General features: G+C 29.2%; 135 protein-coding genes, 10 tRNA genes, 1 other RNA gene and 1 pseudogene (1 of these 147 cut by a window edge). 77 read left to right on the top strand and 70 right to left on the bottom strand.

Going from position 1 to position 230,686, the window contains the following annotated elements; all coding sequences use genetic code 11:
• The 4 genes from rplT to EDL80_RS00715 all read left to right on the top strand — a co-directional run.
• Positions 1-128 carry the 3' end of a 50S ribosomal protein L20 gene (rplT, locus tag EDL80_RS00730; protein ID WP_158406306.1) on the top strand. Its footprint begins 244 nt before the window's first position, so 128 of the gene's 372 nt are visible here — the last part of the coding sequence; its start codon lies off the left edge, out of view; the stop codon is at positions 126-128.
• Positions 118-1,152 (top strand): phenylalanine--tRNA ligase subunit alpha, encoded by a 1,035-nt coding sequence (gene pheS / locus EDL80_RS00725; RefSeq protein ID WP_158406305.1) that lies wholly within the window; start codon positions 118-120, stop codon positions 1,150-1,152. The genes rplT and pheS overlap by 11 nt, the downstream gene beginning before the upstream one ends.
• Position 1,153: 1 nt before the next feature.
• The gene (locus EDL80_RS00720) at positions 1,154-1,849 is read left to right on the top strand and encodes an SDR family NAD(P)-dependent oxidoreductase (protein ID WP_158406304.1); all 696 of its coding nucleotides are present in this window, start codon (positions 1,154-1,156) and stop codon (positions 1,847-1,849) included.
• Between the two features lie 1,092 nt (positions 1,850-2,941).
• The gene (locus tag EDL80_RS00715; protein ID WP_158406303.1) at positions 2,942-3,115 is read left to right on the top strand and encodes a Trm112 family protein; all 174 of its coding nucleotides are present in this window, start codon (positions 2,942-2,944) and stop codon (positions 3,113-3,115) included.
• Between the two features lie 762 nt (positions 3,116-3,877).
• Here the strand turns inward: EDL80_RS00715 and EDL80_RS00710 are convergent.
• Positions 3,878-5,146, bottom strand: coding sequence for an MFS transporter (locus EDL80_RS00710; protein WP_158407082.1), 1,269 nt, complete (start codon positions 5,144-5,146; stop codon positions 3,878-3,880).
• A 260-nt stretch (positions 5,147-5,406) separates the two neighbouring features.
• Between EDL80_RS00710 and rpsP the strand changes: the two genes are divergently transcribed.
• Positions 5,407-5,670: a 30S ribosomal protein S16 gene (gene rpsP, locus EDL80_RS00705; RefSeq protein WP_158406302.1), complete on the top strand. Its 264-nt coding sequence runs from the start codon at positions 5,407-5,409 to the stop codon at positions 5,668-5,670.
• Positions 5,671-6,300: 630 nt separating this feature from the next.
• Here rpsP and EDL80_RS00700 read toward each other — a convergent pair.
• Together EDL80_RS00700 and EDL80_RS00695 are read right to left on the bottom strand one after the other, a co-directional pair.
• Entirely contained in the window at positions 6,301-7,347 is a 1,047-nt protein-coding gene (locus EDL80_RS00700; protein WP_158406301.1) for a Fe(3+) ABC transporter substrate-binding protein, read from the bottom strand.
• Between the two features lie 802 nt (positions 7,348-8,149).
• Entirely contained in the window at positions 8,150-12,133 is a 3,984-nt protein-coding gene (locus tag EDL80_RS00695; RefSeq protein ID WP_158406300.1) for a hypothetical protein, read from the bottom strand.
• A gap of 220 nt (positions 12,134-12,353) precedes the next feature.
• Here EDL80_RS00695 and EDL80_RS00690 point away from each other — a divergent pair, with 220 nt between their 5' ends.
• Positions 12,354-14,075, top strand: a complete 1,722-nt coding sequence (locus tag EDL80_RS00690; RefSeq protein ID WP_158406299.1) for a hypothetical protein — start codon at positions 12,354-12,356, stop codon at positions 14,073-14,075.
• A gap of 815 nt (positions 14,076-14,890) precedes the next feature.
• On the opposite strand, the gene EDL80_RS00685 is transcribed toward EDL80_RS00690, so the two are convergent.
• Both EDL80_RS00685 and nrdR read right to left on the bottom strand, forming a co-directional pair.
• Positions 14,891-14,963, bottom strand: a tRNA-Ala gene (locus EDL80_RS00685).
• A gap of 115 nt (positions 14,964-15,078) precedes the next feature.
• On the bottom strand, positions 15,079-15,540 hold the full coding sequence (gene nrdR / locus EDL80_RS00680) for a transcriptional regulator NrdR (RefSeq protein WP_158406298.1): 462 nt from the start codon (positions 15,538-15,540) through the stop codon (positions 15,079-15,081).
• 138 nt (positions 15,541-15,678) lie between these two features.
• Here nrdR and EDL80_RS00675 point away from each other — a divergent pair, with 138 nt between their 5' ends.
• The 3 genes from EDL80_RS00675 to EDL80_RS00665 all read left to right on the top strand — a co-directional run bounded on the left by EDL80_RS00675 (position 15,679) and on the right by EDL80_RS00665 (position 17,114).
• A complete protein-coding gene (locus EDL80_RS00675; protein ID WP_158406297.1) occupies positions 15,679-15,960 on the top strand; it encodes an NADH-ubiquinone oxidoreductase subunit NDUFA12 family protein in 282 nt (93 codons plus the stop codon).
• A 27-nt stretch (positions 15,961-15,987) separates the two neighbouring features.
• Positions 15,988-16,437 carry an outer membrane lipid asymmetry maintenance protein MlaD gene (mlaD, locus tag EDL80_RS00670; protein WP_158406296.1) on the top strand — a complete coding sequence of 150 codons (450 nt, stop codon included), beginning with the start codon at positions 15,988-15,990 and terminating at the stop codon, positions 16,435-16,437.
• A gap of 368 nt (positions 16,438-16,805) precedes the next feature.
• Positions 16,806-17,114: a hypothetical protein gene (locus EDL80_RS00665; RefSeq protein ID WP_158406295.1), complete on the top strand. Its 309-nt coding sequence runs from the start codon at positions 16,806-16,808 to the stop codon at positions 17,112-17,114.
• Positions 17,115-17,342: 228 nt separating this feature from the next.
• Here the strand turns inward: EDL80_RS00665 and EDL80_RS00660 are convergent, their stop codons facing one another.
• Complete coding sequence (locus EDL80_RS00660; protein WP_158406294.1) at positions 17,343-18,821, bottom strand: proton-conducting transporter membrane subunit; 1,479 nt, start codon at positions 18,819-18,821, stop codon at positions 17,343-17,345.
• Positions 18,822-19,651: 830 nt separating this feature from the next.
• Here EDL80_RS00660 and lnt point away from each other — a divergent pair.
• Positions 19,652-21,127, top strand: coding sequence for an apolipoprotein N-acyltransferase (gene lnt / locus EDL80_RS00655; RefSeq protein WP_230957213.1), 1,476 nt, complete (start codon positions 19,652-19,654; stop codon positions 21,125-21,127).
• Positions 21,128-22,560: 1,433 nt separating this feature from the next.
• On the opposite strand, the gene EDL80_RS00650 is transcribed toward lnt, so the two are convergent.
• Complete coding sequence (locus tag EDL80_RS00650) at positions 22,561-25,194, bottom strand: AsmA family protein (protein WP_158406292.1); 2,634 nt, start codon at positions 25,192-25,194, stop codon at positions 22,561-22,563.
• 202 nt (positions 25,195-25,396) lie between these two features.
• Positions 25,397-27,673: an NADP-dependent malic enzyme gene (locus EDL80_RS00645; RefSeq protein ID WP_158406291.1), complete on the bottom strand. Its 2,277-nt coding sequence runs from the start codon at positions 27,671-27,673 to the stop codon at positions 25,397-25,399.
• Positions 27,674-28,471: 798 nt separating this feature from the next.
• Between EDL80_RS00645 and EDL80_RS00640 the strand changes: the two genes are divergently transcribed.
• Positions 28,472-29,158 carry an ABC transporter ATP-binding protein gene (locus EDL80_RS00640; protein WP_158406290.1) on the top strand — a complete coding sequence of 229 codons (687 nt, stop codon included), beginning with the start codon at positions 28,472-28,474 and terminating at the stop codon, positions 29,156-29,158.
• A gap of 1,506 nt (positions 29,159-30,664) precedes the next feature.
• On the opposite strand, the gene EDL80_RS00635 is transcribed toward EDL80_RS00640, so the two are convergent.
• Positions 30,665-31,594 (bottom strand): tyrosine recombinase, encoded by a 930-nt coding sequence (locus EDL80_RS00635; RefSeq protein ID WP_158406289.1) that lies wholly within the window; start codon positions 31,592-31,594, stop codon positions 30,665-30,667.
• 1,838 nt (positions 31,595-33,432) lie between these two features.
• Between EDL80_RS00635 and secG the strand changes: the two genes are divergently transcribed.
• Complete coding sequence (secG, locus tag EDL80_RS00630) at positions 33,433-33,768, top strand: preprotein translocase subunit SecG (protein ID WP_158406288.1); 336 nt, start codon at positions 33,433-33,435, stop codon at positions 33,766-33,768.
• A 6-nt stretch (positions 33,769-33,774) separates the two neighbouring features.
• Positions 33,775-35,397, top strand: coding sequence for a CTP synthase (locus tag EDL80_RS00625; RefSeq protein WP_158406287.1), 1,623 nt, complete (start codon positions 33,775-33,777; stop codon positions 35,395-35,397).
• A 1,528-nt stretch (positions 35,398-36,925) separates the two neighbouring features.
• On the opposite strand, the gene EDL80_RS00620 is transcribed toward EDL80_RS00625, so the two are convergent.
• Both EDL80_RS00620 and ribD read right to left on the bottom strand, forming a co-directional pair.
• Positions 36,926-37,759: a hypothetical protein gene (locus EDL80_RS00620; RefSeq protein WP_158406286.1), complete on the bottom strand. Its 834-nt coding sequence runs from the start codon at positions 37,757-37,759 to the stop codon at positions 36,926-36,928.
• 2,140 nt (positions 37,760-39,899) lie between these two features.
• Positions 39,900-41,030 (bottom strand): bifunctional diaminohydroxyphosphoribosylaminopyrimidine deaminase/5-amino-6-(5-phosphoribosylamino)uracil reductase RibD, encoded by a 1,131-nt coding sequence (gene ribD / locus EDL80_RS00615; protein ID WP_158406285.1) that lies wholly within the window; start codon positions 41,028-41,030, stop codon positions 39,900-39,902.
• A gap of 113 nt (positions 41,031-41,143) precedes the next feature.
• Here ribD and EDL80_RS00610 point away from each other — a divergent pair, with 113 nt between their 5' ends.
• Both EDL80_RS00610 and trpS read left to right on the top strand, forming a co-directional pair.
• Entirely contained in the window at positions 41,144-41,740 is a 597-nt protein-coding gene (locus tag EDL80_RS00610; RefSeq protein WP_158407081.1) for a nucleotide exchange factor GrpE, read from the top strand.
• Between the two features lie 182 nt (positions 41,741-41,922).
• Entirely contained in the window at positions 41,923-42,921 is a 999-nt protein-coding gene (trpS, locus tag EDL80_RS00605) for a tryptophan--tRNA ligase (RefSeq protein WP_158406284.1), read from the top strand.
• Positions 42,922-43,372: 451 nt separating this feature from the next.
• Here the strand turns inward: trpS and EDL80_RS05010 are convergent, their stop codons facing one another.
• Positions 43,373-43,591: a hypothetical protein gene (locus EDL80_RS05010; protein WP_158407107.1), complete on the bottom strand. Its 219-nt coding sequence runs from the start codon at positions 43,589-43,591 to the stop codon at positions 43,373-43,375.
• Positions 43,592-44,822: 1,231 nt separating this feature from the next.
• Entirely contained in the window at positions 44,823-45,683 is an 861-nt protein-coding gene (locus EDL80_RS00600; RefSeq protein ID WP_158406283.1) for a TRP47 family tandem repeat effector, read from the bottom strand.
• Between the two features lie 244 nt (positions 45,684-45,927).
• Between EDL80_RS00600 and EDL80_RS00595 the strand changes: the two genes are divergently transcribed.
• Positions 45,928-46,015 (top strand) — tRNA-Ser (locus tag EDL80_RS00595).
• Between the two features lie 1,277 nt (positions 46,016-47,292).
• Here the strand turns inward: EDL80_RS00595 and EDL80_RS00590 are convergent.
• The 3 genes from EDL80_RS00590 to EDL80_RS00580 all read right to left on the bottom strand — a co-directional run bounded on the left by EDL80_RS00590 (position 47,293) and on the right by EDL80_RS00580 (position 48,046).
• Positions 47,293-47,371, bottom strand: a tRNA-Pro gene (locus EDL80_RS00590).
• Complete coding sequence (locus EDL80_RS00585; RefSeq protein ID WP_158406282.1) at positions 47,362-47,736, bottom strand: MerR family transcriptional regulator; 375 nt, start codon at positions 47,734-47,736, stop codon at positions 47,362-47,364. The genes EDL80_RS00590 and EDL80_RS00585 overlap by 10 nt, the downstream gene beginning before the upstream one ends.
• Positions 47,737-47,746: 10 nt before the next feature.
• On the bottom strand, positions 47,747-48,046 hold the full coding sequence (locus tag EDL80_RS00580; RefSeq protein ID WP_158406281.1) for an integration host factor subunit alpha: 300 nt from the start codon (positions 48,044-48,046) through the stop codon (positions 47,747-47,749).
• A 426-nt stretch (positions 48,047-48,472) separates the two neighbouring features.
• Here EDL80_RS00580 and EDL80_RS00575 point away from each other — a divergent pair, with 426 nt between their 5' ends.
• Complete coding sequence (locus EDL80_RS00575; protein WP_230957211.1) at positions 48,473-49,033, top strand: TlpA family protein disulfide reductase; 561 nt, start codon at positions 48,473-48,475, stop codon at positions 49,031-49,033.
• The gene (gene purE, locus EDL80_RS00570) at positions 49,023-49,526 is read left to right on the top strand and encodes a 5-(carboxyamino)imidazole ribonucleotide mutase (protein WP_158406280.1); all 504 of its coding nucleotides are present in this window, start codon (positions 49,023-49,025) and stop codon (positions 49,524-49,526) included. Before EDL80_RS00575 ends, purE begins: the two co-directional genes overlap by 11 nt.
• 852 nt (positions 49,527-50,378) lie before the next feature.
• Here the strand turns inward: purE and EDL80_RS00565 are convergent.
• Together EDL80_RS00565 and EDL80_RS00560 are read right to left on the bottom strand one after the other, a co-directional pair.
• A complete protein-coding gene (locus EDL80_RS00565) occupies positions 50,379-51,728 on the bottom strand; it encodes a hypothetical protein (RefSeq protein ID WP_196587317.1) in 1,350 nt (449 codons plus the stop codon).
• Positions 51,729-51,806: 78 nt separating this feature from the next.
• Positions 51,807-56,549 (bottom strand): hypothetical protein, encoded by a 4,743-nt coding sequence (locus EDL80_RS00560; protein ID WP_158406278.1) that lies wholly within the window; start codon positions 56,547-56,549, stop codon positions 51,807-51,809.
• Positions 56,550-56,765: 216 nt separating this feature from the next.
• Between EDL80_RS00560 and EDL80_RS00555 the strand changes: the two genes are divergently transcribed.
• The 3 genes from EDL80_RS00555 to ychF all read left to right on the top strand — a co-directional run bounded on the left by EDL80_RS00555 (position 56,766) and on the right by ychF (position 61,539).
• Positions 56,766-57,509 carry a 2-C-methyl-D-erythritol 4-phosphate cytidylyltransferase gene (locus EDL80_RS00555; RefSeq protein WP_158406277.1) on the top strand — a complete coding sequence of 248 codons (744 nt, stop codon included), beginning with the start codon at positions 56,766-56,768 and terminating at the stop codon, positions 57,507-57,509.
• Positions 57,510-58,232: 723 nt separating this feature from the next.
• Entirely contained in the window at positions 58,233-58,754 is a 522-nt protein-coding gene (gene ispF, locus EDL80_RS00550; RefSeq protein ID WP_158407079.1) for a 2-C-methyl-D-erythritol 2,4-cyclodiphosphate synthase, read from the top strand.
• Between the two features lie 1,693 nt (positions 58,755-60,447).
• On the top strand, positions 60,448-61,539 hold the full coding sequence (gene ychF / locus EDL80_RS00545) for a redox-regulated ATPase YchF (protein ID WP_158406276.1): 1,092 nt from the start codon (positions 60,448-60,450) through the stop codon (positions 61,537-61,539).
• A gap of 1,415 nt (positions 61,540-62,954) precedes the next feature.
• Here the strand turns inward: ychF and tldD are convergent.
• Positions 62,955-64,382, bottom strand: a complete 1,428-nt coding sequence (gene tldD, locus EDL80_RS00540) for a metalloprotease TldD (RefSeq protein WP_158406275.1) — start codon at positions 64,380-64,382, stop codon at positions 62,955-62,957.
• A 68-nt stretch (positions 64,383-64,450) separates the two neighbouring features.
• On the opposite strand from tldD, the gene EDL80_RS00535 reads away from it, so the two are divergent.
• The 11 genes from EDL80_RS00535 to purF all read left to right on the top strand — a co-directional run bounded on the left by EDL80_RS00535 (position 64,451) and on the right by purF (position 78,698).
• Positions 64,451-64,534: transfer RNA gene (locus EDL80_RS00535), tRNA-Leu, on the top strand.
• Between the two features lie 29 nt (positions 64,535-64,563).
• A complete protein-coding gene (locus tag EDL80_RS00530; protein WP_158406274.1) occupies positions 64,564-66,345 on the top strand; it encodes a hypothetical protein in 1,782 nt (593 codons plus the stop codon).
• Between the two features lie 1,492 nt (positions 66,346-67,837).
• Entirely contained in the window at positions 67,838-68,836 is a 999-nt protein-coding gene (locus EDL80_RS00525; RefSeq protein ID WP_158406273.1) for a pyruvate dehydrogenase complex E1 component subunit beta, read from the top strand.
• 817 nt (positions 68,837-69,653) lie between these two features.
• The gene (locus EDL80_RS00520) at positions 69,654-70,088 is read left to right on the top strand and encodes a CopD family protein (protein WP_158406272.1); all 435 of its coding nucleotides are present in this window, start codon (positions 69,654-69,656) and stop codon (positions 70,086-70,088) included.
• 90 nt (positions 70,089-70,178) lie between these two features.
• The gene (locus EDL80_RS00515) at positions 70,179-70,760 is read left to right on the top strand and encodes a thioredoxin family protein (protein WP_158406271.1); all 582 of its coding nucleotides are present in this window, start codon (positions 70,179-70,181) and stop codon (positions 70,758-70,760) included.
• A 13-nt stretch (positions 70,761-70,773) separates the two neighbouring features.
• Entirely contained in the window at positions 70,774-72,483 is a 1,710-nt protein-coding gene (locus EDL80_RS00510) for a monovalent cation:proton antiporter-2 (CPA2) family protein (protein WP_158406270.1), read from the top strand.
• 748 nt (positions 72,484-73,231) lie between these two features.
• Positions 73,232-74,380 carry a succinyl-diaminopimelate desuccinylase gene (dapE, locus tag EDL80_RS00505; protein WP_158406269.1) on the top strand — a complete coding sequence of 383 codons (1,149 nt, stop codon included), beginning with the start codon at positions 73,232-73,234 and terminating at the stop codon, positions 74,378-74,380.
• Positions 74,381-75,073: a ComF family protein gene (locus tag EDL80_RS00500; RefSeq protein ID WP_158406268.1), complete on the top strand. Its 693-nt coding sequence runs from the start codon at positions 74,381-74,383 to the stop codon at positions 75,071-75,073.
• Positions 75,074-75,510: 437 nt separating this feature from the next.
• On the top strand, positions 75,511-76,140 hold the full coding sequence (locus tag EDL80_RS00495; RefSeq protein WP_158406267.1) for a 50S ribosomal protein L25/general stress protein Ctc: 630 nt from the start codon (positions 75,511-75,513) through the stop codon (positions 76,138-76,140).
• An 18-nt stretch (positions 76,141-76,158) separates the two neighbouring features.
• Positions 76,159-76,743: an aminoacyl-tRNA hydrolase gene (pth, locus tag EDL80_RS00490; RefSeq protein ID WP_158406266.1), complete on the top strand. Its 585-nt coding sequence runs from the start codon at positions 76,159-76,161 to the stop codon at positions 76,741-76,743.
• 551 nt (positions 76,744-77,294) lie between these two features.
• A complete protein-coding gene (gene purF / locus EDL80_RS00485; protein ID WP_158406265.1) occupies positions 77,295-78,698 on the top strand; it encodes an amidophosphoribosyltransferase in 1,404 nt (467 codons plus the stop codon).
• Between the two features lie 1,351 nt (positions 78,699-80,049).
• Here the strand turns inward: purF and EDL80_RS00480 are convergent.
• The 3 genes from EDL80_RS00480 to holA all read right to left on the bottom strand — a co-directional run bounded on the left by EDL80_RS00480 (position 80,050) and on the right by holA (position 84,721).
• On the bottom strand, positions 80,050-80,886 hold the full coding sequence (locus EDL80_RS00480; RefSeq protein ID WP_158406264.1) for a YgfZ/GcvT domain-containing protein: 837 nt from the start codon (positions 80,884-80,886) through the stop codon (positions 80,050-80,052).
• 201 nt (positions 80,887-81,087) lie between these two features.
• Complete coding sequence (locus EDL80_RS00475) at positions 81,088-83,004, bottom strand: heme lyase CcmF/NrfE family subunit (RefSeq protein ID WP_158406263.1); 1,917 nt, start codon at positions 83,002-83,004, stop codon at positions 81,088-81,090.
• A gap of 682 nt (positions 83,005-83,686) precedes the next feature.
• Positions 83,687-84,721, bottom strand: coding sequence for a DNA polymerase III subunit delta (gene holA / locus EDL80_RS00470; protein WP_158406262.1), 1,035 nt, complete (start codon positions 84,719-84,721; stop codon positions 83,687-83,689).
• A gap of 976 nt (positions 84,722-85,697) precedes the next feature.
• On the opposite strand from holA, the gene EDL80_RS00465 reads away from it, so the two are divergent.
• The 9 genes and pseudogenes from EDL80_RS00465 (at position 85,698) to smpB (ending at position 94,508) form a co-directional block, all read left to right on the top strand.
• The gene (locus EDL80_RS00465; RefSeq protein WP_158406261.1) at positions 85,698-86,933 is read left to right on the top strand and encodes a lipoprotein-releasing ABC transporter permease subunit; all 1,236 of its coding nucleotides are present in this window, start codon (positions 85,698-85,700) and stop codon (positions 86,931-86,933) included.
• 9 nt (positions 86,934-86,942) lie between these two features.
• Complete coding sequence (locus EDL80_RS00460) at positions 86,943-87,719, top strand: hypothetical protein (protein WP_158406260.1); 777 nt, start codon at positions 86,943-86,945, stop codon at positions 87,717-87,719.
• On the top strand, positions 87,716-88,957 hold the full coding sequence (locus EDL80_RS00455) for a heme biosynthesis HemY N-terminal domain-containing protein (protein ID WP_158406259.1): 1,242 nt from the start codon (positions 87,716-87,718) through the stop codon (positions 88,955-88,957). Before EDL80_RS00460 ends, EDL80_RS00455 begins: the two co-directional genes overlap by 4 nt.
• Before the next feature lie 2 nt (positions 88,958-88,959).
• Positions 88,960-89,214, top strand: a complete 255-nt coding sequence (locus tag EDL80_RS00450; protein WP_158406258.1) for a DUF1467 family protein — start codon at positions 88,960-88,962, stop codon at positions 89,212-89,214.
• Between the two features lie 1,541 nt (positions 89,215-90,755).
• Positions 90,756-91,329, top strand: a pseudogene (atpH, locus tag EDL80_RS00445) (ATP synthase F1 subunit delta).
• Entirely contained in the window at positions 91,329-92,852 is a 1,524-nt protein-coding gene (atpA, locus tag EDL80_RS00440; protein WP_158406256.1) for a F0F1 ATP synthase subunit alpha, read from the top strand. The pseudogene atpH and the gene atpA overlap by 1 nt, the downstream one beginning before the upstream one ends.
• 32 nt (positions 92,853-92,884) lie before the next feature.
• Complete coding sequence (gene greA, locus EDL80_RS00435; protein ID WP_158406255.1) at positions 92,885-93,385, top strand: transcription elongation factor GreA; 501 nt, start codon at positions 92,885-92,887, stop codon at positions 93,383-93,385.
• A gap of 17 nt (positions 93,386-93,402) precedes the next feature.
• Positions 93,403-94,038: a 3,4-dihydroxy-2-butanone-4-phosphate synthase gene (gene ribB, locus EDL80_RS00430; RefSeq protein ID WP_158406254.1), complete on the top strand. Its 636-nt coding sequence runs from the start codon at positions 93,403-93,405 to the stop codon at positions 94,036-94,038.
• A 23-nt stretch (positions 94,039-94,061) separates the two neighbouring features.
• Positions 94,062-94,508, top strand: coding sequence for an SsrA-binding protein SmpB (smpB, locus tag EDL80_RS00425; RefSeq protein WP_158406253.1), 447 nt, complete (start codon positions 94,062-94,064; stop codon positions 94,506-94,508).
• A 600-nt stretch (positions 94,509-95,108) separates the two neighbouring features.
• Here smpB and EDL80_RS00420 read toward each other — a convergent pair.
• The 4 genes from EDL80_RS00420 to guaA all read right to left on the bottom strand — a co-directional run bounded on the left by EDL80_RS00420 (position 95,109) and on the right by guaA (position 106,165).
• Entirely contained in the window at positions 95,109-97,538 is a 2,430-nt protein-coding gene (locus EDL80_RS00420) for a valine--tRNA ligase (protein ID WP_158406252.1), read from the bottom strand.
• 1,237 nt (positions 97,539-98,775) lie between these two features.
• A complete protein-coding gene (gene gshA, locus EDL80_RS00415) occupies positions 98,776-99,996 on the bottom strand; it encodes a glutamate--cysteine ligase (RefSeq protein WP_158406251.1) in 1,221 nt (406 codons plus the stop codon).
• 1,988 nt (positions 99,997-101,984) lie between these two features.
• Positions 101,985-103,223 (bottom strand): citrate synthase, encoded by a 1,239-nt coding sequence (locus EDL80_RS00410; protein ID WP_158406250.1) that lies wholly within the window; start codon positions 103,221-103,223, stop codon positions 101,985-101,987.
• A 1,355-nt stretch (positions 103,224-104,578) separates the two neighbouring features.
• Positions 104,579-106,165 (bottom strand): glutamine-hydrolyzing GMP synthase, encoded by a 1,587-nt coding sequence (gene guaA / locus EDL80_RS00405; protein ID WP_158406249.1) that lies wholly within the window; start codon positions 106,163-106,165, stop codon positions 104,579-104,581.
• A gap of 631 nt (positions 106,166-106,796) precedes the next feature.
• On the opposite strand from guaA, the gene EDL80_RS00400 reads away from it, so the two are divergent.
• Positions 106,797-107,078: a hypothetical protein gene (locus EDL80_RS00400; protein ID WP_158406248.1), complete on the top strand. Its 282-nt coding sequence runs from the start codon at positions 106,797-106,799 to the stop codon at positions 107,076-107,078.
• A 289-nt stretch (positions 107,079-107,367) separates the two neighbouring features.
• On the opposite strand, the gene EDL80_RS00395 is transcribed toward EDL80_RS00400, so the two are convergent.
• The 7 genes from EDL80_RS00395 to EDL80_RS00365 form a co-directional block, all read right to left on the bottom strand.
• A complete protein-coding gene (locus tag EDL80_RS00395; protein ID WP_158406247.1) occupies positions 107,368-109,977 on the bottom strand; it encodes a DUF3514 domain-containing protein in 2,610 nt (869 codons plus the stop codon).
• 254 nt (positions 109,978-110,231) lie between these two features.
• On the bottom strand, positions 110,232-114,167 hold the full coding sequence (locus tag EDL80_RS00390; protein WP_158406246.1) for a DUF3514 domain-containing protein: 3,936 nt from the start codon (positions 114,165-114,167) through the stop codon (positions 110,232-110,234).
• Between the two features lie 2,327 nt (positions 114,168-116,494).
• Complete coding sequence (locus tag EDL80_RS00385; protein WP_158406245.1) at positions 116,495-118,063, bottom strand: DUF3514 domain-containing protein; 1,569 nt, start codon at positions 118,061-118,063, stop codon at positions 116,495-116,497.
• 705 nt (positions 118,064-118,768) lie between these two features.
• Entirely contained in the window at positions 118,769-120,721 is a 1,953-nt protein-coding gene (locus EDL80_RS00380) for a DUF3514 domain-containing protein (RefSeq protein ID WP_158406244.1), read from the bottom strand.
• 885 nt (positions 120,722-121,606) lie between these two features.
• Positions 121,607-123,307, bottom strand: coding sequence for a hypothetical protein (locus EDL80_RS00375; protein ID WP_158406243.1), 1,701 nt, complete (start codon positions 123,305-123,307; stop codon positions 121,607-121,609).
• 1,257 nt (positions 123,308-124,564) lie between these two features.
• On the bottom strand, positions 124,565-125,782 hold the full coding sequence (locus tag EDL80_RS00370) for a pyruvate dehydrogenase complex dihydrolipoamide acetyltransferase (protein WP_158406242.1): 1,218 nt from the start codon (positions 125,780-125,782) through the stop codon (positions 124,565-124,567).
• Between the two features lie 552 nt (positions 125,783-126,334).
• Positions 126,335-136,507, bottom strand: a complete 10,173-nt coding sequence (locus EDL80_RS00365) for a hypothetical protein (RefSeq protein ID WP_158406241.1) — start codon at positions 136,505-136,507, stop codon at positions 126,335-126,337.
• Positions 136,508-136,855: 348 nt separating this feature from the next.
• Between EDL80_RS00365 and EDL80_RS00360 the strand changes: the two genes are divergently transcribed.
• On the top strand, positions 136,856-137,758 hold the full coding sequence (locus EDL80_RS00360) for a class I fructose-bisphosphate aldolase (RefSeq protein ID WP_158406240.1): 903 nt from the start codon (positions 136,856-136,858) through the stop codon (positions 137,756-137,758).
• 4 nt (positions 137,759-137,762) lie between these two features.
• Positions 137,763-137,835, top strand: a tRNA-Cys gene (locus EDL80_RS00355).
• A 1,645-nt stretch (positions 137,836-139,480) separates the two neighbouring features.
• Here EDL80_RS00355 and secF read toward each other — a convergent pair.
• A complete protein-coding gene (secF, locus tag EDL80_RS00350) occupies positions 139,481-140,344 on the bottom strand; it encodes a protein translocase subunit SecF (protein WP_158406239.1) in 864 nt (287 codons plus the stop codon).
• Between the two features lie 694 nt (positions 140,345-141,038).
• On the opposite strand from secF, the gene EDL80_RS00345 reads away from it, so the two are divergent.
• Positions 141,039-141,407, top strand: a complete 369-nt coding sequence (locus tag EDL80_RS00345; protein ID WP_158406238.1) for a YraN family protein — start codon at positions 141,039-141,041, stop codon at positions 141,405-141,407.
• 1,715 nt (positions 141,408-143,122) lie between these two features.
• Here EDL80_RS00345 and hemA read toward each other — a convergent pair.
• From hemA to EDL80_RS00330, 3 genes are all read right to left on the bottom strand, one after another.
• A complete protein-coding gene (gene hemA / locus EDL80_RS00340; RefSeq protein ID WP_158406237.1) occupies positions 143,123-144,319 on the bottom strand; it encodes a 5-aminolevulinate synthase in 1,197 nt (398 codons plus the stop codon).
• 40 nt (positions 144,320-144,359) lie between these two features.
• Positions 144,360-145,616 carry a tyrosine--tRNA ligase gene (gene tyrS / locus EDL80_RS00335; RefSeq protein WP_158406236.1) on the bottom strand — a complete coding sequence of 419 codons (1,257 nt, stop codon included), beginning with the start codon at positions 145,614-145,616 and terminating at the stop codon, positions 144,360-144,362.
• Positions 145,617-145,641: 25 nt separating this feature from the next.
• Positions 145,642-145,714, bottom strand: a tRNA-Lys gene (locus EDL80_RS00330).
• Positions 145,715-145,991: 277 nt separating this feature from the next.
• On the opposite strand from EDL80_RS00330, the gene glnA reads away from it, so the two are divergent.
• On the top strand, positions 145,992-147,404 hold the full coding sequence (gene glnA / locus EDL80_RS00325; protein WP_158406235.1) for a type I glutamate--ammonia ligase: 1,413 nt from the start codon (positions 145,992-145,994) through the stop codon (positions 147,402-147,404).
• A 2,260-nt stretch (positions 147,405-149,664) separates the two neighbouring features.
• A complete protein-coding gene (locus EDL80_RS00320; RefSeq protein WP_158406234.1) occupies positions 149,665-150,642 on the top strand; it encodes a polyprenyl synthetase family protein in 978 nt (325 codons plus the stop codon).
• A gap of 559 nt (positions 150,643-151,201) precedes the next feature.
• Here the strand turns inward: EDL80_RS00320 and EDL80_RS00315 are convergent.
• The 5 genes from EDL80_RS00315 to EDL80_RS00295 all read right to left on the bottom strand — a co-directional run bounded on the left by EDL80_RS00315 (position 151,202) and on the right by EDL80_RS00295 (position 158,413).
• On the bottom strand, positions 151,202-153,037 hold the full coding sequence (locus EDL80_RS00315; protein ID WP_230957210.1) for an ankyrin repeat domain-containing protein: 1,836 nt from the start codon (positions 153,035-153,037) through the stop codon (positions 151,202-151,204).
• 506 nt (positions 153,038-153,543) lie between these two features.
• Positions 153,544-154,263: an ABC transporter ATP-binding protein gene (locus EDL80_RS00310; protein WP_158406232.1), complete on the bottom strand. Its 720-nt coding sequence runs from the start codon at positions 154,261-154,263 to the stop codon at positions 153,544-153,546.
• 9 nt (positions 154,264-154,272) lie between these two features.
• Entirely contained in the window at positions 154,273-155,070 is a 798-nt protein-coding gene (locus EDL80_RS00305) for an MlaE family ABC transporter permease (RefSeq protein ID WP_158406231.1), read from the bottom strand.
• 1,398 nt (positions 155,071-156,468) lie between these two features.
• Positions 156,469-157,116, bottom strand: a complete 648-nt coding sequence (gene rpe, locus EDL80_RS00300) for a ribulose-phosphate 3-epimerase (RefSeq protein ID WP_158406230.1) — start codon at positions 157,114-157,116, stop codon at positions 156,469-156,471.
• 649 nt (positions 157,117-157,765) lie between these two features.
• The gene (locus tag EDL80_RS00295; RefSeq protein ID WP_230957608.1) at positions 157,766-158,413 is read right to left on the bottom strand and encodes a lysophospholipid acyltransferase family protein; all 648 of its coding nucleotides are present in this window, start codon (positions 158,411-158,413) and stop codon (positions 157,766-157,768) included.
• Between the two features lie 164 nt (positions 158,414-158,577).
• Here EDL80_RS00295 and def point away from each other — a divergent pair, with 164 nt between their 5' ends.
• Together def and EDL80_RS00285 are read left to right on the top strand one after the other, a co-directional pair.
• Positions 158,578-159,123: a peptide deformylase gene (gene def / locus EDL80_RS00290; protein ID WP_158406229.1), complete on the top strand. Its 546-nt coding sequence runs from the start codon at positions 158,578-158,580 to the stop codon at positions 159,121-159,123.
• Positions 159,124-159,142: 19 nt separating this feature from the next.
• A complete protein-coding gene (locus EDL80_RS00285; RefSeq protein ID WP_158406228.1) occupies positions 159,143-159,925 on the top strand; it encodes a uracil-DNA glycosylase family protein in 783 nt (260 codons plus the stop codon).
• A 459-nt stretch (positions 159,926-160,384) separates the two neighbouring features.
• On the opposite strand, the gene recF is transcribed toward EDL80_RS00285, so the two are convergent.
• From recF to EDL80_RS00270, 3 genes are all read right to left on the bottom strand, one after another.
• Entirely contained in the window at positions 160,385-161,503 is a 1,119-nt protein-coding gene (recF, locus tag EDL80_RS00280) for a DNA replication/repair protein RecF (RefSeq protein ID WP_158406227.1), read from the bottom strand.
• 904 nt (positions 161,504-162,407) lie between these two features.
• Positions 162,408-163,325 (bottom strand): ornithine carbamoyltransferase, encoded by a 918-nt coding sequence (gene argF, locus EDL80_RS00275; RefSeq protein WP_158406226.1) that lies wholly within the window; start codon positions 163,323-163,325, stop codon positions 162,408-162,410.
• Between the two features lie 356 nt (positions 163,326-163,681).
• Positions 163,682-164,038: a hypothetical protein gene (locus tag EDL80_RS00270; RefSeq protein WP_158406225.1), complete on the bottom strand. Its 357-nt coding sequence runs from the start codon at positions 164,036-164,038 to the stop codon at positions 163,682-163,684.
• Positions 164,039-165,158: 1,120 nt separating this feature from the next.
• Between EDL80_RS00270 and polA the strand changes: the two genes are divergently transcribed.
• Both polA and rpsT read left to right on the top strand, forming a co-directional pair.
• On the top strand, positions 165,159-167,738 hold the full coding sequence (gene polA / locus EDL80_RS00265; RefSeq protein ID WP_158406224.1) for a DNA polymerase I: 2,580 nt from the start codon (positions 165,159-165,161) through the stop codon (positions 167,736-167,738).
• Between the two features lie 794 nt (positions 167,739-168,532).
• On the top strand, positions 168,533-168,820 hold the full coding sequence (gene rpsT, locus EDL80_RS00260) for a 30S ribosomal protein S20 (protein WP_158406223.1): 288 nt from the start codon (positions 168,533-168,535) through the stop codon (positions 168,818-168,820).
• Between the two features lie 1,700 nt (positions 168,821-170,520).
• Here rpsT and EDL80_RS00255 read toward each other — a convergent pair.
• The 4 genes from EDL80_RS00255 to EDL80_RS00240 all read right to left on the bottom strand — a co-directional run bounded on the left by EDL80_RS00255 (position 170,521) and on the right by EDL80_RS00240 (position 173,270).
• The gene (locus EDL80_RS00255) at positions 170,521-171,141 is read right to left on the bottom strand and encodes a phospholipid-binding protein MlaC (RefSeq protein ID WP_158406222.1); all 621 of its coding nucleotides are present in this window, start codon (positions 171,139-171,141) and stop codon (positions 170,521-170,523) included.
• 401 nt (positions 171,142-171,542) lie between these two features.
• Complete coding sequence (locus EDL80_RS00250; RefSeq protein WP_158406221.1) at positions 171,543-172,463, bottom strand: cation diffusion facilitator family transporter; 921 nt, start codon at positions 172,461-172,463, stop codon at positions 171,543-171,545.
• A 33-nt stretch (positions 172,464-172,496) separates the two neighbouring features.
• A tRNA-Val gene (locus EDL80_RS00245) sits at positions 172,497-172,570 on the bottom strand.
• Between the two features lie 37 nt (positions 172,571-172,607).
• Positions 172,608-173,270 carry a heme exporter protein CcmB gene (locus tag EDL80_RS00240; protein ID WP_158406220.1) on the bottom strand — a complete coding sequence of 221 codons (663 nt, stop codon included), beginning with the start codon at positions 173,268-173,270 and terminating at the stop codon, positions 172,608-172,610.
• 112 nt (positions 173,271-173,382) lie between these two features.
• On the opposite strand from EDL80_RS00240, the gene EDL80_RS00235 reads away from it, so the two are divergent.
• Complete coding sequence (locus tag EDL80_RS00235) at positions 173,383-173,838, top strand: TraR/DksA family transcriptional regulator (RefSeq protein ID WP_158407077.1); 456 nt, start codon at positions 173,383-173,385, stop codon at positions 173,836-173,838.
• 1,854 nt (positions 173,839-175,692) lie between these two features.
• Here the strand turns inward: EDL80_RS00235 and EDL80_RS00230 are convergent.
• On the bottom strand, positions 175,693-176,655 hold the full coding sequence (locus EDL80_RS00230; RefSeq protein ID WP_158406219.1) for a complex I NDUFA9 subunit family protein: 963 nt from the start codon (positions 176,653-176,655) through the stop codon (positions 175,693-175,695).
• A gap of 1,365 nt (positions 176,656-178,020) precedes the next feature.
• A complete protein-coding gene (locus EDL80_RS00225) occupies positions 178,021-180,054 on the bottom strand; it encodes an ATP-dependent DNA helicase RecG (RefSeq protein ID WP_158406218.1) in 2,034 nt (677 codons plus the stop codon).
• Positions 180,055-180,135: 81 nt separating this feature from the next.
• Here EDL80_RS00225 and EDL80_RS00220 point away from each other — a divergent pair, with 81 nt between their 5' ends.
• Complete coding sequence (locus EDL80_RS00220) at positions 180,136-180,690, top strand: phosphopantothenoylcysteine decarboxylase (RefSeq protein ID WP_196492740.1); 555 nt, start codon at positions 180,136-180,138, stop codon at positions 180,688-180,690.
• A gap of 771 nt (positions 180,691-181,461) precedes the next feature.
• On the opposite strand, the gene mnmE is transcribed toward EDL80_RS00220, so the two are convergent.
• Both mnmE and dapD read right to left on the bottom strand, forming a co-directional pair.
• Complete coding sequence (gene mnmE / locus EDL80_RS00215; RefSeq protein ID WP_158406216.1) at positions 181,462-182,781, bottom strand: tRNA uridine-5-carboxymethylaminomethyl(34) synthesis GTPase MnmE; 1,320 nt, start codon at positions 182,779-182,781, stop codon at positions 181,462-181,464.
• Positions 182,782-183,126: 345 nt separating this feature from the next.
• The gene (gene dapD, locus EDL80_RS00210; protein WP_158406215.1) at positions 183,127-183,981 is read right to left on the bottom strand and encodes a 2,3,4,5-tetrahydropyridine-2,6-dicarboxylate N-succinyltransferase; all 855 of its coding nucleotides are present in this window, start codon (positions 183,979-183,981) and stop codon (positions 183,127-183,129) included.
• A gap of 277 nt (positions 183,982-184,258) precedes the next feature.
• Here dapD and EDL80_RS00205 point away from each other — a divergent pair, with 277 nt between their 5' ends.
• Positions 184,259-184,912 carry an MJ0042-type zinc finger domain-containing protein gene (locus tag EDL80_RS00205; protein ID WP_196492739.1) on the top strand — a complete coding sequence of 218 codons (654 nt, stop codon included), beginning with the start codon at positions 184,259-184,261 and terminating at the stop codon, positions 184,910-184,912.
• Entirely contained in the window at positions 184,909-186,075 is a 1,167-nt protein-coding gene (xseA, locus tag EDL80_RS00200; RefSeq protein WP_158406213.1) for an exodeoxyribonuclease VII large subunit, read from the top strand. The genes EDL80_RS00205 and xseA overlap by 4 nt, the downstream gene beginning before the upstream one ends.
• Before the next feature lie 1,056 nt (positions 186,076-187,131).
• Here xseA and EDL80_RS00195 read toward each other — a convergent pair.
• Entirely contained in the window at positions 187,132-188,316 is a 1,185-nt protein-coding gene (locus tag EDL80_RS00195) for a phosphoglycerate kinase (protein WP_158406212.1), read from the bottom strand.
• Between the two features lie 1,146 nt (positions 188,317-189,462).
• Between EDL80_RS00195 and EDL80_RS00190 the strand changes: the two genes are divergently transcribed.
• The 11 genes from EDL80_RS00190 (at position 189,463) to EDL80_RS00140 (ending at position 201,796) form a co-directional block, all read left to right on the top strand.
• Positions 189,463-189,894 carry a hypothetical protein gene (locus EDL80_RS00190; RefSeq protein ID WP_158406211.1) on the top strand — a complete coding sequence of 144 codons (432 nt, stop codon included), beginning with the start codon at positions 189,463-189,465 and terminating at the stop codon, positions 189,892-189,894.
• A gap of 252 nt (positions 189,895-190,146) precedes the next feature.
• On the top strand, positions 190,147-190,944 hold the full coding sequence (gene dapF, locus EDL80_RS00185; RefSeq protein ID WP_158406210.1) for a diaminopimelate epimerase: 798 nt from the start codon (positions 190,147-190,149) through the stop codon (positions 190,942-190,944).
• A gap of 88 nt (positions 190,945-191,032) precedes the next feature.
• Positions 191,033-191,512, top strand: coding sequence for a hypothetical protein (locus tag EDL80_RS00180; RefSeq protein WP_158406209.1), 480 nt, complete (start codon positions 191,033-191,035; stop codon positions 191,510-191,512).
• 82 nt (positions 191,513-191,594) lie between these two features.
• On the top strand, positions 191,595-192,701 hold the full coding sequence (locus EDL80_RS00175) for a methyltransferase domain-containing protein (RefSeq protein ID WP_158406208.1): 1,107 nt from the start codon (positions 191,595-191,597) through the stop codon (positions 192,699-192,701).
• 1,408 nt (positions 192,702-194,109) lie between these two features.
• A tRNA-Leu gene (locus EDL80_RS00170) sits at positions 194,110-194,199 on the top strand.
• A gap of 20 nt (positions 194,200-194,219) precedes the next feature.
• Complete coding sequence (locus tag EDL80_RS00165; RefSeq protein ID WP_158406207.1) at positions 194,220-195,341, top strand: GTP cyclohydrolase II; 1,122 nt, start codon at positions 194,220-194,222, stop codon at positions 195,339-195,341.
• A 152-nt stretch (positions 195,342-195,493) separates the two neighbouring features.
• A complete protein-coding gene (locus tag EDL80_RS00160) occupies positions 195,494-196,192 on the top strand; it encodes a virB8 family protein (RefSeq protein WP_158406206.1) in 699 nt (232 codons plus the stop codon).
• Positions 196,176-196,979, top strand: coding sequence for a P-type conjugative transfer protein VirB9 (gene virB9 / locus EDL80_RS00155; protein WP_158406205.1), 804 nt, complete (start codon positions 196,176-196,178; stop codon positions 196,977-196,979). The genes EDL80_RS00160 and virB9 overlap by 17 nt, the downstream gene beginning before the upstream one ends.
• A 21-nt stretch (positions 196,980-197,000) precedes the next feature.
• Positions 197,001-198,362, top strand: coding sequence for a TrbI/VirB10 family protein (locus EDL80_RS00150; protein WP_158406204.1), 1,362 nt, complete (start codon positions 197,001-197,003; stop codon positions 198,360-198,362).
• A 21-nt stretch (positions 198,363-198,383) separates the two neighbouring features.
• On the top strand, positions 198,384-199,382 hold the full coding sequence (gene virB11, locus EDL80_RS00145; RefSeq protein ID WP_158406203.1) for a P-type DNA transfer ATPase VirB11: 999 nt from the start codon (positions 198,384-198,386) through the stop codon (positions 199,380-199,382).
• A 41-nt stretch (positions 199,383-199,423) separates the two neighbouring features.
• Positions 199,424-201,796, top strand: a complete 2,373-nt coding sequence (locus EDL80_RS00140; RefSeq protein WP_158406202.1) for a type IV secretory system conjugative DNA transfer family protein — start codon at positions 199,424-199,426, stop codon at positions 201,794-201,796.
• Positions 201,797-202,473: 677 nt separating this feature from the next.
• On the opposite strand, the gene EDL80_RS00135 is transcribed toward EDL80_RS00140, so the two are convergent.
• Entirely contained in the window at positions 202,474-203,331 is an 858-nt protein-coding gene (locus EDL80_RS00135) for a hypothetical protein (RefSeq protein ID WP_158406201.1), read from the bottom strand.
• A 221-nt stretch (positions 203,332-203,552) separates the two neighbouring features.
• On the opposite strand from EDL80_RS00135, the gene EDL80_RS00130 reads away from it, so the two are divergent.
• A complete protein-coding gene (locus EDL80_RS00130) occupies positions 203,553-203,930 on the top strand; it encodes a ferredoxin family protein (RefSeq protein WP_158406200.1) in 378 nt (125 codons plus the stop codon).
• Between the two features lie 183 nt (positions 203,931-204,113).
• Here EDL80_RS00130 and nadA read toward each other — a convergent pair whose 3' ends face one another.
• Both nadA and EDL80_RS00120 read right to left on the bottom strand, forming a co-directional pair.
• On the bottom strand, positions 204,114-205,055 hold the full coding sequence (gene nadA, locus EDL80_RS00125) for a quinolinate synthase NadA (protein ID WP_158406199.1): 942 nt from the start codon (positions 205,053-205,055) through the stop codon (positions 204,114-204,116).
• 21 nt (positions 205,056-205,076) lie between these two features.
• Positions 205,077-205,826, bottom strand: coding sequence for a methyltransferase domain-containing protein (locus EDL80_RS00120; RefSeq protein WP_158406198.1), 750 nt, complete (start codon positions 205,824-205,826; stop codon positions 205,077-205,079).
• Between the two features lie 261 nt (positions 205,827-206,087).
• Between EDL80_RS00120 and EDL80_RS00115 the strand changes: the two genes are divergently transcribed.
• Positions 206,088-207,272: a phage portal protein gene (locus tag EDL80_RS00115; protein WP_158406197.1), complete on the top strand. Its 1,185-nt coding sequence runs from the start codon at positions 206,088-206,090 to the stop codon at positions 207,270-207,272.
• 514 nt (positions 207,273-207,786) lie between these two features.
• Positions 207,787-208,323: an HK97 family phage prohead protease gene (locus tag EDL80_RS00110; protein ID WP_158406196.1), complete on the top strand. Its 537-nt coding sequence runs from the start codon at positions 207,787-207,789 to the stop codon at positions 208,321-208,323.
• Here EDL80_RS00110 and EDL80_RS00105 read toward each other — a convergent pair.
• Positions 208,306-209,187: a transporter associated domain-containing protein gene (locus tag EDL80_RS00105; RefSeq protein WP_158406195.1), complete on the bottom strand. Its 882-nt coding sequence runs from the start codon at positions 209,185-209,187 to the stop codon at positions 208,306-208,308. The genes EDL80_RS00110 and EDL80_RS00105 overlap by 18 nt on opposite strands.
• Positions 209,188-209,614: 427 nt before the next feature.
• On the opposite strand from EDL80_RS00105, the gene hemE reads away from it, so the two are divergent.
• From hemE to ruvC, 3 genes are all read left to right on the top strand, one after another.
• Positions 209,615-210,619, top strand: a complete 1,005-nt coding sequence (hemE, locus tag EDL80_RS00100; protein WP_158406194.1) for a uroporphyrinogen decarboxylase — start codon at positions 209,615-209,617, stop codon at positions 210,617-210,619.
• 94 nt (positions 210,620-210,713) lie between these two features.
• Positions 210,714-211,538 carry a cytochrome c oxidase subunit 3 gene (locus EDL80_RS00095; RefSeq protein ID WP_158406193.1) on the top strand — a complete coding sequence of 275 codons (825 nt, stop codon included), beginning with the start codon at positions 210,714-210,716 and terminating at the stop codon, positions 211,536-211,538.
• Between the two features lie 341 nt (positions 211,539-211,879).
• Positions 211,880-212,374, top strand: a complete 495-nt coding sequence (ruvC, locus tag EDL80_RS00090) for a crossover junction endodeoxyribonuclease RuvC (protein ID WP_158406192.1) — start codon at positions 211,880-211,882, stop codon at positions 212,372-212,374.
• Here the strand turns inward: ruvC and plsY are convergent.
• Positions 212,369-212,956 carry a glycerol-3-phosphate 1-O-acyltransferase PlsY gene (plsY, locus tag EDL80_RS00085; protein WP_158406191.1) on the bottom strand — a complete coding sequence of 196 codons (588 nt, stop codon included), beginning with the start codon at positions 212,954-212,956 and terminating at the stop codon, positions 212,369-212,371. The two genes, ruvC and plsY, sit on opposite strands and share 6 nt — an antisense overlap.
• Before the next feature lie 106 nt (positions 212,957-213,062).
• Here plsY and nadC point away from each other — a divergent pair, with 106 nt between their 5' ends.
• A complete protein-coding gene (gene nadC / locus EDL80_RS00080; RefSeq protein ID WP_158406190.1) occupies positions 213,063-213,896 on the top strand; it encodes a carboxylating nicotinate-nucleotide diphosphorylase in 834 nt (277 codons plus the stop codon).
• Between the two features lie 42 nt (positions 213,897-213,938).
• On the opposite strand, the gene dnaJ is transcribed toward nadC, so the two are convergent.
• The 3 genes from dnaJ to EDL80_RS00065 all read right to left on the bottom strand — a co-directional run bounded on the left by dnaJ (position 213,939) and on the right by EDL80_RS00065 (position 218,119).
• Positions 213,939-215,087, bottom strand: coding sequence for a molecular chaperone DnaJ (gene dnaJ, locus EDL80_RS00075; protein ID WP_158406189.1), 1,149 nt, complete (start codon positions 215,085-215,087; stop codon positions 213,939-213,941).
• Between the two features lie 63 nt (positions 215,088-215,150).
• Positions 215,151-217,262 carry a glycine--tRNA ligase subunit beta gene (glyS, locus tag EDL80_RS00070; RefSeq protein WP_196492738.1) on the bottom strand — a complete coding sequence of 704 codons (2,112 nt, stop codon included), beginning with the start codon at positions 217,260-217,262 and terminating at the stop codon, positions 215,151-215,153.
• A gap of 14 nt (positions 217,263-217,276) precedes the next feature.
• On the bottom strand, positions 217,277-218,119 hold the full coding sequence (locus EDL80_RS00065; RefSeq protein WP_158406187.1) for a glycine--tRNA ligase subunit alpha: 843 nt from the start codon (positions 218,117-218,119) through the stop codon (positions 217,277-217,279).
• Between the two features lie 262 nt (positions 218,120-218,381).
• Here EDL80_RS00065 and EDL80_RS00060 point away from each other — a divergent pair.
• A tRNA-Gln gene (locus tag EDL80_RS00060) sits at positions 218,382-218,456 on the top strand.
• Between the two features lie 144 nt (positions 218,457-218,600).
• Entirely contained in the window at positions 218,601-219,065 is a 465-nt protein-coding gene (locus EDL80_RS00055) for a hypothetical protein (RefSeq protein WP_230957607.1), read from the top strand.
• 541 nt (positions 219,066-219,606) lie between these two features.
• Here EDL80_RS00055 and EDL80_RS00050 read toward each other — a convergent pair.
• On the bottom strand, positions 219,607-220,779 hold the full coding sequence (locus tag EDL80_RS00050; protein WP_158406185.1) for an FAD-dependent monooxygenase: 1,173 nt from the start codon (positions 220,777-220,779) through the stop codon (positions 219,607-219,609).
• Positions 220,780-220,833: 54 nt separating this feature from the next.
• Positions 220,834-220,910 (bottom strand) — tRNA-Arg (locus EDL80_RS00045).
• Positions 220,911-221,141: 231 nt separating this feature from the next.
• Here EDL80_RS00045 and metK point away from each other — a divergent pair.
• The gene (gene metK, locus EDL80_RS00040) at positions 221,142-222,347 is read left to right on the top strand and encodes a methionine adenosyltransferase (protein ID WP_158406184.1); all 1,206 of its coding nucleotides are present in this window, start codon (positions 221,142-221,144) and stop codon (positions 222,345-222,347) included.
• 1,432 nt (positions 222,348-223,779) lie between these two features.
• Here metK and EDL80_RS00035 read toward each other — a convergent pair.
• From EDL80_RS00035 to EDL80_RS00015, 5 genes are all read right to left on the bottom strand, one after another.
• The gene (locus EDL80_RS00035; protein ID WP_158406183.1) at positions 223,780-224,793 is read right to left on the bottom strand and encodes an aspartate-semialdehyde dehydrogenase; all 1,014 of its coding nucleotides are present in this window, start codon (positions 224,791-224,793) and stop codon (positions 223,780-223,782) included.
• 6 nt (positions 224,794-224,799) lie between these two features.
• Positions 224,800-225,105 carry a YbaB/EbfC family nucleoid-associated protein gene (locus EDL80_RS00030; RefSeq protein ID WP_158406182.1) on the bottom strand — a complete coding sequence of 102 codons (306 nt, stop codon included), beginning with the start codon at positions 225,103-225,105 and terminating at the stop codon, positions 224,800-224,802.
• Positions 225,106-225,116: 11 nt separating this feature from the next.
• On the bottom strand, positions 225,117-226,577 hold the full coding sequence (gene dnaX / locus EDL80_RS00025) for a DNA polymerase III subunit gamma/tau (protein ID WP_158406181.1): 1,461 nt from the start codon (positions 226,575-226,577) through the stop codon (positions 225,117-225,119).
• Positions 226,578-226,593: 16 nt separating this feature from the next.
• An RNA gene (gene ffs / locus EDL80_RS00020) (signal recognition particle sRNA small type) lies at positions 226,594-226,688 on the bottom strand.
• Between the two features lie 262 nt (positions 226,689-226,950).
• Complete coding sequence (locus EDL80_RS00015; RefSeq protein ID WP_158406180.1) at positions 226,951-227,769, bottom strand: pyrroline-5-carboxylate reductase family protein; 819 nt, start codon at positions 227,767-227,769, stop codon at positions 226,951-226,953.
• A gap of 117 nt (positions 227,770-227,886) precedes the next feature.
• Here EDL80_RS00015 and elbB point away from each other — a divergent pair, with 117 nt between their 5' ends.
• Positions 227,887-228,549: an isoprenoid biosynthesis glyoxalase ElbB gene (elbB, locus tag EDL80_RS00010; protein WP_158406179.1), complete on the top strand. Its 663-nt coding sequence runs from the start codon at positions 227,887-227,889 to the stop codon at positions 228,547-228,549.
• A 1,041-nt stretch (positions 228,550-229,590) separates the two neighbouring features.
• On the opposite strand, the gene gap is transcribed toward elbB, so the two are convergent.
• Positions 229,591-230,598, bottom strand: a complete 1,008-nt coding sequence (gene gap, locus EDL80_RS00005) for a type I glyceraldehyde-3-phosphate dehydrogenase (protein ID WP_158406178.1) — start codon at positions 230,596-230,598, stop codon at positions 229,591-229,593.
• Positions 230,599-230,686 lie beyond the last annotated feature (88 nt).

The following is a 230,686-nucleotide window of genomic DNA, read 5'->3' as shown; positions in this document are numbered from 1 at the left end:
GGTTGTCTTTAGCAAATATAACACTAAATAGAAAAATGCTAGCAGATATGGCAGTGCATAACCATGATAACTTCAAGCAGATTGTTGATTTAACTAAAGAAGCTCTAACCAAATCTCGTGCTAAATAATATACATAATTTACATAAAGAAGCTACTGATAAGATATTATCTACTTCCTCTCTTGAACAGTTAGAGGATGTTAAGTTAGTTTACTTTGGAAAGTCAGGGATTATGACAACATATTTGAGAAACATTTCAACAATTAAAAACCTTGAAGAAAGAAAATCCGCTGGCAACACAATTAACACAATCTATGCTAATCTAAAGTCTTTAATTCACTCACACAAGATAAAATTACAACAACTACAGATTGATAACCAGTTGCTTCGGGACAAAGTTGATATCAGTTTACCAGTTCGTCCAAAACAAATAGGAAAGTTACATCCTATTTCTAGAACTCTAAATGAAATAAAACGCATCTTTCTTTCTCTAGGATTCAAATTATCTGACGGTCCAGAATTGGAAGATGAATTTCACGTTTTTGATGCATTAAATACCCACAAAAACCATCCAGCAAGAGAAGAAAATGACACTTTTTATTTAAAAACACTAGTAAATAATAAAAGGGTTGTACTCCGTACACATACATCTTCTGTACAAATTAGAACAATGGAAAATAACAATGGTATTTACCCAATTAAGATTATTGCTCCAGGAAAAGTATATAGAAATGATTGGGATGCAACTCACAGTCCTATGTTCCATCAAGTTGAAGGGTTATATATTGATAGAAATGTTAATATGGGGCACTTAAAATATTGCATTAATTATTTTCTAAACAAGTTTTTTGGAGAAAACGTTCAAATAAGATTTCGTAATAGTTACTTTCCATTTACTGAACCATCAGCTGAAGTTGATATTAAATGTAACCAGAATAATTGGATAGAAATTCTCGGTTGTGGTATGCTTCATCGAAATGTTCTAATAAATGTTAATATTGATCCAGAGCAGTATACTGGCTTTGCCTTTGGAATTGGGATCGAAAGAATCGCTATGCTGAAATATAATATCAATGACTTACGTAAATTTTACAATAATAATCTACAGTGGTTAGATCATTACGGGTTTCATTTTACTAGTTTAATCACATAACATGTATACTCAATCTAATAAAAACGGAGTACTGATTACAGGCAGTGCAAAAAGGTTAGGAAAGGCTATGGCTATATTCCTAGCCACAAAAGGGTATGATATTGCTGTACATTACAATACCTCTACAAAACATGCATTACAGCTTAAAGATATAATCGAAAATTTTTGTAATCAAAGGTGTATTCTAATACAAGCCAATTTAACAAAATTTGATTCACTAAGCGACGTAATAAATGAGACTTTTCAATTTATGCCTTATTGTAATTGTTTAATTAATAATGCCTCTATATTTTATCAACAGGTGTTTGCAGATACTACAATTGACACTTTTACTCAAAATTACAATCTTCATATACAGGCACCACTATTTTTAACTCAATACTTTGCAAAAAAGTGCACTACTACAGGACATGTTATTAATATGATAGATGAAATGGTCACAAGAAATCCCATAAAATATTTTACATATACATTATCAAAAAAATCACTATTAGATTTTACAAAAGCAGCTGCAGTAGTACTATCACCAAAAATCAGAGTCAACGCTATAGGTCCTAAAATCATTTCTAATGATTTTCTAAACAATATCAATTATCACAACATCATGACTAATAGAGAAGTAGCACGAGTCCTCACCACATTAGAAAAATTACTTGATATTCACAATAACGACACTGGTACCATAAATTTCATATAAATACAACTTACATACACACCTTGCAATACACAAAAATTAGGAACATAACATACTTACCTACACATAGTACCATTAAACATTATCCTAAAAACTTACTAATCAAATCTCACAAACAACTTACAACTATAAGACAGAAAAAGATAACATATATTATCAAATAAATCTTAATCAGAAAATATACAAGCTATTAACAATTATAAATAGTAGAATAAAATATAAACACCCACATTATTACGCAAATATCATCCTACTAAGATAATACTTCGAGCATTATAAATAAATTTTACTTATAATACTACAACATCAGCATTAATACATCACTTCATTACAACACAATTAATGTGCATATCAACCAACAATTATAAATAGTAAAATAAAATACAAATACCCACATTATTACGTAAATATCATCCTACTAAAATAATATTTCGAGCATTATAAACAAATTTTACTTATAACACTACAACATCAGTATTAATACATCACTTCATTACAACACAATTAATGTGCATATCAACCAACAACTATAAATAGTAAAATAAAATACAAATACCCACATTATTACGCAAATATCATCCTACTAAGATAATATTTCGAGCATTATAAACAAATTTTACTTATAACACTACAACATCAGTATTAATACATCACTTCATTACAACACAATTAATGTGCATATCAACTAACAATTATAACCTGATATTTGTTGCTCATACTTTCAAATGTAAAATTTATCCCATAAACTACATCATTTTATTCCATGTAACAAATTTGCCATGTTGACATTTAAACATAATAATCCATTTGCATAATTAATGTAATAATAGTTTAGTAATAATTAGAAAAATTGTTACATTAGTCACTATAAACACCTGATAAAAGAAAATTGATTATACTAGATAATCTTATAACTAGGCATATCATATTTCTTATATTGTAGCATGATAGTTTCTTACATTCACATTTATTATATAAAACATTAAGTGGTAAAAATTACAGCATTAATAAACATAAATATTATCAATTTAATTCGTCTTCCCATAATTTACATGCTATAATTTCTTATATAAATAAAATAAACTCTCAATATACATGTTCGACAAAAAATTACTTCAAATACTTGTATGTCCCCTTACAAAAGATAAATTAGAGTATAATAAAGATACTAACGAACTAATTAGTCAAAAAGCTAAATTAGCATTTCCAATACGTAATGGTATACCAATTATGTTAGTAAATGAAGCAAGAAAATTAGAAGAGTTTTAACACGATAAGTTGTGGTTATACGAGATTTTTCATCATTTAGTAGAAGCTAATATCTTAAATTTAAGAATATACTGTAATTTAAGGATAACCCACCATTGGTAGATAACCAAAATATCTTAGTACAAATTAGTGCTGACATAAAGATTTACTATGCAGCTTTATTATATTGAGAAATCAACAGGACTACAACAAATAGAATGATTCTCTTTTACATTAAGTAAAAATAGGCAAACACAAAAAACAATATCAATACTACTGATTGAATATTAATTAACAATTTTAGTATACTATACAAAAACTAAGGGCAGAATACAGTAAAAAAGTTTAAATATAGTACTAAACCAGAAAAATAATATTAAAATACAAATACACATTCAATATTATTACAAAAAGCAATACAAACTAAACAATAGAGTACCCTTTTTATATATAGACAATGAAAAACACAGATTTTACAGCAGGTCTCATAATAACTTCAACAGTACTAAAAATAGACCAAATACACAAAAATTATAAAATATTGTAATATGGGATAACATAGTACTTACTAGATAATCACAAAAAAAACTCTGTAATTATTAAACAATGCCTCCGCATCTAAGCACTACAAAAACACGTAGAACCAGAATCACAAGATCATTATTTCCAGAGTAAAGCAATAATAGAAGTTACCATATCAAAAACAATATAACCCAGACTACATAAAAAACGACGAAACATATACAACCTCAGATATATATTAAGATATTAATACAAATATTACTACCAGTCAACATGTATATCTTCTTTTTTTATTTTACATAGAGCAACAATTGCAACTGTCGCCCAAAACATAATGTATAGTCCCGGCATAAATTTTAATCCAGTAGACCTAATAAGCCACGTACACATTACAGGAGCCATACCACCAGCTATAGCTGAAGCCATATTACGAGACAATCCAAAACCAGTATATCTAACTTTTGTAGGGAATAATTCTGACATTGCCCCACTTGCAGGACCAAGAGAAGCAGCAAATGGAATCACAAAAATAGAATATGCTATTATTAAGTCAACATAACTATTTTGACTTAATAACCAAAATACTGGTACTGCAACACATAATAACGTAACAGAAGCATACAACATAACCTTTTTACGTCCTACATAGTCAGAAATATATCCAAAAAATACATTTAGAATTCCTAAAATTATTATGTTAATACTTTCAATAATACTAACACCATTAGCATCTAAATTTAAATGAATATCAGAAAACTCCCTAATAAAGGTAATAAAAAAGACCATAAAAATATGGAAAGAACAATTTTCTATACAATCAATACAAGTAGCCAATATTAAAGGCCTTCTATAGCTTTTAAACAATTCTATAAATGGTGACTGAGACAAGTTATCATTCTCTTTATGAGTATCATACGCAGGACTTTCACCAGTAACACGTCTAACATAAACACTAACTAATCCTAACAGCAAGCCAACAACAAAAGGTATCCTCCATCCCCATACTTCAAAATTCTCTTGTGTGAAATATTGACATATCAAGGTTACAAATAATGCTATTATAGATCCTAAAACAGCACTCAACGTCTCAAAACTACCTAAAAATCCAATATTCTTTCCATTCTTAGAATGCTCAATCAAAAAAGTAGCATTACCAGATTCTCCTCCTAAAGAGATGCCTTGTATTAATCTACAAATAACTAATAATATTGGTGATAATACACCTATTTCCTGATAAGTAGGCAAAATAGAAATAAAAGCAATAGGAACAGATATTGCTATAATTGACAAAGTTAATGCTGCTCTCCTCCCATATCTATCCCCAATATAGCCAAATACACTCGCACCAAAAGGCCTCATTAGGAAACCAATTGCAAAAATACTAAAAGTCATCACAAGACTTAAATATCTATCCTCTGCTGGAAAAAACAACTTACTGATTACACTCACTAAGTTACCAAATAATACATAATCATACCATACTAAGGTATTACACATAATTGTAGTCAGTACTGCTTTTCTTAATTTCATTCTAATTAACTGTCCTCCTAATTGATACATTCCCTTGTTTACAGGGTATCTTTCTTATGATCTTTATACATGCTAACAAGCGTTATATTTTTAATCATATTATTTTTAACAAAATATTGCAAATTCTGTTATTCTTTTTAAAAGGATTTAAAGAAAATTCTTAAATTAATCAATAACTAAATATATTTTCAGTTTGACTCCTAATTTTATTACAGGTACAATGTGCCTCGTACTAAAAATGTTGTTAAGGTTATATTCTCATGTCTGTAAAGATAAGATTAGCAAGGTTCGGAGCCAAGAAGCGTCCTTTTTATAGAGTAGTTGTTGCTGATTCTAGAGTGGCAAGAGACGGAAAGTTTATTGAGCTGTTAGGTTTTTATAATCCAATGCTTCCTAAAGAGCATGAGTCGTTTTTGAAAGTCAAAATTGACAGGTTAAAATACTGGCTTAGTGTTGGAGCACAACCAACTGACAGAATATCTTGGTTTATCAAGAAAGGTCTTATTAATACTGAAGCTGCCTAGCTTTCACGTTATTTATAACAATTTAAAAACACTACAGTTGCGGTTGTTTTTTGTCTGTTATATGTTGGGCTTATTGTATTATTTACCCCATAGCTACTTTGTTTATAGTCTCTTCCAGTTATTTATTTATACTGTTTACTAAAAATAGCTGTACCACTGCTAGCATTTTTAATCACAGGCTTCTACACCAATCTTAGCATAAGAATATATCTGAAAAAAGTATACTGTCCTTCTTTCACTAAATATCTCAGAAATAAGGGAATATACTTTATAAATTCTAACTATTAGAAGTCTTCTGATACAAATATACTCTTGTTATTTCAAACAATAGCAATCACCTTTTTCAATCTTTCAAAAAATAATCAATATGTATAATAAATAAAGAAGTATACCATTCATTATAATACGACACAATATACATAGCTATACAGAAAGCTTACTACAACTACATTATAGTCACTAAGTACAGATAATCCTGAAAAATCTTAATAAGAATTAAAGGCATTTAAACAAATAACATTTCTATACTAGTGACCACTTTGAAACATCACAACCATAGTAACCAAACCATGATATGTTCAACGTCAAAGTGGCACAACATATAGAATTCAAAAATCTAAAGTGATAGAATTATTTCCATCCCCCTTCATCAGCAATCCTTACAGAATCAACTAGATGTTTCTCCAATTCCTGTAACGGTAGATCACTTTCCTTAAATGGGCCAAAAGTTTTCAACACATCTGAAAGCTCTACACCTTGTACTACAGGATATTCTTGATTAACTTGAGCATAAATTTTCTGAGCTTCTTTACTAGATAAAAATTCTAATAACTTTATAGCATTATGCTTATTTTTTGCATTCTTAGTAACAGCACCACCGCTAATATTTATCATGGTACCAGTAGTTTCCTGATTAGGGAAAAATATACCAATATCTTCAACAATAGCTTGATCCCTTTTTTTATCAGAAGCAAGAATCCTACCAAAGTAATAACTATTAACTATAGCTATACTACCTTCACCAGCAGCAACTGCATAAATTTGATCAGTATCTCCACCACTAGGCTTTCTTGCCATATTAGTAACAAGTCCTTTAATCCAAGTTTTAGTATTTTCTATACCATCGTTTGCTATCATAAAAGCAATCAATGACTGATTATATGGACTACTAGAAGACCTAACCAAAATTTTATCCTTCCACTTCCTATTTGCAAGATGCTCATATGTACTTAACTCCTTATCTTCAACTAAGTTCTTATTATACACTATCACTCTTGCACGCTTAGTTAATCCAAACCAAAAACCATCACGATCTCTATATTTACTAGGAATTGCTTTAGTTAAAACATCCGATTGAATAGATTGTAATAGCCCTTTTTTCTTCGCTAAAATTAAATTAACAGCATCAGCAGTTAAAAACACATCCGCTGAAGTGGCATTACCTTCATTTTCCATCCTATTAATTAGCTGAGCAGCTTCATCAATAATATATTTAACTTTTATACCAGTTTCCTTAGTGAACTTTTCAAATAAATCATGTAACAATTCCTCTTTTCGAGAAGAATAAACATGTACTTCTTGTACAGAATTTTCAGAGTCCTTATGTTGCTTGTAAAAAAAGTTGAAACCCAATATAACAGCTACAACAACAATAAGACCACCCAGTAATTTCTTCATAATTTTTCCACAGTAAAAACTTAAAAAACAAAAACAATTATACAATGTCAAAAAACAAATGCAACTTCAATTAATCTATATCCATGATTACCAAGTAACCATCAGTAGAACACTTAATACCAACATTACAAATAAATAGTTGTTATTCTTAACAAGAATAACATAAAAATATATTTTAAATGCATAAGTACAATTCACCAAGCAATAAGTTATTTATTTTTGTTTATGATAACAGTTCAATGTTAGTCTGTAATTTAAGATATAACAACATTAAACAATACGTAAATTTATAAGGTGAGTGTTATTTCAAGGTCTGATATTATTCTAATAATAAAGCAGTATTACTACGACTACACACTAGAAACTAAGTAAATAACATCATAAATTCTTATTTATATAAGCATTAGTATTTAACTACATAATAATAACAAGTTATATAATAAAAATTATGAAAAACTTTTAACTTGTATATGTCTTATTATCTTAAAAAAAACCTTATCTATATAAGTTTAAAGATAAGTAATTTATTTTACACACTTTCTTATCAACAATAAAAATATTTTAATTCTATAACAAAACTTCATTAAATACTAACTTATTGATCTTATGTAATGAAACGGATAGCATAAAACTTCTATAATTCTAGTATTGAATCTTTACTTTAATACCTATAAACAAACTATCTAAAGCTTTTAAACATACATACTTATCATCATCACAACATAGATAATCTTTATTTCAAATTATCCATACAGATCTAATTGGCAGAAGACAGCACACAGCTGTCTTCTTAAAATATTAACTAAAAATCACTGTGATACGGAACAATAGTAGAATTATGCGCTACATTTTCACCATGTTGCGTAACAGATGAACCATTACCTGTAAAGTAAAACACAGCATGATCGCTATATCCTGTATCAGTACCAAGATCACCTGCTCCATCTCTATGATATTGCCCATAATATATTCCAGGTTGGATTTCATGAATATCCACCTTTTGAAAATATTTAGACGAAAGAAAATCACTATGACTATAATTGCGGCTAGCAGCAATGAAAATATCACCTTGAAATTGGTTAACATTATCAGAAAGCATACCAATAACCTTGCCATCATATACTAAATCTACTTTAGTTGCATAATGTACATTAGGAGATTTTACTGCATTACCATGTTCATCCTTAACAATATGATAATCATCACTATAGTATTGCAATTTAAACAAAGATCCTTCCTTATACTGATCAAAGTCTATCAATCCAATGCTTTTACTCTTATTTGAATAAGACTGTATTTCAAATGTATGAGCAAAAATAGGGTCGATGTACCTGTACTCATCAGTCAAATTAGGTGGCATACCACTTGGATGCTCATTACCATCTGCAGTACATGGCACTAATTTATTATGTCCATCAACTTGTACCAATTTTAAATGAGTAATTTGCTTAGGAAGCTGGAACTTAATGTTTTTTCCTTCATCAGTAATAAAGAAATTACTACCATAATTCCCTAAGCTATCAGTTGATGGTTCATCTATATAAAAGGACATACTCTTAAATTGATGCAATATCTGATTATCATGTGTAACCTTTGCTTGATAAACATCATCATCAACCTTTACAGTACCTTTATCATCCAATAACTCACCTTTTTTAATCACTGTATCTTGAGCATCAAATTTTGTATTACTAATATGACCATAATCCTTAAAAGATGCATCACTTAATAACAGATCTTTATAACCTGAATGGAAATGATTAATACTAGGATGGTTAAACTGATTATCCCATACAATATTACCATCTTTTGTTTTTTGTATATCATTAATAAGTGCAGTATTAAACTCACCATCATTTTCAGATACTACCATATATGCTTTATCTTGGTAACTACTTGATGTCATTTTTGTAACATCACGGAACACAAAATCTACACTACCAGTGTCAAGGTCTTTAATACAATATCCACCCTCAGTCGATAATTCCCCAACTTTTTTATCATCTAAGTATAATGATATTCCACTGACATCTCCTTTACCTAATACACCTACACGTAACATTATATTAGGGTTAGAGACTATATTATTCATATCAAAATTATTTATTGGTACAACATCCCGAACATCAACATATGTTAATTCTCCAATCAATTTTCTGATCTCATTGTCAACACCAGGTGCCCCATTTAATACTTTCTTGACCTGTTCTTCTTTAAAATTATTAAAAATATCCTGTATAAAATATATTTTTGCAATATTAAACTGACTCGGATTATTAAGTACAAATTCTTTGTAATTAGCACCAGCATTATCTAAGTATTTATCCATTAATTGATCCGCATTAGGAATCTTTGAAAAGACGCGATTGACATTCTCTTTACTATAATCACCTCTTAACTCAAGATTACTCTCCTGAACACCAAGAGTTGGATCATACTTTTTAAGTATATTAAATACATATTCTATGTAATTCTTACTGTTAATATACTCATTACCATCTTTATCAGCATATACGTATGCAGGCTTTCCTAGCGGAGAGTCTACTAACTTTAAAAAATTATATTTTGGATTTATTTCTATGATATCAGAACTTGCAATATTCCAAGTACGAATAGTATTTTTTGCCGCATAATGTACAATTGGAGATATACTACCTACTTCCTTTCCTCCCATATCATAAATATGTTCATAATAATACTCATGATTTAATCCATGCCTTTCAAACACATTAACATTATTTTGAGAAAACATTTTTTCTGACATTCCTAACTGCAATACATTCATATTTTGCAAATATAAAGAAATATCCTTGTTTTCTAACCAATCTTTAAAATCTGAATAGCTACTTACCTGAACTAGCTCCTGAGCATGACTAAAGTTGTGTTCCTTTAATGCTTTAAAATACTCTGGAATGACATCGGCATGCTTTTCCTGTAGAAATGTTACAAATGCATGTCCAACATTATATTTTAAGCGTATATCTTTTGTCATAACATCACTACTTGAAACATCATGACTAGCATCAGGATTCGTATTTAAAACATCTAAAGTTTTTGCTTTATTTTTTAAACCTTTAAGAATAAAACTATCATCATTCTCTATATATTCTGCTAATCCTTCTGAAAAGATATCATGATGTAACTGAGATCTAGACAAAGTATATCCAGACGCATAATTTTCCAGAGCATGTGTCAATTCATGCTTTAAATTTAAGATATCTCCAAACTTATACACATAAATTCTAGATGGAGAATTTTCATTTCCATAAAAAGTAACACCACCAGCACCACCTATACCTAAATTATAAAGTTTACTATAATGCTCGTATTGATCTCTATTATCAAATAAATACAATTCAAAAGTTGCCTCTTTACCATTACCATCTAACCCAAAATTACTCTTGAATTTCTCTATAGTATCATAAAATCCCTTCTCTATTTCATGCATTCTATCATTAGGTAATCCCTTTAAAGTGTATACCTTCAAGGTTAACATTAAATCATTATCTTTAATATCATGTACATTATTAAAGACACTATCCTTAAAATCTTGGCTATTACCAATAGGCACTATATTATCAGTACTTAAAGGCGAAAGCTTATCAGTTATAACATCAGGAGGAACATCATAATCACTCTTAGAAGGCCCAATACGTTCTCTATAGCCATCAACACTACTTTCTTCAGCAACAGAATGTTGCGTATCAAAATTTACAATAGCAGCTGGGAACTTTGCTATACTATCACCGACATGAACATACTTTACCAAATGTACCTTAGGATTGTTTATTTCGTGATCAGCATGATCATAATCTCGAACATATTGCAGTGTTACATCTTCCGGTATATTATGTTGAATTTTATATTCTGTCTCTAAAGACTTTAAATCTGACTTCACCCAATCTTCAAACACCTTACCTAATGGCTCGTTCATATGACGTAAATCCAACCTCACAAATCGGTCTTGGTCATTTTTAATATCACTAAAATACTCTTCAAACACCCATGGCGACAAATCTGATAATAACTTTACAGCTACAAATCCTAAATTTCTAAGCGGCACATTTGCATATTTATCATAGGTATTATAGTCATCAAGCCGTTTCTCCAATACATCAGTAATTTCATCAGTAATTTCATGTGATTTCAAATTACTATCATTGAAAAACTCATTAAGCACTTCTTTATTTACAGACATATTATGTAATATAGAATCATGGTGCTCACAAAAATCTGCTATACTCTCTCTCACAAATTTTGCAAGCAAATACCGATCTGTATACTCACCAAGCTTATGTCCTGAAATATGATCTTGAAAAACATAACTTAACTCATGTTTTAATCCAACCACATTATCCTGCTCAACACCATTTTCAGACACTTTTTCCTTATACAAATACAACCTATAAGGTGCTTGTTGTTCAATATATGTAATACCCTTTGAATTTTTATCACCCGAGAGACCATAACGATCAGAGTACTGTTTGTATTGATTTTCATCATTAACAAGATATACTTCAACCTTACCTGGTTGATGATCAACATTAATATTGAAAAAGTGCTCTTTAAAATTATGAGCTGCATTACGTATATCATTTTCAATTTTTTTAGCTTCCATAGGAGAAAGCACATTTTCAGTATGTACTGTAACATCCAAATTAAAATCCTGGATTTTCATATCATAAGCTTTGCTTAGTATGTCACGCTCCAAACCTGAATAGTCATTGACTTTCCTGTAATTAACCCCCGTTTCAAGACTAGTATTGTTACCAAAAGAATCTGTCATAAGCCGTATCCTTCTAAAATATAATTTGGAATAGCATAATATATAGAATACTTAAAATGTCAACTTAAAAAATTAACAAATTAATTATTTGATTAATTTCTTTTAAGTAATATATTGATTTTTTAATAGAAAAATATTCTATATTAATAAATTAACCCTTTCTTCATAATAAAAAACTTATACATAAAACAAGTAACAACAAACTTATAATAAAAAAACTATGAAAAAAAACACAGTATTTCCCACAAAACATAACATTTCTTTAAAACTGGAAGTAGGAAACAAAGTAAACTCATTTTGTAGTCACAATATATACAAGGTAACAGCTAAAGCTGAAGATAATAGTGAAATCACAATGCCATCAAAAAACTACTTTTTTGTAGGTAACAAATTCTACGTGCCATACAATAACTACGTAAATGATGAATATCTGGCAATTCCAAATGAATACCGGTACATAAAAATATACAAAACACAAAATACTGATAAAGAAACAGAAAAACCTCACTACATTCTAGTTATTTGTAACCAATACGGGAAAGAATATTCATACAACTATCATCAATTTTATATTCAACCAGAAAATATCATTGAAGTATCAAAAGAAACAAATCTAGAAGAATATTATAAAATCCAACAGGAATACAATGGTGTTCCATTATTCAAAGTTATTCCGGAATCACACAATAATAATATATCAACAACGCGTGCTGTAATTACAAATTTACATAATGTCAATACACAAATTGCAAAATTAAGCCCTGAATCACTACAATATAAACACTATCATTCATTCACAAATGACAAATTTATTCTAAGTTATTCTGATATTACAAAACATCAAATTAATAACGATGGAAGTATAACATTACATAATATTAAACACGACATTACACAAAAAATAATAGAAGATAATCCTATATTTCTTGTAGTACATAATGGCAATTTTTACTTCACAGATAAAAAACAAGATGGAAAGCTAGTAGACGATTACAATACCGCAATAAAAGTTTTACAACATGCAAATTTTGAAGTAGATGCAGATCCATGTAGATCTAATAACATAGATATGAATAAACCATTTATTTTCAAAGTTGTAAAAGGTGACTTAGATCCAGATATAAACAAAAATATAGCTAATGTAGCACTAAAAGATCAACAAATACCATTAATCCCTAAAGATAATAATACACATCTATTTTTCAATAAAGACAATTCCTTTGAGTACTACAACAATATACGAGAAGTTATCAGAGAAGATGCAGCACCCTCAGGATTTACCAAACCTTTTTTTAAGATAGTAGATGAAACATTAGATTCAAACAATATATATCTCTCTATTAAACTAGATAAACATGATAAAACTAAAATATATTTTTCTGACCAACAAGGTAACACAATTTTTAATTTACCAGATACAACACTAAAACAACATATATCTTCTCTTTTTCATATAGATGATACCCAACAAAATATACACACTACCTCCACAGAAGATTTAACTGATACTACAATAGATAACTTTAATCCACATAATAAATTACAGGATGATAAACATGTTATTTCAGAAGAAAAATTGTTAATACCACATGAAGATTCAATAGATAGCAACCTATCAACAGAACATCAAGAAAGAAAAACTCATTTAATTACAGATAAAACCCCCAATACTACACATTTTCCACTTACAAAAGAGAAAATTACTATAGAAAATGACATTGGAGATAGTCAACATCACACTCCACTTAACCTCATGTACGATGAGATATTAGATTTCTATAAAGCAATAAAAGAAAACTATAATCATGACTATATACTCAATGCTTTTAATAACATAATAAAACACTATGGTACACCACAACAATCTCATGAAAATAATGCACACATAAGTAAATACAGTCATATATCCATTGATCATTATGATTTTGGATTATTACAGTAGACAACTATCAATAGTTCAATATATGCATGATAAAAAATAACATATTACTGAACATTAATACCATAAAAGTATGCACTAAAATATCATCTACAATTTATAGGTTAATTAAAGTAATAATGTATATTTTTATATAGAATACGTAATACACGTATACGTAAAATCAATATTATGATAAAAAATAATACATTACTTGAACATTAGCATCATAAAGTACAAACTAAAATATCACCTACAATTCAGGTTAATTAAAGTAACAATGCATATTTTTACATAGAATATGTAATACACGTATACGTAAAATCAATATTATGATAAAAAATAATACATTACTTGAACATTAGCATCATAAAGTACAAACTAAAATATCATCTACAATTTATAGGTTAATTAAAGTAACAATGCATATTTTTATATAGAATATTTGTAATACACGTTATGTAAATCAATATACTGATAAATTAGCAAAAACTACAAAATACATTAAATTAATAATCCAATTATCAACTTTTTCATAATATAGAAAACCTTATAGCATCTGTATTACTTAAAAAATTACAATATCAATAAACCAGTGGTAACCTAAATACTAATTATAACTCTCCAAGTCTACAAAATTATAAAAGCAATTAAATATAACCAAGTTTAAACATATTGAATTACAGAACTTAATAATATCACTTAACATATAAGTAAGTTACTAATACTAATGGCAATGTACATTTATACTAACATATTAAAAAATCATTTAAGCAAACAACTTCAAGATATTTTACTTTATATAAATGTTTACAAGAAGGAATTACATATCAAAAATGTGGAGGTAAGCGGAATCGAACCGCTGACCTTCTGCGTGCAAAGCAGACGCTCTACCAAGTGAGCTATACCCCCCCATAGGATCACAATTAATAGGCGCAACTCAAACTACGGTAAATTAAATAACATAACCTTTTCAACAATTCAAGAATTAATATACTCATAGCAATAAATTTCTATGATGCTTACATTACAAGTGATTTTCATTAATTATTTTTGCTATTATATTACTAAAATCGTTAATATTTTTAAAATTCATATATACAGAAGCAAACCTGACATATGCTACTTTATCTAATTTAAAAAGGTTATCCATAACCATTTTACCAATAACATCACTTGGAATAGCATTGTCTTGTTTACCCTCTAACTCATAAAAGATATTATTTACCATCATATTTATTCTCTCATGATTCACTGGACGTTTTTTCGTAGCTATAAGAATAGAAGACAGCAGCTTTTTTTTATCAAATGGTTCAGATTCTCCATTCTTTTTAATTACCACAAGTGATCTTAGTAAGAGTTTCTCAGTAGTAGTAAATCTAGAATTACACACAGGACAAACTCTGCGTCTTCTGATTAACATACCATTTTCTATTGACCTTGAGTCTTTAACATGAGTACTGATATTATTACAAAAAGGACATTTCATAAGTAATTTCTAGATACACAGCTTTATCAAGTTAATTTAGTATATAAAATAATTAACGACATACCTAGTTAATAATTGTATTATATTATCATCAGTATTATATTAACATAGACTATAGTTATAATTCATATAATTAATATGCAGTTTTTTAGTAATTTACAGTTTATGCTAAGAAAAAACAAACAATTAGTTGGTAAAGATATATTAGGTAATCGTTACTATAATTCCTTAACAAAAACCGGAGAAAAAAGATGGGTAATATATAATGGTAAAGCTGATCCAACAAAAGTTCCTGCATTATGGCATATATGGTTACATTACACAGATAACCAGTTACCAATCTCCCAAACACAAAATTCCCATATGCCAAATTTAACTGGAACTAAATATGCTTACCACCCTCAAAAATTTTTTAAATAATATAAGACATATCAACATCGGTACCTTATGTATAGATCAAACATTATTGAAATTTTTATAGGCCTCCTAGTCCTAATAGGGGCAGTATCTATTGGTATAGTAGCATTCAATAAATTACCATACAAAAATACTTTTCGTAGTTGTTACACAGTTAAAGCATTGTTCTCAAATGTAGATGGATTAGATATAGGAGATGAAGTAACAATATCTGGAGTAAAAATAGGAACAGTCAATTCAATATCATTAACTGAGAAATATATTCCTACAGTAACAATGTGTTTACAAAAAGGTATTCTATTACCCTTAGATAGCTCTGCATCTATATTAAATAGTAATATGTTAGGAAAAAAACATATAGATATTGAGCTTGGATCAGAGCAAGAAATTATACCCAACGAAGGTGTAATAGAACATACACATTCAGATTTAAGTTTTAATACAATTATTGCTAAAGTTATAGATTCATTAATGAAATAGTATTGTCAAAACCTTATATCTCTGGCAGCATTATATTTTTAGTTAACAACAGACAAAGGAATTAAGCAATAATATTACATAAAAATATATTGATGATAGTATAATTAAGCATGAATTATTTCATATTATTATATACATCAGTAAAATTGTATTGATATTATAAACAAACTGTTAAAACATATAATATGCAAATTAAATAAGTACAAAGGGTAGTTATATACTATAAAGTGATAATGAGTTATTTTATGTTAAATACTAATTTCATAAACATGATCAAAAAAAATAACATGGCACTAATTATTTGCTATGCTTATGCATATTTTGACCATATAATAATAGTTGTGTGATCGTTATTTTAAAGAGATGTTATGCTAAGTGATTTTTATAATTTGTTATTGTATATAATAACCAATCCAAAGTTGATAGTATTGTCAATATTCCTGTTAGTTACAGGTGGTTTTTGTATCATTAAGTACAGTAAAAAAAGACTTTCTAAAAAACTTCAACATAAGGAAAAGTTATCTGTAAACAGTCTTGGTAACACGGGAAGCACATATAATCCCAAGCCTACTGACAGGAACTATATACCAGAACATCATACCACACATAGTACAGCTTTTACTATCGACTCAGTATCTCAAGTATTTGAAAGTAAAGAGCATGGTAGAGGTAGGTAGTTACCTGGAACTAAAGTGGTATTATTTTGGTAGTATTCGAGATTTATTGAAAATTTGATAGAGTCTTGTAATTCAGTATAGGAAATGTCGTTATAATTTTGTGAAATATAATTAGTTAAATGGTAATATTCTATTGGATGTAAGTATAGGATTCACTTAACGTTATGTAACATTTGTAGATATGATAAAACACAAGAGATATATTAAGTTACAATTTTAGTAGAATGCTCAATATAACAGTAATGTTGCTATCTTATTAGAAATTGATGTTAAAGGCCCTGGATATATTCCAATAACAATGGAAGCAATTGTCATTATCCAAATACATAATACCATAACATTCGGTGGCATTTTAGGTGAACTTATTATCTGATTATTAGGTGTGCTAAAACAAATTGCCTCAACTATTCTCCATACATATATGATAGATAACCCAGACCCTACAAGCAGAACAAAAATACCAACCCAAAAATCAGACTTTACTGCCGCATCAAAGACATACCACTTAGCAATAAACCCTGAAGTAACTGGCATACCAACTAGACTTAAACATAATATAACAAACGGCAAAGCAACCCTTGGCATAGTTTCAGAAATACTTGCACAATCCTTAAGGTTTATATTACCACAATTATAATCAATACTACCTACCACCATAAACAACGCTGACTTAACCAAACTATGACTAATAATATAAGCTATAGCCGCAACTAACCCATAACTAGTATTTAAACTAACTGCAAATATAATATATCCCAAATGAGAAATACTTGAATATGCAAATATTTTTTTAACATTGCTAGTAAAAATTGCAAGTAAGGATCCACAAATTATCGACAAAACAGCAAAACACATAAAGACGGCATTAAATGGCAAAGTAATAAAAACAAAATCAGCCTTAAATACATCATATATCATCTTTATAATTAGATACATCATCACTTTAGTAGAGGTACCAGAAAAAAACACAGAAATAAAAGTAGGCGCAGAACTATAAGCTTGTATTAACCATCTATGAAATGGAAATAATGCTGTTTTTATAAACAGACCTATCATTATAAATAGCATCCCAATTTGTGTTACCCTATTTGTCATGAGAGATCTATCATGAATTATAAGGAATAAATCCCCAACATTTAAAGTACCAGTAATAGCATATAAAAACCCTATTCCTATTAAGTAAAAAGTTGCACCAATAGTACCTATTACTAAATAATCAAATGCTGCTACTAAAGCAGTTTTATCCTTTCCCATTGCAACTAAAATATAGGAAGAAATAGATGAAATTTCAAGAAAAACATATATATTAAAAACATCATTTGATACTAATATTCCAAGAAAGCCCCCTAGGCACAATAAAAACACAGAATAAAAACTTGATATCTTATTTATACTTATTTCTCTCACATTATGGTATATACTATACAATATACTCATCAGAGCAATGAAATTTACTAAAACAAGCATAGTAGCATTAAATATATTTATTTTAAGTTCTATTCCATAAGGGATCATCCACCCACCTAAGCTATACTTGATAACATCACCATAATAAACCTGGTAAAATAACATTAATGCAATGGAAAAAGACACCATTACAATAATAGATGATATAATTCTTACTAATGTACTATTTTTCAACAAAGCACATATTATTGCAGCAAATAAAGGTATAACGACCTGCAACACAGCTAACGAACTACTCATTAGATATACCCCATAAACTCAAGTATCATATGATTGTCAAAACTACTAAAATATTCCCAAAAAGGCAAGCGTATTTATTGTAAATCCTGTTTCTCACTTAATATATTATAATATTAATACACAACAATAAACCTTATATCTTTCATCAATAAATATAATATTTTTACGATATAGCATTCTACACAATAACTAGGTAATTACAAATATACATCCCAAAATCAAACCTTTCAATTGTATTACATAATTAAGTATGCAAGATATAAAAACAATAACATAATCATACTATAAGTCGCTACTAACAAGTCTTTAAACTTCAAAGTTAGAACCATAAAAAACACAATAATATTTTTGTCAATATATACAGGATTGGTAACATATTTGCCTAATGTATGTAATTTTTACTTTACAACTTAGGAAAGCAAAATATCAGGAAACTAGGAATAATCGAAGAAAATGCACTAGAAATTGAGTACATTGGTGAACCAGAACAGCAAAAAACCTGATATTAGTAAATCAAAGCATACCTTTCTTAAACAGTGATATTGAAGAATTATGCAGCATATATGTTAAAGTAGAAAATAGCAATATCACTAGTATGGTAAATCAAATTGAAGCTAGGATTAATTTAAAGTAGACATAATACTATGGTCATATGTTTTTAATAGTTCAGGTTTCAAAAACTTGTTATTATTTAATCAAAGCCTTATGCTTTACATAACATAAAAAATGTTTACAATAGCTATTATGTTGGTATTCCTGGCATCAAATATTAACAAGGTCATAAATTAATGGAATCATCCATATATAAAAGATACAGTTACACATTTGCAATGATATTAGGAGCAATGTCTGCTATATCAACGCCACCCTTTTATATGTTTATTGCTTTATTGATCGGGATGTCTGGATTTTACATAACTTTATCACACATACAAAATACAAAACAAGCTTTTTGTCTAGGATGGTGGTTTGGGTTTGGATATTTCACAACTAGTTTATATTGGCTTGCTATTCCATTAATAAATCAAACAAAAATTTTTTGGCCATTAGTACCATTGGCTGTCATAATAATTCCATCAATTTTATCACTATTTTTTGGTATAGCTGCTTCCATTACTCATTTTATAAACTATAAAAAATTTTGCGGGCTAATAATTCTATCATTATCATTCACCATAGCTGGAATATGTATTGAAATGATATTTCCGTGGAACTTATTGGGATACTCTTGGTCTTTTTCCACAGAAATGTTGCAAACTGCTTCATTAATTGGACCACATGGGATGACATTTCTTGCTGTGTTATGTAGTGCAGCAGTTGGCGTATCTATACAAGATAAGAGCATTTTATCATGTATAGTCGCATTATCAATATTGGTGAGTATGTACGTTTATGGAAGTAACAGGTTATCAAATCAAGAACACAAGTATCATGATGATATTACTTTACGCATAGTTCAAGGCAACGTAGACCATCGTTGGGATGAAAATGAAGACCAGGAATATAATACTTTTCAAACATACCTAGGGCTAACTAGTAAATACGGATTGAATTCAAGAACACATATTATCTGGAGTGAGGGCTCTTTCCCACTGTTAACAGATAAAAACAGTTATACAATAAAGAATAACATTAAGTTTACAATTCCAAAGTTTTTAATTGCTGGTGGTACAAGATATGATGAAAAAAGTCAAAAATTTCACAACACACTATTTGCAATCGACGGCAATGGTAGAATAATTGATTATTACGATAAATATCACTTAGTACCATTTGGTGAGTTTATACCATCCATATTAAGCAGTATTGTACCGAGATCCATAGTAGCTGGATTTAACTATAGCCCAGGAGAGAGAAAGGAAAAACTAATACCATTGCATAACAGCAAAGTACCCTTTGTACCTTCAATATGTTATGAAACCATTTTTAGCCATGAAATAAGAGATAAGTGCATCAGTGGAAAATGGATAATTAACCTTACAAATGATGGGTGGTTTGGAATAAGCTCACAACCTTATCAACATCTTGAAATGAGTAGAATGAGAAGCATAGAAAATGGATTACCTACAATTCGAGCAGCTAATACAGGAATTTCTGCTGTTATAGATAGCTACGGTATAATAGTACATTCATTGCCTATAATAACAGAAGGCGTTATTGATTCATATTTACCCTACCATATAAATAGTGGGACATTCTATTCTAAGTATACAAGTAAGTTCATTACTCCAGTAGTTGGATTAATAATATTAGTTTTGCTACTATTTAAAATCATATTCCATAGATATAGAACAAAAAAACACTAATATTATTGTATTATTCAATGTGTCTCTTCCAAGCATATAACTTCATAATAATTGCAAGAATATAAAAGATAAGATTCTATTATTACTTGTTATCTTATACCACATAGCCAATAGTACCACTAAATACGAAACTGTTATATAAAAACACAAATATTAATATTATTGCATTATTCAATGTGTCTCTTCCAAGCATATAACTTCACAATAACTGCAAGAATATAAAAGATAAGATTCTATTATTTTACTTGTTATCTTATACCACATAGCCAATAGTACCATTAAATACGGAACTGTTATATAAAAACACAAATATTAATATTATTGCATTATTCAATGTGTCTCTTCCAAACATATAACTTCACAATAACTGCAAGAATATAAAAGATAAGATTCTATTATTTTACTTGTTATCTTATACCACATAGCCAATAGTACCATTAAATACGAAACTGTTATATAAAAACATGGTTATCTTTTGTAAAATAAATATTGACACATTTTCTAGACATCACAAGGCTATATCAGACAATAACTTATTCAACTTTATAAATTCAATCTTCTCACTATAAAATATAAATTCAAGGTTCAATGCTATGTATGTACTTTATACAAACCACACTACAAATCAAAATTACAGCAATACAATAACATTATCAAAATATATATTACTAAAAAAGTATAATACCTAATAACAACAAAGCTTTTTTACAGAAATAAAAAGTAAACTTATAATATTAGTCGTTCATACTACATTCATCAATACACTAAACATACAAAGTTCTTACAGAATAAGATTTCCAACATCAAACATTTATAAACACTATAATCTGAGCAACAATTACTTATAACAGAATAATCTTATAAAACCCAGTTATAATAACAATATTCCTACACACTCTTTCTAGTCTAAAGTACATAATCCTTAATGATCCAACTATACTGCATAAAAAAACCGAAAATCTAAAGTTCTTACAGAATAAGATTTCCAACATCAAATATCTATAAACACTATAATCTGAGCAACAATTACTTATAACAGAATAATCTTATAAAACCCAGTTATAATAACAATATTCCTACACACTCTTTTCAGTCATAAAGCACATAATCCTTAAGTTCTCAACTATACTGCATAAAAAAACCGAAAATCTAAAGTTTTTACACAATAAGATTTTCAGTACCAAATATTTATAAACACTATAACGTAAATAATAATCACTGGTAACAGCATAACTTCATTACAAAATCAATTATGCAGACTATTATACTCTCTTTTTCTCTATAAAAGACTCTGCTCCAAATTATTTGACCATGCTATATAAAAACTAACAATCAAAATCTCTGGATAACAAGTTGATACCACGGATATCACCTCAAATCAGTAACTTCTAAGAATTATATACCTGTCAACTATATGATATTTTAAACTTAATCTATGTTTCACTATCTTCTGTTTCTACTACATCGACAGTACTTTTTCTTACCATATCATATAAATTATTAATATCAAAAGTAATCTTAGGTTGCCACAATTGGCCTTGTACAGACATATCTACATGAGATGGAGAAGACATACCTGGAGGTATGAACGAAAGCCTTAACATAGAGATCAAAGCAAACTGTAGTAACGAAATATTCGCGGATGCAACTCCACCTGCATTATCAATTGCAAATTGTAATGAAGACGCAATAGTGCCTCTTTTGATGTTAGCTCCAGCATTGACAAAGTTAAATACAGTATTATTATTATACAACGATATCTGAGATAATGCCGCAATCTCAGATTTACTTTTAGTATCTAGTAAGTCCGTAATAAATTTATTCAAGTCTATCCCTGCAATATTAACACCTTTGGCAACAAATTCCATCTTTCCATCCAAAAAGTTTACCCAATCAGTAATCGTTTTTCCTTGAGTTTGAACACTACCACTTATACTAACATTTCCAGTAACTCCATTGATATTTATATTATTAAGCAACTTATCTAGACCAATATTTGCTATAGACATTACAGCAGACAATGACGAAGTAGAACCTATTCCAATTTTACCACTAGCTGAAACAAATCCTTCATCCATCTTGAACATAAGCTTGTTGATAGACATTAAACTATCTTTTAAACTAGCTAAAAATACAAAATCTATTAAATTATTATTTTTAGAAAAAAGATCTTTTATCTCAATATTAATATCACCATCTACATGTTCTAACCCATAAAAATTTAAATCATTATCTGACCACTTGATGTTAATTACTTTCTTAGAATCATCAAATACACGACGTATCAAAGATGGAAATACCATAAAATCAGAATTATATTTATTACTCCTTAATTGAACTGACATTTTTGGTCTAACATCCTGAGGCCTAATAGACACTTTAACAAAACCCTCTAAATTAGATCCATCAGTAGCATTAAAATGTATTTTATCAACACTAAATTTACCTTGCACAACACCGATTGAAAAATTTAAATCATTAACATGCCGTGCACGAATTATAGAATCACTAACATTAGTATCAAATTTCACCTTATATTTAATATCTTTCAACCATTTCATCCTCATGAAATTTTCTACATCTAGTTTTGTATTAACATTGTATTTATCAAAGTTAGCATGGTATATATCAACATTACCAGATATAAAACTACTTTTCTTGTCATACTTTATTTTCAATTGTCCTTTAAGATCTCCAAACCCATTAGTTAAGACTTTAATATTAGATAAAGAAAATATTCTAGGAGCTATATATACATCACTTTGTAAAGAAAACTCATTACTGCTTTCTTTCACACTACAATCAAGTGGAAATAACCAACTAGTAAAAGATCTAAAATCATAACCATCAATCTTTATTTTACCATTAAAACTAGACACCAAGTCATTACTATTGATACTACCTTCAACATGTAATATGTTATTATCTCCAGGTAACATTACTACCATACGATCAACATTGACTTTCCCATCTGATATATCTAAATCCATCACTAGGTTATTTGATACCTGGTTACGATACTTTATTTCTTTAACATTAACTCTAACACGATAGTTTAAATCCTTAGAGACCAGTGTACTAAAATGGTCCAGAGTACGGGATCCCTTATTGCTGTAATTCGCTTCATTGTCATTAGATAAATAATCTATATCAATTTTCGAAAAATCAACGTTAATATTACACGAGTAATAGTCAGAACATACAATGTGTCCTGTCCCATTCAAACTCCCAGTAGCAACCTTAAAATCAGTTAGTTCAAATGTCTTATCCATTAACTTAATGTTACTGGACAAAGAAAATTCTTCATGTGAATTAATAAAAGAAAAAATAGAAGTCTTATTAGTTTCAGAAAAATCATTAATAAATTGACTAAAATTACTCCCTTTAGCTACTATTACACCATCAAATTTATTATCATAAGATACACCAGATAAAGTAACTTTTGTGAATTCAGAAGAAATATCCCCTGTGATTCTATACTGTTCCTTCTCCAACAACACATCACCAGATAACGTATAACTATTTTTACCAATATCTAATAAACCACTTATGACTTTTGCACCATGTACTGTTTTAACACTACCCTCTTTAATATATATAGGCTTACTGTTAAAAGATGTTCTATCATTATGAGTATTAATAACACTATTAATAATATTAAAGTTACTAATCTGAAAACTGTCTTTTTTAAATGTAGTGAATATATCCACAAAACTACCTAAAGGCATACTCAATCCATCTACAGTAATTGCATAAACCTTTGGAGAAAATAAAAGTAACGATAACAAAGATATTTTTAATTCAAGTCGCTCAATTAGTATCGCTGATTTATAACTAGATAACTCATCACCTCTCTCAACATACAAATTACTTACCACAATCTTAGGAAGAATTAAGCTTCCAGTTACATTACTTACACCTTTAACACTTATATCATTAGATATATTTTCTATTTGTTTAAGTACATGAGATGCATAGTAAGAATTCCAATTAATAAAAAATGGAGAAACTATTAAAAAAAGTACAAATACTAAAACAACTGAACTACAATATACTAAGAATTTCATCAATGTACCAATAAAACATTCACATTTTATTTATCACAAATAATATTAACAATATATAAAAATGCTAGGGAAAGCATAATATATATAAGAAGTAGCATACATTTCTTATATCTTAACGAGAGCACATATATATTTTGTACTTTATAAACCAACATTTTAAACCAATACTATTAATCTTCATTATACCAGATTAAAATAGAAACTAAGACCCACTATTACCAACTGAAGGAGCAAAAACAGTTAAATTAAGAATTTCAGAAACAGAAGAAGACATCTGTACAATTTGTACAGGTTTTTCCATTCCTACTAAAATAGGTCCTATAACTGAAACACCAGTTGCTTCTCCCAATAACTTAGAAGATATACTAGCACTGTGCATAGTCGGCATAATTAAAATATTTGCAGATTCAGTCAGCCTACAGAAAGGGTACAATGTTAATAATTCTGGGTTCAATGCAACATCAATAGACATTTCACCATCATATTCAAAATTAACATTATAACTATCCAAAATCTCAATAGCTTTTCTCATTCTCCTAGCATCTTTTTGAGAATGACTACCAAAATTTGAAGAAGAAATAAAAGCTACACGAGGCTCATGACCCATTTTTTTAGCTTGCATAGATACCTGAATTGCTATTTCAACAATCTGTTCTGCAGTAGGAGACTCATGTATAGCAGTATCCGCAATAAATATAGTACGTTCCTTCATGACAATAATTGAAAGTCCAAACATAACACCCTTAGGTTTTATTACTTTCTGTATATCATTTATAGAAGCAGTATATCCTCTCGTTACACCAGTAATCAAAATATCCCCATCATCACAAGCAAGCATACATGCAGCAAAAACATTACGATCAGTTTTAACATCGCGTACGCAACTTCTATACAAATATCCTTCACGTTGTAACTGTTTATACAAATAATCTGTATATTTATGATTATTTTCAGAAATTGCTGCATTAGCAATTTCTATCCCTTCCATATTCTTAATACCTAATCGATCAAAACCTTCATGCACTTTATCAATACGTCCAACAAGTATAGGTACACCATAACCCTGATTACGCCATTGTATAGCAGCCTTAATGATCTTCTCTTCTTCACCTTCTGAAAAAATTACTCTTTTAGGATCACGCTTAACAGAACTGTACATCATATTAAGTACATTAGAAGTAGAAGACAATCTTGATTCCAATTGTTTTACATACTCATCCCAATCTTCTATATTCTTTCTCGCAACTCCAGATTCAATAGCAGACTTTGCAACTGCAGGAGAAACTACAGTCATCAATCTCGGATCAAATGGAGTAGGAATAATATAATCCTTTCCATAATTCATTTTCCTACCACCATAAGCATCAGATACTTCATCACTCACATACTCACGTGCCAACATAGCAATAGCATTAGCAGCAGCTACCTTCATTGCATTATTAACACATCTTGCTTGTACATCTAATGCACCACGAAATATATAAGGAAACCCCATAACATTGTTAACTTGATTATTATAATCTGATCTACCAGTCGCTATTATTGCATCAGGTCGTATTTTACGTGCAACATCAGGATTAATTTCAGGATCTGGATTTGCTAAAGCAAAAATTATAGGATCTTTATTCATAGATAAAAGCATGCTTTCACTTAATACATCTTTTACCGACAAACCAAGAAACACATCAGCCATTACCAAAGCATCTTTTAAAGATCTATTTTTTGTATCAATTGCATGTTTTGCTTTCCATTCATTCATGCCAAGCTGCCTACCTTCGTATATAACCCCATTTTGGTCGCACAAGGTTATATTTTCAGCAGGAACACCAATTAATTTTATCATTTCAAGACATGCAATACCTGCAGCTCCAGCTCCATTAATAACAATTCTAACATTTTTAATGTTTTTCCCTGTAATATCGAGAGCATTAATAAGACCAGCAGAAACAATAATAGCAGTACCATGCTGATCATCATGGAATACAGGGATATCCATTATTTTACTCAATTTTTCTTCAATAATAAAACACTCTGGTGCTCTTATATCTTCTAAATTTATTCCACCCCAACTCAACCCCAAATATTTTATTGCATTGACAAATTCATCAACATCTGAAGTATCTACTTCTAAATCTATCGCATCAATATCAGCAAAACGTTTAAACAAAACCGCTTTACCTTCCATCACAGGTTTAGAAGCTAAAGGCCCTATATTACCTAAACCAAGTACAGCAGTACCATTTGAAATTACAGCAACATAATTTCCCCGTGCAGTATATTGGTATACCAAATCAGGATTCTCAGCTATCTCCAAACACGGAACTGCAACACCAGGAGAATATGCTAAGGATAGATCCCTTTGTGTCAATAAAGGTTTAGTAGGCATGAGAGAAACCTTACCAGGTTTTAAACCCTTACAATGAAACTCTAGTGCTTCCCTTTTTTTTTCATCAAAACCATTATTTTTAAGATCACCCATAGAACATACTCATCAACACTTATTTAAAAGCCTAATTTGTATACTGTTATACAGCATAACATGTCAAGTTTTAACAAAATGTTACATAAGTATTAACAGATCCTTAAGAGTCAATACATCAACAACAAAATATACTGCCAATATAACAACTGATTTACTAGAAATGACTTATTAATATATTTTATATAAAATCACCTAACATTTAACCATTAAAGCTGATCACTAAAATATCCATTCTACTGAACTCTATACTTATTGTTATTATGTAATATTGATTCCAGAATATTCAGAACTACCTTGTACAGTACACTATAGAAAATCTCCATAGGTTAATACTCTTTTCTAGAGAACATTCATACACAACATATTAACACTAAATTTATCGTACTAACCTTTTCAAAAAATAAAACCTGTAATACATATCTATTCTATATCAATAGTATCTGAATATTAACTTAACTCTTAGTTGTTGCTTTTTTTTTTCAATATTTTACAAATACACAACTAATTGTATTTACAACAGTTATAACAATATTGTAATCCATCATTTACACACTATCAGCACTACAACACAAAATATCTAACGTAAATTAAGTATATCAACGGATACTTAAAATACCGTTCTAACACAACTACCAATTAAACATTTAGGTTAATATGTGTACGTGACAGAATATAAATACGTCAAGCAATGTTAGATTATAACTAATAAAAAAACCTTTGTATTTAGCACAATAACCTTGACAACTACTATACACTTAATAGTAAAATTCTAGATAGTCTATAATGCAATAGAAAATGTCTGTAGTTTTCGCTTTATCTTCCATTAGTAAAAGTTTTGGCAAAAATAACCAAATACCTATAATAACAGATGCAAATTTACAAATAACAAAAGGAGAAATAGTTGCATTAATAGGTCCTTCAGGATCTGGTAAAAGTACATTATTACATATAGCAGGCTTACTAGACACTCCATCTTCAGGTAGTGTTTTTATCAACAATATAGAATGTTCTGTTAAAACTTCAGATCGAGAAAAGACTTACTTACGTCGTCACTTTTTAGGATTTGTTTATCAATTTCATCACTTACTACAAGAATTTTCTGTACTAGAAAATGTAATGCTTCCACAAATAATCATAGGTAAAACTAATACAACAGCAAAGAAAAATGCAATGGAGCTTTTATCATTAGTAAAATTACAAGATAAATTTTTTATGTCAATATCACAACTTTCTGGCGGAGAAAGACAACGTGTTGCAATAGCCAGAAGCCTAATAAACTGTCCTGCTATAATATTAGCAGATGAACCAACTGGAAGCTTAGATAATGACACAGCATTTGAAGTATTTTCACTATTACATAAATACGCAAAAGAGAAAAATATATCTGTATTTTTAGCAACACATAACCATACTTTAGCAAAAAAAGCAGATAGGATAGTTCAAATAAACTCTGGTACTCTAAAAAACTACACAGACTACTAAACCTTTATAACATTTAATAACAGACTTTGCTTAATATACGTAAACACCAAAAATTAATATTGATCTATAAATATTTCTACACGTTTTTGCTAAATACTAAAACAAGAATAAACAATATCTAAATAGTATAATTGTAAAAACAAAGTTATTGATTCCCAAGTAACAAAATATCACACCTAAACTTTTAGTAACAATGTAAATATTACTAAATATTTCGCAAACTATTAACCTTTTTATCAAATCGCATGCTATAATATTATTAAAAGTTTTTTAAAATATCATTACATACTATCTTTTATAATAACTAGAAAATTATTTGATTTTACTAGTCATAACACTGCATCTTTTTAAACTTTGTCCAAATACTCAAATGTCCATGACCCTCAACATTATGCACATTAAAAAAAACACAAAAATAACTCTACCGAAACTATTTAACCCTACCTTAAGCAAATAACAAATATTTATTTAGACTAATCCTTGTTGTTCTGTTGTCACACAATTTGCAAAATGTTTGTCACAATTATAATATAATTACATATTACAAAAACAATTCTAACTTATAGTACTATCACTACAATAAATATAAAATTTTAAATGTCGCACTAAAATCCAAATAATTCATTTTACTACAAATTTTCTAGATAGTTTTAAATATTTCCATTACGGTTACAATACTATTACATGCGAAATAACAACTGTTTCCACTGATAGGTATATAATAAAATACCAAACCTTACAATGCCATAAGTTTAATCAGTACTAGGTAACATCCAATGTTCTAGATACTAAAACGCTCTATACAGCATTAAATATTTTTATTATAGCTACAAATATTACCGTACATTACAATAACCATTATGTTGCTTTAGTGATACAATAAAACTATCAAACCTTACAAGGTCACAAGTTTAATCAGTACTAGGTAACATCCAATGTTCTAGATACTAAAATGCTCTATACATAGCACTAAATATTTTTATTATAGCTACAAATATTACCGTACATTACAATAATCATTATGTTGCTTTAGTGATACAATAAAACCCTTAAACCTTACAAGGTCACAAGTTTAATCAGTAATAGGTAATACCCAATATTCTAGATACTAAAACGCTCTATACATAGCACTAAATATTTTTATTATATCCATAAATACTCCCGTACATAGAATAGAATACCATTCCATTATGTTATCTCAGTGATACAATAAAACTCTCAAACTTCATACTCACAAGTTTAATGAGGATTAGTCATCACATTAATACTCCAGATATTAACTATAAATTTTTCTTATCAATATTTGTATTATTGCAATACACACCATCAATATATAACAATAATTATTTCTTGATTTTAGTAATATAATCAAAACATTAAATCTGCTAACACTATAGTGTAATAAGTATCAAATATTACTAATATGTAATATACCAATTTTATATTGCCTTATAATTTACCAAACAATCTATCTATAATCCCAGTTAATTCACCCCATATACTAAATTATTTATTCCCCAAAGGATGACACTTAAGTAATATGTTTTTCAATTTTTCATTAGCAACATAGGTATATATTTGTGTAGTAGACAGACTAGCATGTCCTAACATTTTTTGTATAAAAATAATGTTTGATCCGTTATTTAACAAATGCGTTGCAAAAGAATGGCGAAGCTTATGAGGAGAAATTCTAGTAATATCAACCCCAGCACTTACACCTAACTCTTTTAGTAACTGACCAACTCTTTGTCTAGTAATTGGATGATCAAACTTTGTACCAGGAAATAACCATTGAGATACTTCATGTCCATTAGGAATAAAACATCGATACACTTCCAGATATTTCTGTATACTTACTATTGCTGATGAATTCAATAATACTATTCTTTCTTTATTTGCTTTTCCTCGAATTTTTATATGAGATATTTCAGTATCACTATTATTTAACGCTTCTATTATTTCATTGAGTTTCAAACAAATTAACTCGGAAACACGCATACCAGAAGAATATAATATATTAATAATCGCATCAGTTCTTCGTCCCTCTGGAGAACAATCTAATGCTGCCATGTCAAGTAACCTACTTACTTCATCAATACCAAGAGCTTTTGGAAGAGAACGAGATAATCTAGGAAAATCAACAGACAATGCAGGATCACATGAAATTATATTATCTTTATAAAAAAACTTATATAAGTTTTTAATAGCTGATATCTTCCTTGATATAGTACTAGATTTATATTCTTTTTCATACATCAACCTAACATAATCCTGTAAATCACTAACACACACTTTCGTCAATGCAAGATTTTTATCATTACAAAACTTACATAGGTCTAACAAATCAACCATATAACTTTGATAAGTATTATAAGATATATGTTTCTCTGCCGCTATTGCTGCAAGAAAAGCTTCAACATACTTTTCATTATTCATACTTATAATTTACATAAACATTTCTACATCACATACAAAAAAATCATTATTGCATAACTAAAACACTATACAAATTAATGTATCCAATACATTCTGCACTCTTTAGTTAACGCAGATAATAAAAAGATAACAGTATAAATAATAATATAAGTAATGATCAATCACTGTTATATTCAAACATATCATCAAAATATTAATTCATATTTATAATGTCCTTATGTATAAAGACAGTGCATAATAATCTAGAATATTAGTTAACATATTTCCTTAACACTACCCTTCACATTTAGTACATCATAACATATAGCATTATTACATAACATATTCTATAAAGGATAAATAATAACTGTACACCAAGTGTAATCTATACATTTCCTTCAGCACATTTGAAAATGGTAATTAATAATCACACAAAATTCTACATAAAGTTAATAGATTTATTTCAGGTACTTTTCCCAGTCTTTAACACATATCAAAATATAATACACATTTATAAAACACTACACATAAGAAACAAGCACAATGTATGACATACTACAAGATTATCAGTGATTAATAATTTGCAATGAATAACCAAAGATGTAACATATATTCAGAACAAATTGCAATCATAATACTAAAAAGATTATATTACAGAAAATGCTATCCATATCACAGGCGACAAATTTACCATTTAAATCACCAGATTATCACCCATAAATAATACTACAGAAATCAATAATAAATTACATACCTAGAAGGCTCTACATTTACACACTAAAAACATTACATATAAAAAAACAAGCATAATGTATGACATACTACAAGATTATCAGTGATTAATAATTTGCAATGAATAATCAAAGATGTAACATATATTCAGAACAAATTGCAATCATAATACTAAAATTATATTACAGAAAATGCTATCCATATCACAGGCGACAAATTTACCATTTAAATCACCAGATTATCACCCATAAATAATACTACAGAAATCAATAATAAATTACATACCTAGAAGGCTCTACATTGACACACTAAAACATTACACATAAAAAACAAGCACAATGTATGACATACTACAAGATTATCAGTGATTAATAATTTGCAATGAATAACCAAAGATGTAACATATATTCAGAACAAATTGCAATCATAATACTAAAATTATATTACAGAAAATGCTATCCATATCACAGGCGACAAATTTACCATTCAAATCACCAGATTATCACCCATAAATAATACTACAGAAATCAATAATAAATTACATACCTAGAAGGCTCTACATTGACACACTAAAACATTACACATAAAAAACAAGCACAATGTATGACATACTACAAGATTATCAGTGATCAATAATTTGCAATGAATAACCAAAGATGTAACATATACTTAGAACAAAACTTACCAACAATTTACAAAATTAACAGTCGAAAACAAAACAACATTATAAAGGTAAACTATAGTAACAATAAATATAGAAAACATACTAAAATCATTAGAAATCATCAATTAAAATTCTTAAATATAAAAAATCATAGTACATAACAGAAATCCACAGCCGGAGATGCACGATATTAGCACATAATCAATTAACTATGATATTCATAAGCACCATCATTTAAAGTATGCACAAAGTTCATCCAAGTAACAATTACTAACGCAAATATTTACATAACAAATAGCTAAAAGCTATTTTATTAAATATCAAAATAAACTAATTAAAAAATATACATGATATATTATTATTTAATATACTATACCTTTTACAGGCTTCACAATACATTGACTTAACATAACAAACAATGTATAAGTTAACACATATTTAATAATAGTGTTATTGTACTTATATGTTTTTAACAGTGATACAATTAGTGTTAGTATTCTTCCTAGTGGTTTTAGTGTTATTACAGCCTCCAGAATCTGATAATTTAAGTGGTTTTGGCAATACACAAAACAATTTAGATGCAATGTTTACAACCAGATCACCTTCAAACTTCATTACAAAACTTACTGTTATCATTGCTACTGCTTTTATAATAAATACAGTGCTTCTAGTAGGAGTTAATGCTAAAAGTATACATAAAGAATCTGTTGTAAAGAGGATCGCAGCAATAAGCAATAAGACACCTACTGACCTTCCCACTGTAGAGCATAATGAAGACAGCGTACCATTTAATCAATAAGGTTGTATGAACAATCTGGTGTCAACTAAATTTATTTTCGTGACTGGAGGTGTAGTGTCATCTCTAGGAAAAGGACTAGCAGCAGCTAGCATAGGAGCACTTCTACAAGCTAGAGGATTTAAAATCTGTTTAAGGAAATTAGATCCTTATTTAAATATAGATCCAGGTACAATGAGTCCAATTCAACATGGTGAAGTTTTTGTAACTGATGATGGAGCAGAAACTGACTTAGATCTAGGTCATTATGAACGTTTTACCGGAGTTAAAACAACAAAAAACGATAATATAACTACTGGTAAAGTATACCACAATTTATTAAGCAAAGAAAGAAAAGGCGATTATTTAGGACAAACAGTACAAATTATCCCTCATGTAACGGATCTAATTAACTCATTTATATTACATAATACTGACACGTTAGATTTTGTAATTTGTGAAATAGGAGGCACCGTAGGTGATATTGAAAGTCAACCTTTTCTTGAGTCTATAAGACAAATCGGCTATAAGCTTAGCAAAAATAACACAGTGTTTGTACACTTAACGTTAGTCCCGTACATTAGTGCAACAATGGAACTAAAAACCAAGCCCACACAGCATTCTGTTAAAGAATTAAGCTCTGTAGGAATACAACCAGATATAATATTATACCGAAGTAAGATACCCTTATCAAAAGAACAACGGGACAAAATTGCTAATCTATGCAATGTATCTCCAACAAATATTATCCCTGCATTAGATGTTCAGAACATCTATGAGCTACCTATTTCTTACCATCAGTATAATTTAGATACACAAATATTAAAACATTTCAATATTACTTCCCCTGAACCAAATTTAGAAAAATGGGAAAACATATTAAATATTTCACATACAGCAACAAACACAATTACCATTGCAATAATAGGAAAATACATTAAGCTGTTAGATGCATATAAATCATTAATTGAGGCACTAGAACACGCAGCTATTCATAATAAGATCAAGTTATCTATACATTGGGTAGATTCACGTTCATTAAAGAACGAAATGATCAATACATTTGATAATGTGCATGCTATTCTAATACCTGGAGGCTTTGGTGATGATGGCATAGAAGGCAAGATAACTGCTATACAACATGCACGTATTAACAATATTCCTTTTCTGGGAATTTGTATGGGCATGCAGCTTGCTATAGTTGAATTTGCACGTAATGTCATAAATCTTGAGGATGTCAATTCCACAGAATTCAATTTTGATTGCAAAAATCCCATCATACATCAATTACCAGAATTACAGAAAGATCTTGGTGGTAGTATGAAACTAGGATCACATCCATGTTATTTAGAACCAAATTCAAAAATTTTTTCCATATACAAACAAACAGTAATCAATGAAAGAAGAAGACACAGATATACGGTTAATCTACAATATAAAGATCTACTAGAAGAACATGGGTTAGTTTTTACTGGAAAATCGCATCACAATAATAGCGATAGTCTAGCAGAAGTGATAGAACTAAAAAATCATCCATGGTTTATTGGTGTACAATTTCATCCAGAGTTTAAATCAAGTCCTTTTGAATCTCACCCATTATTTATATCGTTCATACAATCTTGTATCGAGTATCAAAAAAATCAAAAAGTGTAAAACCACATATGCAATATTCTGTTAAGATCACATATTAACTAATAGCCTAGCAGAAATTCTCGATATACGTTACTCATTATATTTATTAGTATACAATTTTTCTTAGAACTTTAATCAAATCTTTTTTGAATCTCACTTATTACTTATATCGTTCATACAACCTTGTATCGAGTATTAAAAAGAGTAAAATCTGCATATGCAATATTCTTGTTAAGACTACATATTAACTATATAGCCTAGCAGAAATTCTCGATATACGTTACTCATTATATTTATTAGTATACAATTTTTCTTAGAACTTTAATCAAATCTTTTTTGAATCTCACTTATTACTTATATCGTTTATACAATCTTGTATCGAGTATCAAAAAGAGTAAAATCTGCATATGCAATATTCTTGTTAAGACTACATATTAACTATATAGCCTAGCAGAAATTCTCGATATACATTACTCATCATATTTATTAGTATACAACTTTTCTTAGAACTTTAATCAAATCTTTTTTTGAATCTCACTTATTACTTATATCGTTCATACAACCTTGTATCGAGTATCAAAAAAATCAAAAAGTGTAAAACCACATATGCAATATTCTGTTAAGATTACATATTAACTATATATAGCCTAGCAGAAATTTCTGAATATACATCGTTCATTATTTTTTGGAACACAATTTTCCCTAGAATTTACTGCTACTTAACCATAACGCTTGCTTATATACTACCCATACAACACTGTACCACTAATCAAAAAAACAGCTGTTCTATAAGCATCGATATTTAATATCCACTGCTAATACAAAGGCACCCATTTAGATTTGAGTATACTATTATGCACTTATTCCTACTTAGATCACGCATTAAATATACATAACCTACTAAAACACATGCCATTATAAACCTCTTAAGATTAGGTACTGTTTAAGTCTCACTTTATACATTACTTAAGCTTATCTACAACAGCAAATTAAAATATAAAACTACACTGCTATAATAAAAACATAATGTAGTAACACTCATTAATATTTTCGTACATTAAGTACATAAAATCTTTACATGATACTTATTACCATATAAACCAAACTTTACACCTGTTATAATTTTTCCTTGTTATTAAAGAAATAAAAATAAAGATATTGAATTTTAAACTTTCTACTTAGATTCATCAAAAATTCAGTTCAAAATATAACATAGGGAAGCATACATACTATTAATGATAACTCACAACCTATTTAATAAAAACAAACTTCACACATTATAAAAAAATACTTATTAACCAGTTATAAAAAACACGACAACTTTCCAGAATTAACATGCCTTTTCTACTATCCCTTATACACAAAAAGTGTGTTATGGCACCTAAATAAACATGGAGTACAATTACCAACTTAAAGTACGCTACAACAGCATATACTTTTCAACTTTCTCACAATATAAATTAGTATCTATGCTAACTACAGGCAAATATCCCCCTTAAAAAAACTGCACCCCATGTTCACATATACGCAGAAACCTTAACTATAACTGCTAAAAAAAGTACCCGTCACAACAACATGGGTGACCATAATGACTAACAGAACTTAATACACCAAAAACACCACCTAACAACAACATATTGTGCACACTGAATAAATCATGACCATTATTATCAACAATATTGTTTGATGTATTTTCTATTTCCATATGGCCTTTACCATCAGACAGATTCATCGTATTAACAACTTGCCCATTATTAGCAATATCCTGTTTTTTATTCAAATCATAATGATTAATATTATTAAGAAAGCCAGCAAGTGCATTAGTCCCATGGGAAAGGTCTATAAATAGATTATCCGCCGTTACTACATTACCTTCTATTGGTACTTTAACAACATCAATTTCCATATTATTTACAGATACTGGCTTAGCAATTTCAACAGGATAACCTTCATTACCCTCTTCACTTTGCTGCACATAATTTTCTGGAACACTACCTTGTTTAGCATTTAAGTCATCAGCTATTAAGCCCTCACCTTCAAGTCCTTCAGATACCTGATCACCTTCTGGTATATAATCTTGCTGAGCATTGAAATCAGCAACATCTTTTAAGTCATCAGCTATTAAGCCTTCACCTTCAAGTCCTTCAGGTACCTGATCACCTTCTGGTACATAATCTTGTTGAGCATTGAAATCAGCAACATCTTTTAAGTCATCAGCTATTAAGCCTTCACTTTCAAGTCCTTCAGAGACTTGAACATCATCTGCTTGCACATTATTTTGTTGAGTATCCAAATCATCAGTATCATTCAAGCCACTAAATACCAACTTTTCATCTTCATAATTGGCAAAAGAGAAAATAGGTTCTTCACTACCATGTAACATATACTTTTCACACCTCATCAGATAAGATAGTAATACTTACCAATACTGTAATACTATCAAAACCAACATAACCATTTTTAGTATATATTAATAACATATTTGGAGTAAAGAACTTTTATTTAAAGTTACACGCAGTAATACACTTCAATTAATATAAACTACAAATTTATATAATGACATCACCAATTACACTGGAACATAAGATACTATTTATTTCTAATGCTAAATGATTCAAAGATTAAAACTCTTATATGCAATACACAATTATTAGGGATCATTACATGCATATATCTAGCAAAATTTTTCTAAACCAAATATATGCTATAAAAACCCTTTTTTGATATCATAGTAAGCAAAATAAATAGTGATATTTTAATACTGCAATCCTATAGACAAATTAACCATTTCAAGAGCATTAATACTTTGAGAATAAGAAGTGTATAACTTATTTAACCTATATACCACATCGAACAAATGACTTTACAAAAATACACAACTTTATACCCAAATATACAAATCAAGTCAGACTTTTGTTTAAAATATTGTCAGTATAATATCAAGACACAATAAACATAAATCTAATGGACTAATCACAAACAACACACACCTTTTAAACTGAAACTATAAGACAAAGAATAAGAGTACAGCATATAGGCATATTAGCTTCTAATAAAAACCACATTTGAAGTGTAATACATTAGAATTACATGCAACAGTTATATATGCAATATCTACACACAAAACTTTAAGGAATCATAGTACTTACAATAAAATTCCATTATAATATTCTGTGTCGCCTCTTATATAATAGAACTTCTACTGCATAATAATTATATTATATTCTAAAATTGTCGGTTTTTTAATTGTAGAACTTCAATCATCCACATCAAATATATCAGAATCACACACTACACAATCCTACACATATAGAATTAACATGCTTTACAACATGTTACATATGCTACTAACAGAACTTCTACTGCATAATAATCATATTACATTATAAAAATTGTCAGTTTTTTAGTTATATTAAGTAGAACTTCACTCATCTACATCAAATATATTAGGATCATACACTACACAGTCTTACACATATAGAATTAACATGCTTTACAACATGTTACATATGCTACTAACAGAACTTCTACTTAATAATAACTATATTATATCGATCAAATCACTAGTTTTTTTATTATAATTAAGTAGAACTTCAATTATTTACATAAAATATATTTATAATAACAGATCCTATAACCTTATACATATAAGACTAATATGTTTTAAGATACTGTATACATCACTCACAAAATTTTTACGTAATAATCACTATATTATATTGATCAAACCGCTAGTTTTTTAGTGCGTGTAAGTAGAATTTCATCTATTCACATCAAATATATTTGAATAACACAACATATAATCTTACACATATAAATTAATATATTTCATAATACACTGAATACACTATTCATAGAATTTTCATTTAATAACAACCACATTATACGTCATAAAATTGCTGGTTTTTTAGCTATATTAAGTAGAACTTAAATATATTCATATTAAATACACTTAAACAACACATAATCATAGTCTTATATATCAAGAATTAACGGTTTTACAATATGCTGCATATAATACCACTCAATATTCTCAACATATATCAGACTAATAAACAGCATTAATATAGATATGTGGAGTCAATACACTATTATGTAATTCATCAGTCTTGTATGACACATAATTCTAGATTGGTGTGTACATATGCTAGTTTTTTATAGACATCTTAAAAATACATTATTATAGCTGTCTCTTACCAGAACACATTTACTAGTCACATATCGAATATTTTTACATTAAATCTCCCACACTTCTCAACTTCACTTAATATGCCTTAATGTACTCTAAATTATTATAGAATTTTGACAACACTTACACACAACTATCACTACTTGTTAATACTCTACAACAACATTTTTACATCATTATACATCAATGACACTTAATCTAATACATAAAGCAACTTAAACTAATAGATTACACTACTAAATGACTATTCCATCTACTACTAAACCCAGATTTTAACCCATTCCATACTTTTAATCAGTATTACCTAAAGCTATAACAATTTAGCTATTTATCATTACATAAATGCTAACATATTCTTATTAATATTTTCATTGCTAACAAATCTATTTTCAGTACATTCTAAAATATCCACTATGTCACCTTCAAAATATAATGTATTTACTCTTTTAAAATTATACACACACTGTAACTCAACAATACTTAAATTACAAATTGCTGGAATCGCATTACTACCAAAAATTTTATCTGACCTACACCATATAATTTGATCCACCAAATTATTCTTCAACAACTCTGTGATTAAAATACCACCACCTTCAACAAACAAACGAGTGATCCCAACTTTTTTAACAAGAAGTTTCATCGACTCTACTAGGAAATTATCACCAGCATTAACAATTAAATAATTTGCAGCTCCTAATGTTGTTTTAACAACATTATTTGTAAGAATATATGTAGGAATAACATCAGCATTCTTGATTATATTATGATCATTAGATACTTTACCAGAACGATCTACAACAACTCTGATTGGAGAATAAGATTCTAAACTAGGAATTCTAGTATTTAGCATAGGATCATCTTGTACAATGGTATTACTACCAACCATAACCGCATCATACATTGACCTCTGTTTATGGACCCAAGTACGAGTTAATTCATTTGTAATCCACTTGCTTTTACCATTACTCAAAGCTATTTTGCCATCTAAAGTAGACGCTATCTTAACTGTAATAAAAGGCCTATTCTTAATTTTACTATAAAAAAATCCAATGTTTAATGCTCTAGCTTCATCATGCATTACACCACATTCTACTTCCACATTAGCATAACGTAACAATTTTATTCCATTACCTGCTACTCGCATATCAGGGTCACTAGTAGCAATGACCACTCGTTTAATACCAGCATTAATTAAATTTAATACACATGGTCCAGTCTTTCCATAATGAGAACATGGCTCAAGAGTAACATATGCAGTAGCACCTTTTGTAATACAGCCTGCATTATTTAACGCTACAATTTCCGCATGAGGTCTACCACCCACTTGTGTCCATCCACGACCTACTATTACCCCATTGTTTACTATGATACACCCCACTGCAGGATTAGGAAATACATTTCCTAGACCACGTCTTGCAAGCCTTAAAGCTAGAGACATAAATTTCTTATCATAATACTTCATAATATTAACAACTAATAATTATAGAAAACTATATTAATAAACTTATCACCCTTGATATTTTCCTATAATACTACTATATATTGTTTAGATTTTATAAATAATGTTTGATAAGTATGATTGATAATGCTCCTAACAGTACACAAAACCCACAAGATAATAATTCTAAACCTACTGAACAACAAGCTCCACCTAAAGCAAATCCACAAAGAAAATTCGCTGCAGAATTAAACAAAAAGAAAGAAAAATTAAGTGAAGATTTATCGGAATTAGAAAAGTTAAGACAACAGTTAGCACATTTTCAACATCAATTTCGTCTCGCAGTTGCCGATAAAGAAAATGTTAAACGCATTATGCAGAAAAATATAGATGAAGCATCCATCTATGCAATTTCTAACTTTGCTCGAGATATACTAACCTCTTGTGATAACTTAGAAACATCATTACAAAATTTAAATGAAGATGATAGTATTCATGCAGGTGTATTAATGACTTACAAAGAATTATTAAACACCTTAGAGCGTCATAATATCAATAGGATAGATCCAATTGGGGAAATATTTAATCCACAGTTTCACAAAGCTGTATCGCAAATGATAGACACAGAAAAACCCGATGGAACTGTCTTACACGTAGTACAGTCAGGTTATATAATTAAAGACAAGTTATTGCGTCCAGCATCAGTAATTGTATCCAGACAACATGAAGAATGATTTACAGAATAGTGTTCAAGTATTAGCTTCAATAATATATATTTTAAGTACATATTTAAATTTTATCTCTATTCAAATAAATCACTATTTACTATATATATTTACTAAGTTTATTACATTATTTGTTGTATGTTGTAGAAATATACTGTAAAATTGTGTGCTTATTTACAAGGGGTAAAGTTATGTCCACACCTATTGTCTTATCTGGTATACAACCCACTGGTAGCATACATCTAGGAAACTATTTAGGCTTTATACGTAATGGGGTGTCTTTACAGAATTCATATAAATGTTTTTTTTTTCTTGCTGACTTACACACTCTAACATCTCAGGCTTATAACTCAGATGACCTTAAAAATAATTCTATAAGTACGTTAGCGACATACTTAGCGTGCGGGATAGATCCAGAAAATTCAGTACTATTTTCACAATCCGCCGTTCCTGCACATGCCGAATTAATGTGGATATTTAGCTGTATTACTTCAACGGGACAGCTGAACAGGATGACACAATTCAAAGAAAAAAGCCGTAACAAGGTATCTACAGCTTCTTTAGGTCTATATAGCTATCCTGTATTAATGGCTGCAGATATATTACTTTATAAAGCAAATATAATACCTGTAGGTATTGACCAGAAACAGCATCTAGAATTAGCAAGAGATATCGCTCAAGCTTTCAATACAAAATACAACATAGAGTACTTTAAACTTCCAGAACCATTAATTATGCAAGAATCAGCAAAAATTATGAGTTTAAGAGATGGGAAGAAAAAAATGAGTAAATCTGATTTATCAGACTACTCACGTATAAATTTAGAAGACAGTAATGATTCAATTGCTCAAAAAATCAACAAAGCAACCACCGACTCTATTGTAGGATTTGACATTACAAACTTAGATAATAGACCTGAAATAAAAAACCTTGTTAACATATATGCTACACTTTCAAACATCAGTATAGAACAAATATGTGTTAACATTGCAAACCTCAGTACAAAACAATTCAAGGAAGAATTAGCAGAATTAATTATTACCAATATATCTCCAATACGGCAAAAATTGAAAGAGTTGCTAGAAGATACAACACACTTACATAGTATATTAACAGCAGGAAATAATAAGGCTGCGTCTATTGCAAATAAGCATATAATAGAAATCAAAAAGATTGTAGGGTATTGGTAGTACTACCAATACTAAATTCATTTATAAAAGTTTATATTTGTTATTATCAATGATACGTTAAGCCATTTTAATAGCACAAGTAGGACTATAATTAATCCCAAAAATTAAAAGAATTATAATAAAATACAGCAAGCATTCACTATAAGAACATTTAAGTAGCAAAATTGTATTTCTTCCTATAAACACATAATAAGAAGTCAGAAAGGTTATTAAAGAAAGTTGCTTATATTAGATAATTATTAATTATGCATTAAGCTACTTTATAATATTACTAAAAACAGTATTATCATTGATTTCTCAAAACTAAAAAAATTACAGCAAAAGATAGCATACTTACTATAAGAACATTAATAATAAAATTGTATTTTTTCTACAAACATAACAAAAATGAAATACTCACATTAGGCTAATGTATCTAAGAGGTATTATAAACAGTATGCCCCGTGTTAGTTTACAGTACTATATACATTAAGATTGTAAATTCTATCATATCAAGGTTATTACGAGATAATATATCAATATCATTAGAACCTTCTTTATATAAAAACTGTGAAAAAGATTGCATAAAATTCACTATAAAAGGAGCTTGTAAACTGTGATTTAGTACATTAAGTATAATATTTTTGCCAACAACACTATAAAAATGAACATTTGAGAATAATATACTCACAGAGATAACACGCAGATATACATATTTTCAAAAAGCAAAAATTATTGTACCAAGGATTATAGATGTATTTAGATTACTATTACTTATTAAAAACCATAAATACACTTTTTTGAAGAATTATTGTACATCTTTTGTAATAAATAAAAACATACACAACATTTAATAATGGGTCATCATACAATCAAAAACAAAAAAAGAAATCAACATCTTTAATAAGCTATTAATTAGCTTATTAATTTTACCCTTATACTAGAAATCAAATAATTTTCATATTTAAGAAAATCAAAGATTAATTATATTATTATAGTAAGTAAATAAACTTTAGTGCAATTTAGAGTACAACAATAACAACTTTATAATATGAGCACTAACATTATACATACTTATCACATACGATATTTACAAAAAATAATATAAGTTTTTTACTTCTAAACTGAAGTTCTCATTAAGAATAATAATAAATCAAAATGTTATTCCAATAACACTAGTTACCAATAATATCCGCAGTTTGCATAATCAGACAATATTTGTCCAACATTTAACGAGTTTAATATCAAGTATAAAAATTTCCAAAATATAATATTTAAACCCGATAATAGTATTTTACGACTTTACTTATATACCAAATATAACAAGTAATAATTTTAACATTAAATTGTGCTTATTTATTTCGATCAAGAAGATACTGTATACAAATTGCATATCTATTTGTGTCAATGTCAAAGGAAATGTACATATAAAATTTATATAGTCGAGACATATTTGCTATAAAAATGATCTAATAACAATTTTCTTATATTTGCTAAAAATAAAGTTATTTAATAGCAACTTTAGATTATTATAATCAATTAAATAATTAAACGTAACAACATTCATTATTATTTATTAATACTCAAATTTTATAAAAAGTATCCAACATTATATGTTTTTAAAGCTGATATTCATAAATTTAACTTTAAGTTTCTAAATAACAATCAATGATTATTGTAGATTATATAAATATAATACTAAATAAATAATGAATTTTTTATTATTATATCATTTTAATAATAAAAAATACTATATCTTTCTAAAAAAATATAGTATTAATATCTTGTAATTAACACACGAAAAGATTTACCTCCTATATATTAGTTACACTATAGGAGGTAAGTCCTTTTATTCATATACTTAAGATCAAGTATTGTCTCATTATTTAGGGAAACGATTGTCTACATATATTTGTTATGTTTTATAAATTAGCAAATACTTTTTCGTTGGCATCACGATGGCCAAAAGTAAATTGGTTATTTCCAAATCTACTAGTAGACTCAACTGAAGGATTTTGAGGTGTAGTTGCTTCTACAGCAGCATCAGATCTAGACACATCTTGAGTAGATCCACTAGATTCAACTGAATGAGCTTGAGATTCAGTTGTTTCTACAATAGTACCAGATCTAGGTACATTTTGAGTAGCAGGTTCACCATCAGATCTAACTGAAGGAGTTTGAGGTGTAGTTGCTTCCACAGCAGTATTAGGTCTAGTCACATCTTGAGTAGATCTACTAGATTCAACTGGAGGAGTTTGAGGTGTAGTTGCTTCTACAGCAGTATTAGATCCAAGTACATTTTGAACAGCTGCACCTATATTTACCTGATCAATATGAGTATGACCTTCATGATTACCATCATTATGATAGTTATAGCAATCTTCACCTACAGGATGAACATTAAGAGCAAAATGAGAATTTTCTTTATGCAAAAATGGTGAAAAAGGTTCCATTAAATTTACTATAAAAGAAGCTTGCAGACTATGATTTAGTACATCAAGCATAATATGCTTACCAACAACACCATGAAAATCTGAAAGTATATGGCCATTATTATTATCTATAAACATGACATGATATGCTCCATGATCATGATCATGTTCGTGCTCATGTTCATGTTCATGGCCATGATCATGTTTATGATATCCAACGTCCATTCTGAGACCACCACTTGAAACAGAAAATTGATCGTTACCATAAACACTTAAATCACTACCAAAATCAACATTGTCAATTTTTGTTGTTAAATGAAGCATACAATCTTCTGATGTTGAATGAATCATACAATAACCTATTAGTATAGTAGCATACTTATATTATACATTTTAGTGTGTTAATTTTGTTTTAAGAGCAATCTTGTATAGTAAATAAGTCACACTATACAACTCCTATAATAGCTAAGTTATAAGTTTAGTAACTCTTATATTAAATATTTTTACCTATAGTTATAATACATTAATATCTATCAATAATTTATCAAAACAAAGAGCTATTGCACTATTTAAAATATTATGTTAAAAGTGAGTTGGATGGATGGCCGAGCGGTTTAAGGCACCAGTCTTGAAAACTGACGTACGTTAATAGCGTACCGTGGGTTCGAATCCCACTCCATCCGCACTAATACAATAGCAGACTAACGTTGTTTGTTAATCCACTACAATGAATTTCAGGTTAATCAGCTAGCAAAAAAATCATACCAAACACAAGCTCCACTTAATCAAGAATAATAAGTCTTCATTTACTAATCAATAAAGGAATTATTAAACTCAATAAAGAAAAAAGAGACGCTATAAAAAAGTAATAATGCTACAATAACATACAACTCTTACTACAAAATTATACACAGTTGCTAACTTATTTATTAAACTGTACCAATAAAAAACAGTTCTCTTGACTAAACTAACAAATTTAAGGCTTGATGGTTCTATCGCATAACCGAAGCAGCATAATGGTTATTGTAATGTACAGTAGTATATGTAACAGAAATATTTAATACTATATGGAGAACTTTTTTAATCCCTGCATCGTTAATACAATGTTCAATACTAATAATTCGTAACCTTATAAGGTTTAACGGTTTTATTGCATCATTGAAGTAGCATAATGGTTATTGTAATGCACAGTAGTATATGTAACAGAAATATTTAGCACTATACAGAGAATTTTTTAATCCCTGCATCGTTAATACAATGTTTAATACTAATAATTCGTAACCTTATAAGGTTCAACGGTTTTATTGCATCACTGAAGTAGCATAATGGTTATTGTAATGCACAGTAGTATATGCAACAGAAATATTTAATACTATATGGAGAACTTTTTTAATCCCTGAATCGTTAATACAATGTTCAATACTAATAACTCGTAACCTTATAAGGTTTAACGGTTTTATTGCATCACTGAAGTAGCATAATGGTTATTGTAATGCACAGTAGTATATGTAACAGAAATATTTAATACTATATGAAGAACTTTTTTAATCTCTGAATCGTTAACATAATGTTCAATACTAATTAAACTTGTGATTTCATAGGTCTGATGGTTCTATTGCATACTGAAGCAGCACAATGTTATGTAATGAGCGGTAGTATTTATAGCTATAATAAAAATACTCAATACTATATGAAGTACCTTTTTAATACCTGGATCATTAAATGTTGCAAATATTGATTACACTCATAACCTTACACTGTTATTCTTATCATTCAGCTCACAAAAATTAGAAAATACAATATACTGACTACGATATAATTCAATTTTAATAAAGGTGGTACACCAAAGTTAACATAGTAAAAAAGTATTAATCAATTTAAATACATTAAGCATGTATATTCTACAAATCAAAACACTACAACTGAAATCATATTCCCATAAAATTGTAAAATAGCAAAATGGTCGGAATGATGGGATTTGAACCCACGACCTCCAGTCCCCCAGACTGACACGCTAAACCAGACTGCGCTACACTCCGTTTATTTTTTTTAGTAAACTATCTCTTAAATCCAACATATCATTTAACAACTTAGTTAACACTTCTGTATCCATTCCCTGTTGACAATTATCTTTAGCAATAGCAGCAGTATTAACACTACTCAATTCCTGTTGAACACCTTTGATTTTATAGCCTTTATCATATAACAAATACTTAATATATTTTAAAGTATCTATATCAACTTGACTATACAATCTCCTACCACGACGTTTGATTGGACTAATTTGAGGAAACTTTTCCTCCCAAAATCTCAAAACATATTGCTCAACATTCAAATTCTTTGCAACTTCACTTATTGTTTGAAGCCTAGTATTATTGTTTTGACACACTCCCTTTTTAGCCATCAATCTACCCTTACTCTCCTGAATCATCATTTATAGAATGTTTTACAAGTATTGACGGATAAAACGACACAGTATTATGTTCTTTGATAATAAACTCTTCAGCAGTCTTTGGATTGCGACCAACACGAGCTTTTTTCTTATAAGACTTAAATGTACCAAAAGAAGATATCTTCAATATACGATCTTTTGCTAGCGCATTCATCATCTCGTCTAGAATTTCTCCAACAATAGATGCAGCATCTTCTCGAGATAAGCCTATATCTCTATTTATCACTTCTGCTATCTTGGATTTGGTAAGAGTCTCAGTCATATTTCATATCTTCAAACTTAACACTCTTTTTATTCTATATTATCACATAAAAAGTTCAAGCTTATATTCTAAAATAGACAACCAGTGTTATAAGTTCAATATTGATAACTACAATAAACAATCGTACAACATTAAACTACTCACCAGTACTAGATCATTACTAAATTTATAATATGGACACATAAAGGTTTAATCCCACATACTAGACCATATACACTCACTAATCATCAGAATGATCAATACATCAGCACGTTCTAAAACTAAACATTTCCCTGTACAACAGCAAAACTGTAGCACATCTTAACATCACATAATCCTCAATAATTTAACTAAAATTATTCTTAAACAACACAATTATACAGGATTAGTAAATCATCAAAACGCTTGAGAAATAGCAACACACTATTCATAATATTAACATACTTTATGAAGCATTATTTTATCATGCATAACAAACACTTTATACTTTTTATTGGTATTATTTGTATCTCTATCATATTCTTTTTCAACAAAATATCCTCTTACAATAAAGAAGAATTTAGCACTTCTGATATTAAATTAAAAATTCACGAAATCAGCTCAGATGACGCTATATCAGAAACATTCAATATAACAGAATCAAAAATAAATATAATAACAATTTATACATCCTGGTGTAATAGTTGCGTAAAGAAAATCCCAGAAATTAATAGAATTATTGGTCACGATAAAGATATAAACCCAATCATGATATCACTAGATGAAAATAAAAATAAATTACTTTCTTTTCTAGCAAGACAAGGTACTATTCACTTTACACCATACAACATACAGCCACGTTACATGGGAAAACTAATACTACAGTTATCTAAATATGGAATAAATTTCAACAACAATATTCCTTATATAGCAGTTCTATACAAAGATGCACTTATAACAAATATCAAAAACATAAGCCAATTACAATCAATTATTCAAGATATCAAAGAGAAATACAATGTTAACTAATCAAGATACTGTTGATGTAGCAGTAATAATGGGAAGTCAATCAGATTTTGCAACAATGCAATATTCAACATCAATATTAAATGAGCTAAATATTAGCCATAAAACAATGATAATATCTGCTCACAGAACACCAGAAAGACTTTACACATTTGCAAAGTCAGCAGAAACAAACGGATTCAAGGTAATTATTGCTGGAGCAGGAGGAGCAGCACACTTACCAGGATTAGTAGCATCCTTAACATATCTTCCAGTGATAGGAGTACCAATAAAGAGTAGTAATCTTAATGGTATAGATAGCTTACTATCAATAGTTCAAATGCCTAAAGGAGTACCTGTAGCAACCATGGCCATAGGATCCTCAGGGGGATACAATGCAGCTATAATGGCAGCATCTATACTATCTTTATCTAACGATAGAATAAAAACCAACTTACAAACATGGAGAAATAACTTATCTGCTTCTGTCAAATTATTACCAGATACATCAATATGAAATTTACTTTATTATAAGTAAATTTCATATTATAGAATATTAATAAACACAACATAATTAAAATGAAGTACTTGAAACAAAATAATTTTGATTCCTAAGATATCACATATCTAACAACAAAACCTATATTTTTACCCAGCAGACTGCAGCAAAATAAAGAAATAACTGTCTCCATAAAACCATAACCCATTAAACAGAATTACAGATTATCAGTTTTAATATTGTCAGCACATCATTGTTAACATACACATTTTTAATAATAGAAACTGCTAAAACATTACACTTATCATACTATAATATACTAACTACAATTATCACACAGAGCACCAACAAAACAAACTTTATTGATAACCAAGTCATAACTATAAACATTGACTTAAAATTAACAGAAATCTAGCCTAACCATCAAAAACAATAAATTATAGTATTTATCCAATATCTAACAAATATAGGATAGTAAATACCATAAATATCAAACAGCAATAAGAAATTACAAATCTCACATAGTTGATTACAAAGATTTTTGTGCTGTTAATAGAAAGCATTTGAGTTTTCGTTTAACATGTTTATTCATATTTGTTTGTATATACTACTTGTAATGAATATGCACTGTATCATGATTTTAGGAAATATGAACTGGCATATATGTATAATTAAATACTACTACAAACATAAATCGTACACAATTCTAAAAAAGTACATCTTCTAACATTTCAACTTTTACAATAAAAGTACTAACACCATGTTTTGATAATTAAACATTTGAATAATAAAAAACTACAAAGTTACCATTAATACATAACAGAATTATAAAATATAGATTTACTATAAGAATAAACTTTTCTAACATTTTCAAGAAAGTGATGAAGACCTAGATCTAGGCACAACAGATTCGTGAACCACCACATTAACATTATCAAGACCTTCCATCTGTAAAGGCTGTGATACAATAGTGTTATTACTATCATCAAACGTACCCTGATCTTGCAAACCATCATCACCTGATGATTTGAAATTTATATTCCCTGCTATTAATTCTGCAGAAAACCCTTGTAAAGCAGCACAAGATCGTTGAAGTACACAACTATGCCTATCAGCTACTAAACGCAAACAGTTAATGTGTAATAAAGGGAAATTCACTATAAACATATCTTGTATATATGTTTTTTCATCCTCACTACAAGACACTTCTTCCACATTTAACTCACCAAATTTCTGCCTTTCTAATATTTTTATCAGATTTTGCCCCCATTCAATAACCTCACAATCATCACTAGAATTTATATGATCAGCACTAGATAATGTTTCTTTCAAACTATTATATAACACCCACACTTTAGTATGTCGCAATGTGATACCAGCACATTTTTTTAAATGAGGTCTATTTTCAACATATTCAACATACTTCTTAATCATAAATTTTATGCTATCAAAACTAACCGAGGATTCCGTTAAATGAATATAAAGCTGCTGAAGAAATTGAGTTTTCTCACTTATATCATAGATTTCTTGCCTAACTGCCTCACCTACACTCGCAATATATAGATCGATCCGGTATTGAGCACTTTGACTATCAGAACATAACTTACTCAATCTTTCAGATAATTCTTTAACTTTAGAATCAGATCCTACAAAATGTGCACGTAACTGACCTGTCATATTCTCAACTGTGTTTGATAATGCAGATAATTTTAAATCAAGTGTATTACTACGCAATTTACATGCTTCAGCCAACTCAGCTTGTTTCACAGCTAACTGTTCATACTCTGCCTGCAAACTACATATAGTTAACTGTAGCTTATTTGCATGCGTTTCTACTTCTTTAACACAATCCCCAAAATGCTTTACAAAATTAACACTTTTATCTACTAAAGCAGATTTGACAGATTGAATATTAGACTTTTTATAAAGAAGTACTAGGGATAATATAACAACTGGAATAATAGCTATTAACGCTATTGACAACTCTAATGGAACAGACGGACCAAATAAACTAAGCCTTCCACTTAATATATCAAATAAGCACATGTGGTGAATCATTAAAATCATAATACAGCACATATTCATTACAAGTAGTATATACAAACAAATATGAATAAACATGTTATAACGAAAACTCAAATGCTTTCTATTAACGGCACAAAAATCGTTGTAATCAACAATTGCATGTGTCATACGTTGAGACTTGTCACTACTTATCATAAATTTAAGCAATTAATTGAGAATAACACCTATAACTTAACAGAGAATACACATCTGTACTATTTTGACTATATAACACTATTTTACCATATTATAAGAATTTTGCAAACTTTTGACGTGAGATACACTACTAACCATACGCTGCCTACCATAGAAACGCGCTGAATTTATACCAATGTCTGAACGTTTTATAATACTATCAATGCGTATGCTATATAATAATTTTAACATCAGCATCTGTAACGATATCAATGACAATAAAACTTCACATTTTTGCTCCTGCTCACTACTTTCCTGAACAACATTTTCTACAGTACCACAATCACCCTGTTCAGTATCCTCAGTGGCACTGTCTTTACTACTTTTATCATTCATATCAACAGGACTAACCATTTTCTGTGACACAGTATCTTTACCTTCCTCATTACTTTCCTGAACAACATCTTCTACAGTACCACAATCATCCTGTTCAGTATCCTCAGTAGCACTGTCTTTACTACTTTTATCATTCATATCAACAGGACTAACCATTTTCTGTGGCATAGTATCTTTACCACCATTTCCCTGAACAATATTTTCTGGAGTAGAAGTATAATCACCGTGTTTAGTATCCTTAGAAGTACTACCTTCACTACTTTTATCATCCCTGTTAAAAGGATCCATAATTCTACGCAATATAGTATTTTTACCTAATTTACTACTTTCCCGAACAATACCCTGTGTAGTAGTAGTACAACCACCCTGTTCAGCATCCTTAGAAGGACTATCTTCACTACTCTTATCATCCCTGTTAAAAGGATTCATAATTCTGTGCAATATACTACTTTTATCTCGTTTACTACTTTCCTGAACAATACCCTGTGTAGTAGTACAATCACCCTGTTTAATATCTTCAGCAGGACTGTCTTTACTACTTTTACCACTCACATCAACAGGACTAATCACTTTGTGTGACACAGTATCTTTATCTTCACCACCATTTTCCTGAACAACATTCTCTGGAGTAGGAGTACAATCATCCTGTTCAGTATCCTTAGAAGGACTATCTTCACTACTCTTATCATCCCTGTTAAAAGGATTCATAATTCTGCGCAATATACTACTTTTATCTCGTTTACTATTTTCCTGAACAACATTCTCTGGAGTAGGAGTACAATCATCCTGTTCAGCATCCTTAGAAAGACTATCTTCACTACTCTTATCATCCCTGTTAAAAGGATTCATAATTCTGTGCAATATACTACTTTTATCTCGTTTATTATTTTCCTGAACAATATTTTCTGGATTAGGAATACAATCATCATGTTCAGTCCCTTCAGTAGTACTGTCTTTACTACTTTCACCATCCAAGTCAACAGGACTAACCACTTCCTGTGACACAATACCTTTATCTTCACCACTACTTTCTTGAATAACATTTTCTGGAGTAGGAGTACAATCATCCTGTTCAGCATCCTTAGAAAGACTATCTTCACTACTCTTATCATCCCTGTTAAAAGGATTCATAATTCTGCGCAATATATTACTTTTATCTCGTTTACTACTTTCCTGAACAATACCCTGTGTAGTAGTACAACCACCCTGTTCAGTATCCTTAGAAGGACTATCTTCACTACTCTTATCATCCCCGTTAAAAGGATTCATAATTCTGCGCAATATACTACTTTTACCTAGCTTACTACTCTCCCGAACAATACCCTGTGTAGTAGTACAATCACCCTGTTTAATATCTTCAGCAGGACTGTCTTTACTACTTTTATCACTCACATTAACAGGACTAATCACTTTGTGTGACACAGTATCTTTATCTTCACCACCACTTTTCTGAACAACATTTTCTGGAGTAGGAGTACAACCACTCTCTTCAGTATCTTCGGCAATAATGTTTTTACTGCTTTCACCATTCACGCCAACAGGATTAATTATTTGGGGTAACACAGTATCTTTATCTTCATCACTACTTTCCTGAACAACATTTTCTGTAGTAGGAGTACAACCACCCTCTTCAGTATCCTCAGCAGTACTGTCTTTACTGCTTTCACCATTCACACCAACAGGATTAATTATTTGAGGTAACACAGTATCTTTATCTTCATCACCACTTTCCTGAACAACATTCTCTGGAGCAGGAGTACAATCATTCTGTTGAGGATAGCTAGAGGAGCCGTCCTCACCATTCTTACTATCATCTCTATTGGAAAAATTCACCAATCCATATAGCTTGGTTTTAAAATCTACAAGATAAGATCTCTTTTCTATATTGTCAGGCACATCAGCTTTTTCCATACTAGAACTACAAGATGCTTCACACTCAACATTATATGTATTTGTCTGTCCTATATCACCAGTGCCTCTTCCCACATAAACAACAAACTTTTCGATCATTCCTTCAATAGGAGACACCTTGGCCTTATCTTTACCTAAAACATCTTCACATATTTGCTCTGTAGTACTACTAGAATCTTTCCCACCAGATTTAAATAATCTTCTTTTCATCCTCACAAATACATTAGCACCATCATCCTGCATAATAGAATGATCATCTTGGACTATAGAATCATCATCTAGAGGAATATCAGACATACTTTCTTGTAGCATTACATTATTCTGACTAGATAAATTACTACCCTGTCCTTTACTAAATTTACCTAAGTTCAACACATTTACACGCATCGCATCCCTAGAACTTAGCCCTAATAACTCACTTGTCGTACAACTCGCAACAGAGCAAGTAAACTCCTCTTGCCCATTAGAAGACGCTTCAGCATTTTGAGACACACCCTTTACATTATCACTTCCTACATGAATTTCATCTTGTTGTCCCACAGCACAATCATTCACACGATCCTCTGCACATTGTACATTTAATGCAGCATCTTCTTCCTGCAGTGTAAATCCTTGAGATGGAACACGAAAGTTACCTAAAGTTTCATCTTTACTCATCAAAAGCTGAGTTTCTTGAGGAGGATTAGCTACACCATGATTTATCGTACAACCAGGAAATAAAACATCACTAGTAGATTTAGAAGAATTGCCTACATCAGCTATAGTCATATTAACATAACCCAATTGGCCTGTAGAATTTCTAGAAGCTTGGCTCCTATTGCCTGTTGTTGTATAATTAGGGTCTTGCCCAACAAACCTATCAAACATACAATCAAGAGCATCATCTCCATACGATATACTAGATACATTACCAATCATATTTTTACCTACACAATTAGATAAAATATTACCGGTAAACTCAGTAGGCATATCTGCACCATCTGTACATTTTTCAACACATAGTGAATTACCTTTAGCTGCCTCAGCAAGTTGACTTGCTCTATAGCTTTCTCGTTCATGAGAATCGATTATCGGAAACACGTCAGTTCCCCAATCCCATCCAGAACTGATATCTGGAACATTTTGATTTTGTTCTAACAACTCATCATGCAACCAATCCCATCCAGAAGCAATATCTGGAATACCCTGATTTTGTCCAGGTGTAATTTTTTCACCAACAACTATAACAGAAGGTAAAATATCCTTTGTGCTTACAGAACCACTTACTTTATCTAAAAAATCACCTGCTAACTCCTTTATTGAACTAAAGAATACATCTTTAGTACTAAGAGTAGTACTATTACTTAAACGATCCACATCACTATGTTTATCATCCATATCAATTATACTACCACATGGTTGACTTTTATTTTTTCCCAATATTTTAGTATCTTCTGTATTAGGAATAATCCCTTCCTTACTTTTTCCAGTTGTGCTCCCTGAAAATAATAACGATTTTTTACTCTCAACGTCACATGAATTCCCTATTCCTCTAACCAAAACACTGTCATCTTTCTCTACAGCAGAAAGAAACTCATTAATTTCTACTACAACGTTATACAGTATATCAAATAAACAACACCCCAACCTCTGAGATGTTTCATGTTTCAATGACGTTTTAACCTTGTCTAAAGAATCACATAACTTATCTGCTCTTTCTTTTATTGATTTATTTATTATACTCCACTTAGAAGACCATTCATATGATTGTATCATCGGCACAACATTGGATAGTAAGGTCACTAATTCTAAACATAATTTACCTTCCAATGCAGCATAATGACCAATATACTTATTAAGAAAATCCTGCGCAACCAGTGCTTTTATTTTACTATCAACTAAACATACAAGACCCTCAACTAGAGAATCTTGATGCGCTAGACTCCCTATTTGATCACTTATTTTCTGCAATATTACAGATACTTTAGACAATTCATCTTGATAGGAAGAAAACAAGTCCTCCATCATCCGCATAATTAATAATTCTTGATTATCTGCACGTATACATAAAGCTTGCAAACAATCTTCAACTGTACTTACAATAGGTTGTATATCAGACTCTACATATCTATCCAGTACAGCTCTTAATTGCACTACAGCACTATCATATTTTTCATGCTGATCACTAACAAACTGAACACAAGATTGAACAGAATTCGCCAACTCTATCAAACTATCATTTAGTATAGTATTTATCCTATTTTTCATATAAATTTTATAAGACAAATACAACAACAGAATAGAAGATATGATGACAACAGTAGCTGTAGATGCAATAGTACTATTAAAGTTTTTATTTTTAACACGCCCTATATATAAACTGTAAAACAATATAGCTACAGACATAATATTGACCATAACAGCCAGATAAAACCCAGTGTTCAATATATTACGATATCTTACAGGGATAGTTTCACTGTCATTATAGGCAAGCTCATATCTGTCTATAGTATTCAACACTTGATTTAATATAGATGGAGTAGAGTCACTTGGCATGATAGGAAGATACATCCAGAATTATTAGTCATGTTTTTAAGATATAGATCTTAAATTCTTTGACATTATACATTTAATATTAATATTTGTAAAGATTTACAAATTAAGAAATAAGATTTAATTTAGTAACATAAAATTTATACCACTGAATAACTGTTGCATAATCATAATCAACCCTTTAAAATTTATTGTGCAACAAAAAAATCCACTAAATCTATGCTTAAGTTTATATTATTAATTGTCGCAGCTGGCAGTAGTAATAGACTAAAAGGAATTGATAAACCTAAACAATATATAGAACTAGGTAACAACCCTATCTTATATCACACAATTAATAATATAATTACAGCTCCTTATATTGATTATGTCAAAGTTATAATAAAACAAGAACATGAAAACTTATATAACAGCTGTATAGCAAAAATACATAATAATAAGCTTTTACCATTTGCATATGGTGGAACAAGAAGACAGGACTCAGTACGTATTGGACTAGAAAGTATAAAATACCTTAATCCAGATTTTGTAATAATACATGACGCATGTCGTCCTTTTATCAGCACCACATTATTAGACAAAATGATACCTAAGCTACCCCATTATGTAGGAGTAATTCCAGTATTACCCATAACTGAAACTATCCATATGGTAAACGAGCAGGATGATACCATCATCACAAACATAAATAGGAACACATTAAGATTAGTACAAACTCCTCAAATATACAGATATAGCGACATATTATCAAATCACATACTTTCCTACAAAAATGATCCTCACAAAGAACTCCCTGACGAATCATCCTTAATGATATGTCATAACATTCCAATAGTAACAATTGAAGGCAGCTACCATAACATTAAAATTACAACAAGAGATGATTTACATAGAGCAATTTTACTATATGAACACATGCAAAACCAAATTTCCAATCATAATTTTAATTTAACAATAGTATAATATCCTAACTTAATTTCATAAGATGCATATTATGCAAATAATTACTCTTAACCATTTACCGTTATAACAATAAAAATGTTTAATTATATACTTTTTCCGTAACTTACACATCTTCTTAAAGGATACCAATCCTTTATAATATCAATAGGATATCCTTTTTTATAAAATCTATATATCACACTACATATAGAAAAACATTCTAATTGCTTAATTCATCACTCTGAACTTGTTAAGAACATATAGCACCACGTATTCAATAATATTGTATAACAAGGAAAAATTTTCATCACAATATCACATATACTTTTCAGTTAATATAATATCACAGATAATACTTTTTTTATATCAATAGACATAATCTTGTAATTACTATTCACAAAAACTTTAAACAGAATCATTTGATATCCAAAACTATAAAACCCTATATACTATTTACACATGTCTAGAATATAAAATGTTTCTATTACAGACAAACTACACATAAACTACCAGAAATAACTTTACCATTTTAGGATAATTAATCTTAATTATAACAAAATTGCTTGTTAAACAATCTTCACAGAATAATATTTATTAATATCACTATTAATAAAACATCTCGAAACTTAACAATCTAATACTATATTATTAAGATAACAAAATGTTTTATATTCATCTCGAAATATGATACATATAAAATATACTAGTGTTACTAATGTTGAAGCCAGAATTATAAACGCTTTTATGAGTCAATATATAAATAAACCAATGTTTAGAATCGGTATAGGATATGATGTCCATAGATTTGATAACACAAACAATAACCATAATGACACATTCATCACAGTCTGCGGAGTAAAAATCAATTATCATAAAAAGGTCATAGCCCATTCAGACGGAGATGTAGGATTACATGCCTTAGCAGATGCAATATTAGGAGCAGTAGGATGTGGAAGCATAGGAGAACACTTTCCTAACACAGATCAGAAGTGGAAAAATGCAGAATCTCGTCATTTTGTAATAGAAGCACAAAAGAAAGCACAAGAAATGGGATATATCATTTCAAATGCTGACATTACAATTATATGTGAGCAACCTAAAATTATCCCTTACGCAGCAGAGATGCGCAACTATATTGCTCAGTTTGCACAAATAGACCCATCATTGATCAATATTAAAGCCACAACTACAGAAAAACTAGGAGCTCTTGGTAGAAGTGAAGGAATTGCTGCACAAGCGGTAGTGCTATGTAACAAACAACATTGAGAACTAATTCTAAAATAGCAATCCACGTAATTAATAAACTAAGTACAGAAAGGCTAATTAACACAAAAATACTTAATCATAGCTTCTTCATCGTTGATATTAGTAAAACAACTCTAAATTTTTTATAATCATCACAATTTAACATTATTATGCTGTATAACAAAATAAATAGATAATTTTTCTGCACATCTTATAATACAGATAAAAAATATTCTCCATCTCATGTATAAATTCTTAAATCATAACAAAGAACTATTCGTAACACGTATATTTCATATCTTAAATTTTTCTCCCTTTATACACTTTCAAGATTTGCAATATATTACAAATATTTTACACACCAGCATACTGGTTAAACTACGATAAGTACATACATATAAAAGGGCTTTTCAAATAAGTCCAACCTTACAACATATAATTATGCAAAATAAAAACACTTATAGTCTAATATCTAATTCCCATACCATAATAAAAAATTACTGATAACATGTATATTTTATACCTTAAATTTCTCTCCCTTTATACACCTCCAAGATTTGCAATATATGACAAATACTTTCACGCACTAGCACACTGGTTAAACTACGATAAGTACACACATATAAAAGGGCTTTTCAAATAAGTCCAACCTTACAACATATAATTATGTAAAATAAAAACACTCGCGGTTTAATATATAATCCCCACACCATAATAAGAAACTACTGACAACATGTATATTTTATTATACCTTAAATTTCTTTCCCTTTATACACCTCCAAGACTGCAATATATGACAAATACTTTTATGCACTAGCACACTGGTTAAACTACGATAAGTACACAAATATAAAAGGGCTTTTTTAATAAGTCCAACCTTACAACATATAATTATGCAAAATAAAAACACTCGCGGTTTAATATATAATCCCCACACCATAATAAGAAACTACTGACAACATGTATATTTTATTATACCTTAAATTTCTTTCCCTTTATACACTTCCAAGATCTGCAATATATGACAAATACTTTTATGCACTAGCACACTGGTTAAACTACGATAAGTACACACATATAAAAGGGCTTTTTTAATAAGTCCAACCTTACAACATATAATTATGCAAAATAAAAACACTTATAGTCTAATATCTAATTCCCATACCATAATAAAAAATTACTGATAACATGTATATTTTATACCTTAAATTTCTTTCCCTTTATACACCTCCAAGACTGCAATATAGGACAAATACTTTTACACACTAGCACACTGGCCAAACTACGATAAGTACATACATATAAAAGGATTTTATAAATCTAATCTCATCATATTATATAACAACAGATAATAAAATCTCTTCTATTTACATATATAATTTTCCAAATACAACAAGAAATTACTTACAAATATATATATCTTTCCCACAAATAAGCACTTTTAATAATAAACAACAAGCTAACAATATAGGAAAGGTGTAAAAAATATCGTTTACAAGAGCACGTAGGTAAAAGTTAATATTAAAACAATGAATAATTCATATTTACTCGTACTTACACTATAATTAATGGATAATTATAAATTCAACACAAACAACTTACATTAATAAATACTTTAGGGTCCTAATTTTCACAAATAATTTGTAATTTATCAGTACCATCACAAACTGATTAATGATACAATCCTAGCTTTAGAACTCATTTAACTGTCACTATGGGATTAAATTGCGGAATTGTTGGTTTGCCTAATGTAGGAAAATCAACCCTATTTAATGCATTAACAAGCACTACAGTAGCAGAAGTTGCAAATTATCCATTTTGCACAATAGAACCTAACATAGGTAAAGCATTGGTAAAAGATGACAGATTGAAAATCTTAGCACAAATGGCATCATCTAAAAAAATTATATATAATCAAGTTGAATGTGTTGACATCGCAGGATTAGTTAGTGGAGCAAGTCAAGGTGAAGGATTGGGAAATAAATTTCTAAGTCACATAAGAGAAGTAGATGCTATTATCCATGTACTACGTTGCTTCAATGATCAAAACATCAGTCATGTTAATCAATCTGTAGATCCAATAGGTGATGCAGAAATTGTAGAAATGGAACTAATTTTAGCTGACATTGAAAGTTTGAAACGCCGCCTAATTACTATGGAAAAAGCTGTAAAAGCTAATAAAGAACCCAAAAAAAAGCTAGATAATATGTTAGACGTACTCAGTATACTAGAAGCCGGAAATCTAGCAAGAAACGCAGAACATATTGGAAACGATGAGTTAAAGCAATTGAATCTCATTACAACAAAACCGATGATGTACGTGTGCAATGTAGAAGAGTCAAATGTCATAAACGGCAATAACTTATCAGAGAAAGTAAAGGTTATGGCAGAAAAAAAGAATAACAAGTTTTGTTGTATATCAGCTAAGTTAGAAGCAGACGTTTCAAGTTTAGATACAGAAGAAGAAAAACAGTGTTTTTTAGCCGAGTTTAATCTAAAAGAAGCAGGTACAGTATCTGTAGTAAAGACTATGTATGACTTACTTGATATGATTACTTTTTTCACATTAGGGCCACAAGAAGCACGTGCTTGGCCTATAAAAAGACTATCCACAGCAAGCACTGCAGCTGGAGTAATTCACACAGACTTCGAAAAAGGCTTCATTAAAGCAGAATTGATTAGCTTTGAAGATTATATAAAATACAACGGGGAAGCAAAATGTAAAGAAGCTGGAAAAGTCAGATTCGAAGGTAGGGATTATATAGTACAAGACGGTGATATAATACATTTCAGGCACAGTAATTAAGCTACTGAATACTAAAACTACCAATACTATTTTTAATATAACACCTTATAAGAAAAGGTAGGCTATAGTCTTATAACACAAATACACATGGTGACAAATACTATTTCATCAATAATACATCCAGTAAATAAGAAATTTAAACTTTATATAAGCAACAAGATAAATTAGAATACACTTTTAGTTATATATAATATCTAAACTTACAATCAACACAATTTAAATCTTATAGCGTTAACAATAAAGTATTAAAATGCACATACTTACACAACATACAAGATTATAAGTACATATTTTAACATAGAAACTGAATACTAATAAGTAGAACCATTAACAATATTTATAGAAAATATACATAATCATCAACAACGTTATGGCAACATGTTATATGGAAAATATCTTACTTTTAAATATATATACGTATTACAATGTACCCTTGACTTTGTAATAACATGATATAGATTCACTTATATACAAAATCTTTATCACATATATACTCAGATATTATGAGTATTTTTTATACAAAATGATTAAATGTATGCAATAACATTCAGTATTATCGACCTACACAACTTAATTAATAAAACAAACTTTTTTCCTTTACCTAAATTAAATATCTTACCTTTCATACCTTAAAGTTTCACAGTATACAACTTTATGATGTTATTGAATGATCAACACCAAAAAACCTTATCATTTGATAATAACATAAGTAATTAAATAATAATTTCCATGACGATCATAAACCACACAAACCTAGAAACTAGATTTAACATAACTATAAATTAAAAATAACCTACCTCATATATTAAACCTAAGAAGTAATTTCACACTTCAAAAACACCTATTCAGGACAGCAATAACGACACACAATTGTTAATTCACATTCAATATAACAATAAAAAAATAACAAACATTTCACCAGTAAGATTTCATACATCACAATATTATTAATCAACCTTCAATTAACAAAGTAACATTATTAAACAAACACTACTCAAATCTGCAATCAAACACAGTCTTGTTATTTTTATCCCAATGACATTTAAAATTTACTGCAAACTTATTCATACAACAAAGTTATTATACTTTAATTAGCAGACTTTTACATATAAGCAACTTTCCCATCTTACTATGAATCTCACCCTACTATCACATAAGTTTTTGAATTAGACCAATATGCATACCATACCTATTCTTAGCATAAGTATTAATTCAACCTTAAATTCTACGTTATTACTAATTACATTATAACATTCAAGTAAGAACATTAACAATAGTAATAAATATTACCCCATTTATCCTAAATTAAGTAATCCTTATATATAAAAAATATACAGCTATTAGAATAAATAATTTTAGTTTAGATTTTTTTATATTACTAGGAATCTAATCGCCCAATACTCTTTTAATTAAAATTAAATTGCTGTTCCACCAACAACAATATTATCTATTTTAAGAGTTGGCTGACCTACACCAACAGGTACATCCTGGCCATTTTTAGAACAAGTACCAATTCCAGAATCAAGCTTCAAATCATTTCCAATCATTGACACTTTAGTCAAAACATCAGGACCATTACCTATAATAGTAGCACCTTTAATAGGACATGTGACTTTGCCATCTTCTATTAAATAGCTCTCAGAAGCTGAAAATACAAATTTACCAGATGTAATATCCACCTGTCCTCCAGAAAAATGTACAGCATAAATTCCCTTTTTGACACTAGAAATAATCTCATTTGGGTCATACTTTCCTGGTAACATATAAGTATTTGTCATACGTGGCATCACTACATCCTTATAACTTTGCCTACGACCATTCCCAGTAGAAGAAGTATTCATAAGATTAGCATTCATTTTATCCTGCATATAACCAACTAGAATCCCATCTTCTATCAACACATTATAACCCGAAGGCACACCTTCATCATCTATATTAATAGATCCCCTACACCCCAAAATAGTACCATCATCAACAACAGTTACTCCATTAGCTGCTACTTTTTTTCCTATAGAATCAGAAAAAGCAGATACTTTCTTTCTATTAAAATCTCCTTCTAATCCATGACCTACAGCCTCATGCAATAACACACCAGGCCATCCAGGTCCCAATACAACTGTCATTTCACCAGCAGGAGCATCAATAGACTCTAAATTAATTACAGCCTGACGTAACGCTTCATCAGCAATTGTTTTCCACTTATTATCTCCAACAAATTCTTCATATGATGCTCTACCTCCATAACCAGAAGTACCACTTTCTTTTCTTCCATTTTTCTCCAAAATCACACAAATATTAAATCTAACAAGTGGTCTAACATCACTTACCTTACTTCCATCAGGTAATATAAGTTGTATTACCTGCCATTGACCAGTCAAAGAAGTCTTAATCTGTTTAATATATGGATTTTTACTACGCAAATAAGTATCAACTTCCTGTAAAATTTTAACTTTGGTATCAAACGCCATACTTTGTAGAGGATTAATATTTGGGTATAAAAGCTGTTTTGTCGGAGTTAAACTCACATTACTACTATTCCCACTATTATTAATTGATACTACTAATGCTGCAGCCTTTTCTATTTCTCTTTCCGTAATCTCAGAAGAACATACAAAAGCTGTTAACTCATTACAAAAAGACCTTAAACCAAAACCTTGGTGTGAATTAAAATCTGCATATTTTAAAATACCATCTTCAAACCCTAAAGCTTCTGAAATACACATTTCCAAAAACAATTCCCCACCATCAGCGACACGTAAACAATCACTAACAATTCTATTTATACGACTCTCGTCTATTTGATTATATGTATAAAACATATGTGCTACATCAGATGAATTCATAATCTATAAGTGCAATTTGACAAAGCCTTCATTCTACATTATAATTAAGTATAGATCAACCAATATATGCCCGAATGGCGGAATTGGTAGACGCGCTAGCTTCAGGTGTTAGTAATAAGTATATTGTGGAAGTTCAAATCTTCTTTCGGGCACTCGTTACAAATAAAACAAATCGTACATTATGTTAAGCCATGACAACAAGGACCCAAATACATCAGACCTTACTATAGAAGATAATACACATATTTCCAACTTATGTAAAACAATTTTACCAACATATACACATACCATAACACACCATAATATCACAACAAAGCCAATTATATGCTATTCATTATACAACGATGGCACTGGTACTTTTTATTTAGATCCAGTAGTTGAAGCAATATGTGCCTTTTTTAAATTTCACATCTGTCAAAATTTCATTTTTCAGAGTCACAGTGCTTCACGTAATAACAGATTTACCCCTGCAAACAAAATTGTTAAAATAAAAATAAATGCCAATGGCAATACTACAACTATTGATCCAGAGAATATACTACAAACATTGTCCTTACCCATACTGGTAATCATATCTCCACTCACGTATACACTAAAAACATTTATATCATCCTTACTAGGCCCAATCTTAGAAAATAATCCTATACACATATCCTGTGAAGTATTACTTAAAAAACCAATTACAAAAGCACAACTACTAAAGACTCTACAGGCTAATGAACCATCAACAAAAGCTGTAACAAGTTTTTACCACATTTTAAAAATGTATGAGGAACAGCTTATTACAAACATAACAGATCCAGTAGGAAATTTAAGCCTTAATATATTTCATATATATACACACCATCAAACATTAACTCCTCAAACTACACTTGGCATAATAAGATCATTTTCAAGCCAATCCGCTGACACATCTCAAACTACACAAAAAAGACACTTCTTAAAAGCTATATCCGAACTGTGTCTTTTCTCCAACACAACAGGGGTAGAAATATATAAGCTTAACACTAAAATATTACAACAACTGCCTAATTTTACAGAACAAGCTTTTCAGCTTAAAAGTTTCTATAATATCCAGAAACATACAACAAATTACAAGTTACTGTGTAATGACTTAACTGACATATCAACCTGTAATCAACTATATAATTACATATATCTAATTATAATATTACATACCACTGATAATATACAATTATCACTCAAGCTTTCATTAAAGGAAGAATTTAAAAATAACAGTTATGTACCAGCTTACTCGTATGATATCAACATTGACAGCAACATAAAAGAAATTATGTTAAATATATACTTCGAGAATAACAAGTCCTCCAAGTTCAAAAAATTCCTGGCACAAAATATATCACAACCTAACAACATTACTCAGGATATTTTACAGAAATACAATATAAGCATTCAAGCATATGCAACAAATATTTCACAAGAAACTACACTACCATGTAATATAGTTTTACCAAAAATCCTCACTACAAGTGCTACAACAACAGAAACACACAAAACTAAAACAGATATCAAAACATCAGCAACAACAGAAAAATGCCGTACAGACAGTAGTTCATCTGAAACAGAATTTTCCAAAAAATCCGTAGATCATAGTACAATCAACATTAAATCATTACCTACTATACAACAATCTAAAACAGGTGATTCTCAAAAACGTACCAGTCATATTGTAAGACAAAAAAGTAAACCACCTATTATTTGTTTAGTTGTAGTAGCAATAGCACTTATTACCATATATTACATATTATCTGAAAAATTCTTGACCGATATCCCAGATATTTCAAAAATCAATATTGTAGTTATTGCAGGAATATTTTCTCTTACTCTCATATGTATGTTCGGAATTATATTGTACAATTATATTGATGAAATTTATCCACCGACTAACATTGAAAATACTATTAGTCCAGTATTAGGTAGTCCCAGCCTATCTATTAATTAAACCATCATCATATTCAGGAAATCCAATAACAACATTAGTATTTTATACTATAATTTAATGTCCTTTAAATAAAAATTAAACTTATACAATATTTAGATCTAGCAAAATAGACCCTAAACACAACTATAAATTATTGAACATTTTGCTCACAATAATTATTACACTAACACATAAAGTTTTCACTGAATATTTATATAATACTCTGTTATCTTACATATCTAAAGTGCTAATACTATATGATATTATAGTAAGCACTACTAGTACTATACAACACTTGCAATTGGCGAAATCACTACACAGAATAGTTGGTAAGTTTTCCGTATATTTTAGAGTATAACATTCATTACAGTACTTAAAAGCATTGTTTAGTTAGGGCAGAAATTTACAATCATGTTTTAATAACCTTTACCAATAAACAATCACTCTCAACAGTCCTATATGTTAAATCGAAAATACTAATACCCACTAATTAAGTATGTAATTTTTATAAAAAATGTATACCTTTTCTATATATTAAATATTAAACTACACTAGATATTACTAACCTCTCTTTATTATGAGATTACTCATAGTTTATATAATTTTATACCTTAAAATTCATAACACAATTATTTAACAGTATGCACCATTTTTTTAAAGTAATGTAATTCAAAAACATTATGTACCTTAGCAAATTTGTACCTGTTGTTGTATATTCAACAACAAATATTATATGTAGTTTATTCTATAAATAGTAGATTCAATTATACATTGACAATTAAACACACAGAAACTCCATTACCTACATTCACAATAGTACATAGTGACTAAACTTATCAAAAGTTACATTAATCATAGCCCAAGCTAAAACTAAATTCATACAATATCTTCCTGATTATTATAAATATTACATCAATATCCCAAACATTAACTATAAAATTATATTCCTTATTATAACGATAAAGACTTATGTGAAATAACAAATTACAAAACCATAGAATATACTTAAATAAACAAGTAACTCCCAATAAATTTAGCAAAATTACTCAATATACTTTATTGAATACACCTTAACAATAAAATACCATACTCCACAAACAATTAAAACAGTACTCTACATTAGTAATTCCCTAATATATAAAAAATCTAAATTAAGGCAGTTCATATCAATAGCTATGTATTGCTAATATATCAGACCTTAACATTAGACATACTAGGATTATATATACTATTGTTGTTAATAAGGAATAGTTTCAATATCTTCACTAAGATATCAATGGTTGAAATTAACCTAAAGTTTGATCTTGAAATTTACATTTGTTTTAAGAATATATAGGATGTAACCGTACGCATAGACCTCCAACTCCTAAAGGAGATATATTATTACTATCATAACAACAACTTAAACTTATCAATCAGATTTTTTGCGATATAAAAAATGATGCAAATTTATTTGCATGTATTTATGTTTCGTACATAATAATTAGAAAAACTAACCGCCAGGTACTTAAATATGAAAAGTTTAACTGTACGAGAAGCATTATGTGCGGCAATACGCGAAGAAATGGAACGTGATCATACAGTATTAATTATGGGAGAAGAAGTTGGTGAATATCAAGGAGCATACAAAGTAACACAGGGATTACTTGAACAATTTGGTTCTGAGAGAGTGATAGACACCCCCATCACTGAACATGGATTTGCAGGTATCGGCATAGGGGCTGCATTCTCTGGGTTAAAACCTATAGTAGAGTTTATGACATTCAACTTTGCTATGCAAGCAATCGATCAAATCATTAATTCAGCTGCAAAAACTAGTTACATGTCTGCTGGACAACTTAATTGTCCAATCGTATTTAGAGGACCTAATGGTGCAGCAGCAAGAGTAGGAGCGCAACATTCGCAATGCTACGCATCATGGTATGCGCATATCCCTGGATTAAAAGTGATTTCACCATATTTTGCAGCAGATTGTAAAGGGCTATTAAAAGCAGCAATACGAGATCCAAATCCCATTATATTTCTTGAAAATGAAATTATATATGGACATATACATGAAGTACCAGATGAAGTATTCACCAAAGATTATGTATCAGAAATAGGTAAAGCAGCTATAATTAAAAAAGGAACTGATGTTACAATTACCGCGTTTTCTCTACAAGTAAAATCTGCACTAGAAGCAGCTGAACTACTAGAAAAAGAAGGTATAAACGCAGAAGTTATAGACTTAAGAACTTTACGTCCTCTTGACACAGAACAGATATTAAGTTCCATAAAGAAAACAAATAAAATTATTAGTGTAGAAGAAGGATGGCCATATTGTGGCATAGGCGCTGAAATTGCTGCATTAATTATGGAACAAGCATTTGACGACTTAGATGCTCCAATGATTAGAATTACAGCAAAAGACGTACCATTACCTTACGCAGCAAATCTTGAGAAGCTAGCTCTACCACAAGTTGAAGATATATTAGAAGCAGCACGCACTCTATGTATTCGCAATTATAAGTAATTATTATATTAAGTATATTTTTCTAAATCTAATAATTAAATTATTACATATATAACTATTCCGTCGAATAATATTTTTAACAGTACTCACTAATAAAAATATTAAGCTATTACAGTAAGTATCTACATTCCACCTATCACTCTTGCCTATTATATTTCAAATAATAACAACAAAGTTTTTATTAAAGGAAGAATTTACACAAGCAGTGTTTTATATACTACCTTACTCATATGATATCAATATAATAAAACTACTTAAAAACATACTTTTATATATGTAACAATACCTGAGATAAAAGCCAATAGCTAATAATCATAAGTTTATAATTCCTACATACAACCCCTATGCAATAATTAATAGCATAGAGTAGTAAATTAAAGTATATGCAATATTAGCACATATAAAACTACACTATATATAAAATCATTACACACATACCTACTTACAACAACTTCCACATCAATACCACATTACTTTGACTTGCTGAATTATTTCATATTCGTAGACATACTTTCCTAAGTCACAAAAATTTTGTAGATATTACATCTCAATATAAATAAAAAATTCTAACATGTTTTTTATTTACAATATTTATGTTATAGTCGGTATTATTTAAAGTACATCTAACAAACAATTTAAAATAACACTTCTCTAATCTGTAATAGGTTGAATATTGTTATTATCCTCAAATGTATCATTACAAATAATAGATACATAATTACCACTAGAAATTAACTATTAACAATAAAAAATTATACACAAGAATGTTTTTATTATATAATTCCGTTATATATTTCAGGTAAAGTGGTTTTATAAAATGATAGATTACGAACATTGGGTTGAAGCATTTCACATAATATCAGTAATTATGTGGATGGCAGGTATGCTTTATTTACCTAGATTATACGTATATCATGCTCAGGTAGGACTTGATTCTGAAAGTTATAGCATATTTAACACAATGGAAAGAAGATTACTATTATATATAACTACTCCTGCTATGGCTTCTAGTATAGCACTTGGTACAGTCCTATCCATAATGACCGAAGCTTATAGTTTTACATGGTTTAAGATAAAACTTACTTGTGTTATGTTAATGTGTGTAATTTACGGGATATTATACAAGCACAGGAAAGACTTTTTAATAAAGAATAACAAACAGTCTGTATTTTACTTTAAATGTATTAACGAGTTAATAACTTTATTAATTGCAATTATAGTCCTGATGGTAGTAGTGAAACCTTTCATATAATACTTATTATTTGACTTTAATACATTGTGCTCTAGAATTAAGGTACTGTAAGTAGAAGTTCGTTACTTGGTAATATTGAAGAGGTACAGAATGGCAGCACTTAATACTCCTCCGGTTAACAAAGGATTTACTGCTATAGATTTCTTATTAAAATCTGTAGATGGTAGTTCATACAGTCTTAAAGATTGTCATAAAGGTAGGAGTTTATTAATTATGTTCATATGCAACCATTGCCCGTATGTTAAGGCAATAATAAAAAATTTAGTATATGATGTAAATACACTAAGAAATAGCTACAATATGTACACTGTTGCAATAATGCCAAATGATACTACATCTTACCCAGAAGATTCATATGACAATATGATCAAATTTGCTAAAGAACATAATATAGATTTTCCATATTTAATAGACGAAGATCAAATAGTAGCAGCAAGCTATGGTGCAGTATGTACACCTGATTTCTTTGGATTCAATAATAAACTAGAATTATGCTATCGAGGTAGATTTGATGCATCAGGAATGAACCAAATAAATAGTAAGCAGGAAGACAGAGATTTATTTAATGCTATGAAGTTTATTTCAGATACAGGCATGGTACCTGAAAATCAAAAACCAAGTATTGGGTGTTCCATAAAATGGAAACCAAAGAATTATAATTTTACTTCTTAACTATAGACCGATTATGCACGACTCTAAGTATTTATTAGATATAATTACACTTCTTTCAGCTGCTATATTAATAGTTGCCTTATTTTGGAAGTTGAACATTAGTCCTGTATTAGGCTACTTTGTTGCTGGTACCCTTATTGGAGCTCATGGTTTAAATCTAGTTGAGTCATCTGTAATAATACAAAACTTAGGCGAATTTGGGGTAGTTTTCCTATTATTTTTAATAGGAATTGAGCTAACTTTCGACAGGTTAATCGCAATGCGATTACATGTTTTTGGTTTTGGTACATTACAGGTCATAGTTACAGCTTTAGCCATATGGTACATTGCACGCCAATTTGGTATAGACTCCAAAGGATCTATAATTATTGGAGGAGCACTAGCATTATCTTCAACAGCCATTGTATTACAAGTGTTACAAGAAAAAGGATGTCAATCAACACAAGTAGGAAGGCTTTCAATCGCAATTTTATTGCTCCAAGACCTTGCAGTTGTTCCATTAATTGTATTACTTCCATTACTAACTGGAGAATCCCATCATAGTATTCCTATATCATTGTTATACTCTTTCGTCAAAGCAGCAGTAGCTTTGACTTTAATTTTTATCACTGGAAGGTTATTATTAAGACCACTCTTCAATACTATTGCAGCAATAAAAAATAGTGAGATTTTTATAGCAACCACACTATTAATTGTTTTAGGGTCAGCATTTATTACAGAAAATTTCAATTTATCAATGGCACTAGGAGCATTTGTTTCAGGGCTTCTTGTTGCAGAAACTGAATACAGACATGACGTAGAGCAAGTTGTGCTTCCCTTTAAGAAACTGTTACTAGGGTTATTCTTTATGACAGTAGGAATGTCAATTGATATCCAGTTTGTAGTCAATAAATTACCAGTAATTGCTCTAACCTCTTTTTCTTTAATAATATTAAAATCACTAATAATTTTTATATTATGTAGGTTTTTCAAATTTCATGTAGCAGCAGCTATACAAGCAGGATTATTGCTTTCACAAGGTGGTGAATTTGCATTCATTTTATTTGGTCTTGCAGCAGAAAAGAATGTCTTATCCAGTGATTTAGCACAAACTCTCATGATGATTACAACTGTAACAATGGCATTCACTCCGCCATTAGCAACACTTGGTGACTGGATAGCAAAATTAATCACTAAAAAGAAAATATCTCTAAACTCTCAGGAACTTACTTTAGATACAAAAGATCTAGATCAACATGTAATAGTTGTAGGCTTTGGAAGAGTAGGTCGTATGGTCGCAAAAGTACTAGTAGCAGAGCACGTAAATTACATTGCATCTGATATACAACCAAAAATTGTCAAAGATGGAAGAGATGAAGGTTTCCCAGTATATCTAGGAGACTTAACAAAGCTAGCAACTCTAGAGTCTATGGCAATATCACGAGCTAAAATGGTAATTATAGCAATTAATAACGAAGTTACCATAAAGAAGATTGTATCGCTAGTTGCACAGCGTTTTCCACATATAATTATTATTGTAAGATTGCCTGATTTAAGCAATGCTGAAATATATAAAGAACTTGGTGCACATTATTTAATTCCTGAAACATACGAAGTGGGATTACAATTAGGCGCAATAGCTTTAAGTAATTCTGGATTTAGTAATCATGCCATCTCTCTTCTAAAGGATAGGTTTAGAATGGTAAATTATGCTGCCGTAAAAAACAAGGAACCTAATGAATGATTAAATTTTATCCCTACTATAGTTAGTAAAACTAATTTTATATTAGAAAGATTCATTCCTGAGATTTAATGTTTACAGTTCCACAATAAGATATCCTATAGTGTAAAAGTTTATGATAATATCGTAAGTACAGCAGCACCTACTCTTTAATATAACACTAGATACTGCTAATGTTCATATAAATAAAAATTATCTTTTTAGTAAAAGTTTGCTTTCTTATGAGTTTCACTGATTATATGTTCTAAACCTATAACAAGATGTCAATTTTTATAACATTATAATTATAACAAGTTTTTAAAGTAAACTATGTTATTCTACTATTATATATAAATAACAAAACAACTAATCTGCTGTTTATACTAATTTTATAATCATAAATCCCTTGTCTTTAAACTTATACTAATAAGCTTCCTAAAAGATAGTAACTATATACACATAACTTAAGTTCACCTTTAGAATATTGACACGAGTAATAACATCATGGCTTAGGAAATAAATTATATCATATTTTGATAGTATCATACGTTTACAATACAACATCAAACAAGTGATTATTGAGTACAACATGATAACACAAACACCTCATTTTAATACTCTCAAAGACAAACCTTACTGTTATATGGCAGTAAGAATACAACCTTCTTAATCCAAAATTCATTACAAAAATAGCAGGTTATTAACCTTGACAACTGCTAGGAATGATAATATAGTACACCTATTATATGTTATATGCGTGTATTTTTTACCTATGCCCATTGATCCAATAACATTATCACAGGAGTTAATTTCGTTTCCAAGTATTACACCAACAGACAATGGTGTCATAGGTTTTTTATCCGACATATTATCACAATATGGATTTACGTGTCACATTTTGGATTTTGGTAATGACACAGTAACAGTACGTAATTTATATGCACAACGAGGCACAGAGGGGCCAAATTTATGTTTTGCGGGGCACACAGATGTAGTACCAGTAGGAGATTTAACAAAATGGAAATTTGACCCTTTTTCTGGTCATATAGAAGATGAAATTCTATATGGTCGTGGTACTGTTGATATGAAGTCAGCAATATGCGCATTTATAGCAGCAATATCTAAAATAGATTTAGATAAGGTTCCTGGTTCTATTAGTTTTCTAATCTCTGGGGATGAAGAAGGGGATCATTTTCAATATGGTACACCATCAGTATTAAAATGGTTAGATGAGAATAACCATAAGATAGATTATTGTATAGTTGGGGAACCAACTAGCAGTCTAAATATTGGAGACACAATTAAAGTAGGCAGGAGAGGTTCTGTACATTTTAAAATAACATGTAATGGAATACAAGGGCATGTCGCATACCCACATCTTGCAGAAAATCCTATAGATAACATGGTCAGTATTCTCAATGAAATATGTAACACAAAGTTTGACGATGGCAACGAATATTTTCAACCATCAAACTGCGAAATTGTATCAGTAGACACTGGAAATACAGCAAAAAATATAATCCCAGGCACAATCGTAGCACATATTAACATAAGGTATAATAACATACACACAGCTGAATCACTGTTTGATATTATAAATAATATTTGTGCTAAAGTAACATCAAAATATCAATTATCACAATCAGTAAATGGTGAACCATTTATTACTAACCCTGATGAACGTTTTCATATGTTGTCTTCAGCTGTGAAAAAAGTAACTGGACAAGACGCAGAAGCAAGTACATCTGGTGGTACTTCAGATGCAAGGTTTATCAAAAATGTTTGTCCTGTAATTGAGCTTGGTTTAAAAAATGAAACAGCACATAAAGTTAATGAACATGTTCCTGTACAAGATATTTATCAACTAACCGATATATATACAGAATTTATAAAACAATTTTTCAATATATCAGAAACATAGGTGCTTACTAAAATTATAAGTACTCTTTTCCCTAAAACATGTGCAAGTTGCGAGTATATCATCCCTGAGGACTCTGATCTATGTACAGCATGCAATGATGCTATAGATTTCTTAGATGGGAATTATTGTATTGTTTGCGGGACTCAACTTCCAGAGGAAATCTCAATATGCGGAAAATGTATAGTCAATCAACCAGCATTTACAAAATTAGAATCTGTGTTTGTATATAACCAACATAGTAAAAATATAATTTTAAATTTTAAATTCTTTGATAACACATTACATATTAAAACTTATGCAAAGTGGATGTATAATAAAAACCCATCTTTATTTAATAATGTCACCACTATAATACCAGTACCAATACATCAAAAAAGGCTACAACAAAGAAAATATAACCAGGCTACATTACTTGCAAGAGCTTTAAGTAAATATTGTAAAATACCCTTAGAAATCTCTACATTAGTAAGAATCACAAATACAATCCCCCAATATAGTTTATCTAGTAAAATGCGTAAGAATAACATAGTACAATCCTTTGCAGTACAAAACCAGCACAGGCTTGACAATAAAACTATACTACTTGTAGATGATGTTATTACAACAGGAATAACAGTTAGAACTTGTGCTAAAAAACTTATTGAATCAGGTGCTAAAGAAGTACGAGTAATCAGTTTAGCAAGAACTTTATAATCCTCAATATTTATACAAAAATACACTGATTTCCATAAATTTACTTATTATCAATTAATAATTACCGACTCTAACATACCATCAGTAAAAAAACTACACTACTACAAATTATCACTGCAATTACAACATATTAAAGTTGTAATTTGCCTTCCCAAAAATCATAGAAATAAGAATTATAAATTCAAATAAATAAAAATATATAGGTGTCAAAGAATGTGTATTCAATAATTTTACATTATATCTCACTTATAAAATATGTATAAGTTTTACAACTTGCCTTTTTTAGATATGTTCATCAACTACTTACTTCTTATAATTATGCATATACAATTTAGGTAAGTTTATACCCAAAATTTATATTGCAATCTAATCTTAATATGGTAAGAATATAAGGTTCATAAAGATATAATCAGAGAAAACTTTCGAAAGGACATTCAATGACAGATCAAACTATAGTAAAGATGAATGCAGAACTAAGGTGTAACGTAGGTACTGGTCCTTCACGTGCATTAAGACGTAGTGGTGCAATACCAGCAGTAGTATATGGTAAACATCGTGATTCGTTGAGTATATTTTTATCTGATAGAGAATTTTTAAGTAAGTACAGGTCTGCTGCATTATCAACACACCTAATTGAGTTAGAAATAGGTGATAAGAAAGAATACGTTTTAATGCGGGATATACAGAAACATCCAGTTACAGACAGGATACAGCATGTTGACTTTCAGTTTATTGATCATGGAGCGGAAATAAAAATAGAAGTACCATTAATATTCATTAATGAACAAAAATGTATAGGAGTTAAAAAAGGTGGAGTATTAAACATTCTACACCGTACTTTACATATAAAATGTCTACCTAATGCTATATTACAAAGTATAGAAGTAGATTTAGCTAACTTGACAATAGGACATTCTATACATGTAAGCAATTTAAATCTTCCTCCAGAAATAAGTGTTGTAATGAAAGAACATGACCCAACATTAGTAACTATTTCTGGTACAAGCTCAGGACAAGATACCAGTAGTGAAGGATCTTCAGACAGTACACCGTCATTAGAAGATTAAATATCTTATTAATTTTCGATGCTATACTTACTAGTAGGCTTAGGCAACCCTGGCAAAGAATATGAGCTGACACGTCATAATGTTGGCTTTATGATTATAGATGCAATAGCACAAAGTTTTTTACTATCTGATTTTAAGAAAAAACACAATGCACTAATGTCAAGCGGCAACATAAAGTCGCATAAAGTCATTCTTGCTAAACCTTATACATTTATGAATAATTCAGGTGGGCCTATTGCAAATATAGTAAGACTATATAAGATTCCATTAGATAATGTAATAGTATTTCATGATGAAACAGACATAGACTTTTGTACTATAAGAATTAAGCAAGGTGGTAGTAGCGCAGGACACAACGGACTAAAATCAATAGATACATCAATTGGAAGAAATTATTGGAGAATCAGATTTGGCATAGGACGTCCAAACAATGGACGGCTCGATCTATCACATCATGTTTTATCACAGTTCAACAATTTAAATGCTGTAAACAACACTATATCAACGATTATAGAACATATTACATTATTATTAGATAATGATAAGTCTACATTTAAGAATAAAATTAAAGATTTAATAAAATATGAAGATATATCCAACTAATACATATATACAATATGAAAAAAAGCAGACTTTTAGTCTAATAAAGAACTATTACTCAACATACAAAAAATTTCACACTATTATGATCAGTTTTAGATTAACATCAGCACTTATATATAACAATAAACCTATACTTAACTAGCACAATAGATTCCACGATCTAGTATATAAAATTATAGAATAATCAATTTTTTTCTTATCATCAAAAAAATCAAGTCAGTCCTAACAAATAAAACTTGTTAATTCATAAATATTATTTTTACTAACATTTATACATTTTAAATATAACAAATTGTATGACTCACCCAGATATAAACAGTATAATGAACATTAAAGCACACTTATGAAAAAAATATCAATTTTAACCTATATTGATACAACTTTAATATAGTAATACAAAATATAGTGAGGATTTTACCTCAGTAAAAATAAAATTTCATTATTCATATTACTATTACAACAAGATTTACATATATTTCAACATAACTTATTAAACTTTCTGCCTTTCTATGCTAGAATACTCAAATAAAATTCTAATCCTTAAATTAACCATGCAATTTAACGAAATATATGAGGAATGTGGAGTATTTGCCATATATAACAACAACTATGCTGCCATTAATTGTATTTTAGGATTACATGCTATTCAGCATAGAGGTCAAGAATCATTTGGAGTTATAACATCTGACAACACTAATTTCCATTGCTATTATTCTAACGAACAAGTGAACAGCATTTTTACCCAACAATCAAAAATAGATCACTTATCAGGAAACATCGCTATTGGACATGTACGATATTCTACAAGCGGTAGTAAAACCGGCACCCAACCTATAACTCTAGATTGTCAATTAGGGAAATTAGCAATAGCACACAATGGAAATCTTATTAATACTGTACAAATTAGAGAATCACTAATAAAAAAAGGATGTATATTCTCATCAGACATCGACACAGAAATAATAGCACACCTTATTGCTATTAATACACAAGATACCATACTGAATAATATAATATATGCATTACAGAATATTAAGGGTGCTTATTCTTTGGTAATCTTGATAAATAACACTTTAGTCTGCTGTAGGGATCCACATGGAATTAGACCACTAGTACTAGGCATGTTAGATAATTCATATGTAATAGCTTCAGAAACATGCGCATTAGACATAGTGGGAGCACAAGTTATCAGAGATATTTTACCAGGAGAATTGGTTAAAATTGATCAAAGTAACTCTTTAACAAGTCTTTTTCCACTTAAAAAACAGAAATCAAGTTTTTGTATTTTTGAATATGTATATTTTGCACGACCAGATAGTATTATGGAAAACAAATCTGTATACGAAATACGTAAAAATATAGGAAGAGAATTAGCAATAGAAAATCCTGCACCAAAAGGCACAAATATGATAATACCAGTCCCAGATTCTGGAGTACCAGCTGCATTAGGATTTGCAGAATATACCAAAATTCCCTTTGAGTTTGGTATTATTAGGAACCATTATATAGGGAGAACTTTTATACAACCTCATGATCATATTCGTAATATAGGAGTAAAACTTAAACACAATCCTAATTCTTCAATATTAAAAGATAAAATCATAGTTTTAATAGATGATAGCATTGTACGAGGAACAACCTTAAAAAATATAATATCACTATTACATAAGGCAGGTGCTAAACAAATACACTTAAGAATTTCAAGCCCTCCAACCATACATTCTTGCTTTTATGGTATAGACACTCCAGAAGAATCAAAATTAATAGCTAATTACCTATCAAAAGCAGAAATCATCAAACTCTTAGGATGTGATAGCTTACATTTCTTAAGTATAGACGGACTCTATAAAGCAATATGCAATACAAAACGGAACAACGATGCTCCACAGTATTGTGATGCATGCTTCACTGGAGACTATCCCATTGGTGAAATAGATACAAATAATATTTACTAATAATGATGCTACTACAGTAACAAATTACACATCTACATAAAATTACTATTGGCAAAACAACTACATTTTGTAATACGTACTCTTAACTACAATTAGTATACGATAAGACTATGTTAAACATAACACTTATACTAAAGGCTAAAACCATTATATAAGGTTAACCATACTCAGCTGGCAATACCTATATAATCATTTTTAGTAAAAGAATTCACATTCTTGCAACATATATTCCTAAATTATAGTTTACATATACACATAGCACAAACTATATGAGGCATAATACTACCCCCATGCCAGATTTATTTTATAACCATTACATGTAATTACCATTACAAAATAACACCAAGACCTATAACACTCTATAACTATGCCAGAAAAATAATTCACACTTTTGTATGATATTTAATAACTTACATATGTATACAGTATAAGATGGTGCTAAGTATCACAATATATCTACGTCAATTGTCAAAATCATTACATATGATTTACTGTACTAAAAACTACAACACTTATACAACTATTTCCAGTAAAATAGAACTAACATCCTTGCAAGCATATAACTTTAAAATTTACATGTATATATAGTAAATACTATGATTAATTATTATATATTGATGCAGAATTTATAACTATTACATGTAATTATTAATTACAAAACAACCCCAAAATCTATAATACCAATATTAAAATACCTGGTAAAATAACACATATCTTTGTAGTATATACTTTTAAATATAAATTATATGTATATATAGTATAATACTATAGTCAACTGTTAAAATCATTACACACAATTAACTATACTCAAACAAGCAACATCTTTAGAACCATTGCTAACAACACAACTCATGACCTTTACACATATTCTTAATTTGCATATGGTATAGCATAATTATGTACTAGCTATTCTATACTTACAAACACATACTATTTAAGATAATTACATTTAATAAGTATTATATATAATATGACAACAAGTATTTAATATATGAACACAGACATTGATTAAAAACAGTATTTATCCAATAAAATTTAGATCATAAGTACTCATCAATACTTTTAATCATGATGAGGAATACTTGTTATAATAGCTATGTTTTATAGCAAGCAAATCAGATGTATGGTAAGCCACGTAATTAATAGGGACCAGTATTCTAACAGAATATATTATACTGATTAATTACACACAATTTTACATATATAAAGTGCCTACATAAACCGATAAAATTTAATATTAACTTTGATCAATATAAAAATACATACTAATTTACAATGCATTTGTTTTGAAAACCACGCACTTATCAACACATAGTGCATAAAAAAAAAGAAATTTATAAAATTACTATCCTTAACTTGATAGTATCTTCACTTGAGTATCCCCAACTCTTAAATCAGACAACTCACTTTCTGAACTTACATTCAATAAACATAGTCCCATATTTCCAACACAAGATAATACAGTTCCTATTTCTTGCTGACTATGTACAACTTTTGCCCCTTGAATAAGCTCATGCTCTGAAACTATAGTATATATACTCTTTTTTATGCCAGCACGATACATACGTGCTACAACTTCTTGCCCTATATAACAACCCTTATTGAAATCAACACCATTTAATTGCTGTATCCTAAACTGCAAAGGAAATGACGTACCTTGTATCATATCCTTATTACAATCCGGAACAGTATTACTAATTCTTAATATCTCATATTTTTCATAATTACTTGAATTTTGTGCTGAGTAACTAAACAATTCATTAGACTCATGAAATATTACACGTAATCCTAACTTTGATAAGCGAGGATCCTGGAAAAAAATGGCATTATTTTCATAATAAGTATACCCGGCTTGATATTTATTATATTGGTCTCCAATATAAACCCCTACTCTGTACTGTTTCTTCTCTTTAATAATTATCTTCGATTGCAACTTATATAACAAAAACTTCTGAATAAGACTGTCCCTATCTGCACTGTGACAATCTAGTAATATACATTTCGAACTTTGAACAACAAAAAAATCATAAAGATACCTACCATTGGGTGTTAAAAGTAAAGAGTATATAGTCCTATCATTCGCTAAATTTAATACATTATTTGTTGTAGTGCGATTTAATAATTGCTTAGCATCCAAACCATGAAACATTATAATGCTTCTATTAGGCAAAATAATAAATTGATTCATATTTCTACATATAAAAAATTCACAGATTCAATTTCACCCTAATATATAACCATACAACAATTAATCCATACATATACACAAAAATCCCAACATTTCACTTACAGAAAATCAAATACTCCACATTATAGTTTATAATTTAACTAAATATAGAAATATAATTTCAAAGTAAAATATATTTCCATTCTACACATAGAAGCAATACTAATAATTATTCTGCACTAAAAATTGTTTATTATTTCTATTACTATAAGAAAATAAACCTACTATACCACCACATGCTATCAATAAAAAGCCGATCCATATTAAATTCAAAAACGGTTTATAATATATCTTTACAGCAATACCCCTTGTTTTATCTATATCACCAATAACAACATAAATATCAGATAACCAATACCTCAATATTGCACTTTCAGTATTTCTTACACCTTCAACCAAATAAAATCTATTTTCAGGAAATACATTACCTATCATAATGTTAGATTTGAATATAGAGAATTTTCCACGAATAGCATTATAGTTTTCCTTATATATTAAATCCAATTTCGACAAAACAATCCGAAAATCCTTAACATTAATGGAACTATTTTGCTTCATATACAGTTCATATGCCTCACCCCACACACTAGAACAAACAATACCTAACACAAAAACCGCAACACCTATATGCGCAAGCATCATAGAATAATATTTTACAGAACAAGATTTTGCTAACTTTAAAGTACCATATAGCGGCATTAAAAATAGTTTTATTCTGTTACAATACTCTTCTAATACCGACAGACACAATAAAACAGATAATAGGATTATAATAATAATAAAGAAATTATTATTTAGGATAAAGGGCAGTACAAGCAAAGTAATTAGACCAGAAAATTTAAAATTTTCTACAATAACTTTATTATTATGCCAATCCAATCCCAACACAATTACCATAAGTAATAAAGTACAGAATATTAAATAGTTAAATAAAGAATTATAATAAGGAGCTCCTATAGCAATAACATCACCAGTTATGAATTCTAATATAATGGGATAAATAGTTCCAACAAACACTATAGCAAAAGCTGTCAAGAATAAAACATTATTGAACAACAACATTGTTACCTTAGATATAAGAAAAAAGTTATACTGTTTTACTTGAATCTTTCTCCAAAAAAAAATAAAGCTTAGAATACCACTACTAATTATTATACTAATTAACATCAATAAATACATACCACGCTCCGGATCATTAGCAAAGGCATGTACAGAAATCAACACACCAGACCTTACTAAAAATGTCCCAATAAGGCTCATAGTAAACGTAGATATTGATAATAGAGTAGCAAAGTTATAACAAATACTAAACTTCTTCACTAAAGGTAATAAATGAATCAAAGCAGTACCAAGTAACCAAGGCATTAATGATGCATTTTCAACTGGATCCCAAAACCAAAATCCTCCCCAACCTAATTCTCTATAAGCCCACCAACTACCTAACCCTATTCCTAGTGTCAAAAATGACCAAGCAACTAAAGCCCACCTATTTATTACTACTGCCCATTTTACATTATCAGTCCGTACAACAGTACCAGCAATTGCAAGAGAAAATACAACACTAAACCCCACATACCCTAAATATAAAATAGGAGGATGTACCATCAGTCCTATATCCTGTAACATAGGGTTGAATCCTAATCCTTCATGTTCTACACCGGGAATTTTTACAAATGGGTTAGATACTAACATAGCAAACAATAAAAATCCAAAGTTGATCATATGTTGTATTGATATCGCTACTTTCTTTAAATCTCCTCTATCAAGAATCATCTCTAACAACAAGTTATACAAACTGATTATCCAGATCCATAATAAAATAGATCCCTCATGATTGCCCCAAATACCAGATATTTTATACAGTAAAGGCTTAGTCGTATGTGAATTATAATATACATTATAAAATGAAAAATCATCCGTAATATGTATATATAACAATAATCCCATTGCATAACTTGTAGATATAAATACTACTGCGGTTAGTACTTTCAAATAACGAGAAGATACAAAACTCACAAATGGATAAGCTATAGATAATAGACAAGCAATTAAAATAGGCAGATCTATTAAATGAATCATTAGAAATTCTTAAAAATATTTAAAAATAAGAATTATTTATTATAAGACTTTAATAAAAACTTGCAAAGTATAGCTTCACTTATACTAAATAATTATAAAAACATCATTTTCCCATTAAAACTCTGAGCAAGTGTATTCTTCACTTATATACATAACATATAGAGAAATATTACAAAATAAAAACCACAAATATGAGTCCTAATAATAATTTTTCACACCAACAAAAACGGCCATAATAGGATATTAATGAATAATCATTGCAATTTATAATTTATTCTATTTTATAGATTATGGAACTAGTAAAAATTCCATATATCTGTAATCTCTTAAACGTAGAGTTTAAAATAGTATACTGAAACCATGTTGAGTAAGATTAGTAAATAAAATGATTACTTCGTTAAAATTATCATTAGTAACTTTCCTAGTAATATCTGCTTAACAGCTACAAGTTTATCCATTAAATAGTAAAAATTCACAAGTTATTTATGCGACATTTTACAAGTTATGTACATCTCATACATTATAAAACACATAATCTTAAACGGAAATTAAAGTCCACCAAATAAGATTAATTAATACCTGAATTCTGTTAATTGATATCTTTTTTTTCTTTCGCGAACATCCCATTTGTATAACGTAAAAAATTATAACTAATTTATACTACTTACAATCACTACTGTACCTATGAGGAAACTCTGCTATGTTCAAAATCATGTCTACCTTTCATCATTACCGTAATATAGTGTTTGAATATCATTTCCTGATTTGAATCCGATTTCTTACACTGTATTTCTATCTCTAGTAGCTTCTGTATTATGTCACTCACTTCATAATGTGAAATGTTTGTCACATGTCTTTTGATAGTAGGAACTAGTTTAAAAAACACAGGAGGTTGAATGAACTTCAATACTTGATCTATAGATAATCCGGTCTTCACCGTTCTTATGATATATTCTAATCTTAAAAAGTACCTCAAAAGTACACGTATTAGCAATATCGGCGTAAATTTATTTTTTAGTAAAATATCGGAAAATTTTGTAAAATTTTCTATATTTCGTTCTACAATAGATATATACAGATCATCTGATATCGGATCTAATTCTGTAAGTAGTCCTGCTTGAATATTCTGAATTGTTAAATTCTTATCATTTCCCATATATAAGATAAGCTTCTCAAGTTCTGACTGTAAAGCATGAGGATTTTTAGACAAAGCATGACACAAATATTGTAATATCTCATTGTTAAATTGTATCTTATTTTCTATAAGAAAATCTGACACTATAAATGCTAGGTTATTACTATCATCTTTGTAGCAGCCTATAGATACCGCATCTGAGGAACCATCATAGTATTGCCTTAATGTAGAGTCACTTGGTAACTCACCTGCAACTACAATAACATAGTTATTACCAATACTATGCTCTAATACATCTTTTAGTTCTTTAGATAGAATCTTCTCCCCATTTGTTAATATGAGCAGTTTATGTGGACAAAACATAGGAATTGTACTAAGTTCTACAAACAACAGACTCGGATTCTTATTTACGCTGGAAAAATCAATACTGATAATAGTAAGCTCAATATTAGACCTTATATTATTAATGATTTTATCTTTATACATACTAATTTTCCCATAATCATTACCATAAATGAGTATGTTATTTACAGAGTGTGCATCACCTAAGAATGTACGTAATTTTGACGACGTAATTTTCACAACATTTATTATTAAAACAATAAATATAAGGATATTGTAAGGTAAGCTATTTGACAACGTGTTTTAAATACATCATTAGCATATATAGATGTAATACAACACACAATTGATACCAATGAGCATTACAAAAACTACTTCATACTACAAATAACAAATGAAATATTATGAAATGTAGGGAAGATAGCTACTACAAAATCTATTATATATAAACAATAAACGGAAATCACAAGATATAGTCCACATATCACTACAAATAACAAATTGAAGACTTGCAAAACAAGAAAGTATGTTTTTCATAAAATCCATTACACACATACAACAAATGAGAATTACAAAAGATAACAGGAACAGTCTATATCTATACACTGCTACAAGCAATAAACTGAAAATTTGCAAAATAAGAAAGTATGTTTTTCATAAAATCTATTACACACATACAACAAATGAGAATTACAAAAGATAACAGGAACAGTCTATATTCTATACACTGCTACAAGCAATAAATTGAAAATTTGCAAAATAAGAAAGTATGTTTTTCATAAAATCTATCACACATATATAACAAATGGGAATTATAAAAGGTAAAAGGGATGACCTATAACACATACTATGGATACCATTATAAACAACAAATTAAAAATTCTCATAATACAGAAAGTCACACATATCCTATATAAAACACATAATTTTCCATACTATTCTAACTCACTCAATACAACTATTGTCAGAAATTATGCGATTGATAAACCATAGCACAATAAAATCTAGGTTACATAATAAACTTTAGATAATCACACTTTATGCCAAGTAGCGTTTTTCATATCCAATCGTATGTACTGGATATACCAAAAGTAACTTGAACAGATTATAAATTCAGACAATTCATACCCTAATAATAAAATTCCTGAATATCACTACTAGTAACAATCAACAAATAATATTATGCTGTTCTATAATTTAGTTGGATGTACTTATAATGTTATTTAAGCTCGAGTTAATGTTAGCATTACGTTATCTACAATCTAATAGAAGACAATTCCTGTGTTCTATGATTACTATGCTATCTTTCATCGGAATCACGCTAGGAGTTGCAACATTAATTATAGTAATGTCAGTAATGAATGGGTTTGGTGAAAAGTTGTTAAATTGTATTGTAGGAGTTAATGGTCAAATCGCAATTTATTTCAATGGTAACGAGGGAAATTCTAATTATAATGATATAGCAAAATCAATTAGAGAAATACCCGGTGTAATTGATGCAATTCCTATTACTGAAAATCAAGCTATGGTAAAATCTAATCAAAATGTCTCTGGAGTAATAGTAAGAGGAATAAGCAAACAAGATATACTACGAAAACACATAATAGCTGACAACATAGTAAGAGGTAATATTTCTGAACTAGATAATGGTATAATTATAGGTATAAAGCTGGCTGAAATCCTCCACGTGAATAATGGAGATAAAATAACCATCGTTTCATCAGACAGTACCCCTACTATAATAGGTAGTATCCCTCGCATGAAAACATATCAAATTGTCGCAATATTCGACTTAGGAATGTATGAGTACGATAGCACTTTAGTATACATGCCCCTACATTCTTCTCAGATGTTCTTCCATTATGGTAATAAAGTTCGTAATATTGAGGTCTCGATTTACGATGTAAATAGGTCATCAGAAATATTAAAATTAATAGAAGATAAGACATCCATGAAGGGAGAAGACTGGAAAATGCAACAAGGAAGTTATTTCAACGCATTAAAAGTCGAAAGTAATGTTATGTTTTTTATATTGACTTTAATTATAATAGTTGCAACATTTAATATTATTTCAAGTCTGTCTATATTGGTACAAGATAAAAGAGGGGCAATTGCTATAATGCGTACATTAGGTGTTACACGTGGTAGCATACTTAGAATATTTTGTATGTGTGGGTTTTTTATAGGATTAATAGGTACATTGGTAGGCTGTGTACTTGGGATAGTATTCTCTTTAAATATCAATGAGATTAAAAATCTACTAGAAAGTATCAGTCATAATAATATTTTCGATCCTATAATTTATTTTTTTGATACTTTACCCTCTATTTTAATGGTAGAAGACATAGTGAAGATATCACTATTGTCCTTATTTTTATCATTAGTTGCAGCTATTCTTCCTGCAAGAAAAGCTGCTTGTCAAGATCCAGCAGATATTCTACGACATGAATAGGTAATTAATATGGTAGCAAGAGAAATATGGGGATGGTTTTTCATGATGTTAATCACTGCTTCCTGTTCTGTTATTGCAGTTTTCTCTTATCTTGATATCAAGAAAGATCTTGCTGCAGTTCGTGACGGATACAAACAAATTACAGCCAATGACATCCGCACAGCCATAATACAGGTCAATCAAAACCTCCTTAATTCGTACATTAGTCATCAGAAAGAAAATTGTCCTACACAACGTGTCATCATGTCAGAAAATCATGATAATACAAGTTGCACCCAAGAAGAATGTCTTGCAAAGCTTTTGTTATCTGTCATAAATTTGAAAGAAGCATTTTCAGCAGATATATCAGTAAAACATATAATTTATTCAATAAAACCTACATTACTTAAACTTAATGACCATCGAATAAATGAAGCAATTAATGAAATAGAAAGATTAGATAGTAAAAAATTAAACACATTCAATAAACTTAAGATATCGTTTAAAAAAATTGCTCATGATTTACACTATTCTCGTTCTAATATGATGCAGAAGGTCTTTTTCAAATGGATTACAGTAAAAAATCAACAAGACATTTTACTTCATAATTTACAAGAAGTAGAAAATTATCTTGATAATAATCTCTGGATTGATGCATTGGATATTGCTAAAAAAGAGTTATCATCTGTTGCAGAGTTAGAATCATGGATTCAACAACTTGAAGATATAGTATCTATGGAAAAAAATATATCAGTAATATATGATCAATTATCAAAGTATATAATTAAATCACCTGGTGTTTCATGATTACAAGTGTTTTAATATTTTTCATTATTGCATTAACTATAGGGTTATGGGCAATAGATTGCGATGGCGTTGTAAAAATAGAATGGTTGCATTATAATATTGAAATAAACATTCTATTTGCACTGTGTATTATCGCTATTATTTTTCTTTGTATAATCTTACTAGTGAGGTTGGTTTTTTATATTTTCCAGTGCTTTTATAGTTACAAAAAACACCAACAGGAAAAAAGGATTATGCTTTTAGATCAAGGTTATATGTATTTAAATTGTGGTAATATAGAAAAAGCAGATAAATGCATAACAAAGCTACACAAATTTAATCATCCATCTTTATTCTTACTAAAGGGAAGATTTTATTTTGATAATAATAAATATGCTTTAGCTGAAAAATATTTTACACAATTTACACAAGTTGTACCAATTATAGACCCTGCATTAGGAATACATCTATTAAATCACATTAACCGAATAGAAGATCAGTCTTATCAGTTAACTTTATTTAGAAAAATGCTGGAAGTTTTCTATAAACAGTCATGGTCGGCTATTTTCAAACTAGAGATATGTCGTATATCAAGAGATTGGAACACTGCTATTGAAGAAATGCATAAAATAATAAAGTTAAAAATAAATGTCCCATATGACACCCAAGAAATGTTATGTATTTTTTATTATGCACTAGCAAAACAACATTATACTTATCAAAAATACGATGATGCATTACAAGTACTTGATAATATTAAACATTATTCCAAATATAGAATTCCTATCATATTACTAAAGGCTCAACTCTGTGTAAGTACTAATAAACAGCGCAAAGCTATTCAACTACTTGAATCAGAATATCGCACTAATCCACACCCTGATATTGCCAATTTCTATTTAGAAGTTATGCATCATGACAGTCAAGCAATACATAAATTATACAACATTAACAATGACTATTATTTCAGCACATATCTTATAGCTCAAGATGCAATAAACCTTGGAGAATATAACATAGCTATGAAATATTTGAACAATGTCTTCAATAGCAAGACTTATATCTCTTTACGCTTTTTGATGATCAAATTAAAAGTATTGCTGCAAGATCATACTGAACTTTTATACTGGACAGATAAAACAATGAAAGATGCAATAGTAGATCAATATTGGCAGTGTAAACAGTGTAAATGTGTCCCTATAAATTGGAATTATGAGTGTGATAACTGTAAAGGTTTTAATACTATAGTTTGGGTTTAAATATGGGTGTTGGTGATATTGTATTTTTTATAGTGTCCTGGTGGATAATACTATTTTTAATATTGCCAATAAAAGTTGAAGTACCTGATAAACCAGAACTTGGCACTGCAAGTAGTGCACCAATCAAATCTTATTTATCGATCAAAATGATTATTACAACTGTAATATCTACATTACTGACAATCCTATACATTTATTTAAAGATAAAAGGCTATATCGACTTTGAACGTATATACAATTTTATAGATTTTATATAAACAGGCTTCGTGTCTATAATTAAAAAGTACCATTATTTTTACAACACATAGTGCTTTTTTCTACTTGATAAACAATAAATCAGCTATCCTCACATATATAGTTTTTTTATACATCTCGAATAGTTACAGATAGGTACTAATTATTATGTTATTCCATTTTGCAAACTTACATTACATAAAAGATTTTAATACAAGCTAAATTTATTTAGGTACGTTTACCATATTAGCAACATTTTTTGAAACTATACAAATACGTTATTCAGACTAAAACGTTGTGTAGAAAATTACCAAAAATCACCCAATCTAACAAACTATATCCTTCCTAAATTTATTTTATATGCACAATCTTACAATGAACCCAAGCTTACTTAGCGATGTTTACCATATTAATAACATTTTCTGAAACTATACAAATACGTTATTCAGACTAAAACGTTGTGTAGAAAATTACTAAAAATCACCCAATCTAACAAACTATATCCTTCCTAAATTTATTGTTATACACACAATCTTACAATGAACCCAAGCTTACTTAGTGATGTTTACCATATTAGCAACATTCTCTAAAACTATACAAATATGTTATTCAGACTAAAACGTTGTGTAGAAAATTACTAAAAATCACCCAATCTAACAAACTATATCCTTCCTAAATTTATTGTTATACACACAATCTTATAATGAACCCAAGCTTACTTAGCGATGTTTATCATATTAGTAACATTCTCTAAAACTATACAAATACGTTATTCAGACTAAAACGTTGTGTAGAAAATTACCAAAAATCACCCAATCTAACAAACTATATCCTTCCTAAATTTATTGTTATACACACAATCTTATAATGAACCCAAGCTTATTTAGCGATTTTACCATATTAGTAACATTCTCTAAAACTATACAAACATATCATTCAGATCAAAATGTTATATAAAATAACTGTCAAAGTATTATTTAATTCTTACAAATTATACTTTTTAAAATAATTAAACACCAATACATACTAATGTTTATACTTATAGTAACATGATTACACTATTATAAAATTACGCTATAGCACTCTAGTTAAATGACAATATCACATAATAAACATACAAAAAATATCATTTTAGATATACCTTATACTCCCCATACACATGATTTATATACTAAATTTTTTAGTAATATAATTGAGACACTAATATAGTACTTTTACTATATAAAAGACTGAAATTTAGTTTTTTATTGAACGATCAAACTATTCGCAATACATAGTCTACTACTAGAATTAAAAGTTATTGAGTTATTTTATCTTATACTTCTCGAAATCTATAGAATAATGCACTCAATACTTGAAAGTGATTAAGCATATTTTCAAATACCATAACAACCGAATTGTAAATACTATATATAACCCTTCCGGTTATATTTTCAATATGTATTCTTTTACACTTTTACTTAATAAGTTTACCATTTTAGCTTGTACATTATGGTATAAAATACTTGACTGAATTTATTATAATGTATAACATTTTGCTGTTTTATGTTTCCTTTAAAGTTGTATGACTCAGTATAGAGGTGGCCATGTAGCATCTTGTTACGCTCAAGCATTGTTCAATGTATCAGTTAATAAGTTGAGTAATATTTGTGAAGGGATAAAGCTTATCATTAGTCTTTCTGAAAATAGCAATAATAAGTTTTTTTTATTTCTTTCTAACCCTACTGTAAGCATACAAGACAAAACAAATGTAGTAGAGCTTATCACAGATCAGGTTGATATAACACTAATTAGGTTTATACTGGTTGTAATTAAGAACAACAGAGGAAATATGCTATTGCAAATCTTTAGCACTTTTCTTAATCATGTAAGGAAACACAAAAAAGAAGTTAGCATATCGGTTACTTCATGTACTAAACTTACTAAACAAGAAGAAGAAGGTATCTGTAATGCATTACTTGAAAGGTATGGTAAGGTTGTTAGCATAACAAACACTATAGATCCAAGTATTTTAGGTGGTTTTATTATAAAAATAGGTTTTGACATAATAGACATCTCGTTAAATAGTTATTTACAAAGTTTACAGGAACTCAGTAAAATAGCGGTATGTAGTATAGGCGAATAGCAAGGTAGGATGATGATATCTGCAGGTGAAGTGTTAAAGGTTATTACGGAACGCATCGAAAATTTTGAAGGTCGGGTAAAACGTGAAAGTGTTGGTGAAGTTATTTCTGTTAAAGACGGTATAGCATTAGTATATGGTTTGGAAAAAGTAAAGTTTGGAGAAGTAGTAGTCTTTGCAAATGGTACAATAGGTGTAGTACTAAATCTAGATTATGACACTGTAAGTGTGGTAATTTTTGGAAGTGAAAATAGTGTTGCAGAGGGTGATATTGTAAAATGCACTAATAAGTTAATGGAAGTATCAGTAGGACCAGAACTACTTGGAAGAGTAGTTGATGCATTAGGTAATCCCATTGACGGATGCGGTAATCTCGAAACTAAGGCTAAATTACCTGTAGAAATCAAAGCACCAGGCATTATTGCTAGACAGTCTGTAACTGAACCATTACAAACTGGGATTAAAGTAATAGACATGTTGATACCAATAGGACGTGGACAACGTGAATTAATTATAGGAGACAGGAAAACCGGAAAAACTGCTATAGCAATCGATACCATTATTAACCAAAAGTTCCATAACGATAAAGTATCAGACAAAGAAAAAGTTTATTGTATTTATGTTGCAATTGGGCAAAAGAATTCTTCTGTAGCAAGAATAATTAATAAGTTACGTGAAAGTGGTGCTCTAGAGTACACAACTATTGTTGTTGCTGGAGCGTCAGACTCTGCATCATTACAATACCTAGCTCCATATACTGCATGTGCTATGGGAGAGTTCTTTAGAGACAATGGTATGCACTGTTTAATTGTATATGACGACCTATCAAAACATGCTACTGCATACAGGCAAATGTCTTTACTATTAAGACGTCCTCCAGGCCGTGAAGCATACCCAGGTGATGTATTCTTCCTGCATTCTAGGTTATTAGAAAGAGCAGCAAAAATGTCTGATAAGGAAGGAGGTGGCTCATTAACCGCCTTACCAATAATTGAAACCCAGGCTGGCGATGTTTCAGCATATGTACCAACCAATGTAATTTCAATTACTGATGGACAGATTTTCCTTGAGTCTGAAATTTTCTATAAAGGGTTACGCCCTGCTGTAAATGTTGGTTTATCTGTTTCTCGTGTAGGTTCTTCTGCTCAAATTAAATCTGTGAAAAAAGTTGCAGGTTCTATAAAATTAAGTTTAGCACAGTATAGAGAGTTAGAAGATTTTGCAAAGTTTGGTTCTGATGTTGATGTACACTCTCAAAAAATTCTTGATCGTGGTAGAAGAATGATGGAGTTGCTAAAACAAAAGCAATATTCTCCATTATCTGTAGGAGAACAGGTAGCGGTTGTGTTTGCTGGCACAAGTGGTTATTTAGATGATGTTAGTGTTAATGATATTAATAAATTTGAAGAGAGACTGTTAAGTGAATTAAATAGCAATTATCCAGATATTTTAAGTAGTATATCCAATAATAATTTTACTGATGATATCAGGTCTTTATTGTCAAAAGTTATAAGTAAGGTTGCTTCTAGCTTAAAGTAATTCTTCATAATTTTAGGATTTAGGTATGGATTATGAATGACTATATGAATGAAAGGTTCCCTATTACAAAAGCTGGATTTGAAAAACTTGAGTTAGAGCTGGAGTCATTGAAATATGAAAGACCTCAAATTATTAAATCCATTTCTGAGGCACGGGAATTAGGTGATTTATCTGAAAATGCAGAGTATCATGCTGCCCGTGAACGGCAGGGATTAGTGGAAAGCAAAATAATGGAATTGGAATCAAAAAAATCCAGAGCTGAAGTTATAGATGTTGCCAGTTTATCTGGTGATACTGTAATGTTTGGTGCAACTGTAACGATGTCTATATATGACGAACAGAGTGGTAATACCGATGAAGTAGTGTATCAAATTGTTGGCGAATATGAGTCTGATATTTCAAAACGTATGATTTCAATAAAGTCTCCTTTAGTTGTGTCATTACTCGGAAAAAAAGAAGGTGATGTTGTAGAAGTAAAGACTCCAAAAGGTGATTATAGAATATACAAAATTATAAAGATTGAATTTATATAAGAAAAGTAGAGGAGTTAATGGGTATCATTGTATCAGAAAATTCAAGTTTTATATCTCCTATAGAGGAGATAATTGAAGATGCTAAAGCAGGTAAGGTATTTATTTTAATTGACGACGAACAAAGAGAAAACGAAGGTGACTTAGTAGTTTTAGCAGAAAAAGTTAGTACTGATGCAATCAACCTCATGATACAACATGGAAGTGGCATTGTATGTCTATCTATTACAGAAGACCTAATGCATAAATTAGGGTTAGAATTAGTTCCAAGAAGGAACGTTAATAATAACAGCGCATCCTTTGCCACTTCCATAGATGCACGTTACGGTATTACAACAGGTGTTTCCACACATGATAGAGTACGTACTATACTAGCTGCTGTAAATCAAAACGTTACCATAGATGATTTTGTAACACCAGGTCATATTTTCCCTATCGTATCAAAAAAGGGTGGTGTATTGGAACGACTTGGTCATACAGAAGCAAGTGTTGATATAGCAAAAATTGCGGGGTTAACTCCTGCTGCAGTAGTATGTGAATTAATGAACCCAGATGGTACTATGTCAAGATTACCAGATATTATAGAGTTTGCTCAACGTCATGATATTAAAGTTACTACTATTGCTAAACTAGTTGAATATATAAATACACACTAAACTGTATAGGAGTCAAACTTTCTGTGGATATAATAATAGAAAATCGTAAAGTAAGATTTAACTATTTTATCATACAGGAATTTGATGCTGGTATTGTGTTACTTGGTAGTGAAGTCAAGTCTTTACGCCAAAGGAAGGTAAGTATAGCTGAAGCTTATGTTACTGAACGGAACATGGAACTATGGTTATGTAATCTGCATATTTCAGAGTATACTCAAGCAAACATGAAAAACCATAATCCTACCAGACCAAGAAAATTACTGTTAAAGAAAAAACAAATATACAAAATTTCAGGTAGCATGAAAAACGATGGGTTTACTGTTGTACCACTATCCTTATACTTTAATAATAAAGGAATAGTCAAAGCTAAAATTGTCATCGTTAAAGGTAAAAAGTTACATGATAAAAGAGAAACAATAAAAACTAGAGACTGGAATCGAGAGAAAAGTCGTATATTACGTGGTAGTTAGCTTTATTTGTGATAAGATTTATAGCAATTGAACTGTAAGCTTCATATATTATAATATAATTATCAATACAAATATCCAATCACAAAAACTCTACTTTTTTCTATATACAATAAATAACACAAATATTGCTTTTATTATTTATAACCTGTTAGGTAAATATCACATAAATAATACAGTAATTTCTAAATGCTTTGAAATCAATCTATTTTTTTCACATTAAGATAACTCTCAAATATAATAATATCAGGAGTGTTAGCACATTATAGTAACACAATTACTTATCAATATTGCACAATAGATTCTTGCCCCTTTTAAATTTTATAATACATCGTGACACATTAATATTAGGATATTAGATCTATATGCAAAATTAATCAGTGTCATCTTGCAATTCATTGAGTTATCAATATTGTCACACAATATCCCTCTGAAATTAATCTATCAAATCAACATTGCACAATAAATTTTTTACACGATAAAAATTCTATAATATATCTTGACACATCAAATACCAAGACACTTATAATTATCCATATTTAAAAAGTAGAGTTACCTCCTGAAATAACATCAAATCCATATGTCTTAACGCATAAAAATTCATTAATCTGCAAATTGCACAGATACCAGAAACTTATAACTATGATGATTTGCCATTTTATCATATACAATACATTCAGCATTACACACAGCTTTTAAGTCATTTTCAAATGAAACAGGAAAACTGCAACTTTCACTACTAATAATTAATCTGTGAATTTTATATTTTATTGATAACTGCGCATTGGCTTTTATTTTTCTCACCTGATTAAGTATTTCTATAAAGTCATCACCTACTTGTTCATCTATTGCATTATACAAATTTTCATGCGCAACCGGCCAGTTATTATGATTATGAATTGAATTACCACTATCATAAAGTATGCTGTATATTTCTTCTGTTACATATGGCATAAATGGTGCAAACATTTTCAATAGTTCCCTCAATACAAAAGAGAGAGTATGCACAGCACTTAGGTTTTCTTTACTAGTTACGGTTTCTCCATATGCCCTCTTTTTAACTAATTCAAGATAATTATCACAAAAATCTTTCCAAAAGAAAGATTCTATACAATCAAGTGCAACACAATATTCAAAAACATTAAAACTTTCTGTTGCTTTGACAATAACCTTATAAAGTTTTGCCAATATCCATTTATCCATTGTTTCTATAGAATAAGTCAGATCCGGTATCTTACACTGGCTAATAAACATTGACACAAACTTACTTGCATTCCATAGTTTAGTAACTAATCTTTTTCCAAGCTGCAAGACCTCCATCGAAAAAACAGTATCACTACCTAGCCTAGAATTTGCAGCCCAATAACGCACTACATCCGAACCATACTCTTCTAACAATTGATTTGGTATCAATGCATTTCCTTTAGATTTACTCATTTTAGTTTTATCCGCTGCTAAACACCATCCACTAATCATAATGTTTTCCCATGGAATATCACGATCATGATAATATGCCTGCAGTATTGTATAAAATGCCCAAGATCTTATAATTTCGTGACTTTGAGCTCGTAAACTAGTCCGTATAAGTGATTTATCTTGAACTTCTGTATGTATAAATTGTGGTGATAACGAACTAGTCACCCATGTATCCATAACATCAGCATCTGCTTCTACATCTTCTTTAGAATACCCTTGGGGCAGGGTATTTGTCGGATCTACTGGTAATTCATTGACATCTGGTAAGATAACTGCTCCTTTATTCTTCTTAGAATACCATACCGGAAAAGGTACACCAAAGTATCTCTGTCGTGATATGCACCAATCCCAATTTAATCCTTCTATCCAAATTTCTATTTGTTTACGCATAGATTGTGGATACCAGTTAATCTTCCGTACTTGTTCTAACAGTTCTTGTTTTATTTCCACAACTTTAATGAACCACTGATTGCTTAATAATATTTCAATCGGGGTTCCTGATCTCTCAGCACACTTAACATTGTGTACTATTTCTTCCTTCCTTATAAGTAAATTATATTGACTCAACTTTTCCAATATTAGTTCTCTTGCTTCTATTATCGATAATCCATGCAACTGATCGGATAATGCACCTGTACATACAACATTATGCTTAAGATCAAGAGTACCTGATTTACTTATTATAATCCGTGTATTCAAATTATGCTTATTCCACCAATACACATCCAGCTCATCACCAAATGTACAACACATGACAAGACCAGTACCTTTATCAATCTTGACTTGTTCATCTGGTAAAATTGCCACTTTGTTTTCAAACATAGGAACTATAGCATACTGACCTTGAAGATGCTGATACCTTACATCTGATGGATTAAAAAACAAAGCAACACAAGCCGGCATTAATTCTGGACGTGTTGTTGCAATATTTATTGGTTCTCCAGCTTCGGTAGAAAAGGCTATTGTATTCATAGACGATAACACTTCCTTTTCTTCAACTTCGACCCGTGCTATTGCTGTTTTATCAATACAATCCCAAAATATAGGTTGTAATTTCCTGTATACTTTACCCCTGTTATACAGTTTTATAAATGACATTTGAGATAATCTCTGAATATTTTTACTAATTGTATGATATTCTAAATCCCAATCGTAACTAATACCAAGAGACTGGAATAGCTGCTTAAATTCCATTCTGAACTTTATGGATACTTCACTACATAACTCTCTAAACTCTTTGCGATCAAGATTTGTCGCACGTACTTTTTTTACCTTTTCAACCAAACGTTCCGTTGGCAGTCCATTATCATCAAACCCTATAGGATATAATACATCTTTTCCCAGCATACGTTGATATCTTGCAATAAAATCTGTATGACAATAACTAAAAACATGACCTATATGCAGTTGACCTGATATTGTTGGAGGAGGAGTATCAATAACAAATTGTTTAGCTTGTAAGTTTTTCCATTTATATAATTTTATCTTATCCCAATATGCATTAAGTCTTTTTTCTGTATCTTTGAACTTATATTTATTACTAAAAAGAGATTGCATTATCAACAATTCATTGGCTGTCTTCTCCTAAGTATAAAAAATTGCTATAGTTGAAACAACGATAATTTTTAAATTATTATACATACTATAATAAATACAGTAAAGTTGTTCTCATGTCAAAGTAGAAATATACTTCATCAGTATATAAACACATTCTGTTATTTATAACACTACCACATTAAATACAACTCAAGCATAACCATATAGTATTATATTCAACAGTTATCAAACTTTTAAACACTAACAGGAGTATATTCCACTAGTAATAAACATATTTATCATTTATAATACTACTATACTGTATATTACACTAATTACAGACAGGTAATACCATACTCAAGGCAATAAAATTTTAACATAGAGAATAGTATATTTCACCAGTATACAAATAAATCTTACTACTTATAGTATCATCACATTGAACATAACTCAATCATAACCATACAATATTATATTCAATAATTATCAAATTTCGATATATTAACAGCAACACATTTCATCGTATAAAAACAGCCTGCACTATTTGCAGCACTACCACATCCAACATAACTCTATCATAACCATACAATATTATATTCAATAGTTATCAAATTTTGATATATTAACAGCAACACATTTCATCGTATACAAACAGCTTGCACTATTTGCAGCACTACCACATCTAACATAACTTAATCACAACCATACAATATCATATTCAAAGTTATCAAATTTTGATATATTAACAACAACACATTTCATCGTATACAAACAGCTTGCACTATTTGCAGCACTACTACATCCAACATAACTTAATCATAACCATACAATATCATATTCAAAGTTATCAAATTTTGATATATTAACAACAACACATTTCATCGTATACAAACAGCTTGCACTATTTGCAGCATTACCACATCCAACACAACTTAATCACAACCATACAATATCATATTCAAAGTTATCAAATTTTGATATATTAACAACAACACATTTCATCGTATACAAACAGCTTGCACTATTTGCAGCACTACCACATCCAACATAACTTAATCATAACCATACAATATCATATTCAAAGTTATCAAATTTTGATATATTAACAACAACACATTTCATCGTATACAAACAGCCTGCACTATTTATAGTACTACCACATTGAACATAACTCAATCATAACCATACAGTACCACATCTAACTGTTATAAAACCTTTACAAAATTGTAGTACATACACAATTTATACAAAAAACATACTAAACTTCTACACAATTATTCACAGAAACTTCTGCTTCTGCTGCTGCTGCCAATGCAGCTATTTTAGCAATTAGGCTCCAACAGAACATTTTATCGTCTTGTCCCTTAAAACTTACATCGATAAAATCACAACCTACAGAATTTAAATTAGAAAATTTATCCTTAATAGCATTATACCTGTATAAATAACATGAGGGAGTATCCCCTATAAAATACACTAATGGCTCCGCAGCGCAACCATTAAATAGCTCTTCAGTCATTATACCTTCCTGTATTATTACCCGTTCAACTATTTTCCTATCTTTAATTCTTTTCATTTTATTTCGATTTTTTTTATTCAGTTTTAGTATATCATCACCACAATAAGCTACTACAATTCCCATACCGTATGTACCATTATCTGCTTTAACAAATACATATGGTTCTTCTGTAATACTATACAACCGAAATTTGCTACGTATTTTACTAATCATAATATCAACCTTACCGGCAATGTCTTCTATACCATGTCCACTCAAAAAACAAACGTTATCACAATCAGAAAACAATGTAGAAATCAACCAAGGATCAACACCAAAAGTATCACAAAACTCTGTAGATAATTTCTGATAAATTGAAAAATGATTAAATTTACTCCTATTATGCCAACCCAAACTTAAAGATGGCATTATACTTTGATACTTTAGATTTTGTAACACATCAGGTATACCAGCTGTCAAATCATTATTAACTAAAATCAAATCAGGAATAAAGCCACACCCAGCTCGTAGTGTACCATCATAATTAGTCAAGCACAAACTATCAACAGTAATTCCATTAGAAGACACAAGCTGAACATTTTGATCAGTATCACAAACACCTATTTCAACAATAAATCCTGCAGAACTCACTATATTTTTTAGAGTAATCAAACTATCAATATACTTAATATTTCTAGTATGACTTTCTCCTACTATTAATATCTTATTACAATTCAAATGACGCATTATATATTGCTTTAACAACTTTGCTGTATAAATTTGTGATTTTTCCGAAAAATTATTATAGCCCGCAGGAAAAACATTAGTATCCACAGGAGCAATTTTATATTCAGATACCCTCAAATCAACAGAAACATTTAAAACCCCTGGATATTTATTAAACTTATTCAGAAACCAATTTTCTATATCTAATTTACGTTTTTTTAATATACCACTTAATGTATCAATAATTTTTGTCATTTGTATTAATAAAATAATGTAAGTAAATTATATAGGATACAAATATTTATTGCAGTAGTTTATATCTATATCTTTTCCTTTATATACAAAATACTAAACTCAATTTTGCACTTAAAACATTCATACTATTTATTCCAATTTTATATTATCAATTATAATGTGTACTAATCTTCATGCATAACTATACACTACAGATGATCCTTCTAATACGTTGACATATATTTCATCTATATATATCAAGCTGACCTATTAAAATCATCTTGTAAAACTACTCACACATATCTCAACAACATATTACTATTACGCTTATATTATTTTACACAAAAACTTTATAAATTCAACAGCTTATGCTATGCAATATACATAAACATAAATGCTGAATATTACGAAAAACTTAAAAGCAGTAATACTACATATTAATTCTACGATAGGAACAAAATATGTTACTCTATCTTCATAAGTAACACATATTTCTAGAGATTATAAATATACAACGATCATACCCTATATATATTCGTCAATAATAGCATATCAAAAACTATTTGTTACCTGTAACAATATCTAATTTGCATAACTAGCACACAAAACATTAAAACAATAGTTTCATGAATACCTCGTATAAGTCACTAAATTTATAATATCAGGTGAATTATATTTTATATAACAATTATACAAAAAATGCTAATCCAGTAGATTAACAATCTTACATTGTCAAATAATAAATTTTCACAAAGAACACTGACACCCTACATTTCTATCAATACTTCTAATATACTCCAGAACAACTACAAATATGCTTCAACATCAAACAAGATAATATTCAACACTACTTATTGTTATTCAAATATTAAAGAAACATATTGTTAAAACATAACTATGATAAGTAATACTTCTGCACAATATTAGCATACAATTCAAGAACATTAATATACTAAGTTTCTACCAATATTATTAATACATTACTGAGCAACTATCAATATGCTTCAACATCAAACAAGATAATATCCTATACTGCTTATTGCTATTTAAATATTAAGAGATATATTGTTAAAACATAACTATGATAAGTAATACTTCTGTACAATATTAGCATACAATTCAAGAACATCAATATACTAAGTTTCTACCAATATTATTAATACATTACTGAACAACTATCAATATGCTTCAACATCAAACAAGATAATATTCAATACTACTCATTGTTATTTAAACATTAAAGAGATATATTGTTAAAATATCACCATGATAAGTTACACTTCTGTACAATATTAGCATACAATTCAAGAACATTAATATACTAAGTTTCTACCAATATTATTAATACATTACTGAACAACTATCAATATGCTTCAACATCAAACAAGATAATATTCAATACTACTCATTGTTATTTAAACATTAAAGAGATATATTGTTAAAATATCACCATAATAAGTTACACCTATGTATAATATTTAGTATACAACTAATAAATAAAGCTTATTTACCATATAAATTATACTACTCTACCTTTTATAACCTATATAACTAAATATGAAACATGTATTTTCAATCAATATATGTTACAAATACCTAAAAAATTAAGTAAGTGAATACTTTTGCTAAGGCACAGTTACCAAAAATATTATACAACCTATACAATTATATATGAACCCTCTACAAATACCCTATTATCAGCACCTCAACTTTAACCTAACCACCTGTAAAATTTTAATCACTATAGTATAGTCCATAATTTATACATTCACACATAAACTTCATTCCATAATACACTTTGCTTCCATAATTTTCAGTGTAAACAAGTCCATATTTATTCAATACACAACCAAGTTATATTTTTACACCAATACATAATCTACTATCAATGATACTAACACACTCAACAGTATACACAAAAGCCAGTGCAAAACATATATACAAATACACTTCATCACTTATGCTATAAAGCAATTTAAATGTAAGTACATATTTTCAAAATTCAATTATCATTTAGCCGAATTACCAGTATACAGTTGACGAGGACGAGATATTTTATATTGACTAGATACCATCTCATACCATTGAGCAGACCATCCAGATGTTCTCGCCAAAGCAAATAAAGTAGTAAACATTCTCACTGGAATTCCTATAGTTTTTAAAACAATTCCAGAATAAAAATCTACATTAGGGTACAAATTACGTTCTATAAAATATTCATCTTGTAAAGCAATATTTTCTAATTCTACCGCTATTTCAAGTAATGGATCATTTACACCAAAATCTTGCAATATTTCTTTACAAATTGTACACATTATCCGTGCACGTGGATCATAGTTTTTATATACCCTATGACCAAAACCCATTAATTTTGTACTTTTACTACTATCTTTTACTTTTTGGATAAACTGTTTAACATTTTTTGGTGCACCGATATTCATAAGCATATTAATTACTGCTTCATTAGCCCCACCATGAGCTGGTCCCCATAAAGTTGCAGCACCTGATGCTAAACACGCAAATAAATTTGGCCCAGAAGAACCTGTCATTCTGACAGTCGCAGTAGATGCATTTTGTTCATGATCAGCATGTAATATAAAAATAATATCCAAAGCTTTAGCTACAACTTCAGTAAATTCATATGAAGAAATATCAAACATCATATGAACAAAGTTTTTACTATAAGATAATTTTGAATCGGCTTGAATAAAATCTTGATTGGTAATATGCCTGTAAATTAGTGCAATCATACTTGCAACCTTAGCAACAGCAAGTTTACACTCTAATTCATAACTGGTTTCCTGATCACAATAATGTGCAGCTAAAGCAGAAAAACATGCTATTAATATAGCCATGGGATGAGAATGCTGGGGAAATGACACAATAACATCTCTAACTATTTGCGGTGGCATATATTCTTGAGAAATATGTGATATAAATTTTTGAAGCTCGTCAGTGTTAGGAAAAGTTCCATAAAATAATAAATATACAATTTCTGTAAAACTTTTATTACTGTTAACCAAATCTGCTATATCATACCCTCTATAACGTAATATACCTTTATTTCCATCAATAAATGTAATCTTAGACTCACAAGCAGCAGTAGACATAAATCCTGGATCATAAGTTAATACCCCTGTATTTTTATATAAAGAAGTAATATCTAATACTCCATTTCCTTCAGTATCATATAAAATTGGTAAATTTATTTTTTGATCATCCAACTCTATTGCCGCTTTTTTGACCATAATCCTACCTAAAACAATAACAACAAAGATATTATTTTCTATATAACACAAACAGATAAAAGTTAATACCCAAATACTTGTGTGTTTTGCATATAAGATACTTTATATACTATAAATAGTATAACTAATATAGTATATAAAAAACTTAGAGTATTTACCCATAATATTGTACTTGACAAACTAAATATAAAACTTTTTGGTTAGTCTTTTATTTCAAAGTACCTTTATGCCTTTTACAATGCTTACCCAATCTTCCTTAGTAATCTTAAAGCTCAGTAAATAAGTCACAGATTTTAATAGTTCATACCAAAAAACTAACAAAAAATACTTCATACACTGCAAACTTCTAAGCACTGTTAATTATGAAAAATACAATAAAACTCTTTTATATATACTATGTATGGTACACTTTATACTACTAAAAAACATTTAAAGAGAAAAACTTATATTTTTATTATTAAAATCATTGCAAGAAATAAAATATACTAGCCTACTTCTATCAAACAATAGATATACATCAACACATTACATAATTTATAAATAATTACAATTCATCTCTTTTAGACAGAATAAAACACTATAAAGCTTCTTAATCAAAATAACTCTACTATACTTAGTGAAGAACACTATAATATATCAAATATCAACATTACATTCACAGATCCCAATAAATCGAAGTAAAGTCATAGAAGAGTATATAAGGGTTTCGTAATCTAAGTAATATCTGCTATACTTGGTGAAGAACACTATAATATATCAAATATCAACATTACATTCACAGATCCCAATAAATCGAAGTAAACTCATAGTAGAATATATATGAGCTTCTTAATCAAAATAACTCTATACTTAGTGAAGAACACATATAATATTTAAGAATCCTAATACACTTAAGTAAAACTATGAAAACATATACAAAACCTTCTCATCTATATTTACACATTTAAAGAACAAACCACAATATTCAGACACAGTATCACTTGAAAAAATACGCAAGATAACCAAAATTGAAACAAATATAATACAATTACAACTTTTAATAAAAAGTACTAATATTATATATATATAAAGCAACACCATTCTATCCTTTTTGTCCTGGGTTTTTATATATTTCCAAACACTACAAAACTTAATACTCTAAATTTCATAAAATTAAATACAACTTTAATCAACAAATATATAGAGCTTCATATATACACTTATAAGTCACAAATTAAGACATCAACACTATAAGAAAATATACATAAAATTCAATAAACATCTCATATCCCATCTAACTTAGATTAATTCATTTTGCATATTTCTAAATTTAAAAACCAGTTATTAACATAACTGACCAGTTACTTATTTGCACATTATTCCCACTCAATAGTAGCAGGAGGCTTAGAAGTAATATCGTATGCTACTCTATTAATGCCATCAATATTATTAATAATAGCATTACTAGCTTCTTGTATACATTTAAAAAATTTCCATTGAGTATCCTCATCCATACAAAACGGAAAACTTTCTGCAGTCATTCCATCGTGGGAATTTACTGCCCTTAAAATACAAGCATATCCATAAGTTCTACTATCACCCATAACACCAATTGTTCTGACCGGCAATAATACCACAAATGCTTGCCATATAACATCATACAAATCGTATTTCTTGATAAGGTTAATATATATATCATCAGCAGCTTGTAACATCTTTATCTTTTCATGAGTAATCTCACCTATTATTCTAACTGCTAGGCCAGGTCCAGGAAATGGATGACGCATTAATATTTCACTTGATATACCAAGATTTCTTCCTAATATTCTCACTTCATCTTTAAACAAAAACTTTAATGGTTCAATAAGCTTAAGTTTCATTATCTCAGGCAATCCACCAACATTATGATGAGACTTAATCACCACACTTTCCCTTGCTGTAGATCCTCTACCCCCAGATTCTACAACATCAGGATATATAGTACCTTGCATTAAAAACTCTACCTCTACAAGTTTATTTGCTTCTTCTTCAAATATTTCAATAAATGTTTCACCAATTATTTTACGCTTGCGTTCTGGATCAGTAACAGATTTCAAGCGATCTAGAAATATTGCTGATTTGTCAACAATAGTGACAGGAATTCGTAGTTTATTAACAAACAATTGCTTTACTTTCTCTACTTCATTGCAACGTAATAAGCCATTATCAATAAATATACAATGCAGTTGTTCACCTATTGCCCTATATGTTAAAACCGCAGCTACACTTGAATCAACTCCTCCACTAAGTGCTGCTATTACTTTTTTACTTCCAACTTGTTTTCTAATAGCACCTTGTTGATCATCTATAAAAGATGTAACCGTCCAATTTTTCTGACAATTTGCAATATCGAGAAAATTAGCAAGCAAATTTACACCAGCTGGAGTATGGTAAACCTCAGGATGAAATTGCATGCCATAAATTTTACGTCGGTCATTAGCTATCATAGCAATAGAATTATTCAATACGCTATAAGCAATAACTTCAAAACCACGTGGTACGTTATAAACACTATCTGCATGACTCATCCATACACACGCTTGATCTCCTAATTGCCAAATGTTTTCTGTTATTTTTGAATTTTTGATTATATTTAAGGTAGTTTTTCCAAACTCTTTATTATAATTAGATACAACATCAGATTCAAAGTAGTTACTAAGAATTTGCAACCCATAGCATATACCCAACACCGGAACAGATGTCTTCTCATTAAATTGAAGAATATCTTGTACAATTTCAGGGATTTCCACAGAACCAGATACTGACCTAGGTCCACCAGACAGAATAAATGCATCACTTTCTTTTATAAGATCAAACTTTACATTAGGTGGAAATATTTCAGAATAAACATTTAAGTCTCTTATTCTCCTAGCAAGCAACTGCGTAAATTGTGATCCAAAATCAATAATAGCTACCCTAGACATCCATACCTCACATAATTGGATAAAAAACAAAATTGTACTTTGATAAATCTAGGTATATGTTAACTACTTTCTTACAATTAATCCAAAACATTTTGCTAACTAAAGCTATAACTATATTATCTCAACATGCCACTAAAGATACACTAGAAACACACAGAATCATCACCAACAGAATAAAAAGTCAAGGGCAATAAATAGTCACCATAATTAAGGATCCAATCATAACACAATAAATAAAAAGATAGTAGATAGTAGATAGCAGATAGCAGATAGCAGATAGCAGATAGCAGATAGCAGATAGCAGATAGCAGATAGCAGATGCTATCACAATTTTTTAATTTATACAGAATATTTTACTTATACAACTTTGCTATTTATCAAAACACTATAGGTAATTAGACTACAACCAGTATTATTACATACTTACCTAATAACTTGTATCAATATTATAATAATATATATAAACTATTGTACTTTTTTAGCACACAAGAAACAGATTTAACCCTATAAATAACTTATATGCACATATCTAATATATCCATAAAATAAGTTGATTTTTCCAAGAAAAATTATTATTTTATTAATAAATATACAATAAAATCTAATATAATAACAATTGAGGTACCAGCACATGAGTGAAGAATTATCTGTGGATAAAAGCTTAGATGACGTGATCAAATGCGTAGAAAAAGAATACAATACGACAATAGACGAGAAAACAAAAACATCAATAAAAAATGAGATAAGATCAGCAATTCCAGAATTAAATAAAGCACTAGAACCATTGATTAGTTCTGCTGTTAATGCAAAACAAAGTACATTATCAAAAGATCAACAACAAGAATTGGTTAAGCATTTCATGAAAATTATGATACCACACATGCAAAAAATTATGCAATCATCTGAATGGTAAATATTAGTTTTTACATAATCTAGAGAATAAATATACAAATATATATGAAAAAAATCTAGATCCCACCAGCATATGGTACTATAAGCATTATAAAAAACATTGTGTTTTATAATGCTTATAGTATGACATAATAATTATGCATTCAATGCCTAATCTTTTATTATATAAAGTATCTGTATAACACAAGACAAGATAAGTATAGACCAATGTCATTACAGATAACCAATATTAAGCCAAAATGTATAAAATTATTAATTATAGAAAATATACCTCACAAACTCTATAAACTTTATAAGCTATATCCACCACCACTAGCGTGTTTATCTTGAGAACTACCACTACCACTCCATGGGTAGGTGCAACAGATGGGCAATGGTATAATACCAGCTACCCCGGACTCATAGATATTTATATTATCTAACAAGTTATGAATACCCTCTTGTATAACAAGCACACCAAGTTCACCAACTATATGATTTACATATACAGAGAATGGCACATCCCCTCCAGGATGTTGTTGTAGTATTATATCCATAACACCCGGTGAAATTAAGTTTAACAATGTATTTGGAACATATACATCTGGACTTATAGCCTTCATATTACTATTACCATGTTTATCTACCTCATACATAGATAAGACAAAGTTCACTAATAAAACACATTTTCTAGCTAGAGAAGTCATATTATACATATCTGTATTTTCAGTAGCATAATACATACTTCCTATAGAAACACCACAAGCAAATATCAACTGGAAATAAAGTATATTTGCTAATTCACCACCACAACTACAATCTGCTTTATAGATACATAACTTATACAATACACTTACTGATTTCCTATAAAAATCTGGATTACAGATTTGTTTTACCATTAGCTGAGGTGCAGCAGAATGTTTTCTAAATATCATACCCATTTGTCTGATACTTTCCTCTACAGATTTTTCCGAATTAACAATCTCTACTATATTTCGCAAGAAAAAATTTATATAATTACCTGTATTATCATGACACCTTTTGTCAAACAGAGAGAACATTGCCCTGCCTTTGCTAAAACATGTAACAGCATACTGTGCTAATATACTTACTTTTAAAATAAACCCACAGATTTTACTCTGGTCAGGATCATTAGTAACATTAAAAATTAACTCTTTACATTGCATAGTAACACAAAGTTTTTTCTGCAGAGTAAAATGTGCAAATTTCAATATACCATTAAGATAGTTAACATGATTTTTTCTAAATTCTAGTCTATGGGTTGCTGACGGCTCTATTGAATGTACAACACGTTGCATTGAAGATGTTTTAGCGTCTGATACAATACTTTTATATTGATCATCAGCAACATCACCTGATATATCAGACTTTTTTGATGTACTACTAGTAGGTCTACTTGAACGTACTTTTGGTCTTGCTCCTAATTTTGTATAATCAATCATACCTTTATCTTTACTATCTACAGTTGCAGCTGAAGCAACCTGACCAACAGCTTCACTACCTGCTGATTTTTTATCAGATTCTGCTAAGTTATCTTCTTCACCTAACGTTAAAGCAGACATTTCATCAGTTAATGTTCGTGTACCTGTACCGCATGCTTGACGATTAAAACATTTCTGTTCATATAAACTGACATCGCTCTCTAATAGCTGTATAGAAGACCTATCTATTAATTTCATAATACCATTCACTATATCTGTGACTAATATATCATATGATAAGCCACCACTAGAATACTGATCACTAACTGTGTGTAAAAAAGCCTCGGAACAATGGCGAGCTAGTTGTTGTGGAATATATGATTGACCACATTTATAACCACTACGGGAAGACATTCTCTTATATAAATATAACAGTGATATCAAAACACTATGTAACTTGTGACCTATATCAGACGACAAATTTCTTTCTTCCTGAGAACCTATTCTTCGTCTAAAAGACGTGTTAGCAGGCCCCCCACTCATAACAGCCATATTAATATACATCGAGCCTAATAATGCTACACACCCTATTACCATTTCATTAGTAAAATGTATGTCAGGGTCAAAACCAGTAGTTACTTTATATTCAAGTATTTTACACAACATCCATATAGCATCTTTCAACACTTGAGGATAATGCATATGTTGTCTACTTGTGGTCACAAATTCCGAAGAATAATGCATTTTAAATAGAATAGCATAAATCTCCGAAAATCTGTCACCGAAGTCAGATTTATCATATAAAATAGGTAATACACCATTTAACACATCAATAAGGATCTGTGGATTTGCAAGAGTCCTACTATCAAAAACAATAACCCTTGCATGCTCATTACGCGAATGTAATAAACAGAGCTGAAATAACATAGATACTTTAATAACATAAAAACACAATCCTTGCCTTTCAGGATCATTTCCCACAACATTTGATATAAATTGCAATAATCTAGGAGTAGCACAAATATTATTGCCTTCTAGAATAAAAGCACTTGATAACACTTTATAATAATATTCGGCATGCAATCGTCTAAAACGTTTTAGGTCCTCCACCAACTCTATATCATATACAATATCACTTTTAGGATTCCGTGAATGATCAATTCCAGATTGTACATCCACATACTCTTTATCGCTTTTTAGATTTTTATCAGACCTACGACCTTTACCAGATTTACGACCTTTACCAGGCTTACCTGACTGCACTTTTGGCCTCGCACCTGCATTATTCTCCAACGCATTAATGCCAGTAGAACCAGCACCATGTTCTTGTAATTCACCTTCTGCTCCTTGTGCACCTGGGCTTAAGTTATTATTACTTCCAGGATCATTAGATTCATTATTCTCAGGATTACCATTAGGATCTCCTGTCAATACCATACCAGCACCAATAATACCCAATAAAAATTTTAATAGCCTCATAACACACTACTCTAATAACACACTTAAGGGTACATTATATAATAAGATTTTTATCACTAATAATAAAAAACAAATATAACTTACATATCCATGGAAATAGGTATACTAAGCACTGCTCTCACTATAAGGCTAATATACGCACAAATATACTATAGTAAAATATATATAAGTCTGCTATCAATGAAAGTGCTTATAACTTTATAGTCAACTCACTAAATGTTATACAATAATTAAAATCTTTATATGATTTTTGTTTACTTACATATATCTTGACTATTTTGTTGTAACACACTTTGTACAGTTATACCATCACATTGCTCATCACTATCAGATTTATGTTCTTCATCACAACTTGTATCTTTACTAGCATTCTTATCATCATGAGCCCGTACATTCTGATTATTTGCCTGATTGCACCCTCTATAATACTTAGCAATATCTTCAGTCACTATAATAAAATTTGGATGATCAACAGCTTTGATTACTTGAACAACAATATCTTCAACAAACATATTAAAATTTAATTGACCTGCATTATAATATGAAAATATTCGGTCAATGCCAGGTTTAGAAAGCAACGGAATAATACTATATGGTACAATACCTATTGATTCACCATCATACATATGAAACATGGATATCCATATATGATAACACATATATCCTAAATCAATATCAGTACATACTTGAGAACGCCCAACCAGCCTACTAAACTCTGCCTTAGATAGTAACTTTATACATGCATTATCACTCACATAATCTAAACCAGGAAACATGATAGAATAGTACATTGATCCTAGCGCAAAAGTACAACCGAAAATAACTTGATCCAAAATTTCAAGCTCTATTTTATTATGTATTCTTGTCAATCTATCAAACACAACATTATATAATACATCAAGTACATCATAGAACAAATTAGATGGTGGCACATGTTTAGCACGTAATTTAGGCAATTTATAATAGTAGTAACTTAGACCAAGACGAAACTGATAATAACATATACTATTTGATTTAATTTCAATCATATTAACCAATTGTTCTAACAATTGAGAAAATACATATCCTTTAAGGATCATTCTTGCACTTGTAAAAAACCTACACATTGCACAACTTTTAGAGGCAATAATCCCACATTGCATTAACACACTAGCTTTCAGTACAAAACGAGCAACTGGTACCTTTTTTGTAACACGTTCTATAATCTTATCAACATGACTACTAACAAAAATTCTACCTTGATCGGATAATATCAATATCTCATGCAATAGGTGTCGACAAAACGAAAAATGTAATTTTTTTAATATCTCCACATATTTTAAAGAAATATTCCCAGAAAAATTTTGTATAGATCCAGTAGTACCTTCAGATATAACATGATTCGCTTTAGATGGTATAGAACGAACATCTGGAACAGGATCTTGAACATTACTTGATATATTAGCAACAGGTATCCCACCTATGCCTAGAGATGCCATCTGATCCATTTGAGGTTGTGTAAAATAGACATTTGGAACAGGATCTTGAACATTACCTGATATATTAGCAACAGGTATCCCACCTATGCCTAGAGACGTCATCTGATCCATTTGAGGTTGTGTAAAATAGACATTTGGAACAGGATATTGAACATTACCTGATATATTGGCAACAGATATCCCACCTATGCCTAGAGACGTCATCTGATCCATTTGAGGTTGTGTAAAATAGACATTTGGAAGAGGATCTTGAACATTACTTGATATATTAGCAACAGGTATTCCACCTATGCCTAGAGACGTCATCTGATCCATTTGAGGTTGTGTAAAATAGACATTTGGAACAGGATATTGAACATTACCTGATATATTAGCAACAGGTATCCCACCTATGCCTAGAGACGTCATCTGATCCATTTGAGGTTGTGTAAAATAGACATTTGGAACAGGATATTGAACATTACTTGATATATTGGCAACAGATATTCCACCTATGCCTAGAGACGTCATCTGATCCATTTGAGGTTGTATAAAATAGACATTTGGAACAGGATCTTGAACATTACCTGATATATTAGCAACAGGTATTCCACCTATGCCTAGAGACGTCATCTGATCCATTTGAGGTTGCGTAAAATGGACGCTTGGAACAGGATCTTGAACATTACCTGATATATTAGCAACAGGTATCCCACCTATGCCTAGAGACGTCATCTGATCTATTTGAGGTTGTGTAAAATGGACGCTTGGAACAGGATCTTGTATACCATCAGTTTTATTAATAATATGTTCTTCACACACACTTTTAGGTACCATTGGAACTGCACTAGGCTCTACAGAATGAATACCCAATACAGATTTTCGACTGACACTTAGTTTACTATATAGGTACATTAATCCTATATCTTCAGACATTACTGGATCTGTTTGAGATTTCACAGAACAAGCACTGGGTATAGGCATAAGACCTGGTTTGACTTCATCAGACACAAATCCCTTATGTTGTAAAACAGTATAATATGAAATATTCGATGTTTGACCAGTAGAAGAACCAATACTTTCTTCAGTTTCCAAACACAATGGTCTTTCACATTCAACATTTGGAATATTAAACTCACCTTCAGCATCAGACTCTTTTGACCTGCATACATTTTGATGTTCTATGTTTTCTTTAAATTCTACCTCTTTTGGCTTTGTACTTAATCCTAAATAAAGCTCTTTACTTTCTACACCTGATCCTCTTGATTTATAAGAATCCACAGGTCGACTATCTTGTGCATCAGTTATAGCATCAACATCTTTAATATTCTTAACACTATATTCACCTTTAGAATCAGATCCTTCTGATTGATATATATCTCGATATTCTACGTCTTCCTTAAACCTCACCTTTTTCGGTCTTGCACCTAATTTTGCATAAAGTTCTTTATCTGTAACATTTGATCTTCTTGATTTATAAGAATCCACAGGTCGACTATCTTGTGCATCAGTTATGGCATCAACATCTTTAATATTCTTAACACCATATTCACCCTCAGGGTCAGGTCCTTCTGATTGATATATATCTCGATATTCTACGTCTTCCTTAAACCTTACCTTTTCCGATCTTGCACCTAATTTTGCATAGTGTTCTTTACCTCTTATATTTGATCTTCTTGATTCATAAGAATGCACAGGTCGACTATCTTGTGCATCAGTTATGGCATCAACATCTTTAATATTCTTAACACCATATTCACCCTCAGAGTCAGGTCCTTCTGATTGATATACATCTCGATATTCTACGTCTTCCTTAAACCTTACCTTCTTCGATCTTGCACCTAATTTTGCATAAAGTTCTTTATCTGTAACATTTGATCTTCTTGATTTATAAGAATCCACAGGTCGACTATCTTGTGCATCAGTTATGGCATCAACATCTTTAATATTCTTAACACCATATTCACCCTCAGGGTCAGGTCCTTCTGATTGATATATATCTCGATATTCTACATCTTCCTTAAACCTCACCTTTTTCGGTCTTGCACCTAATTTTGCATAAAGTTCTTTATCTGTAACATTTGATCTTCTTGATTTATAAGAATCCACAGGTCGACTATCTTGTGCATCAGTTATGGTATCAACATCTTTAATATTCTTAACACTATATTCACTCTCAGAGTCAGGTCCTGCTGATTGATATATATCTCGATATTCTACGTCTTCCTTAAACCTTACTTTTTTCGATCTTGCACCTAATTTTGCATAGTGTTCTTTACCTCTTATATTTGATCTTCTTGATTCATAAGAATGCACAGGTCGACTATTTTGTGCATCAGTCGCATCAGCACACACAGCCAAACTTTCCTTCTTAGATATTCTTTTTGATTCTGTACCTTGCTTTTTACTACTCAATACAGAAGTTTTTTTACTTATAGGATATATTTCTTGCTGCACATTTGAACTTTGAATACTTAACTCAACAAACTTAGTAGGTAACTCTTCTGTTGCATCAGTTTTATGTTGTAGATCTTCTTTTGCAAACTTCTCACTACCTACTAATCTAGTAAATATGCGACTTGCCCTATTCTTATATTGTGATTTTTTATCAGATTTTTTTCTAACAGATTCATCATCTTCACCTTTCTCATTTTTCACAGTACTACTTACTACCCCTAATAGTGTCGTCGATACAACAACAACACTTGCAATACTTACTACTATCCCAAACATATTCAACCTTATTTAACATACATACAATTTCCATAATAACAGCATAGATTAGTCCGATTTTCGGGATACTTATAAAGCAATATTGCTATAAAATATAAATATTGTCCTTGATAACAGTTTCTTTTCTGTTATATAAGACTCATACTCATATAACAAACTCTTAATTCTAAAAAGTACAATATATCCACAACATGGGTAATCCAAATACAGGTAATACTCTTAAAACACTCAACAATCAGTGAAAATATCCTAAACCTACAGTAGTCTAAAAAATACTACCCAAGGCTATAACATAGACATAACAGCTTATTGACAATCAATAAACATATTATAATATTTTAATCAGAATTACTACTTATTTTATATACATTATATAATAAAAACATTTTATGCCGAACTATCCGGTGATATTTTTTTTAATAAAGTTTAATCAAACATGTTATTTAATTAATTTATATGATTATCTAATATTAAAACCACACCATCAATATACAATTATCTCCTGATAATCTCTATCGTCTCACAACAACTATTTGTACATATGAAGTTTATATTCTTTTATTACACCTATGAGAATACTATTATAAACACATCTAATTAAGACTTTAACCTTGATCAAGATATAAATATTACGAATATTACTCTACTATACAATACGATTGAACTTTAATAACGATTAATTCAAAACATTTTTAATCTCAACAATAGTCTATAATTCACTACTTAATAAAAATTCTATACCTACGTACAGGATAAAGCAAAATTATTTATCAATAATTCATCATACAAATACTTAAATTAAGTATTATGGGCACATTACTATGCGTTATTATTAGTGTTATATAACCCACTATACTCTACAAATTGCTAGTATAATACATATCTCAGTTCTTCATCTATACAATAATTATATATCAACTGTATAACATACAACCTTTTTAATCAGACTTATTACATAATTTTGTTAAATTCAACTAACTATTTTTAATTAGGTAAAAGAAGCTATTTACATAATTTTTAATGTAGCAACCAAATTATCAAGCCTACATAAAATTATCTTACTATATTTCTTTATCTATCATTAACTCATAGAAATTACCAACATCAGAACATTAATTTAAGCATACATAATTATATGCACTAACCCCTTCACATATTTAAGATTGTTGCAGTGCTCACATGCTAATTTCTTAGTAGTATTAGTCTATTATATATTTTTAATCTCTCACTAGCCTACAGAAATTACCAATACAAAAACACTCACTCAAACACACCATAATAATATTTTACATATCAGCACCAACTTATTTTCTTACCTACAAAGAATGATATATTCTTTTACGTTAATCTATTAAGTACTACCCCATTAACACTTTTATATCTCTTACTAACCTATAGAAATTACCAATACAAAAACACTTACTCAAATATACACAATTAATATTTACATATGAGTACCAACTTCTTTCCTTACTTAAAAGAATGATATATTCTTGTACGTTAATCTATTAAGTACTACCCCACTAATACTTTTATATCTTTTACTAGCCTATAGAAATTACCAATACAAAAAACACTCACTCAAACCACACATAATAATATTTTACATATCAGCACCAACTTATTTTCTTACCTACAAAGAATGATATATTCTTGTACGTTAATCTATTAAGTACTACCCCACTAATACTTTTATATCTTTTACTAGCCTATAGAAATCACCAATACAAAAACACTCACTCAAACACACCATAATAATATTTTACATATCAGCACCAACTTATTTTCTTACCTATACCAAAGTATTACATGTTTTTATACGTCAATTATTGAATACTTTATACACTAATATATATACAGAAATTTATCTATTATCTAAAGGTAAATAGTAATCATATAACCAAACTATACAATAATAAACTGACACACTACTATTCGAAATATCATATACCATCACATTCAAAGCAATAAAGCTATTATTACTCTATGGCACAAATACATATTGTTATGTTTTATTAAATATTTCCTCATTAGTAATCAAATTGTATTTTTATACATTTTTATTTTTGTTTTATCGCTTACAAACAATAGCTATGTAACAGGTATACAAATCATTAAGGTAGCAATACTTGACCTTTCTTCATATATAATGTTGTTCAAGTATAATATAGATCAAAAAATCGACCTATTTCTTATGAATAATTTTTTATGGAATTGTATGCTGCATTCTCATACATGAAACCAGGTTTTGTAAGCATAAAAGACAGATATACAGCAAGTTAGGTTAATCACTATACCAATACTTTTATATATACACAAACTCTCTCTTATCTTGTTAAACACTGACGCTGGGAATTTGCTGTTACTTGTTTGTCATATTGTAACATGTGAACATAAATATCCTGTAAAACTTTCATAGTACCTAACTCACAAACATTATCAACAATGCTTTTGCATATAATTTGCAATTTAACTTCACTAGCTGATACCTTACTAGTGATAACTCGCTTAATATCTTGAGAACAAACATTAAGTAATGCAGACGAGAAACTTATACCACATACATCTTTCGGGGTACTCCTAAAACGTTGAGGTATATCATATAAATTTAAAAATATATAAGATATTTCAGATAAAAGTACCAAAAACTTTTCACTCCCACTTTCATCAAATACTATATCATCAAATTTAATAACATTATGATAGCAAATACCAATCTGAATACAACAATTGATTATAACAAAATCTACAATATCATTAGTTAACTGACGATTAACAGTACATTGAACCTCTTGCCTAACATAGATCAGATGCCTTAACAATTGCAACACTGCAACATAAAATCCTATACTCTTAGAAGAATAAGCTGTATGTACTTCAAAAACTTTCCAATCGGCATAACATTCTAGAGTAGATGTTAAATAATTACGACAACTATCAAGTCTGTCATCACGATTTACAATGTCAATTATATTAACCAATATATTATCCAGAGCATAAACATCCAAATACTGCAGCTCATAATTATATAGGACAAACCTACTAAAATAATAAAAGCCTAATACTGCAGCAAATTGTGACAATAAGTTTAACTTGACAAGATGTATCACTAATTCATGTTGTGGAGTAACACGTAATAAGTCACGAAGACTGTCATTTATAGTATATTTATGAGCCTCATCTATACAAAATACATTTCTTGTTATATAACAGACATATGCTAATTGAGTGTATCGTTGCCTGATAAATTCTACACTACAAGTATTTTTATGTAATTTTTTATCCTGATATTTTCGATGGTCACGACATCTTTTATATAACTTTTGCTCTAATATTACAGGTCTCTGAGATATTACCGTTTGCATTTCTTCATGATAAGGTTGTAAAAGTTTCTGTGAAACAGGTTGTTCACTCGATATACCTGACACTACCTTTCTATTAAATCGTGGTATTTGATAAATACTAGTATGCTTATTTTTTCTTTGTTGAGCACTTTGTATCAAATATACATTTCTATTAAATCTCGGTATTTGATAAATACTAGTATGCCTACCTTTCGGTTTAGCACCTTGTCTTAAATACATATCGTTAAGAGAAACATCCGAATGCACTAAATCTGTATAAGTTTCCTCTCCGATACTTAAATTATCTAATCTACTCCCTACAACATTAACAGGAACCATATCACTAACATTTAATTCAGAAATTCCTGAAACCAACTTTTGTACCTCTGTTGCAGACTTTTCTCTATCATCTACTTCAACTACTGTATTTAAATCATTACACTCCTCCATACTTTTCACTTCATCAAGCAACTTATCTTCCTTTTCCTCACAGTTGAATAATTGCTGATCTTTTTCTTTCCTATCAAAGTCACTATTAAACCCAGACAACATATTAAAACCTATTAGTAATTTATATAAGTTGTATAAAAATACAATATATTACTACAAATAAGAAATTAATTAAATTAAAATTTCAACACTTTTAGATAAGAAATTATATATTTGTTACTTAAAAACTCATATTTAACTTTATAACTCTGACAAAAAAACTAGCTACAACAGGATTACTGTTTATTAGTATAAGTAATGTACAAAATGTTATATTTATATGACAAAACTAGTACTTATTTTTTTAAACAACCATTTTTAAAAAAGAAAAAACACTAATTTCCACTTCATAAGTATAAAAAATTTATAAACTTGTTCTAATTTTCACACAATATTCAGACTAAAAACTACACGTATTAAAATTGCAACCAATTCTACGGATTACGTAAAAATACAATTCATTTCATAACACAAGAAAATTTAATATTAAAATAATTACAAATCCATTTTATGATTATTGATACAGAACTCCACACTCAATTGTACAAATATAATAACCAAGTAATACCTATACCATTAGTTATATATTTAACCCTATAACATTATTAATTTATTATAACTATATTCAGTTGATAGCGATTTACATATAATTCTACATTTCAACATCTACTAATACAATCAACCATTTGAATAAAAAAAGTACTAAATTATATAAGTAAGTTTAATACATATTCTTAATAGTATTATATAACATAGACATACATAGATCTATCTACCATACCCATGTGAAATATATTCTCTCTCACTCTGCTTCTTATTATCTTGTTGCATACTTTTATTATAAGGTATCAATTTCGTATGCATATGTGTAAGTACCTGTTCATATATTTCTATATCACGCTGAATCCTTACAATAGACCTAACATCAGATCTACCAAGATAATAAGCAGCATCTACAAAAATAGTTAGCCAACTCATTGTATCATAAGCATTACATTTTTTAATATACTCTTCTACATTATCAGCACATAAACTGAGTAACTTACGCGGAAATAATATATTACACATCAACACAAGTTCACTTTTTTCACTTACATCATACATATACATAAAATTACGAAGCAATTTAACTAACTTCTGACTCAAGAAGTTTTTACTATATCTAAATGCAAGAAAGCTCAGCATATTTTGCATATGTAGATCTATCTTTTCAAAGCTATAACACAATTCTACATCATAATATAGAGTTGCCAACCTTATACTACAACAGACTAACATTAAATTTACCGAATGAATAATTGCCTTATTACACTGTTTAGTTCTCTTTGCAAATATCAAATCACCCAACAATAATATTAAATCGGCATATACCTGAAGTCTCTTAGGACTTGCAACATAGTCTTGCTGGGTTATAATATTAGTATAATACTGACAAATATTCTGTAATAATACATAACACTTTGTTAAACATGTTGAATTAGTATACATAACATCAGCAACTGCATCAAACAACATATGAAATATTTCTAACTCTAAAAATGTACTTCCCTGAAATACAAGTATTTTATGTAACTTATCACAACCCAATATGAGAGCTATTTGGGTCAAAACTTCTAGTTTCAATATATTACAAAAAAGGTCAAATCGCTTAGTAAAACTTAATATATTTTCCCGAATATCAGGTCTAATAACATAACAACCATTTTCGAGAGCATAAAACAACAATTTTACTAAATTACATAGATACATAATGTGCATTTTTCTTAAGTTTGCTAAAGGATCATTTATAAAAATATCAAATTCTCTGACAGCATCCTTAAAAGGATAATTTACATTTTCATCAGAAACAGCCATTAACATTTGTGGCCGACCTAACCTATAATTCATATATACACTATTACATAATGCATTATCCATACCAATATTCTCATGACATATACTAGGTGATACCAATTTTGTATTTTTGTTAGATTTCGGTACCTTAGCACCTCTCCGTCGTCTTGTTTTCGGCCTAGCACCTTGTTTTAAATACATATTTTCTGTAATAGTTGGAATAATTGCATCTATAGATTTTTTCAACTCCATCATATCAATATGAGGCGTCTTTTCACTCTCAGCAACAGTGATATTGTTTCTATCTGAATAATCAATATGTAACCCAGCTACTCCCATACTTAACTCCGGGTCTACTTGGTAAAGTACATTTGATACAGTCTGTTCATTTAACCCGTACCTCAACTTCTCATCAATTTGGGTACTTCCAACTTTAGAAGAAGTGCCATTTGAAACAGAGTTTTTAATTGAAAGATCTGACTGCATCCTAAAAAACTCTGGCATTTCTACACACACGTCTTGCTTTAGACATTCCCTTCTGGAAATAGCAGCCTGTTGTACATAAACATTTTCAAATAAACCACCTAGTCCCATGCTATCCATAGATGCTGTTACCTCCTTACTAGAAATACTATCCTCACTACTAGAAGTCCCTGCATTATCTCTATACACACTACCAGTATGAAAACCTCTTGCTTGCATACCTGACTTCGTTTTCTTTTCAGTCATCCTAAATTGCATATCTTTTTCTTCAGGCGTTACACCAGTAGCATCACATGATCCAACTTTGGTTTCCCTCTTATACGATTTGTCCCCTTTTTTTTGATTATCAGACAACTGTTGGATTTTCTTCTTATTATTTGAATCATCAATCAATCTAGGTAACATATAAAACCTATTAACAAATTTTTAGTAAATATAGCATAATTAAATAATAGATTTTATTAATTTTTTATCAAATAATAAATTAATTGTAAATAATATAACCTATATATTAAACTTTATAACTTATGTTATATAAATAGAAAACCTTAGTTCTAAAATATTCAAAATTGAAATAGCTTTTAAAATATACCACGAGAATCACACAAACATAAGTTATGTATGTACGACTTCTGCATCCTTGCAATAAAAAAACTACATATTATACAATGTCACATAATGATTCTTTAAAAAGAACTATTAATATAATAAAGCAATCTACCAATTTATTATATAACCCCATATACATTAACTTAAGCTCTAATAATACCTATATACAAGGGTTGGTTAACACCTTATACATTCAGCTTATTTACTCAGCACAAAAATATAATTAACTTTAGATAATTACTTACCTTATCTAACAACATGCAATTCATTTACAGTAAATCATCATCCAAACAAGATACATTAAATCAACTATTGCACTGAGTAAAAAACACCATATTTTCATAGCAAAATTATGCATACGTATATATGTTAACTAACACACATGGTAGGCATCGTACCTACCATGCAATTAAATACAGACAATACGAATCTATTGATAATTTACCAATAAATAAAATCCTGCATTAAACATCATATCACGATGACCATAAATTTTTCATATCATAATTTTACTATTTTTTACTACATAGTCTAAAAACAGAACTCACAAATACCAAAAATATACTGATATCAGAATGATCCAACATGTAACAAAATTACTATAAGGCATATCTCAAAAATAAACTGTAAGATATCCTAGATATTTCCATTACATATAAACATTTTTATGATTCATTATCATCATCTACTATATCTCAGGTTTTGACTTTGACTATAGCATATTTGTGTCTCTTCACTACGTCGGTCAGGCATATGAAAATCAATATCTAGGAGCGATCCTACAAGTAGTGGTGTAAACCGTACAACATCTTCCCCTATTTCTAACAAAGCTTCTGTAGACATATCATGAGTAATATTATACGCCATATTTAATATTACATAAGAAAAACTCAGTCTATCTTGATGAGCAATCTGATTAATAAAGTACTCCATAATTGTTTTAGAACACATACTCATTAACCTACGTGGAAACGCTACATTACATATATAGATAACATCATCTTCCACTTTCGGGTTAATATAATACATATATGACATATTAAGACATACATCCATACATCTTTGTCTAACACTACTACGTCGGTTTTGTGAGAAAAGATCATTTAGCGCTGCTTGTTGCTCAGGAGTATTATTACCAAATTTACGATACCCCGCTAAACAATGGTACATAACACCAAGTCTGTAATAACAAGATACCAGTGCAAGATTTATAATATGGATACGAGTACTATCACACAACTTATGACGCCTTACAAATACCAGCCCAGCTAACAGAAAAATTAAGTTAGAATAGTAAAATGGACCATGACTACTCGCTGATCCCGAATTAACAACTGTACTATCTTTGTAAGACATAAATATATCATATAATTTCGAAACAACAAGCTTAGACCTTGGAGCATTGCATATAATATCTATTACACTCTTAAACATTTGCTCAAATGCATATAAAGATAAACAATCGCCTCTACAACAGATCAAAGACCTAGCTAATTCATCAAAATCTAGTGCAAAAGCTAACTGAGTCATAAGTTCTAATTTGAGTACACATATCATGAAATCAGGATCGTTAGTAACTAGTGAGAACATTCTCATTACGTCAGGTTTGATTGTATAATTACCATTCTTAACAGGAGTAAATATTCTTCTCGCTACATCCCATATAAATCCTACATGAGCATGCCTTACACGTTTAAACATACTAAAATATGTTGCATAAACAGACCCATCCATACTGCCATCACTTTCAACATCTTCAGTACTCATGCATTCTCTAAATCTAGAAATAAAACCATCTGCAACTACATCACAATCTACATGTAGATCTCTAACATTAGAAGAAACAGCACCCTGATTTTCAATTTCTTCTGTAGCAACACCACTTTTCTTGTTTATTATTTCCGACCTTGCATCTTCTGCTAAATACAGACGCATAAGTCTACTACCTAATAAGAAGTGATCATCAACAGCACTTCTTGTAGTTAGCTCTTCCCTGTCACCTAACTTCTCTTGTGTTCTTTGACTTGCTTTAGCCGGTATATTACCAATATTATCTTGTTTTTGCGAAGAAACAGATACACGTCTTTTAACTTTTGGTCTAGCACCTTGAGCTAAATACATACCTTTAAGTCGGCACCTGGGCATATTTTCTTCAGCACCAGAACTTTTAATACCTGTAGTATAACCTTCAGCTTGACCTGATGATGTTTCTGCTTGGGTTATCTGAGGTAACCCATCACTTCTTCGAGTACCTTCACTCAAGTTATCATATACACCTACTACACTTATTTTACCTTTTGGCTTTTTACTTTTTCCATCACTGTCAGATGATTCCTTCGGTTGCTCTTCCTCATCTGAACTGTTCATTAATCCAGGGAACATATCAAATACCTATTAATACATTTATAACAAATTTATAATATCAAAAAATTATAAGATATTATTAATTTTTACATATGATAACATAAAAAATTACGAAATAATGTTATTTTTTTAAATTTTTGTCAAATAAAGTATTGCTTTTCCATTCTAGAGAAATGCAATAACAATTTAAATACACTACATAGCTAATGATTTTGTTCATTCCACACACTTAAACAACATATACCTTTCTTACTAAGATACAGAAATATTATTTTCTTGAATGAACCTAAATTATATATTTGATGTACTGAAAAAACAATAATTAATACCCATATTAAGTTATATACATTCAAAAGATATGATATATCTAAATAAAAACACAGAATATGTAGCTTCAACCAAACAACAACTTTTCTAGTCAATATTACATACTTACTTTATTTACTAAGTAGATCTAGAATTTTATATACACCACAAATAAAGTTTATTTATCCTACTTACATTTCTTTTATATATTATTCATCCGTTATATCACTATTTTAACAGTTATTTTGAACTTACAATATCCTACTATACGTAACATGCGTATTAAATAAATATACACACGTCCATGTATACTTTTGCAACAATATACCTTTAAGTCATATAAACCATTAGATTACATGTATAACAATCATATTACTCATAGATCACATGAAATTTATAGTTATTACATATATTGCTTGGTAAAACGTAAATATTACACAGTCCTGTCATCTAGCTTACTCTTCGTAACTACAAACATAATATTTTCAATATAACTTTTTTATCATACAATACACAAACTACATATTATATCCCTCATAAACAATGAGCTTATACAATTTATTTTAAAAACATATTTACAGGTTATAGACTTATTATTTACGAATAACTGGAATGCTTTCTGTCTTTTTATTGTTTTTAATATCACGTTTCTCTACAGAATTTATATTTGTTCTACTATTACTTACATTTCAAATGCAAGCTGTACACAGAATATTTATCTTAATATCAAAAAAGATTATAAATCTATAATTAAGGCCAGTACTCTCACATGCTTATGTTTTGTTAACATACTATATAAAGTTAGCATAACTACTTCATAAACAAGAATGACTACGTATACAATATATACACGTAATAACTGTTCTGCACACCTATAGAAAAATTACGGTCACTATAATGAGATTAACCTACAATATTAAAAACATATTCAAATTAAATTACAGATAAACTAATACTTCTTGTCCTTAGTTATACTAATATTAAATAAGGTTTTTCCATATAGGATTTAAAACAGTTTAAAAACTTTGCCGCTAATACACCATCAATTACCCTATGATCCACAGATAATGTAACTGTCATAATACTTGAAATACACACCTGATCATTAACAACCACTGCTCTTTTATCAGAACATCCAACTGCCATTATACAGGATTGTGGAGGATTAATAATCGCACTAAATTCCTTAATACCAAACATACCAAGATTGGAGATAGTAAAACCTCCGCCCTGAAATTCTTCAGGTTTAAGCTTTCCAGATTTAGCCTTATTAGCCAATACCTTGATTTCATTTGAAATTTCTAATAGAGATTTCTTATTTGCATTTTTAATAATAGGAGTAATTAAACCATCATCAACCGATACAGCAACTGAAACATCTATGCTAGAATATACAATAATTTTATCATTTTCGCCCCATGAAACATTAACTTCAGGAAATTTGTTAATGCTCATTGCAACAGCTTTAATCACAAAATCATTTATGGTCACCTTAGTATCAAGATTTTCAGTATTAATTTCTTGCCTAATCTTCAATAGATTATCTACTGTACAATCCACCGAAACATAAAAATGTGGTACCGTTTGTTTCGAATAAACCAAACGTTCTGCTATTACTTTTCTCATACTACTAACTTCAATAACAGAATTTTTCCCACTAACGATAGGAACAATAGAACCATCTTTTTGTTTATTCACAACATCTAAAACATCTGCTTTAATAATCCTCCCATAAGGACCTGTACCCTTAATTAAACCTATATCAATAGCAAGATCTGAAGCGATTTTTTTTGCCAATGGGCTAATTTTAATCCGTTGAGATTCAGATGTATTTACTACATTATTTACACTTTGCTCTTTAGCTTCTAATTGTATTGGTTCTTTTTCAGTTTTAGATACAATACTGTTTGGGACATATGAATTAATGTTTTCTAAGTCCAACTTATCTGTAACAATCAATGCTATTAATTGATTCACCGAAACATTTTTACTGCCTTCCGCAACAATAATCTGTCCTAGGATTCCATCTTCATCAGTATATTCGAATTCCATTACAGCCTTGTCAGTTTCTATATCAGCAATAATATCACCTGATTTTACTTCTTCACCTTCTGATTTATACCATTTCCTTATAATTCCACTAGTCATAGTGGGAGAAAGTGCAGGCATTAATACTTCGATAAACATAACTAAAAAACAAAAAATACTTATACAAGTGATTACAGTATTAGATATGCATTGTCAATCCAATTATAGGCGACTTCGTATACAACATATTAAATTAATTAATCAAGGAAACGTGGATATTTAACAGAACATAACATACAAGGAAACAATCTAAATGAACACTTACAATCACACTCAATATAAATCTTTACATGGCATAATTTTTAATTTTAATCTATCAAAAATTATTTATAAAACACAATTACCACATAAGTTTTAACTACACTATCTCTTAAATATTGTCATAGCAATAATGTTTTTTTTACCTATTTTACAAATAGACCTATAGCAAATTTACTTTTAATACATATCTGATAATTTATTTTTTATCATTATCAGTACACTTTAATATAGTAGAGAATATCACCTCTACTCACCCAGTATAATTAGCAATTAAAGATACATATTTTGCATAAATTATTATCTCTTTTTTTAGCTAAACGTATATCCATAACTCTTTTCTACTTAATTAGTATAATTACCCCATTTATACCAAAAACATATTTATTCACTCTATACATAACGTACTGAAGAAGTTTTAGAAACACGTGTACTTTGTAAATTCAACGGAATATTAGATGATGGTTTATTCGCATCTCTAGGATTACCTCGCAATGAATTACTCATCAATGGACGCTGAGAAGATCCCCTAGATTCTCTAATAGGTAAGTCAGCAAGAACAGGATTTCTTATAACATGACGATTCATATAATAAGTCCTAGTATTCCTCCATCGTACATCAAGTGCTATGCCATCATTTGCTGTAATAACACTATCAGTTCTCTTTTTACGTGATAAAGGATTACAAACTCTATATTTACCATAAGTACTGACTTGATGACGTTGTAAATTTTGACCTACATTCCCTTTAACTGCATATTTTCCTCTGCCAGGATTACTTTGTTGTAAATCCAGTCTACTACCATTTGCTACAGCACTATCATCAGTGCTTCCTTGAGGTAATAAAGGATAATGCATTCCACGTTCACTATAAGCACCTGCTAGATGATACGGCAAATCCTGACCAAGGTCTCCTCTAATACTATATTTACCAGTAGCACCTTGCTGTAAATCCTGTCTACTACTATTTGCTACAGCACTATCACCAGTGCTTCCTTGAGGTAATAAAGGATGAGGTAATAAAGGATAATGAATTCCACGCTCACCATAAGCATCTGCTAGATGATACGGCAAATCCTGACCAAGGTTTCCTCTAATACCATATTTACTAGTAGCACCTTGCTGTAAATTCAGTCTACTACCATTTGCTACAGCACTATCATCAGTGCTTCCTTGAGGTAATAAAGGATAATGAATTCCACGCTCACCATAAGCATCTGCTAGATGATACGGCAAATTCTGATTAAGGGTTCCTCTAATACCATATTTACCAGTAGCACCTTGCTGTAAATTCAGTCTACTACCATTTGCTACAGCACTATCATCAGTGCTTCCTTGAGGTAATAAAGGATAATGCATTCCACGTTCACTATAAGCACCTGCTAGATGATACGGCAAATCCTGACCAAGGTTTCCTCTAATACTATATTTACCAGTAACACCTTGCTGTAAATTCAGTCTACTACCATTTGCTACAGCACTATCACCAGTGCTTCCTTGAGGTAATAAAGGATAATGCATTCCACGTTCACCATAAGCATCTGCTGGATGATACGGCAAATTCTGATTAAGGGTTCCTCTAATACCATATTTACCAGTAGCACCTTGCTGTAAATTCAGTCTACTACTATTTTCTACAGCACTATCACCAGTACTTCCTTGAGGTAATAAAGGATAATGCATTCCACGTTCACCATAAGCATCTGCTGGATGATACGGCAAATTCTGATTAAGGGTTCCTCTAATACCATATTTACCAGTAACACCTTGCTGTAAATTCAGTCTACTAACATTTGCTACAGCACTATCATCAGTGCTTCCTTGAGGTAATAAAGGATGAGGTAATAAAGGATAATGCATTCTACGTTCACTATAAGCACCTGCTGAATGATACGGCAAATCCTGACCAAGGTTTCCTCTAATACTATATTTACCAGTAACACCTTGCTGTAAATCCAGTCTACTACCATTTGCTACAGCACTATCACCAGTACTTCCTCGAGGTAATAAAGGATAATGCATTCTACGTTCACTATAAGCACCTGCTGAATGATACGGCAAATCCTGACCAAGGTTTCCTCTAATACTATATTTACCAGTAACACCTTGCTGTAAATCCAGTCTACTACCATTTGCTACAGCACTATCATCAGTGCTTCCTTGAGGTAATAAAGGATAACGCATTCCACGCTCACCATAAGCATCTGCTGGATGATACGGTAAATTCTGATCAAGGTTTCCTTCAGTACTATATCCTTTATCTGTGCCACTTTGTTGTAAATTAGGAACACTATTACTAGCTTTTTGCTTAGGTAATAATGGATCAAAAATATTATATCCACTGTAAGAATTTGTATAACATTGTAAATTACTTTCAAAACTCTTTATGACTCTACCAGTATCTCCACTAGATGATAAACATGAATAATCCATACCATAATCAGGTAAACAACAATCTCTCTTATCAGTCTGATCACCCAGCTTATTTGGTGGATTTACAAATACTTTATCAGAATCTAAACAAGTAGGCACAATATCTGATACTTGTGGCAAACTAGATAGTTCTGTAGAATCTACCGTATCTACACTTTGTAAATTATCTTCTGTAAGGCGTAAGAACATATCTTCAATACTTTCTTGCCGTATAGAAGAATTTTGTGCAATACTATTAATATCTTGCTCTATACAAGATAAATCTTCTCTACTTGCTTGCAATAAAGTCAAAGACTGTAATAAATTACTATCCTCATACTCTTGTTGCTGCATAGAAAAACTCTCTACAGTACTACCAATATTGCTATTCATGCTTTCATCAAACATTAAGTGAGTTTCACATGAACCATTACGGCTACTATTTTCAGATGATTCTTCAACAGCTTCACCTGCATTTAAAATTGTTCTAGAACTAGTATCCACCTCAGCAATATTCTGAACAACAGCACTATCACCTAAAATTAGTGGAGTTTTAACTTTAGGAAATAACTCACTTACTTGAGAACTAGCACTATTAGGTAACTCACTTACTAACTTATGTGTTGCCTGTTCATGACTAATTACACGAGGTACCAGTTTTACTGGATTTGCCTTTATGATCCTAATACTACCTTGTCGTTTACTAGAGATTTTATTCTTCTTTTCTATAAAACTACTATACTGTCTAAAAAAATCATACATTATACAAAGAGAATTACCACTATCATATTGTACAAACGTTTGAAAGTTGGCTATAATGTTTGAAACCATGCTAAAAAAATCTATATTCGTATTAACAACTTTACCATCATATAAATGACATGATGTATTTCTAAAAGCATAACACTGTCTTATAAAATCAAAGACAAAACTAGATTTAACATCTCTCCGAATTGAGTTTGCACGATAATAAAAAATCTTACAGGATTGTTGTACTATATGTCCAATATGCGTAACAATACAAACAACACCAGCACTATAAATAATAGTATGTAATTCCGATAGGTTAACACATTCTACTTTAGAAACCAATGGACAAATTTCTAATATCCTTGCTAGAAAATCAAGTGGATATTCCTTTATATAATATCCTTGTGTACAAAACTGACTCTCATATTTCTCAAAAACTCTCAGAATACGATCCCTTAATTTATCTAATGAAATACCTTTAGAATTAATACAACAAAGCTCCTGTATAACATCCAACAGAAAAGCATCTAAATCCATAGTAAATACTTTATAATAGTGTTTAAAAAGAGCTGTCATCTCTTCAAATTTACTATTTGGTCTTATAATCATGAGAAAATTAGTTAATATAGACAATTTTATCATTGAAAGAAAAAAATCATATTGTGATCTTTCAGCAAAAAAATCTTTTAATGCTTTTTCAGCAGATTCTGTTACCACTAGAACAGACGATCTCTCACTTTTGACAAGCATAAACAAACTTCCAGTAAGCCTTAAATAATATAACAAATGAGAAGATCTCGTCTTACACATCGAAGCAGTAGTTACTAGATATTTATCCAATACATACTGGAACCTCATTACATCACAAGGAACTACAGGACCTACTTCACCATCAAAACAAGATAACAAATTAGAATCTAGAGTTTTTTCATGCTTTAATTCACAACATTCTATTAAATGTGATTTTTCTTCAATCTGTATACCAACTGAATCTGTTTGTTCTCTAACCTTTCTTGCTTTTCTATTTGCTCTCTGGCGTTGGGATTTAGTCAATTGACCTTTCTTTTGCTGCTTTTTCTGTAAAATACTATTATTCGCTGAATTACTACCTAGCAATACTACATCATCTACAGGAACATCTTCTGCCTGACAAATCTCTAAAGATTGTAAACTATCTGAACTAACCATATCTAAAGTATCGTTACTAGTACACAACTCAGCAGTAGTTTCTTCAAATACCAGATGATCATCATCATATACTGTAGCAGTATTACCATCTAATAATGTTTGACCCACATCATTTATAACAGCACTTACTACTTCATTATTTTGTTCTGGTATAGAAACTGTATGTTCACTAGCACACATATCAATAAGATGTAACTTATCTTTTTCTTCAATACAAATAAGTTGAGCTTTACTTCGCTTAGAGACTTTATCATCTTTTAACAAGGTAACATTATCCACATTCTTCATTATTATATCTTTTTTTAAGTTACCTTCCTGCAGTACAGGAATCATAGGCTTAGCAGTGCACACTGCAGAACTTTTTTTAGACTTTTTCTTCTTACTAGATAATTCTTTTATTTTCGGTTTAGCCCCTTGTTTCAAATACTCATCATTTGATACAGGAACTGTTACTGATTCACCTGCAGTAACATAATCCTCTTTAATAGTAACAGCTGTAGCCTCTTCATAACATTCATCCTTACTTGCATCATTCACAGGAACTGTTACCGATTCACCCGCAGTAATACAATCTCTTTTAATACTAGCACCTGTAGCTTCCTCATAACACTCATCCTTACTTGCATCATTTACAGGAACTGTTACCGATTCACCTGCAGTAACATAATCTTCTCTAATAGTAACACCTGTAGCCTCTTCATAACATTCATCCTTACTTGCATCATTCACAGGAACTGTTACCGATTCACCTGCAGTAACATAATCTTCTCTAATAGTAACACCTGTAGCCTCTTCATAACATTCATCCTTACTTGCATCATTCAAATGTACACTATTAATATCACAGACTTTCTGAACAATATGGATTTGCTGCCCAACAAAACTGGATTGAGATTTTACATCAACTTCAGGTGTACCAACTAACACTTCATCGCTTGTATCTTGAATAACTTGTACTACTTTTGCACTTTTACTTTTTTTATTGGTATTCTTTTTCTTATGTGTACTCTTTATCAATTCAGGCTTAACATCAGCACATACTGTTCCAGATCGCTTTTTTACCGATTGTGAATTAACACCATATCCAGGTATATAATACTCCAATAAATCATAGTTAAATAATTTCAAAAATTTACAAAGGAAAATGATAGGATTATTAGCATTAGTATTTTCCTCTTTATATTGAAGTAATACGGTTTTATAATGAAACCTCAATGGTAACATCACAGCATCATCAAGCTGATTTTCAGTTTTAAAACGATCCTCTACATAATGTAAAACACTAGCTATGTCATTCAGATAGTTTCCAAACACTAAATCGTATAACAATATATTTACTGTGTCCCAAGCTAAATTTACACTTAAAAAACTGATCATCTCTGGAGTATGTAAATCTCGCTCATAAAATGTACTACCTTGCACGTAACGTAACGCATTGATACAAAAATAAATCTCATTCTCACAATAGAATTCAGAATTATGATCAGCTATAACTAGTACTTTACGTGCTTGTTTATTTAACACATTAATATCAAAAGTGCAGTCACTGTGATAAAAAAATTCATCAAATAAACACACTTGTAAAAGATATATGAACTTTAAATTATAAATATTCATATTGGTAGCATAATATAACCTTGCACCTATTTGTAGTTTTGTATGATCCAACTCCTTAGGGAATACAATACTTCCTTCTTTAACAACACGTTGTAATAATGCCTCTTTTTTTTCAGCATCTGTAGCAGGACACTTAATTCTAGCTATGATGTTACTTAATACCCCATTGTTAATAGGGTAACAATTTACACAACTCGCAGCACTTTCTTGATAACAACAGATTGCTTTTAACTTATTAATTAATATTAAATACTCATTAGCTTCTTCTGCCTCTATTTTTTGCCTAAATGCCAATTCAGTTTTAACAGATAAACCTTCCTCATATACAAAGGATTCAATAGTATATAAACCTATACTTTGCTCTAAACTTTTATTACAGAATATATTGTCTAATATGGTATACCACCACTTACACAAGTATTTATTCAATAAACCATCAATATATACACTTAAATCACATGCTTTTTTTTGTTTTGATCCCTTTTTAAGGATCACTTCCTTCTTTTGACTAGATACCTCATTGTTTTCCAGTAATTTCGTGAAGACTTCTAAAACAACTTCACTAAAGTTCTGAATGGTATTTAATTTCTTCTTCGAAATCAAAGCATCAGTGAGTTTTTCGAAAAATATGTCACGATTATTGCCTATAACCTGTCCAACAACAGAGAAGATTATATGATCTACCATATCACTACAATAATGTATAGACCCCATATAAGGTTTAAGATAAGCAGACACAACTCTGTAATTTAATGTTTTAACAAATTCAATATCTTGACATTTATTTAATAAATCTTGTTTTATCGCTGCTATGTCAATAATTGTACTATCATTATATAGCGTATTATCTTTAAGTGCACATATCCACTTTTTACATCTATCTACTACTTCCTTTGTTTCATCGTTACAAAATTCTAAATTAGATGCACATTTGTAAATATGTGATGACTTATGATAAAAAATTTTATTAGCATCCAAAACTATCTTGATAATTTTTATCAAACCATTATCGGATAGTTCACTCTGTTGACAATGTAGATCACATATTATACCCAATATTTTATAATAGAACTTAATAAATCTACCCTGAACAAATTGAGCAGGCAAGTCAGGTAGAGAACCTTTACACAGCCGTTTTCCAGACATTACAATTGCATTATATAGTTCTACAGGGTTATTTCTTTCTCCATACTCAGCTATATTACTATCTATTAAGCTAATGATGGTAGAAGGCTTAATATTTTTTAACATCCACAAAAACTGCATATTGTGATGACTAGGATTTTCATAAATAAATCCTCCAACATCATAACTAAGAACACCTATGAATTGAGTACTGTATTCTACAAAATTAGCTGTAGAATATTCTTGAAATTTATAGATAAGCTTCAATAGTAATTGTCTTAGTAATACTTTCCTTTCCATATCACATATAACATAAGAATACACCATTTTCTTTAGTGATAAGTCAGCTATGATATTATGTATATCTTCACAGAAGTGCTTTTCTTCACTATTAACCACTGGATACAATTGCCTGACAGCATATTCATATTCATCTCGACATAAAAAACACGTACTTCCAACTAACCCAGAATATAGGACCTGAAATTCCTGTATCATAGGTCGAAATTCTATAGACTCAAAATTACTTGGCGATACAGACTTTAACACATTTGCCCAATCATTAGCCAAAACTTCATTACTCATTACAGTGGTTTTTATTATTTCCCTAAAGAACATAGCTGAACATATTTGTATTACACTTTTACGAGAAATACCTCCCAATAATCTAATCTCATCAATTACATCAGCCGGTAATTCTTCAAAAAATTCTTCAGTAAGACCATAACAAAATTTCTGTTCTTGTATCCCAATAGCCACACATAAATCGACTATAAACTTAACAATACAAGCATGCTCTGTATCTGTATTACTTCGTTCCACATCATAAGATAACTTTATCATACTTTTAATAAAAGATGATATCTCTAATATATGAGTAGAGTCACCACTTAGAATTTCTGAAACAGACTCAACAATTATAGAACACAACATTTTATGTAATAGTCTACTAGAAATCTTTCCTGCGCTAACAGCTTTATCAATAATAAAAAAAAAGATTAAACTAATAGATGTCATCCCTTTTAAGTACTCATAACCCGTTTGAACAGTATCATACAGACTTTGATACATTACATTAAGAGTCATCCATGGATTTTTCTTATCCTGACTATTTTCTATTATAAAAAATATTTGATTAGGAGAAAAATTAGCATTATTAAGCATCTTAAAAACAAATAAAGCAGCTTTAAACATCTGTATGTCTATTTTATTAAAACCTTGACTCTTTAAACTACGTATTAGCTTTTCATCATTTATAATACATAGATTTGCAAATTTCAGTATATCTACATAAGTAAGAAAATTTCTTTTATTAAAAGTCTGAGTAATAATTTTAGTAATTTTACAGAAAGATTGATTAAATGTGACAACGTCAAATAAAGAATCATCACATATACTACCAACAGTAGAGCGTAACATACGTATAAAAAGATGTGGATCACAACTCTGTACTTTAAATCCTTCTACAAATGAATTTATCATTTGTATACATCTAGAAATAACAAAGCCAGCAACACACATCACAAAATGTCTTTCAGAAACCATGACATTCTTATCTACGAAATCTTGTATTACGACAACAGAATATTTTGATAGAGTATCAACAATTAATGTAGATACCTTTTTCACACAACCTCTAACATTATGTTCGTTACGCAGTCCTTCAGGGAAATTAGGTAATATATTTTTAATAATTTCAAAATCTTTATCCGAAACGCTTATATTAGCCATGAAATTATTCCAATCTTTTAGCGTCAAAATACAGCACTTGTCCGATAAATTAACAGCAGATCGTATTGCAGACCTTATACTAAAAAGAGAAAACAACATTATGTGTTGGGAAAAACTAAGGTTATCCAAATACTGAATTTTAACCTTTATGACAAGAGGAATACTACAAAACACCTTAAGAAATTCTGCACTCATCATTGGTATATCTATAGTGACATTAAATAATACAGAATTAGATAACATATCTGATAATGTCATGTTATGAAAGACCGATGAATCTTGTAATAGCTCTTTCATGTCAATACGTTTTAAATATGACGCTATATCACTACATAACAGATCATTGTCCAATACATGAAATAATAAAGAACCTACTTTTTTTTTAATACTATAAAGCAATATAATCAATTGCGCATTTTCTTGCCTATTCAGGTTTCTATTAACAACACCACCTTTTATACAATCTATACTATAAAAAAGGTAAGGAACTAATGTATTAATAGATAAGCATGCTCTTACAAGTGGAGCACTAACAAATACACATTCCAAATTAGGAAACAATAATTTCTCATTATCTGCAAGTGAATAAAATTTATGTAACGGAGATGATAATATCAATATCTTTTCTATAGATTTAGGATACTCTTTTCCCTGATTAAGTAATACATTGAATTTTTTAGTGGTAATTAATTTATTACAGAAAGCTAAACCATCCTTACTGTCAAATAAACCATCTATAGATATAATTGTCCTAATATCTTGACATGGATTTATAAGTAATAATTTTAGATTCTTAAAAATTGATATATCGTAATCTACAGTTAAAGATACTATCTTACCACCAGGCATCCTACTATAACTATTAGTAGATACTAATAATACCTCTACTAAATCTGGTACATCACAATATTTTTTAAATAAAACTACTCCATTACTAGGTAAATTTTGTGGCGCAATAATAAATAAAAACTGCATACCACAGAAATACAGTAACATATCCATAGGACAATTTATTAAAAGCAACTTCTCTACTTGTTGCTTAATACTTATATTCTTATCAAAACATTCTATAGATGGTACACTATTAGCACATCTTAAACTTAACCCTGATAATATAGGTATATCATCTAGCACACGAACTAAAGTTTCAGAACATTTTGGCTCACTAATAACACAATCAAGCTCTATTAACGATGGGAATAAGCTTATGTACTTTTCAATATGAGCATCAGTCATCACGCCCCTTACTAAAAAGTTTATATCTTCTTCAGAACAACCATTTGAATTTTGTTTTAAATCATTATAAACATTTTGAAATAAATCTATATCCCCCATTTTTATACTGATAATTTTTGATCTAAACTGTTCAAACAGAGGATCATTAACCAATACAGAAAGAACATATCCATTTAATATATACAACTCTAATGAGTGACAATCCTTATAATCCTCTTGAATTTTACTTAACATTCCACCAGATTGCGGTATTTTAATTTCTTCAAGAAATACTCTAGGATCACACAGTGTTATCCCATAAAAGACATTGTAATCCGGATGGTATGCTTTAATGTACTTAGTATAAGCATTATAGCTTTTATACGTAATTAATCCGATATCACAGAGATAATTCCATATAGTTTCATATGATAAAGAAACTGTTTTTTCAGATCGAGTAACTTTTGACTTGGGTTGATCTTGGATAAACTGGTCTATATATACCATATCAAGTTTCTGATGAAACATACAGACTACTCACAAAATTATTCAGTACAAATTTAAGATATATAATGATTATAAATTTAATATTATGTATTAATTTTTTAAATATCTTGTACTATTGTAAGAATTATTAAACTTTTTACAAGCAAAAACTGCTAAATTTATATGCTATATTATCATATAATATAATATAATATTTACAATAGAGTTCACTGATACACTATTGCCTATAATAGCGAAGTATATTAGAATATTACACCTTATTACAAATCATACAAATCTCAAAAGAAAGTAAACAAAACATTTTGTACTTGTAGTGATAAAAAAATTTGTTAATATAAGAAAATAATTTGTTTAACCATAAGAAACTTTGTGATAGCCAGCAGTTGTATTCAGGACATTGTAGGGTTTTATGAAAGTGAGAATCCAGGTGTAAAAGCAAATCTTATGCGGATACTGCTGCACGGAAAGGTTGCAGGAAGTGGCAAGTTGCTCATACTGCCTGTTGATCAAGGCTTAGAACATGGTCCAACAAGAAGTTTTGCAAAAAACTCTGAGTCGTATGATCCACACTATCATTTTCAATTAGCAATAGAAAGCGGTTTTAGTGCATATGCTGCTCCGATTGGAATGCTTGAAGCAGGAGCATCTACTTATGCTGGGTTAATACCACTAATACTTAAAATAAATAGCTCCACAGCACTTTCTCCTCACAGTAGTTTCCCTGATCAAGTAGTCACATCGTCTGTAAAGGATGCTTTGAGATTGGGATGTTTAGGCATAGGGTTAACCATATATCCAGGATCTCATAATTTTTTTTCTATGGTTAGAGAAGTCAAGTCTTTAATAGCTGAAGCAAAATCTTGCGGGTTAATAGTTGTAATATGGTCATATCCACGCGGAGAAGGTTTATCAAAACAAGGGGAAACAGCAGTAGATATAGTAGCATATGCTGCCCATATTGCAGCATCACTCGGGGCACATATAATCAAGGTAAAACTCCCAACAAGTCACATAGAAAAAGATCATGTACCCTGTGATATTTCATCTCTAGCACAAAGAGTTGCATATGTAAAATTATCTTGTTTTGCTGGAAGAAGAATTGTTGTATTCTCAGGAGGTGAATCAAAAACTGATGCAGAACTATTCCAGGAAATACAATCAATTAAGTTAGGTAAAGGAGATGGATCAATTATAGGACGCAATTCCTTTCAAAGATCTAAAAATGATGCTATATCAATGATAGACAAAATTGCAGAAATTTATAACAATTAATTACGGCTGGGTGGCAGAGTGGTTTTATGCAGGGGACTGCAAATCCCCCAATACCGGTTCAATTCCGGTCCCGGCCTCATTTTACAAAAATGTATTTTATGATCATAGCTGCAATGCTACATTTTTTTATAATTTTGAAATATCTAATCAAACTTTCCTAATGTCCAATCATAATCTATGATTATCAATTGTTTCATGCTTAAAAATACTGCTAACTTCTTCTAAGATTTAGTAACTTTACAATTAAACTTACAACCCAATAATTGAAGTACAATGTATTTTGTAACAAATGAGACATAAATCTTATGTAGTATAAATTAATTATAAAAGTTAGTAATACACCATTTAACAGTTAAGTCTATATTTCTTATACATAACATAACAACTATAATAAACTACATTTTAACTTTAGTTCTCAAGTAGGACCTTAAAGTACTTTCTCAGTCTCATGCATTTTAATATAAATTACATGATTATGTTTAGAACTTTAACTATAAATAATACACTTCTCCTGTTCTATAATCACTAGAGACTATAAATCAGACAACATAAAGATTATAAAATACAATCTTTTATACTTTACATAATTTTATCTTTTAAGCAAAAAGAACAAATAATTAAAACAAACAAAGCATTGTAAATATACTCAGATTAACACTAGAATATAACTAACATACTCATACTTAGGACTTCAATAGATACACAATCTTACATAATCACATAACTACCGAAACTATTAACTAAATGATACAAAATACTAACTTTACTCTATATCTTACACGACTTTACTTGTTAGGAAAAAAGGACAAACAATCAATATAAATAAAGCGTTGCAAACATGCTTAGATTAACACTGGAATATAACTAACATACTCATACTTAGGACTTCAATAGATACACAATCTCACATAATCACATAGCTACCGAAACTATTAACTAAATGATACAAAATACTAACTTTACTCTATATCTTACACGACTTTACTTGTTAGGAAAAAAGGATAAACAATCAATATAAATAAAGCGTTGCAAACATGCTTAGATTAACACTGTAATATAACTAACATACTCATATTTAGAACTTCAATAGATACACAATCTCACATAATCACATAGCTACCGAAACTATTAACTAAATGATACAAAATACTAACTTTACTCTATATCTTATACGACTTTACTTTTTAGGGAAAAAGGACAAACAATCAATATAAATAAAGCGTTGTAAACATGCTTAGATTAACACTGTAATATAACTAACATACTCATATTTAGGACTTCAATAGATACACAATTTTATATAACTACCTTTTTTAATCTCATGACTATTAACTACACAACATACATACTAAAATATCCTTTTTATGCTATACCTTACATAATTTGCCCTTTAAGTAAAAAGAATAAATAATTACATAAATAAAGCATCACAAATATACTTACACTAATGCTGGAATATAACTAATACAATTGTGCACAAAATTCCAACAAAGATAAATAACCTCGAACAATCAATAAGATATTTTTCTATTTTATATTATTAGAGACTACTCCAATATAATTCAATTCTCTAAGCAAAAAAACACATACCAACACAATCATCATGATACTAAATAATATATTGTTACTTATACATCACACTTGGTAAATAATCCCTAAAACAGGGTAGATATAGATAATAGATCAACATTACTGAAACTACTAACTATATGATAACTAAAATTAATTTTTAGATAAAGAAGTTGTAGCTATAAATATTGAAGAATATGTACCAACAGCTATACCAAAAAATATTATTATACTTAAATCCCTAACTGTACCTTGACACAATAACATTAAAGGTACTGCTGCTAGCATGGTAGTACCAGACGTTAATATTGTTCTTGATAAGGTTGCATTAATACTTATATTAATGATCTCGGTAATTGTTTCCTTTAACATTTTTCTAAGTAATTCTCTAATTCTATCATATATTACTACTGAATCATTCACTGAATATCCAATAACCGTAAGAATTGCAGCAGTTGAAGAAAGATTAAACTCAATACCACATAAACTAATCAAACCTAGTGTTAATATAACATCATGCACTAAAGCTATAACACCACCTAAAGCAAATCTCCACTGAAACCTCACCCACAAATATAAAAACATTCCCAATAAGGAAAAAATAATAGCACATATACCTTCAAATATCTGCTTATATCCTACTTGTGGACCAACATAATCTACTTTTAGATAAGTTACATCACCTAATATTTCTCCTAATACTTTTTTGATCTTTTCAATACCATCAACATAAGTCAAATTTTTTTCGTTTTTAAAACGAATCATCAATTCTTTACTATTAAAACTCTGCACAGAAAATCCCGTAAAACCTTTTTCCTGTAGTCTTAACTTAACATCCTTAATGTTGACTTGATCGACACGCAGTTCAATTATTATACCACCAGCAAAATCTGTACCAAAACATATACCCTTAAATAAAATAAGCAAGACCGATAAAACTACAAAAATACCACTACAAGATATAGCATATATTTTATATTTAAAGAAATCTATGTTGATGTTACTAAGCAGAGTCACTATAAGAAATTATCATCAATTAATTACCTAAGCCTATGTTATTTCTGGTTCTTATTCAAGAAAAATACCTATCATTTTAGTATAAAAATGCAGATATTCGATACAGTATAGCAAACCTAAGTTACTTCTATATTAAAAATTACAATGAAAAATAGAGAAAATTACATATAAGTAATACTAACAAAAATTTTCTAATTTTTTATACCATACAATTAAATTGATGGTATTTTTTATGGTTTCTACACATTACAGAAACTTCCAGGTTTAAAAATCTCTACAGACATATATTTCAGTTGTATTATACATTAAAAATATGTTTATTATAACATCTCACATGGTTGTGTATCTTACCACATTTTTAACAATCCACACATAACTTAAGCATAACAATAATATCTAGATAAACAGCACATTATACATATCAAGTCCCTGCCATTTGGATTTGTGAAGTAACTTTTTGTTATTCTATAGCTGGTTTAAAATTCTCATTAGAATCTCATATTAAATACACGTACTCATTTAACATATAAACTTACACTTAATACATACCAAGCTTACGCTATATTAATAGCGCACGTCTCATTGTCATCACACAACAGAAAATGTTAAAAAACTTTAAGAGCATATTGCACATATACAAAATCTATTCATAAAAATAGTATATTAATTTTTCTTATATAGTATATATGTATACATGCCATCAAAGAAAGATTATAAACGGTTTGCTTACAACACCCTGGGATATTTAGGAGAAGTATTAACGATATTATTTTTAAGATGCAAACTATACAGGATTGCAAAACACAGATATAAATGCCCACTGGGAGAAATAGACATAATTGCCTATAAAAATAAACAATTAGTCTTCATAGAAGTGAAAACTAGTTTATTTAAAAATGAAATTCCAATAACATATAAACAACAAAAATCTATCCTCAGATCTGCAAAATATTTTATAGCTTTTCATACAAAATTTACAGACTATAATGTCAGATTTGATTTATATTTTCTTTCCCTATCAACAGGAGTAATACATATTCCAGATGCATGGCAAGAATTTTAAGTTCTACATACTAGTTAAACCTAGCAAGATTTTAACCAGATTTTTTACATATACTCATCAATATATGACAGTCTAATCAAATATAGCAACAATTACATAGGTATCAGAGATAATGTTCCTATAATTTTTTACTACCACAACATCTCTAGATAATTAATATTATATAATTTATAGACTCATTACCAATTCAAAAGGTGAAAATATGTTTCCCATTTCCAATAAAAACATTACCTAACTTCATTGATAACTAACAAGCTGTAAGGCATTCATGTATGATAACACTTATATAGTACTTGCTTAATAAATTATAAATGTAAAACATGTTCATTATAACTCATTCTACACTAGTAACATTCCATTAGACTTATCACATAAATACATACAATAAAGTATAATTTTTTTCTACTATCAAAAATACTCAAGCATATTTAGATTATACACAGCATCTATTGAAATAATGATAACTATGCTAAGAACATCTATAACTATATTAAACCGGCTCAAACCTTTAAAACATTATATCCCTGATATAACATCTCCAAACAACAATATAAAATTCACAATATAGGGATTTTTTTTAATGTTATATCTTACAATAATTCTTATCATACTTTATATTCAATTTAATATTATTCATTTTATAACTAATTACCATACACGTATAAAAACTTTATATAATAATAATATAGAGATAACTCTTCAGAAACCATATCGTTCATAATACAACATTCAAGAACAATTTTAATTTACACATTAAATATAGAAAAAATACTTTATAACCGTTCAAAATTTCCCACACATAACAAATGAGCAATAAAAAATCTATAAACTGTTTAATCTGACAACTATGACACAATGTATAGAAAGAATTTTGCTATTTGTCATATAAAAAATACATTTGACAATTCTATATTAAAGTAGGGAAATATCTTACAATTGTTAAACACTTTCTACATATAATAAATAAAAATTTATCAATTGTTTAACCTGACAGCTACAACAACATATACACAAAATCCAGAAAAAGAACGACTACTTATAATACAAAATGCATCCAACAATCTTATTTAAAGTATAGAAATATTTGACTAATGTTTAACATTTTTACATACAACAAACACAACAAATAAAATTTATCAATTGTTTAACCTGACAACTACAACAATGTATACACAAAATGCATCCAACAATCTTATTTAAAGTATAGAAATATTTGACTAATGTTTAACATTTTTACATACAACAAACACAGAAATAAAATTTATCAATTGTTTAACCTGACAGCTACAACAATGTATACACAAAATCCAGAAAAAGAACGACTACTTATAACACAAAGTACATCCAACAGTCTTATTTAAAGTATAGAAATATTTGACTAATGTTTAACATTTTTACATACAACAAACACAGAAATAAAATTTATCAATTGTTTAATTTAATAGCTACAACAACGTACAAAAAGAGCTATTATCTGTAACATAAAAACAGATTTAATAATACTAAGAACTCATCATGTATAAGTATATTTTTCATATTATGACATATAACAACTATAAAATGCACATCTAATATTTATAGCATAAATATCTAAATTCATTTTATAATTTGAAATTCAAACATACTACAAAGTTATAGTTACAAGCTTCTATTAGATAAACAAATACTAATGCAACAAAATATCAATAAACAAATCTTGTACCACATTGTGAATGTCAATCCATTACCTTAAACTTTTTTAAAATATCAACCAAAGCTCTAGTAAGTATTTCTATCATTTCATCAGTATGATAAGGAGTAGGAGTGATTCTTAATCTTTCAGTCCCAACTGGAACAGTAGGATAGTTAATAGATTGTATATATATTTTATAGTCTCTTAGTAACATACGTGAAATATCCTTACATATTACAGAGTCACCTATAATGATAGGAATAATATGAGTATCCGTTCTTACAAAGTTAATTCCAGCCTTAGTAAAAGATGCTTTGACCTTATTCACAACTTCACGTTGCTTTTCTCTCTCTAAAGAACTTTTCTTTAAATATTCAACACTTATTCTAGCAGAAGAAGCAATTAAAGGTGACAATGCTGTAGTAAAAATAAAACCTGGAGCAAAACTTCTAATAACATCTACTAAGCTCTTTGATCCGGCAATATACCCACCCATTACTCCATAAGCTTTAGAAAGAGTACCTTGAATAATTGTAATTTTATCAGATAAGTTCTCCTGCTCTGATATACCACCACCACGATCTCCATACATACCAACAGCATGTACTTCATCAAGATAAGTCATAGCACCATATTTATCCGCTAAATAACAAATCTCCGCAATTGGAGCAATATTTCCATCCATAGAATACAAAGATTCAAATATTATTATTTTAGGTAAAGATCTATCTACGGATTTTAACAAATCTTCAAGATGATTTACATCATTATGCCTAAATATATACTTTTCTCTTTTACTCCCTCTTATGCCTTCTATCATAGAAGAATGATTTTTCTCATCTGAAAATACAACAATATTAGGTACAATAGTCAGTAATGTACTAATTGTAGTCTGATTAGCAACGTAACCACATACAAAGGTTAACGCAGCTGGTTTTCTATGTAAATCTGCCAATGATTCTTCAAGTTCAAGAATCTCTCTTGTAGTACCAGAAATATTTCGAGTACCACCAGCTCCTATGTTGCTACTAAAATTTTTAATTGCAAGAATCACTTGCTCATTTTGTCCCATCCCCAAATAATCATTACTACACCACAAGGTAACTTTATCATTGATAGAACATTCAATCGCATAGGGAAATTGACCAGGAACACGCGAAAATCCTGTAAATTCTCTATATCTACCTTCCTCTTTTATATGCTTAATTTTATCACAAAATATTCCTTCATAATCTATCATGACTTTTTTACCATATGCTTTATATAATATATAAATTTGACTAAAGATTATTCTTCACAACTATCTTCAAATGACGCTTTTTCCCGCAACTGAGCTTAATATAAGGAACATCACAGAAATCCTTTAATGATAACCTATAATTTATATCCAGTATTACTATATCATTTATTTTACATCCCTTATTGCTAATCAATCTTCTAGCACTACTATTACTTTCCTCCAGACCAGAAACTTGTAGTAATTTTACTAGAAGTAACCCTGACTCTATTTCAGATCTACCTATATAAAATATTGGTAACCCAGAATGATCATTACACTCAAACACCTTAAGTGCATCATAAGCAATATTCTCTGCTATTTCTTTCCCATGACATATTTTAGTAGCTTCAGTAGCTAAGATCTTTTTTGCTTCATTAATCTCATGATCTTTTAAAATCTCCAATTTTTCTATTTCAGCAATTGGCAACTCTGTAAATAACCTTAAAAAACGTACAACATCTTCATCTTTGACATTACGAAAATATTGCCAATAATCAGTAGGATCATACATTTCAGCATCAAGCCATACTGCTCCTTTAGCAGTTTTACCCATTTTTTCACCAGCATTTGTAAGTAACAAGTGAGTAGTCAACCCAAAAAGCTCTGGCAATTTTAATTTCCTGCCTAGTTCTACACCATTAATAATGTTGCCCCACTGATCAGATCCTCCTATTTGCAATAAACAACCATAACGTTGATTAAGTTGAACAAAATCATATGCTTGCAATAACATATAATTAAATTCTAGGAAACTAAGATTCTGTTCTCTTTCTAAGCGTAATCTTACGCTATCAAAAGTTAACATATTATTCACAGAAAAATGCTTACCTATATCTCTAAGGAAGTCTATATAATTTAATTTATCTAGCCATTCTGCATTGTATACTAGTAATGCATCACTAGTTCCTTCACCAAAAACAATAAATTTCTCTAATACCTTACGTATACCTAACATATTTTCTGCAATATCACTTGTAGACAACATAGCTCTAGATTTGTCTTTACCTGAAGGATCACCTATTTTTGTAGTACCATTCCCCAGTAACACTATTGGTTTATGTCCAAACTTTTGCAAATACCTTAGAATCATAATCTGCATTAAACTACCAATATGTAAACTTTTAGCAGTACAATCAAACCCTATATATACAGGTATACAGCGACTATTCATTAGCTGATCTAGTCTTACTAAATCAGTACATTGATTAAAGTATCCACGAGAATACAATAAATCTAAAAACTCAGATTTTAACTTCATGTTGAAAACATATTGTTGAACAAAGTGATCCTGGCGCGGGTTGAACGCGCGACCTACTGATTAAAAGTCAGTTGCTCTACCGACTGAGCTACAGGATCTCAATAAAGACCATAATTATTTTCTATCATTTTACCAAAATTAAGTAAAGATTTTTCTGATAACACTATCTTAACTCTATAATACTAAAATAACATCACTTTAGTACTAGTTACTCAAAAATTTTCTATGTCACAAACACATTACTATATACAAAATATCGCTACACAATACTCTTAAAACAGCTAATTTAACTTTAAGAATATCATTATTAATTGTATATTGCAAAACAATAAGAAAATTGATATTCTAAGTATTTTAAAAGTTGGTAATTCAATCATGTTCCTTTCCACGGAGGATACTCTAAGCTACATAAAAAAAAACGCAATAAATTTCATTGATTTAAGGTTCACAGACTCCACTAGCAGGTGGCACCACATAACACGTAGTGCAGAAACAATAGACTCTCACGTATTATCCTCCGGTATTAATTTCGATAGTTCATCAATCCCAGGATGGCAGTCAGTAGAAAAATCTGACATGTTACTTTTACCAGACATCAGTACCGCTTTTACGGACCCATTTACAGCACAACCGACACTAGTTATGATTTGTAATGTGATAGATCCGTATAATCAATCTAAGTATCCTAAAGATCCACGGTACACAGCACACAAAGCATCACAATATATGTTATCTACGGGTATAGCTGATAAATGTTACTTTGGACCAGAAATAGAGTTTTTTGTATTTGATCATGCAGAATTTTATAGTGATCTCTATCATTCTTACTTCAAAATAGAATCCTCAGAACATATTTCTCAAATTCAAAAAGGACAACACGTTAATAATAGCCACTGTCCAAAAATTAAAGGCGGATATATGCCAACCCCTCCTGTTGATTCATTACATGATCTGAGATCAGAAATATTAACAATGCTGAAAGAAGTAGGAATAACACCTTTAATACATCACCACGAGGTTGCAGCTTCGCAGTGTGAAGTTGGCTTTCAATATGATGATCTGGTACATAGTGCAGATAATGTACAAAAGTGTAAGTATATAGTACATGGAGTAGCATCGTCTTATGGCAAGACTGCAACTTTTATGCCAAAACCTATAATAGGAGATAATGGTAGCGGGATGCACTGTCATCAATCACTATGGAAAGACAATATTAACATTTTTGTTAATTCAGATGGAACAATGTCAGAAATATGCTTGTATTATATAGGTGGAATTATAAAGTATGGGAAGGCTATAAATGCATTCGCAAACCCATCGACAAACAGTTATAAGAGATTAGTTCCCAACTTTGAAGCACCAACCTGGTTAATTTACTCTCATGAAAACAGGTCATCAGCTATTCGTATTCCATACGTACCAAATACTGATCTCAATGCTAAAAGAATAGAAGTACGGTTCCCAGATCCACTTGCAAATCCATATTTGTGTTTTTCTGCACAACTAATGGCAGGGTTATATGGAATAAGAAATAAAATCCACCCAGGACCTACAGTAGACAAAAATCTATACATACTAGATAAAAAAGAACTGCAAAATTTTACTTCTGTTGCAAACTCTCTAGAAGAGTCCTTAGACGCCCTAGACAACAATAGGGAATTTTTACTGGAAGGAGATGTATTCACAAACGATCAAATTGATGCATATATTCAATTAAAATTATCAGAAGTACGAGATTTACATATACATCCACATCCTATTGAGTTCGTAAACTATTATAGCTCTTAAGACAATACTCATTGGTTTATCATATTGTTCTTATGCTAGCTATTGTTAGCATGTTATTCCATTCGTATATGATAAGTCCGCATGTAGTTGCAACCTTTATCATGATTAATATTTTTCATGAATGTTAAATAATGCTGCAATAGTAAGTTAGAGAGAATATTTAAATAACACATTAACATGATGATTATACAAAGCTAAAACCACATATAAAGTAAAACTGAAGTACATCCTAAAGCTTTCTTTAAATAAAACCTACAAAGGATCACAATTAAAACAGCCGAAGTAATATTGTAATATATATTTTAATAGGGAATACACAAACACATGTAAGACTATTGACTACATAGAACTTAAAAAATACAACAATTATCAAGCTTTTTTTCAATATGTCATAAATACATTTATATAAACTTATAGAATACACATCACTATTATTCACATTTTCCAATATAAACCAAAATACCAATCTTTCCAAACATAACACATACATAAGATTATCGACTATATAGCACCTACAAATTAACCAATATAACACAAACAATTTACTTCTTTTTCAAACATGTTATAACCACACTCTATAAACTGACAAATACTATTAATAGCACATACACATCACTACTATGCACATCTCAGAGATAAAATTCTAGTTTTTCCCAAAGTGAACAACATACATAGAAGGTTATTAACTACGTAACACATAAAAATTGATTAACATAGATCGATTCAACCCTCTCTTAAACATGCTATAAACACATGCATATAAACCAATCAAATACTATTAATAGCACATGCACATCACCACTATGCATATCTTAGAGATAAAATTCTAGTTTCTCCCAAAGTTCAAAACATATATACAAGGTTATTAACTACGTAACACATAAAAATTGATTAACATAGATTGACTCATCCCTTTCTTAAACATGCTATAAACACATGCATATAAACCAATCAAATATTATTAATAGCACATACACATCACTACTATGCATATCTCAGAGATAAAATTCTAGTTTTTCCCAAAGTGAACAACATACATAGAAGGCTATTAACCACATAACACATAAAAATTGATTAACATAGATCGATTCAACCCTCTCTTAAACATGCTATAAACACATGCATATAAACCAATCAAATATTATTAATGCATATACACATCACCACTATGCATATCCTAGAGATAAAATTCTAGTTTCTCCCGAGGTGCACAACACATTATATAAGATCATTGACTACATAGGACTGAAAATTGATCAACATAACATTAGACAACTCAGTTCTTATTCAAACACCTTTAAAACACATACTTGTGAATTTATGCATAATATCAATAGTACATACTTAAATTACAGGAATAAAATATTAATTCCTCCAATGCTTAACACATATACAGTCTAAGTAATATAATCTATACTTCCAAATACAATAAGCACACAAACATATGTAAGATTGTCTATATATAAAAATTGACAAACGTATATAGTTTCTTAGATAGTTTATAATAACTACAAGATCAAAAAATTATTATTTTGTATGTGATCATTTGTCTATCAAAAGCTCCAAACAAGGTCATATAAGTTACATTGGATCACTAAATTAAACAAGTGTTTTAAAGTTTATACAAGGTCTTAAGTCAAAATGTAGTTTATCATAGACGTGTACTGTACTTTTTTCGACATTTAGCTATTAATAAATCAAATAAGTTTTAATACTGTATCAAGTCTTATTGACAATATTTGCTGTAATGTTTACACACAAGAAAACTTAAGTGTTAAATAGCATATAGTTGACTAATACTAGGTAAACTTACTCAACCTTATTATTCTTCTTACTATCTACTAACTAACATTCCCTCGAAAAAGTGCTAGATTGTTACAATAATATATAATGTGCAAGAGCATAATAACACTTTGTACATACCGATAACATTTTCAACATTCTTTCACTTAGCTATCAATATTGCAATAAAACACTTACATTTCCACAACAATACTATTGTAAAAGTACTAAAAAGATACTTCATACAGAAAAATACTTTTCACTATATACACAATAAGTACGACTTTTTAACTGATAATTAATACACTAAAATACCTGATATATTTCCCACAAGAATGCAACAATTCTCTACACTTTGAAAGATTTTATACTTATAACTTAATATGAATAAATAACAAAAATTGCGAAAGACTTGATTCGTAAGAATATCACATTGATACTACATATGAAAATAATCGAATAATAACAGGATCCTAACATGACACACGACTTTTACACAACACTTACAGAATTAAAATCTCTCATACAACAAGATCTAGACGACATGGAACATCTAATTTTATATCAAGACAATAAAAACATTGTATTAATTACAGAAATTATACAACACCTAATTAAATCTGGAGGGAAAAGAATACGCCCTATAATTTTCTTTATCATCTGTAAAATGTTAAATTATAAAAAACATGATAAAGTGTATATTGCAGCAGCTATTGAATTTATACATAATGCAACACTACTGCATGATGACGTAATAGATGAAAGTGAGTTACGAAGAGGAGAAAAAACATCGAATTTTATATGGGGGAACAAAGCAAGCATCTTAGTTGGAGACTTTCTACTTGCTATATCTTTTCAATGGCTTATACAATGTCAGAATCTTACTATACTATCTATATTATCTAAAACATCTAATACAATTATAATAGGGGAAGTACAACAAATGGTCTCCAGTTATAACATCAACATATCACAAGAAAAATATATAGAAATTATTTCCGCAAAAACAGCATCTCTTTTTGAAGCAACATGTGAATCTGCTGCAAATTTAGCTGAAGTAAATAACGAACAAATAAATGCACTAAAAAGATTTGGTTATAATTTAGGCATAGCATTTCAAATGCTAGATGACATTTTAGATTATACTGCATCAGAAACACAGTTTGGCAAAAAACTAGGAAATGACTTACTAACAGGTAAAATTACTTTACCAATCATTATTGCATATCAAAATGCAGATCAACAAGAGAAGAAATTTTGGAATCAATTATCTGTAAACCCAGATATCAATAAGGCAATGTTTTACATAAAATCTCATACTGCAATTGAACAAGCACTAAAGGTAGCATCAATATACATAGACAAGGCAAAATCTAGTTTAAATATTTTTACAGATTCAGACTATAAACAAATACTAGATAAATTACTCAATTCCATGTTACATAGAAATTTCTAAACAAATAATTATTTAATATGAATATCAATCTAGTATAAAAAACTCAAATTATTACATATATACTAAATCTGCCATAGCTAACTATATATACAATGTCAGGTTTAGTACACTACCCTGATTCATGTATAAAGAAATATTAAACACAACATAGATTAGATACACATAATGTTTCATTACATCACATATAAATTAATATACTGGACTAATTAAAAAAAATACCTAAAACACTATGTAACAACACCAAACTAATACAAACAATTCTAACGAAATAGTTTAGAAAATGTATAATACGAAAGTAATAAGATAAATACTACTTCTCGTTTTACCCAGATTTACACAAACAACAGATATAATATGTTAGAAAATGAATCACTTCTATTATACTTGGTAAATACAGGGAGATAAAACATAAGCAATATAAATTAATATACAAAACCACAGCTATCATAATCAAACAAACTATTAAACCCATCGATAACATTAAAATTCTGATTAATAAAGTAACAATTTATAATACAACATATAAAAAACTAGAATAAGTACATAATTATTTTTTTACTCATCTAGTATTTTCACGATCAATAGCTATCCCTTTAACATCTAGATGCGATAACCATATATCTTTAATCTCTTGTACCTCTTGTTTTGCTAGCTTAGCATCATCACGACTTATATACTTGCTGTATAGAACATAAAATATACATACCATTGTGAAAATATTAATTGAAACAACGCCACATAGTACACTTTCATATGTATTATTATACATATAAGAAACCAAACCACTTAAACCTGTCAACATAACAAATGTTATAATGACAAGACTCATAAGTTGAATACGAATTGCTTTATGCCTTGCTGTATCTACAAGATCTTCATGCTCCATCTTATGATGAGATACCTTGTCAAATTCATTAGAAAGCAATTCATATGCATACTTTGTATACAGATAGAATGACCTTTCAAATGTTTTTTTCGTAACAATTCTATTATGACCACCAGAAAAATACAGTCTTACACACTTTTCATATTGCATATTAATTCTATCATCATACACAGGTAACTTTGCACTTACCCGAACAAAATTTTTTAACAACAAATCAAGCCTTCCACGACTTATATGCAAAACACTATGTTTCAATATATCGTATATTGTTAAACCAAACTTATTCTTCACCTCTAACATATAATACAAAGGTAGTCTCGTTAATAAATACTGGCAATATTTAACACATTCAGAGACATAGTTATTAGTTTGAAAAGATAATACTGTGCCTCTTTCTCTTAAAGATGCAACATTTACCCTCATGTTAGAAAGACTCATACCATTTAGACAATCTCTCAATTTTTTCATATTACTCATACGAGCTAGGCTAAAGAACGAAAATACCTTTGCAAAAAAAACAAAATTAACAGCAGCCATAATATGTAATGGGGTATCTCCATGTATATTCTGTTGCTTATTCATATCTGGAAAATGCTCAGAAAAATATTCTGCAATTTTCACATTCATATATGGAGCAGACGTTACATAATGCATGACGTTGTTGCCTGACTTATCTAGCTTATGAACTATATCAGGACATTGAAATACAATGCTTTCTATAACATCAGATAAAAATTTATCCTGATCCCTTTGATTAGATATATTAACAGCATAATGTAATGCAGTACGACCCTGATCATCAAGGGTATATTGTACACTGTTTACTAAAAATGTTTTGACCAATAAATATGATAGATCCCGAAGTGCTGGATTATCTATTAAAAAATATAAATGGCCTAAAGCACTTATAGCATTAGGAATTAAAGGATTACATGGTTTATCAGAATACGATAGAAATTCAGATACTACTTCAGGAGAGATTTCCTGATTTTTAACAGCAGTATTAATCTTATTGAACAACATTCTCACAGCGTTTATTACAGCTAAAAACATTTCGGTCTTGTCTTGTAATTGACCTTCTTGTAATTCACCGTTATTAACCGCTTCTTTAGAAACATCATCACCAGGTATAACATCCAATACAGTTTTGCACAGCTTAACATAAACACTTCTACATGCAGACTTTAAGCTACTCAAAATCTCTTTCATTTCAATACTTTGAGACGCTAAATCTTGGCTTTGATCCTGAATAGGTAATCGAACTGCATCTAACAATAATTGCCGTAACTGTCGATTTATAGCATGTTTAAATTCAGAACTCCGTACCCCAGACATATCATATAACGACATGATGAGGTAATAATATATTGTTCCTAGAGTATCTTTCATCAATAGTATGTCTTTACACTCAAGAGATTGTATAATCTCAAGAAATGATATGTCACACATTACTATCTTACTAAATAACAGAGGCCTTGTGTACCTAATTAAAATAGATTTACGCACCATTAACATTGTTAATACCTAAGATAGAAGCTTAACCATAGCTTGTAGTACTGTTTAACTAGGAATTGTATAGATAACTGATTTGCAAAATATCATATACCCATCCTCCTTTAAATAAATTCATAAATACAATTTTTCTAACTTAGAATACCCCTCAATTCACTACTAAAAATTGAGTATATAACTATAATCCTCCCCACTTTATCCACTACAAAAAGTATTACATCCTTAGATAAAAATTCTACTAAAAAGTCGTAAATTACTGTATAATTAAAGAACTTTATATAAAATATACTATATTAAACTTATTATGTATTACTTATATATTAATACTTTTACTAATTTTATTCAAAATAATTTTTCACTTGCACTTATACTTGTACTTGCTATTATAACAGTATAGGTTACTTAGAGATCAGACAACGTATTTGTTACCATATATTACACGTTTGTCTTCAAGATACAAATTTATAAAACTAAATCTAATCACCATTAAAATACAGGTTCATTCAATAATCACGACGTATAAAGTTTCTAACATACTGATTATCTGTATTCTTAATATCTTGTACAGATTGACAAGCAATAATTTTTCCATCACATAATACAGCTATTTTACTAGCAATTTTAAATGCACTACTGATATCATGAGTAATCGTAATTACTGTTAATTTTAATTTTTCATGACATTTAACAATTATGTTATTAACAACATCTGACATAATTGGATCTAATCCTGAAGTCGGTTCATCTAGTATGATAATTTTGGGCTCACTCACAATAGCACGAGCCAATGCTATTCTCTTCTTCATACCCCCAGACAGCTCAATAGGATATCTATCTAGCACATCGTTACTTAACCCAACTAAACTCAATCCAGAAGCAGCAATCTCTCTTGCTAAACTTTTATTACAATTAAATCTATAATGAAAATTAAAGGTAATATTTTCATAAACTGTTAAACTATCAAATAATGCACAATTTTGAAACAATACTCCAAAATTTTTACTCAAACTCTTATTATGTTTAACATCAATACCATCAACCATAACTTTTCCAGATATGGGATCTATTAAACCCAAAATCGTTTTTGTTAATACAGATTTACCACTACCTGACTCACCAAGAATAACTAACGACTCTCCATAAGCAATATCAAGATCTATCCCTTTCAAAACTTCATGACCATGAAAGGCTATATGCAGATCAGATAAAGAAATACAATACATAAATTAACATTAAGAATAAAATACAGTAATAATATAATTTAGGAAAATAATAAGCATAGAAGATATCACAACAACATAAGTTGTTGCTATTCCTACACCTCGGGCTCCACCATTACAATAATAACCATTATAGCAACCTACAAAAGATATGATAAAACCAAACACAGTAGCTTTAATCAACCCCAATTCAACATCTCTAACATGTAGAAATCTAATTATTCCTTTAATATACATTTCAGGAGTACATCCCAACTTGAATGAACCAACTACATACCCACCATAAGAACCAATTAAATCCGCACATAAAATTAAAAGAGGCATACCAATCATCGCTGAGATAATACGAGGCACTATCAAATATTTAAAAGGATTAGTATTCAACGTAAATAAAGCATCAATTTGTTCAGTAATACGCATAGTACCTATTTCAGCAGCTATAGATGCACCTACTCTTCCTGCAATAATAAGACCAACCAACACTGGTACCAATTCTCTAACAATAGCAACTACTACAACACCAGCAATAAAATCATTGGAAACATTAGTATTAATTACCAAAGCATTTTGTAAAATTAAAACTGCGCCAGTGAATACAGCAGTTATACCAACAATAGGTAAAGAAAAGAAAAATATCTCTACAAACTGTTTCCATATAACACCATAATAATAAGGAGGACAAAAACAATGATAAATAAACTTTATAAAAAATATAAAAGCATCTCCAATGTTAAAAACCAGGTTAATTGCATATCTACCAATACTTGCAAATAACCAAAATAACCTATTATACAAAGGTAGACACCACATACTATACCAAATTTCTTTCAATTATTAATAACAAACAAATCTTTCTATTAATTATACACAATCAGCTTGAATATCGAATTAATAAAGTTAAACATAGTTTCCAATTCTATTAATTTATAATTAATAAAGTTAATCTGTCAAAATATTCATTCGGCAAAATAATAATGTTCTTAGCCTAAAAACACCACCAATATAAAATTCTACCACACATAAATCTTAAAATTTTTAATATTTGATAAAAGCTAACATTACATTTTAAAACTTCAATAATACTATAACATACCGTACTTTTTAACAACTATAATTCCATATTGAACATAATACTTTTATACTTTGAACTATAGTCTCATTAGTTCACATAATTTTTAATGAAAAATCCAAGCTTGTTTATAAAACTTCGAAAAATATTCTATAATTTTATAATATATATCATAGTCACATATTAATACAAAAAATTTAATATTTCATAAAATATCTCATATTAACTATAATCAGATTAATATCAGCATGCTTTAAATAAAGTACATAAACTAGTAGCTATAATATAAAACTTAACCAATATCTTAAAAATATTAGATAGATATCACTTAACATATTCTGCATCAATACAAAATTATCTTACATTCTTCATGCCACAAAATATGATGCAAATATTGAGAGTGTTTTATAACAATTACTCATTTTTCTTATATACTCTTGCTAAAATTTACTTGAATCACAAAAAAAGTAGCTTAACAGGTTTTTCACAAGTAAATAAAAAACAAGATTATAAATAATTGTTTAATAATTATCACGCAACAAAGTAACTACAGATTTATTTCATATTTTCAAAAAAAACTACTACTAACACAAATAAACCATAACTGATATGATAGTATTCTTACTATCAATAACAATTTTATTTGTTTACACACTAAAATATAAGATTCAACAATCTGAAATTACTATATCAACTTATCAAAAATGGATAATACTAAAAAACACATAATTATTATCCATATTCCTAGCTACCAACTATTACATTAACACCTATCAAATTAGTTATTTTATTCACTAAAAAACGCATCTCCCTGTCCTTACTACTATCTATTAAATTGTTTCATAATAATAAAAATACTTCCTAAAATAATAGATGAATTCTTACGCATCAGAAAGAATGATATTATAATCTTTCAATACTTTAATACAATTAAACATTTGTAGTTAATTTATATTTTTCAAAAAGCTACAATTAACCCTACAAAATAATAAATCAAGAAATATTTCGCAAACTTATGCTAGATATAAAAAAACCTTATCTTATACATAGAAGAAAGTTAATATCCGATGCTACATATATTGAATTCCAGATTATAAATTTATTGCACCATACAGTATTTAAAATTATATACCTAGAGGTTATAAGGATTTTAATTGCTTGACATATTCCGACATATTTTTTGCCTTAAAAAGAGCAGATCCAATAACCAAAATATCAGCTCCTGCTTCAATTATACTTTTAGCATTGTCAATATTTACACCACCATCAACTGCTATTTTAGTATTTAAGGAATATTTTTGGATCATATCGTGAATACATGAAATTTTATTCAGTTGCGATTCAATAAACTGCTGACCTCCAAAACCAGGATTTACTGTCATTACCAACACAAGATCAAGATCACATATAATATACTCTAAAATATTATGGTGCGATGTTGGAACAAGTGATACTCCTGCATTTTTACCACAAGCTTTAATTTTCTTAACTACACGATCCAAATGTATTTCAGATTCTGCATGAACAGTAATCATATCTGCCCCAGCATTAACAAAATCTTCAATATAATCACCCGGAGTATTAATCATTAAATGTACATCAAACGGTATTTTTGTATATTGTTTAATCGCAGATATCACAACTGGACCTATAGTTATATTAGGAACAAAATTACCATCCATGACATCTATATGAACATAATCAACATTTGCTACTGTAAGCATTTCCACTGACCTACCTAAATTGGCAAAATCCGCTGACAAGATAGAACCAGATATTTCTACCACTTTTTACCTAGAATTATTTGTTAACTTAGTACACTGATAATAAATTCTATTAAATATTCTTATGCTTTTCAAGTGCAGAAGAAAAATGAATATTATCTTATCATACAAACGTATAACCTGGCAGATTACTATCATTAGTAAGTAATAAATTTAATATAATTGACAATTTATTACCAAATATCAACATAATAAATACTCACAACAACATATAAAATTGTGTCACTGTACCAAGTACAATGTTTTACATATAAACAGAAAAATTTCTTTCGTATAATCATACTGAATTGAAAACAAGAACTAATTAAGCAGAACAGCAATTACACAACTAATAACATATAAATGCTATCCTATTCACTTGATATAAAACAAGTTTCTATATTAATAGGTATTACCAAAAGTAAATTTTTCATAATGTATGACATCGTATGCTATTAACAAGAAACCTATTTTCTATTTAGTACAACAGGATACCAATAAAATTTTTAACATGACATTATAGCTCACCTCACGCAAACATAAGTCTATCACTCTGATACAATTAATAATAACACACCTTCAACAAACAATTATGAGTTTATACCGTATATCCTATGCAGTAGGAACATACTCCTGTTTTATTTCATTTTATACCCTGATTATAGCATATATTTTATTTAGTCTCAGTATATTTGCGTGCTTCTTTCATTAGAGCCTCACTTGCAGCCGACATCCTCGATTCTAACTCACTTGCAAACTCTTGTTTAGTTAACCCAGGGTAAATGGGCGGTAATATTTGTATAATAGCCTTACCACGGGTTTTTTTTAAAGAAAAAATACTTGCCGGCCAAAACAAACCTGTATTAACTGCTACTGGAACAACTGATACTGAAAGCTTGCTATATATAGCTGTAATACCTGGCTTTATAGACACTTTTGTACCAGGCATCACCCTTGATCCTTGAGGGAAAATAATTACGGTTCTTCCTTTTTTAACATGTGATGCTGTTGAAGTTAATATATGTTTTAAAGCTTGAATTTTATTACTACGATTAATAAATATCATTTTGAGTAACATAAAATAGATACCAAAAATCGGTAACCACATCAATTCTTTCTTAAGAATATAGACAGGATTTTTAAATATAGTAAAGAGCACTAAAGTTTCTAAAGGAGACTGATGTTCAGATGCAACAATGTATGGACAATCTTTAGGTAAATGTTCGAAGCCACGCACCTCATAATCTATTCCATCTATAATTCTTTCAATAAACAGTACAACTTTAATCCCATACACTGAATATTTTATTCTTGATGACATCGGTAATATCAAACAAAACGGAACTACTACCACTGTATATAATATTGCGAAAAGTCCTAATAGTATATAAAATAACATTGCTATAATCGTCATATATTAATACATATCTTATATACTATGTTAATATTATAAAATAATAAATATTTTTAATTTCGGGGGATTGAATGCCTACTCTATCACTTGTCACTGTTCCTGACCATAGATTATCACTGTGTTCCGAAGAAGTGACTGAAGTCACTCAAGATATCAAAAAGTTAATTGATGATATGTTTGAAATTATGCATACTAATAACGGAATAGGGTTAGCTGCTGTACAAGTCGGAATCCATAAACGCATCTTCATTGCAGATGTACCAATAGATCACAAAGATCATGAAACACTTAAAATTGACGGTTATAAATCATATGGTGGACCATATTGTATGATTAATCCAAAGATTGTAGATATGTCTCAAGAAAAAGTAAAAATGAAAGAAGGATGCTTATCTGTACCTGGTTGTACTGAGTATGTAATGCGTCCAAGATACATCACAATGCAGTATCTGGACTACAATGGAAATAAGTGTATAATAAAAGCACAAGGCTGGCTTGCCAGATGTCTTGAACATGAGCTTGACCACTTAAACGGCATAATATTTCTAAAGTATCTATCCAAGTTTAAGCGTGATCTCATAGTAGAAAGAATCAGGAAAAGGACAGTCCATGATTAATTAAATAACAGCGGTAGATGTGTCAGATTCAGGTTTACTCGAGATATTAAAGTTCTTTTATGAAAATGGAGTAAGTTCTATACTAGAAACTGAAAATCAGATGAGTATACCAGATCAGGATTTACACTTAAATGATGATAATAATGATATAGGATACAGTATGGAAATAAATAGTATAAAAGAAGATGTAGAAACTTACTATTTGTTAAAGGCTCAAAGCATTGCCGAGCAGTGTAATACCTTAGAAGAACTAAGAAGTGCCATAGAATATTTTGATGGATGTGATATTAAAAATTTAGCAACCAACACTGTATTTGCTGATGGGAACCCTAATGCAAAAATGATGCTAATAGGTGAAGCCCCAGGAGCAAATGAAGATATACATGGTATACCATTTTGTGGTACTAGTGGCATGCTGCTAAACAAAATGTTAGAAGCAATAGGTTTTAACAGAAGAACTGTTTATATTAGTAATAGCGTGTTTTGGAGGCCTCCTGGAAATCGTAGACCTACTGATTTTGAAATAGCAGTATGTAGGCCTTTTGTAGAAAAACATATTGCTTTAATTATGCCTAAAATGTTAGTATTGGTTGGAAGTACCGCATGTTATTCTGTACTTGATTCTAAAAATCCTATATCTAGACTCAGAGGAAGGTTCCATTCTTACAATAATAGATTTTTACAGCATAGCATTACTACAGGTATTATATTTCACCCTTCATACTTATTACGACAACCTATGCAAAAGCGCATCGCATGGGAAGATCTAAAGCAGATTAGAGATCACTTTAACACTTTATAATTTTTCTACAACTATAGCTTAAATATGCGAAACCTCCATCAAGTCAGCTATCTTCACCTGTAAACTTTTAACACATCACATTCTCGTACCTATACCAGCTGATTATAATAAAACATACATGCAATAAAGAATAGCACAAAAACAAGTTCAGAACATTTTAAATCAATTGTAGGATTATACCTATTAGATACTACTAAAACCATTGGTATACTTTATCATACCTACAAACTTATGATAACCCTATCAATGAAGTATTCACTAGCAGGGTAATGCGCAAAATTACATATAAATAAAACTTATTCATTATACTTAGCACATACATACAAGACTACCTTGAACATTAATTAACACTCATACAACATCACTAGTTTAGTACTCTGTGATACATTCAGGAAAATATATAATAAAGTATAATAAAAACATAGCACTGGTTCATTATATAACATTCATATAAATATCTTAAGACAATACATTAATTGTGTTATCTACAACATGGAAAAACTTAAAGTGCTCTTTATACTTTGTAAAGTTTTGCTGTTTTAAATCAATATCTGTAATCCATACTTGACATTTTACATCTACAATAGTTTCTAACAACTTTTCCTGATAATACACATCTAAATGAGACATTATATCATCCAATAAAACTATAGGATACTCTCCCATGTTTTGTTTAGCCAAAACAGATGATAATATCAACGACAATAATAAAATTTTTTGCTCGCCTGTCGAACAACTACTAGCTATCAGATTTTTCTCTAAATGAAATATCTGTACATTATCATTGTGAACACCAAAATTCACTAGGTTAGTTGATGAATCTTTAAGTCTATTTTTGTGTAAATATTTCTTATAATTTTCAATGGCATCCTTATCATTCAATAAATCAGATACCTGACTTTGAATTTCTATTACTGCTTTAAAAAAAGAATTTGATGAACTATTTTCAGATAAGACATTTCGTAATATCTGCAAAACACTAAAACGTATCTGTGCAATCTTTATCCCATTTTCTGCCATAACGTTTTCGAGACTAGACAACCAAAAATTATCTACTAAATTATTACGTAATAGCCTACTTCGATCTTGCTTTGCTTTATTATACTTGATAATACATGATGCATAATTTGTGTCAAAAATATGCACAATCCTATCAAAAAATTTAAGTCGTTCACTTTGCGATTTTAAAAAAATATGATCCAATTGTGGAATTAACCATATGATACTAATAATTTTATGTAAAGTAATATAGCTATGGTTTTTATTACTAATTAATATAGATCGCTTAGCGTTATTTTTTGCAATAACAATTGGATAAACACTATTTTGACTATGTATCTGATATGAAATGCTCCACGGTGAACTTGATGAGCTGTTTTGCATAGATTCTGTATTCACTCCTCTAATACCTGTACCTTTCGACAACAAAGAAATAGCTTCCAGAATATTAGTTTTTCCTGCTCCATTTTTCCCAAGTAATACAACTGATTTGTTAGAAGTATCTAGCTCAACACTTAAGTAGTTACGGAAATCTAATAAACGTAAGTTTTTGATACAAGACCTATATGCGCATAACATCTAACAACAGCTCTTTTTTATTCAATATTAGATTGTATACTTATATTATTTTGTTCTGCAAGAAGTACCCTTACTTTTAATGTTAACTCAACATTTAATATAGTTCTATGCTAGTGAGCTTAATTACCCTACAATAAACAAAAGAATAAAACATTTTCGAAAGTTACCAGCCTTACATTCTAATAATATTACAACAGTTACTTAAAATAATAAATTAATACAAATAACTATAAACTAACAAATCTACTTTTATATCATCATATAATACAACAGCAAAATGTATACTTGATTTCAAATATAATAAACTTTCTTCAAATACTAAACACTATATAAACATAAAAGTCCACTAATCTTATACATATTAATTATAATCAGACAATAGTGCTTATACTATTTTCCAGTACATAATAATGCAATAGAGAATATTATGAAATTTTTAGCCATTACCACCAGCTTACAATACGTTCTTATACAGTAATGCTCATGCTGTTCATAATACATAACTAACACGTATCCCTTTTTTATATAAGCAATCCGATTAATATCTAACCAATTATAAGTATACAAACAACACCTACATTTTTAAAAAATAACAACTTTTGGCATCCATAGTTGTGAGTAAACCACTCATATACTACATCACATCTAAACATAATTAATATGTAAGGAAACATACTCTGTTACAAAAGAACAGCATCAGCAATTATATACGTAGTATATTCCCAACTTACAAAAATACAATGAGTCATTAACCCTATGAATTTGTAAATAACCTTGGTATAAATATATTGTATAAACTATAGAATCTGTTATTTACAGAAAATAAAACAGACTTAAGCTATTTTTTTTAAGAAGACTGCAATAGTGAGTTCGCAACTAAAAAAATTTTATTAATATTGCATCTTTACAATAAATTCAAGCACCATAACATAATTGCTTTTTGAATATGCAACCTATTTTCTGCCTCATCAAATATATAAGAATTTGGTCCATCTATTATCTCAGAGGTTACCTCTTCTCCTCTATGTGCTGGCAAACAATGCAAAAACATATAATCAGGTCTTGCATCCTTAAGAAGTGCAGCATTAACTTGATAATTAAAAAATTCAGACTTTATGTTATTGTTATCACCCATAGAAAGCCATGCATCTGTTGTAATCACATTTGCATTTTGAATAATGTTATGAGGGTTTCTATCATATACTATATTTGCCCCTTGTTTTTTAGCAGAGTTAAGTAATAACTCAAGCTCTTTTGAATGTTCTAAAGTTGATACATTTAACTTGAAGTTCAACACTGTTGCAGCATGCACCCATGACACTAACATGTTATTAAAATCACCGATCCAACTAACAGTAGCTCCTTCTATTGGTCCCATTTTTTCCTCATAAGTCATAATATCAGCCAATACCTGACAGGGATGACTATATTGAGTTAAACTATTAATCACTGGAACAGTACTATGTGCATCAAATTCAAGTAAAGAATCATGTTCTAGTATTCTAATTACAATTAGGTTGACATACCTAGAAAGCACTTTAGCTGTATCGTAAATGGATTCACCTCTTGTGAGCTGGGAGTTTTTCCAATCCAATATGATAGCGCTTCCACCTAATTGATTTACCCCTACTTCAAATGATACTCTTGTACGAGTAGAAGGCTGCATAAATATTAACGCTACATTTTTATTCCGCATATGCTGATAATACTGACTTGGATCTTTTTTGATTACAGCACCACAGTTTAAAATTAACCTCAATTCTGCATACGTATATAAGTTCAAATCAATAAAAGAATTAACTCTCTTGTATTGCGTATCCATGAGATCCTATTAACCTACCCTAGAACTTTACTCGTATCATTGATGTAAAAAACAAAATCACTACCAAAGCTATTAACATAATTAATAGTATGTAGTTCTTACTCTTTTTATCCTTTGATATGCTCACTGATTAATACTTTATTATGTAAAACAGACAATCATGATTGTTCATTTGAACATAAAATACACCTGATGTCAACAGTAGAAAATCTGCAATTTATATACAGATAAACATACTAACACCTGAAAAGTTACTATGGTATTATCGTCTTACATAAATTAATTGGTTTATCAAAATATTTACAAACCACATACAGATAAAAACTTCTATAAGTTGTTTATTATCACAAGTATTATTATGAAAAATATTCTCTGAGAGAATACCATAAGTCTTTAAAGAATCCATGTTGTTTTGTCTGAGATGTTTCATCTTTGAGCTGTGTATTATATACTATTTCATTGTTAGAATCTGTGCTCTTAAGATTAATTGATTCAATGTTATCTTGTACATTGCTATCTTGCATATCCTGCTTATTCCGCGTATCTTGTATATCCTGTATGTTTTGTAACTTATTAGCTGTAATAGATTTATTAGCTTTAGTTGTACGTTGGGTAGTTGTATTATAGGTATTCCTTTTTCTAGTTACACTTTTTTTAATTTTATCATTTTTTAATATCTCATCACTTGATGAAGCTTTGTTTACATTTTCCATATTGGTATACCTATAAGTGTATCTTTAAAAATATTAATGTTATTTTATTAACGAAAAGATAACTTAAGCGTTCAAAAAAAACCATATTCTTCATACTATTACTATACATTGTTCCTAATACACAATAGTTTAACTTTATTAAAATAGAAATATTCTTATTTAACAATACAAATCTATAAAATTAAGGAACTATCATCTTAGTATCACTAGTATATTTATTTTAAGATACAATGTACCACATTAATTTTTTACTTCTTCTCAATATATCCTGCGATTCAGGGTATGATATATACCAAAAAAATCTATTTAACCAAAATATTCTTTAGATGTATTATGTTGATACATTGCAATTCCATACAATCACCAATTCTATCAACACATTTACTACCTCAAGATCAAAAGAAGTCTATAAATACGCTTCAACTACAAAAATACACTTTATTAATAAGTACAATACACTATAGGTTTATGATAAAACAGAAAAGATTATCATGTTCAGCACCACTATTGATAAACATAATATACTACCCAATTACAGCATAAAACATACAAATTTCTACCAAATCAAAATGTCCTTCATATATTATATATGTTGATATACAGAAATTTCATATGATCATAATTTTATAAACACATTTAGTATCTAAAGATAAACTACATATATTTATTAACTATAAAAATACACATTATTAATAAATGTCATACATTACAAATTTCTGAAAAACAAATAACTTCACATAGTACTTTTGTAGATTACTACTTAACAAAATTGCCTCCATTAAATTCTTATAAGCCACTTCCTAAATATTTTTAGATTATTCGTATAATAAATGCACAAGCGTTATATTACCTACTATAATATTCTACGTAGTGTCATTGGCTAACTAACGATAGCACATCAAAGTAACCATGAAGAAGTTATTTTGTAAATACTTAAAAATCTGCATATATGTAGTACATTAATAATACAAATACATTACAGCGTAACATATTCTTTCAGATTAACCCCATAGAAGTTACTATACACACTTCGTAGTTTTTTACATATACAGTATACTAATGAGAGGTAAAAGTGTACAATTGGCTAGGATAAAAATTCATTTATTGCATTATTAAATCAATGAGTACTTTTACAATTATAGATGCCTATGGTCTACTTTTCCGGGCATATTATGCCCTACCTCATCTTACCACATCTTATGGTACACCCATTGGTGGGGTATATGGTTTTATTAATATGTTATTGAAATATATAGAAACCCATACTACGGATTATCTAGTTGTTGTGTTTGATACGGGTAGCAAAAATTTCCGACATAACATATATTCAGAATACAAAAGCAATCGAATTAAGCTCCCTGATGATTTGATATCTCAGTTTCCACTACTTAGAGAAGCTGTTAATGCACTTAACATAGCATATGAAGAAGTTGTGGGATATGAGGCTGATGACGTAATAGCAACTTTGAGTAAAAATTACAGTAAGTTTGATTATATAAAAGTTACAGTTGTCACATCAGATAAAGATCTATTACAACTTTTAGAACATAATATTCATATTTTCGATCCCGTAAAAAATAAATATATTGTAGAAGAGGACGTACAAGATAAGTTTGGTATATCATCAAGTAAATTGCTAGACTTCCTGTCTCTGACTGGCGATGCATCAGATAATATTCCAGGTGTACCTGGTATAGGTATTAAAACTGCCGCAAAATTGCTTAATCAATTTGGATCATTAGATAATTTACTATCACAATCACACGCTATTGAAAAAAATAAATGTCGCGAATCAATAATCCAATATCATGATCAGGCAATATTATCCCGCCAACTTTTAACATTATGTGACACAGTAAACTTAGATGACAATATAGAAAAATATTTATCTCGTGTTCCTGATACACAAAAGTTAGTAAAATTTCTAGAAAAATATGAACTTCAATCCTTAGTCAATAAAGTTGGTAAGATTTTTAAAATAGACACTTCTATTACACACCAAAAACAAGACAACAATAAAGAGATTATTAAAATTCAAGCAATACCATATTCTATTGAGACACTTGAAATGTTCATTGAAAATGCAAAAGATGAAGGAATAATAGCATTACATATTAACTCAATTGACAATGTAATTGACAGTATATCTTTATCCTACAGAGAAAGCATATTACTCTGTATAAATACAGAACATATAACACACGCTTTACAATTGATTAAACCACTTCTTAGCTTAGATTACATATTGAAAGTAATATACGATGTAAAAACTTTATTAACAATCATTCAAGAAAACACCAATATTACAGCTTTTGATGACATATTAATAATGTCATACAGCCTAGATGCAGGATTGCATGATCATACATTAAAAAATATCATCAGCAGAAATATGCAACACGACATTACTGATGAAAACATCACGGCATCTACCCTATTATCATTACACACAGCACTCAAAAAAAACCTACTTACAAACCAATTATGCACTACTTACTACAGACTAGAAAAACCACTAATCAATGTTTTATATAACATGGAAAAAATAGGAATAATGGTAGACTGTAGTATATTAAACAAATTATCATCCATTTTTTCACACAAGATTAGCACGTTAGAACAAAAAATATATAAATTATCAGGAGAAGAATTCAACATCGCTTCTTCAAAACAACTAGGTACTATATTGTTTGACAAAATGGGCATAAAAAAAGGTAAGAAACTAAGTTCAGGTACTTACAGTACAGATGCAGAAGTATTACATGAACTTGCATTGAACGGAATTGAAATAGCTGATGAAATATTAAAATGGCGTCACTTTACAAAACTGAAAAACACTTACACTGACACTTTAGCAAAACAAATAGATCATAACACTGGAAGAGTACATACATTTTATTCTATGACATCCACTGCAACTGGTAGGTTAAGTTCAAGTAATCCTAACTTACAGAATATTCCTATCAGAAGTGAAGAAGGAAATGCTATAAGAAGCGCATTCATAGCAAAAAAAGGATATAAGTTAATTGCCGCTGATTACTCACAAATAGAATTACGTATAATGGCACACATTGCTAATGTACAAGCATTTAAAAATGCTTTTTCTTTAGATCAAGACATACATTCAATTACAGCACAACAGATATTCAATACACAAGACATAGATAATAAATTACGTAGAAAAGCAAAATCAATAAATTTTGGAATAATTTATGGTATTAGTGCATTTGGATTAGCTAAACAACTCGGTATCACAAGGTTAGAAGCAGGTAAACATATTGATAATTATTTCAAGTCTTATCCAGAGATAAAATCCTATATAGAAGACATAAAAGTCTATGCAAGAACCCATGGATACACAAGGACTATATTTGGTAGAAAGTGTTTTATTAAAGACATTAATAGTAATAACCACACATTAAGAAATTTTTCTGAAAGAGCAGCAGTTAATGCACCACTACAAGGAACATCTGCAGACATAATAAAAATGTCAATGATACATCTATTTGACATATTAAAAAGCGGATCTATGATACTGCAAGTACATGATGAGTTATTATTTGAAGTACCAGAAGATCATGTTGATGATACAATAAAATTAATTAAGGAAGCTATGGAAGGTATTACTAGGTTATCAGTACCATTAAAAGTAGACACATCTATAGGTGATAATTGGGGTAATCTAGTTCCATACAACTAACTAATACATGTTTTGACTTCTTATAAGATGTTATAACTTACTGACATAATTTACCTGTGGTTCATTGTTATTTATTATTATTTACCATATAGCATTGCTGCATAAGCATTTACAGAGTAGTAGATCCCATTTATTAATTCTCAGAATTCAAATATGAAACCACTATTATGTTGCTACATTACCAACTATAATACTTAACATCAGTAAGAAAAATCACAGGGTTTTATATGTATTATCAATTACAGTTAATACATTATTTCACATTCAAACACATTTTATCCCGTAAAAATAATAATACTGATTTCTTGCATATACCTTCATTACAACCAAAATGGATAAACATATAATAAAATACACGGCTATTTATATTATAAAAGTACATTAATATGCCAATTTTATCGCACTATTAAACAGGATGTTATATTTTACTTTACTTAAGTGTTTATAAATAAAAATTAGCTAGAGTTTTATTACAGGGTACACATGTTGTTTGTACATAGTGTATGTTATTTTTATGTAAAATATTCATAGATTTACCTTGCCACAAATATCCCAAATCATTAACTTTCAACATTATATTATAGGTATATACTACTTATACATAATATATATCATATATTAGCAACACATAATTTACTTTCTTATAAATACAAAATGGTATCTATAGTAGCAATTTACATATTAACCAACTATAGCCAACCATCTCAAGCAACATGCTAATAATAAAACCTCTTGCATTGATTTGTAATTGCTTATAGAGTTATAGGTAAAGTGATAAAATAGGTTATTAAGGTATGGCAAACCATCCAAGTGCTAAAAAGATGATAAAAGTAATAAAAAAGCGCACTATGGTCAATCGTATGCGGAAAAGTAGAGCACATAACTACATAAAGAAGTTTATGATTGCTTTAGCAGCGGGAAATAAAGAATTAATGGTTGAAAATTTTAAAAAGGCTGAGTCCAACCTGCACAGGTGTGTTAACAAGAAAATTATACATAGAAACACTGCAGCAAGAAAAATTAGTCGTTTAGCTTTAAAGTTAAAAACCTTTGATCTACAACACCAGGAAAAAGCTCTGTAACCATATATTTACAAAAGACATCTAATATGTTTTTAGTATAGCGTTTGTTAACCAAGTTGTTTTTTAACAAGTATTGTATGTGTTTTTAATCTAGAATAATGTTTACTTATTATAGCAAGTTTATGCCATACAGTAAAAAATAAAACATCCTATAATGATTATATAAGTATACTGTCCTTTGCAATGCCACAATTTACAACATAATCACAGTGAGCTTTAGCTTTTTGTATATAAGAAACACAATGGTAATTAGAAAACTATAGTGATTATATAACTCATGTCATACGTAAGTATTATGATCTATTAATCAAGCAAAATGTTATAAAATAACTTCCCAAATATTTTACAGTTGCATAGTAAACAATACATAACATACTTGCTATTTAAAAAACCTATAATCAACTTAAAGCAACAATGAAAGTATATTTACTTGAATCTATACAGCCAATATATCACAACCTTACAAATATAACTTGAGATATATAATTTATAATTATAGTATCAGATTATTGATGATTACATATCAAGGTAATAACCTTAATATATAAATATTACAACCACATTTACTGTGATGCTTGCAAGAAATACAAAATATATGATACACGTATTCTACTGGCTAAAAACTATAAATTATAATACCTAACAAACTGCTACTAGGAAGTAATTCATGTAACATGTGAGGAACAATAGTATCAAGTTATCAGCATAATATACCATAGATGATAATAAATAATTTTTTAAATAACGGCAAACTATACCTGTGCAATTTATAAGAAATAATATTAAAAACTAATAACTTAGGATATTTATGATAAAATAAATCTATAAATATTTTATATAAAAATAACATGTGTGGCCTGTAATAAAACTCTAGCTAACTTTTATCCATAAACACTTAAGTAAAGTAAGGTATAACATCCTACTTAATAGTGCGATAAAATTAGCATATTAATGTACTTTTATAATACAAATAGCTGTATACCTTTTGTACACCATGCATTATGGTTATCATGAGAACGCATATAACAAACTAAGCACTATCGTTCTTATAAGATAAAATGTGTTATTGAATGTAAACGAATATTCTACAATGTATCATTCACCAGAAGTTTATAATATATATTAAGACTACTATTAAGAGATAGTTTATACAACATGCAACACTAACATCACAAGATAATGTATCAAGATAAATAATTGCTAATGCTTAACTATATTTAATTCTATCTATAAGAAACATAGAATACTCTACAATGTATCATTCACCAGAAGTTTATAATATATATCAAGACTATTATTAAGAGATAGTTTACATAACATACAACACTAACATCACAAGATAATGTATCAAGATAAATAATTGCTAATGCTTAACTATATTTAATTCTATCTATAAGAAACATAGAATACTCTACAATGTATCATTCACCAGAAGTTTATAATATATATCAAGACCACTATTAAGAGATAGTTTATACAACATACAACACTAACATCATCAGATAATGTATCAAAATAAATAATAATTTCTAATGCTTAAAATAACACCACAAATTATATTTATTATATACTCAGAAATACATAATACACTAAGGACATCACTCATTAAAAACCACACAACATACTTACAAAAAATCACACTAGTATGTTAACTCAAAGCATGTATATACAAGAAATTAAATAAACGTAATATTTTAAAATTATTTAGCGCTATCATTCTGTTCTTTAAAGTAAGATATAGTACCCTCAATGCCTTTTTTATCTATCATATTTTTAATCACAGTACGCTGATTTATAGAAAAACTAATCGCATTATTAATTTTTATATCAGACAATAGTACTTTATCACCAAGTACTAGTAGTTTAAATTCCACTATCACAAAATTATGAACATTCGCCATATCAGATAATCTGGTATTTATCAAATAAGTATTTTCTTTTGGATTTTTAATAGACATAATACTCATGTCATATACAGCATACTTATATAACTGCTTAGTATATATTCGCCTAATGTATTTGTTATATTCATCAACAAATCTAGCATGTTCATCATCAGACATAGAGTTCCAATATGCACCCATGACAAACTTTGCAATATCTCTTATATCAAGTACTCTCTCTACTACTGACTGTATATTAGAATAGGCGCTTACTCTATCAGGCGCATCTTCTACAATAATCTCAATTTGGTCTTTTAATCCAATCAAAAAATAACAAGGTTTGATATACTCTCTACACGCTCCTACATCACTATATCCGAAAGCATTATTAAAGATAAATAATGCACCTATTAAAAATAATCTAAAAACAAAATTCATGATATTATCTCAAACTATTATACACAATTACATTATAAAACTATCATCAAACTGATAATTACTAATAACATACAGAAACGTACTTTATATAAACGATCATTATAATTAGGTAGGTTATACACAACATAGAAAAATAAGTTCGTCAATAATACTTATAAAACACATTGTAAAACATATGTATATAACGTAATAATTACAAAATATCCTATATTATGTAATTCATTATTAGTACTGTTATATCAACTAATTGATAAAATATTTACCAATAATTTATTAATATTCTATGATCCTATTAACCACCTCTATAACAAATTCTCCATGATACGCTAAATGATATAATCCCTACTACCTATTACTATGCTGATACTTAACAATATTACACAATCAAACAAAAACCCTTCTTAATTATGAGCTGTTTCGATCATAACACTATCATCAGCACAACTATCATATTCAGCTTCAATTGTAACATGAATAATTCCAAATTTTTGACTTATTAGTTTTTTTATAGATATTAATATTCTATTATACTCAGAAATATCTGTAATAGTAACCTCATTCAATTTAACATGCATAGTCATAATTGGATGATCAGTAGTTAAAGACCAGATATGAATATGATGCACATCTAGAATTTCAGGAATGTTCTGATATATAGTATCTCTAATTTCAGATGGGTTTATATTATCTGGAGTACCTTCAAGTAAAATATGCCCGGAACTCTTAATAATCTTATATGCACTTCCAAGTATTATAATACTAACCAACACTGATAATAACGGATCAACTATCTGCCATGAAGTAAACATAATGATTATTGATGCTACAATTGCTGTAACTGATCCTAGAAGATCACCAATAACATGCAATACTGCACTTCTTATATTTAAATTACTTTCATTTTTTCTATACAAGAGGAAAAAAGATATTACATTTGCTATTAACCCCAAAATAGCAACAGAAATCATAATTTCCCAATGTACTTGTTCTGGAGAAAAAAATCTCTTTACAGATTCTAAAATAATTAGAACAGCTATACCTAACAAAGTCAAACCATTAATAAATGCAGCAACAACCTGAAATCTATGATAACCATAAGAACGGCAAGAGTCCGATTTTTTCATAGCAACTTTATGCGCAAACCAACTTAATAACAAAGAAACAAAATCAGTAAACATATGCCCAGCATCCGAAAGCAATGCTAAAGAATTTGCTGCTATCCCACCAATTACCTCTATTACCATAGTCACAATGATAATAAAAATAGCATATATTAACTTATTTTCATGAGATGAAGGCTTATCTTTATGAATAAGCGACATTATAACAACCAAACTTTATATCTAAAGACAGAGTGGGCAATACTGGACTCGAACCAGTCACCTCTTGCACGTCAAGCAAGCGCTCTAACCAAATGAGCTAATCACCCTCTTCTGGTAAACATAATAAGGAATATCTTATTAAAGTCAATCATGCTCAACAGCTAACCTAATAGAACATAATATAAAAATTAAACTTACAGGTATTAAACTTATAACAAGAATACCCAACAACATTACATTCTCATCATATACATTACTTTTAAAGTGATCAAATAATACATTAAAATATATTAACACTGGTATCATTACAGGCAAGGTCAAAATCTGTGCTATTATTATACTACCACTTTTTCCTAGAGCTAGAGCATGACCTACAGCAGATATAAAACTAATGACTAACAAACTAATTCCTAAAGAAAAACCTAATCCAATAGTAGAATATACATCACTATCTAAAACCACAAAATTTATGAACATAGAAATAAGACTAACAGGTATTCCAACATAGATCCAATGTGACAATATCTTAAAAAACACAACTAATTCTGGTATACAGTTTTGCAAAAATATTTGCTCTAAAGAACCATTATCATAATCATTCCCTAACAAATGACACATAGATACATGTATCGTTGATATACTACAAATCCATAAAATAGTTGGTAAAATTTTAATTATTTCAGTATCTTTTATAGTAAATAATGCAACACTAATTACTAAAATAAAAAGAATTATTGTATTCAACAAATTATCTACTCTACTTAGCAACAATTTCAATTCATTAATTAATACTCTACCATTGCTCATTTTCAGTCCATCAATGATAAAAACAACGCAATTATATCATATATTATACACAAATTGTTAATTAACTATATTTAAATTATTAGTTGGTTGTATCACAATGAGGGAATACATAATGTTGCAAAAAAACTATACTATCAAATCTGACGAACCAAAAAATGATAGTCATTATATGAATCATAAACAACTAGAATATTTTAGGAACAAATTAATCAAATGGCATGAGGCTTTACAAAAAGAATCTGAAGAACAGACTATAGAAGTCTTGCAGCCACAGGCTGACGCTGATCTAACGGATATGGCAATAAAAGAATATAATACCGAACTAATATTGAAAACTAGAAAAAGGAATGAAATGTTAACAATAGAAATAAATAAGGCTCTACAAAGAATAGAGAATGGATCATATGGTTACTGCGAAGAAACAGGAGAAGAAATTGGTATAGCAAGACTTAAAGCAAATCCAATCACACTATACTGTATTGAGGAACAAGAAAGACGAGAAAAACAACAACAACTCTATAATGATGAAGAACTTGAATATAATCATAACTTTTTAAACGACAATTAACAAATCTTTCTATAATCTACCTCATATATACAATAATTAAAAAATAACTTTACACTTTATGTGCTATGTTGCCAAAAATAGCACATAATTGGAAGTTACCAAGTAGTAATCAAAACATAATTACCACGGTTAGCATATAATGCACTATTTTTAACTTGCACTATAAATACACAGTAATATATTAACATAGTCCAAAAGTTTATTTATTTATATTTACTTTACAATAATTAGTATTTATAGTTTAATATATACTACTAACAATTAGTGTAATATATAACAGAGAGTTTGTTTTTTAATATATATTGTGATTGTATATCGCCAGAGCAATGTTTACTTGTTTGGTATATTATATAGTTCTTATTACAGTTAATATGATCAACATAGAACCTATAATTACTATTGATATACCATACTGTAAATTTCACACTACAGCTTTTAACTAATATGAATTTATTATTTCCATAGTCATCTTATAAGAAATATATACATATATTATGTTACTTTGTATCTATATAATATATTAAATATATTTAACAACTTTTTCTAAGACAACAGCCAAAACATTATAAAAGTGATAAGATAATACCAAACAACAAGTTACCGTTTTAAAAAATATTTGTAAAATCACATTCTACAATACAAAATTCTAAGATATTCTACACTTATTTGGTAATAATACGCGGACAGTATTATAATTACTATCAAGATCTTTTTTACTGTAGTATACTTATGTTCTACAAATTACAGATAGTATAATAAATCAATAGTATTATAACATATAGATTTTATTGTATATTCCTATAATTCACAGCATAATAAACAATATAAAAGAAATCAAAATATATTAGATTAACTAAAAGAGAGTGAAAATAATAAACACTCCTAATAGAACTAATTACATGAATGATTCTGCATTAGTGAATATCAACATGAATGTGTTGTCCATCCTGTTGTGTAATAAGGTTATTGGTATGTGGGAATGCTATAATATGAGTATTATACCTAATATAGTAGATTGGTGTTTCAGTGGTGTATGTATAGATGCAACGTATTAAAATTATTAATTTTGAACCCATAATAATATTAATTATATAAACAATACTATGAAGTATTTTAGTAACTATACAATAATTATTCTCTAGCTTTATTCTACAAATCACAATGCCATGTTATTGCAATTCTATAGTCATCAGAAAAAAGTAACATGCTATACAAATATTAGGAAATAACTCAACAATTTCTATATTTTCACATCGTAACACATTGCATATTACCGCAATATTAAAAGGCCTATATAATTATATTACAATGACTACGTATTGCATACAATTACAGCATTAAAAAACATGCATACTAATACAACTAACTACATATTCATGATAAGGTATATTTCAAATACTTAGTTTAAAGTATCTGTATTTTTTATATTACAAGAACTACATACCACATATACACAAACACTAAAAGATATACTATCTATATAATTAACTATACCATTATCAGCAATTATGAAACATAGTAACATTTTTCAAACAATCAATTTTTAATATTACAATGACTACGTATTGCATATAATTATATGCAATAAAAAACATGCATACTAATACAACTAACTACATATTCACTGATAATGGCATATTTCAAATATCTAGTTAAAGTATCTGTATTTTTTATATTACAAGAATCATACACCACCCATATGTAATGTAACGTTCAAAAAAATAGCTCTTTCTCAGATAGATAATTTCTTATAATCTATACTATCAGATCAATAGTATTAACTATATAACGTCGAGTACCTTTATTAGCATTAGGTTTAGTCCATAATTTATAGACATAATTGTACCAAGAAAATTAAAAACTTTTATAGATTTCCAAATATTTAGGTACAATATCCTCAATAGTAGAAAAATTTATTCCCATTTTTTTCAAACTATCAATAGGATATATATCACGTAATTTAGTCATATCTTTCATAAATTTCACTTGATCCCTAGTTAGGACTGGATCTGTATTTCCAATAATAGGTTTCAAAAAGACAGAAATTATTTTAATTTCAAATATAAATGCCAAAATATTAGCTATACAAAAAGAAATATTAAACAGCCTACTCTTTCTCTGTGTAGCAACAAAAACAAAATCCAATAGTTCTTTAAAAGAATAAGTATTAGGACCACAAACGTTATACAACTTATCCTTAATTTCACAATCAACAATATGGAATACCAATCTAGCCACATCATCAACATATACAGGCTGAAAAACAGATTGCCCACCACCTATAACAGGTAGGAAAGGTAAAACTTTTGATAGTCGAGCAAATTTATTAAAAAATTTATCTTCAGGACCAAAAACTAAGCTTGGCCTTATAATGACTACATCAGGAAAGGATTCTTTGACAAGTTTTTCACCCATTAGCTTACTATTAGCATAATCAGACTTATGTACCCCGTCAATTCCCATTGCAGAAAAATGCACCATTAACTGTACATTCAATTTTTTAGCAATTTTTGCAATATTTTCTGCAACCTTAACGTGCACATCATAAAAACTAGATTTTTTTGTACTATATAAATTTCCAATCAAATTAATAACAACATGGCAACCAGATATATGTTCTACTAATTGTTCATTATTATAAATATCACCACTAACAATTTCTACTTGTCCTAAAAGACCACATAATTTCAAGTGTTTGGCTCTTTCTGGATATCGAGTAAAGACTTTAATTATATACTCAGCCTGAGAAAAATACTTTACTAAATATCTACCTATAAAACCATTCCCTCCAAATATGATAATACGCCTCATAGACATTTAGACACCTCAACTTCAAATGTTGTATTACTAATAATCATCATTTCCACAAAATCACATATACAAAAGTTGTTATAAGTTAATTTTTTAATAAATTAACATTTCTTCAACATAACGAGTACACTATAAGAAACATTATATAATCAACTACTAAAATAACCATACAGTATATTCATAAATCCTTATACGCTTATATAAATCAGAAGATATACTATATATTTAAAATTATGATGAACATAAATCAATTACGTTAACAATCTTACATCAGCATATGTATCAACTATAATAAATGCATTATCACTATTATCAAAAGAACAGTACTTAATCTACTATGTTTATACATTCTTACGTACCAATAATCCTACTAAACAACAAAACTGTATAACACACATAAATATAAATTCAAACCTATTAACCTTTATATTATATCTATATACCTGCAATCAAAAACACATATCTACTAATTAGAAATACCTATATTATAAATTATAGCATTCCCACATACCAATAACTTTATCACATAACAGAATGACAACACATTAATATGGATTCAAAACTAATAATTTTAATACGTTATACCCATACATCGACCATTAAAACATTAACCTACTATAATATGTATAATACCCATATTATAACATTCCTATATACCAATAACCTTATTACACAACAGAATGACAACACATTAATATGGATTCAAAACTAATAATTTTAATACGTTATATCCATACATCGACCATTAAAACATCAACCTACTATAATATGTATAATACCCATATTATAACATTCCTATATACTAATAACCTTATTACACAACAGGATGACAACACATTAACATGGATTCAAAACTAATAACTTTAATACGTTATACCCATACATCGACTATTAAAACATCAACCTACTATAATATGGATAATACCCATATTATAACATTCCCATATACCAATAACTCTATCACATAACAGAATGACAACACATCAATATGGATTCAAAATTAATAACTTTAATACATTACATCCATACACCTATCACAAAAACATTAATTTACTCTATATTAGAGATAATACCCACATGTAACATTCTTATACACTAATAACCTTATTACATAGCAGAATAACAACAACACTACTTAATCCAATAGGCTATATACATACATTTATCTTAAATACCCACTTATCATTTGTGCTAAATAACACCTGACATTGCAGCCATAATACATAACATACAAAAAAACACTCTATCTTTTATACAAGTCAAGAACTTCCAATTAAAAATGGATTGTAGTAATAAATCCCGTTCCTAATCTTTTAAAATTCACGACTATACAGCAACACATATTATTATATATGCTTATCAAGACATTTATCAATAATTTATCATAGAAGAACCATGACCAAATATGGTAAGCAATTGTGTAAAGTTTTCACTTAACGTGCCTGCATTACAGATTTTATCTGCATGTTTATTCGCAAGTGAAATAAGGTCATGATCCCTATAAATGTCAACAAATCTAAAACTTGATAAACCAGATTGTCTTACTCCTAGTATATCTCCGCTACCACGTAATAACAAATCTTGCTCTGCTATATAAAAACCATCTTGAAATTGACGTAATATACACAACTTTTTATAAGCAACTTTACTTAGAACCTTACTATGCAATAAAATACAAAATGAAGGTTTATTGCTACGACCTACCCTACCGCGCAACTGATGAAGCTGAGATAGCCCAAATTGTTCCGCATTTTCTATTATTATAATAGTAGCATCATGAACATCAATACCTACTTCTATAACAGTCGTTGCTATTAACAATTTTATAACTCCATCATAAAAGGAATTCATAACTTCATCCTTTTCAGTCTTGGATAAACGACTATGTATTAAACCTATTTTTCCAATAAACATATCTTGTAAAAATAAAAACCGTTTCTCAGCTGCTGCAATATTTAACAATTCTGATTCTTCAATATAAGGACAAATCCAATATGCTTTATTACCTTGTTCTATAGCAACTTGTAATTTTGACACTACTTCTGAAAGCTTTTCAATACTTATAATGCTAGTTTGTATAGGTAACCTATTATGTGGTTTATCTTGAAGTTTCAAACAATCCATATCACCATACACTACCTGTTCTAATGTTCTAGGAATAGGTGTTGCAGTCATAAAAAGAACATCAGCAATATTTCCTTTCTGTATTAATTTCATACGCTGTAATACACCAAATCTATGTTGCTCATCAATTATAATTAAATTAAGGTTATAAAAATCAACACTGTCCTGGAATAGGGCATGAGTACCAATTACCACTTGACATTCACCAAGTCGCAATTTCTTCTTTATAGACTGTTTTCCTTTCACTTTACTAGTTAACAGTTCAATATTAATTTGCAGATCAGATAATATACTCCGTATCCAATAATAATGCTGCTCAGCCAATATTTCAGTAGGTACCATAAGAGCTGCCTGTCCACCACTTTCCACAACATTCAAAATAGCAAACAATGCGACTACTGTTTTTCCACTACCAACATCTCCTATTAGCAATTTCACCATTTGTTGTTCTGAAGCTTGACTTGCTGTAATTTTTTCTATTACTTCTTCCTGTCCAACAGTTAATTTAAAAGGTAGCTTATTTAAAACATGACGATAATATATCCGTTCATTAACAATAGAAATACCTTTCCTACATTGAGACTGTCTGAGCATTTTCATAGCAATTTGATGGCTCAACAATTCATCATATACTAATCGGGTTCTACATAATGACAATGCTTCCAGTGTATCTGGATTATGTATTTTTACTAAACTTTCTCTAAAACTATACCACTGATTTTTCAATAATAATTCATCATCTATCCACTCTGGAAAATCAGGTAATAAACTTATACACAACTTCACAAACTTTGAAATCTTACGAGAAGTTAAGCCTTTTATTAACGGATATACAGGCTCTATAGTGCTAATATCTTGAAATTTACTTATATCTTTTATAATGTAATCCGGATGCATAATTTGCAAACATCCACAAAACTTACCTAAGGTTCCACTGATAATATAAGCCGAACCAACATTCAAAATACTTTTCAAATATTTAAGAGAATAATTAAAAAAAATTAATGATACCTCTCCTATATTTGTTTCCAATACCACTTTATATTGAGATTTATTTCTTACACCAAAAAAACCATGACATTTCACAATACCTATGAAAGTTACAATTTTACCTACAGCATTTTCAGACAACTCAGTTCTTCTATCTAAATAACTTTGCGGTACATGCAACAACAAATCTATGATTCTATCACCACCACATAATTTTTTTAGTAAATCACCTACTATACTACCAATTCCTGGCAACATATATATGCTAGAAAAAAGATGCAAATTCTGCATTAAATCTTATACTTGTTGACATCTAAACATTACTATAAACACTAAACTTTAAACATACAAAAACATATACTTAATTTGACTATGAAAATACTACTAATAATCTCAGGAAGCATAGCTGCATATAAAGCTTTAGATTTGATTCGGAAATTACAAGAAAATAAGCATACAATTACTGGAATAATCAGTAAATCAGGAGAAAAATTTGTTACTCCACTATCAGTAGCATCGTTATCTGGAAATTATGCATACACTAATGCAGATTTTTTCAATACACACAATAGTATGCACCATATATCATTAACAAGAAACTCAGACCTAGTACTAGTCGCACCAGCAACATTAGATATAATAGCAAAAACAGCATATGGAATCGCCGATGAATTAGCGACAACTATATTAATTGCTTCTAACATTCCTATAATTATGGTACCTGCCATGAATCCCACAATGTGGAATTCAAAACCAAATCAACGTAACATAAACCTTCTAAAAGAAGATAATGTTGTAATTATTGAACCAAAAGAGGGATTTGCTTTATGTAATGAATATGGTTTAGGAAAAATGGCCGAAATTCAAGATATAGTGTCATTCGTAGAAGGTTTTCAGAAAATCAATACTCAGAAAAAACCCAAGTAATGCGTATACAATTACAAATTCTTATAATGCGGCTGATTAAATTTATCCTCATATTAAATATTACAATAATTTAATTAAAGATACACTCTAGGAAAATAGAAATACAAACATCACTAGTTATTTAACGGTTAACAAGATAATATAACGCTATTAGCCCAAAAATATTACATTACTATATCATGACAATTGTAATATACACAAAAAATTATATCACCACTATTATGACTATAGAAATCAAACAACTACTTCTAGCATGGTTTCCTAGATAATACATATTGCTTCACTGAAACCTTATGCTTCATAATACTTTTATTATACAATATAATCTTGAGGAGATTACCAATAAAACATGAAAAAATAATATTGTATAATTAATTCATACTTCTACTGTATATGTACTGTATTAATAATATTAACACACTCAAAAAACATATTAAGTAATAACTTAAACCTTCATATCATAAATCCTAGGAACACTTTACTTTATAACAATGTGCTTTATCCTATAAGAGTCTATTTATAATTTTAAAACACTTACCTTTTTACATTACATATCACTTTTTAGAACTAATCATGAGATAAACTTATGTTTATATATCCAAACATATTTCCCATTTTTCACTACAGTAGTACTACTGCAATAACATACCTTTTTTATATATGAAATAACAAAAATATCATTTAATTTTCACTTACTTCCTAATAATTACAAGTAACCATATAGTATTTATTCCCTTAACAATCCATATTAGTAAGATTTATAAAAAAATATTATTTCCCAATACAAAATTTTCCAAAAACATTATCTAATATATCCTCATTACTAATCACACCTACTACCTTTTCTAATTCCCGTACAGTCAATCTTAATTCTTCTGAGATCAACTCCATAGGTAATTCAAAGTTAATACTTTTTATAATATTTAAAGCATTTTGAATGTGCATCCTTTGTCTTTCAGAGGTAATAAATGGACTAGTAGTACAGAACATGAAGTCTGTTTCTACCTTTCGTTGTATTGCACTTAAAAGATTTTCAATACCTAAATTGTAACACACTGAAACTGGAATAAAATCTATACTATTAATACGTATTAATTCCTGTGTAGTAATATTATCAGACTTGCTTAAAACACATACTGATTTATCATCTATTAAATCCATAATTTCACTATTTAAAGTATCCTTCTTTTCATAAGGTAACATTATGATTTTAAAATCAGCACTCTCAGCTTTTAACTTCGCACGCTTTATTCCTTCTTGTTCTATAGGATCACTACTATCTCTAATACCAGCTGTATCAATAATAACAATAGGATAACCAGCAATATCAATATGTGCTTCTAAAACATCCCGTGTAGTGCCAGCATATTCGGATACAATTGCAATATCCCTTTTAGCTAAATGATTAAATAACGTAGACTTTCCAGAATTAGGTTCACCTAAAATAGTAACATAAATACCTTGACGTAATCTTTCCCCTTTACGTCCATCATTAAGGTGGTTTTCTAATGATTCTTTGATTTCATTCAATAAATAACTCATGTTCTCTATGGCATAACTTGTCACTTCCTCTGGGAAATCAATATAAGCCTCCATATTAGACAGTATATCAATTAATTGCTGTCTCCAACTTTGATATAACTTCTCCAAAGCTCCAGACATCTGTCTAATAGCTTGTTTAGCCTGCATTTCCGTTTCAGCATGAATAAGATCAACTATAGCTTCAGCTCTAGTTAAATCTACTTTATTATTTAAAAATGCACGCAGTGAAAATTCACCTGGTCCTGCAGGAACAAAGATTTTTCCAAGCTCAGACAAAATCATTCTGATAACAGCAATACTGCCATGAGTATATAATTCAACAACATCTTCTCCAGTAAAACTGTTAGGGGCAGAAAAATAAACTACTATAACTTCATCTATAACTTCATGTACAGCATTATATAACGGAGTAAAAGTTGCAACTCTTGGCTTAATATTGCTATTCACTTTAAAATGCGCAAAAGTTTTTATAGCATCCTGACCAGAAATCCTAATTACAGCAACTCCAGACCTTCCCCAAGGAGTACATAAAGCAAAAATTGTACTCATAATTCATTATTAAAAAACACTTTTACAATTATTTACAAAATTAAATTATACAGTAAAAGTACAGTTATATCATTAAAACAAAAAAACCAATGCAAATTTTTCATTAACTATTATATAACATTACTACTTAAAATACACCAACATAATATCACTAAATATTAGTGTACATCTACAAGAGACAATACTTTAAAAACAAGCCAATATTTAGTACCTACTATGCAGGTGTATCACATTATCAACCCAATAATTTACTTTATAAAGGAAATGACAATTATTGTAATATAAATACAAAGCTCAACTTGGAAAAAGTAACGCTATAAACTAAAAAACACACCTAAAATATTATTAAATACTTGTAGACGTATAATCATCCCTTAAAAGTTCATTCATAGACACCTTATTCCTAGTGTTTTGATCAACTTTCTTTACAATCACAGCACAATAAATTGATACATTACCACTATTATAAGAACCTGGCACAACTACAGAATACGGAGGGATTCTTCCAAAAAATATTTCACCAGATGTTCTATCAATAATCTTAGTAGATGCACCAATATATACACCCATAGAAATTATTGACCCTTCTTCTACTATTACTCCTTCTACAATTTCACTACGAGCACCAATAAAACAATTGTCTTCTATTATTACAGAACGAGCACCTAACGGCTCCAATACTCCTCCTATCCCTGCTCCTCCAGAAATATGACAGTTTTTCCCAACTTGAGCACAACTTCCAACAGAAGCCCAAGTATCTATCATAGTACCTTCACCCACATATGCACCAACATTCACAAAACTGGGCATCAATACTACACTAGGTGCAATATAAGCAGATTTACGAACAATCGCTCCAGGTACAGCTCTAATCTTTGCTTGCTTAAAATTGTCAGCATTCCATTTACCAAACTTTAAAGGTATTTTATCAAACCATGAAAAATTACCAAGCATTGAATTAGGAGAATCTGCATATCCAAATTTCATATCATATACTCGAAAAGATAATAGAATTGCTTTCCTTATCCATTCATGAATTATCCACTGTCCATCTACTTTTTCAGAAACACGAATTTTTCCTTGGTCTAAAAGATCCATTACATCATCAATAACACCTTTAATAGAAACATTAGTAGAAATATTAGCTAGGTCAGACCAAGCATTCTCTATTATCTCTTTAAAATCACAAATATTCACCATATCTTAATGCCTTAATTCTATACAATATCAATCCTGATTATAGATTACCACTGAATAAATAACAAGCTATGCAACACCAACTAGATAAAATTTATTATTGAATAGATCATTTAACATGCAACTACAAAAAGAACAGGCTTATATTTTTAAAAAACATAATAATATATATTACGGTTAACTATTAACCTTCAAATTCTTAAGATACATACATTTATAGACATATCCATAATAATGCACTATATAATATTAAGGTGTATAGTCAACAAGTTTGTGTCTAATGCGGATAGAATGCAAAAATTGCAAAGCAGTTTACAGAATAGATAATAGCAAAATTCCCGTGAATGGAAAGAAAGTTAAGTGTACAAACTGTAATACTACATGGGTACATATACCGACACAAGAAAAAACAACACCTATTTCCGAAGAAAGACAACCAATAATAGAAACTACAAACCCTAATTTACAAAATAGTAAGACTAGGTTTGGTAACAAAAAATCTTCCCTACTAAAAAAAATATTGTCCGTGCTAGTAATGCTTATATTAGCATTTTTCTTATCCGCTACATTTCAAAATAGTATGCCACATAACATTAGAAAAATCTACCGAATCATAGAAATGTATGACACAACACAAATACAATTAATAGATTCTCACATTCATATTATCAAAAATAATGGTGATAATATTGCAATAAAAGTTGAAGGAACTATTAAAAATGAATCTGACCAAGAAAGATTTGTACCAGGAATACATTTTGCACTCTACAACAAAAATAAAAAAATGATTGCATCAGAAAGAATTAATGAATCTAGAGAAATTATTTTAAGTAAAAAGCAATATAAGTTTGAACATATTATATACTATGCACCAAAAGACACAGATAGTATTCAAATCAAAATAGGTAACATTTTCGAAATTGCTTTCCTATGATGCTAGAATTTACTGTTACTGAGATTACAAAAATCTTTCAAAACTTAGTACATGAAACATTTAATCACATAAAAGTTAGAGGTGAAATTAGTAATCTTTCGCAACCAAAATCTGGACATATATATTTCACCCTCAAAGATGATCAAGCAGTACTTAACGCTGTATGCTGGAATAATACTAAAATTGAAATAGATCTTAAAAATGGATTAGAAGTAGTATGTATTGGGTTTTTAACAACCTACCAATCAAAATATCAAATAATAATAGAAAGTATGTTGTTATCTGGCATAGGTAATTTAGATATCATGCTTCAACAAAGAAAAGAAAAACTAGAAAAGGAAGGTTTATTCGATCAATCTCGCAAAAAAACATTACCTTTATTACCAAGAATTATAGGTGTAATTACGTCCACTACCGGCGCTGCTATCAATGACATATTAAACAGGGTAAAAAGTCGTTTTCCAAGCCATATAGTTATTTTTCCAGTACTTGTACAAGGTAATGATGCCATAATACAAATCGTAAACGCAATATCTAAATTAAATAACATAGATATCAACTGCCCAGATGTTATTATTATAGCTAGAGGAGGAGGTAGTGTAGAAGATCTATGGATTTTCAATGATGAACTTATAGTAAGAGCAGTAGCTCAATCTAGAATACCTATAGTGTCTGCAATTGGACATGAAACTGATTTCACATTAATTGATTATGCAGCAGATGTCAGAGCTCCTACACCTACAGCTGCAGTAGAAATTATCTTACCAACAAAAACCCAAATAATAGAACATATAAATAGCAAGTTTAATAAAATAAAAGCAGCATTGCATCATTCGGTAAACACAAAAAGAAATAAATTACTATACTTATGCAATCAACTAGAAATAACAAAACACAAAATAAAAGTACTCAAACTACAAATGTTTAAACACAAAAACAAAGTAGAAATTTTATTAAAAGTAATACTATTAAATAAAAAACAATACCTAAGTGATCTATACTACAAAATAAGTAAACATAATAAAGAAAAGAACTTGGAATTAGGATATGCTTTAATATACGATATAGATAATCAACACATTAGTAGTATAAATAAGCTACAAACAAATGACATAATATCGATTGAACTAAAAGATGGCCTGATAAAAGCTAGAATAGAATAAAAACTGCTACTTATAAGATATTTAGCATCTAATTTTTAGCAATTACTACACAAAAAATTGTTCTCTTTAATATTAACTAGTTCAGTGTAATTTAAGAATACCTAAGAAAATTTCCCATAGTCTTTCCAAATATTATCAGTATACATTAAGCATATTACATATGATACGTAGTTAAGTCCCATACTATTCCAAATATCATTTAATTCATAATACTTATGATAATTTGAAAATTTAATCTTACAAATTACACAAATATCAAAAGAAGAATCAACATAATATACTACTGATAAGACTTTTTGAGTAAGATAGCAATAAACTTAAGCACATACATGTTCAATAGATGGACTCATTACACCATTAATACAGTACGTAACTTTTGTTAAAAAAATTCTTAAGCCAATAAGAATTACACTTATACAACTCTATAAATATAAAGAAACGTATTCTTCACAACATCTACTAATATACAAACTTCAATAATACACAGCTTAGATTAATCACATTTCAACCATAGAATCTTTATATCCCTAATTAACTTCATAAACCCTACAATAAAAGCATTTACATGCTTAAGCTATAATAATTGCATATCAGCATAATAACTTTTTAATCTTAAAAAGAATACAAGTACACATTGCTGATTACATAATATTGCTTTAAATAAAATAACTTGAAGCGCAATAGTCTAATTTTACCATATTTTCATACTGCATAACTTACACACATGCAAAAATTCTAAAAGCAACTTGCATAACTAAAATTAATACTACTTAGCTCATAAGATTAGAACACAATAATACACTACTACGTAAACACCATATATGACCAACCACAATATTTAATACATGTCTTTTTACAATAACCAAACACAACACCTATAACATATACCAATTACTAAGATACACATTATAGGAAATTAAAATATAGCAAAGATATACCAATAAAATACAGACATATTAAACAGGAGTATGATTAAATAGTGAGCTTATAACTTTTATGATCTGTCCATTACCCACCATATATTATTTATTACTAAATTTTGTAAATCTTATAACACTATGCAAGACTTAAAAAATGTAGTAATGCACCTCCTCCTGTAGAAATATAAGTAAAGTCTTCACTGGAAAAACCAAACAATTTGATCGCACATATACTATCGCCTCCACCAACTATACTTTTCAGTTTTCCTGCTTTAGTAAATTCTGCTAATGATTTTGCAATACTAAAAGTTCCTTTGGAGAAAAGTTCTTTTTCAAACATTCCCACAGGACCATTCCAAAGTATTGTTCTACATTTCTCTATCATAGAAGTAATCAAATCAATAGTATGTGGTCCGATATCCAATATAATATCATCAGACTCTAACATATTATTATCTTTCACTAAAACCTGATTATCTGATAAATTTTTAGCTATTAAATAATCCTCTGGAACAATTATCTTACAATCACATTTTTCTGAAAGACTAACAATATCAGGTACAGGATCTTTCTCTAATTTTTCATATAATGAATTTCCTATCTTGAATCCTTGTGACAACAAAAAATTATTAGCAATCGCTCCTCCCAATACTAAGAAATCAACTTTCTGTACTAAATTTTTTAACATATGAATTTTCGTTGATATCTTTGCACCTCCTACTATTACAGCTACTGGCTTCTCACTCTTTGACACTACATAACTCAAATATTTTAGCTCCTCCTGAAAATTAAACCCAATAAAAGATGGCAATAATCTAGCAATTGCATCTATAGAAGCATGTTTACGATGCATACAAGAGAAAGCATCATTTACATATACATCAGCTAACAAGGCAAGTTGTTTTGCAAATTTTAAATCATTTTTCTCTTCCTCTTCATAAAACCTTAAATTTTCTAATAATAATATAGAACCCAAAGGAGCAGACTGCACTGTCTGTTCCACATAACTACCTATAACCCCATCTACAAATAACACATTTGCTGCAAAGATCTTATTCAGATATTCAACTAAAAATTTTAAAGAAAACTCCTTATCATAAGATTGAGGACGACCATAATGTGATATGATCACAACCTTTGCATTATTACTTAACAAGTATTTAATCGTTGTTGTTAACCTTACAATACGGGTATCATCCAAAACTATGCCATTATCTACTGGTACATTGAAATCTACACGTAACAATACAGTTTTACCACAACAACTAAAATCTTGTATTTTCTTCATATTAGCAAAAGCAAAATCATGAGATTTTAACATATTAAGTTACCTTTTGTTTTAATAATTTAATAAACTACTAAAATAGTTAAATATTTTTATTAACTATAGAAAACTTATTAAGTGTTTTTCATTACAAAATCAAATTTATTCTAATAAAAACACAAACTTCTATTCTTAATATCAGCATATATTAATTAAAGTATAAATACTTAAGATATGCTTTTAATATCTTAATATTTATTAACTTTTAAAATAACTTTAAGTCTCACATCAGTATTTTCAATACTAATTCCATTCCATTAATAAACAAATTGAATATATATACCATTATAAAAATACTATGGTTATCTTGCGAAGTCTATTTTTAAATATTGCTATAATAATATTTTATACATGTACTATACAATTGAAACATCAACAAAATATGTAATTTTTACAGCTAAAGAATACTTCTAATTAAAAAGTTGTTTGAAAAATTTGATATAAAACTTTTTATTGATTTTAACACATATATATTTAAGAAGCACAAAAGACAATGTTGTACTATATACTCATAATAACTATATTTATAAAATACAAAATATACACCCAAAACACTCTGCAGTACTACAAGGAATTATTATACAACGTAAGAAACAAAACTCATTTATTTTAAAGTTAATCTACAATAGACTGTTTATAATATTAGAAAGTTCAGAAACTAACACAAATTACATATACCATCATACACAATACACCCTTATCAATAAGAAATATATTTCATATAAATACATACAATTAATATATTATTATCTTACGAGTATTACTAAAGCACTAAATAATTTGTCACCATACAAATACTATATTAAATAGAATTTTCTGAATTAAATTTACCAATTAAATCAATGACAGTCAGTATTCTATTATCTTAGAACATCATATATTAGTAAATAAAAAGTCTACACTGATTAAAAGTTATATAACACTATAACTCGTTTGATATAATCTTAAAAAAATAAAAACAGAAAATACAATTTTGAGTACTCTTCATACTTAAAAACATACTAAAATAGACAATATTAGATTAATACAACTATAACAAAAAATAAATCTTTACATTACTTCAACATACAAACCAATCTATTATACATATTTTTAACTATCAGTATCTATAATATCCACTAGTTGATTTGAGTAGGTAAATAAATGCCAGAAATTCCATTTATAAACAATAAAAATGACACTAAAACCACAAAAATAACATGGGAAATAGTAAAAAACCAAAAATATAAACAAACATACTTATTACAAGTATCATGCTTATATATAATAACAGTATATCCAAAAGACTACGATATATCTTTATCAATAGACAACCCAATAGGAAATATATTATTAAGAATCAATACAACTATGGAATCAGTTCTACTCAATAAATTGCTCAGTATTGAAATCCTGAAAGGTATTTCATCATATAAATTTATTAGTAAGAAAAAAAATAACATAGCAAGATTACAGGATATATCCCAATTCTTTAGTACTAACTTCAATATAAAACTTCCAAAAAGTATAGAAGAAAGTTTTATAGCTGAACATAAAGAAGCAGCTCAATTACTTAAAAGTTCAATAAATATATAAATAACCATAGCATTTATTAACATCAAATCACTAATCTGACTTAAAAGTAATAAGAATAATTCAACCATTACTAGTCTTTATTATTAATCTAGAAAATACCTTTAAATAGGTAAACCATGGAGTTTCTTATAGGAATACGGAACTTTTTACAGAAAACACATTTTATTTAATGTGCCTTAAATAATCAAATAAATATTTGAAAATGCTGTAGAATGTATCACAATAATTATAGGTTATTTTTTATTTTTATGCGTGATAGACTTCATAAAAATGCACGGAACTCTCAATGACTTTGTCATTATTGATTGTAGAGAAAAAATGCATAACAACATTAATTTCAAAGAAATCGCTAACAGGAAAACAGGTATCGGCTGTGATCAAGTCATCTTAATCACACCATCAGAAAAAGCTGATTGTCTGATGCACATATACAACCCCGATGGAAGCAAAGTTGAAATGTGTGGAAACGCTGCAAGATGTGTTGCTTATCTACTAAGTAATGAAAAACACAGTAATAATATTACTATTGAACTATCAGATCGTATATTGTCATGTAGTAGAACATCACATAACAAAATACAAGTGAATATGGGACAACCAAAATTTCATTGGCAAGATATACCAATATCACAAGAATGTGATACTCTATACTTACCAATAAAAACAGAGTTTCTTAGTTACCCTGTAGGAGTAAACATAGGTAATCCTCATGCTGTGTTCTTTGTTGACTCAATAGATGATATTCCACTAACTAAAATAGGACCAGAATTAGAAAATCACCCTATATTTCCTAAAAAAGCAAACATAAGTATAGCACAAATAATTTCTAGTGATGAAATTAAACTTAGAGTATGGGAACGCGGTACCGGAGAAACAGCATCATGTGGTAGTGGCGCATGTGCAACACTAGTTGCAGCAGTAAAACGTAATTACACCAAATCTAATGCTACTATTTATTTACAAGGCGGCAATCTATTAATATTATATAAGAGCGATAATACTATTTTAATGGAAGGAGTAGTATCATATGTATTTAATGGAGTAATATAGTAATATTACTTTAACACTTTTCTAGTTAATGCACTTTTATGCAACGTATAGTTATGTTACAATAATTTATGATAACAGGTGAATCATTATGAAATTGAAAGAAGCAATTATAAATGCAATCTTTATTCTCTGCTGCTTACCTTTGGTAATCTTATATCATAAAATAAAACTGTTTGATCAAGATGGAGAGCTTTTACTAGATGAATCTGAAAAATCCAGCTATTCACGTGCCATAATGATTGGATGTTTAAATATAGTACTATGTTGCACAATGTACATTATGATACTAATGCATTTCAATATTAAACTAATGTTATTTCTACTCTCAAAAGTTACAGGAAAAAATTTTGATATTTTTAACGATATAATATCTAGGCTAATAGATATACGTATGGTACATTACATAGCATTACATACACATCTAAAGTCTTTAAACCGTATTCAATACAAAGATGAGCTAGAGAATGAATCTAAGATGTACAAAGATTTCGCATCTAAAACAAATATAATTATCAAATCAATAGAACATCATAGAAAATTATATGAAAAATTCATTCTACCAATTTAATAACATTTTTATGCTTATATATTACAGCATATTTATGCTATCTTTAATATTAAATACTAAATCAAAATTTGGCGAGTAATGCATGAGAAGCAATTTTTTTATTACAAAAAGTAACATACTGTCCTTAATATCCAGTATAAAAAGAGTCATACCGGAGTTACATTGCATTCCAAATTTAATAAAGAATAAATTTATCTTTATGAAAGAAGAGACGGTTTTACTGCAAAACAAATTAAAAAATTTATTACAAACTAACATTGACCTTGGCCTATATCACTTTTATAAAGGTAACATATCAGACGCAAAACTTAGATTTTCTCTTATTAAACTTTTCAAGCCTAAATTACCATTAGTATACTACAACCTAGGAAGATGCTATTTTGCTTTACAAAAAATAACAAAGGCAAAACAAAATTTTATGCGCGCTATAGAGTTAGATAATAACTATGCAGATGCAGTATATTATCTTAACAAATTAAATAATCCTGAGAGTATAATAAGTATCCCTGAAAATATTATAGCACAATATTTCGATTATACAGGAGAACATTTTGTAGAGTATTGGTTGATAGCTAAGCAATATAAAGCATATGAATATGTAAAATCCTTAATAATAAACTTTTTTGGGGATAAATCTGCACTCTTAAATATTCTAGACCTTGGATGCGGAACAGGTGTATGTGGTCAATTTTTAAAAATGAAAAATATCGGGAACCACATAACAGGTATAGATTTATCAAGCAAGATGATAAACATAGCAAGGGGCTGTTTTGTAAATGGAAAACAAGCCTATAATGAACTAATACACATAAGTATTTATGATTTCCTTAAAAAAAACCAAGGTAAGAAAAAATATGATGTCATTATCCTCACAGAAGTATTACAGTACGTTGGCAGTTTACATTACATATTTAAGTTATTAAAAACAGCACTAGAACCAGATGGTATAATCATTGGACTTGTACGTAAAAAACAAGGGCCAGGTCTTCAATTTGTCAGCGAGGGCGACTTCTTTTGTCATTCAGATGAGTATATAAAATCATCCATTAAAGAATCAGAATTAGAATGTAGCTATTCTAGTCATTGCAAAATATATGGATCACAGGTTGAAGGCATATTATTTGTAGCTCAACTTCAAAAATCAACAACTAACTCTAATTCTAGTACACAAAGTGTGCCACTAAAATAAGAAAGTATAGTGCCATGCATACTTATGTTTTTATCCAACTCACAACATATTAACTAAGTATATTTACTCAATAATAATACACAAACATCATTATTTTCAATTATAAAGCATTAAAATAACCCTACTTTCTACCTACAAAACAAATGTATATTACAAACTACTTTATAAAACTCTACACGTAAGTATACATAATATTATATTCTGATTCTAATATATTTCAATCACTAAATATCTCTAAAAGCGAAACACAAAAGTAACATATCAATTAAAAAATATCTAAGCAAATTTAAAGACTGAATATAAAACACACCTTAAATCTATAGGTAATTAAATATTACCATTAAACACAAATACAAACTAAAAAAGTACCTACATCTGTAACTTAAATTTTAAAAATATTAGACAGTAACAACTAATGAACTTACACTTTACTCACAAAGTTACTTAATATCAAATTACAAAGTAAATATTTTACTATACTAACATAAAACTTTGTACACTAAATATATTATATATCCCATATTGATACATGTAGGAATACTAGTGTTATCACATCATTTTTCAAAACGTTGATTAAAATATCAATTCCCACATTAAAATATCCTTACAAATTAATCATAAAATACAAACACATCTTTAATACATATCACCACTCTAAATCATCATAAAATTTTCATCAAATATAAACAAGCACCTAACTCAGCTTTACAAACACATATTATCCTTGAAATTTGATGTATGTAATTTGTATAATTTTAGTTTGAAAGTTTTTATACGCTTACAAGTTTTACAAAATTAGTTTTTACACAAGTTATGTAATATTTACAATATAATTCAATAATATAGATTCTAAAACTTTGCCGCCAAAATACTATTCTTAGTTAATAATCATGTATAAGTCCTCTTGTTTACATAGGTAACATTAAACAATAAATTTGTATAATTTTTATGACTTAATATTTAAACCTTTATATAATAATATAACATAAACATGCAGTTTTTAATATATTTAACTTATATTATCAATACATTTGTTATTCCCAAGATCTAAAAAATCGCAAATAAGATTTTATAACAAAATATACACCTGTATGCTATGTCGTTATAGTTTTACTTAAAAACTATTTGCATAAATAAATTTATAACAAATAAAATACTCAATACTACATTTTATAAGTTTAAAGTACATATTAATTCCGTTCTTATAAACAAGATTGTTAAATCACACTAACATTTCAATTATGAGCACTAGAACAATACCACATAAAGTATACACAATATAAAAAGTTTAATAATTATACAATTACAAAACTGCATTTTTAAACTTAGATAAAAGTTATTAAATTAACAAGGTGCGTTGACACACAAGACAAATTTATTTAGAATTAAAAACCATAGCACTTGTAGCGCGGTTGTGGTGGAATTGGTAGACACGCAGCGTTGAGGTCGCTGTGGTTTAAAAAAGACCTTGGAAGTTCGAATCTTCTCAACCGCACCATTGTAATATTTGAGCACAATATGGAAAACTTACTAAATAATTTTAATTCCAATAAATACATTATCAAAAAATCTATAGCAGAATTAAGATCTAACATTCCGGTACTATTATACAATAATAAAAATAATCTGCTTGTTTTTCCAAGCGAATTAATTGATAGTCAAGTATTACACAAAATACAAAAATATTGCGAACCTGAAAGTGCTTATATATTAATCACTGGAAATAGACTGAATTTTATTCATCAATCGTCAGGAAATCAGCTTTCTAGGATTACTCTTAAAAAGTCCTACACTATAGATTATATATCTAACCTATTAACAGGAAAAGAATTACACGATAAACACGATCTTATCGATATCAATAGTACCACCATCAGTACAAATTCTTTAGATATAACAGCTATTTCTTTAATTAAGTTGACAAAATTATTACCCTCAGCAGTCATAATTGATATCAAACATCACGATATATTACAATGGTGTAACCAATATAATATCACTCCCATAAAACAAGAAATTATCGATAACTATAATCAAGAATATCAGTTATATGAAGTATGTAGTTCTCCGTTATTTTTAAAAAGTTGTTGTGATGCTAATGTAAACGCAAGCATAAATATTTACAGGTCAGATATAGGAGAACTTGAACATTATGCACTTATTATAGGAGAACCAGATTATAACAATCCACTTGTGAGAATTCATTCTTCATGTTACACAGGCGATTTGCTTAACAGTTTATCCTGTGATTGTCGTTCTCAATTACATACTTCTATAAAATTAATGATAGAAAACAAAGGTGGTATAATTTTATATCTAGCACAAGATGGTCGTGGTATTGGACTAACAAACAAAATAAGAACTTATCAATTACAAATCAAATATAACTTTGACACTGTAGATGCGAATAGGTTTTTTGGATTTGAAGATGATGAAAGAGTATTTATCGCAGCTGCAAAAATATTAAAAAAATTAGGAATCTTAAAACTGCAATTATTAACTAATAACCCTTACAAAAATGAAGAAATGAAGAAATACGGCATAGAAGTTACAAAAATATTACCTATTTTTGTTGACATAAATCAACATAATATTAATTATATCAATACCAAAGCTAAAAGACTGGGCCACGTTAGTTAAGAAAATGTTTTATGCTATTTTTACATATCATTGTTAATCTGATGTAAATAAATAGGGTATATATACGCTTTAGTGACTAACCGTGATAGATTTAGATCTTTTGATCTTTCTACCATAGGGATACAGTTTAAACTATAAGGTTAATGATACGTATGTTTAAATTTGGAAAAAAGAACAAGGTAAGCAAAGATAGTATATCACAAAATGAAAATTTGGATACACATAGCTGGCATGTTAGTCGTTATAGTTCCATTATAGTACAAAGGAATATCTTACTATTCCTTACCATGTTAGCACTATGTACAGTAGGAATTAGCGTTTTTGTTATTTCTAATATAAGCAAAAGTAGAACAATAGAACCATTCGTAGTAGAAATAGAAAAAAAATCCGGTATTACAACACTAGTAAATCCAATCTCAGTAAAACAATATTCAGCAGATGAAGTTCTAAACAATTACTTTATAATAGAATACGTCAGATCAAGAGAACTTTTTGATCCTAACAATTTTCAATACAATTATTATACAAAGGTTAGGTTACTTTCTGACCAAACAACATATGCAGAATTTCGTAGATGGACAAGATTAAGTAATCCAGCAAGTCCTTTAAATTTATACGCAAATGTAACTTCAGGAACCTTAAAAATTAGATCTTTACAACACTTACGCCCAGGAAATGTACAAATAAGATTTTCTTTAGAGTTTAATACTCCAAATGGAATAGTAAAAAAAGATAGGATAGCTACTCTGTCATTTCAATATGCAACTCTAGAAATGAACGAGCAAGAACGCCAAGTTAATCCTCTAGGATTTCAAATAACTTACTATAGGGCAGATGATGAATTTTTATAAAATTTTTACAGTATTATTAGCATTAGTTATAATAAGTAATAATCCATGTGCTGCTAATGAGAATAACAATCCTATAGCAGTAGATAGTAGAATAAAAACTTTTGTATACAGTGACAATGAAGTCTATGATGTAGTATTTAATTACGGCTATCACTCGTATATAGAGTTTTCAAAAGGAGAAACTATCAAAATGTTAGCAATGGGTGATACTGCAAGTTGGAAAGTTAGACCAATAGGGAATAAATTATTTATAATGCCATTAGAAAAAAATGGTAAAACAAATATGTTAATAGAAACTAGCAAAGGAAGAAGTTATGCTTTTGATTTAATATGCCGTAGTGAAAATAACTCCACTAATGACAAAAAGGAAAATGATGCTGGATATTCTGAATTAAGAGATTTAGCTTACATAGTACGTTTCTATTATCCAAAAACCGAAGAAGAATTTGAATTAAATAAAATAAAATTACCAGAAGTTTCTGTACCCAGAGTTAATAATGTAATAATAAAACCCAATTCCACAAAATATAATTATACTATAGACAACGCAACAGGAGATAATAAAATATCACCAGTAGAATTATTTGATGATGGTAAGTTGACATATTTTAAGTTTGCAAATAACAATCAAATTATTCCTCAAATATTTGTATATAATAGTTCTGGTCAAAAGGTACCCTGTAAAATGCTATTATTGCAAAATTATGTAATAATAAAAGGTGTACACAAAAATTTGTATATTCAGTATAAAAATGAATCCATAAACATTACCAACAAACATTTATAATAAAATTCATTATGGTACACTATGTCAGAAGAAAATCACAATAATAACAATACAGAACTTGAAGAAAGTGTCAATATTGTAGGAACACACAAAGGAAAAAAGGCTATTATAGTAGGAGCACTTATAGTTGTATCAGGATTAACCTACTATTTTTTTTTCAACGGCAAAAAAACAGATGATCCAAACAATACATCAAAGTCAACACAAGAAGTAGACATAGAAAAATTATTAAAAGATTCTACACCACCAGCTCAAGAAGTATCTCCAATGACAAATATTCCTCCTCAACTACCAGAGTTACCTCCTTTAGTATCACCATCTTTACCATCAATACCATCTATTGAAAAACCTAAGGTACTAGAAGTACCAAAAATTGTACAAAAAGAAAAAAAGCTACCTACACCTTCACAAAAAATTGAAACAAAACCAGAACCAGAAATAAAAATACCTTTACCGACCCAAAATAATGTAGAAATAGTTACCCCTATAACACCAACAACAGCAGGATATGATAAAGAAAGAAGAGCAACATCAATGCTTACTATGTCTGGAGGACAAAATATAACAGCTGAAAGTAGCAATGAAGAAGATACCGATTCTCAAAATAAAATTGGTAACTTTGTAGATTCAGTAATCTCATTTAAACCAACATCTTCTCCTAATGTAGTAGCAACAAAAATAAACAACTTAGAACTAACAATCTTACAAGGTAAAATAATTGATGTAGTATTAGAAACTGCAATCAATTCTGATTTACAAGGCACATTAAGGGGAATAGTAGCACGTGACGTCTATTCTGAATCTAATAACATAGTTATGATACCAAAAGGATCAAGATTAATAGGTAATTACTCATTCAACTCAAGTCCAGGAAAAACTAGGGTTAACATATCCTGGAATAGAGTAATTTTACCTCATGGAGTTGATATAGCACTCGACTCTAATGGAACAGACGAGTTAGGAAGACAAGGAGCATCAGGTGTTGTTGATACAAAAATTGGTAGTATATTAACTTCCACTATATTACTTGCAGGTGTATCTATAGCAACATCATATGTGACTTCAAAAATCCCTGAACTAAATGATCACCCAATTATAGAATTAAAGTCAAGTGAGGATAAAGGTAAGGATACAGAAGGCGAGGGTAAAGACAAAGATAAAGATAAGGATAAGGATAAAGAAAAAACAAAAACTACATTACCTGTAAAAATCTTATCTAAAGCAGTAGATGATTTCTCACAATCTATTAAGGATATTATACAAAAGTACACAAACAACAATCCTACAATATATGTTGATCAAGGTACTTTATTAAAAGTATTTGTTAACAAAGATATTGTATTTCCAAAGGAAGCAATACGTGAAATAAATGTGATAAACTAATATAATGATGAGAAGGGTTATATGACAACAAGTTATGCAGCTTTAAATACATACCTCGAACCATTACAGGCTCTCTTTCAGGAAGAAGGAGTAAATGAAATATCTATAAACCAAGAATGCGAGGTATGGATAGAAAATAGAGGAAACATACGTTGTGAATCCATACCAGTGCTCAATTTATCACATCTAAAAGCATTAGGAAGATTAATTGCTCAAGCTACAGAACAAAAAATTAGTGAAGAAAATCCCCTATTATCAGCAACTTTACCTAATGGTTATCGTATACAGATAGTTTTTCCTCCGGCATGTGAAGCAAATGCAGTAGCCATGTCAATAAGGAAACCATCAGCTATGCAACTTTCACTAGATGACTATGAAAAAATGGGAGCATTCGATCAAGCTATAACAGAAAACAAACAAAATAATATAGATATTCAACTAAATGAATTATTAAAGCAAAAAAAAATTAAAGAATTTTTAGAGCATGCTATATTGCACAAGAAGAACATAATAATCAGTGGTGGTACATCAACGGGAAAAACAACTTTCACCAATGCAGCATTACGCACTATACCCAAAGATGAAAGGTTAATTACCGTAGAAGACGCAAGAGAAATTGTTTTAAACAATCATCCAAACCGAGTTCACCTTATTACATCTAAAGGAGGACAAGGTAGGGCTAAAGTAAGTATTCAAGATTTAATAGAAGCATGTTTAAGATTACGTCCAGATAGAATAATAGTGGGAGAGTTACGTGGAGCAGAGGCTTTTAGTTTCTTAAGAGCAATCAATACAGGACATCCTGGGTCCATATCTACTTTACATGCTGATACACCAATGATGGCTCTTGAACAATTAAAACTAATGGTGATGCAAGCAGGTCTTGGTATTCCTCCTGATCAAATCATTAATTACATAACTAATATAGTAGATATTGTAATACAATTAAAACGTGGTTCATCAGGTGTACGATACGTATCAGAAATATTGTTCACTAAATCTTTACGGACAGATGATTAAATTAAATATATATATTTTATATAATGTAAGTTATTACTGTTATGGATAGTACAAGCGCAAATCATATTCGCAACATTTTATTTCTATTTCTAGGTGCATTTTTTGGTCTAGAGTTTTGTTTTTATTTATCAGGAGTACTATTTATTTTAATGGTATGGGGACCAGATTACCTAGATTTCAACACGATAAACCCTAGTTTTCACGACTTTCCAGATAGAATTTGGCCTACAATTTTTACATATGTAGAACACTGGTGGCATAATCCTTCATCATATGATGCAATACTGTTATCAAAACTAGGCGTTTCTTTAATAATACCAATAGGTATTCTAAGCACTATACTATGGAATTTAAGAAATATACTATTCGACTGGAGACCATTCAAGAAAAAAGAATCCTTACACGGTGATTCTAGATGGGCAACAGAAAAAGATATACGCAAAATAGGTTTGCGTAGTAGAAAAGGTATACTACTAGGAAAAGATAAAAGAGGATATTTAATTGCTGACGGTTTTCAGCACGCATTATTATTCGCACCAACCGGTTCTGGAAAGGGGGTAGGATTTGTAATACCTAACTTACTGTTTTGGGAAGATTCTGTAGTAGTACATGATATAAAATTAGAAAACTACGAATTAACAAGTGGATGGAGAAAGAAAAGAGGCCAAGAGGTCTTTGTATGGAATCCAGCACAACCAGATGGAATAAGTCATTGTTATAACCCATTAGATTGGATAAGTTCTAAACCTGGACAAATGGTCGATGATGTACAGAAAATTGCTAATCTAATAATGCCAGAACAAGATTTCTGGTATAACGAAGCACGTAGCTTATTTGTAGGAGTAGTACTATACCTACTAGCAGTTCCAGAAAAAGTAAAATCTTTTGGAGAAGTTGTACGCACAATGCGTAGTGACGATGTTGTATATAATTTAGCAGTAGTATTAGATACAATAGGGAAAAAAATTCACCCAGTTGCATATATGAATATAGCTGCATTTCTACAAAAAGCTGATAAAGAACGTTCAGGTGTAGTATCAACAATGAACTCATCTTTAGAGTTATGGGCAAACCCATTAATAGACACAGCCACAGCATCCAGTGATTTTAATATTCAAGACTTTAAAAGAAAAAAAGTTACAGTATATGTAGGTTTAACACCAGATAACTTAACTCGTCTTAGACCTTTAATGCAGGTTTTCTACCAACAAGCTACAGAATTTCTATGCAGGACTTTACCTTCAGATGATGAACCATACGGTGTACTTTTCTTAATGGATGAGTTTCCAACACTTGGAAAAATGGAACAATTTCAAACTGGTATTGCATACTTCCGTGGATATAGAGTCAGACTATTTTTAATAATTCAAGATACAGAACAGTTAAAAGGTATATATGAAGAAGCAGGAATGAACTCATTCCTATCAAATTCTACTTACCGAATTACTTTTGCAGCAAACAACATTGAAACTGCTAACCTAATATCACAGCTAATAGGAAATAAAACCGTTAATCAAGAATCTTTAAATAGACCAAAATTTTTAGATCTTAATCCAGCATCTCGTTCATTACACATATCAGAAACACAACGAGCTCTACTACTACCACAAGAAGTAATAATGCTACCTAGAGATGAACAAATACTTTTAATAGAATCAACTTATCCTATAAAATCAAAAAAGATAAAATATTTCGAAGACAAAAACTTTACAAAAAAATTATTAAAAAGTACTTTTGTTCCTACTCAAGAACCTTACGATCCTAATAATGTTAAACCAACATATAAAGAAAACGAAAATACCATACCAAGCCTTGAAAGTAGTATTCCTGACAATACAAATGATAGTCAAGAAAACGCAATGTATGAAAGCGTAGAAGAATCTGATAATTATGATGATGACGATTTTGATTTTGACGATTTAGACGAATACACAGATGAAGATTATAATCACGACTTTGATGACGATGACCATGAAAGTCAAGATGACATGTATGACCATCAGTTAGATGAATATGAAGACGATGAAATAGAAGATGAAGAGAAGATTGAAGAAGATATAGATGACAGTGACCAATACCAAAATGCACATTATTATGAGTATGAAAATAATAATGAAAACGGTACAGACCAGAATGAAGATCAATATGAAAATGAAGACAACAATAACACTGATATGCACATAGACGAAGAGACAGATACAGAAGATGCAGATTATTATGATGACGCTACAGCTGACGATGCTTTAGATCAAAACGAATACCATAATCAAGACTACGAAGAAGAAAAGCACAACAATAACAATAAGCAGGAAAGTGATTATCATCACGAAAATAATGACATTCAAGATGATAAAGAACAAGATGACAATCCACCTAAAAAGAGAAAATATTCTCGTAAGAAGAATCCAAGCTAAATAAGTACTAGCAGCTTATCTACAAGAAGAATATTGTTAAAACTTTTTTACCTTATAGTTTTAATCACTAGTAAACATATTCTATAATAAACTTTTATAGGTGATGTATACAGTATACAAGTAAAACACCCTAGATAAAACTCAATTAATCTGTAATGCAAATCCAAAGACATAAATAACAGTCAAGCTCGTATACACAAATTATCAGAAAAACTACATAATCAAATCTCTCATATAATACAAATTTATTAATAACATAATTATTATACTATCTACAAAAAAAGAAATTGTAAGTATACTCATTTGATAAACATACCATACACTTTTCTTACAAAAAACTATGGGCTATACCGTAAAAAATTAAATTCAATACACATAATTTACTCTACTTCTGTAGAACCTATGCAGCTACAAATATCATTATTGAACCATACCAAAAACCAAAGACGTATAAAACTATATTAAATATACATGACAAATTCTAAAAACTTGTTCAACTTTTTAACATACATATTTTGAGTTATATACGTAACAAATAACTTTTCTATAACTACAAAATAACAAAAATTACACACTATATGTTCTACACATACCTTAAACAAAAGTAAGTAATACCTTATAGAAAAGTATTACCTACTAATGCATTATATCGTCAATATAACTCTTCTTCTTAATATTTAAGCAAATGTGACATTATCAGAATGATAATGACAATTGTCATTGTGATGCATATCAGCATGTTCACCATGACGTAAACAGTTGTCAGCTACACCGGAGGTTTTTAGGTTACAACACTTCATAATACCATTATTATTATTAACAGAATTAATACCAAGCAATGTCATTTCTCGCTGAAACTCACACACAGTTTTGCCATCTACTACATTACATAAGTAATACTGCATAATAAGAGGTTTTTGTTCAATAAGACTAATCTGTATTTCTTTAGTTTCTACTACTGGAGCTTGAGGTACCGCTTCTTCAGCTTCTTCATTATTTGATGCAGACTCATGTTCCACTGGAGCTTCTTCAGGTGCCGCCTCTTCAGATCCTTCATCACCTGATGCAGACTCATGTTCCACTGGAGTTTCTTCAGGTGCTGCTTCTTCAGATCCTTCATCACTTGATGCAGACTCATGTTCCACTAGAGCTTCTTCAGGTGCCGCCTCTTCAGATCCTTCATCACTTGATGCAGACTCATGTTCCACTGGAGTTTCTTCAGGTGCCGCCTCTTCAGATCCTTCATCATCTGATGCAGATTCATGTTCCACTGGGGTTTCTTCAGGTGCCGCCTCTTCAGATCCTTCATTACCTAATACAGACTCATGGTGTACTGGAATTTGTGGTATTTCCTCTTTCAACTCTTGAGATAAAGAATGTTGTTCTTCTAATATCGAATTCGTCTTACTACCTTTACCTGACAATCGATTATACACTCCCCTTAATACCTGACTAAGAGCATTATCAAATACACCAAATAAATCATTAACACTTAATTTGTTTGAACTTAAACTATTATAATCATCAATATCCATACAATCTTCCTTAAAATATTAAAAACACTTGATACCCTACTTAAATCAGCTTTATATACGAACAATCAAATCTTATATAATTATGTTAGAATATAAAAACAGATTTAATTTGCTATTCTATATCACAACCAACAATTTATGATCAATAAAAAATATTAATTGAACTTATAAAGGAAAAACATTACAATAAAAACAATTACGGTACTATTAATAAACCTGTTATGACACATTTTATAACGGATAGGTGCATAAAATGTAAGTATACTGACTGCGTTGAAGTCTGTCCTGTAGACTGTTTTTATGAAGGGCCTAATATGTTGGTCATAGATCCAGATCAGTGTATAGATTGTGGTGTATGTATACCTGAATGTCCAATAGATGCAATCATAGCAGATGATTCTATAAAAGATGTTTTAGAATCTGAGGATAGTGCATTAAATGATGAGCAAAAAAGTTTTAAGAAGTTTTATGAAATAAATAGGGAGTTTTCTAAAAAGTGGAAAAATATAACTTCCCGCAAGTCAGCCCTTTCAGAAGCAGAATCTTATAAGTATAAGAAAAATAAGTCAATTTATTTTGAAGAAAATTTGAATACATAATGAGCTGCCTGCTATACAAGCATCATGCTATATTGCTTCTTAGAATTTAATAAGCAACTACAGCTTTAGAGTGTATTATCAAATAATAAATACAAAGAAAAGATATACATACTAGTAATTAATAATACCTTGTATTTCTAAACTACACTAGTATTTTTTATACTAATAATGATAATATCAATACTACGTCATCCTTAACATAGCATCCAAAGATTCTTTAGCCATAACACTAATTTTAGTATCTAAAGTAACTTCAGGATAACCATTTGTTAAACACAAATACAATTTTTCTAAAGTATTTAGTCTCATATGTGGACATTTATTACATGAACTACATACTTCATAAGAAGTACCAACTGTATAAAAAGTACTTCCAGAAGACATTTTCTTCATTTGATGAATAATCCCCTCTTCAGTCAACACAATAAATTCTGAATTAGGTCTTTCAGAAGAAAATTTTAACAATTGAGTCGTAGATCCAATAAAATGAGCATGTCTCAGTAAATGTTCTGGACACTCAGGATGCGCTAAAACATATGCTTTATTATGTCTAGTCATCATATTTATCAACTCTTTCTCGGAAAAACTTTCATGTACAATACAGGTACCAGGCCATAAAATAAATTTTCTATTAGTTCTCTTTTCTAAAAAACTTCCCAAAAATTTATCTGGAGCAAATAGAATTTTTTTATCTTCCGGTATCTGCCTTATAATCTTCTCAGCACTTGAAGAAGTACAAATTATATCAGAATATGCTTTTACTTCAGCAGAGGAATTTATATATGTAATTGAAACACAGTCCTTATGCAATTCACGAAATTTCTTAAAACTCTTAGCATCACAAGAATCAGCTAAAGAACACCCAGCATTTAAATCTGGTAATAGGACTTTTTTTCCAGGATTAATAATTTTAGCAACCTCAGCCATAAAATACACACCACAAAATACAATAATATCTGCTGTTGTACTTTCAGCTTTTCTAGACAATTCCAAAGAATCACCAATAAAATCAGCTATATCTTGTATTTCCGGGTCCTGATAATAATGAGCAAGAATCACTGCATTACTGTGTTCAGCTAAACTACGTATTTCACTCGATAGTTGTGCAACATTAAATTCTTTCATTACATTATCACTATAAAAAATCTATTTTTTAATAACTAAATACATAATATTCCACGAGTTAAAAACATAATCACCTAATGAATACATCTCACTATATATTCTTCCTAAGTCAAATATATTATACGATATATTATTATTATCCTTCTTCGCATATACTCCTGTAAGTTTCATATTTAACAAAAAAGCACGAAAAGACTTATGATATTGCTTATAACTTAAACAAAATAAATATTGTATTTTCAGGCCAAGTAAACTAACAACACCTACCACTTCATCTATTGAATAAAACTTGTTAAAAATTCCTCCAACTTTTTTAATTATAGTACTCAATTCTACTAAAGTACCATTGATTGGCATTGCTATGTATAACGTACTACCTGATTTCATAACTCTTATTAATTCTAGTAAAGATAAATTAATATCACAAGACCATTGTAAAACCATAGAAGCAATAATAATATCAAAATAATTTGCACAGAATGGCATCATATCAAAATTACAATTTACTGATAACTTATTATTTTTCTTATTAGCTAAAACACACATTTCATATGACAGATCTATCTGCACAAAATCATGCTCTGCTATATTTAATAGCTTACCAATATTACCAGTACCACACCCTATATCTAATATTCTATTCTTACCACCTTCTAGTTTTATAAGGCTACACATTTTATTTAAAACTATATTTTGTATCCAAGAAAACTCGTCATATGAATTTGCAGCACTATCAAATGCTTTTTGTACTTTTCTAGTAGTATAATCCATAACATATTGGTTGTTTAAGATGAAAAACTTTTAACTTCGAACAAAATCTAAATAATAAGATACCTAGAAAATAGCTTCCGTACTTATAAAAGTAAAATGTATTATAAAATAAAGACTTATCACACCAATGAATAACATTAAGCTATAAGATCTGTATTAATAAATACAATATACATCATGAATGATTTCATAAATTTTATACTATTAGTATATGCTGAAATGAAAACAACTCAATAAAAAATTATACATCACGAGTTAAACATGAACTTCTTTTCAAAAAAACAATCTATTTTGGACAATTCCTATACTTTTTCAATTCCCATACAACTAACTGCTGAAGCAATATGGAAAAATAGGGATTATACAAGCTTTGCAGAAAATGGCTACATAAAAAACGTCATTGCATTCAGATCAATTCATATGATTGCTTCCGCAGCAGCATCTGTTCCTATAATTTTAAACAAGAATATAAAAAGTGATACATTTCAAATAAAAAATCACCCGCTACTAAAATTAATATCACAACCTAATAATACCACCTCAAAAGCAGAATTTATCGAAGGCATTCTTACCTATAAACTCATTAGCGGTAACGCTTACATTCTGATGATAGAAAATAATAACATGATTCCTCAAGAATTATATCTATTACGACCAGATAGAGTAGAAATTATTCCAGGAAGAGACAATAGACCATATTCTTATCGCTACACAATAAATGATTACATGATCAACTATAAAATCAACAAATTAACAAATTACTCGCAAATTTTACATATAAAAAACTTTCATCCACTAAATGATTGGTATGGATTATCTCCTATAGAAGCAGCTTCATATAGTATAGATCAACATAATCAAGCTGGATCATGGAATCAAGCAATGTTACAAAATGGAGCAAGACCAAGTGGCGCTCTAATTGTAAATGCAAAAAATACTAATAATGGCAGTTTAACACAAGAACAATATAATCGTTTAAAATCTCAAGTAGATGAGTTCTATTCAGGACCAAGAAATGCAGGTAGACCTATATTACTAGAAGGAGGACTAGACTGGAAAGAGATGAGTCTATCTCCTCGAGACATGGATTTCATAGAATCAAAACACAGTTCAGCACGTGATATTGCATTAGCATTTGGAGTTCCACCACAACTATTAGGCATACCAGGAGATAACACATACAGTAACCTGATAGAAGCAAGATTATCACTATGGGAACAAACAATACTACCACATTTAGACAACATTATTTCACACTTTAATAATTGGTTAACCCCTAAATTCGGAAATAATATATTCTTATCATACGACAAAGATTCCATTTCTGTACTTACAGAAAAAAGAAAACAACTATGGCAATATGTAGAAAACGCAAATTTTATGACCATAAACGAAAAAAGAGCAGCTTTTGGATTACCACCATTAGATAATGGAAATATCTTATGAATAATAGCAAACACAATATATCTAAATTATTCAAAAATAAAAAATCACACTTAATTATAGACAATATAAAAATAATCCATATTAAACTTGTCATTTAACTAAGTTAAGTTAAGAAATCAATCCTCACATAAAATCAAGGAGATCATAACATAACATTTAGTATAAACGACAGAAACATCGAATCTGTTCTTAACCATATTAAAAAATCAATGCTTATATAAAACTAAAATAAGATACTACTCATAAACAAAACAGTACAACACTTTTACACAACAACATGAACAATAAGCTTACAATTTAATTTAATTGCAAGTTTTCAACCAAAACCTCAATTAATAAATTAAACATACTAAATACATGATATTCATCATTAATAACACAAATGTATTCCGCCTTGAACTCCTTACTGGAATACTAACAAACTGAGGAATCAATATCCTTATAAAATCAAATAATATATTACCTATAACACAAACTTAATATCCTAAATTTTTTAACTAATACAAACTTTTTTATGCAACAAAAAACATGTAACCTATTTTTATCTGACAAAAACATAAAGAATTGTGGAACCTTTTCAGGATATGCAAGCATATTCAATATCGTTGACAAACAAAAAGATATAATACTACCAGGAGCATTTAGTTCCACTATAAAAGATTTTCATAAAGTAAAACTGTTATGGCAACATAATTGTACAGAACCTATAGGAAATATTGTAAATATGACCGAAGACCACATAGGACTTCATATAACAGCAAACCTATTATTAGATCTACAAAAAGGAAAAGAAGCTTATTTAATGCTTAAAAACGGCATTATTAATGCATTATCTATAGGATACCAAGCTATAGACTATAATACAGATTTCAAAACAGGAATAAGAACACTAAAAAAAATATCACTATGGGAAATCAGTTTAGTAACATTTCCTGCAAATACACAATCACAAGTTACCTATGTTAAAAATTTTCAAAAAAACTCAATAACTTTGCACTTTATGAGAGCTAAATTTGCATTAGACAATTTAAAATCAATAATCAGATTTTAAATCACTCTTCTTTACATGACTTAGATCAATGACAATTTTATATATACATCTATCATCTGCCTCTTTAATAGAGAATATCGCACCACTTTTATGTTCAAAAATCTCATTTATTATAGGAACCCTACCAATCATAGATAAAATCAAACCACCTATTGTAACATAATCATCTTCCTTACAATCCCTGAAATCAATATTAAAAGTTTCTTCTAAGGTTTTCACTAAAACCCTAGCATTTACTTCAATTTTATTATCAGAAATATTCACAATACTAGGAACAGCAGGAGCATCATGTTCATCGTCTATATTACCCACTATTTCTTCAATCAAATCAGCCATAGTCACTAAGCCTTCTGTACCACCATATTCATCAATAACAACTGCTACATGTGTATGTGAAGATTGCATTTTTATAAACAAATTTACTGCTTTCATTGATGGAGGAATGCATATTATTGGTCTAATTATATTCTTCACATTAAAAGTTTTATCGAAATTAGAAATTATATCCTTGATATGAATAAACCCTATTATGTTATCTAAATTATTTTCATATGCTGGAATTCTTGTATATTGCCCCTTGATCAATTTATCAGTTAAGTTCTTACTATCAGACACATCTGCAATATCTACAGCATAAATTTCAGTTCTAGGAATCATTATATCCCGTACCAAACAATCATTAAACTTCACAAGGTTATGAAACATACGAGAATTATTGAAACACTGATTATCATCAAGTAGGTTATTCTCGACCTCTTTTTTTAACTTAGGCATTTTTTTTAATATCAATGAGACTAACCTAACACATAGCGATTCAAAGAAAGAAAAACTATCCTCACTATTATCAGAAAGTTTATCACCCATATACTATTTGTAATTTTCTACCACTGCTTAAGTATACTATCCAAAACTTTATTTTCTACATAAAGTTTATGTTAACAAGTATGTTAATAACTACAGACAAAATATGTAAGTAAAAGTTATTCACATATCATTATATAGTTATCCACAAAGTTACAAAGATAAAAAAAGACCGCTGTAATCAACGTATAATACACTCACTAACATCATACTTATCAACATAATTAACACATCACTTATACACACATATTACAGCAGAAAATCAATATAATACATACTTTATTAACAGAGTTATTCACAAAATAACACATGCAAAATTTTTATCCATGCACTTGCAAAAACAAGTTTTATCAACATAATTCACAGGGATCAACTATAGAAACTATCTATAAGGATACTAATATAATATAAATTCTACAAGAGGAGCACGATGTTAAAAACAATAAAAAGCAAGTCAAGGCAAAAAAGCATACCAATATGGTTCATGAGGCAAGCCGGAAGGTATTTACCAGAGTACCAAGAGATTACAAAAAATGCTCCCAGCTTTCTAGAAATGTGCTATACCCCAGAACTAGTAAGGGAGATTACGCTGCAACCGATAAAACGTTTCAACCTAGACGCTGCCATAATTTTTTCAGACATTCTTGTAATTCCAGATGCTCTAGGCTGTAAAGTAACTTTCACGAAAGATAAAGGACCAGAAATATGCGAAATAGCAAGCTACAAAGAAATAAACACCCCAGAAAAGGAAGTACTATTACACCTCGACAATGTATTTAAAAGCATTAAAGAAGTAAGAAAAATACTACCTGCAAACAAAGCACTAATAGGATTTGCTGGAGGACCATGGACTATAGCTACATACATGATAGGAAGAGATAAGAATTTCTCAAAAATAAGGGAAATGAGTTACACAAGAGATGGAAATCTAGAGAAAATCATAGAAAAAGTTACAGAAGTAACAATTGCTTACCTAATGAAACAGATAGAAAGTGGTGTAGATATAATACAAATTTTTGATAGTAATGCAGGCATCGTATCGTCCGAAGAGTTTGAAAGATGGATCATAAGTCCTACAAAAAAAATAATATCAAGTATACGAAAAACATATCCCGACTTTCCATTTATAGGATTTCCAAAAGGAGCAGGAGTACTATACAAACAGTTCACGGAGCAAACAAACGTATCGGTTACAAGCATAGACTTTAATACTCCTATGTCCTGGGCAAGGGAAAACATACCTTCGATAATACAAGGAAATCTAGACCCATATTTAGTTGCATATGATAAAAATGGTACTGTTTCCCAAGCAAAAAAGATAGTTAATATAATGAAAGACAAACCGTTTATATTTAACTTAGGACATGGAATAATTCCAAATACTCCTATAGAAAATATTGAAGCATTAATAGAGGCTGTTAAGTCCAACATTTAATATATTATTAATATTTTAATAATAAAATATAAACTTGACAACGTACTACCTTAACTATAAAAACTTTATAACACCAATTTTCTAGGGATATGGAATGAAAGGAAAGCTACATGATTATCATTTAGTGAATCCTAGTCCATGGCCCTTGCTTTTTTCAATAACAGTTCTAATAACAGCCTTAGGTGCAGTTGGGACGATTAGAAACTTCTATATGGGTCAGCCACTTTTACTAGTTGGGCTAACTTCTGTCAGTTTCACCCTTTATAAATGGTGGAAAGATGTCGTAACAGAAGCAATTAAAGATAACTGTCATACAGACATTGTAAAAAAAGGCTTAAGACTAGCAATGGCTGGATTTATACTTGCAGAGTCTATGTTCTTTTTTGGGTTCTTTTGGTCTTTCTTTAAGGCATGGCTTTTCCCTGTACATACATTTGATAATCTCATCCCAGGTAATCCTATTACATGGCCTCCACACGATATTGCAAGACTAGATCCATGGTCTATACCTTTTCTAAACACAATAATACTTTTACTATCAGGTTCTACGCTAACATGGTCTCACTATTCACTGGTCAACAATGATAATAGTTCAGCATTAAGGCTGTTAGGAGCAACTATAATTCTTGGTACTATATTCTCAATATTTCAGGCTATAGAATACTTACATACAGGCTTTGCTTTCCATGAGACAGGAGAGAAAGCTATATACGCTTCAAATTTTTACATGATAACAGGTTTTCATGGACTTCATGTAATAGTTGGTACATTGTTCTTAATTGTATGTTGGTTTAGAATAAAGAAGGGTCAGTTATCTCCAGAACACCACATAGGTTTTGAATGTGCTGCATGGTATTGGCATTTTGTCGATGTGATATGGCTTCTGTTATTTGTTTTTCTATACTGGATAAGTTCATAGTAAACAGCCAAGAGTACTATCGTTTGCTTGTATAATTAAATTATCCTTTGTTATTCTAATAAAGCAATAGTAAAATGCTATAGCAGTAGTATTACACTTGTTAGATACAACAGTTTTAAGTTTGTCTATAATTATACTGTTACAATGTGGTATTTATATAATAATAAAACAACTGCAAAACCAATATAAAACGTATTAATAGACAGCAAGTTTTGTAGCTTGCATAGATTAATACCTAAGCTATTTTTACTAGAAAATTACACTACTGTTATAAATATCGTGCTGTGTAAGTCATAAATGTATATTATAAGAGAGGTCGTAACTAGTACTTAGAGAACACTATGAATATAATAGGTATTGATCCAAGCTTAAATTGTACAGGATGGGCTGTACTATCTGTATGCAATGACGATTTAAATAAAATTCATGTAGTGAATAATGGTGCTATATCGACAAATAGTAAAGAAACCATTGGTCAAAGGTTATATAAGATACATAATGAGTTCCTAAATATAATTGACTCCTATAAAGTAAATATTGCTTCTATAGAAGAGGTCTTTATAAATAAAAATCCAAAATCTTCAATATCATTATGTTATGCTAGGGGAACAATATTATTGACGTTAAGTATTACTAATATACCATTATTTGAATATTCAGCAAATCGTGTAAAAAAATCCATTACAGGAAATGGACATGCTAAAAAAGAACAAGTATGTTTTATGGTTGAAAACATATTAGGCATAAAATGTTGTGATATTTATGATATATCTGATGCTATGGCAGTAGCTATATGTCACATTTACTCTATGAAGATCATTACAGAAAAATCATGATTTTAAACTTATTTTATTTTCGTTTCCATTTATTATCCGTATAATGTTATCAATATGCTGTGTAATCACTAGTAACACTGTAACTGCAAAAACAATACATTCTGTATTTGTATAACATATACAAACAAATAATAATGTAATTAGAGTTGATGCAATTGATGATAAAGATGAATATCTATATACTATAAAAAAAGCAATCCAGAAAATTATGAAACACATGGCAATTTTATAATCAATAAATACAAACGATCCCAACAATGGTGCTACGCCTTTCCCACCTTTAAAAAGTAGCCATACAGGAAATATATGACCTACAATTGCAAATAAAGCGGCTAAAAAGAATAACACATGATCAAAGCTATACCTATGTGCTATAGCAATACATGTAAAACTTTTTGATGCGTCCAATAATAGTGTTACTACTGCTAATCTTTTACTTTTTCTAAAAACATTTGTAGCTCCTATGTTCCCAGAACCTGTTTTTCTAATGTCACCTATACCTACAATATAGGACAATACTAAACCAAATGGTATTGAACCTATTAAATAAAATGATATAAACATTATGATATTGAAGTTCATATTATTTTGTATAAATAAATTTGTGCTTAAATGATAAATGATATAAGATTTTTATATTACTTCAACATCCGTTATAATATTTATAGCGTACAGGAAAGTATCAACTATGAACAGCTTATTTTCAGAAATTATATACAATGCATTAAAAGAAGATCTAGGTGATATTGGAGATATAACAACTGACAATACTTTAACAAATGAAGAAGTTAACTTCACTATTAACGCTAGAGAAGATCTAGTAGTATGTGGTATTCCTGTATTAGAGGAAATATTTAGCATAAATAAAGACTTTATTCGCTATAAAATACATAGGAAGGATGGAGAACTTATAGGAAAGAATAGCACGTTAGTTAGTGGTGAAGGATTAGCAAAATGTTTATTGCCAATTGAAAGAGTGATATTAAATCTTATTCAACATGCTTCTGGTATAGCATCTATTACGAGACAGTTTGTTGATGAAATAACTGGTACAAAAGCAAAAATTCGTAGCACTAGGAAAACTACTCCAGGATTGAGGGTTTTGGATAAATATTCAGTACATATAGGAGGAGGAGAAAACTATAGAAATAGTTTATATGATGGCATTCTTATAAAAGATAATCATATAGCAAGCTGTGGTAGTATAACTTTGGCTGTACAGCGAATTAGAAAAAAGTTAAATAGTGAGTATATTGCTGTTGAATGTGATAATATTACTCAAGTTATAGAATCATTATCCAATAACGTAAACATGATTCTGTTAGATAACATGAGTATAAAGGAAATAGAACAAGCAGTATCAATTGTAAATGGAAAATCAATATTAGAAGCTTCTGGTTGTGTAAATATAGGTAATGTAAGAAATATTGCAATGACAGGAGTAGATTACATTTCTATTGGATGTATAACTCATTCATTTAAAAATAAGGATATAGGTCTTGATATTTTGCATAAAATTTAATCTACTTAATTTACTGCTATGCCATTTGTATTACAAAGGCTTCTAGCTTGATCTAATATCATTCCAAAAGCTTTTTACTTTTTGAAAAAATCCAGTAGATTGAGGACTACACTCAACATTATTAGGTTCTTCGTCAAATTTTTTAAGAAGCTCTTTTTGCTGTTTTGTTAGATTTACTGGAGTTTCTACTGTTATTTGAATATACATATCCCCCCTTTTTGAAGAATTAATAATTGGCATCCCTTTTTCTTTTAATCTCAATTTATCTCCATTTTGTGATCCTTCAGGAACTTTAACCTTTGTCCATGTCCCATCTATGGATGGCATTTCTATATGTCCGCCTAACGTAGCAAGAGTCATTTTTATTGGAACATTGCAATAAAGATCAGCTGCATTACGTGTAAAAAACTTGTGTTTTTTTATGTTAGGATATACATATAAGTCACCGCTTTGTGCTCCTCTATACCCTGCTTCTCCTTTACCATTTAATCTAATTTTGTTACCGCTTTCTATTCCTTTTGGAATTGTTACTAGTAAGTTGACCTCATCTCGTACACGACCACTTCCAGAACACTTCTTACATTTATTTTTTATTATTTCTCCTTCTCCATTACATACATGACAAGTTCTTTCTATTGTAAAAAAACCTTGTTGTGTTCTAATATTACCAGCACCGTGGCATGTACTACATTGTACAGACTTAACAGATCCTTCGCTTCCTGATCCACTACAGCTAGAACATTTAACATGTGTTACGTAGTTTATAGGAACTTTAGTACCGTTAAAGGAATCCTCTAATGTTATTTCTATATCAAGTCTTAAATCTGATCCTACAGTACCGCCATCTTGCCTTCTAGATGATCCTCTTCCACTTCTGAATCCTCCTCCGAAAAGATCATTAAATATGTCAGAGAAGTCTGTAGAAAATCCACTATTAAAGTCAAACCCTCCTCTTCCAGATGCGTCACTAAATGCACTATGCCCATACCTATCATAAGCTGCTCTCTTATCTTTATCTATTAGTACATCATAAGCTTCTGATAATTCTTTAAACTTTTCCTCTGCTGCTTTATCACCTGGATTTTTATCAGGGTGATATTTCAATGCCATTTTTCTATAGGCTTTTTTTATTTCTTCGGGTGTTGCATTTTTACTTAGGCCTAATAAGTCGTAGTAGTCGCTTTTGCTCATATCAATTCATTATTAATGAGTATAGGTAAGATATTTATATACGATTTCATAAAAATTCAAGACTTACTTATGTGTATTTTTAACCTTATCAAAACTTGCTACTAAATTGAAAACACAAAATGCAGTTTTAATAAGAGAAAACCTATTTTTATATAATGCTTCTTTTGTGTTATCATTTACTTTTATATTATCCATAAAATTGTTAACACGACAACTCAAACTATATAAGCTATCTAGTGATTCATAAAACTTCTTATCTTTTAGTAGTCTTTTTATATTATTTTTTTGATAAATAGCTTCTTTATATAAATTTATTTCTTCGCTTGTTAAAAATAATCTTTTGTTACACTTATACTTTACAATACTACTAATACTGCTTCCCTTAACGATTATATTATGTAGTCTTTTGTAGGCTTTGGCAATTTCTTTTCCATTTTCAGTGTCTATGTAACTATTGAGAGCTATGACTTCTTTCTTTATTAATAAAAGATTGTTAAGTTTCCTATTATCAAGCACTGCTTTAATTATATCTTCTCTTATATCACAATCTTTAAGTATTGTTATAAATCTATTTAAACAAAATTCCAATACGTAAGAAACAATGTTCTTTTTTTTATTTGTTCTTGATATTACATCTTTTATCTTTTTTATAGCTTTTTTTTCTATTAGTTTGTTAGAGTATAAAGATACAGATTTTTCTATCAAAAGTTTTATTGGTATATTTATATTGTTTTCTAAAATTACTCTTATTATTGATATTGCCATCCTTCTCATAGAAAATGGGTCTCGAGAACCAGTAACTTGTTCTCCTGCAACTACCATTCCAACCAGATTATCTATTTTGTCTGATATAGATAGAGTTATTGCAATTGGAGAAGAAGGAGATTCTTTATTTTGGTTAGTAGGTTCATAATAACTTACTATAGACTCTGATATTTCAGGTAATTCGCCGAAATGAGAAGCGTAATATCCACCCATAATTCCTTGTAATTCAGGAAATTCTTTTACAGCTAATGTTGCTAAATCAAATTTTGATAACTTTGCTGCTCTTTCAACTTTTATCAATGAAGAATGTGGTATCCATATTGAAATGTATTTTGATAAAGCAATAATGCGATTTACTTTTTCGAATACAGATCCCAGTTTTGCATGAAATACTATGTTTTTTAGTTTTTCAACATAATACTCTATGTTATATTCCATGTCTTTTTTTATTAAGAAACTCGCATCTACTAATCTAGCATTAAGAACATTAGTGTGACCTTGTACTACATTGTCATTTGATATGGTAGATATTGTAATGAAGTTTGTTATTTTATTATCTGTAAAAACTGCTAAATATTTTTGGTAATTATGCATTACACTTAACACAAGTTCTTTTGGTAATTCAGAGAATTTCTCATCAACATTTCCCATTATAACTAATGGATACTCTAAAATTCCGTTAAGCTTATTAATTAACTTTATATTTTCTTCACACACTAGATTAGTATTTTCAGTTAAGTTACGTATTTGATTAAATATAAAATTTAATCTTTCTTCTTGGCATAAAATTACATTAGCATTTCTTAACTGTGATATATATGAATCGAAATTTTTAACTTCGAAAAATTCTTCATGTGTATACTTGTTTCCTCGTGATTTATTATTTGCTGTTATATTAGCAAATTTTATTGGTAACACTTTCCCTTCTAGTATGCATAGTAGGTTTATTATAGGACGTATCCAATATGTTTTTCCTGCTCCCCATCTCATTTTCTTATCCCAAGGGAAATTATGTAGCATATTTTCTATTATTGATATGAAAATAGCTTCTGTTGATGTTTCATTATTGTTGCTAATATCAGCGTAATAGAAATCATCATTACCAACTTTGCAAATTATGAGGTCATCAATGTTTTTACCTACTTTCCTTAAAAAACCATCTATTGCAACTTTATTCGATGATACTTTTGGTCCTTTTATTTTTAGTGTATTGTTTAAAGAATTGTTTACTATATCGCTTATACATATTGATATTCTGTTTGGAGTAGCAAAGACCCTTACTGAGCTAAAGCTAATATTGTTCTTATTTAGTTCTTTTTTTATGTAATCATCTACATATAAATAAGCACTACTTTGCACCTCGGATGGTACTTCTTCCGATAAACATTCAAATAACAGTTCTATAGGCATGTTGTTCCACGTATTTAATGACACTGAGTATATAAGCTACAACATAGATTTGCAAGCTTACGTACACGTAATATATATGCTGCACGCTCATTAACTCCAATCACACCGCGGGATTCAAGTAAGTTGAGAATATGACTTGCTTTTGTACAAAAATCATATGCTGCTAATGGAAATTTCTTTTCTATTAAGGAGATACATATTTGTTCAGTTTCGTTAAACTGTTTAAATAGAGTATCTACATCATAGTAATCCAATGATAACTTTGAAAACTCATACTCACGTTGTTTAAATATATCACCGTATGTTGTTCCAGAATCATCCCATGTTATTTTGTATACATTGTCAATATTTTGAACAATCATTGCTATTCTTTCTAAACCATAAGCAATTTCTCCAGGTACTAAAGAACATTCAATACCTCCTACTTGTTGCATATAGGTAAATTGAGTTATTTCCATACCATTACATGTGACTTCCCATCCTAGTCCCCAAGCACCAATACTTGGGTTTTCCCAATCATCTTCTATAAACTTAATATCGTGAGTCTCTATGGATATGCCTATTTTTTCTAGACTTTTTAAATAATCAGATTGTAGATCTGTATTGGAAGGCTTTATTAGCACTTGATACTGATGATGTTGATATAGACGGTTGGGATTATCACCATACCTTCCATCACATGGTCTGATTACAGGTTGAATATATGCTAATTTTGATGGTTTTTTTGAAATAGCTGTCATTGAAGTTGCTGGATGCAGAGTTGCTGCTCCTAGTTCAGAAGTATATGGATGAAATATTGTACACCCATAATCTTCCCAATAATTTTGTAAGTTTTTTATTATACTTTGAAAATTCACAAATAATCATATAGCAAGTTATAATTGGGTACTATTATAGAGGAATAAATTAAAGTTATACAAGGTTTATTTTTTTCTACATTATTAATTGTTTTATTATATTTTATAAAAATTTTGGTTAATTATATTAGAAAGTATATGTTGTATATTGATATAAATGTTTTGAAAATTTCTTGCATTTTTACTCTATCAGTATAATCTTTATTAATCATAGAGTAAGGTTTAATAATTACTATAGTAGTATTCTTGATAATAGAATAAATGGGATGTAGCCAAGTGGTAAGGCAGCGGTTTTTGATACCGTCATCCGAAGGTTCGAATCCTTCCATCCCAGCCATATGTATATATTTAGTATAGTAGCCTTATGTTTTTCTACAGATTCATGTTATTTTCCTTTATATTGAGAAATATAAAAAACGTTTTTCTTAAGTTGGTTTATTTTACAGTATTTTTTTACTGTGTCTCTTTTGTATTTATTGCTATGAAAGATGGAATTTCTGTAGCTTTTGCGTATAAAAACCCTAAAAATATTGCTAATTATGCATATACGTACTTGAAGTGGTGCTATTATAATCATAATTCATTGACGTATTCAACATTTTTTAAAATGGGTGTATCTCTAATTCTTCCTTTCTGGTTATACATAAAAATTTCTAAGATGAATTGGAGAAAATCTTTTAATTCTCTGTACAGGTATATATGTTTTCTGTGTAATAAAAGTAAAAAAATGGATTCAGGTAAAGAGCTTGTTAATGATAATTCTGTTAAGGATAGCAAAAATGTAAGTAAAAATTATCGCAATGAGATGTATAATATAAAAAAGAAAGCAATGATGAGTATTGAAGAGTCTATAGACAGGATGATATATGAGACTTTGTGCTTAAAAAATAAGAAAATTAATGAAGAATCTGATAAAAAACATAATAACTTGGTTGATGGTAAATAATTTTTCTTATTTACCATTGATTTGTTTCTATTTAATTCTATATGAGATAATTCGTATTAAAATATAGTAATAGTTTAATACAAATAGAAAATTTTGTATTTTATTTATGTTCTGTAATCATGTTTTTTATAACTTATGAACTAATTAATAAATTACTATGTGTTATCATATTTGATATTATGTACTAAAAGCATTAAAAAGTGTTTTATGTATGTTAGTGTGTATACTTTTTATTATAATAATATATTTAATGTGACGTATTATGCATATTAAATACAAATTTTCTATTTTAATTGTATGTTTAAAGTATGATTTACATTGTTAAATTTGATAGTGATTTTATCTTTTATAAAAAAAACATGTATGTAATATAATTATGCACTTATGTGATATCAATCCTCTACTTCAGAAAAATATTTCTATGTTATTTGTAATCTTAAGTTTAACTATGAATACATGATAATGTATTTCTATAATATAATATGTAAGATATTGTAAGTAATATGTAAAAAAAATGTTGTTAGATTGACAAAAATATTTATTAATTAAATTTTCCTATTCCCATAGCATGTTTTATCATCATATTTTTGATAGTTTTTGAATTTTGAACTAACGATAAGCCAGCAAATCTTATAGATTTTGCTATGCAATATTTTGTTGAAAATATACTATTGATACATGTTGTAAATGATGCCATCAAGAAGTTATCAAAATATCTATCATAAGAAAAGTTTTTTAAAACATAACTACTACCTATATCTATACCGTATTGTTTTGCTGATTTTATGTTACTTACTAGTTTGTCTATGTCTCTTATACCTAGGTTTAGTCCTTGACCTGCTACGGGATGTATAGAGTGAGCTGCATCACCTATTAATACAACTCTATTTTTATATAAATGTTTAGTGAAAATCAAATGCAATGGAAAACATAGTATGTTACTGTCTAGTTTTATATTATCTAAGTAGGGTTTACATTTTTTTTCTAATTCTAACGTAAGATCATTCTTATTTAGTTCCATAAGCATATTACTTATGTATGTTTTGTTAGTCCAAACTATAGAAGATTTATGTTGACCATACATAGGAAGTACTGCAAATGGTCCTGTAGGAAAAAAATGTTCTACAGCTATGTTATTGTGATTATTTGTGTGTGTTACGTTACAGACAATACAGCTTTGAGAGTAATCATATTTGATATATGGTATGTTAAGTATGTTTTTTAAATTTGAGTGTTTACCTTCAGCGCATACTAAAAGTGGAGTTGATAACTTTGTGTTATCTGTTAGTTCTAAGTTTACTAAATCACAATTTATGTCTACTGATTTATATGTACATTGAGAATATAAATCTACTTTTTTTAGGTATTTCTTAAAAGCTTTACATAGAAACTCACTTTCTATTGTATATCCCATTGGATTATCAGATACACATTTATGATCAAAATGGGCAAATGTTGTACTGTCACCATCTTTAATTAGAATATCTAGTATAGGACAAAATTTTTTTACATTACTCCATATATTGAATTTGTCTAGTATTTCTTGGGATTTTTTTGATAAAGCAAATACCCTGTCCTTTGGTATTGATGATAAAATTTCATTTTTGTCTATTAATGCTACTGAAAGAGAAAGTTCACTTAGTGCTATTGATGTAATTATTCCATTAATTCCTGCACCTAAAATAACTACGTCATAATATTTTCTACTATTCATATAAGTACTATAGTGTATAAAAATGTTAAAAGAGTAGGTACTTATTTTAAGTTATGGTGTGTCCGAAGGGATTCGAACCCCTGACCAACAACTTAGAAGGCTGATGCTCTATCCAGCTGAGCTACGGACACAATATAGCTGATGTAATGGTACTTTAATTAACATATTTGTCAAGCTTGTAGGTTGATTCTGTTGCTGCTGGTTGTAGTCATTTTAGCGATTATTATATGTTTATTGTAAGCTAATATGATAAGACATTTATGTTAATAATTGACTTGAAGTACTGTTAGGTAATTTATTATAATATTGTTTATTAATTTCATATTTGGTACTATAAAAGTCTTTAGATTTATGTTTTTAACATGTTTTATTATAAGAATTGCCCGCCTAGTTATATTATAACTAGTGAGTCTGTTTCCAGTGGGCACCCTGATAAAGTTGCAGATCAGATATCCGATGCAATACTTGATTATTATATATCGTTAAATCCATTTGTACATACTGCTATTGAAACTTTAGTTACAAAGAATAAGGTTTTTATTGCTGGTGAAATTTGTGGAGTTAATATTGATAATTCTGTTATAGAATCTATAACTAGAGGTGTAATAAAAGAGATAGGTTATGAACAAGATGGTTTTCATTGGGAAAATGTTGATATTGAAATCTTAATACATGAACAATCTCCAGACATAGTTGTTGGAGTTAACTCTGGTAAAAATCAAGGTGCTGGTGATCAAGGTATTGTTTATGGATATGCTATAGATGAAACAGAAGCCTTTATGCCTGCTTCAATTTTTTATTCTCATATGATTTTAAAAAATATTATGAAAGCGGTAAAAGATTGTGAAATACCAAGACTTGGACCAGATGCGAAAACGCAAATTACATTAATGTATGAAGATAATATACCCGTTGGGGTATCTAATATTGTACTTTCTATACAGCATCCTGAATATATTAGTCAAAGCCAAGTTAGAGATATTGTATACCCTTATGTTAATAAGTCATTACCTAAAGGATGGATGTGTTTTGATAGTAATTTTTTAGTTAATACAACAGGTAGATTTGTGGTAGGTGGTCCAGTAGGAGATTGTGGATTAACAGGTCGTAAAATCATGATAGATACTTATGGTGGACATGTACCTCATGGTGGTGGGGCATTTTCTGGAAAGGATCCAAGTAAAGTAGATAGATCTGCTGCTTATATGGCTCGTTATTTGGCTAAGAATATAGTTTCTGCTAAGTTGGCTACTCAATGTTTAGTACAAATATCATATGCTATTGGAATTTCATCTCCTACTTCTTTTTATGTTAATACTTTTGGTACAGGTATAATCGGTGATAATGAAATCAAAGATTTTATAATAGATAATGTGGATTTGTCTCCTTATGGGATATGTAATCGTTTGTCGTTACTTAATCCTATTTATAAATTAACATCTTGTTATGGACATTTTGGTAGGGTTCCTGATGCAAATGGGAATTTTTCATGGGAAAAAGAAGATTTCGCTTTACAAATAGGCCGTAAATTTAGTCTTAATAATAATATATGTCATGCTTATATATAATAAGTAAGTATGTTTTTAGTATTTTATATAGAGTTATCAGTACTATATTGATAAATTATACTGTTTTAGTTTGAAGTTAATATTCTTGTATAATATATATACATATTTCTATTTTACGCTGACACTGGATGCATATAAAATTATATAAATTAATATTCAAGACTTTGTTAGTGACAATTATAAATATTATTATGAGGTGACACTATAAGTGTGTATATGCACCTAATAATTTTTTATGGTGTTATAATATGTGTTACTAATGGGTCTATAAAAATATGTATGTTTGTTATTGACTTTATCATTTTAAATATAATATCAAAATTTATATTTTTTGTATTTGTTATTGTTTTGTTTTAAGTTGTATTGTTAGTGATGCATTATGTATTTCTTGTGTGTTGAACTAATTTGTTATGTATTTAATAGAGGAATTTGTAGAAAAGTGACACAAGTAGAATTGCTAGTTACGACTGATAAGTGTTTCAATAGTCTCATACAGGATTGATTTATAATGTAGTAAAGTCAAATTATGTAGGGAAATAAAGACTTATAATTTAAGTGAAGAATGTTTGTTAATGAATGATTTAGAAAGTAAAATCAATTATTTTGCTTGAGAAATTTTCATTTTAAGTATTGGATATCAATATATTGTAAAATAAATAGTAGAATTATTTATAAGTTGTTGAAAGTAAAAAAGCTTTTATTAAGTAGAATATAAGTAACAGTTGTATTATTACTAAGCTTAATTGTTTTTAATGACAGGCATACGATTAGCAACAAATTAGTTTATTTTAAGTTATCTTGTTGTGAGTAAAATTGATTGCACTGTTATTTACACAATACTGTTAACGACTTTAAAAGTATAATAGTCTATGTCTTTAAGTAATTTTTTATAATAGGTTGTAATTGCAGTGCATTTATAATGTGTTTTCCTTAGTTATAATAACACTATAACTGTGTGTTTTATACATTAATTGTGACATTTTGTATAGTACTTGTAATAGTTTTATATTTGTTTTTTTTAATAATTTGGATGTACTGCCATTTTATATTAATTTAGTAGAACATGGTTGAATATTAACTAATGTGTTTTATGTTATGTTTCATGTGAAACATTTGTTTATTAATAAAGTTATAGCATTGGAATTAAAACAATCTTTTGGTAAAAAGTTAAGTTATGAAGATAATGTATGAGAAGTAAAAAAACTAAATATATATTTAGTTTTTTTGTTATGCTAATGTTATATTTATGAAAAATTAATTGTCCTATTAAAGATAATTTAATTTGTTTCTACATGCTTATATCATGTAATATAATTGCTGATACTGTTTAAAGATTAATACTATCAAAACATGTATAATGTGTTTTTTGATTTGCCAATACTTTTATACTAGCTTACTTACATTTATTTCAATAATGAACATATATGCTGAATTAAATATGGTGTTTAACCAATAATTCAGCTATTTGTACAGCATTTAATGCTGCGCCCTTTCTTAAGTTATCACTTACTAACCACATATTTAATCCATATTTAATTGTACTATCTTTTCTTAATCTTGAAACATACACTTCATCCTCATGTACACAGTCTAGTGGTGTTGCATAGCCTCCATCTTCTCTTCTATCTAATAATATTACTCCTGGTGCATTTTCTAATGCTTCATAAGCTTCTTCTTCAGAAATTTCAGATAAAAATTCAATATTTAATGATTCAGAATGAGATACAAAAACTGGTACCCTAACACAAGTTGCAGTTACTTCTATATTTTCATCTAATATCTTTTTTGTTTCTACAGACATTTTCCATTCTTCTTTTGTTGAACCGTCTTCCATAAAGATGTCTATATGTGGAATACAATTGAAAGCGATTCTCTTTGTGAATTTTTGAGGACTAATATTTTGATTCATGAATGTACCTTTTGTTTGTAGAAAAAGCTCATCCATAGCAGATTTACCTGCACCAGAAACTGACTGATATGTTGATACAACAACTCTCTTTATTTTTGATATGTCGTGTAGAGGTTTTAAAACTAGAAGCATCTGAATAGTTGAACAATTTGGATTGGCAATGATATTGTGTTTATTGTAATTTGCAATATCTTCTGGGTTAATTTCTGGTATTACTAGTGGAATGTCTTTTTCCATACGAAAGAAGGAAGTATTATCTATAACTATACATCCTTTATTTGCAGCTAATTTTGCATATTGTTGTGATATTGAAGATCCAGCTGAAAAAATTGCTATATCTGTTCCACTAAAGTCGTAAGTTTCTAGATTTTTTGCTTCTAGTACATCATCTCCATAACTTAACTTTTTACCAACAGATTGTTTTGATGCTAATGCTATGACCTCACTGGTTGAGAATGACTTGCTGTTTGATAAAATACTTAAAATAACTCTGCCTACATTTCCTGTAGCACCTACTACTGCTATCTTATAACTCATAACTTTTTATATACCAAAAGATAGTAGAGAGCTTACAAAATTTTTGTTATGTTCAGATGACTTTTTTAATGCGTCATTGAATGCTGCTTTTATTAAATCTTCTATGAATATAGATTTTTCCTGCAACAAAGATGGATCTAATTTTATTTCTAAAACCTGATAGTTTACCATGTTAGATATGCTAATTTTTACTAGCACTTTTCCACCAAGCGATGAACCTTCAAAAATTTGAGTTTTATTATGTTCTTGGAAGTCAGAAAACTTCTTTCTTATAAACTCTTGTAAGTTGGATAATTGATCACTAGAATACATATTGTTCTCCTTTATTGTTCTTTCTTTATATTTTCTATATTTATGACTTTTGCTCCATCAAATTCTTGTAATATATCAGAAATAGTTGAATCAAGTCGTGAATTATAACATGTGTTATTGTTTTTTTTAATAGATATGTTCCATTTTTTACTAGTTAAATTATTTAAAAAATGTAATAGCTCTTGTTGTAAATTGTTAGGAAGCATTGTAGTTAGTATTATGTTTGATGTTCCGTCGCTGCAGTATGTTATCTCTAAATTAGACTGGGATAGTTGATTATATAAATCTTGCATATTATTATTTTTTAACAACGCAAGTAGCATTTTGCAATTAATGTCTAACCCATTTTCATTAGCTTTTATATTACTTTGAAGCTTTTCTATTATTTGTTTTGGTGATGGTAAATCTGATAAGTAACATAACCTAATAATTAACATATTTGCAGCTTGTTTTATACATACTGATGACTTAACTTCCTGTATTCCTTTTAAAAGGATTTGCCATAATCTTGATAAAAATATAGGAGATTGAATCTTGCTATTTTGTATCTGTGTTATAATATCAATATCAGGTGAAGAGTTATTGTCTTTTGTAATAGAAAAATAACATATTTCGTAAATCATTTGTAGAATATTATCCAGTACAATAACGGGAGAATGAGAACTACAAACTTCTTCAAATTTATTTAAAGCTTCTGCTGTGTTACCATTTACTATAAATTCTATTACTTTTAATAATGTATGTCTACTTACATAACCTAACATTTTTTTTGTGTTTTCTTCTGATAGAGTTTTATTACTATATATTGCAGATTGTTCTAATAGAGATAATGCATTACGCATAGAACCATCAGAGTTATAAGCTATTAATTTTATGCTTTCTTCATCAAACGAAATATTTTCTTCTTTTGCTATTGCTTTTAAATGATTTACTATGTTATCTGTAGTTATTCTTTGTAGATCAAATCTTTGGCATCTTGAAATTATAGTTACAGGTATCTTTTTTACTTCTGTAGTTGCTAAGATAAACTTTACATAAGGTGCTGGTTCTTCTAATACTTTGAGTAAAGCATTAAATGCACTGTTAGATAGCATATGTACTTCATCTATTATATATACTTTAAATTTTGAAGTAATAGGCACATAATGAGAATTTTCTAGTATGACTTTCACATCTTCTATGCTGGTATTACTTGCTGCATCTATTTCTATTACATCTGGGTGATTAAAATTTTTTATAGAAACGCAGTTCTTACATGTGTTGCATGGGGTGGATGTTGGTCCAGAAATGCAATTTAAACACATTGATATTATTCTTGCTGCAGTAGTTTTACCTATTCCACTACTTCCAGTTAAAAGAATAGATTGTGGTATTTTATCTAAATGAAATGCATTATGTAATACACGGACTAAAACATCTTGTCCTATAAGATCTTTAAAGTTGTTAGGCCTATACTTTAGTGCAAAGCTCATGTTGTAATGATAAAACAAAAAATGGGTAACACAACCCAAAGAAACAATGCTACGGCTGCTTTATTTCTAACCTGACCGGCTTCACAAGTACCTTGCTCATGTTACCCAGACTATTATAGTTTAGTTGAAATAAATATCAAATAAAAATTAATAGGTAATCTTTTTTGTTTTCTATTAAGAAAAAACTATGTGAATTACGAGTTTATTGTAATTATGTAGCACTAACATTGTGCAATTATATTTAAAAAAACTTAAGTAATGGACATATAAATATAATTAATGTTATAAAATTACATAATGCAATTAATTGTATAGTAGCATTATATAGATAGCTAAAAAATTTTCTTAACTTTTTGGAATTTGTATACTTTAATTATGTGTTTTTTTTATTATTACCTAAACTTTTAAGGTATACTAGTCTCTCCATAGCAGCTTTTAATGATGAGCTTATTATATTGGGTAAATGTGAATTTAGGATCTCTAATGCTGCCTGTGTAATTCCTCCACGGCTTGTTACTGATGATATAAGATTGTTAATACTACTTTTTCTTGTTTCTAAAAGCTTAGCACTTCCTATAAATGTTTGTGAGACAAGTTTTATTGCATCTTCTTCTTTTATACCTGCTTTCATTGTGTTTTTTACTAGTTCTTCAGCTAGGGAAAAGAAATATGCTGGTCCGGAACCTGTTATAGGAGATAGTTTATCAAAGATATCTTCTTTTGTTAGCCAATAAAGTAATCCTGTTTCATTAAATAATATATGTATTTTTTGTTTTTCTTGTTCTATTTCTTCTTCCATATAAGAGAGGTTAACACTCTCACCTAATGACATAGCAATGTTGGGCATTACACGAATTATTTTTGTTGTATGATCTAAGTTTTTTTTTATAAAGTCTATATCAAGACCTGCACATAATGATACAAAAGATGCAGACTTACTGTACATTTTGTAGTTTGGTATAACATCACTAACTTGTTGGGGTTTTATAGCTATAACTACAGTTTGAGGTATGAAGTTTTTGCTAATCTCTTTATGATCTCTTACAAATGTGATTTTATTTGTGATATTGAAATCATTTTTTTTTGATAAGCTAGGTTGTACTACTACTATTTTTGATATTTGATCATTTGTTGACCATTTATTTAGTAATATGCTTCCTAAGTTACCGCATCCTATTAAAAGTATATTCATAGCTTATATGTTAATAATTTTATAATGTATGTGAGTATATATGATTAAATAAGTTTGTGAAATATAGATTAATTAGTATACAATTCTGCAAGTTGAAATTAGAATTTGGAGAGTTTTATGGTATTAAGTTCTGCTGTGATTTTGGCTGGATGTGGCCATATGGATGGTTCAGAAATTAGAGAAGCTGTTTTAGTTATGCTTGAACTTGATAGGCATAATGTAAAATTTAAATGTTTTGCTCCAAATAATGATCAAAAGCATGTTGTGGACCATTACAATAAAAAAACTACAATAGAGGTTAGAAATATTTTGGTAGAGTCTGCTAGGATAGCGAGAGGATCTATATATGATATAGAAGAAATAAATCCTGAAGAATTTGATATGTTGGTAATCCCTGGTGGTTATGGTGTAGCAAAAAACTTTTCTAACTTATTTGATGGTGATGGAGATAATAGTTATGTATTGTCTAATTTTAAAAATGCTATTTTAAAATTTTACAATGCTAATAAACCAATAGGAGCAGTTTGTATATCACCTGCAGTATTAGTTGCATCATTGAAAGATGTTGCAAAAATTAAAGTAACCATAGGTGAGGATTCTGATGGCTTAATAAATAAGTTAGGAGGAGTTCATGTTGACTGTCCGACTATAAAATCTGTACGAGATGAGGTTAATAGAATATTTTCTTGTTCTGCATACATGAGAAATGACACTCTTTATAATGTGTATTTAGGTATACAAGATATGATATCATCTATGGTAAATTCGTTAAAAAATTAGTGTTATTAACTATACTGTGTTCTTTATGTAACTTATTTGAATAGTAGTCATGACGTATTTTACATTTGATAATCTTGTATAAAATTTTGTATGTGATAAGTCTGTGTTACACTGATGAGAATATGAACGTTTAATTATAATTTTTTTTTAATGATATTACTAATTATCTTTTGTAAAGAATAGTACATTTTATATATTACTTCTGTAATAACCTAGTGTATTATACAATTATAGAATAGTAAAAATTAGTAATAACTTGCTAGTTATATCGTATATTTCAGTAGATTGAACTTATATACAAAGAGATGTTTTTTATTTTGTGAATTTGTATTTTTACATAGGTACTGCATTATTGATTATGATTCAATCTTATACTATTAATTTAAATATTAATAAACATGGAAGTATAGTGTCGTATTGTAAAAAGTCACTGACACTTGATATTTTTTAGATAATAACGATATGACATTGTAATTTAACGTGAACTATAATATGTGAAGTTTTGTAGTAATTGTTAACAATATAAAAATTGCTACTTTTTTTTAACCAATCTATTACATAATTTTGATATAGTAAGTAAATTTTAATGTTACTTGTAGTGTATATGATATTCTCTATATTATTTGTACATAAAGTTTTATCTTTTATCTATGTAATAACTTATTAGTAGATATTTATAAAAGAAAAATATTAGGTATGAGATTATATGTTGTGTAGTACATGTTCTGTTATATTGGAATATAGGTTAAATGTATGCTAAATTTACCTTTTTTATTTAGTATGTTCAAATTATTGTTTTGTTATATATAACAGCAATTAAAATATAAAATTATCTTAATATATTATAAAAACTAATGTAAATAGTTGTATTTTTTATTACTTTATATAGTTTTTGTTTTTTAGTTAAAGTTGTTAGCATTACCTACTTAGTAATACAATATATAGTATTATTGATAGGTAGAGGTAATTGAAATAGAAATTAACATGGGAATTGTATGTTTATCCTTATTAATAACTTTAAAGTATTAAAATGCTTGTTTTCTAGTTAATATATTGTGATAGCAAACATGCAATATCTAACATTCTCATGGCAAATGCCCATTCATTATCATACCATGCAGCTATTCGACATAAGTTGTTATCTGTGACATATGTTTCATTAGCATCTACTATTGCACTGTATGTACTATGACAGAAATCTATAGAAACTAGCTTCTTGTCTGTTATATTAATTACTTTTGAATTTTGTGAAAATTCTTTTATTATGCTGTTTATCTCATTAGTATTAGTTGATTTAATTGAATTAAAAACTAAATCTATCATGGAAACATTTGGTGTGGGTACGCGTATTGCTGTTCCGTTAAGTTTTCCTTTGAGTTCTGGTATTATTGAATTAATAGTTTTTGTAGCTCCTGTTGTTGTTGGTATCATTGATAGTGCGGATGCTCTTGCTCTTCTTAAATCTTTATGATTGTTGTCTACTAGATTTTGATCATTTGTATATGAATGTATAGTTGTTAGGAATCCATTTTTTATTCCTATAGTATCATGCATTATCTTCAGGATGGGTGCTATACAATTTGTTGTACATGATCCAGCCGAGATTACTTTGTGTTCTTTTTTGAGTATTTCATTATTTACACCATATACAAGTGTTATATCGGAATTTTCCATAGGAGCTGAAACTATAACTTTTTTTACTATTGAATTGATATGTTCTTCTGCTAAAGATTTTTTATTAAATTTTCCTGTACATTCTAGTACTATGTCTATATTATGCTCCTTCCATGGAATGTTTTTAGGGTCTTTTTCTGTTGATAATGGAATTTTTGTGTTGTTTATGAAAATATAGTCTTTTCCATAGGTTACATCGTGTGGAAATTTCCCATGGATTGAGTCATATTGAATAAGATGTGCATGTGTTTCTGGTAGTGTTGATCCATTTAATGCAGATAATTCTAATGTGCCATTATACATAGAATAGTTTTCGTATATGCATCTTATTAAACATCTTCCTATACGTCCTAATCCATTTATTCCTATTTTCATAATTTTTCCATTTTTATATAAATTGAGTATTATTGATTAATTCTTTCTTATTCTTTTTAAGATACATCAAAAAATATTTAAAAAAAAA

Source organism: Ehrlichia ruminantium, from assembly GCF_009728835.1.
GTDB classification, from domain to species: domain Bacteria; phylum Pseudomonadota; class Alphaproteobacteria; order Rickettsiales; family Anaplasmataceae; genus Ehrlichia; species Ehrlichia ruminantium_B.
The sequence above is the reverse complement of the archived record's forward strand: the minus strand, read 5'-3'. Positions and strand labels throughout refer to the sequence as shown.

Coding starts and splice junctions, on each gene's coding strand:
- EDL80_RS00720 (WP_158406304.1), top strand. CDS start 1,154: ATGTATACTCAATCTAATAAAAACGGAGTACTGATTACAGGCAGTGCA.
- EDL80_RS00715 (WP_158406303.1), top strand. CDS start 2,942: ATGTTCGACAAAAAATTACTTCAAATACTTGTATGTCCCCTTACAAAA.
- EDL80_RS00710 (WP_158407082.1), bottom strand. CDS start 5,146: ATGAAATTAAGAAAAGCAGTACTGACTACAATTATGTGTAATACCTTA.
- rpsP (WP_158406302.1), top strand. CDS start 5,407: ATGTCTGTAAAGATAAGATTAGCAAGGTTCGGAGCCAAGAAGCGTCCT.
- EDL80_RS00700 (WP_158406301.1), bottom strand. CDS start 7,347: ATGAAGAAATTACTGGGTGGTCTTATTGTTGTTGTAGCTGTTATATTG.
- EDL80_RS00695 (WP_158406300.1), bottom strand. CDS start 12,133: ATGACAGATTCTTTTGGTAACAATACTAGTCTTGAAACGGGGGTTAAT.
- EDL80_RS00690 (WP_158406299.1), top strand. CDS start 12,354: ATGAAAAAAAACACAGTATTTCCCACAAAACATAACATTTCTTTAAAA.
- nrdR (WP_158406298.1), bottom strand. CDS start 15,540: ATGAAATGTCCTTTTTGTAATAATATCAGTACTCATGTTAAAGACTCA.
- EDL80_RS00675 (WP_158406297.1), top strand. CDS start 15,679: ATGCAGTTTTTTAGTAATTTACAGTTTATGCTAAGAAAAAACAAACAA.
- mlaD (WP_158406296.1), top strand. CDS start 15,988: ATGTATAGATCAAACATTATTGAAATTTTTATAGGCCTCCTAGTCCTA.
- EDL80_RS00665 (WP_158406295.1), top strand. CDS start 16,806: ATGCTAAGTGATTTTTATAATTTGTTATTGTATATAATAACCAATCCA.
- EDL80_RS00660 (WP_158406294.1), bottom strand. CDS start 18,821: ATGAGTAGTTCGTTAGCTGTGTTGCAGGTCGTTATACCTTTATTTGCT.
- lnt (WP_230957213.1), top strand. CDS start 19,652: ATGATATTAGGAGCAATGTCTGCTATATCAACGCCACCCTTTTATATG.
- EDL80_RS00650 (WP_158406292.1), bottom strand. CDS start 25,194: ATGAAATTCTTAGTATATTGTAGTTCAGTTGTTTTAGTATTTGTACTT.
- EDL80_RS00645 (WP_158406291.1), bottom strand. CDS start 27,673: ATGGGTGATCTTAAAAATAATGGTTTTGATGAAAAAAAAAGGGAAGCA.
- EDL80_RS00640 (WP_158406290.1), top strand. CDS start 28,472: ATGTCTGTAGTTTTCGCTTTATCTTCCATTAGTAAAAGTTTTGGCAAA.
- EDL80_RS00635 (WP_158406289.1), bottom strand. CDS start 31,594: ATGAATAATGAAAAGTATGTTGAAGCTTTTCTTGCAGCAATAGCGGCA.
- secG (WP_158406288.1), top strand. CDS start 33,433: ATGTTTTTAACAGTGATACAATTAGTGTTAGTATTCTTCCTAGTGGTT.
- EDL80_RS00625 (WP_158406287.1), top strand. CDS start 33,775: ATGAACAATCTGGTGTCAACTAAATTTATTTTCGTGACTGGAGGTGTA.
- EDL80_RS00620 (WP_158406286.1), bottom strand. CDS start 37,759: ATGTTACATGGTAGTGAAGAACCTATTTTCTCTTTTGCCAATTATGAA.
- ribD (WP_158406285.1), bottom strand. CDS start 41,030: ATGAAGTATTATGATAAGAAATTTATGTCTCTAGCTTTAAGGCTTGCA.
- EDL80_RS00610 (WP_158407081.1), top strand. CDS start 41,144: ATGATTGATAATGCTCCTAACAGTACACAAAACCCACAAGATAATAAT.
- trpS (WP_158406284.1), top strand. CDS start 41,923: ATGTCCACACCTATTGTCTTATCTGGTATACAACCCACTGGTAGCATA.
- EDL80_RS00600 (WP_158406283.1), bottom strand. CDS start 45,683: ATGATTCATTCAACATCAGAAGATTGTATGCTTCATTTAACAACAAAA.
- EDL80_RS00585 (WP_158406282.1), bottom strand. CDS start 47,736: ATGGCTAAAAAGGGAGTGTGTCAAAACAATAATACTAGGCTTCAAACA.
- EDL80_RS00580 (WP_158406281.1), bottom strand. CDS start 48,046: ATGACTGAGACTCTTACCAAATCCAAGATAGCAGAAGTGATAAATAGA.
- EDL80_RS00575 (WP_230957211.1), top strand. CDS start 48,473: ATGAAGCATTATTTTATCATGCATAACAAACACTTTATACTTTTTATT.
- purE (WP_158406280.1), top strand. CDS start 49,023: ATGTTAACTAATCAAGATACTGTTGATGTAGCAGTAATAATGGGAAGT.
- EDL80_RS00565 (WP_196587317.1), bottom strand. CDS start 51,728: ATGATAAGTAGTGACAAGTCTCAACGTATGACACATGCAATTGTTGAT.
- EDL80_RS00560 (WP_158406278.1), bottom strand. CDS start 56,549: ATGCCAAGTGACTCTACTCCATCTATATTAAATCAAGTGTTGAATACT.
- EDL80_RS00555 (WP_158406277.1), top strand. CDS start 56,766: ATGCTTAAGTTTATATTATTAATTGTCGCAGCTGGCAGTAGTAATAGA.
- ispF (WP_158407079.1), top strand. CDS start 58,233: ATGAGTCAATATATAAATAAACCAATGTTTAGAATCGGTATAGGATAT.
- ychF (WP_158406276.1), top strand. CDS start 60,448: ATGGGATTAAATTGCGGAATTGTTGGTTTGCCTAATGTAGGAAAATCA.
- tldD (WP_158406275.1), bottom strand. CDS start 64,382: ATGAATTCATCTGATGTAGCACATATGTTTTATACATATAATCAAATA.
- EDL80_RS00530 (WP_158406274.1), top strand. CDS start 64,564: ATGTTAAGCCATGACAACAAGGACCCAAATACATCAGACCTTACTATA.
- EDL80_RS00525 (WP_158406273.1), top strand. CDS start 67,838: ATGAAAAGTTTAACTGTACGAGAAGCATTATGTGCGGCAATACGCGAA.
- EDL80_RS00520 (WP_158406272.1), top strand. CDS start 69,654: ATGATAGATTACGAACATTGGGTTGAAGCATTTCACATAATATCAGTA.
- EDL80_RS00515 (WP_158406271.1), top strand. CDS start 70,179: ATGGCAGCACTTAATACTCCTCCGGTTAACAAAGGATTTACTGCTATA.
- EDL80_RS00510 (WP_158406270.1), top strand. CDS start 70,774: ATGCACGACTCTAAGTATTTATTAGATATAATTACACTTCTTTCAGCT.
- dapE (WP_158406269.1), top strand. CDS start 73,232: ATGCCCATTGATCCAATAACATTATCACAGGAGTTAATTTCGTTTCCA.
- EDL80_RS00495 (WP_158406267.1), top strand. CDS start 75,511: ATGACAGATCAAACTATAGTAAAGATGAATGCAGAACTAAGGTGTAAC.
- pth (WP_158406266.1), top strand. CDS start 76,159: ATGCTATACTTACTAGTAGGCTTAGGCAACCCTGGCAAAGAATATGAG.
- purF (WP_158406265.1), top strand. CDS start 77,295: ATGCAATTTAACGAAATATATGAGGAATGTGGAGTATTTGCCATATAT.
- EDL80_RS00480 (WP_158406264.1), bottom strand. CDS start 80,886: ATGAATCAATTTATTATTTTGCCTAATAGAAGCATTATAATGTTTCAT.
- EDL80_RS00475 (WP_158406263.1), bottom strand. CDS start 83,004: ATGATTCATTTAATAGATCTGCCTATTTTAATTGCTTGTCTATTATCT.
- EDL80_RS00465 (WP_158406261.1), top strand. CDS start 85,698: ATGTTATTTAAGCTCGAGTTAATGTTAGCATTACGTTATCTACAATCT.
- EDL80_RS00460 (WP_158406260.1), top strand. CDS start 86,943: ATGGTAGCAAGAGAAATATGGGGATGGTTTTTCATGATGTTAATCACT.
- EDL80_RS00455 (WP_158406259.1), top strand. CDS start 87,716: ATGATTACAAGTGTTTTAATATTTTTCATTATTGCATTAACTATAGGG.
- EDL80_RS00450 (WP_158406258.1), top strand. CDS start 88,960: ATGGGTGTTGGTGATATTGTATTTTTTATAGTGTCCTGGTGGATAATA.
- atpA (WP_158406256.1), top strand. CDS start 91,329: ATGATATCTGCAGGTGAAGTGTTAAAGGTTATTACGGAACGCATCGAA.
- greA (WP_158406255.1), top strand. CDS start 92,885: ATGAATGACTATATGAATGAAAGGTTCCCTATTACAAAAGCTGGATTT.
- ribB (WP_158406254.1), top strand. CDS start 93,403: ATGGGTATCATTGTATCAGAAAATTCAAGTTTTATATCTCCTATAGAG.
- EDL80_RS00420 (WP_158406252.1), bottom strand. CDS start 97,538: ATGCAATCTCTTTTTAGTAATAAATATAAGTTCAAAGATACAGAAAAA.
- gshA (WP_158406251.1), bottom strand. CDS start 99,996: ATGACAAAAATTATTGATACATTAAGTGGTATATTAAAAAAACGTAAA.
- EDL80_RS00410 (WP_158406250.1), bottom strand. CDS start 103,223: ATGGTCAAAAAAGCGGCAATAGAGTTGGATGATCAAAAAATAAATTTA.
- guaA (WP_158406249.1), bottom strand. CDS start 106,165: ATGTCTAGGGTAGCTATTATTGATTTTGGATCACAATTTACGCAGTTG.
- EDL80_RS00400 (WP_158406248.1), top strand. CDS start 106,797: ATGAGTGAAGAATTATCTGTGGATAAAAGCTTAGATGACGTGATCAAA.
- EDL80_RS00395 (WP_158406247.1), bottom strand. CDS start 109,977: ATGAGGCTATTAAAATTTTTATTGGGTATTATTGGTGCTGGTATGGTA.
- EDL80_RS00390 (WP_158406246.1), bottom strand. CDS start 114,167: ATGTTTGGGATAGTAGTAAGTATTGCAAGTGTTGTTGTTGTATCGACG.
- EDL80_RS00385 (WP_158406245.1), bottom strand. CDS start 118,063: ATGTTGTCTGGGTTTAATAGTGACTTTGATAGGAAAGAAAAAGATCAG.
- EDL80_RS00380 (WP_158406244.1), bottom strand. CDS start 120,721: ATGTTACCTAGATTGATTGATGATTCAAATAATAAGAAGAAAATCCAA.
- EDL80_RS00375 (WP_158406243.1), bottom strand. CDS start 123,307: ATGTTCCCTGGATTAATGAACAGTTCAGATGAGGAAGAGCAACCGAAG.
- EDL80_RS00370 (WP_158406242.1), bottom strand. CDS start 125,782: ATGTTTATCGAAGTATTAATGCCTGCACTTTCTCCCACTATGACTAGT.
- EDL80_RS00365 (WP_158406241.1), bottom strand. CDS start 136,507: ATGTTTCATCAGAAACTTGATATGGTATATATAGACCAGTTTATCCAA.
- EDL80_RS00345 (WP_158406238.1), top strand. CDS start 141,039: ATGCCATCAAAGAAAGATTATAAACGGTTTGCTTACAACACCCTGGGA.
- hemA (WP_158406237.1), bottom strand. CDS start 144,319: ATGATAGATTATGAAGGAATATTTTGTGATAAAATTAAGCATATAAAA.
- tyrS (WP_158406236.1), bottom strand. CDS start 145,616: ATGAAGTTAAAATCTGAGTTTTTAGATTTATTGTATTCTCGTGGATAC.
- glnA (WP_158406235.1), top strand. CDS start 145,992: ATGTTCCTTTCCACGGAGGATACTCTAAGCTACATAAAAAAAAACGCA.
- EDL80_RS00320 (WP_158406234.1), top strand. CDS start 149,665: ATGACACACGACTTTTACACAACACTTACAGAATTAAAATCTCTCATA.
- EDL80_RS00315 (WP_230957210.1), bottom strand. CDS start 153,037: ATGGTGCGTAAATCTATTTTAATTAGGTACACAAGGCCTCTGTTATTT.
- EDL80_RS00310 (WP_158406232.1), bottom strand. CDS start 154,263: ATGTATTGTATTTCTTTATCTGATCTGCATATAGCCTTTCATGGTCAT.
- EDL80_RS00305 (WP_158406231.1), bottom strand. CDS start 155,070: ATGTGGTGTCTACCTTTGTATAATAGGTTATTTTGGTTATTTGCAAGT.
- EDL80_RS00295 (WP_230957608.1), bottom strand. CDS start 158,413: ATGTCATCAAGAATAAAATATTCAGTGTATGGGATTAAAGTTGTACTG.
- def (WP_158406229.1), top strand. CDS start 158,578: ATGCCTACTCTATCACTTGTCACTGTTCCTGACCATAGATTATCACTG.
- recF (WP_158406227.1), bottom strand. CDS start 161,503: ATGTTATGCGCATATAGGTCTTGTATCAAAAACTTACGTTTATTAGAT.
- argF (WP_158406226.1), bottom strand. CDS start 163,325: ATGGATACGCAATACAAGAGAGTTAATTCTTTTATTGATTTGAACTTA.
- EDL80_RS00270 (WP_158406225.1), bottom strand. CDS start 164,038: ATGGAAAATGTAAACAAAGCTTCATCAAGTGATGAGATATTAAAAAAT.
- polA (WP_158406224.1), top strand. CDS start 165,159: ATGAGTACTTTTACAATTATAGATGCCTATGGTCTACTTTTCCGGGCA.
- rpsT (WP_158406223.1), top strand. CDS start 168,533: ATGGCAAACCATCCAAGTGCTAAAAAGATGATAAAAGTAATAAAAAAG.
- EDL80_RS00255 (WP_158406222.1), bottom strand. CDS start 171,141: ATGAATTTTGTTTTTAGATTATTTTTAATAGGTGCATTATTTATCTTT.
- EDL80_RS00250 (WP_158406221.1), bottom strand. CDS start 172,463: ATGTCGCTTATTCATAAAGATAAGCCTTCATCTCATGAAAATAAGTTA.
- EDL80_RS00240 (WP_158406220.1), bottom strand. CDS start 173,270: ATGAGCAATGGTAGAGTATTAATTAATGAATTGAAATTGTTGCTAAGT.
- EDL80_RS00235 (WP_158407077.1), top strand. CDS start 173,383: ATGTTGCAAAAAAACTATACTATCAAATCTGACGAACCAAAAAATGAT.
- EDL80_RS00230 (WP_158406219.1), bottom strand. CDS start 176,655: ATGTCTATGAGGCGTATTATCATATTTGGAGGGAATGGTTTTATAGGT.
- EDL80_RS00225 (WP_158406218.1), bottom strand. CDS start 180,054: ATGCAGAATTTGCATCTTTTTTCTAGCATATATATGTTGCCAGGAATT.
- EDL80_RS00220 (WP_196492740.1), top strand. CDS start 180,136: ATGAAAATACTACTAATAATCTCAGGAAGCATAGCTGCATATAAAGCT.
- mnmE (WP_158406216.1), bottom strand. CDS start 182,781: ATGAGTACAATTTTTGCTTTATGTACTCCTTGGGGAAGGTCTGGAGTT.
- dapD (WP_158406215.1), bottom strand. CDS start 183,981: ATGGTGAATATTTGTGATTTTAAAGAGATAATAGAGAATGCTTGGTCT.
- EDL80_RS00205 (WP_196492739.1), top strand. CDS start 184,259: ATGCGGATAGAATGCAAAAATTGCAAAGCAGTTTACAGAATAGATAAT.
- xseA (WP_158406213.1), top strand. CDS start 184,909: ATGATGCTAGAATTTACTGTTACTGAGATTACAAAAATCTTTCAAAAC.
- EDL80_RS00195 (WP_158406212.1), bottom strand. CDS start 188,316: ATGTTAAAATCTCATGATTTTGCTTTTGCTAATATGAAGAAAATACAA.
- EDL80_RS00190 (WP_158406211.1), top strand. CDS start 189,463: ATGCCAGAAATTCCATTTATAAACAATAAAAATGACACTAAAACCACA.
- EDL80_RS00180 (WP_158406209.1), top strand. CDS start 191,033: ATGAAATTGAAAGAAGCAATTATAAATGCAATCTTTATTCTCTGCTGC.
- EDL80_RS00175 (WP_158406208.1), top strand. CDS start 191,595: ATGAGAAGCAATTTTTTTATTACAAAAAGTAACATACTGTCCTTAATA.
- EDL80_RS00165 (WP_158406207.1), top strand. CDS start 194,220: ATGGAAAACTTACTAAATAATTTTAATTCCAATAAATACATTATCAAA.
- EDL80_RS00160 (WP_158406206.1), top strand. CDS start 195,494: ATGTTTAAATTTGGAAAAAAGAACAAGGTAAGCAAAGATAGTATATCA.
- virB9 (WP_158406205.1), top strand. CDS start 196,176: ATGATGAATTTTTATAAAATTTTTACAGTATTATTAGCATTAGTTATA.
- EDL80_RS00150 (WP_158406204.1), top strand. CDS start 197,001: ATGTCAGAAGAAAATCACAATAATAACAATACAGAACTTGAAGAAAGT.
- virB11 (WP_158406203.1), top strand. CDS start 198,384: ATGACAACAAGTTATGCAGCTTTAAATACATACCTCGAACCATTACAG.
- EDL80_RS00140 (WP_158406202.1), top strand. CDS start 199,424: ATGGATAGTACAAGCGCAAATCATATTCGCAACATTTTATTTCTATTT.
- EDL80_RS00135 (WP_158406201.1), bottom strand. CDS start 203,331: ATGGATATTGATGATTATAATAGTTTAAGTTCAAACAAATTAAGTGTT.
- EDL80_RS00130 (WP_158406200.1), top strand. CDS start 203,553: ATGACACATTTTATAACGGATAGGTGCATAAAATGTAAGTATACTGAC.
- nadA (WP_158406199.1), bottom strand. CDS start 205,055: ATGAAAGAATTTAATGTTGCACAACTATCGAGTGAAATACGTAGTTTA.
- EDL80_RS00120 (WP_158406198.1), bottom strand. CDS start 205,826: ATGGATTATACTACTAGAAAAGTACAAAAAGCATTTGATAGTGCTGCA.
- EDL80_RS00115 (WP_158406197.1), top strand. CDS start 206,088: ATGAACTTCTTTTCAAAAAAACAATCTATTTTGGACAATTCCTATACT.
- EDL80_RS00110 (WP_158406196.1), top strand. CDS start 207,787: ATGCAACAAAAAACATGTAACCTATTTTTATCTGACAAAAACATAAAG.
- EDL80_RS00105 (WP_158406195.1), bottom strand. CDS start 209,187: ATGGGTGATAAACTTTCTGATAATAGTGAGGATAGTTTTTCTTTCTTT.
- hemE (WP_158406194.1), top strand. CDS start 209,615: ATGTTAAAAACAATAAAAAGCAAGTCAAGGCAAAAAAGCATACCAATA.
- EDL80_RS00095 (WP_158406193.1), top strand. CDS start 210,714: ATGAAAGGAAAGCTACATGATTATCATTTAGTGAATCCTAGTCCATGG.
- ruvC (WP_158406192.1), top strand. CDS start 211,880: ATGAATATAATAGGTATTGATCCAAGCTTAAATTGTACAGGATGGGCT.
- plsY (WP_158406191.1), bottom strand. CDS start 212,956: ATGAACTTCAATATCATAATGTTTATATCATTTTATTTAATAGGTTCA.
- nadC (WP_158406190.1), top strand. CDS start 213,063: ATGAACAGCTTATTTTCAGAAATTATATACAATGCATTAAAAGAAGAT.
- dnaJ (WP_158406189.1), bottom strand. CDS start 215,087: ATGAGCAAAAGCGACTACTACGACTTATTAGGCCTAAGTAAAAATGCA.
- glyS (WP_196492738.1), bottom strand. CDS start 217,262: ATGCCTATAGAACTGTTATTTGAATGTTTATCGGAAGAAGTACCATCC.
- EDL80_RS00055 (WP_230957607.1), top strand. CDS start 218,601: ATGAAAGATGGAATTTCTGTAGCTTTTGCGTATAAAAACCCTAAAAAT.
- EDL80_RS00050 (WP_158406185.1), bottom strand. CDS start 220,779: ATGAATAGTAGAAAATATTATGACGTAGTTATTTTAGGTGCAGGAATT.
- metK (WP_158406184.1), top strand. CDS start 221,142: ATGTTTTATTATAAGAATTGCCCGCCTAGTTATATTATAACTAGTGAG.
- EDL80_RS00035 (WP_158406183.1), bottom strand. CDS start 224,793: ATGAGTTATAAGATAGCAGTAGTAGGTGCTACAGGAAATGTAGGCAGA.
- EDL80_RS00030 (WP_158406182.1), bottom strand. CDS start 225,105: ATGTATTCTAGTGATCAATTATCCAACTTACAAGAGTTTATAAGAAAG.
- dnaX (WP_158406181.1), bottom strand. CDS start 226,577: ATGAGCTTTGCACTAAAGTATAGGCCTAACAACTTTAAAGATCTTATA.
- EDL80_RS00015 (WP_158406180.1), bottom strand. CDS start 227,769: ATGAATATACTTTTAATAGGATGCGGTAACTTAGGAAGCATATTACTA.
- elbB (WP_158406179.1), top strand. CDS start 227,887: ATGGTATTAAGTTCTGCTGTGATTTTGGCTGGATGTGGCCATATGGAT.
- gap (WP_158406178.1), bottom strand. CDS start 230,598: ATGAAAATAGGAATAAATGGATTAGGACGTATAGGAAGATGTTTAATA.